Annotated in this window: 225 protein-coding genes, 3 tRNA genes, 3 rRNA genes and 3 pseudogenes (2 of these 234 cut by a window edge); 125 read left to right on the top strand and 109 right to left on the bottom strand. The window is 58.8% G+C overall.

Annotation, left to right across the window (positions count from 1 at the left end; all coding sequences use genetic code 11):
• From PSH64_RS21765 to PSH64_RS21705, 13 genes are all read left to right on the top strand, one after another.
• Window positions 1–648, top strand: partial view of an SDR family oxidoreductase gene (locus PSH64_RS21765; RefSeq protein ID WP_305478658.1) — the 3' portion only. It extends 315 nt beyond the left edge of the window; 648 of the gene's 963 nt are visible here — the last part of the coding sequence; the start codon falls outside the window, past its left edge; the stop codon is at window positions 646–648.
• Entirely contained in the window at window positions 645–1646 is a 1002-nt protein-coding gene (locus PSH64_RS21760; RefSeq protein ID WP_305478657.1) for a glycosyltransferase family 4 protein, read from the top strand. The genes PSH64_RS21765 and PSH64_RS21760 overlap by 4 nt, the downstream gene beginning before the upstream one ends.
• Window positions 1647–2010: 364 nt before the next feature.
• Window positions 2011–2796, top strand: a complete 786-nt coding sequence (locus PSH64_RS21755) for an ABC transporter permease (RefSeq protein WP_305478656.1) — start codon at window positions 2011–2013, stop codon at window positions 2794–2796.
• On the top strand, window positions 2786–3991 hold the full coding sequence (locus PSH64_RS21750; protein ID WP_305478655.1) for an ABC transporter ATP-binding protein: 1206 nt from the start codon (window positions 2786–2788) through the stop codon (window positions 3989–3991). Before PSH64_RS21755 ends, PSH64_RS21750 begins: the two co-directional genes overlap by 11 nt.
• Before the next feature lie 2 nt (window positions 3992–3993).
• On the top strand, window positions 3994–4758 hold the full coding sequence (locus PSH64_RS21745) for a TylF/MycF/NovP-related O-methyltransferase (protein WP_305478654.1): 765 nt from the start codon (window positions 3994–3996) through the stop codon (window positions 4756–4758).
• Window positions 4758–5384 carry an acyltransferase gene (locus tag PSH64_RS21740; protein ID WP_305478653.1) on the top strand — a complete coding sequence of 209 codons (627 nt, stop codon included), beginning with the start codon at window positions 4758–4760 and terminating at the stop codon, window positions 5382–5384. Before PSH64_RS21745 ends, PSH64_RS21740 begins: the two co-directional genes overlap by 1 nt.
• 323 nt (window positions 5385–5707) lie before the next feature.
• Window positions 5708–8323 carry a glycosyltransferase gene (locus PSH64_RS21735; RefSeq protein ID WP_305478652.1) on the top strand — a complete coding sequence of 872 codons (2616 nt, stop codon included), beginning with the start codon at window positions 5708–5710 and terminating at the stop codon, window positions 8321–8323.
• Window positions 8320–9414, top strand: coding sequence for an NAD(P)-dependent oxidoreductase (locus tag PSH64_RS21730; protein ID WP_305478651.1), 1095 nt, complete (start codon window positions 8320–8322; stop codon window positions 9412–9414). Before PSH64_RS21735 ends, PSH64_RS21730 begins: the two co-directional genes overlap by 4 nt.
• A 13-nt stretch (window positions 9415–9427) precedes the next feature.
• Window positions 9428–10375 carry a glycosyltransferase gene (locus tag PSH64_RS21725; protein ID WP_305478650.1) on the top strand — a complete coding sequence of 316 codons (948 nt, stop codon included), beginning with the start codon at window positions 9428–9430 and terminating at the stop codon, window positions 10373–10375.
• Entirely contained in the window at window positions 10372–11508 is a 1137-nt protein-coding gene (locus PSH64_RS21720; protein WP_305478649.1) for a glycosyltransferase, read from the top strand. Before PSH64_RS21725 ends, PSH64_RS21720 begins: the two co-directional genes overlap by 4 nt.
• A gap of 75 nt (window positions 11509–11583) precedes the next feature.
• The gene (locus PSH64_RS21715) at window positions 11584–12984 is read left to right on the top strand and encodes an MBOAT family protein (protein ID WP_305478648.1); all 1401 of its coding nucleotides are present in this window, start codon (window positions 11584–11586) and stop codon (window positions 12982–12984) included.
• Complete coding sequence (locus tag PSH64_RS21710; RefSeq protein WP_305478647.1) at window positions 12959–14191, top strand: hypothetical protein; 1233 nt, start codon at window positions 12959–12961, stop codon at window positions 14189–14191. The genes PSH64_RS21715 and PSH64_RS21710 overlap by 26 nt, the downstream gene beginning before the upstream one ends.
• A gap of 170 nt (window positions 14192–14361) precedes the next feature.
• Window positions 14362–15180: a glycosyltransferase gene (locus PSH64_RS21705; RefSeq protein WP_305478646.1), complete on the top strand. Its 819-nt coding sequence runs from the start codon at window positions 14362–14364 to the stop codon at window positions 15178–15180.
• Window positions 15181–15239: 59 nt separating this feature from the next.
• Here PSH64_RS21705 and PSH64_RS21700 read toward each other — a convergent pair whose 3' ends face one another.
• The gene (locus PSH64_RS21700) at window positions 15240–16235 is read right to left on the bottom strand and encodes a glycosyltransferase family 2 protein (RefSeq protein WP_305478645.1); all 996 of its coding nucleotides are present in this window, start codon (window positions 16233–16235) and stop codon (window positions 15240–15242) included.
• A gap of 294 nt (window positions 16236–16529) precedes the next feature.
• Here PSH64_RS21700 and PSH64_RS21695 point away from each other — a divergent pair, with 294 nt between their 5' ends.
• The 6 genes from PSH64_RS21695 (at window position 16530) to PSH64_RS21670 (ending at window position 22882) form a co-directional block, all read left to right on the top strand.
• Entirely contained in the window at window positions 16530–18524 is a 1995-nt protein-coding gene (locus PSH64_RS21695) for a nucleoside-diphosphate sugar epimerase/dehydratase (protein ID WP_305478644.1), read from the top strand.
• A 113-nt stretch (window positions 18525–18637) separates the two neighbouring features.
• A complete protein-coding gene (locus PSH64_RS21690) occupies window positions 18638–18973 on the top strand; it encodes a helix-hairpin-helix domain-containing protein (protein ID WP_105343202.1) in 336 nt (111 codons plus the stop codon).
• A 208-nt stretch (window positions 18974–19181) separates the two neighbouring features.
• Window positions 19182–19976 carry an SDR family oxidoreductase gene (locus tag PSH64_RS21685; RefSeq protein WP_105343205.1) on the top strand — a complete coding sequence of 265 codons (795 nt, stop codon included), beginning with the start codon at window positions 19182–19184 and terminating at the stop codon, window positions 19974–19976.
• 31 nt (window positions 19977–20007) lie between these two features.
• A complete protein-coding gene (gene fabF / locus PSH64_RS21680; protein ID WP_305478643.1) occupies window positions 20008–21282 on the top strand; it encodes a beta-ketoacyl-ACP synthase II in 1275 nt (424 codons plus the stop codon).
• Between the two features lie 78 nt (window positions 21283–21360).
• The gene (locus PSH64_RS21675; protein WP_105343210.1) at window positions 21361–22014 is read left to right on the top strand and encodes a GntR family transcriptional regulator; all 654 of its coding nucleotides are present in this window, start codon (window positions 21361–21363) and stop codon (window positions 22012–22014) included.
• Between the two features lie 16 nt (window positions 22015–22030).
• Window positions 22031–22882: a DUF1989 domain-containing protein gene (locus PSH64_RS21670; protein WP_105343213.1), complete on the top strand. Its 852-nt coding sequence runs from the start codon at window positions 22031–22033 to the stop codon at window positions 22880–22882.
• Window positions 22883–23007: 125 nt separating this feature from the next.
• Here the strand turns inward: PSH64_RS21670 and PSH64_RS21665 are convergent, their stop codons facing one another.
• Window positions 23008–23175, bottom strand: a complete 168-nt coding sequence (locus tag PSH64_RS21665) for a DUF2897 family protein (RefSeq protein WP_008006000.1) — start codon at window positions 23173–23175, stop codon at window positions 23008–23010.
• Window positions 23176–23300: 125 nt separating this feature from the next.
• Window positions 23301–24140: pseudogene (locus PSH64_RS21660) on the bottom strand (amino acid permease); the annotation flags it as partial.
• Between the two features lie 259 nt (window positions 24141–24399).
• Here PSH64_RS21660 and kdpF point away from each other — a divergent pair.
• The 6 genes from kdpF to PSH64_RS21630 all read left to right on the top strand — a co-directional run bounded on the left by kdpF (window position 24400) and on the right by PSH64_RS21630 (window position 32502).
• A complete protein-coding gene (kdpF, locus tag PSH64_RS21655) occupies window positions 24400–24489 on the top strand; it encodes a K(+)-transporting ATPase subunit F (RefSeq protein ID WP_007899818.1) in 90 nt (29 codons plus the stop codon).
• An 8-nt stretch (window positions 24490–24497) separates the two neighbouring features.
• Window positions 24498–26192, top strand: coding sequence for a potassium-transporting ATPase subunit KdpA (gene kdpA / locus PSH64_RS21650; protein ID WP_305478641.1), 1695 nt, complete (start codon window positions 24498–24500; stop codon window positions 26190–26192).
• A gap of 12 nt (window positions 26193–26204) precedes the next feature.
• Window positions 26205–28262 carry a potassium-transporting ATPase subunit KdpB gene (kdpB, locus tag PSH64_RS21645; RefSeq protein WP_105343216.1) on the top strand — a complete coding sequence of 686 codons (2058 nt, stop codon included), beginning with the start codon at window positions 26205–26207 and terminating at the stop codon, window positions 28260–28262.
• Between the two features lie 139 nt (window positions 28263–28401).
• On the top strand, window positions 28402–28947 hold the full coding sequence (gene kdpC, locus PSH64_RS21640) for a potassium-transporting ATPase subunit KdpC (RefSeq protein ID WP_305478638.1): 546 nt from the start codon (window positions 28402–28404) through the stop codon (window positions 28945–28947).
• Window positions 28948–29103: 156 nt separating this feature from the next.
• Window positions 29104–31755 (top strand): sensor histidine kinase KdpD, encoded by a 2652-nt coding sequence (locus PSH64_RS21635; RefSeq protein WP_305478636.1) that lies wholly within the window; start codon window positions 29104–29106, stop codon window positions 31753–31755.
• 48 nt (window positions 31756–31803) lie between these two features.
• Window positions 31804–32502, top strand: coding sequence for a response regulator (locus tag PSH64_RS21630; RefSeq protein WP_305478634.1), 699 nt, complete (start codon window positions 31804–31806; stop codon window positions 32500–32502).
• A 127-nt stretch (window positions 32503–32629) separates the two neighbouring features.
• Here PSH64_RS21630 and PSH64_RS21625 read toward each other — a convergent pair whose 3' ends face one another.
• A complete protein-coding gene (locus PSH64_RS21625) occupies window positions 32630–33679 on the bottom strand; it encodes a patatin-like phospholipase family protein (protein ID WP_105343221.1) in 1050 nt (349 codons plus the stop codon).
• Window positions 33680–33898: 219 nt separating this feature from the next.
• On the opposite strand from PSH64_RS21625, the gene PSH64_RS21620 reads away from it, so the two are divergent.
• The 3 genes from PSH64_RS21620 (at window position 33899) to PSH64_RS21610 (ending at window position 36020) form a co-directional block, all read left to right on the top strand.
• Window positions 33899–34177: a hypothetical protein gene (locus PSH64_RS21620; RefSeq protein WP_018929811.1), complete on the top strand. Its 279-nt coding sequence runs from the start codon at window positions 33899–33901 to the stop codon at window positions 34175–34177.
• 46 nt (window positions 34178–34223) lie between these two features.
• Entirely contained in the window at window positions 34224–34991 is a 768-nt protein-coding gene (locus PSH64_RS21615) for a CHAD domain-containing protein (protein ID WP_305478631.1), read from the top strand.
• A 231-nt stretch (window positions 34992–35222) separates the two neighbouring features.
• Window positions 35223–36020, top strand: a complete 798-nt coding sequence (locus PSH64_RS21610; protein ID WP_305478629.1) for an acyl-CoA thioesterase II — start codon at window positions 35223–35225, stop codon at window positions 36018–36020.
• Here PSH64_RS21610 and PSH64_RS21605 read toward each other — a convergent pair whose 3' ends face one another.
• From PSH64_RS21605 to PSH64_RS21595, 3 genes are all read right to left on the bottom strand, one after another.
• Window positions 36021–36389, bottom strand: a complete 369-nt coding sequence (locus tag PSH64_RS21605) for an Mpo1-like protein (RefSeq protein WP_105343226.1) — start codon at window positions 36387–36389, stop codon at window positions 36021–36023.
• Between the two features lie 211 nt (window positions 36390–36600).
• Window positions 36601–38082 carry a methyl-accepting chemotaxis protein gene (locus PSH64_RS21600; protein WP_305478628.1) on the bottom strand — a complete coding sequence of 494 codons (1482 nt, stop codon included), beginning with the start codon at window positions 38080–38082 and terminating at the stop codon, window positions 36601–36603.
• Window positions 38083–38287: 205 nt separating this feature from the next.
• The gene (locus PSH64_RS21595) at window positions 38288–39097 is read right to left on the bottom strand and encodes a TatD family hydrolase (protein ID WP_305478626.1); all 810 of its coding nucleotides are present in this window, start codon (window positions 39095–39097) and stop codon (window positions 38288–38290) included.
• Window positions 39098–39334: 237 nt separating this feature from the next.
• On the opposite strand from PSH64_RS21595, the gene PSH64_RS21590 reads away from it, so the two are divergent.
• The 3 genes from PSH64_RS21590 to PSH64_RS21580 all read left to right on the top strand — a co-directional run bounded on the left by PSH64_RS21590 (window position 39335) and on the right by PSH64_RS21580 (window position 41864).
• Window positions 39335–40756 carry a transglycosylase SLT domain-containing protein gene (locus PSH64_RS21590; protein ID WP_105343238.1) on the top strand — a complete coding sequence of 474 codons (1422 nt, stop codon included), beginning with the start codon at window positions 39335–39337 and terminating at the stop codon, window positions 40754–40756.
• Between the two features lie 103 nt (window positions 40757–40859).
• On the top strand, window positions 40860–41294 hold the full coding sequence (locus PSH64_RS21585) for a DoxX family protein (RefSeq protein WP_305478623.1): 435 nt from the start codon (window positions 40860–40862) through the stop codon (window positions 41292–41294).
• A gap of 261 nt (window positions 41295–41555) precedes the next feature.
• Window positions 41556–41864 (top strand): hypothetical protein, encoded by a 309-nt coding sequence (locus PSH64_RS21580; RefSeq protein ID WP_105343243.1) that lies wholly within the window; start codon window positions 41556–41558, stop codon window positions 41862–41864.
• A gap of 18 nt (window positions 41865–41882) precedes the next feature.
• Here PSH64_RS21580 and greB read toward each other — a convergent pair whose 3' ends face one another.
• From greB to PSH64_RS21565, 3 genes are read right to left on the bottom strand one after another with little or no spacing between them, the layout of a single operon-like run.
• Entirely contained in the window at window positions 41883–42380 is a 498-nt protein-coding gene (gene greB / locus PSH64_RS21575; protein ID WP_007939982.1) for a transcription elongation factor GreB, read from the bottom strand.
• A 58-nt stretch (window positions 42381–42438) separates the two neighbouring features.
• On the bottom strand, window positions 42439–44943 hold the full coding sequence (locus PSH64_RS21570; protein ID WP_305478621.1) for an ABC transporter permease: 2505 nt from the start codon (window positions 44941–44943) through the stop codon (window positions 42439–42441).
• Window positions 44943–45626 carry an ABC transporter ATP-binding protein gene (locus PSH64_RS21565; protein WP_105343247.1) on the bottom strand — a complete coding sequence of 228 codons (684 nt, stop codon included), beginning with the start codon at window positions 45624–45626 and terminating at the stop codon, window positions 44943–44945. Before PSH64_RS21565 ends, PSH64_RS21570 begins: the two co-directional genes overlap by 1 nt.
• 10 nt (window positions 45627–45636) lie before the next feature.
• Between PSH64_RS21565 and PSH64_RS21560 the strand changes: the two genes are divergently transcribed.
• The 3 genes from PSH64_RS21560 to PSH64_RS21550 all read left to right on the top strand — a co-directional run bounded on the left by PSH64_RS21560 (window position 45637) and on the right by PSH64_RS21550 (window position 47826).
• On the top strand, window positions 45637–46242 hold the full coding sequence (locus tag PSH64_RS21560) for an arylesterase (protein ID WP_105343249.1): 606 nt from the start codon (window positions 45637–45639) through the stop codon (window positions 46240–46242).
• A 56-nt stretch (window positions 46243–46298) separates the two neighbouring features.
• Entirely contained in the window at window positions 46299–46592 is a 294-nt protein-coding gene (locus PSH64_RS21555; RefSeq protein ID WP_003226812.1) for a hypothetical protein, read from the top strand.
• Between the two features lie 262 nt (window positions 46593–46854).
• Complete coding sequence (locus PSH64_RS21550; RefSeq protein WP_105343251.1) at window positions 46855–47826, top strand: L,D-transpeptidase family protein; 972 nt, start codon at window positions 46855–46857, stop codon at window positions 47824–47826.
• A gap of 126 nt (window positions 47827–47952) precedes the next feature.
• Here the strand turns inward: PSH64_RS21550 and oprI are convergent, their stop codons facing one another.
• A complete protein-coding gene (gene oprI / locus PSH64_RS21545) occupies window positions 47953–48204 on the bottom strand; it encodes an outer membrane lipoprotei OprI (RefSeq protein WP_003172710.1) in 252 nt (83 codons plus the stop codon).
• A gap of 631 nt (window positions 48205–48835) precedes the next feature.
• Here oprI and PSH64_RS21540 point away from each other — a divergent pair.
• Window positions 48836–49117, top strand: a complete 282-nt coding sequence (locus tag PSH64_RS21540) for a GNAT family N-acetyltransferase (protein ID WP_030132333.1) — start codon at window positions 48836–48838, stop codon at window positions 49115–49117.
• A gap of 66 nt (window positions 49118–49183) precedes the next feature.
• On the opposite strand, the gene PSH64_RS21535 is transcribed toward PSH64_RS21540, so the two are convergent.
• Complete coding sequence (locus PSH64_RS21535) at window positions 49184–50260, bottom strand: 3-deoxy-7-phosphoheptulonate synthase (protein WP_038982203.1); 1077 nt, start codon at window positions 50258–50260, stop codon at window positions 49184–49186.
• A gap of 170 nt (window positions 50261–50430) precedes the next feature.
• Window positions 50431–50874: a PilZ domain-containing protein gene (locus PSH64_RS21530; protein WP_105343253.1), complete on the bottom strand. Its 444-nt coding sequence runs from the start codon at window positions 50872–50874 to the stop codon at window positions 50431–50433.
• Here PSH64_RS21530 and PSH64_RS21525 point away from each other — a divergent pair.
• The 5 genes from PSH64_RS21525 to cysB all read left to right on the top strand — a co-directional run bounded on the left by PSH64_RS21525 (window position 50873) and on the right by cysB (window position 54831).
• The gene (locus PSH64_RS21525) at window positions 50873–51259 is read left to right on the top strand and encodes a co-chaperone YbbN (protein WP_105343255.1); all 387 of its coding nucleotides are present in this window, start codon (window positions 50873–50875) and stop codon (window positions 51257–51259) included. The genes PSH64_RS21530 and PSH64_RS21525 overlap by 2 nt on opposite strands.
• The gene (locus PSH64_RS21520; RefSeq protein ID WP_305478614.1) at window positions 51256–52212 is read left to right on the top strand and encodes a putative 2-dehydropantoate 2-reductase; all 957 of its coding nucleotides are present in this window, start codon (window positions 51256–51258) and stop codon (window positions 52210–52212) included. Before PSH64_RS21525 ends, PSH64_RS21520 begins: the two co-directional genes overlap by 4 nt.
• A 24-nt stretch (window positions 52213–52236) precedes the next feature.
• A complete protein-coding gene (locus tag PSH64_RS21515) occupies window positions 52237–53142 on the top strand; it encodes a 5'-nucleotidase (RefSeq protein ID WP_105343260.1) in 906 nt (301 codons plus the stop codon).
• A 98-nt stretch (window positions 53143–53240) separates the two neighbouring features.
• A complete protein-coding gene (locus tag PSH64_RS21510) occupies window positions 53241–53744 on the top strand; it encodes a universal stress protein (protein WP_105343263.1) in 504 nt (167 codons plus the stop codon).
• 112 nt (window positions 53745–53856) lie between these two features.
• Window positions 53857–54831: an HTH-type transcriptional regulator CysB gene (gene cysB / locus PSH64_RS21505; RefSeq protein WP_105343266.1), complete on the top strand. Its 975-nt coding sequence runs from the start codon at window positions 53857–53859 to the stop codon at window positions 54829–54831.
• Between the two features lie 13 nt (window positions 54832–54844).
• Here cysB and PSH64_RS21500 read toward each other — a convergent pair whose 3' ends face one another.
• A complete protein-coding gene (locus PSH64_RS21500) occupies window positions 54845–55327 on the bottom strand; it encodes a GreA/GreB family elongation factor (protein ID WP_105343269.1) in 483 nt (160 codons plus the stop codon).
• Between the two features lie 14 nt (window positions 55328–55341).
• The gene (locus PSH64_RS21495) at window positions 55342–55740 is read right to left on the bottom strand and encodes a hypothetical protein (protein ID WP_105343271.1); all 399 of its coding nucleotides are present in this window, start codon (window positions 55738–55740) and stop codon (window positions 55342–55344) included.
• A gap of 124 nt (window positions 55741–55864) precedes the next feature.
• On the opposite strand from PSH64_RS21495, the gene earP reads away from it, so the two are divergent.
• Window positions 55865–57007, top strand: coding sequence for an elongation factor P maturation arginine rhamnosyltransferase EarP (gene earP / locus PSH64_RS21490; RefSeq protein WP_105343273.1), 1143 nt, complete (start codon window positions 55865–55867; stop codon window positions 57005–57007).
• Between the two features lie 48 nt (window positions 57008–57055).
• Window positions 57056–57625 carry an elongation factor P gene (locus PSH64_RS21485; RefSeq protein WP_007940000.1) on the top strand — a complete coding sequence of 190 codons (570 nt, stop codon included), beginning with the start codon at window positions 57056–57058 and terminating at the stop codon, window positions 57623–57625.
• Between the two features lie 73 nt (window positions 57626–57698).
• Here the strand turns inward: PSH64_RS21485 and PSH64_RS21480 are convergent, their stop codons facing one another.
• The 3 genes from PSH64_RS21480 to PSH64_RS21470 all read right to left on the bottom strand — a co-directional run bounded on the left by PSH64_RS21480 (window position 57699) and on the right by PSH64_RS21470 (window position 59988).
• A complete protein-coding gene (locus PSH64_RS21480) occupies window positions 57699–58118 on the bottom strand; it encodes an organic hydroperoxide resistance protein (protein WP_105343275.1) in 420 nt (139 codons plus the stop codon).
• A gap of 382 nt (window positions 58119–58500) precedes the next feature.
• Window positions 58501–58962 carry a MarR family winged helix-turn-helix transcriptional regulator gene (locus PSH64_RS21475; RefSeq protein ID WP_305481196.1) on the bottom strand — a complete coding sequence of 154 codons (462 nt, stop codon included), beginning with the start codon at window positions 58960–58962 and terminating at the stop codon, window positions 58501–58503.
• A gap of 69 nt (window positions 58963–59031) precedes the next feature.
• Window positions 59032–59988, bottom strand: coding sequence for a LysR family transcriptional regulator (locus PSH64_RS21470; RefSeq protein WP_305478606.1), 957 nt, complete (start codon window positions 59986–59988; stop codon window positions 59032–59034).
• 123 nt (window positions 59989–60111) lie between these two features.
• Here PSH64_RS21470 and PSH64_RS21465 point away from each other — a divergent pair, with 123 nt between their 5' ends.
• Window positions 60112–60846, top strand: a complete 735-nt coding sequence (locus PSH64_RS21465; RefSeq protein WP_105343278.1) for a sulfite exporter TauE/SafE family protein — start codon at window positions 60112–60114, stop codon at window positions 60844–60846.
• On the opposite strand, the gene PSH64_RS21460 is transcribed toward PSH64_RS21465, so the two are convergent.
• Entirely contained in the window at window positions 60836–61690 is an 855-nt protein-coding gene (locus PSH64_RS21460; RefSeq protein WP_105343280.1) for a LysR substrate-binding domain-containing protein, read from the bottom strand. The two genes, PSH64_RS21465 and PSH64_RS21460, sit on opposite strands and share 11 nt — an antisense overlap.
• A 96-nt stretch (window positions 61691–61786) precedes the next feature.
• Between PSH64_RS21460 and PSH64_RS21455 the strand changes: the two genes are divergently transcribed.
• Both PSH64_RS21455 and PSH64_RS21450 read left to right on the top strand, forming a co-directional pair.
• Window positions 61787–62002, top strand: coding sequence for a DUF1127 domain-containing protein (locus tag PSH64_RS21455; RefSeq protein WP_105343284.1), 216 nt, complete (start codon window positions 61787–61789; stop codon window positions 62000–62002).
• Between the two features lie 64 nt (window positions 62003–62066).
• A complete protein-coding gene (locus PSH64_RS21450) occupies window positions 62067–63296 on the top strand; it encodes a winged helix-turn-helix domain-containing protein (protein WP_105343287.1) in 1230 nt (409 codons plus the stop codon).
• Window positions 63297–63426: 130 nt separating this feature from the next.
• On the opposite strand, the gene PSH64_RS21445 is transcribed toward PSH64_RS21450, so the two are convergent.
• Window positions 63427–64773 carry a class II 3-deoxy-7-phosphoheptulonate synthase gene (locus PSH64_RS21445; protein WP_105343289.1) on the bottom strand — a complete coding sequence of 449 codons (1347 nt, stop codon included), beginning with the start codon at window positions 64771–64773 and terminating at the stop codon, window positions 63427–63429.
• Between the two features lie 148 nt (window positions 64774–64921).
• Between PSH64_RS21445 and PSH64_RS21440 the strand changes: the two genes are divergently transcribed.
• Window positions 64922–65677 carry a spermidine synthase gene (locus PSH64_RS21440; RefSeq protein ID WP_105343291.1) on the top strand — a complete coding sequence of 252 codons (756 nt, stop codon included), beginning with the start codon at window positions 64922–64924 and terminating at the stop codon, window positions 65675–65677.
• Between the two features lie 138 nt (window positions 65678–65815).
• Here the strand turns inward: PSH64_RS21440 and PSH64_RS21435 are convergent, their stop codons facing one another.
• Complete coding sequence (locus tag PSH64_RS21435; protein WP_105343292.1) at window positions 65816–66607, bottom strand: crotonase/enoyl-CoA hydratase family protein; 792 nt, start codon at window positions 66605–66607, stop codon at window positions 65816–65818.
• A gap of 386 nt (window positions 66608–66993) precedes the next feature.
• Between PSH64_RS21435 and PSH64_RS21430 the strand changes: the two are divergent.
• Window positions 66994–68701, top strand: a pseudogene (locus PSH64_RS21430) (DEAD/DEAH box helicase).
• A 109-nt stretch (window positions 68702–68810) separates the two neighbouring features.
• On the opposite strand, the gene PSH64_RS21425 reads toward PSH64_RS21430, so the two are convergent.
• Window positions 68811–69578, bottom strand: a complete 768-nt coding sequence (locus PSH64_RS21425) for a class III extradiol ring-cleavage dioxygenase (RefSeq protein WP_305478602.1) — start codon at window positions 69576–69578, stop codon at window positions 68811–68813.
• Window positions 69579–69681: 103 nt separating this feature from the next.
• Here PSH64_RS21425 and PSH64_RS21420 point away from each other — a divergent pair, with 103 nt between their 5' ends.
• Entirely contained in the window at window positions 69682–70338 is a 657-nt protein-coding gene (locus tag PSH64_RS21420; RefSeq protein ID WP_305478600.1) for a thiopurine S-methyltransferase, read from the top strand.
• A gap of 173 nt (window positions 70339–70511) precedes the next feature.
• Here the strand turns inward: PSH64_RS21420 and htpX are convergent, their stop codons facing one another.
• Both htpX and PSH64_RS21410 read right to left on the bottom strand, forming a co-directional pair.
• Window positions 70512–71399: a protease HtpX gene (gene htpX / locus PSH64_RS21415; protein ID WP_105343296.1), complete on the bottom strand. Its 888-nt coding sequence runs from the start codon at window positions 71397–71399 to the stop codon at window positions 70512–70514.
• Window positions 71400–71715: 316 nt separating this feature from the next.
• Window positions 71716–72927, bottom strand: a complete 1212-nt coding sequence (locus PSH64_RS21410) for a pyridoxal phosphate-dependent aminotransferase (protein WP_105343297.1) — start codon at window positions 72925–72927, stop codon at window positions 71716–71718.
• Between the two features lie 225 nt (window positions 72928–73152).
• On the opposite strand from PSH64_RS21410, the gene msrB reads away from it, so the two are divergent.
• The 3 genes from msrB (at window position 73153) to PSH64_RS21395 (ending at window position 74647) form a co-directional block, all read left to right on the top strand.
• The gene (gene msrB, locus PSH64_RS21405; protein ID WP_305478597.1) at window positions 73153–73548 is read left to right on the top strand and encodes a peptide-methionine (R)-S-oxide reductase MsrB; all 396 of its coding nucleotides are present in this window, start codon (window positions 73153–73155) and stop codon (window positions 73546–73548) included.
• A 155-nt stretch (window positions 73549–73703) separates the two neighbouring features.
• Entirely contained in the window at window positions 73704–74189 is a 486-nt protein-coding gene (locus tag PSH64_RS21400; RefSeq protein ID WP_305478595.1) for a glutathione peroxidase, read from the top strand.
• Window positions 74186–74647 carry a MarR family winged helix-turn-helix transcriptional regulator gene (locus PSH64_RS21395; RefSeq protein WP_105343303.1) on the top strand — a complete coding sequence of 154 codons (462 nt, stop codon included), beginning with the start codon at window positions 74186–74188 and terminating at the stop codon, window positions 74645–74647. Before PSH64_RS21400 ends, PSH64_RS21395 begins: the two co-directional genes overlap by 4 nt.
• On the opposite strand, the gene PSH64_RS21390 is transcribed toward PSH64_RS21395, so the two are convergent.
• Window positions 74631–76952, bottom strand: coding sequence for a response regulator (locus tag PSH64_RS21390; RefSeq protein ID WP_305478593.1), 2322 nt, complete (start codon window positions 76950–76952; stop codon window positions 74631–74633). The genes PSH64_RS21395 and PSH64_RS21390 overlap by 17 nt on opposite strands.
• 166 nt (window positions 76953–77118) lie before the next feature.
• On the opposite strand from PSH64_RS21390, the gene PSH64_RS21385 reads away from it, so the two are divergent.
• Together PSH64_RS21385 and PSH64_RS21380 are read left to right on the top strand one after the other, a co-directional pair.
• Complete coding sequence (locus PSH64_RS21385) at window positions 77119–78009, top strand: ATP-binding protein (RefSeq protein WP_105343307.1); 891 nt, start codon at window positions 77119–77121, stop codon at window positions 78007–78009.
• Complete coding sequence (locus PSH64_RS21380; RefSeq protein ID WP_305478592.1) at window positions 78006–78488, top strand: GAF domain-containing protein; 483 nt, start codon at window positions 78006–78008, stop codon at window positions 78486–78488. Before PSH64_RS21385 ends, PSH64_RS21380 begins: the two co-directional genes overlap by 4 nt.
• Here the strand turns inward: PSH64_RS21380 and PSH64_RS21375 are convergent, their stop codons facing one another.
• The 9 genes from PSH64_RS21375 to PSH64_RS21335 form a co-directional block, all read right to left on the bottom strand.
• Window positions 78489–81434, bottom strand: coding sequence for an HD domain-containing phosphohydrolase (locus PSH64_RS21375; RefSeq protein WP_305478590.1), 2946 nt, complete (start codon window positions 81432–81434; stop codon window positions 78489–78491). It lies immediately after the preceding gene.
• Between the two features lie 32 nt (window positions 81435–81466).
• Window positions 81467–84727, bottom strand: a complete 3261-nt coding sequence (locus PSH64_RS21370) for a transporter substrate-binding domain-containing protein (RefSeq protein WP_305478589.1) — start codon at window positions 84725–84727, stop codon at window positions 81467–81469.
• Window positions 84728–84735: 8 nt separating this feature from the next.
• Window positions 84736–85362: a response regulator transcription factor gene (locus tag PSH64_RS21365; protein ID WP_007940027.1), complete on the bottom strand. Its 627-nt coding sequence runs from the start codon at window positions 85360–85362 to the stop codon at window positions 84736–84738.
• A gap of 253 nt (window positions 85363–85615) precedes the next feature.
• Entirely contained in the window at window positions 85616–86020 is a 405-nt protein-coding gene (locus PSH64_RS21360) for a response regulator (protein WP_305478587.1), read from the bottom strand.
• 169 nt (window positions 86021–86189) lie between these two features.
• Window positions 86190–87521 carry a deoxyguanosinetriphosphate triphosphohydrolase gene (locus PSH64_RS21355; protein WP_105343318.1) on the bottom strand — a complete coding sequence of 444 codons (1332 nt, stop codon included), beginning with the start codon at window positions 87519–87521 and terminating at the stop codon, window positions 86190–86192.
• A 67-nt stretch (window positions 87522–87588) separates the two neighbouring features.
• Window positions 87589–88752, bottom strand: a complete 1164-nt coding sequence (locus tag PSH64_RS21350; protein ID WP_105343319.1) for an EAL domain-containing protein — start codon at window positions 88750–88752, stop codon at window positions 87589–87591.
• Window positions 88753–88876: 124 nt separating this feature from the next.
• Window positions 88877–89218, bottom strand: a complete 342-nt coding sequence (locus PSH64_RS21345; protein WP_105343321.1) for a hypothetical protein — start codon at window positions 89216–89218, stop codon at window positions 88877–88879.
• Window positions 89215–89604, bottom strand: a complete 390-nt coding sequence (locus tag PSH64_RS21340; protein ID WP_105343323.1) for a phage holin family protein — start codon at window positions 89602–89604, stop codon at window positions 89215–89217. The genes PSH64_RS21345 and PSH64_RS21340 overlap by 4 nt, the downstream gene beginning before the upstream one ends.
• 1 nt (window position 89605) lies before the next feature.
• Complete coding sequence (locus PSH64_RS21335; RefSeq protein WP_105343325.1) at window positions 89606–89920, bottom strand: YqjD family protein; 315 nt, start codon at window positions 89918–89920, stop codon at window positions 89606–89608.
• Window positions 89921–90225: 305 nt separating this feature from the next.
• Here PSH64_RS21335 and PSH64_RS21330 point away from each other — a divergent pair, with 305 nt between their 5' ends.
• Complete coding sequence (locus tag PSH64_RS21330; RefSeq protein ID WP_105343327.1) at window positions 90226–91434, top strand: ammonium transporter; 1209 nt, start codon at window positions 90226–90228, stop codon at window positions 91432–91434.
• A gap of 1 nt (window position 91435) precedes the next feature.
• On the opposite strand, the gene PSH64_RS21325 is transcribed toward PSH64_RS21330, so the two are convergent.
• Window positions 91436–93148, bottom strand: coding sequence for a monovalent cation:proton antiporter-2 (CPA2) family protein (locus PSH64_RS21325; RefSeq protein WP_305478581.1), 1713 nt, complete (start codon window positions 93146–93148; stop codon window positions 91436–91438).
• 199 nt (window positions 93149–93347) lie between these two features.
• On the opposite strand from PSH64_RS21325, the gene PSH64_RS21320 reads away from it, so the two are divergent.
• From PSH64_RS21320 to PSH64_RS21310, 3 genes are all read left to right on the top strand, one after another.
• Window positions 93348–93590: a glutaredoxin family protein gene (locus PSH64_RS21320; RefSeq protein WP_019582515.1), complete on the top strand. Its 243-nt coding sequence runs from the start codon at window positions 93348–93350 to the stop codon at window positions 93588–93590.
• Window positions 93591–93750: 160 nt separating this feature from the next.
• Window positions 93751–94071: a hypothetical protein gene (locus tag PSH64_RS21315; RefSeq protein WP_007895054.1), complete on the top strand. Its 321-nt coding sequence runs from the start codon at window positions 93751–93753 to the stop codon at window positions 94069–94071.
• A gap of 72 nt (window positions 94072–94143) precedes the next feature.
• Entirely contained in the window at window positions 94144–95034 is an 891-nt protein-coding gene (locus tag PSH64_RS21310) for a pseudouridine synthase (protein ID WP_105343331.1), read from the top strand.
• A gap of 83 nt (window positions 95035–95117) precedes the next feature.
• On the opposite strand, the gene PSH64_RS21305 is transcribed toward PSH64_RS21310, so the two are convergent.
• Both PSH64_RS21305 and mobA read right to left on the bottom strand, forming a co-directional pair.
• Complete coding sequence (locus tag PSH64_RS21305) at window positions 95118–95339, bottom strand: YgdI/YgdR family lipoprotein (RefSeq protein WP_105343333.1); 222 nt, start codon at window positions 95337–95339, stop codon at window positions 95118–95120.
• A 76-nt stretch (window positions 95340–95415) separates the two neighbouring features.
• The gene (gene mobA / locus PSH64_RS21300; protein ID WP_105343336.1) at window positions 95416–96018 is read right to left on the bottom strand and encodes a molybdenum cofactor guanylyltransferase MobA; all 603 of its coding nucleotides are present in this window, start codon (window positions 96016–96018) and stop codon (window positions 95416–95418) included.
• 81 nt (window positions 96019–96099) lie between these two features.
• Here mobA and moaB point away from each other — a divergent pair, with 81 nt between their 5' ends.
• Both moaB and glp read left to right on the top strand, forming a co-directional pair.
• Entirely contained in the window at window positions 96100–96639 is a 540-nt protein-coding gene (moaB, locus tag PSH64_RS21295; RefSeq protein ID WP_007895059.1) for a molybdenum cofactor biosynthesis protein B, read from the top strand.
• Window positions 96640–96661: 22 nt separating this feature from the next.
• The gene (gene glp, locus PSH64_RS21290) at window positions 96662–97849 is read left to right on the top strand and encodes a gephyrin-like molybdotransferase Glp (RefSeq protein WP_370694482.1); all 1188 of its coding nucleotides are present in this window, start codon (window positions 96662–96664) and stop codon (window positions 97847–97849) included.
• 66 nt (window positions 97850–97915) lie between these two features.
• On the opposite strand, the gene PSH64_RS21285 is transcribed toward glp, so the two are convergent.
• Window positions 97916–98224, bottom strand: coding sequence for a hypothetical protein (locus tag PSH64_RS21285; RefSeq protein WP_105343341.1), 309 nt, complete (start codon window positions 98222–98224; stop codon window positions 97916–97918).
• A 324-nt stretch (window positions 98225–98548) separates the two neighbouring features.
• Here PSH64_RS21285 and yegS point away from each other — a divergent pair, with 324 nt between their 5' ends.
• Window positions 98549–99466, top strand: coding sequence for a lipid kinase YegS (gene yegS, locus PSH64_RS21280; RefSeq protein ID WP_105343343.1), 918 nt, complete (start codon window positions 98549–98551; stop codon window positions 99464–99466).
• Here yegS and PSH64_RS21275 read toward each other — a convergent pair.
• The 3 genes from PSH64_RS21275 to PSH64_RS21265 all read right to left on the bottom strand — a co-directional run bounded on the left by PSH64_RS21275 (window position 99450) and on the right by PSH64_RS21265 (window position 101964).
• Window positions 99450–100109, bottom strand: coding sequence for a response regulator transcription factor (locus PSH64_RS21275; RefSeq protein WP_105343345.1), 660 nt, complete (start codon window positions 100107–100109; stop codon window positions 99450–99452). The genes yegS and PSH64_RS21275 overlap by 17 nt on opposite strands.
• On the bottom strand, window positions 100106–100999 hold the full coding sequence (locus PSH64_RS21270; RefSeq protein ID WP_105343347.1) for a sensor histidine kinase: 894 nt from the start codon (window positions 100997–100999) through the stop codon (window positions 100106–100108). Before PSH64_RS21270 ends, PSH64_RS21275 begins: the two co-directional genes overlap by 4 nt.
• A 494-nt stretch (window positions 101000–101493) precedes the next feature.
• The gene (locus PSH64_RS21265) at window positions 101494–101964 is read right to left on the bottom strand and encodes a hypothetical protein (protein ID WP_105343349.1); all 471 of its coding nucleotides are present in this window, start codon (window positions 101962–101964) and stop codon (window positions 101494–101496) included.
• A gap of 463 nt (window positions 101965–102427) precedes the next feature.
• On the opposite strand from PSH64_RS21265, the gene PSH64_RS21260 reads away from it, so the two are divergent.
• Window positions 102428–103363, top strand: a complete 936-nt coding sequence (locus PSH64_RS21260; protein WP_030132292.1) for a chemotaxis protein CheV — start codon at window positions 102428–102430, stop codon at window positions 103361–103363.
• A 136-nt stretch (window positions 103364–103499) separates the two neighbouring features.
• Window positions 103500–104303, top strand: a complete 804-nt coding sequence (locus PSH64_RS21255; RefSeq protein WP_305478573.1) for an MOSC domain-containing protein — start codon at window positions 103500–103502, stop codon at window positions 104301–104303.
• Window positions 104304–104373: 70 nt separating this feature from the next.
• Here the strand turns inward: PSH64_RS21255 and PSH64_RS21250 are convergent, their stop codons facing one another.
• The 8 genes and pseudogenes from PSH64_RS21250 to PSH64_RS21215 form a co-directional block, all read right to left on the bottom strand.
• A complete protein-coding gene (locus tag PSH64_RS21250) occupies window positions 104374–104658 on the bottom strand; it encodes a pyrimidine/purine nucleoside phosphorylase (protein ID WP_105343353.1) in 285 nt (94 codons plus the stop codon).
• 74 nt (window positions 104659–104732) lie between these two features.
• A complete protein-coding gene (locus tag PSH64_RS21245) occupies window positions 104733–105281 on the bottom strand; it encodes an exonuclease domain-containing protein (RefSeq protein WP_105343355.1) in 549 nt (182 codons plus the stop codon).
• A 71-nt stretch (window positions 105282–105352) separates the two neighbouring features.
• Window positions 105353–107314, bottom strand: coding sequence for an acetyl/propionyl/methylcrotonyl-CoA carboxylase subunit alpha (locus tag PSH64_RS21240; RefSeq protein ID WP_305478570.1), 1962 nt, complete (start codon window positions 107312–107314; stop codon window positions 105353–105355).
• A gap of 116 nt (window positions 107315–107430) precedes the next feature.
• Window positions 107431–108228, bottom strand: coding sequence for an enoyl-CoA hydratase/isomerase family protein (locus PSH64_RS21235; RefSeq protein ID WP_305478568.1), 798 nt, complete (start codon window positions 108226–108228; stop codon window positions 107431–107433).
• Entirely contained in the window at window positions 108225–109382 is a 1158-nt protein-coding gene (gene atuD / locus PSH64_RS21230; protein WP_305478566.1) for a citronellyl-CoA dehydrogenase, read from the bottom strand. Before atuD ends, PSH64_RS21235 begins: the two co-directional genes overlap by 4 nt.
• Before the next feature lie 133 nt (window positions 109383–109515).
• Window positions 109516–111132: a geranyl-CoA carboxylase subunit beta gene (gene atuC, locus PSH64_RS21225; RefSeq protein ID WP_105343364.1), complete on the bottom strand. Its 1617-nt coding sequence runs from the start codon at window positions 111130–111132 to the stop codon at window positions 109516–109518.
• Window positions 111133–111284: 152 nt separating this feature from the next.
• Window positions 111285–111422, bottom strand: a pseudogene (locus PSH64_RS21220) (2,4-dienoyl-CoA reductase); the annotation flags it as partial.
• A 12-nt stretch (window positions 111423–111434) separates the two neighbouring features.
• Window positions 111435–113237: an acyclic terpene utilization AtuA family protein gene (locus PSH64_RS21215; RefSeq protein ID WP_305478564.1), complete on the bottom strand. Its 1803-nt coding sequence runs from the start codon at window positions 113235–113237 to the stop codon at window positions 111435–111437.
• Window positions 113238–113415: 178 nt separating this feature from the next.
• Here PSH64_RS21215 and PSH64_RS21210 point away from each other — a divergent pair, with 178 nt between their 5' ends.
• The 3 genes from PSH64_RS21210 to PSH64_RS21200 all read left to right on the top strand — a co-directional run bounded on the left by PSH64_RS21210 (window position 113416) and on the right by PSH64_RS21200 (window position 116040).
• Entirely contained in the window at window positions 113416–114042 is a 627-nt protein-coding gene (locus PSH64_RS21210; protein ID WP_105343370.1) for a TetR/AcrR family transcriptional regulator, read from the top strand.
• A 90-nt stretch (window positions 114043–114132) separates the two neighbouring features.
• On the top strand, window positions 114133–114927 hold the full coding sequence (locus tag PSH64_RS21205; RefSeq protein ID WP_105343438.1) for an ABC transporter substrate-binding protein: 795 nt from the start codon (window positions 114133–114135) through the stop codon (window positions 114925–114927).
• Between the two features lie 99 nt (window positions 114928–115026).
• Window positions 115027–116040, top strand: coding sequence for a GNAT family N-acetyltransferase (locus tag PSH64_RS21200; protein WP_305478560.1), 1014 nt, complete (start codon window positions 115027–115029; stop codon window positions 116038–116040).
• A 148-nt stretch (window positions 116041–116188) separates the two neighbouring features.
• On the opposite strand, the gene PSH64_RS21195 is transcribed toward PSH64_RS21200, so the two are convergent.
• The gene (locus PSH64_RS21195) at window positions 116189–116737 is read right to left on the bottom strand and encodes an RNA polymerase factor sigma-70 (RefSeq protein WP_105343374.1); all 549 of its coding nucleotides are present in this window, start codon (window positions 116735–116737) and stop codon (window positions 116189–116191) included.
• 381 nt (window positions 116738–117118) lie between these two features.
• Between PSH64_RS21195 and PSH64_RS21190 the strand changes: the two genes are divergently transcribed.
• Both PSH64_RS21190 and PSH64_RS21185 read left to right on the top strand, forming a co-directional pair.
• Window positions 117119–130102: a non-ribosomal peptide synthetase gene (locus PSH64_RS21190; protein ID WP_305478558.1), complete on the top strand. Its 12984-nt coding sequence runs from the start codon at window positions 117119–117121 to the stop codon at window positions 130100–130102.
• Window positions 130103–130303: 201 nt separating this feature from the next.
• Window positions 130304–131128, top strand: coding sequence for an alpha/beta fold hydrolase (locus PSH64_RS21185; RefSeq protein ID WP_105343378.1), 825 nt, complete (start codon window positions 130304–130306; stop codon window positions 131126–131128).
• Between the two features lie 114 nt (window positions 131129–131242).
• On the opposite strand, the gene dsbG is transcribed toward PSH64_RS21185, so the two are convergent.
• The 4 genes from dsbG to PSH64_RS21165 all read right to left on the bottom strand — a co-directional run bounded on the left by dsbG (window position 131243) and on the right by PSH64_RS21165 (window position 135480).
• Window positions 131243–132010 (bottom strand): thiol:disulfide interchange protein DsbG, encoded by a 768-nt coding sequence (gene dsbG / locus PSH64_RS21180; RefSeq protein ID WP_305478556.1) that lies wholly within the window; start codon window positions 132008–132010, stop codon window positions 131243–131245.
• Window positions 131986–132852 carry a TlpA disulfide reductase family protein gene (locus PSH64_RS21175; protein ID WP_305478554.1) on the bottom strand — a complete coding sequence of 289 codons (867 nt, stop codon included), beginning with the start codon at window positions 132850–132852 and terminating at the stop codon, window positions 131986–131988. Before PSH64_RS21175 ends, dsbG begins: the two co-directional genes overlap by 25 nt.
• Window positions 132852–134585 carry a protein-disulfide reductase DsbD gene (gene dsbD, locus PSH64_RS21170; RefSeq protein WP_305478552.1) on the bottom strand — a complete coding sequence of 578 codons (1734 nt, stop codon included), beginning with the start codon at window positions 134583–134585 and terminating at the stop codon, window positions 132852–132854. The genes PSH64_RS21175 and dsbD overlap by 1 nt, the downstream gene beginning before the upstream one ends.
• A gap of 121 nt (window positions 134586–134706) precedes the next feature.
• Complete coding sequence (locus tag PSH64_RS21165; RefSeq protein ID WP_305478550.1) at window positions 134707–135480, bottom strand: hypothetical protein; 774 nt, start codon at window positions 135478–135480, stop codon at window positions 134707–134709.
• A gap of 328 nt (window positions 135481–135808) precedes the next feature.
• Between PSH64_RS21165 and PSH64_RS21160 the strand changes: the two genes are divergently transcribed.
• From PSH64_RS21160 to PSH64_RS21140, 5 genes are all read left to right on the top strand, one after another.
• Window positions 135809–136489, top strand: coding sequence for a response regulator (locus tag PSH64_RS21160; RefSeq protein WP_105343391.1), 681 nt, complete (start codon window positions 135809–135811; stop codon window positions 136487–136489).
• Entirely contained in the window at window positions 136486–137811 is a 1326-nt protein-coding gene (locus PSH64_RS21155; RefSeq protein ID WP_305478548.1) for an ATP-binding protein, read from the top strand. Before PSH64_RS21160 ends, PSH64_RS21155 begins: the two co-directional genes overlap by 4 nt.
• A gap of 254 nt (window positions 137812–138065) precedes the next feature.
• A complete protein-coding gene (locus PSH64_RS21150; protein ID WP_305478546.1) occupies window positions 138066–138587 on the top strand; it encodes a GNAT family N-acetyltransferase in 522 nt (173 codons plus the stop codon).
• A 97-nt stretch (window positions 138588–138684) separates the two neighbouring features.
• The gene (locus PSH64_RS21145; RefSeq protein WP_305478544.1) at window positions 138685–140097 is read left to right on the top strand and encodes an aspartate aminotransferase family protein; all 1413 of its coding nucleotides are present in this window, start codon (window positions 138685–138687) and stop codon (window positions 140095–140097) included.
• A gap of 82 nt (window positions 140098–140179) precedes the next feature.
• A complete protein-coding gene (locus PSH64_RS21140) occupies window positions 140180–140407 on the top strand; it encodes an MbtH family protein (RefSeq protein ID WP_105343399.1) in 228 nt (75 codons plus the stop codon).
• Between the two features lie 195 nt (window positions 140408–140602).
• Here the strand turns inward: PSH64_RS21140 and PSH64_RS21135 are convergent, their stop codons facing one another.
• The 10 genes from PSH64_RS21135 to PSH64_RS21090 form a co-directional block, all read right to left on the bottom strand.
• Window positions 140603–141505 carry a metal ABC transporter solute-binding protein, Zn/Mn family gene (locus PSH64_RS21135; protein ID WP_305478541.1) on the bottom strand — a complete coding sequence of 301 codons (903 nt, stop codon included), beginning with the start codon at window positions 141503–141505 and terminating at the stop codon, window positions 140603–140605.
• Entirely contained in the window at window positions 141506–142405 is a 900-nt protein-coding gene (locus PSH64_RS21130; RefSeq protein ID WP_007906536.1) for a metal ABC transporter permease, read from the bottom strand. It abuts the gene before it with no gap.
• Complete coding sequence (locus tag PSH64_RS21125; protein ID WP_181150670.1) at window positions 142405–143163, bottom strand: metal ABC transporter ATP-binding protein; 759 nt, start codon at window positions 143161–143163, stop codon at window positions 142405–142407. Before PSH64_RS21125 ends, PSH64_RS21130 begins: the two co-directional genes overlap by 1 nt.
• Window positions 143164–143237: 74 nt before the next feature.
• Entirely contained in the window at window positions 143238–144164 is a 927-nt protein-coding gene (locus PSH64_RS21120; protein ID WP_105343404.1) for a metal ABC transporter substrate-binding protein, read from the bottom strand.
• A gap of 29 nt (window positions 144165–144193) precedes the next feature.
• The gene (locus PSH64_RS21115; RefSeq protein ID WP_305481195.1) at window positions 144194–144766 is read right to left on the bottom strand and encodes a DUF6162 family protein; all 573 of its coding nucleotides are present in this window, start codon (window positions 144764–144766) and stop codon (window positions 144194–144196) included.
• Between the two features lie 8 nt (window positions 144767–144774).
• Window positions 144775–145095: a hypothetical protein gene (locus PSH64_RS21110; protein WP_018929965.1), complete on the bottom strand. Its 321-nt coding sequence runs from the start codon at window positions 145093–145095 to the stop codon at window positions 144775–144777.
• Entirely contained in the window at window positions 145092–145634 is a 543-nt protein-coding gene (locus PSH64_RS21105; RefSeq protein ID WP_305478539.1) for a thiamine pyrophosphate-binding protein, read from the bottom strand. Before PSH64_RS21105 ends, PSH64_RS21110 begins: the two co-directional genes overlap by 4 nt.
• Window positions 145631–146836: a PepSY domain-containing protein gene (locus tag PSH64_RS21100; protein ID WP_305478538.1), complete on the bottom strand. Its 1206-nt coding sequence runs from the start codon at window positions 146834–146836 to the stop codon at window positions 145631–145633. Before PSH64_RS21100 ends, PSH64_RS21105 begins: the two co-directional genes overlap by 4 nt.
• A 334-nt stretch (window positions 146837–147170) precedes the next feature.
• The gene (locus tag PSH64_RS21095) at window positions 147171–147629 is read right to left on the bottom strand and encodes a VOC family protein (RefSeq protein WP_305478537.1); all 459 of its coding nucleotides are present in this window, start codon (window positions 147627–147629) and stop codon (window positions 147171–147173) included.
• Between the two features lie 131 nt (window positions 147630–147760).
• Window positions 147761–148864, bottom strand: coding sequence for a sigma-54-dependent Fis family transcriptional regulator (locus PSH64_RS21090; RefSeq protein ID WP_105343414.1), 1104 nt, complete (start codon window positions 148862–148864; stop codon window positions 147761–147763).
• 322 nt (window positions 148865–149186) lie between these two features.
• Between PSH64_RS21090 and PSH64_RS21085 the strand changes: the two genes are divergently transcribed.
• The 4 genes from PSH64_RS21085 to PSH64_RS21070 all read left to right on the top strand — a co-directional run bounded on the left by PSH64_RS21085 (window position 149187) and on the right by PSH64_RS21070 (window position 153404).
• Window positions 149187–149456 carry a hypothetical protein gene (locus PSH64_RS21085; RefSeq protein WP_105343416.1) on the top strand — a complete coding sequence of 90 codons (270 nt, stop codon included), beginning with the start codon at window positions 149187–149189 and terminating at the stop codon, window positions 149454–149456.
• Window positions 149457–149552: 96 nt separating this feature from the next.
• On the top strand, window positions 149553–150167 hold the full coding sequence (locus PSH64_RS21080) for a LysE family translocator (protein ID WP_305478535.1): 615 nt from the start codon (window positions 149553–149555) through the stop codon (window positions 150165–150167).
• A 205-nt stretch (window positions 150168–150372) separates the two neighbouring features.
• Entirely contained in the window at window positions 150373–151539 is a 1167-nt protein-coding gene (locus PSH64_RS21075) for a cysteine desulfurase family protein (protein ID WP_305478534.1), read from the top strand.
• Window positions 151540–151595: 56 nt separating this feature from the next.
• Window positions 151596–153404 (top strand): aminopeptidase P family protein, encoded by a 1809-nt coding sequence (locus PSH64_RS21070; RefSeq protein ID WP_305478533.1) that lies wholly within the window; start codon window positions 151596–151598, stop codon window positions 153402–153404.
• A 46-nt stretch (window positions 153405–153450) separates the two neighbouring features.
• Here PSH64_RS21070 and PSH64_RS21065 read toward each other — a convergent pair whose 3' ends face one another.
• The 4 genes from PSH64_RS21065 to rhtA all read right to left on the bottom strand — a co-directional run bounded on the left by PSH64_RS21065 (window position 153451) and on the right by rhtA (window position 156263).
• Entirely contained in the window at window positions 153451–154047 is a 597-nt protein-coding gene (locus tag PSH64_RS21065; RefSeq protein WP_305478532.1) for a 2-hydroxychromene-2-carboxylate isomerase, read from the bottom strand.
• Between the two features lie 36 nt (window positions 154048–154083).
• Complete coding sequence (locus PSH64_RS21060; RefSeq protein ID WP_105343426.1) at window positions 154084–154824, bottom strand: SDR family oxidoreductase; 741 nt, start codon at window positions 154822–154824, stop codon at window positions 154084–154086.
• 99 nt (window positions 154825–154923) lie between these two features.
• Window positions 154924–155205 (bottom strand): hypothetical protein, encoded by a 282-nt coding sequence (locus PSH64_RS21055; protein ID WP_046049236.1) that lies wholly within the window; start codon window positions 155203–155205, stop codon window positions 154924–154926.
• 170 nt (window positions 155206–155375) lie between these two features.
• Entirely contained in the window at window positions 155376–156263 is an 888-nt protein-coding gene (gene rhtA, locus PSH64_RS21050) for a threonine/homoserine exporter RhtA (RefSeq protein WP_105343428.1), read from the bottom strand.
• A gap of 669 nt (window positions 156264–156932) precedes the next feature.
• On the opposite strand from rhtA, the gene PSH64_RS21045 reads away from it, so the two are divergent.
• From PSH64_RS21045 to mrdA, 6 genes are all read left to right on the top strand, one after another.
• A 16S ribosomal RNA gene (locus PSH64_RS21045) occupies window positions 156933–158471 on the top strand.
• Window positions 158472–158553: 82 nt separating this feature from the next.
• A tRNA-Ile gene (locus PSH64_RS21040) sits at window positions 158554–158630 on the top strand.
• Between the two features lie 28 nt (window positions 158631–158658).
• Window positions 158659–158734 (top strand) — tRNA-Ala (locus tag PSH64_RS21035).
• A 235-nt stretch (window positions 158735–158969) separates the two neighbouring features.
• A 23S ribosomal RNA gene (locus tag PSH64_RS21030) occupies window positions 158970–161860 on the top strand.
• A gap of 139 nt (window positions 161861–161999) precedes the next feature.
• Window positions 162000–162115 (top strand): 5S ribosomal RNA (gene rrf, locus PSH64_RS21025).
• Together the 16S, 23S and 5S rRNA genes with 2 tRNA genes alongside form the textbook arrangement of a ribosomal RNA operon.
• 241 nt (window positions 162116–162356) lie before the next feature.
• On the top strand, window positions 162357–164249 hold the full coding sequence (mrdA, locus tag PSH64_RS21020) for a penicillin-binding protein 2 (protein ID WP_105349003.1): 1893 nt from the start codon (window positions 162357–162359) through the stop codon (window positions 164247–164249).
• Between the two features lie 248 nt (window positions 164250–164497).
• On the opposite strand, the gene PSH64_RS21015 is transcribed toward mrdA, so the two are convergent.
• From PSH64_RS21015 to mfd, 3 genes are read right to left on the bottom strand one after another with little or no spacing between them, the layout of a single operon-like run.
• Window positions 164498–167188, bottom strand: coding sequence for a DEAD/DEAH box helicase (locus tag PSH64_RS21015; protein ID WP_305478531.1), 2691 nt, complete (start codon window positions 167186–167188; stop codon window positions 164498–164500).
• 3 nt (window positions 167189–167191) lie between these two features.
• Window positions 167192–167770, bottom strand: a complete 579-nt coding sequence (locus PSH64_RS21010; protein WP_305478530.1) for a CsiV family protein — start codon at window positions 167768–167770, stop codon at window positions 167192–167194.
• Between the two features lie 10 nt (window positions 167771–167780).
• Complete coding sequence (mfd, locus tag PSH64_RS21005; RefSeq protein ID WP_305478529.1) at window positions 167781–171230, bottom strand: transcription-repair coupling factor; 3450 nt, start codon at window positions 171228–171230, stop codon at window positions 167781–167783.
• 354 nt (window positions 171231–171584) lie between these two features.
• On the opposite strand from mfd, the gene PSH64_RS21000 reads away from it, so the two are divergent.
• Window positions 171585–173048 carry a glyceraldehyde-3-phosphate dehydrogenase gene (locus tag PSH64_RS21000; RefSeq protein WP_105348992.1) on the top strand — a complete coding sequence of 488 codons (1464 nt, stop codon included), beginning with the start codon at window positions 171585–171587 and terminating at the stop codon, window positions 173046–173048.
• Between the two features lie 100 nt (window positions 173049–173148).
• On the opposite strand, the gene PSH64_RS20995 is transcribed toward PSH64_RS21000, so the two are convergent.
• The 3 genes from PSH64_RS20995 to PSH64_RS20985 form a co-directional block, all read right to left on the bottom strand.
• Window positions 173149–173838: an endonuclease I family protein gene (locus tag PSH64_RS20995; RefSeq protein ID WP_305478528.1), complete on the bottom strand. Its 690-nt coding sequence runs from the start codon at window positions 173836–173838 to the stop codon at window positions 173149–173151.
• Window positions 173839–173842: 4 nt separating this feature from the next.
• On the bottom strand, window positions 173843–174133 hold the full coding sequence (locus PSH64_RS20990; protein ID WP_305478527.1) for a DUF1654 domain-containing protein: 291 nt from the start codon (window positions 174131–174133) through the stop codon (window positions 173843–173845).
• Window positions 174134–174291: 158 nt separating this feature from the next.
• Window positions 174292–175380, bottom strand: a complete 1089-nt coding sequence (locus PSH64_RS20985; protein ID WP_305478526.1) for an asparaginase — start codon at window positions 175378–175380, stop codon at window positions 174292–174294.
• Window positions 175381–175716: 336 nt separating this feature from the next.
• On the opposite strand from PSH64_RS20985, the gene PSH64_RS20980 reads away from it, so the two are divergent.
• The 8 genes from PSH64_RS20980 (at window position 175717) to PSH64_RS20945 (ending at window position 183347) form a co-directional block, all read left to right on the top strand.
• Window positions 175717–176169 (top strand): hypothetical protein, encoded by a 453-nt coding sequence (locus tag PSH64_RS20980; RefSeq protein WP_305478525.1) that lies wholly within the window; start codon window positions 175717–175719, stop codon window positions 176167–176169.
• Window positions 176170–176344: 175 nt separating this feature from the next.
• On the top strand, window positions 176345–177301 hold the full coding sequence (locus tag PSH64_RS20975; RefSeq protein ID WP_007940218.1) for a sugar ABC transporter substrate-binding protein: 957 nt from the start codon (window positions 176345–176347) through the stop codon (window positions 177299–177301).
• A 56-nt stretch (window positions 177302–177357) separates the two neighbouring features.
• Window positions 177358–178911, top strand: a complete 1554-nt coding sequence (locus tag PSH64_RS20970) for a sugar ABC transporter ATP-binding protein (protein WP_105347682.1) — start codon at window positions 177358–177360, stop codon at window positions 178909–178911.
• The gene (locus PSH64_RS20965; RefSeq protein WP_007940220.1) at window positions 178908–179885 is read left to right on the top strand and encodes an ABC transporter permease; all 978 of its coding nucleotides are present in this window, start codon (window positions 178908–178910) and stop codon (window positions 179883–179885) included. Before PSH64_RS20970 ends, PSH64_RS20965 begins: the two co-directional genes overlap by 4 nt.
• A 3-nt stretch (window positions 179886–179888) precedes the next feature.
• Window positions 179889–180908, top strand: a complete 1020-nt coding sequence (locus PSH64_RS20960; protein WP_105347684.1) for a LacI family DNA-binding transcriptional regulator — start codon at window positions 179889–179891, stop codon at window positions 180906–180908.
• A gap of 58 nt (window positions 180909–180966) precedes the next feature.
• Window positions 180967–181884 carry a ribokinase gene (gene rbsK, locus PSH64_RS20955; protein WP_305478524.1) on the top strand — a complete coding sequence of 306 codons (918 nt, stop codon included), beginning with the start codon at window positions 180967–180969 and terminating at the stop codon, window positions 181882–181884.
• Window positions 181881–182285, top strand: a complete 405-nt coding sequence (gene rbsD, locus PSH64_RS20950) for a D-ribose pyranase (RefSeq protein WP_305478523.1) — start codon at window positions 181881–181883, stop codon at window positions 182283–182285. The genes rbsK and rbsD overlap by 4 nt, the downstream gene beginning before the upstream one ends.
• 33 nt (window positions 182286–182318) lie before the next feature.
• Window positions 182319–183347, top strand: coding sequence for a nucleoside hydrolase (locus tag PSH64_RS20945; protein ID WP_105347687.1), 1029 nt, complete (start codon window positions 182319–182321; stop codon window positions 183345–183347).
• Between the two features lie 39 nt (window positions 183348–183386).
• Here the strand turns inward: PSH64_RS20945 and PSH64_RS20940 are convergent, their stop codons facing one another.
• On the bottom strand, window positions 183387–183593 hold the full coding sequence (locus PSH64_RS20940; RefSeq protein WP_007905889.1) for a hypothetical protein: 207 nt from the start codon (window positions 183591–183593) through the stop codon (window positions 183387–183389).
• Window positions 183594–183724: 131 nt separating this feature from the next.
• Between PSH64_RS20940 and PSH64_RS20935 the strand changes: the two genes are divergently transcribed.
• Entirely contained in the window at window positions 183725–184030 is a 306-nt protein-coding gene (locus tag PSH64_RS20935; RefSeq protein WP_305478522.1) for a hypothetical protein, read from the top strand.
• A 167-nt stretch (window positions 184031–184197) separates the two neighbouring features.
• Window positions 184198–184515, top strand: a complete 318-nt coding sequence (locus tag PSH64_RS20930; protein WP_305478521.1) for an I78 family peptidase inhibitor — start codon at window positions 184198–184200, stop codon at window positions 184513–184515.
• 72 nt (window positions 184516–184587) lie between these two features.
• Here the strand turns inward: PSH64_RS20930 and PSH64_RS20925 are convergent, their stop codons facing one another.
• Complete coding sequence (locus tag PSH64_RS20925; RefSeq protein ID WP_003179963.1) at window positions 184588–184800, bottom strand: cold-shock protein; 213 nt, start codon at window positions 184798–184800, stop codon at window positions 184588–184590.
• A gap of 290 nt (window positions 184801–185090) precedes the next feature.
• Window positions 185091–185393 carry a hypothetical protein gene (locus PSH64_RS20920; protein WP_105347693.1) on the bottom strand — a complete coding sequence of 101 codons (303 nt, stop codon included), beginning with the start codon at window positions 185391–185393 and terminating at the stop codon, window positions 185091–185093.
• Window positions 185394–185766: 373 nt separating this feature from the next.
• Here PSH64_RS20920 and thrS point away from each other — a divergent pair, with 373 nt between their 5' ends.
• The 9 genes from thrS to PSH64_RS20875 all read left to right on the top strand — a co-directional run bounded on the left by thrS (window position 185767) and on the right by PSH64_RS20875 (window position 193223).
• Window positions 185767–187689, top strand: a complete 1923-nt coding sequence (gene thrS, locus PSH64_RS20915; protein WP_305478519.1) for a threonine--tRNA ligase — start codon at window positions 185767–185769, stop codon at window positions 187687–187689.
• Window positions 187689–188240, top strand: a complete 552-nt coding sequence (gene infC / locus PSH64_RS20910) for a translation initiation factor IF-3 (protein WP_172435341.1) — start codon at window positions 187689–187691, stop codon at window positions 188238–188240. The genes thrS and infC overlap by 1 nt, the downstream gene beginning before the upstream one ends.
• A 60-nt stretch (window positions 188241–188300) precedes the next feature.
• Complete coding sequence (gene rpmI, locus PSH64_RS20905; protein ID WP_002553160.1) at window positions 188301–188495, top strand: 50S ribosomal protein L35; 195 nt, start codon at window positions 188301–188303, stop codon at window positions 188493–188495.
• A 28-nt stretch (window positions 188496–188523) separates the two neighbouring features.
• Window positions 188524–188880, top strand: coding sequence for a 50S ribosomal protein L20 (gene rplT, locus PSH64_RS20900; protein WP_007905879.1), 357 nt, complete (start codon window positions 188524–188526; stop codon window positions 188878–188880).
• A gap of 109 nt (window positions 188881–188989) precedes the next feature.
• Window positions 188990–190006, top strand: a complete 1017-nt coding sequence (gene pheS / locus PSH64_RS20895) for a phenylalanine--tRNA ligase subunit alpha (RefSeq protein WP_007940232.1) — start codon at window positions 188990–188992, stop codon at window positions 190004–190006.
• Between the two features lie 26 nt (window positions 190007–190032).
• Window positions 190033–192414, top strand: a complete 2382-nt coding sequence (gene pheT, locus PSH64_RS20890; protein WP_305478517.1) for a phenylalanine--tRNA ligase subunit beta — start codon at window positions 190033–190035, stop codon at window positions 192412–192414.
• 3 nt (window positions 192415–192417) lie between these two features.
• On the top strand, window positions 192418–192720 hold the full coding sequence (gene ihfA / locus PSH64_RS20885) for an integration host factor subunit alpha (RefSeq protein ID WP_002553164.1): 303 nt from the start codon (window positions 192418–192420) through the stop codon (window positions 192718–192720).
• A complete protein-coding gene (locus PSH64_RS20880; protein ID WP_003179985.1) occupies window positions 192701–193057 on the top strand; it encodes a MerR family transcriptional regulator in 357 nt (118 codons plus the stop codon). Before ihfA ends, PSH64_RS20880 begins: the two co-directional genes overlap by 20 nt.
• Window positions 193058–193146: 89 nt before the next feature.
• Window positions 193147–193223: transfer RNA gene (locus PSH64_RS20875), tRNA-Pro, on the top strand.
• A 79-nt stretch (window positions 193224–193302) separates the two neighbouring features.
• Here PSH64_RS20875 and PSH64_RS20870 read toward each other — a convergent pair.
• From PSH64_RS20870 to PSH64_RS20715, 32 genes are all read right to left on the bottom strand, one after another.
• Window positions 193303–194466 carry a tyrosine-type recombinase/integrase gene (locus PSH64_RS20870; protein ID WP_305481194.1) on the bottom strand — a complete coding sequence of 388 codons (1164 nt, stop codon included), beginning with the start codon at window positions 194464–194466 and terminating at the stop codon, window positions 193303–193305.
• Window positions 194352–194741 (bottom strand): AlpA family transcriptional regulator, encoded by a 390-nt coding sequence (locus PSH64_RS20865; RefSeq protein ID WP_305409697.1) that lies wholly within the window; start codon window positions 194739–194741, stop codon window positions 194352–194354. The genes PSH64_RS20870 and PSH64_RS20865 overlap by 115 nt, the downstream gene beginning before the upstream one ends.
• Complete coding sequence (locus PSH64_RS20860) at window positions 194738–194950, bottom strand: hypothetical protein (RefSeq protein ID WP_305478516.1); 213 nt, start codon at window positions 194948–194950, stop codon at window positions 194738–194740. The genes PSH64_RS20865 and PSH64_RS20860 overlap by 4 nt, the downstream gene beginning before the upstream one ends.
• Entirely contained in the window at window positions 194937–195131 is a 195-nt protein-coding gene (locus PSH64_RS20855) for a hypothetical protein (protein WP_305409695.1), read from the bottom strand. The genes PSH64_RS20860 and PSH64_RS20855 overlap by 14 nt, the downstream gene beginning before the upstream one ends.
• Window positions 195132–195206: 75 nt before the next feature.
• A complete protein-coding gene (locus PSH64_RS20850; protein ID WP_305478515.1) occupies window positions 195207–195959 on the bottom strand; it encodes a hypothetical protein in 753 nt (250 codons plus the stop codon).
• Entirely contained in the window at window positions 195956–196486 is a 531-nt protein-coding gene (locus tag PSH64_RS20845; protein ID WP_305478514.1) for a hypothetical protein, read from the bottom strand. The genes PSH64_RS20850 and PSH64_RS20845 overlap by 4 nt, the downstream gene beginning before the upstream one ends.
• A complete protein-coding gene (locus PSH64_RS20840; RefSeq protein WP_305478513.1) occupies window positions 196483–196968 on the bottom strand; it encodes an HNH endonuclease in 486 nt (161 codons plus the stop codon). Before PSH64_RS20840 ends, PSH64_RS20845 begins: the two co-directional genes overlap by 4 nt.
• A 58-nt stretch (window positions 196969–197026) precedes the next feature.
• Window positions 197027–198187 (bottom strand): RNA-directed DNA polymerase, encoded by a 1161-nt coding sequence (locus tag PSH64_RS20835; RefSeq protein WP_305478512.1) that lies wholly within the window; start codon window positions 198185–198187, stop codon window positions 197027–197029.
• A gap of 211 nt (window positions 198188–198398) precedes the next feature.
• Window positions 198399–198755, bottom strand: a complete 357-nt coding sequence (locus PSH64_RS20830; protein WP_305478511.1) for a four helix bundle protein — start codon at window positions 198753–198755, stop codon at window positions 198399–198401.
• Between the two features lie 54 nt (window positions 198756–198809).
• Window positions 198810–199430 (bottom strand): DUF1566 domain-containing protein, encoded by a 621-nt coding sequence (locus PSH64_RS20825; protein ID WP_305478510.1) that lies wholly within the window; start codon window positions 199428–199430, stop codon window positions 198810–198812.
• A 77-nt stretch (window positions 199431–199507) separates the two neighbouring features.
• Window positions 199508–200110, bottom strand: coding sequence for a DUF1566 domain-containing protein (locus tag PSH64_RS20820; RefSeq protein ID WP_305478508.1), 603 nt, complete (start codon window positions 200108–200110; stop codon window positions 199508–199510).
• A gap of 34 nt (window positions 200111–200144) precedes the next feature.
• Window positions 200145–200450 carry a hypothetical protein gene (locus PSH64_RS20815; RefSeq protein ID WP_305478507.1) on the bottom strand — a complete coding sequence of 102 codons (306 nt, stop codon included), beginning with the start codon at window positions 200448–200450 and terminating at the stop codon, window positions 200145–200147.
• A 16-nt stretch (window positions 200451–200466) separates the two neighbouring features.
• Complete coding sequence (locus PSH64_RS20810) at window positions 200467–200706, bottom strand: hypothetical protein (RefSeq protein ID WP_305478506.1); 240 nt, start codon at window positions 200704–200706, stop codon at window positions 200467–200469.
• A complete protein-coding gene (locus PSH64_RS20805; protein WP_305478504.1) occupies window positions 200696–201418 on the bottom strand; it encodes an HNH endonuclease signature motif containing protein in 723 nt (240 codons plus the stop codon). The genes PSH64_RS20810 and PSH64_RS20805 overlap by 11 nt, the downstream gene beginning before the upstream one ends.
• 39 nt (window positions 201419–201457) lie before the next feature.
• Window positions 201458–202381, bottom strand: coding sequence for a DNA cytosine methyltransferase (locus tag PSH64_RS20800; RefSeq protein WP_305478503.1), 924 nt, complete (start codon window positions 202379–202381; stop codon window positions 201458–201460).
• 19 nt (window positions 202382–202400) lie between these two features.
• Window positions 202401–202712: a hypothetical protein gene (locus tag PSH64_RS20795; protein WP_305478502.1), complete on the bottom strand. Its 312-nt coding sequence runs from the start codon at window positions 202710–202712 to the stop codon at window positions 202401–202403.
• 2 nt (window positions 202713–202714) lie between these two features.
• Entirely contained in the window at window positions 202715–203374 is a 660-nt protein-coding gene (locus PSH64_RS20790) for a hypothetical protein (RefSeq protein ID WP_305478501.1), read from the bottom strand.
• Complete coding sequence (locus PSH64_RS20785) at window positions 203371–204138, bottom strand: lambda exonuclease family protein (protein WP_305478499.1); 768 nt, start codon at window positions 204136–204138, stop codon at window positions 203371–203373. The genes PSH64_RS20790 and PSH64_RS20785 overlap by 4 nt, the downstream gene beginning before the upstream one ends.
• Window positions 204135–205058, bottom strand: coding sequence for a recombinase RecT (locus PSH64_RS20780; protein WP_305478498.1), 924 nt, complete (start codon window positions 205056–205058; stop codon window positions 204135–204137). The genes PSH64_RS20785 and PSH64_RS20780 overlap by 4 nt, the downstream gene beginning before the upstream one ends.
• A 7-nt stretch (window positions 205059–205065) precedes the next feature.
• The gene (locus tag PSH64_RS20775; protein WP_305478496.1) at window positions 205066–206223 is read right to left on the bottom strand and encodes a hypothetical protein; all 1158 of its coding nucleotides are present in this window, start codon (window positions 206221–206223) and stop codon (window positions 205066–205068) included.
• 464 nt (window positions 206224–206687) lie between these two features.
• Window positions 206688–206819, bottom strand: coding sequence for a hypothetical protein (locus PSH64_RS20770; RefSeq protein ID WP_305478495.1), 132 nt, complete (start codon window positions 206817–206819; stop codon window positions 206688–206690).
• Entirely contained in the window at window positions 206816–207382 is a 567-nt protein-coding gene (locus tag PSH64_RS20765; RefSeq protein ID WP_305478494.1) for a hypothetical protein, read from the bottom strand. The genes PSH64_RS20770 and PSH64_RS20765 overlap by 4 nt, the downstream gene beginning before the upstream one ends.
• The gene (locus PSH64_RS20760; protein ID WP_305478493.1) at window positions 207379–207513 is read right to left on the bottom strand and encodes a hypothetical protein; all 135 of its coding nucleotides are present in this window, start codon (window positions 207511–207513) and stop codon (window positions 207379–207381) included. Before PSH64_RS20760 ends, PSH64_RS20765 begins: the two co-directional genes overlap by 4 nt.
• On the bottom strand, window positions 207510–207704 hold the full coding sequence (locus PSH64_RS20755; RefSeq protein ID WP_305478492.1) for a hypothetical protein: 195 nt from the start codon (window positions 207702–207704) through the stop codon (window positions 207510–207512). The genes PSH64_RS20760 and PSH64_RS20755 overlap by 4 nt, the downstream gene beginning before the upstream one ends.
• Entirely contained in the window at window positions 207701–208138 is a 438-nt protein-coding gene (locus tag PSH64_RS20750) for a hypothetical protein (RefSeq protein WP_305478490.1), read from the bottom strand. The genes PSH64_RS20755 and PSH64_RS20750 overlap by 4 nt, the downstream gene beginning before the upstream one ends.
• Before the next feature lie 277 nt (window positions 208139–208415).
• Complete coding sequence (locus PSH64_RS20745) at window positions 208416–208622, bottom strand: DUF551 domain-containing protein (protein WP_305478489.1); 207 nt, start codon at window positions 208620–208622, stop codon at window positions 208416–208418.
• Window positions 208619–208897: a hypothetical protein gene (locus PSH64_RS20740; RefSeq protein WP_305478488.1), complete on the bottom strand. Its 279-nt coding sequence runs from the start codon at window positions 208895–208897 to the stop codon at window positions 208619–208621. The genes PSH64_RS20745 and PSH64_RS20740 overlap by 4 nt, the downstream gene beginning before the upstream one ends.
• A 138-nt stretch (window positions 208898–209035) precedes the next feature.
• Window positions 209036–209329, bottom strand: coding sequence for a hypothetical protein (locus PSH64_RS20735; protein WP_305478487.1), 294 nt, complete (start codon window positions 209327–209329; stop codon window positions 209036–209038).
• Between the two features lie 266 nt (window positions 209330–209595).
• Window positions 209596–210174, bottom strand: a complete 579-nt coding sequence (locus PSH64_RS20730; protein WP_305478486.1) for a DUF1566 domain-containing protein — start codon at window positions 210172–210174, stop codon at window positions 209596–209598.
• A gap of 27 nt (window positions 210175–210201) precedes the next feature.
• Window positions 210202–210339, bottom strand: a complete 138-nt coding sequence (locus PSH64_RS20725) for a hypothetical protein (RefSeq protein WP_305409672.1) — start codon at window positions 210337–210339, stop codon at window positions 210202–210204.
• A gap of 734 nt (window positions 210340–211073) precedes the next feature.
• On the bottom strand, window positions 211074–211817 hold the full coding sequence (locus tag PSH64_RS20720) for a hypothetical protein (RefSeq protein ID WP_305478485.1): 744 nt from the start codon (window positions 211815–211817) through the stop codon (window positions 211074–211076).
• A 275-nt stretch (window positions 211818–212092) separates the two neighbouring features.
• Window positions 212093–212821: a S24 family peptidase gene (locus tag PSH64_RS20715; protein WP_305478484.1), complete on the bottom strand. Its 729-nt coding sequence runs from the start codon at window positions 212819–212821 to the stop codon at window positions 212093–212095.
• Between the two features lie 88 nt (window positions 212822–212909).
• On the opposite strand from PSH64_RS20715, the gene PSH64_RS20710 reads away from it, so the two are divergent.
• The 23 genes from PSH64_RS20710 to PSH64_RS20600 all read left to right on the top strand — a co-directional run.
• On the top strand, window positions 212910–213119 hold the full coding sequence (locus tag PSH64_RS20710) for a Cro/CI family transcriptional regulator (protein WP_305478483.1): 210 nt from the start codon (window positions 212910–212912) through the stop codon (window positions 213117–213119).
• A 28-nt stretch (window positions 213120–213147) separates the two neighbouring features.
• Window positions 213148–213342: a hypothetical protein gene (locus PSH64_RS20705; RefSeq protein WP_305409667.1), complete on the top strand. Its 195-nt coding sequence runs from the start codon at window positions 213148–213150 to the stop codon at window positions 213340–213342.
• 415 nt (window positions 213343–213757) lie between these two features.
• Window positions 213758–214522, top strand: a complete 765-nt coding sequence (locus PSH64_RS20700; protein ID WP_305478481.1) for a Pyocin large subunit-like protein — start codon at window positions 213758–213760, stop codon at window positions 214520–214522.
• The gene (locus PSH64_RS20695; protein ID WP_305478480.1) at window positions 214519–215235 is read left to right on the top strand and encodes a replication protein P; all 717 of its coding nucleotides are present in this window, start codon (window positions 214519–214521) and stop codon (window positions 215233–215235) included. Before PSH64_RS20700 ends, PSH64_RS20695 begins: the two co-directional genes overlap by 4 nt.
• Window positions 215232–215795: a hypothetical protein gene (locus PSH64_RS20690; protein WP_305478479.1), complete on the top strand. Its 564-nt coding sequence runs from the start codon at window positions 215232–215234 to the stop codon at window positions 215793–215795. The genes PSH64_RS20695 and PSH64_RS20690 overlap by 4 nt, the downstream gene beginning before the upstream one ends.
• Window positions 215795–216013: a TraR/DksA C4-type zinc finger protein gene (locus tag PSH64_RS20685; RefSeq protein WP_305478478.1), complete on the top strand. Its 219-nt coding sequence runs from the start codon at window positions 215795–215797 to the stop codon at window positions 216011–216013. Before PSH64_RS20690 ends, PSH64_RS20685 begins: the two co-directional genes overlap by 1 nt.
• A 261-nt stretch (window positions 216014–216274) precedes the next feature.
• Complete coding sequence (locus tag PSH64_RS20680) at window positions 216275–216745, top strand: hypothetical protein (protein WP_305478477.1); 471 nt, start codon at window positions 216275–216277, stop codon at window positions 216743–216745.
• Window positions 216742–217323 (top strand): recombination protein NinG, encoded by a 582-nt coding sequence (locus PSH64_RS20675; protein ID WP_305478476.1) that lies wholly within the window; start codon window positions 216742–216744, stop codon window positions 217321–217323. The genes PSH64_RS20680 and PSH64_RS20675 overlap by 4 nt, the downstream gene beginning before the upstream one ends.
• Window positions 217320–217451, top strand: coding sequence for a hypothetical protein (locus PSH64_RS20670; protein ID WP_305478475.1), 132 nt, complete (start codon window positions 217320–217322; stop codon window positions 217449–217451). Before PSH64_RS20675 ends, PSH64_RS20670 begins: the two co-directional genes overlap by 4 nt.
• Window positions 217448–217615, top strand: a complete 168-nt coding sequence (locus tag PSH64_RS20665) for a hypothetical protein (RefSeq protein ID WP_305478474.1) — start codon at window positions 217448–217450, stop codon at window positions 217613–217615. Before PSH64_RS20670 ends, PSH64_RS20665 begins: the two co-directional genes overlap by 4 nt.
• Window positions 217612–217809, top strand: coding sequence for a hypothetical protein (locus tag PSH64_RS20660; protein ID WP_305478473.1), 198 nt, complete (start codon window positions 217612–217614; stop codon window positions 217807–217809). The genes PSH64_RS20665 and PSH64_RS20660 overlap by 4 nt, the downstream gene beginning before the upstream one ends.
• Window positions 217806–218153, top strand: a complete 348-nt coding sequence (locus PSH64_RS20655) for a DUF4406 domain-containing protein (protein WP_305478472.1) — start codon at window positions 217806–217808, stop codon at window positions 218151–218153. The genes PSH64_RS20660 and PSH64_RS20655 overlap by 4 nt, the downstream gene beginning before the upstream one ends.
• Window positions 218150–218584, top strand: coding sequence for a dATP/dGTP diphosphohydrolase domain-containing protein (locus PSH64_RS20650; protein WP_305478471.1), 435 nt, complete (start codon window positions 218150–218152; stop codon window positions 218582–218584). The genes PSH64_RS20655 and PSH64_RS20650 overlap by 4 nt, the downstream gene beginning before the upstream one ends.
• A complete protein-coding gene (locus PSH64_RS20645; protein ID WP_305478470.1) occupies window positions 218584–219723 on the top strand; it encodes a winged helix-turn-helix domain-containing protein in 1140 nt (379 codons plus the stop codon). The genes PSH64_RS20650 and PSH64_RS20645 overlap by 1 nt, the downstream gene beginning before the upstream one ends.
• 64 nt (window positions 219724–219787) lie before the next feature.
• Window positions 219788–220453 carry a hypothetical protein gene (locus tag PSH64_RS20640; RefSeq protein ID WP_305478469.1) on the top strand — a complete coding sequence of 222 codons (666 nt, stop codon included), beginning with the start codon at window positions 219788–219790 and terminating at the stop codon, window positions 220451–220453.
• Window positions 220454–220632: 179 nt separating this feature from the next.
• On the top strand, window positions 220633–220887 hold the full coding sequence (locus tag PSH64_RS20635; RefSeq protein ID WP_305478468.1) for a hypothetical protein: 255 nt from the start codon (window positions 220633–220635) through the stop codon (window positions 220885–220887).
• A gap of 197 nt (window positions 220888–221084) precedes the next feature.
• The gene (locus PSH64_RS20630; protein WP_305478467.1) at window positions 221085–221405 is read left to right on the top strand and encodes an MFS transporter; all 321 of its coding nucleotides are present in this window, start codon (window positions 221085–221087) and stop codon (window positions 221403–221405) included.
• A gap of 3 nt (window positions 221406–221408) precedes the next feature.
• Window positions 221409–221744, top strand: a complete 336-nt coding sequence (locus tag PSH64_RS20625; protein ID WP_305478466.1) for a hypothetical protein — start codon at window positions 221409–221411, stop codon at window positions 221742–221744.
• Window positions 221741–222004, top strand: a complete 264-nt coding sequence (locus tag PSH64_RS20620; RefSeq protein ID WP_305478465.1) for a hypothetical protein — start codon at window positions 221741–221743, stop codon at window positions 222002–222004. Before PSH64_RS20625 ends, PSH64_RS20620 begins: the two co-directional genes overlap by 4 nt.
• A 56-nt stretch (window positions 222005–222060) precedes the next feature.
• Window positions 222061–222240, top strand: a complete 180-nt coding sequence (locus PSH64_RS20615; RefSeq protein WP_305478464.1) for a hypothetical protein — start codon at window positions 222061–222063, stop codon at window positions 222238–222240.
• On the top strand, window positions 222237–222668 hold the full coding sequence (locus PSH64_RS20610) for a proteasome subunit beta (RefSeq protein WP_305478463.1): 432 nt from the start codon (window positions 222237–222239) through the stop codon (window positions 222666–222668). Before PSH64_RS20615 ends, PSH64_RS20610 begins: the two co-directional genes overlap by 4 nt.
• Window positions 222669–222917: 249 nt before the next feature.
• The gene (locus PSH64_RS20605) at window positions 222918–223517 is read left to right on the top strand and encodes a hypothetical protein (RefSeq protein ID WP_305478461.1); all 600 of its coding nucleotides are present in this window, start codon (window positions 222918–222920) and stop codon (window positions 223515–223517) included.
• 1 nt (window position 223518) lies between these two features.
• Window positions 223519–223742 carry the 5' end (the start) of a terminase gene (locus tag PSH64_RS20600; protein ID WP_305478460.1) on the top strand. It continues 1261 nt past the right edge of the window, so only the first 224 of its 1485 coding nucleotides appear in the window; it begins with the start codon at window positions 223519–223521; its stop codon lies off the right edge, out of view.

Below are 223742 nucleotides of genomic sequence, written 5' to 3'. Positions count from 1 at the left end.
TCCGGAGTGAAGCGTTTTATTTTTATCAGCTCAATCAAGGTGAATGGCGAAAGCACGGTACGCAATGTACCGTTCAAGGCGACGGATTTACCTGCGCCAGTCGATCCTTATGGCGTGTCCAAGCATGAGGCGGAGGTTGCGTTGTGGCAAATCAGCCAAGAAACCGGGATGGAGGTTGTGGTTATCCGTCCGCCCCTCGTTTACGGGCCGGGTGTCAAAGCCAATTTCCTCAGCATGATGCGTTGGCTGGATCGCGGCGTGCCTTTGCCATTGGGGGCCATCGATAATCGGCGCAGTCTGGTTGCGCTCGGAAATCTCACGGACCTGGTGGTTACCTGTATCGACAATCCTGCTGCCGCCGGTCAGGTTTTTTTGGTCAGCGATGGTGAGGATCTGTCCACTAGTCAGTTGCTGCGCCGTATGGCCTTTGCACTGGGTAAGATCGCGAGACTGTTACCTGTGCCTGCGCGATTGTTGAGCGTTGTTGCCTCGATGATCGGAGCGTCGGGGGTTGCCGAGCGGTTATGCAGCTCTTTACAGGTGGATATCCAGCACACGCGTGAGGTGCTTGGATGGCATCCGCCTGTCAGTACAGAAAGGGCCTTGCGTCAGGCAGCTGACCATTACCGGGATAAAGAGGCAAGATGATTTTTACGCTGTTGGTATTGGTGTTTGCCGTTTCATGCGGGTTGACCGGGTTTTTGCGCCGGTATGCCTTGTCCCGAAGCCTGATGGATATTCCGAACGAGCGTAGCGCTCATTCGGTTCCCACGCCTCGCGGTGGGGGCGTATCAATCGTTATCGCTTTTTTGCTCGCGCTTCCAGTTCTCGCATTGTTGGATTTGTTGTCGCTGCCGGCACTGATGGCGCTGTCAGGCGCGGGTATGTTGACTGCGGTAATCGGCTTCGCCGACGACCATGGGCATATCGCCGCGAGATGGCGCTTGCTAGGGCACTTTATAGCGGCGGTTTGGGTGTTGTTCTGGTTCGGCGGGATAGCGCCCATTGAGCTATTGGGTGTTTCGTTGACGCCGGGATGGTTCGGTGGTGTCGTTGGTGCGATTTATCTGGTCTGGTTGCTCAATCTCTACAACTTCATGGACGGTATCGATGGTTTGGCCAGTGTTGAGGCTATCAGCGTATGTCTAGGGATGTGTCTGATCTATTGGATGGGCGGCGTTATTGAGCTGATCTGGGCTCCCCTGATACTGGTGTGGGCTGTTGTGGGTTTTCTTTGCTGGAATTTTCCGCTGGCCCGGATTTTCATGGGGGATGCGGGGAGCGGTTTCCTTGGCATTATTCTCGGTGCAATGGCGCTTCAGTCGGCCTGGAGCAAGCCTGAATTGATCTGGAACTGGTTGATTCTGCTGGGGGTTTTTATTGTTGACGCGACATGGACGCTAATTCGACGCCTCATAGGTGGAGATAAGGTTTATCAAGCCCATAGCAGCCATGCCTATCAAAAAGCGGCGCGTCGTTGGGGGCATAAAAAAGTGACGGTGAGTGTGGTCGCCATTAATGTTGTTTTTTTGCTACCTGTTTCGATCTTGGTTAGTCAGGATTATTTGAACGTTGTGGCGGGAATTTGCATGGCGTATTTACCGCTTATTTTTGTTGCCTATTTATTAAAGGCGGGCAGGACATAAGTTCGAGTCGGCATGCTGTGCTTTATTGTGGTGTCTTCGTCTGTTACTTCAGCAAGGGCAGCTGGGCGCGAGTGAAGAGGGGGAGGGCTCTCGCCCTCGGCCCGCTGGTGACCTCTTTGTCTGGATCGTCGAGATCCGACTTGGCCTGCCAAGCGAGCAGATGGGCTGTGGGTTGGAGGGCTGGGTTGAGAGTGGTGGATGGATGATCCGATGAATTGTCCAGCAGTGCTCGGTAGGAAGGATAGTCGTGATCATGTGGTATTGATATGCCATCGCGCTCGCTTTTTCGGCGGTGTTTCCTTATAATTTCGCGCCTGAGAATATTTGAACTGGATATTTGTTGTATCCATTTTTTGAGGTTTTTATGAAGTTCGCAGAATGCTTTAGGTTAGCATGGGATTTGGCAAGACGCGACCTGCAGGCTAAATACAAAAGATCCTTTCTAGGTGTCTTTTGGATGGTCCTGACACCGCTGTGTTTATTGTTTGTTTATACAGTTGTTTTTGGTGGCATATTAAAAGTAAGTTGGAATGAACCCGGTTCTAATGTGTCCGTTGGTTTTGTGTTGCCGTTTTTTATCGGCTTGTCGATATATTTGCTTGTCTCCGATGTTGTTAACTCGTCTACGGTGGTCTATGCGAGCAAAAGAACTTATGTTGTCAAGTCGCCGTTTCCTTTGTGGGTGATCTGGCTTGCGAATCTCATGCGTGCCTACGTCCACGGTATAATATACGCGACGATGGTGCTGGTTTTATGCATGGCATTTTCTGTGGTTAGCTTGCCTGGGATTGCTTGGGCTTTGATTTTGTTAATGTTGTCTTTGACTATTATTTCCGCGCTTTCTTTGATTTTATCGATGGTTGGCCCTTTTATTGGGGATATCTCAGAGGCAGTCAGGTTGCTGATGCGCGTGCTTTTTTATGCCGCTCCCATCTCATATCCTGTCAGTCTTGCGCCGGAAGCGTATCGTTTCATTCTTTGGCTTAATCCACTGACCGTTATAGTCGAACCTATAAGGGAGGCCTTGGTTTTTGGTAGGGGGCCTTCTCTAATTGTTTTTCTTTCTCTGCTTTCGTCGGCGCTTATTTTAAGTGTTTTTTCTGTTTGGTTGTTTAACAGGATCAAAGGGGTGGTCGCCGATGTTGTCTAATATTGAACGCAATCGCCTGCTTCTTGAAGCATCAAGTATAAGCAAAAGCTACGCAAGTTCCTTGCGACCAATGACTGTCTTTTTCGATGCGTTGCTGAAACGAGCGTCGAAGGGGGTTGGCGGTAAAAAAGTTCTGGATGGCATTGATCTGGAAGTTCGCAGTGGTGAGACGGTTGGGATTATTGGGCGGAATGGTGCCGGTAAGTCAACACTGCTGGGGATTTTGGGAAATGTGATTGAGCCCACTGACGGTCAAGTGTCCCGATATGGCCGTATTGCTACATTGCTCGGGCTCACTGCCGGCTTTAACATGAGTTTCACCGGTAGAGAAAACGCTTATCTTTTTTGCAGTATTCAGGGCATTAACAAGCAAGGCGCTGATCGCAGGATAGCTGACATCATAGCGTTCGCCGATTTAGGTGATTATTTTGATCAGCCTATGCGAACCTATTCGTCGGGTATGCAGTCTCGCCTTGCATTCGCCTGTGCAGTTCATGTTGATGCCGACTTGATCATTATTGATGAGACGTTGGCTGTCGGCGACGCCAGCTTTCGTATGAAATGTTACGACCGTATCAGGGAGATGCGTGATTCGGGGCAGACTTTTCTGTTGGTGACGCACAACCAGAATTTGCTAGCGAATTTTTGTACCCGGGCTGTCGTCATCGAGGGTGGCAAGAAAATCCACGATGGATCCGTCTTTGAGGCCATCGAAGTGTACAAAAGTGTACGAAGCGAACAGCAGCCGAAAGCTCGCTCAATGGGTAAGTCGGAGATCAGTAAGCTTTCATCGACTGCTGAAATGATTAAAGATTTTTCCTTGGAGTATAAGGATCAGGCAAATCAGTATGTGTTCAAGGCTAAGTTTTTAGCTGCGAGTTCAGCGGAGTGTATAGCGTTTAATTTTGGTATCAGGAACAGTTCTGGTATTACTGTATGTGCAATTGATGGGGCGGAGTGCGGTCCACTGCTGCATGATGTGGTTGAAGGGGATGAGTATCACTTGGAGTTTTCATTTAACAATCACTTGCTCGGCGGGAAGTATTTCTTGAGCTATATTGTCAATGAAGTGGTGGGGGATGCCGCCGTGCCACTTGAGATGTCGCAAAACTTTTTTAATTTCGATGTTACTTCGGTGTCAGGCCAAACTGGCATCGTTGACTTGGGCTTGGCCCTTTCCAGTTCGAGGGTGTAAAAATGTCCAGTAATGGTGTTGTGAAAAAAAAGAAGCTTAAGTTCAATGCGTCGCTCGAGTTTCCGCATGTTCCTCCATTTCCCGATATTTTTTTCGAGCGGGTTCCTGTTCTTCATGGCTTTCAAATAGCCATTGCCAATTTTCTCCGAAGTGAAAGGCAGAAAAAGAAAACAAATCCCTGGGGAGATTTCTTCTGGAATAGAGGTGTCCGCAGGCTCTCCAGGTTCAATGCAGTGGAGTGCGGCGTTTTTACGGGTAGCAGTCTTGTGGCGTGCGCAAAGTATGCGCGTGAGAGCGGTATACCTTTTAAAATGCTGGGCTTGGATACATTTAGCGGTCTGCCGCCACTTTCGGATCAAGACAAGCTGTTCGCGCCGGCTGATGCGACTTATCTGAATAAGACTTTATTTACAGAGACGTCTCTTGCAGGGGTTCAAGCTCTGATCGATAGAGCTGATCTGAGTCGCTACGTCGAGTTGCATGAAGGCCTTTTTAGTCACTCGCTACCATTGCTGGAAGAACAGAAATATCACTACGTTAATATCGATTGTGATTTGTTCGAGCCGCACATTGAGTGTTTGGAGTACTTCTATCCTCGTATGGTCAAGGGGGGGGTGATTTTTTTTGATGACTATAATTCTGTAAATTACCCGATGGCAGGAAAGGCTATTGATCAGTTTTTTAAAGATAAGCCTGAAACACTAGCTCAAATCCGATACGGAGATGAAGCACCGAATAGGACGAAAGCATACGTAGTGAAATATTAATGAATATCATTCTTTCGAGGATAAGGCAGTTCTTTTGTTCTTCAAATAAAATAGAAGAAGAAATAACCGTCTCCTTTGGAGAGGGGGTTCAGGTCGCGCCGGATGCTTATTTTGAGGGGTGTCTTTCCAATATCGTAATTGGAAAGCGGGTGGTCATAAAGTCCGGCGCGCGACTTATTTGTACCAACTCGGACTCAACCATTGTTATAGGTGACGGAAGCATACTCCATCCCGGCGCAATCCTGGACACTGGGCCGGGTGGGCGAATAGAGTTGGGTAAATCCAATTCGGTTAACCCATATTGTGTGCTTTATGGTCATGGCGGGCTGAAAACCGGGAATTATGTGCGGATTGCGGCGCATACCGTCGTCATTCCTGCCAATCACATTTTCGATGACTCTACAGTGCCTATTGCCAAGCAGGGCCTCACTCGAAAAGGCATTCAGATGGGCAGTGACATATGGATCGGGACGGGGAGTCGTATCCTGGATGGGGTCACAATCCATGATGGTGCCATAATCGCCGCGGGATCGGTTGTCAATAAAACCGTCGATCGAGGAGCTATCGTGGGCGGTGTGCCTGCAAAAGTGCTCAAATATCGTCATGGCTTTGATCACCCGGATTGACAAAAGCGGTCAGCACTCCGTAGGCCCCCTTTATTCAAAAATAGTTGGTGTGCTAGGTCGGGTGATACCGGCGAGCAGTCCTCGGGGGGGCATCGTCGTCGGTCGGCACCGCCCATCGCGGGTGTTAAAATGCATGTTAGTCGCTCATTAGAGTTCTTGGTCGTTGGTTCTGGCCTTGTCGAGCAAGCTGGTCTGTTTGATGCGTGTCATGATCCCTGGATGAATATCGTCCAGAATGCCTTGCGTCAAAAAAAGCCCGCGAATCGGTATGTGTTCGGTAGAATAAGCAATTATGACTCGCGTTCGGGCTGAGCTTGCCCTGCATGAGCAGACCCTTTGATTCAGGTCGCGAGCGCGATACCACGAATCTGTATCTATTCGTGGTCGCGGGTCGATATATCTCTTTTTCATCAGTTTTTTATTTATTGGCCGGTCCGTTTGTTATTGCATTGACCGAAGGGGCGGGGAAGTGTTCAGAGATGGAAGGTCTTATGGATAGACATCAGATAAACGTAGGCTGGTGCGTTGCCTCACTGTCGCTCGACATGGCCAGCGTGCGCTACCGGGCATTACTTCCTTTGTTGGCACTTGAAGCACAAGGATTTATCTGCAGTCTGTTTACCAGTCAAGGCCCTGTCAATCTTGAAAGTCTTGATGCCCTTGTTGTCGTCAAAGCTTTTTCTGTTGAAAGCCTGGCATTGGTTCAGCGTGCCCGGGCGCTGAGCATACCCGTCATCATCGACCTATGTGACAACGTTTTTGTGCCTGGTTATGGCAAGGGGCCGTTGGGCACGCATGGCGAAATGTTCATCAGAATGGCCCAATTCGCAACTGCTGTTGTGACAACCACTGAACCTTTGTCAGACGTCATAAAGGCCCATGTGCCAGGCGTTGTCGTACACGTCATTCCGGATGGCCTGGCTTCTGAAAGGGTAACGAACGAAGGCCGCAAGCTTGTCGAAGATGCCATGGCGATGGAAAAATCCATGGCTCCCTCCTTGTGGCGCAGCCGGTTCATGAGGCTGTCGAATGAAATCAAGGACTCAGGCGGTATCTACACGCTCAAGCGTTTGCTGAACGTCTTCAAGGGCTTGCTGAAGAAACAATTGCAACGTATCAGGAAAAAGCGTGGCAGGGATGGTTCGATCTCAACCGTTATGGCCATTGCGTGGGTGCCCTTGCGCCCGCTCCGGAGACTAGCAGCGGTCTTCAAAAAGACAACGGTTGTCGCAGTTCCTGCGATCCCAGCTGTTGTTTCAAATGCACCAGCTCCTGATCCGTCGAAAACCATGTATTTGCTGTGGTTCGGTAATCACGGTGCCGATTACGCCGACTTCGGCATGCTCGACTTGCTTCTCATCCAGGATGCACTGGAAGCTATTGCACTGGAGTATCCGGTTGAGCTTGTGGTGATCAGTAACAATGCTGCCAAGTACGAGCGCTTTATCAAGCCGATGGCAATTGCATCACGCTATTTGGAATGGTCGATCAACGTTGTCGACGATTGGATGGCTGTTTCACGGGTTGTTCTGATCCCCAACTCTTGCGACCCGTTCAGCGTCTGCAAGTCCGCCAATCGAACGGTTCATGCCCTGACACGAGGCATTCCCGTCGTCGCTACCGCAACGCCTGCACTGTCGCCGTTGGCCGGCAGCATCATGACCGGTGATTTTTTGCAGGGGCTGCGTCGTTATCTGTCGAGCACCGAAAATGGTCGCCAGGACGTAGCGCTTGCACGGACGCTGATTGAGCAACACTTCAGTTCTGCTGTCATTGGCTCTCTGTGGCAGGATGCGGTGCAATTGGCCATCGCGCAACGCTCCGGTGCAGACTCCTGCGAAGCGGAGGTCGTTGTGGTACTGCATCTGGTCCAGGACCTGGATCTTGCGCTGCCGATCATGCTTGAACTCAAGCAGCGCGAGATAGCGCTGCAAGTGGTGTGCAGCGACGCATTGCTTAAAGCTTCTCCGCGAGTGATGAAAACCCTGTCACTTCATCAGATCAATGTCCGAATAGTATCAGCCACCGAGCCATTGGCTTCATTCCGCCTCAGCTCCCGGACCAGAGTGCTGCTGACGGTATCGGAAACCAATCTCAGTCCTCATCGATTCAGTCGCGCCCTTACCGAAGCGGCGAAGGTCGCCGGCGTCATGACTGCGACCTTGCAACATGGTCTCGAGAATGTGGGCTTGACCTACAGCGACAAGATCCAATCGATAGACCGGATCAATTTCGCCGCCGACAGGATTTACCTTTGGGGCGGGCTGGAAACCTTGCACGCCGATATCAGCCCAGCTACCCGCGCAAAATGCGTTTCGGTTGGCTGCTCCAAGGTGGGCCAGGAAGAAGTTGCCAATCTGGATACGTTGATCGCTCCCGAAGCTTGCGTGGTTGGTGTCTTTGAAAACCTGCATTGGCATCGATACTCCGAAGAATATCGGCAGTTTTTTCTTGCAGGGGTAACTGCGCTGGCGGAACAATTCCCTGCTGTCACCTTTTTGATCAAGCCTCATCATGCGGGGCTGTGGCTGACCTCCCGTTACAAGGGAGACAAGCCCGTCGCCTCGAATCTGATCATCGCCGATCCCAAACAGCCCGAATGGGAGCGATATACCGCTGGCGGGTTGTTGGGTCGAATGAAGGCGGTTATCACCAGTCCTTCTACTGTGGCTCTCGATGCAGCAGCGCGCGGGTTGCCGGTTGCTGTGGTCAAGGGCGATCTCGACACCCAGACCTACGCTCCACTTTACGCCATCGAGCAGATGGCGAACTGGTCCGCGTTCATCGAGCGCGTTCTGGATGAAAGCCAAGTGCCAGAGTTCAAGCACCTTTCCGAGCGTTTTGTAAAACGTATGATCTTGGAAGGCGATGCCGCCGTCCGAATAGTTGACGACTTGGTTTGCTCAACACCACTACATTCCCAGGTAACAAATCAATGACACAGCGTATTTTCATTACCGGCGGTGCCGGCTTTATCGGTAGTCGTCTGGTCAAGGCCCTGCTCAAGGAAGATGCTTCTCGCTCCATTTGGGTCTTCGACAACCTGCACCCTCAGGTCCATGGTGGTGACGCTGTCGACCCTGTCCTGCCGCAGAACGTACGCTTTGTCCGCGGCGATGTCGCCGATGCCCAGGCGCTCATGCAAGCAGTAAGCAAAGCTGATCCGGAGTTGGTGTATCACCTGGCAGCAGAAACCGGTACCGGCCAGTCTTACGATGAGCCGTCTCGTTATTGCTCGGTCAACGTGTTGGGAACAACCCACTTGATCGAGGCGCTTCGTAAGCAAAACAATGTGCGCAAGGTTGTACTGGCGGCATCGCGGGCGGTATACGGTGAGGGCGGTTACGCCGATGCCCGCGGTGTGGAATATGTCGGCTTGCCACGCCAGCCACAGACGATGACCGCTGGTGACTTCACGGTGCCATTGCCGGCAAGTGCGGTGTTACCGGCTCGGCCTATCGCCAGCCACGCGGGTCTGCCGCCGGCACCGGCTTCGGTTTACGCTTCGACAAAACTGATGCAGGAATACCTGCTATGCCAGGCCGGTGACGGCGCGCCGTGGGATGCGACCATTCTGCGTTTCCAGAATGTCTACGGTCCTGGCCAGTCCTTGCGTAACCCCTATACCGGCGTATTGTCGATCTTCGCTCGTCAACTGCTTGCCGGTGGCGAACTGGCGATTTTCGAAGACGGCGATATTGCCCGTGATTTCGTTTTTGTGGATGACATCGTGGACGCGTTGGTCAAGGCGAACAATGCCAACGTTGCCCACGGCACTATTCTCGATATTGGTAGCGGCGAGCCGGTCTCGATCCTTGAAATGGCCAGAATGCTGATGCGCAATCTGGGCGTGAGCGACACCTCTTATAAAATCACCGGCCAGTTCCGGATCGGTGATATTCGCTATGCGTGCGCCAACATTACCGCCGCCCGGGCCGCTTTGAACTGGAGCCCGAATGTCAGCATTCAGTCGGGCGTAGAGCGTCTTGCCGAATGGGCGAAGGTAGAATTCAAGAACGCTAACGTTTAAGAGGGGTTTTCGAATGGTTCATGACGATGAAGTGATACGGGTATATGTGGGTGTTGATCGCTCGCAGCTGTTAGCCGTTCCCGTCCTCGAGTATTCGATCAAGCGACATACCACGGCCAAGGTTGAAGTCATCCCGATGCTTGACCTTCCGGTACCTGAGCCGTTAGACCCGCGTAACGGTCAGCGCACCGGGTTTTCCTTCAGTCGTTTCTGCATTCCCAAGCTCAGCGGCTACAAGGGTAAGGCGATCTATATGGACGCCGACATGCTGGTGTTTCGTGATATCCGCGAACTGTGGAACATTCCGTTCGATGGCGCGAAAATCATCATCCAGCAGGAAGTAAAGTTCACTGACGAGTCGACCCAGAAAGTTGGCGCCCCGAAAACCCGCAAGAAGCAGTGCGCCGTAATGCTGCTTGATTGTGAGCGCCTGGACTGGGACGTTGAAACCATCGTGCGTGGCATGGATGAAGGGCGTTATGACTACGACCAGCTCATGTCACAACTGATCATTCTGGACGAAGAGCACGTCAAGTACGGTGTGCCGTTCGAATGGAACAGCCTGGAGCACTGGGACACGGACACTCGGTTGATCCACTACACTGACGTCTATACCCAGCCTTGGTCCGCTTGCGGCAACAAGAACGCTTGGCCATGGTTTGCTGAAGTGCGGATGATGCTGGCGGACGGGACATTGACCGAAGCAGCCATCCAGAAGGAAATCGACCTCGGTTACTTCAGGCCTTCACTGCTGCGCGACATCAAATATCGCCATTTTATTCCATCGTTCCTGCACGGCCTGTGGGACAAGAAAAATGCGGCTACCGACAAACTGTCGGGCTACATTCCGCACAAGGCTGTTTATGAAGCCAAGCGCCATCGTCAACAAGTGATCAAGGCGTATGAGGCCAAACTGCAGGCCGAGCAAGGTTCGGGTGATCAGAAGGCTTCCAACGCATGATTGCGTTTCTCAAGTCGCTATTCAGACCGCGTGCTACCGGAGCGTCGAGTGATTTCGACGTTTTCCAGGCAGGCAACCCGAATGGCCTGAACATTCTGATTTTTACCGAGAATGTGAATGCCACCTATTTCATCAGTTTCGATCTTCCCTTGCGCGAGATGCATCGCCGGGGGGAAGTGAACTTTGCCGTTGTTTCCCAGAACCTTGTCGCGCGAAAGGGGGATGGGTGCTGGAAGCAATGGAGTGATTCGTTCAATCCGGATCTGGTCGTCATTACTCGATACGGTCAGCCATTTGGCGCCGATATTGTCGATTACTTCAAAGCGCAGAACATTCCGGTTGTCTATCACATCGACGATAACCTGTTGGAAATTCCCCATTCGCTAGGTGCGGAGATCCAGAAGCGCCAAGGCGCCCAAGACGTTATCGACGCGCGTCGATATCTGCTCGCCCACTGTGATCTTATCTACGCATCCACTTCTCATCTGGCAGGTCTGCTGGGCGGGATGTACCCCCACCAACCTATTTTTCACGGCATGTATGCGCCGTTTATGGGGGAGCGGGTCACTATTGTCCGGCAGGAGCGTTCGTATCAGACGATAGGTTACATGGGGTCCAAGGGGCATCAGGAAGACCTGGACATGGTTGTGCCGGCACTTGAGCGTCTGCTCGACGAAAGGCCCGAGCTGCATTTTGAGGTGTTCGGTACCATCCAGATGCCCGAGCGCCTCGTGCGCTTCGGCGACAGGGTTAAGAGCCACAAGGTCAATAAAGCTTACGCGGAGTTTCTTTCCGTGCTGGCCGGTTTGAACTGGGACATCGGCCTGGCACCTCTGGTCAACGAAGATTTTAACCTGTGCAAGGCGCCGACGAAGTTCATCGAATACACGGCGGCAGGAATTTCTGTCATGGCATCGGACATCCCAGTGTACAGCAAGGTAATTCCGGACGGTGGCGGAGTGCTGGTGAATGAGGAATGGCATGATGCGCTGATACGGTCTCTTGATTCGCCACAGTCGCGGGAGCAGGCACTGAAGATTGCTCAAGCCTACTGTACTGAACAGTTCTCGATCGACAAGCTTGAACGGCAATTGATCAAGGTTTTTGACATGGCCCATAGCTGTAGGCGTTAGTGTCTGTAAGGCGTGCACAGGCGTTATAAATACGGCTGTTCAAAAAATAAATAAATGATGTGGAATTAACTGGCGATGTTATTCAACTCCATAGAATATGTAATTTTGCTGGGGATCACCCTGGCTTTTTACTGGTTGTGCCCATCATTGCGCGGCCGGCAATGGATCGTGCTGCTGTCCAGCTTGTATTTCTACATGAGCTGGAGCAAAGAGTTCGGCTTCATGTTGCTGGTGGTTATCGCGGTCAACTGGCTTATTGCCGGCAAGGTCTCGGCCACCAAAGCGCGTGGTTGGCTGATTCTTTCGTGTGTGCTGAATCTCGCCTTGTTGTGTTACTTCAAGTATATGAATTTCTTTCTGGAGAATATTGAGTACGTCGCCAGGCTCAAGGATCCTTCGTTTGAAATAGGTTTGCTGAAGGTGATCCTGCCGCTCGGCATTTCGTTCTATGTTTTCGAATTGATTTCCTATCAGGTCGATGTCTATCAAGGGAAATTCAAGCACGAGAAAAACCCGGTCGTTTTCGCTATTTTCGTGTTGTTTTTTCCACACCTCATCGCCGGTCCTATCTGTCGGGCAAGCCAGTTCATGCCTCAGATACACGTGAAGCAACGACTGGACGGCGCTCATTGCTATAACGGTCTCTACTATTTTATCGCCGGCCTGGCACTCAAGTGCGGGATCGCTGACGGCATAGCTCCCTTTATCAATGTGATATTTAAGGCGCCGGACCAGTATTCCGGGCTCGACAATCTTTTCGCGGTTATCGGGTTTGGCGTACAGATCCTGTGCGACTTCTGGGGCTACTCGCTCATGGCCCTGGGGGCGGCGTTGCTTTTCGGTTACGTGCTGCCTTACAACTTCAATGCCCCCTACTCATCGTTGTCCATCAAGGACTTCTGGCGCCGCTGGCACATCACCCTGAGTAACTGGTTGAGGGATTACCTTTACATTGCGCTAGGTGGCTCGCGCACCCAAGCCAAATGGAAAATTCAACGAAACCTGATTCTCACTATGTTGCTGGGTGGATTGTGGCATGGCGCTAGTTGGAACTTCATCATCTGGGGCGGTTTGCACGGCGGTGCGCTGGCGATTAATCGCTGGTTTGAGAATAGCGGTTTGCCCTTGTCGTTGAAGCGAGTGCTGCAATGGGGGCCGGTCGCGTGGTTGTTGACCATGACGGTAGTTTTTGTCGCGTGGATATTTTTCCGTGCTGCCAATGTCGGTGAGGCAATGATGATGCTCGAGCACATCGTTGTTCCCGCCTCGGGCTGGGCTCAAACGAAGCTTGCGCCATTGTTTTTCGAGTTATTGCTCCTTTACCTGCCACTGCAATGGTTCGTTCACCGCACGACCTATCAGCGTGATATTACGAACGCCTTTCCCTGGCAGGCGGCATGCGGCTTTGCCTCGTTGGCACTTTTCTCTTACATCTATTATGTAGACGGCAATGACTTCATATACTTTCAATTCTAAAAGCTTGAGGTTGACGCGAGCCAGCCTGCTCAAGTTATACGTACTGACGGCTGTATTGGTGGTCATTGGGTTTGTTGGTCTGGAAGTTACCGTTCGTTATCGTGAGGCCCTCAAACAACCGGATGTTATGCAAAGTGCTTCGGCGCTGATCATGGCGCTGCCGAACATGACAATATCGGGGCGTGAACTTGGCAATCAATTGTTGATTCAGAATGTTGCCTTGTTCAGCCAGTATCCCGATCCGGCTGAGGTGACCTCTGGCTACGTCGGTACTTCACGCAGCAAGGTGCTGCGTCCCAGCAAATTTGGTGTGCCCGATGCGGTCGTGGGGGCCGGAAACACATACAACGAAATTACTTATGGGTTGTTGCTTCAGGCAGAAATCCTACGCTTGAAGTTTCCAAATTTGAAGCGGGTTTACGTCGAAGCTTCTTTTTTGTTGCGACGTCCCGGCAGGTTAATTGTCGAGCCTGACCATCTTAAGTACCTCCCGTTATTTAAAACTCTGGCGCCCTTGTGCTCAAGCGATGTGCCTGGTTGCCAGCAGGTGTTTGCTGAGGCTGGCAAGCTGACCAATACCTCAACGGCAAGCTGGAAACCGGAGATGCGTCGGCACAAAAGCGAATTTCGATTCTCGTCCTTCTTGCCGGGGGCGCAGGAGTCGATGCCCGTCAAAGCTGATCCTTTGCTCGGAAAACTTGAGGCAAACGGCGAGAAAAAGGGGCAATTCAGGGCGCTGACTGAAAAGGCCGAAATGCTGCCTGAAGTGACTAATGACAATATCAAGGTTCAACGCCTGAGGGATATTTCGAGCAACGCCCCGTGGGATGGTTTGTTTGACATGTTTGCCTTATGGGGACGTGATCATGGTATCCAGATCGTGTTGTTTCAACCGCCGGTACGCTCGGATCTCTATGCATTCCAGGTCAAGTATGGTCTTCAGCAGCATGTTGACGACCTAATACGTGTTTCCACGAAGTATCGGATTCCCTTTGTCGATCTCGATAAGCCGGAGCTGGGTTACATGACGGACTGGAGCCTGTTCAGTGATGAGGATCATATGGAAACGTGTTTCGGCAGCGGTTTGCTTGTTTTGGCACTTGAGGCCGGCGCCAGTCGGTTTGAACAGCACTATGATCTCTATCCTGCGATAGAGCGGTCGGACCTAGAGCGTGATCACAAACTCCTGAAAGAGTGTAGAAAGTAGGACGTATGAATGATTGAAACGCCGAATGATTGGATTGTGGATTTGGCGCCATGTTGTATTGAATGCTTTTTTAATTTGTAGTTTTGCAAGGTGTTGTGAGAATGCTAAATCGGTACGCTGTAGCACCTGTACGGGTTTTTGTAGCCGCCACTCCGGCGGAATGGCTGCCCATGCGGGTGCTGGAGTTCTCGATCCGGGAGTGTTCCTCCCTGCCGGTCGAGCTGTCGGCTATTTATAGCCATCAGCGGCCAATCCCTCAGCCCAAAGGTATTGAGAACCGGGCTCGTACGCCTTTTTCCTTCCAGCGATTCCTCATTCCAGAGTTGTGTCAGTTTAAGGGGCGAGCCATTTACATGGACGCCGACATGCAAGTCTTTGAGGACATTGAAGGACTTTGGAATCAGCCGTTCGGCGATAATCATCTGCTGACGGTGGCAAGCGGCACCGAGGGACGCCGTTCGCAATTCAGCGTCATGGTCCTGGACTGTGAGCAGTTGGCTTGGAATATCGAAGACATCGTTGCGGATCTGGACAGTGGGGCGCTTGAGTACCGCGCATTGATGTTCGAGATGAGCGTCACGAAACAGGTTGGCTACTCGGTGCCGGTGACGTGGAACTCTCTAGAGCACTACTCGGCCGGACAGACGTCGTTGCTGCATTACACCGACATGAACACTCAGCCATGGGTGTCTCTGGAGAATCCCAATGGCCATGTCTGGATGGCATGCCTTAGAAGAGCCGTCGAAAGCGGTTTTATCAGCCGTGCCGAGGTCGCCAGGGAGGTTGACCAGCATCATGTAAGGCCTACGCTTTTGGCTCAACTCGACGCGGGCATAGATCGTACATCTGAGTTGAGCGTCACTGCGGTGATTCGTGATCTTACGTTTCAGGCGCCTTATCACAAGCTGGGCAAGAAATGGTTGGGGCGACTCAGAACTCGTACGTTGTATTACGTACGTCTGTGCCGATACATCATTAAAAAATTGTGATCGGCGCGAGCAGCACTTTTTTGAAAAGGGCACCTTGTGTCGGTGCCCGCTGTGTCGCCTTAAATCTTGTTCAGGCAGATGGCCAGAATGAGGCTGATGTTACCGGCCAGGGTTTGGCGATAAACACCTGACTTTTTCATGAGGCGAAACCTCTTGAAGATGGAGCTTTGCCGCCCATGTTTGAAGTCATTCAATGTCTGCCGATTCACGGGTGTCAGTTCCCCTTCAAGTAACTCAAGGATTTGCAGGTTTGAATCACTCCAGCGGCTGAAGCGTCCGTCGATCAACTTGCCGAGACGTATCATGCGTTCTTTGAAGCCGGAGTTGGCACCGATGACATTGCCACCGTGCTGGCGATAGTCCAGCGTCGGTTCTGAATCGTAGATAACGTTTCCACCGCAGGCTGTCGTCAAAAGATAGGTAAGCCAATCGTGCGCGACAACGGTCATGGCGTGGGGGATTTTGTTCAAGAGGTCCCGTGCTGCGCTATTGAGGAGCATCGTATTGGCACCGGCAATGCTTTGGATCAGCGCATTCTGGAAGACAGGGGGCCGTTTGAAGTCAGGTGAAAAACCAATGATTTTCCGGTCTTCATCGATCAGGCGAGTGCGGGAGCAGTACAGAGCCGGCAGATGGGGGGGCAGTGACTCCAATTTTCGGATACTTCTTTCCAGCTTGTTATTGAACCAGATATCGTCCTGATCGCTGAATGCAAAAAAGTCCGCCTTTATATTCTCGTTTCTTACCAGCGACATGAAGTTTTCAGCAAAACCTGCGCGCGGACCACTGAACACTTGTATGCGTTGTGAGTTGATCAGGTCCTGGTAATTTTCCAGCAGTGCAAGCGTTCCATCGGTAGAGCCATCATCAGAAATGTATAGCGTCCATTTGTGATGTGTCTGGGCTATGAAAGAGTCAATTTGCTCTTTGAGAAATGTGCAGCCATTAAACGTACACAGCAGTATCGCTACTTCAGGGGCTGTCGGTGAACTCCTTGAGTTTTCGACGAATAGCTCAGCGTCTGATCTACCGGACAGGGGCGGTTGCTGGTCCATGCGTCCTCGCATCATGAGTTAAAAAATGTATTGTCAGTGCGTAAAAAAGACTGATGCCTACTTGACATCATCCTGGATGATAGAATCGGCATCGGGGATGCGCACAGGGCGTGCATTTTATCTGTCTGGAAGGTTTAATCTCTACTCTTTTACGCTCTACTAGAGACTAGAGTGAATGCGTGAAGCGTGCCCGGGCACCGGCGCCTGCTTCATTTGTCGAAGGAATTGTTCTGTGACTGTGGTGCAATCCCTGCTTGGCTTGGACTAACTGAGATCAAAATGGAAGGAAGGGGAATGGACAAACTGCGGATATTCCTTTTGGGAATGCCTCGCCAGAGAAAGCGCCTGATTCAGGTGATCATGGACGTGTTCCTGGTCTGGATCTCGCTGTGGGGTTCGTTCGTGGTTCGTTTGGGTATAGACGATCTGCTTGAGCCTCTGAGGGCTCACCTGTGGTTGTTTCTTTGCGCGCCAGTGATTGCGATCCCTCTGTTCATTCGGTTTGGCATGTATCGGGCAGTCATGCGCTACTTTGGCAATGATGCATTGATTGCCATTATCAAGGCGGTTAGCCTTTCTGCGCTCATTTTGGCAGTGGTCGTTTTCTGGTACAGCAACCACCAAACCGTCGTCCCACGCTCCATTGTCTTCAACTACTGGTGGTTGAGCATGGTGATCATCGGCGGCCTGCGCTTATGCATGCGCCAATACTTCATGGGCGACTGGTTCACCGCCGCCCAGCACGTACCGTTCACCAACCGCGATGACGGCCTCACAAAAGTCGCCATCTACGGCGCAGGCGTGGCAGGCAACCAGTTAGTAGCTGCGTTGCGCATGGGCCGGGTGATGCGCCCCGTAGCCTTCATCGACGACGACTCCAGCATCGCCGATCGCTCTATCTCCGGCCTCCAGGTCTACAAACCCAAACACATCCAGCAGATGATCGACGTCACCGGCGCCCAGGAAATCCTCCTGGCCCTGCCGTCATCCACCCGCGCACGACGCCGGGAAATTCTCAATTTGCTGGAGGCTTACCCCCTTCACGTACGAAGCGTCCCGAACTTCACCGATCTGGCCAGCGGTCGGGTCAAGGTTGAAGACATTCAGGAAGTGGACATCGCTGACTTGCTGGGCCGTGATGCCGTGCCAGCCCAAGCTGATTTGCTCGAGCGCTGCATCAAAGGCAAGACAGTCATGGTCACTGGCGCCGGCGGATCGATCGGTTCGGAACTATGCCGGCAGATTTTCTCCCTTGGCCCGACCACGCTTTTGCTGTTTGAGCACAGTGAGTTCAACCTCTACAGCATCCTGTCGGAATTGGAGCAGCGCGGCTGTCGTGAGTCGGTGTCGGTCAAGTTATTGCCCATACTCGGCTCAATTCGTCACCCGCACAAACTGCTCGATGTGATGAAGACCTGGCGTGTGGATACCGTTTATCACGCAGCGGCTTATAAGCATGTGCCGATGGTTGAGCACAATATCGCTGAAGGCGTGCTCAACAATGTCATCGGTACGCTCAATACCGCTCAGGCTGCCCTGCAGTCGGGGGTCGCGAACTTCGTGCTGATCTCCACCGACAAGGCCGTACGCCCGACCAACATCATGGGCAGCACCAAACGCCTGGCGGAGTTGACCCTTCAAGCCCTCAGCCGTGAAATCGCCCCGGTGTTGTTCGGCGATAAAGCCAATGTATCCCGGGTCAACAAAACCCGTTTCACCATGGTGCGTTTCGGCAATGTGCTGGGATCGTCCGGCTCAGTGATCCCGCTGTTCCACAGCCAGATCAAATCCGGCGGCCCTCTGACCGTGACGCACCCGAAAATCACCCGTTACTTCATGACCATCCCCGAAGCCGCGCAACTGGTGATTCAGGCCGGTTCCATGGGGCAGGGCGGTGATGTGTTCGTGCTGGACATGGGCGAACCGGTAAGGATCGTCGAGCTCGCGGAAAAAATGATTCACCTGTCCGGCTTGAGCATCCGTTCCGAGCGAAATCCCCAGGGCGATATTTCGATCGAGTTTACGGGCCTGCGTCCGGGAGAGAAGCTCTACGAAGAGTTGCTGATCGGGGATAACGTCGCTGCGACGCCACATCCGATGATCATGACCGCCAACGAAGACCATCTGCCCTGGGACGTGCTCAAGGGGCGTTTGACTGAGCTGTTGTTGGCGGTCGAGCAGGACGATTATTCCCGTGTGCGCCAGCTCTTGCGCGAAACGGTCAGTGGCTACACCCCCGACGGGGAGATCGTTGACTGGATCCACCAGCAACGCCGTCTCGAGCCCTGATTGTTTCACATCCTGTAACGGACACATTTTTGACAGCTCCGCCCCATCGCCTAAGTTTGGAAGGCAGCTTCGGAAAAGCTGCTTCTTCCAATCGATGTCATGGAGCTTCATTTATGCGTACTGGCTATTTCTACTCTCTGGTTTTTGCCCTGCTCACCAGCGCCTCTATTGCGGCCATCGCTGCGCCAACGGCTGCGCCAGAGGCTGCCAAGGCACCCTTGGTGCTGGACGTTGCCGCCAAGGCTCAAACGGCCAAGGTCGACCTGAATGGGGCCGACGCGCCAACCTTGCAACGGGAGTTGTCCGGGATTGGTGAGGCGAAGGCCAAGGCGATTGTTGCTTATCGTGAGAGTAATGGGCCATTTTCGTCGGTAGACGAACTGTTGGAAGTGAAGGGGATCGGCAAAGCCATTCTGGACAAGAATCGCGAGAAGCTGGAAGTGAACTAAGCTTGTAAATCCACCTTGGGAGGCCGGTCATTGACCGGCCTTTTTTCATAGTGCTGCAGAGGACGATCGGACACCTTTCATCGGGATGCGAAAAATTACGGCTATCATATGGTGTTTTAATTATGCCTATAATAAAACCGTCGTTCGCTGAAGCGCTCTTACGTCGTGGCGTTCGCCTTTCCTCAAGCATCCACTCGGGAGCACTGTCATGAATTCTGTCCGGACCCAAGGTACGGCCCTCGTCACCGGCGCTTCTTCCGGCATTGGTGCGGTTTACGCGCAGCGGTTGGCGGCGCGTGGTTTTGATTTATTGCTGGTCGCCCGTGATCAGGAGCGACTGGAGGCTACCGCGAGCAAGTTGCGCGCGGAGTATGGTGTTCAGGTGGAGGTGCTCAAGGCGGATCTGACGCAAAAGGATGAGGTGCTGAAGGTCGAGCAACGTCTGCGCAGCGATTCGAGCATCAGTCTGTTACTGAACAACGCAGGTATCGCGGCGGATGGTTTGTTGGCCAACGCCGACATGGATCAGATGGAGCGTTTGATTCAACTGAACGTCACCACGGTGACGCGGTTGGCCTCGGCGGCGGCAGCCAGTTTTGCCAAGGCGGGTCGCGGGACGATCATCAATATTGCGTCGGTGGTGGCGTTGTTTCCTGAGCGGTTCAACGCGACGTACAGCGCGAGCAAAGCTTATGTATTGAGCCTGACTCAGTCGTTGAACGCTGAGCTGCAAGGCACCGGGGTCCAGGTGCAAGCGGTATTGCCGGGAGTGACACGCACCGAGATTTTGGAGCGCTCAGGTATTGATGCGTCCCAGATTCCGGAGGACATGATCATGGACGCGGGGGAGATGGTCGACGCGGCGCTGTCGGGTCTGGATCAGGGTGAACTGATCACCATTCCTTCGTTACCGAATGTCTCCGAATGGGAAGCTTTTATGGCGGCGCGTCATGCGATGGCGCCGAATCTGTCCAGAAGCATGGCAGCGGCGCGTTACAAGTGAGGCGCCATGAATCGACTGAGGTATTTGCGCTATGAGTAATCGTCGGGTGGTGGTCACGGGCATGGGCCTGGTGTGTCCGTTGGGTAGCGGCGTCGAAGCGGTTTGGGCGCGTTTGTTGGCCGGACATTCCGGGATACGAGGATTGCCGGACGAGGTGGTTGCCGATTTGCCGGCCAAGGTCGGTGGCGCAGTGCAAACCCTGGCGGAAGATCCCGAGGCAGGATTCGACCCGGATCGGGCGACGCCGCCCAAAGAACAGAAGAAGATGGACCGTTTCATTCTGTTTGCCATGGAGGCGGCGCGTCAGGCATTGGAGCAGGCCAATTGGCATCCGCAAGACGCCAATGCCCAGGAGCGCACGGCTACCATTATCGGCTCGGGCGTGGGTGGTTTCGGTGCGATTGCCGACGCCGTGCGCACCACCGACAGCCGTGGCCCGCGACGTTTGTCGCCGTTTACCATTCCTTCGTTTCTGGTCAACCTCGCCGCGGGCCATGTGTCGATCCAGCACGTTTTCAAGGGGCCTTTGGGAGCTCCGGTAACGGCGTGCGCGGCCGGGGTTCAGGCGATTGGTGACGCGGCGCGGCTGATTCGCTGCGGCGAGGCGGACATTGCGGTGTGTGGCGGCGCGGAGGCGGCAATCGATCGGGTCAGCCTCGCCGGATTCGCGGCGGCGCGGGCCTTGTCCAGCGGTTACAACGATACCCCGGAACGCGCCTCGCGGCCGTTCGACAGTGGGCGCGATGGCTTTGTGATGGGCGAGGGCTCAGGCCTTCTGGTGATTGAATCCCTGGAACATGCCCTGGCCCGTGGCGCTCAGCCGTTGGCCGAGTTGGTCGGTTATGGCACCAGCGCCGATGCCTATCACCTGACCGCGGGGCCGGAGGATGGCAGCGGTGCGCGTCGGGCGATGTCGTTGGCGTTGGCTCAGGCAGGGATTTCGCCGGCGCAGGTGCAGCATCTCAACGCGCACGCCACCTCGACACCGGTTGGCGATCTTGGGGAATTGGCAGCCATCAAGTCGTTGTTCGGCTCGGACAACAAGATCGCGGTGACGTCGACCAAGTCCGCGACCGGGCATTTGCTCGGCGCCGCCGGCGGGATCGAGGCGATCTTTACCCTGTTGGCACTGCGCGATCAGGTGGTGCCAGCCACGCTCAACTTCGATAACCCGGATCCAGCCGCCCAAGGCGTGGACATCGTTCACGGTCAGGCGCGACCAATGAACATCGACTACGCGATGTCCAACGGTTTCGGATTTGGCGGCGTGAACGCCAGCGTATTGTTCAAATACTGGGAGGACTAGTTCAGGAAAGACAGGTGATGGCACGAATAGTGATTACTCATTCGCAGACGATTGTTGAACAATCAAGAGGCGTTGAGTATGAGCAGCGGACTGTCCCTGGCCGACCACATCACATTGGAGTTGCGCGCTGACATCATCGGCGGTCGTTTGCTGCCCGGCATGGCGCTGGTGGAAAACGATCTGGTGTCGGCTTACAACGCCTCGCGCAACACCATTCGCGAGGCGTTGCACCGTCTGGGGCAGGAAGGGCTGACCCGTTATGTCCGCAACAAGGGCGTGATGGTGCGCAGGTTGGGAGCCGATGATGTGCGTGATCTGTTCAAGGTCCGGCGCACCCTGGAACTGCAAGCCATCAGCACCAGCCAGCCATTGCGTGAGTATCAGTCCGACCGGATGCTCGAAGCCCTGGAGGCCACCGAGCTGGCCCGGGAGCGCGAGGACTGGCGCGCGGTCGGCACCCACAGCCTGGCCTTTCATCAACACATCGTCGGGTTGCTGCGCAGCCCGCTGTTCGATGAGTTCTTCACCAACGTTGTCGCGCAATTGCGTCTAGTGTTTTGCACCGCCCCCGATGAATCCCGTTTTCAGGCGCCCTGGCTGGCACGCGACCGGCAAATACATGAGTTGCTGGCCGACGGCGATAAACGCGCGGCCGGGGATGCCATGAGCCTTTATCTCGACGACTCCGAACACCTCCTGTTGCAGATGCTTGCCCCTTCTTCCCATCACTGATCGAGGATTTTGTGCCATGTACAAAGACTATCCGGCGGCCTATCAAGTCAGCAAAGGTTCGGCCTTGCAGGTGGATACAGCCTTCTACGAACGGATCCGCGACCAGAAAGAGGGGCGCACGCTGATCGAGCAGTTCGAGGTGCCGATCCGCACCGGTCGCGCCTGGAATGTGCCGGCGGGGCATGTGTTCAGGGTCACGACCCCGGTCGGCCCGCAAGTCGGGGATTTCAATGTGTGGAATGCCCACGACCCGCGCGAACGCTTGTGGGCTGCGCGGACCCGGCAGTTGCAGGGCGCGCATGTCAGCACCCATGACCGGCTCTGGTCGAACCTGCCCTTTTTACGACCGCTGGTGACCATTACCGACGACAGCCTAGCGGGTTACGGAATCGACGAACATGGCGGGCGTTTGCACGATTTGTTAGGCACCCGCTGCGATCCCTATGTGAACAAAATGCTCACGGGCGAGGATTTCCATCATCACTGCCACTCCAATCTGACTCGCGCAGTATTGCCCCATGGCCTGACCGAGTTTGACGTGCATGACGTGCTGAACATTTTCCAGTGCACCGGCCTGAACCACGACGACATGTATTTCATGAAAGCCTGTCCGGCGCAGAAAGGCGATTACCTGGAGTTCTTTGCCGAGATTGATCTTTTGTGTGCGCTATCGACCTGCCCGGGCGGCGATCTGTCGCTGGCCATGTGGGGGCCGGATGCGCAGGATCCGTTGAGCGTGTGTCGCCCGCTGGGAGTGGAGATTTACCGGTTGGAGGATTCGTTGCTTGAGGGCTGGAGTCAGCCGGAGCGTGCGGCTTATAAAGGACAGCACGGATTGCACATCGCCAAGGCCGATTGGGAAAAGTGAGGGGCTTTTGTGGCGAGGGGGCTTGCCCCCGTTCGGCTGCGAAGCAGTCGTAAATGTTTTAGGGCCGCTTCGCGACCCAACGGGGCGGTGCGGCGATCCGACAAGCCCCCTCGCCACAATTGCGGTCAGCGGTCCTGCGCATCCTTGGCATCCGCTTCGGCATTGCGTTCGGCGACGCGCTTGCGTTGCTCTTCAGTCAATTCGACCTTGTTGGCGGTGTCGCGCAGCATCATCAAACCGCCAACGATCGAGCCGATGGCAACGATCAGAATCAACCAGGCATACCAGGGCATAGGATTCTCCTTGAGGGCAGGTCGGTGGGCGGGTTTCGCCAACCGATCCTGCATACCACTTTTGAGCGATGGAATTTCGCAGTGGTTCCATTCTATGCCTGATCTGACAGCAACACTGCGGCTGTTTAAAGCCCGGTCAACATCGCATCCGCCGGCGCATCGGCACGCAGTTGCGCCGTCAGCATGAAGTACACGAAACCCACCGCCATGAAGCCGAGGAAGATCAACCCGATCAACGCATTGAACCAGGCCATCGCCACCAGGCCGAACAGGCCGATCCCCACCAGCATGTGCAACCAGCCGGAGCTTTCGCCGACCACGGCTTTCATCGCTTGCGGCAGCGGATCGTTGATGTTCGACAGGGTGCGCCAGTCGCCGACGCCGCCGGCAAAGAACATCACGCCCATCGCCAACAGTACCAGGGTCAGGATGCCGCTGATGTAAGCCTTGGGAATCGTGCGTTTCGGGTCCTTGGCTTCTTCGGCGGCCATGGCCGCGCCTTCGATGGCCAGGAAGAACCAGATGGCGAACGGGATCGCCGCGAACATCCCGGCAATCGCCGGCGCACCGAACACATCAGAACCAGCCCAGCCATTGAGCGCGAAGTTGCTGAAGCTGAACGCCGGGGCGACCACGCCCATGAACACCAGCAGTTCGGCGACCGCCAATATGCAAACCACCAGTTCGAACGTCGCAGCCAGTTTTACACCGAGAATGTTCAGGCCCATGAATACGACGTACGCGCCGACTGCCGCGTGTTTCGGGTCGAGGGCGGGAAACTGCACATTCAGATAGGCGCCGATCGCCAGGGCAATCGCCGGTGGGGCGAAGACGAATTCGATTAGCGTCGCCAACCCGGCAATCAATCCGCCTTTTTCTCCAAAGGCACGACGGCTGTAGGCAAAGGGGCCGCCGGCATGGGGAATCGCGGTGGTCAGCTCGGTGAAACTGAAGATGAAGCAGGTGGGGCAGTGTCGTCTGTGCTGCCGCCTTCGCGAGCAAGCCCGCTCCCACAGGGATCGGAGTTGTGTGGGAAACGCATTCCAAATGTGGGAGCGGGCTTGCTCGCGAAGAGGCCCGCCCGAACACCACTGCAACCCCGGCATAAACCCACTCTTTACACATTCTTTATGCCCCGCCGCACCCCTCGATCTCGCGCCTTTACAGCCTCCCTGCCGACAATCACTGCACACGCGGCAATACGCCGTAACACGGAGAACTTCCATGAGCGTTCTGGACGGAGTGTCACTGCTATTGGCAGTGGGGCTGTTCATTTATCTGTTGGTTGCGCTGTTGCGCGCGGACCGGAACTAGGAGCGGCTATGCACAGTTATGACTATTGGCTGATCCTCGCTTTCTTCGCCGTGGTGCTGATTCCGGCACCGTTTCTGGGGCGCTTCTACTACAAGGTGATGGAAGGGCAGCGTACCTGGCTTTCGCCGATTCTCGCCCCGGTGGAGCGTGGCTGCTATCGGGTGGCCGGCGTCGATCCGCAGGCCGAACAGAGCTGGCAGAAATACACTCTGGCCTTGCTCGCCTTCAACCTCGCGGGCTTTTTACTGTTGTTCGCGATCCTGCTGTTTCAGGATCACTTGCCGCTGAACCCGCAAAACCTGCCGGGTCAGGAGTGGACGCAAGCGTTCAATACCGCCGTCAGCTTCATGACCAACACCAACTGGCAGTCCTACAGTGGCGAAGCGACCCTGAGCTACTTGAGCCAGATGGTCGGCCTCACCGTGCAGAACTTCGTCAGCGCCGCCACCGGCCTGGCGGTTCTGGTTGCACTGTGTCGCGGCATCGGTCGCAAGTCGACCAAGACCCTGGGCAACTTCTGGGTCGACATGACCCGCGCCACCCTCTACGGCCTGCTGCCATTGTGCTTGCTGCTGGCGCTGTATCTGGTGTGGCAGGGTGTGCCGCAAACCTTCGCGCAGTATGTGAATGCCGTGACGATGCAGGGCGTCGATCAGGTGATCCCGCTCGGCCCGGCCGCCAGCCAGATTGCGATCAAGCAACTGGGCACCAACGGTGGTGGCTTCTTCGGTGTCAACTCGGCGCATCCGTTCGAGAACCCGACGGCCTGGAGCAACCTGTTCGAAGTCGCCTCGATCATTCTGATCCCGGTGGCGCTGGTGTTCACCTTCGGCCATTACGTGAAAGACCTGCGTCAGAGCCGCGCGATCATCGCCTGCATGCTGGCGCTGTTTTTGATCGGCGGCGCGACGTCGCTGTGGGCTGAATACCAACCCAATCCGACCCTGGCCAACGTTGCCGTCGAACAGACCGCGCCGCTGGAAGGCAAGGAAGCGCGTTTCGGCACCACCGCCACCGTGCTGTGGTCGGTGACAACCACTGCGGCGTCCAACGGTTCGGTCAACGCCATGCACGACAGCCTCAACCCGCTGAGCGGCATGGTCGCGATGGTCAACATGATGGTTGGCGAAGTGATCTTCGGCGGCGTCGGCGCCGGGCTCTACGGCATGTTGCTCAACGTGTTGATCGCGGTGTTCCTTGCCGGGCTGATGATCGGCCGCACCCCGGAATACCTCGGCAAGAAACTGCAAGCCCGGGAAGTTCAGCTGCTGGTGGTGACCTTGCTGGTGATGCCGGTGGGCGTGCTGGTGCTGGGGGCGATTGCCGCCAGCCTGCCAGGCCCGGCCGCGGCGGTGAGTAACCCTGGTGCTCACGGTTTCAGTCAGTTGCTCTACGCCTACACCTCGGCCAGTGCCAACAACGGTTCTGCCTTCGGCGGCTTTGGTGCCAACACCGCGTTCCACAACCTGATGCTGGGGCTGGGCATGTTGATCGGGCGCTTCGGTTACATCCTTCCGGTGCTGGCCCTGGCCGGCAGCCTGGCGATGAAGAAAACCGCGCCGATCGGCCAGAACAGCTTCCCGACCCATGGCCCGCTGTTCGTGACCTTGCTGACCGTGACCATTTTGCTGGTGGGTGGTTTGACCTTCCTGCCGACGCTGGCGCTGGGTCCTATCGCTGAACACCTGAGCCTGGGCTTCTAAGGGGAATCGATGATGAATATGCCCGCAACTAAAGCCGCCGTCGTCAAGGCGCCGGAACAACCGAAAACCGCGATCTCGGCCCTTTGGCGCCCGGCGCTGGTGCAAGCCTTCGTCAAGCTCGACCCACGGCAATTGCAGCGTGCGCCAGTGATGCTGGTGGTGGAACTGACCGCCATCCTCACCACCGTGCTGTGCTTCATTCCCGACAGCGCCGTGCCGACCTTCGTCGCCGCGCAAATCGCCTTGTGGCTGTGGTTCACCGTGCTGTTCGCCAACTTCGCCGAAGCGCTGGCCGAAGGTCGCGGCAAGGCCCGCGCCGACAGCCTCAAGGCCGGCAGTGTAGGCTTGAGTGCCCGGCGCAAAAGCGCCAATGGCAGCTTTCAGGTAGTGCCCGCCGTCAGCCTGCGCAAGGGCGATGTGGTGCGTGTCGAAGCGGGGGAGATGATTCCCGGTGACGGCGAGGTGATCGAAGGCATCGCGGCGGTCAACGAAGCGGCGATTACCGGTGAATCGGCACCCGTGATTCGCGAGTCCGGCGGCGACCGTTCGGCGGTCACCGGCAACACTCGATTGGTGTCGGACTGGCTGCTGGTGCGCATCACCGCCAACCCCGGCGAGTCGACCCTCGACCGCATGATCGCGCTGGTCGAAGGCGCCAAACGCCAGAAAACCCCGAACGAAGTGGCGCTGGATATCCTGCTGATCGGCCTGACCCTGATCTTCCTGCTGGTGGTGGTGACCCTGCAACCGTTCGCCCACTTCGCCAACGGCAACCTGCCGCTGGTGTTCCTGGTCGCGTTATTGGTCACGCTGATTCCGACCACCATTGGTGGCTTGCTGTCGGCCATCGGTATCGCCGGGATGGACCGTCTGGTGCGCCTGAACGTGATCGCCAAATCCGGTCGCGCCGTGGAAGCTGCGGGGGACGTACACGTCCTGCTGCTGGACAAGACCGGCACCATCACCTTCGGCAACCGTCGCTGCAGCGCGGTTTATGCCGCACCAGGCGTCAGCGCCAAGGAACTGGCCGAAGGCGCGTTATTCGCCTCTCTGGCCGATGACACCGCTGAAGGCAAATCCATCGTCGACTACTTGCGCGGTCTGCACCCGCAACCTGAGCCGTCCTCCGATGTGCTGACCGCTGTGCCGTTCAGCGCTGAAACCCGCTTGTCCGGTGTCGACTATCAGGGCCGGGTCTATCGCAAGGGCGCGGTGGATTCGCTGCTGAACTTCGTCGGCCTGAAACGCGCTGATCTGGCTCCCGCCCTGTCCCGGGAAATCGACAAGATCGCCCAGAGCGGTGGCACGCCGTTGCTGGTGTGCGCCGACGGCAAATTGCTCGGTGTGATTCATCTGAAGGACGTGGTCAAACCCGGCATCCGCGAGCGTTTTGCCGAGCTGCGCAAACTGGGGATTCGCACGGTCATGGTCACCGGCGACAACCCGCTGACCGCCGCCGCGATTGCTGCCGAAGCCGGTGTGGATGACGTGCTGGCCGAAGCCACGCCGGAAAAGAAACTGGCGCGCATTCGTCACGAGCAGAACGACGGTCGCCTGGTCGCCATGTGCGGCGACGGCGCCAACGACGCCCCGGCCCTGGCCCAGGCGGACGTGGGCATGGCAATGAACGACGGCACGCAAGCCGCGCGGGAAGCGGCGAACATGGTTGACCTCGACAGCGACCCGACCAAGCTGTTGGACGTGGTGCAGATCGGCAAGGAATTGTTGGTGACCCGTGGTGCGCTGACCACCTTTTCCATCGCCAACGATGTGGCCAAGTACTTCGCGATCCTACCGGCGCTGTTCGCCTCGATCTACCCGCAATTGGGTGTGCTCAACGTCATGCACTTGAGCAGTCCGCAGAGCGCGATTCTGTCGGCGATCGTGTTCAACGCCCTGATCATTGTGGTGCTGATTCCACTGGCGCTGCGCGGTGTGCGGGTGCAGGCGGCGAGTGCGGCGGCGTTGTTGCGGCGCAATCTGCTGATCTACGGATTGGGCGGGATTGTGGTGCCGTTCGTGGGCATCAAGGCGATCGACATGTTGTTGACGGCGTTGCATCTGGTTTAGCGGTTGCTGTTTGAGGCAGGGGCTTTTTGTGGCGAGGGAGCTTTTGTGGTGAGGGGGCTTGCCCCCTCACCACAAGAAGCACTATTGCCTGAGCAGTAGCATCCAGACCTGAGTTTTTTATCGAATCGAGGATTTTGAAATGTCCACACTGATACGTCCGGCCCTGAGCCTGCTGGTGCTGATGACCCTGATCACCGGCGTTGCCTATCCCTTGGTGGTGACCGGCGTCGCCCAGGTCGCCTTCCCGGACCAGGCCAATGGCAGCCTGGTGCGCGACGCCGACGGCAAGGTCCGCGGCTCGTCGCTGATTGCCCAGGATTTCGTCGGTGACGCCTGGTTCCACCCACGGCCATCGGCCGGTGCCTTTGCCACCGTGTCGAGCAGCGCCAGCAACCTTGCGCCCAGCAATCCGGCGCTGGCCACTCGGGTGATCGAGGAGGCCAATAAGCTGCAGGTGGCCGGGCAGGGACCGGTGCCGTTGGCCATGCTGACCACCTCCGGCAGCGGCCTCGATCCGCACTTGCCACCGGCGGCGATTGCCTATCAACTGGCGCGTGTCGCGGCGGCGCGCAATCTGCCGGTGTCTACGCTTGAACAGCTGCTGGATGCGCACATCGAACAGCCGTTGGTGGGGCCGCCGGTGGTGAATGTGTTTGAGTTGAACCTGGCGCTGGAAAAGCTGTAAATCGGTGGCGCCACCAATCGCGGGCAAGCCCGCTTCCACAGGGACCATGGCGGACACAAAATTTGTGACCGCCATGGTCCCTGTGGGAGCGGGCTTGCCCGCGAAGAGGCCCTGACAGTCACTGCATCAACATGAGCATGAGAGAGAACTTCAAGCATGAGTGATTCCGGCCGCGCCGACGCGCTGTTAGCAGACCTGCCCCGCGATGGCCGTGGCCGGCTCAAGGTGTTCCTTGGCGCCGCTCCGGGGGTCGGCAAGACCTACGCCATGCTCCAGGCCGCCCACACTCAACTGCGCCAGGGCGTGAAAGTCCTGGCCGGGGTGGTTGAAACCCATGGCCGCGCCGAAACCGAAGCACTCCTCGCCGGTTTACCGCAGCAGCCGTTGGTGCGCTCTGAATACCGTGGCGTAATGCTCGAAGAAATGGACCTCGATGGCTTGCTCGCCGCCAAACCGAAACTGGTGCTGGTCGACGAACTGGCCCACACCAATGCCCCTGGCAGCCGTCACACCAAACGCTGGCAAGACATCCAGGAATTGCTGGCTGCCGGCATCGACGTGTTCACCACGGTCAACGTCCAGCATCTGGAAAGCCTCAACGACCAGGTGCGCGGAATCACCGGCGTACAGGTGCGCGAAACCCTGCCGGACTGGGTGTTGCAAGAAGCCTACGAACTGCTGCTGATCGACCTGCCGCCGCGCGAGTTGCTGGAGCGTCTGCGCGACGGCAAAGTCTACGTGCCGGAGCAGGCGCGGGCGGCCATCGATGCGTTCTTCACCCAGACCAATCTCACTGCCCTGCGCGAACTGGCGATGCAAACCGCCGCCGCTCAAGTGGATAACGATCTGGCCCAGGGTTATCGCCAATTGGGCCAGGCCGCGCCAGCGGTGCGCGGTCGCTTGCTGGTGGGGGTCGATGGCGATGCGCAGGCCGAGCGTCTGGTGCGCCATGCCAGTCGTGTCGCCCAGCGGCGGCATCTGCCGTGGAGCCTGGTGCATGTGGACAACGGCCGGGTGCGCGACGAGCAATCGCGCCTGCGCCTGCAAAGTGCCCAGCAGCTGGCCGAACGCCTCGGCGGGGAAGTGGTGCTGCTGCGCGCTGGCGAGGTGGCGAAAACCTTGATTCAACACGCCGCCGAACGTCGCGCCAGCCTGGTGCTGGTGGGCCAGTCACGCCAGCGTTTGCGTCGACGCTTGTTCGGTGGCGGCCTGGCGTCGCGTTTGTTGCGCGATGCTCGCGGGCTGGAAATCAACGTGCTCGACAGCGATCACGAACAGCATCAGCCACGTCAGCGTTCGGCGCAGTCGCTGGTGTGGTTCGATTACGCCTTGGCGCTGGTGGCGACAGTGCTCGCCAGTGCCCTGGCCTGGGCGGTGTCGAGCGTCTTGCCGTTGCCGAACATCTCGTTGGTGTTCCTTGCGGCAGTGTTGCTGGTGGCGGTGCGCAGCAGCCTCGGCCCAGCGTTGGCCTGTGCGGCGCTGTCGTTTCTGACCTATGATTTTCTGTTCATTCCGCCGACGTTCTCCTTCAGCATCCAGCGCGAAGAAGACGTGCTGACCTTGCTGTTCTTCCTGCTGATGGCGGCCCTGACCGGTAACCTTGCAGCGCGGCAACGGCGGCAATTGGAAGCCTTGCGCGACACTCAGGAAGAGACCAGCGAACTGCTCGACCTGTCGCGCAAACTCACCGCCGCCACCGACCGTCAGGCCGTGGTCAGCGCTGCGGCCCAGCATCTCAACGGCTGGAGCGACCTGAAACTGTGCCTGCTCAATCGCGATGGCCAGAGCGGCTGGAAAGTCGAAACCGGTGGGCCGCTGGAGTTTTCCGAGGCCGAGCGCGCCGCCGCCGATTGGGCCTGGCAACACGATCAACCGGCAGGCGCGGGCACCGGCACTTTGCCGTTCGGGCGCTGGTGGTGGTGGCCGTTGTCGGTGGACGACGGTCCGCTGGCATTGCTCGGCGTGTGTGCCAAAGAAGGCCAGACCCTGAGCGGCCAGCGTCGGCGCTTGCTGACCGCGCTGAGCCAACCGTTGGCCCAGGCGTTGGCGCGGGCGCAACTGGCCGATGACCTTGAGGCCGCGCGTTTGCATGGCGAAACCGAGCAATTGCGCAGTGCGCTGCTGGCGTCGGTGTCCCACGATTTGCGCACGCCGTTGACCTCCATGCGCGGCAGCATCGACAGCCTGTTGGCGCTGGGCGAGGCGATTCCGCTTGCGGACCGTCGCGAACTGCTCGAAGGCACCCGCGATGAAGCCGAACGGCTGGATCGCTACATCCAAAACCTGCTGGACATGACCCGCCTCGGTCACGGCGCCCTGAAGCTGGCGCGGGACTGGGTATCGCCGGCCGACATCGTCGGCAGTGCGCTCAATCGTCTGCGCGCGGTGCTGGCGTCGTTGCAGGTCATTACCGAAGTGCCGGCCGAACTGCCGCTGCTCTATGTGCATGCCGCGTTGATCGAGCAAGCACTGGTCAATGTGCTGGAAAACGCCGCGCGTTTCTCACCGCCCCACGGGCGTCTTGAATTGCGTGCCGGGGCCACTGACAGTGAGCTGTTTTTTTCGGTGAGCGATGAGGGACCGGGGATTCCGGAGGAGGACCGGGCGAAGATTTTCGACATGTTCTACACCGCCGCTCGTGGCGATCGCGGTGGGCAGGGCACGGGGCTGGGGTTGGCGATCTGTCAGGGCATGGTCGGTGCCCATGGCGGGCGGATCAGCGTCGCCGACGGCATCGAAGGGCGCGGCACCTGTATCACGTTGCACTTGCCGTTGCAGACTCAGCCGGGATTGGACAGTGAAGCCTGACCCCGCCTGCGTTACTCTCTTGCCACCTCTTTGTGTTGATATGAATTCATGAGCCAGACCGCGACCATTTTGGTCATCGACGACGAACCGCAGATCCGTAAATTCCTGCGCATCAGCCTCGCCTCCCAAGGCTACAAAGTGCTGGAAGCCGGTACCGGCACGGAAGGCCTGGCCCAGGCCGCGCTGAATAAACCTGACCTGTTGGTGCTCGATCTTGGCCTGCCGGACATGGACGGCCAGCAGGTGTTGCGCGAGTTTCGTGAGTGGTCGACGGTGCCGGTGCTGGTGCTCTCGGTGCGCGCCGGCGAAGGGCAGAAAGTCCAGGCGCTGGACGGTGGTGCCAACGACTACGTGACCAAGCCGTTTGGCATCCAGGAATTCCTGGCCCGAGTGCGCGCCTTGCTGCGTCAGGCGCCGATGGGGGAGGCCCAGGAAGCAGCGCTCAATTTCGGCCCGCTCACCGTCGACCTGGCGTATCGCCGGGTGCTATTGGATGGCGCCGAAGTGGCGCTGACGCGCAAGGAATACGCGGTGCTGGCGCAACTGGCGCGGCATCCGGGGCGGGTGATCACCCAGCAGCAATTGCTCAAGGACATCTGGGGGCCGACCCACACCGAAGACAGTCACTATCTGCGCATTGTGGTCGGGCACTTGCGGCAGAAACTGGCGGATGATCCGACCCAGCCACGGTTTATCGTTACCGAGGCGGGAGTGGGGTATCGGTTGTTGAGTGAGGGTAGTCTTTAGTTCTGTATTGATTGATCTGACGCCTTCGCGAGCAAGCCCGCTCCCACAGTGTCCCGGGTGTTCACAAATCATGTGACCGCCACAAAAACTTGTGGGAGCGGGCTTGCCCGCGATGACGCCGGATCAGTCACCGCCAATCTTCATTGCGCTCATTTTCATACCGATCCAAAGTATCCCGCGCAATCTCACGCCCCAGCGCGATCAACTCCGGCGCCTTGTAGAACTCGAAAAACCGGCACACCCGCTTGGGCACGTTGATCAGGATATCCGGCGGATACCCGGCAATCTTGTACTGTGCCAATGACGTCTGCATCACCTCGAAACTCTGGTTGATCAGGTCCAGCAAGGACGCTGGCCCGACGTTGTCGATGATGAATGACCCGGTGGCGGACTTCGGTGCTCCGTTGCTTTCCGGGGCCGCCGCCGGTTGCTGGGCTTCGGGCTCGGCGGATTCGATCCACGGGTTGATCTCGGCCGCTTCTGCCATCAACGCTTCCTTTTCCAGAAGCAGCAATTGCTCCGCCTGTTTGCGGCGGAAGGGCAATTTTGAACCCAGCGAGCTGATCAGGCTGTCGAAGCGGGTCTTGAACGCTGCCGGGCGCTGGATCACCGGCAGTTGATAGTGACGCTGGTTGGTGGAGTTGAGGTTGACCGCGATGATCAGGTCGCAATGGCTCGACACCACTGGCACGATCGGCAATGGGTTGAGAATACCGCCGTCCACCAGCATTCGATTGCCCTGCATCACCGGCGTGAACAGGCTGGGGATTGCCGCCGAGGCGCGCATGGCCTGGTGCAGGCAGCCTTCCTGGAACCAGATTTCCTGCTGGTTGGTCAGGTCTGTGGCCACCGCTGTATAGGGAATGCGCAAGTCTTCGATGTTGACCTCGCCGACGATCTTGCGGATCTGCCCGAAGACCTTCTCCCCGCGAATCGCGCCCAGGCGAAAGCTGACATCCACCAGGCGCAACACGTCGAGGTAGTCCAGGCTCTCGATCCAGTTGCGATAATCATCGAGCTTGCCGGCGGCGTAGATCCCGCCGACCACCGCGCCCATGGAGCAACCAGCGATGCAGGCGATGTCGTAGCCACGCCGTTCGATCTCTTCAATGACGCCGATATGGGCGTAGCCCCGGGCGCCACCCGAGCCCAACACCAGTGCGACACGCTTTTTCATGAATCGACCTCTCTGACAAGGTTCAACAATGCACCCATCGAGGGGCGCGCTTCAATCGCTATGGTCGTTCAGTGGGGGAGGGCGTCGTTTTTTGACACTCAACTAAGACGAGTGAGTATCCTCGCGCGCGCTATAGTTTCCACTGCAGGTCCAAGGCACTTTTCACGCGCCAGAGCGGTCTTACCTGCACGACTGTTTATTATCTTTGAGGTGTGAGTGATGAAAGCCTGGATTTGTGTGCCTTTGATTGCCCTGGCGCTTGCCGGTTGTGCCGGTAAAACCGCTTACCGCGACAGTTGCGGTAGCCAGCTCGATGCCGCCTGGCATGAGCTGGACCTGGCCAAGGCCGAAGGTCTCGCCGGGACCGTCAGCTACTCCAAGGCACTGTCGTTGCTGACCGGTGCCAAGACCCAGCAGCAATTCGAAGCCTACGAGGGTTGTACCAGGAAGGCCGAGAAGGCACGTTTCTACATTCGAGAGTCACGCGCCGGCCGTTGAGGCATGATGGAGCGTACTCAGGGTAATTCGATTCAGGGAGTACGCGATGTCTGCCTTGGTTGATCGGTTGGTGGCTCGTGTGTTGGGCCTGGACGTCCGTTTGCTGGCCTGTCAGGCCCGCTTGAGTGCCCGCACCGACCCGGAAGCGTTGCACGATCTGCGCACCACCGTGCGGCGGTTGCGCAGCCTGCTGCGACCCTTGCGCGGTTTGCCCGGGGTCGAACAGCTGGAAGCGGCGGCGTCCCGGGTCGGTGACCTGACCACTCCGTTGCGTGATCGGGAAGTGCTGGCGGCGTACTTGCTCCAGCACGGTCAACCCGAGGCCGCGCATCGACGCATGGCGCGGATGGCCGAGGCTTATCCAGTGGTGGCGACGAGCCCGGAGCTGGCGCAGTTGCTGATGATCCTCGACGCTTTTCCGCGTTTCCTGCGGGCCTCCCAGCGCCAGGGCTTGCTCAAGGGCTTGCGCAAACGCATCGAAAAACGCCTGGCCAAACAATGGAAGAAACTCGACCAGGCCCTGCACGATCCCGCCCATGACCGCCATCGCCTGCGCCTGCTGATCAAGCGTGTGCGCTATGGCATCGAAGCCTACCCTGAACTGGATCGTTTGCCGGAAGCGGCCATGCCCAGGCTGAAATCGGCCCAGGCTGCCTTGGGTGATTGGCACGACAGCTGGCAGTGGCTGGCCCGGGCCAAGGAAGAGCCCGATTTGCAGCCGTGCGTCGCGGTCTGGAAAACCACACTGGCCCAGGCCGAAGAGCGCGCTGACCGCGTCCTCGACAAATTCAGCAAAGCCTGTTTCAAATCCTGAAAGCACCCTAAATCCAATGGTGGGAGCGGGCTTGCTCGCGAAAGCGGTCCGACATTCAACCTATGCGTTGAATGTTGTGCCCTCTTCGCGAGCAAGCCCGCTCCCACATGGGTTTGTGTGTTCCAGTCGAGCGCGGCTCATCTGTCAGTAATTTTGGCCGGAATAGGCGCTGTGCCGCTCTTGCGGGCTGGTTAAGATCGCTCCATCCATTTTCCTGTCTCTGAGGTTGCCATGCGCTTTTCCGATCTGCTCGACGCTGTTCGCAGTCAGCCACAAGAGGTGTCTATTGCACCCGAATGGGGTCAGGGACGTGCAAGTTTTGGTGGTCTGATAGCCGCCTTGCAATACGAAGCCATGCGCGCAAAAGTCCCGGCGGATCGTCCGGTGCGCTCGCTGGCAATCACCTTCGTCGGCCCGGTCGAGCCCGATGTGCCGGTCAGCTTTGAAGTCGATGTGTTGCGCGAAGGCAAAGCAGTCAGCCAGGTCCTGGGCCGGGCGATGCAGAAGGGGCAAGTGGTGACGTTGGTCCAGGGCAGCTTCGGCGCTTCGCGACAGTCCGAAGTGACCGTCACGGCCAATGCAGCTCCCGAGATGAAGCACTGGGACGATTGCCAGGAACTGCCGTACATCAAAGGCGTGACCCCGGAATTCATGCGCTACCTGGCCATGCGCTGGAGTGTCGGTGGCATGCCGTTCACGGGTAACACCTCGCGGGAAATGGGCGGTTGGGTGCGCTTGCGCGGGGATGGCGAAGGCGAGGCGGTGAGCGAGGCGCATATCCTGGCGCTGGTCGACGCCTGGCCGCCGTCGTTGTTGTCGTTTCTGAAGAAACCGGCGGCAGGCAGCACGCTGACCTGGACCATTGAGTTCGTCCAGCCGTTGCTGACGTTGAGTACGCTGGACTGGTGCAAGTACCTGGTGGAAATCGAGTATGCCGCTGACGGCTACGGGCACGCCGCCGCAAAACTGTGGAGCGAAGACGGCCAGCTGATCGCCATGAGCCGGCAGACCGTCACGATTTTCGCTTGATCAGTGATGACGACGGTGGCGCTCACGCCAGGCGCGCCACCAGCCTCCACTGAAGAAAAACCGTGGAAAGGTCAGGAACTGCTCGACCAGCAGGCGTGATACCGCGTCTTTGCGATCACTGAACGGCTCGCTGGCTTGCACCTCCAGGCTGTGACCGTGACGCTGCAAACCCAGGGCCGCGACCAGGCCGATGACGCCGATCGCGAAGCTCGCCAGGTCGAGGCTGAACACTCCCGAGACCATCAGCAGAAACGCCACGATGAACAGCGGCACGGCAATCAGGTGCAGCACCAGATTGGTCGGGTGCTGGTGATTGTTCGGGTACGCTCGCCATTGCCAGGCGGGAAGGTTGGGATGACGTTTGCCCATGATGCTTATCCTTGGTTCGTTGAGGCTCATGAACAAAGAATAGGCCCGGCGAAAGCCGTCGGCGAATCAAGGGTGGCTATCGGCGCGATAGGGGTCATGGTCAATATTGATGCTGACCGGGCTGACGCCTTCGCGAGCAAGCCCGCTCCCACATTGGTCTTCGTCGTGACACAGATTCAATGTGGGAGCGGGCTTGCTCGCGAAGAGGCCCTCAAAGCTTGAGCTGCCCAATGGCCTTGCTCAATTCCCCTGCCAACATCGCCAACTCATTGCTGGTGATTGCCGAATTCACAGTCTGCTGCACGGTGTTTTCGGTCACGTCGCGAATGCTCACCACCGCCCGATTCATTTCTTCCGCCACGTGGCTCTGCTGTTCGGCCGCCACCGCGATCTGCGTATTGCTTTCACGCATCTGTGCCACCGCGCCGGTGATTTCGGCCAGGGCCACACTGGCTTCCTGGGCCTGTTGCATGCAGTCGTCCGCCTTGTACGAACTTTCCTGCATGAAATCCACCGCATCCCGAGTGCCGGCCTGCAGCGCTGAAACCATGGTGGTGATCTCGTCGGTGGACGTCTGGACCCGTTTGGCCAGGTTGCGCACTTCATCGGCGACCACCGCGAACCCACGGCCCATCTCACCGGCCCGGGCCGCTTCGATGGCCGCGTTAAGGGCCAGCAGGTTGGTCTGTTCAGCGATGCTGTGGATCACGCTGACCACGCCGTTGATCTTCTGGCTGTCCTCGGCCAGGCGCTGGATCATTTCGGCGGTTTGCTGCACGCCGGTGGACAATCCGCCAATCGATTTCTGCACCCGACTCACCACTTCCTGGCCACTGCCGGCCAGCGTATCGGCGGTTTGCGAAAGGTCGCGGGTGGCGCCGGCGTGTTGGGCGATGTGATGGACGGTGGCAGTCATTTCGTTGATCGCCGTGGCGGCCTGATCGGTTTCGCTTTGCTGGCCGAGCATGCCGTGGCGCACTTCGTTCATGCTTGCGGCCAGCCGCGCGGCGCCGACATCCAATTGCCGGGCGGTGTTGGCGACGGTGTTGACCACCCGCTGGTAACCGGCCTGCATGGCGTTGAAGGCGTTGGCCATCTGGCCGACTTCATCCCGGCAGGCCAGCGGCACGCGGGCCGACAGATCACCGGTCTTCTCGACATGGAGCATCACGTCTTTCAAGGTGTTGAGCTGGCTGAGCAGGAAGCGGATCAGCAGTTGCGACGCGCCAAGCATCGCCAGCATCAGGATGAACACCGCCACCGCATAGTGGGTGAAGCGCTCGCCGAACACTTGGCTCAGGCTCGGACCGTAGGCAATCACCGTGACCTGTTGGCCGTCGGGGCGAGTGAACACCTCGGCTCCCATCAGCGGGTTTTCACCGAACAGTGGCATGGCATTGATCTCGACCCAACCGTTGACATCGGTCAGCTCCAGCAGCAGTTGCCCGTTCAGTGACGGCGCTTGTCCGCGACTGGAAGTCAGCAGGTTGTCGGCCTTGGGCAGCGGTTGCCCGGCAGGCCAGGCATTGAGCAATCGCGCCTGGGCCTGGGCCGAAACCTGAGCGGCGTGACTGCGGGCCTGTTGTTCGAGTTGCACGGCATACAGCACCAGCAACAGGGTGGTGACAAAGGCGACCGCGTTGACCGCCCAGAATTTGTATTTCAGCGAGATATTGCTAAGCCAGGCACCCATGGAGGTCTTCTCTGATAGCGGAAACAGTTTTGGCAAGGTGCCAGTATTGTGCCGCTACTCAGGGCTTCGACTCTTGATATGGGTCAACATCCTCCGCAGTCCCAATGTGGGAGCGGGCTTGCTCGCGAAGACAGTCTGTCAGTCACATCAATGTTGGATGTGCCGCCGTCTTCGCGAGCAAGCCCGCTCCCACAGGGATTTGTGGTTACTGGGGGATCGAAGGCAACCCGTAAAATGCCCGTGCGCATGCTGTGGTGTGGGCGGCCAGGTCTTCCTGGCTTTCACCGCGATGCAGCGCGACTTCACGCAACACTTCGATCAGATACGCCGGCTCGTTGCGACCATTCTTCGGCTTGGGTCGCAGACTGCGTGGCAACAGATACGGCGCATCGCTCTCCAGCATCAAGCGCCCGCGTTTAATATCTTTGACCAACGGATGCAGGTGCGTACCCCGGCGTTCGTCGCAGATCCAGCCGGTGATGCCGATGTGCAAATCCAGGTCGAGGTAGCTGAACAGCGCCTTCTTTTCACCGGTGAAGCAGTGCACCACGGCAGCGGGCAGTTGATCGCGGTAATCGTGCAGGATTTCCAGCAATCGTTGACTGGCGTCACGTTCGTGCAGGAACACCGGCAGTTGCAGCTCGACCGCCATCGCCAGATGTTCTTCGAGGACTTTTTCCTGCTGCGGGCGGGGCGAGAAATCACGATTGAAATCGAGGCCGCATTCGCCCACGGCCACCACGTTCGGCTCCTTGAGCAAGCTACGCAGACGCTGGTCGCTGTCGGCGTTCCAGTCGCTGGCCGAGTGCGGGTGAATGCCGGCCGTGGTGAACAGTCGCTGAGCGCTTTCATCCAATTGCCGGCACAGCTCCAGCGCCTGTTCACTGCCCTCGACGCTGGTCCCGGTAAGCACCAGTTGGCAGACCCCGGCAGCGTAGGCGCGGTCGAGCACAGCCTGGTGTTTGTCGGCAAAACTGGGGTTGGTCAGGTTGACGCCGATATCGATGAGTTGCATGGTGCTACCTCGGACCAAAGGCCGGAAAGCATATCAGAGCTGTAGATTTATAAGAAAAACCAAGAACTACAACGGGTTAAAGCTGTCTGTTGAGGCCGCGAGACAGGCCGGGTTTGGTAGAGTTGCTATCACTGTGCCACTCTCTCGCACTTTATCAGCGCTTCGTGCGCTCTGTTTCTGTCGCCCGACTTCATGAAATCACCCATGAGGTTGGCCAGTATTCTTTCCGGAGAGCGGATGACACGTCCCTCGGTTTTGTTACTGCTGTGTTGTTCGTTGCTGCTGCCGATGCCGGCGGTTGCGCGTCTGGCCGGGCCGTTGCAAACCGTGCCGGCGGCCAAGGTCCGCGACCTGGTGGAGATTCGCAACAGTCGTGTGTTGCGGGTGCTGGTCAACCAGAGCCGCAATAGCTCCGGCGAAGTCCAGGGTCAGACTATCGGCGTCGAGTACCACCGCCTGCGGGCTTTCGAGCAATACCTCAATGGCCACGCCCGTGACGGCCAGGAAATCACCCTCAAGATCATTCCCAAATCCAAGGATCAACTGCTCGGTGCGTTGCAGCGGGGGGAGGGTGATCTGGTCGCGCCAGGGGAATTGCTCGATCCACAATCGGGTCATGCAGTCAGCGCCAGTGAGCCGATTGCCAGCAACGTGCCGTTGCTGCTGGTGGGGATCAAAGGCGAACGACGTTACACCCGTCTCGAGCAGCTTTCGGGCAAAACCCTCGCGCTGCCCACCGGCAGTGTTGCCGGGGATGCGGTGAATCAGATCAATCAGAAACTTGCGCTGCACAAACTGCCCCCGGTGAAAATCGAGTGGGTCGACCCAAGCCTGGCCGTCGAGGATGTGCTGGAGATGGTTCAGGGCGGGATCTTTCATCTGACCATCGTCGAACAACCGATCGCCGAGCGCTGGGGCAAGATCTTGCCCAGGTTGCGTTTCGATCGGCAGGTGCTCATCCGCGAGCCGGGTGAGGAATACTGGTTCGTGCGCCGCGACGCCTCGATGCTGCGCGCGAGCATCGATCGCTTCCTGACCACCTACAAACAACCGTCGGACCAGGATGCGGCGTTCCTGCGGATCTACCGGCGCCAGTATCAAGTGCACTATCCCTTGGCCAAGGCCGATCGGCAGCGTCTGGAAAAACTTCGACCGGTGCTGCAAAAACATGCTGAAGCCCAGGGCATGGATTGGTTGAACCTGGCGGCGCTGGCCTTCAAGGAGTCGGCGTTGCAACCCAGCGCCAGAAGCGGCGGCGGCCCTACCGGCCTGATGCAAATCACCCCGTCCGCCGCCCAACGGGTCGGGGTCAGTAACATTCAGAATCTCGATGCCAATGTGCAGGCAGGCGCCAAGTACCTGGCGATGATCCGCCGCAAGTTTTTTGCCAGCCCCAAACTCAACGAGCGCGAGCGCATGGCGTTCGTGCTGGCGGCCTACAACATGGGGCCGGAGCGGGTCCAGGGCATGCGCGCCGAAGCTCGGCGACGGGGCTTGAATCCGGATCAGTGGTTCTTCCAGGTCGAGCGCATTGCCATGGAGCAGGTGGGAATGGGGGCTGTCAGCTATGTTAATAGTGTGAACAAGTATTACCTGGCGTTCGATCGGGAACGGGAGTCGTTGGAGCCTCAGGGGCAGAAAGTTGCCTCACGGAAATGATCGACTAATCTGATTGTTATGGTGCGTTTTTTGCGCTTTTAACATGAGTTTTACTGATTAATATAGCGGCCAACCAACACACACTCACAATGGATGACACAGCATGAGCACACTGATCAACAAGGTACTGTCTACCCGCGCTGGCTACGGCCTGACGATTCTGCGGATTTTCGTCGGCATCATCTTCGCGGCCCACGGCTCACAGAAACTCTTTGGGGCATTCGGCGGTTACGGCATTGCCGGCACCGCGCAGTACATGGAAAGCATTGGTTTGGCGCCGGGTCACCTGATGGCGATCCTGGCCGGTGGTACCGAGTTCTTCGCCGGTCTGGCGCTGATCATCGGCCTGCTGGTACGCCCGGCGGCGCTGGGGCTGACGTTCCTCTCGCTGGTGGCCATTTTCACGGTGCACATCAGCCACGGTCTGTTCATGGCCAACAACGGTTATGAATTTGCCCTGGCCTTGCTCGGCGGTAGCCTCGCGGTGCTGATCGAAGGTGCAGGCAAGCTGTCGGTAGACCGCGCCATCGCCGGCTGACGGCTCTGGCTCAACGAAAAGGCCCGCATAGTGTGATCCACTGTGCGGGCCTTTTTTTGTTGCTGGTGATTCTTGACACTGTCTGGTCAGCTTCTCTAGGATGCTGCTCATGCGCCGATTTAAACAGCTACTTGCGGGGCGCCAGGTGACTCATTCAGTTGCCGATAGAAGCTTGAAACAGGCTTCGAAATACCGCTAAAGCGCTGGTTCGGTGTTGCCTCTCACCTGCCATGCAGACTTTTGAGGCAGAGACACGACACAATGAATGCATTAAGCCCCGTTGTACGCCCCGCGCCGATCACGGCACATCTCACCCAGCGCAATCCAAAAATTCTGCTTGGCGGTAAACATCAGCCGACGCTGTTGCGTTACCTCGATGGCTGGCCACGGCGCACTGGCGGGCCGGCAGCGTTCCTGATCCAGTTTGTCGAAGACGGTGAGTCGCTGGCGCGTTTTGCCACTGACAGCTTTGATCTGGCGGTAATTCAGGCGCCAAGCGCCGAGGACGCACCCGAAGTGATCAGGCAACTGACCCGCGTGGCGCGCCAAGGGCTGATTGCCCGCTGCTGAGGCTCAAGGCGCCGCGGCTCAAAAATAGTCGATCGCCACGATATACACACATTGCTCACCGGTCGGCGTCTGCACCCGTACTTCGGCGTCCAGTGCCTTGCCGATCAAGGCGCGGGCCAGCGGTGAGTCGATGCTGATCAGGCCTTGTTTCAAGTCCAGCTCATCCGGGCCGACGATGCGATAGCGCGACTCTTTGCCGTCCTCGTCTTCGATCGTGACCCAGGCACCAAAGTAGACCTTGTTCGGATCGCTGGGCTTTTCGCTGACCACCTTGAGGGCTTCCAGCCGTTTGGTAAGAAAGCGCACACGGCTGTCGATCTCGCGCAGCATTTTTTTGCCGTACGTGTATTCGGCGTTTTCCGAGCGATCGCCCTGGGCCGCTGCTTCGCTGACCGATTGCGTCACCTGAGGTCGGCGCACATGCCAGAGCTCATGAAATTCGGCGCGCATCCGCGCTTCACCTTCGGGGGTGATCAGCGCGGTGCCGGCGGTGCGGGGAGGGCGATAACGGCTCATGGCGACTTCTTGTGGTTGAGTTCTTGAATCAGTTTTTAAACAAGTGTGCTTGAGTTTATCAACCCTCGCGCAAGACTGTCAGCGGGCTGGCGTTCAAGGCGCGGCGCGTGCCGAACACACCGGCACCGCCGATCAGCACGGCGCCGATCAGCGGCAACACCAGCAGCCATGGATGCGGATGCCAGGGCAGGTCGAAGGCATAACGGTAGAGCACCAGGCTCACCAGTTCCGAACCCAGAGCCGCCAACAGCCCGCTGACCGCGCCGAGCAAACCGAACTCGATGCGCCGGGCTCTGACCAGCAACTGCCGCTCGGCGCCCAGCGCGCGCAGCAATGCGCCTTGGCGAATACGTTCATCGAGGGTTGCCTGCAAGCCGGAAAACAACACCGCCATCCCCGCCGCCAACACGAACAACAGCACGTACTCGACCGCCAGAGTCACTTGCGCGAGGATGCTGCGCAATTGTTCCAGCAATGCTTCGACCTGCAGAATGGTCACCGCCGGAAAGCTGCGGGACAAGTCGACGATCTGCTGATCGTGACCGGGCGCCAGATAGAAACTGGTGAGGTAGGTCGCCGGTAAGTCTTTCAAGGTGCCGGGCTGGAAGATCATGAAAAAGTTTGGCTGGAAGTTGTCCCAGTTGATCTCCCGCAGGCTGGTGACCTTCGCCTCCCGATTGACCCCGCCAACGCTAAACACCATGTGATCGCCAAGCTTGAGCTTGAGGCTTTCGGCGACTTTACCTTCCACCGAAACACCGGGTACTTCATCCGCCGGTTGCTGATCCCACCAGTTGCCGGCGGTGAGCTTGTTGCCCGCCGGCAGGTCCGCAGCCCAGGTCAGGCTCAGGTCGCGTTGAATGGCTCGGTCACCGGCCGAGTCCTTGCTGACGATTTGCTGCACCGGTTCGCCATTGATACTGATCAGCCGTCCCGGCACCACCGGGTACAGCGGCGCCGATTGCGCCGACAACTCCATCAAGCGATCACTAAAGGCCTGTTTGTCCGCCGGCAGAATGTTCAGGGCGAAATAGTTCGGAGCGTTTTTCGGCAACTGGTTTTGCCAGGTGTCGAGCAACTCGCCGCGCAGCAAAGCGATCAATGCCATCGACAGCAGAATCAAGCCGAAGGCCAGGGATTGACCCGCCGCCGCCAGCGGATGGCGCAGCAGCTGACCCAACCCGAGACGCCATGGCAATGAGGCACGCGCCAGCATCCGGCGCAGGCTCTTGAGCAGCAGCAACAGCAAGCCACCCAGCACCAGCGCCGCGATCACGCCGCCGCCGAGCAGGGCGAAGGTCAGCAACAGGTCCAGGCTCAGGCGCCACATGATCAGGCCGAGGGCACCCAGCGCCGCGCCATAGATCATCCAGGTGCTGGACGGAATCGGTAGCAGGTCCCGGCGCAATACCCGCAGCGGCGGTACCCGACCCAAGGCAGCCAGCGGCGGCAGGGCGAAGCCGGCGAGCGCCACCAGCCCGGTGCCGATCCCCGCAATGGCCGGCAACAGGCCTCCCGGTGGAACATCGGTCGGCAGTAAATCATGCAGCAGCGCAAACAGCCCGAGCTGTGCCAGCCATCCGAGCAGGGCACCGCTGATGCTGGCAAGCAGCCCGAGTACGGTCAGTTGCAGACTGAACAACACCATGGTTTCCCGACGGGACAGACCCAGGCAGCGCAGCAACGCACTGGCATCGAATCGGCGGGTGGCGAAGCGTGTCGCCGACAGCGCCACCGCCACGCCGGACAGCAGCACCGCCACCAGGCTGGCCATGTTCAAGTAACGTTCGGCCTTGCCCAGGGCACCGCCGATCTGCCGATTACCATCGCGAGCATCCTGGATGCGCTGGTTGGCTGCCAGGCCCGGCTTGATCAGTTGACGATAGATCTCCAACGCCTGGGTGTTGCCGCGCCAGAGCTCGCGGTAGCTGACCCGGCTGCCGGGTTGCACCACGCCGGTCGCCTCGAGGTCGCTGAGATTGATCAGCACCCGTGGCGTCAGGCTGTAGAAGTTGCCGGCGCGATCCGGTTCGTAGGTCAGCACCCGCGCCAGTTTCAGGGTTTTCATGCCGACATCGATGCTGTCGCCGATCTTCAAGTCCAGCGCAGTCAGCAGTCGCGCTTCAACCCAGGCTTCGCCGGGTTTCGGACCGCCACCGGGTGCTTCTTGCGCGAACGGCGCGGGGGCGCTTTTCAGTTCGCCGCGCAACGGGTAGACGTCATCGGCGGCTTTGATGCTGGACAGCTGAATACCGTTGTCGGTGGCAATGACACTGGAAAACTCCACCACCTGAGCGTGTTCGAGACCCAGTTCGGTGCCACTGTTGATCTGTTCCGGCCGCGCCGGCGAACTGCCTTCGAGCACCAGGTCGGCGCCGAGAAACTCGGTGGCGCGCAGCATCATGGCGCCGTTCAGGCGGGCACCGAAGTAACCGATGGCGGTACTCGCCGCCACGGCCACCAGCAAGGCGAAGAACAACACGCGCAACTCACCGGCGCGGGCATCGCGCAGCAGTTGACGGAGGGCGAGGCTGAACAGGCGCAACAGCGGCAGGCGTGCCATCAAGGCTCCAGAGGGGCGACCAGCAGGCCGGCTTCAAGGCGGATCAGGCGCCGGCAGCGATGTGCCAGGCGTTCGTCGTGGGTCACCAGCACCAGGGTCGTGCCGCGCTCCTTGTTGAGTTCGAACAGCAGATCGCTGATGCGCTCGCCGGTGTGGCTGTCGAGGTTGCCGGTCGGTTCATCGGCGAACAACACGTCGGGCTCGGCGGCGAACGCCCGGGCAATCGCCACGCGCTGTTGCTCGCCACCGGAGAGTTGACGCGGCGAGTGGGTCAGGCGTTGACCCAGGCCAACGCGCTGCAGCAATTCGGTGGCGCGCTCGCGGGCGTCTTTACGCCCATCGAGCTCCAGCGGCAGCATGACGTTTTCCAGGGCGTTGAGGCTGTCGAGCAGTTGAAAGGACTGGAAGACAAACCCCACGTGCTCGGCGCGAATGCGCGCGCGCTGGTCTTCGTCGAGAGTGCTCAGGCCTTGCCCGGCGAGAGTGACTTCGCCGCTGCTCGGCAGGTCGAGGCCGGCAAGCAGGCCGAGGAGGGTGGATTTGCCGGAACCGGAGGCGCCGACGATGGCCAGGCTGTCGCCCTTGTTCAGTTCCAGGCTGAGTTCGTGCAGGATAGTCAGTTCACCTTCCGCGCTGGGAACCACTTTGCTGAGGTTCTTCGCGGTGAGAATGCTTGCGCCCATGGAGAATCCGATGCGTGTGTGGTTTTTGAGTGCTGGCCTGGCCTTGATGTGCATGGCCCAGAACGCAGCGGCGGGTACAGTCCTGATCGTTGGCGATAGTATCAGCGCCGGTTTCGGCCTGGATACCCGCTTGGGGTGGGTGTCATTGCTCGAGCAACGGCTCAAGCACGAAGGTTTCGACGACAAGGTGGTCAATGCATCCATCAGTGGCGATACCAGCGCGGGAGGCCGGGCGCGCCTGCCGGCGCTGCTTGCAGAGCATAAGCCGGAACTGGTTATCCTTGAGTTGGGGGGCAACGATGGGCTGCGCGGAATGCTGCCAACACAATTGCAACAAAATCTTGCGTCAATGATCGACAGCTCCCGCGCCAGTGGTGCCAAGGTATTGCTGCTGGGCATGCAACTGCCACCCAACTACGGCGTGCGTTACACCCAGGCCTTTGCCGAGGCTTACACCAAGGTAGCCAGCGAGAAAAGGATCCCGCTGGTGCCGTTTTTTCTCGACGGCGTGGGCGGTCATCCAGAGCTGATGCAAAGCGACGGCCTGCACCCGGCTGCGGCGGCTCAGGACAAGTTGCTGGAAAATGTCTGGCCGACACTGAAACCGCTGCTTTGACGCTTTTCTAGCGGCGGTGTTTCGGCTAAGGTGGCGCCCCCGATTTGGAGCCCCCGATGCCGCGTCCTGCCTGGTCCCTTTTTGCCTATCAACTGATCGAGCCTGACGAACAGCTGGATCTGTTCGCCTGCCAGGAAGTGCGGGTGCATCTGGTGACCCGTCAGCTGGAGTTGGGCGGCTCGGCGGACCGAACCCTGTGCGGCAGCTTGTTGCCGGCACAACCGCGCTGGTCGAGTGTCGACCGTAGAGTGTTCCAGGACCAGCGCCTGTGCTCGCTGTGCCGGGCCATCCTGGAGTCGCAAAAGCGCGGCACCTCGCCGATCTGGCCTGAGTTGCGGTTCGAGCTTTAGGGCCCCTTCGCGAGCAAGCCCGCTCCCACATTGGACTTTCTGTGAGCACACTATTTGTGGTCACCAAGGATCCAGTGTGGGAGCGGGCTTGCTCGCGAAAGCAACCTCCCAGGCACCTCAAGGTGTGGACAAGAACCCTTTGTGAGAAATCCCGGCCCAAGTGCCTTGCATCGCCAACCGCTTCTCGACCTCCCCGAAATAACAGGCGGCGGTGTACAATCGGGTTTTTATACCCTTGTCGATCATGCGAAGGATTTTCCGGATGTTGCCGCGCTTTCCCGCCGTCACCCGCTGCCTGTCTCTTGCTGCGCTCTGCGTGGCGGGTCCCGTTGCAGCATTGGAGTTGCCCCTGCCACCACCCGGTGAAGACATCGTCGGCCAAGTGCAGGTGATCAAGGCCAAATACGAAGACACCTTCGCCGACCTTGGCACCACCTACGATCTGGGCTATCTGGAAATGGTCGCGGCCAACCCGGGCGTCGATCCATGGCTGCCGGGCGCAGGTACCGAAATCGTCCTGCCGACGCGCTTCATCCTGCCGCCGGGCCCCCGTGAAGGCATCGTCATCAACCTGGCTGAATACCGCCTCTACTACTACCCGAAAGGCCGGAACGTGGTGTACACCTTCCCGCTGGGTATTGGCCGTGAAGGCTGGGGTTCGCCGATTGCCCACACCAGCATCGTCGCCAAGACGCCGAACCCGACCTGGACCCCTCCAGCCTCGATCAAGGCCGAGCACGCCGCCGATGGCGATCCGCTACCGAACGTAGTGCCGGCCGGCCCGGATAACCCGCTGGGGCCGTTCAAATTCACCCTGGGCACTCCGGGCTACCTGATCCACGGTTCGAACAAGAAGTTCGGCATTGGCATGCGCACCAGCCACGGTTGTTTCCGCATGTTCAACAACAACGTGCTGGAAATGGCGAGCATGGTGCCGGTAGGGACGTCGGTGCGCATCCTCAACGATCCGTACAAGTTCGGTCTCAGTGGCGGCAAGGTTTATCTGGAAGCGCACACCCCGCTGGACGACAAGGGCAACCCTTCGGTGGTCGATAAGCACACCGCAGTGATCAATGCGATGCTCAAGCGTGAGGACATCACCAACAACTTGCGCATGGACTGGGATGTGGTGCGCGACGTGGTCGCCGCTGAAGATGGTCTGCCGGTGGAAATCGCCGTGCCGAATGCGTCGGCCCCGATGGTCTCGAGTACGCCGATCGACCTGCAACAGTAACGCGTTGTTAAAGAAACCCGCCGATGCAGGCCACATCGGCGGGTTTTTTATGGCCTGCACAAATCCCAGGCAATAAAAAAGCCGACCCAAAAAATGGGTCGGCTTGATAACAATCCCGAGGGATTATTACTTGCGGCTAGCTTTTTCCAGCATGCGCAGAGCACGCTCGTTAGCTTCGTCAGCAGTCTGTTGTGCTTTTTGAGCAGCAGCCAGAGCTTCATCAGCTTTACGGTAAGCTTCGTCTGCACGAGCTTGGGAGCGAGCTGCTGCGTCTTCAGTAGCAGTCAGACGTGCTTCGGTTTCTTTCGATACGCTGCTGCAACCGGTAGCCAGAACTGCGGCCAGAGCCAGAGCAGAGAATTTCAGAACGTTGTTCATCGTGTTCCCCTTCAAGGACTTTCTATTAAGTAGCTGTCTCCTCAGAGTGAGGAAATAGCCGGCGTACATACTACCCATTACTTGTAGTAAGTAAACTGACGTAGCGCAAGAAGCAAAAAAAATTGTAGGCGTTGATTCTTTTTCGAGCAACTTTTAACTGCATTGTATAAAAAATATCCAGCTGCGAGGCCCGAACTGAGCGATCCGCCGGGGAAAAGTTCCCGGTGTCGGCAGCTGTTTTTCAGTCGCGACTAAAGTCTGTCTAGATGGAATCGTCCACACTTTTGTTCGGATTTTGAGCAGCGGCTCTCATATCTTTATCCATGTTGAGGTGACTTAAACAAAGCGCGCTCGTCTTAAGTCTCAATATCCGGCAATGTTCAGGTCTGGCCCCGGGAAGATCCCGGCCGGGCCGTCCCTGCATTACCCCAGGCAACACCCGCCAGCCAGTATGACGAGCGTCCCTTGAGCATTTCTGCCAATGGTGCCTACTATTTGATACGTGCTCGGTTGCGTGAGATTGGTGTTGCTCTCTCGGTGTCCATTCAGGCACGGGGTGGCGTAGATGTTCCTTCGCCGGAAAAACATCGGTAAGGTAGGGGTCAGAATTAAAGACCCGCGAGGAGTAGTGATGAGCGAGGCGTTGTCCATCCACCATGACCAGGCTGGTCATCAGTTCGAGACCACTGTGGACGGTTATCGTGCCTACCTGACCTATATGGATCTGGGGAAACAGACCCTGGATATTTATCGTACCTTTGTGCCCAACGCGCTGCGTGGTCGCGGCATCGCGGCGGCGTTGACCGAGCAGGCACTGCAATACGCCGAGGAAATGGGCTACACGGTCATTCCATCGTGTTCCTACGTGGAGCGCTACATGGAGCGTCACCAGCGGCATGCCGCCAAGCTGTGAACAAAGCGAACGCATAAAAAAAACGCCAGGTTTAAGCCTGGCGTTTTTTTATGCGTGAAACAGCGATCAGCTGCGATTACGTTTGGGCAGCACATCCTTGAGCTTGGCATGCATGCTGCGCAAGGTGTTTTCGGTAGCGGTCCAGTCGATGCAGGCATCGGTGATCGACACGCCGTATTGCAGGTCGGCGAGGTCTTTGGGGATTGCCTGGCAGCCCCAGTTCAGGTGGCTTTCGACCATCAGGCCGATGATCGACTGGTTGCCTTCGAGGATCTGGTTGGCGACGTTCTCCATCACCAGCGGTTGCAGGGCCGGGTCCTTGTTGGAGTTGGCGTGGCTGCAATCGACCATGATGTTCGGCTTGATCTTCGCCTTGTTCAGCGCTTGCTCGCAAAGGGCGACGCTGACCGAATCGTAGTTCGGCTTGCCGTTACCGCCGCGCAACACCACGTGACCGTAGGCGTTGCCCTTGGTGGTGACGATCGATACGCCACCTTCCTGGTTGATGCCCAGGAAACGGTGCGGGCTGGAAACCGATTGCAGGGCGTTGATGGCCACCGTCAGGCCGCCATCGGTGCCGTTCTTGAAGCCGACGGCCGAGGACAGGCCAGAGGCCATTTCACGGTGCGTCTGGGATTCGGTGGTGCGCGCGCCGATCGCCGACCAGCTGATCAGGTCCTGCAAGTATTGCGGGGAGATCGGGTCGAGGGCTTCGGTCGCGGTCGGCAGACCCATCTCGGCCAGGTCCAGCAGCAACTGGCGACCGATGTGCAAGCCATCCTGAATCTTGAACGAGTCGTCCAGGTACGGATCGTTGATCAAGCCTTTCCAGCCGACGGTGGTGCGTGGTTTCTCGAAATACACACGCATGACCAGATACAGGGTATCGGACACTTCTGCCGCGAGAACCTTCAGGCGCTCGGCGTATTCGTGGGCAGCCTTGATGTCATGGATCGAGCACGGCCCGATCACGACGAACAGGCGGTGGTCGGTGCCATCAAGAATGTTGCGAATGACTTCGCGACCCTTGGTGACGGTGCGCAGGGCAGCGTCGCTCAGAGGGATATCACGCTTGAGCTGATCGGGAGTGATCAGGGTCTCGTTGGAGGCGACGTTAAGGTCGTTGATCGGTAAATCAGCCATCGTTTACTCGTCAGGTCACGGGTGCCGGCCGCCAGCGAACCCGCGCGGCGGAGCACAGCAAATTAAGCGCGTCGGGGAGCTGAACCTTAGCGCGTTACACCGTGGCTCGACAATGGGCAGACACCGGTTTGGGGGCCATTCTCAATGAGTTTCCCTGATCGGGAGCACCCCTAGCCCACCATCGGCTGTGCAAATGCCTTGCGAACCGTGTCGTGGGAGAACTCGTCGGCGTGCTGCTGGACCCATTCGAGGGCCAGTGTCTGATTGTTCAGCTGTTCGCTTTGGGGTTCATGCTGACGGCAGTAACGCTCGATCTGACAGACCTGCTCACCCATCCGTGCGCAAAACAGCGTCTGTTCATCGACGAAAGCGATCCCCACCAGATAGCCGCGTTTTCGTCGCAGGCACCACGCCACATAGCCCAGGTAACAGACCGTGGTGCTCAGGGTCGGCATGCGCACTTGCAGTGCCGTGCCCCGTCGCCACGCGCGGTGGTAATTGCAAGCCATGCCGCCGAGGCTGATAGTGTGCAGCTCTTGGCGCGAAATACATTCATGTTTGAACAACGTTAATTCGACGGGTACATCGTCAGGATGAGGAAGATAACGTCTCATGAACACGGACTCCCTGTGTCGGCCACTTGACACTGTTTCTCCCAGTATAGTGGTCGAATCGGAACTGACTGATTTCGACGCCGACCAACGGCTGCTGGCGATGGACGGCATTTCACTGGTGATTTTTACCAGTGTCGGTTGCGCCAGTTGCCGTTTTGCCCGCGAGCAATTGCCCAGGCTCGAGCTGGCGGTCGATCGGCTGTGCTGGATCGATGCCGGAAACAATGGCGGGGTGGTCGAGCGTTATCGGGTCTTCCATTTACCGGCGCTGTTTGTGGTGCGCGACGGTGAGTTCTTTGGGGCACTACAGTCGCGCCTGACTCGCACGGCACTCAACGAAGCTGTGGACCAGGCGCTGAATCGACCAGCAGAGGAGTTGCCATGACAGGCACAGTGGCCAGGCCGACAATCGGCATTATCGGCACCGGCGCGATCGGTGGTTTCTACGGGCTGATGCTGGCGCGTGCCGGCTTAGATGTGCATTTTCTGTTGCGCAGTGAATTTTCAGCGGTGGCCGAACGCGGCTTGCATCTGGACCATGCGTCGTTGGGCCCGCTGACCCTGAACCCGGTCCGGGCCTATTCGTCGGCTGCCGACATGCCGCCCTGTGACTGGCTGCTGGTGGGGGCCAAGACCACCAGCAACGCGCAACTGGCACCGGCCATCATTCAAGCCGCAGCATCTGATGCCAAAGTGCTGTTGCTGCAAAATGGCCTGGACGTCGAAGACAGCCTGCGCGAGTTGCTCCCCGATTCGCTGCACCTGCTCGGCGGGCTTTGTCTGATCTGCGTCCATCGCTCCGGCCCCGGTGTCATCACCCATCAAGCGCTCGGTTCGGTGAATGTCGGCTATCACAGCGGTCCCGCCGGCAATGAACAGACGCGCATGAGCATCGTCGAGGAGGGCGCCGGGTTGTTCCGCGCTGCCGGCATCGACGCCCAGGCCATGCCGAACCTGCATCAGGCGCGCTGGCAGAAACTGATCTGGAATATTCCCTACAACGGTCTGTCGGTGCTACTCGGGGCCAGCACCACACCGTTGATGGCGGATGCCGACAGCCGCGCGCTGATTCAGGCGTTGATGGCCGAAGTGGTTCAGGGGGCCAAGGCTTGCGGTCATGACATGCCGCCGGGTTACGCCGATTATCTGTTCATGATGACCGAGAAAATGCCGGACTATTGGCCCAGCATGTACCACGATTTTCTGCATCAGCGGCCGCTGGAACTGGACGCGATCTACACTCGACCACTGGCCGCGGCGAAGGCGGCGGGATGCGAGTTGCCGCGAATCGAGGCCTTGTATCGCAGCTTGAGTTTTATCGACCGGCGTAATCATTGAGTCGGTCAACGAAGGGGGAAGGGCATGGCAAATGGCATAGACGACAAACTGGTGCTGGCGATTTCTTCGCGAGCGCTGTTCGACTTGAGCGAAAGCCACAAGGTCTATCTGTCGAGCGGCGTCGAGGCTTATCGGCAATATCAGATCGAACATGAAGACGAAATTCTCGAGCCCGGCGATGCATTCCCGTTGGTGGAAAAACTCCTGAACCTCAACGCCCGTCTCGGCCGTGCCCGGGTCGAGGTGATTCTGGTGTCGCGCAATAGCGCCGACACGGGCCTGCGGGTTTTCAACTCGATTCATCACTATGGCCTGGCGATCTCCCGTGCGGCATTTGTCGGCGGGCGCAGTCCTTATCCGTACCTCAAGGCCTTTGGGTGCGACCTGTTTCTTTCGACCCATGCCGACGATGTGCGCAGCGCGCTGGATGCCGGTTTCGCCGCAGCGACTATTCTTTCGGGAGGAGCCAGTCGTGCAGCCAGCGATGAATTGCGCATTGCTTTTGACGGTGACGCGGTGCTGTTTTCCGACGAGTCGGAGCGGGTCTATCAGTCGGGAGGCCTTGAGGCGTTTCAGGCCAGCGAGCGTGAGGCGGCCCGCGAGCCTTTGCGTGGTGGACCATTCAAGGGTTTCCTCGCGGCGCTCAACCTTTTGCAGCGCGAGTTTCCCGATGACGCCTGTCCGATCCGCACCGCGCTGGTCACCGCGCGATCGGCACCGGCTCATGAGCGGGTGATTCGCACCTTGCGCGAATGGGATATTCGTCTGGACGAATCGCTGTTCCTTGGCGGTTTGACCAAGTCGGCCTTTCTCGAAGCTTTTGCCGCCGACGTATTTTTTGACGATCAGGCTGGCCATTGCGAACTGGCCCGTGAAGTGGTCGCCACCGGTCATGTGCCCCATGGCATCAGTAACGAGCCGTCGATTTAAAGCCCCGCGGTTCAATGCGTTGCGGCCGGACACCGCACTCGCCACGGCACTGCTAAGCTGAATCAATCTCCGCCATGTTGGCATTCAAGGAGGTCCCAATGATTCATTCGATGCTGTATGCCACCGATCTCGGTCTGTATGCACCTTTTGTGATGCAGCACGCGTTGGCACTGGCTCGAACCTTCAATGCCGACTTGTATGTGGTGCATGCGGTCGAACCCATGGGGTTGTTCGCCGAATCGGTGCTTCAGAGTTACCTCGACGAGCAGGCCTTGAACGAGTTTCACAGTCAGGGCCTGAATACGGTGATTGCCAATATCGAGCAGCGGGTGCTCGACAGCTTTCGCGAAGAGCTGGGGGATGAGGGGGAGCAGGACCTGGAGCGGATCCGGGCGGTGCGGGTGCTGCAGGGCGATCCGTCGCAGGTGATTCTTGACCAGGCGCAGAAACTCTCTGTCGATTTATTGATCGTAGGGAGTCACAGTCACGGCGCAGGGGCAGAGACACCTTTGGGGCGAACCGCCGCGCGAGTGCTGCAACTGGCCAGGGTGCCGGTCTATCTGGTGCCGCTGGTGGAGCGTCGACGCAAAGGGGATCGCTAGAACACGAATAATGGCGTTTTGATAAAAAGTTCTAGATTTATTATTCAAACCATTAATATAGTTATATACCGTCGCTGATGCCCGTGGCGTCTACCTGCTTTGAGGGATTCATATGAAGCTTCAACAATTGCGCTACATCTGGGAAGTGGCGCACCACGACCTCAACGTCTCTGCTACTGCCCAAAGCCTCTACACCTCACAGCCGGGCATCAGCAAACAGATCCGTCTGCTGGAAGACGAATTGGGGGTCGAGGTTTTCGCTCGCAGCGGCAAGCATCTGACCCGCGTGACCCCGGCCGGTGAGCGCATCATCACCACGGCCGGCGAGATCCTGCGCAAAGTTGAAAGCATCAAGCAGATCGCCCAGGAATTCTCCAACGAGAAAAAGGGCACCCTGTCGATCGCCACCACCCACACACAAGCGCGTTATGCGTTGCCGCCGGTGATCAGTAATTTCATCAAGCAATACCCGGACGTTGCCCTGCACATGCACCAGGGGTCGCCCATGCAGATCGCCGAGATGGCCGCTGATGGCACCGTTGATTTCGCCATCGCCACCGAAGCCCTGGAGTTGTTCGGTGATCTGGTGATGATGCCGTGCTACCGCTGGAACCGTTGCGTGGTCGTGCCTCAGGGACACCCGTTGACCAAGCTGTCGAAGCTGACCCTCGAAGCCCTGGCCGAATACCCGATCGTGACTTATGTGTTCGGTTTCACCGGTCGTTCGAAACTCGACGAAGCCTTCAGCCACCGTGGCCTGACACCGAAAGTGGTGTTCACCGCCGCCGACGCCGACGTGATCAAGACTTACGTGCGTCTGGGATTGGGCGTGGGCATCGTGGCGAAAATGGCGGTCGACGCCAAGCTCGATAGCGACCTGGTGGTACTCGATGCCAGCGAGTTGTTCGAATCCAGCATTACCAAAATCGGTTTCCGTCGCGGCACTTTCCTGCGCGGCTTCATGTGCGATTTCATCGAGAAGTTCGCTCCGCACCTGACCCGCGAAGTGATGGCCAAGGCCATTCAGTGTCACAACAAACAGGAACTGGAAGAGCTGTTCGACGGCGTCGAACTGCCGGTCCATTAAGCGTCAACAGACTCTAGATCACCTCGGTGACAGCAAACTGTTGCCGAGCGCCCGCCACCAGAATCTCCACTTCATCCCCTTCGAACTTGCCCAGCAGGCTTTTGCCCAGCGGCGAGCGAGGGGTGATGACAGTAATCAGTTGCCCCACCAGATCCACCTTCAGTCCGGCCGCGTCAGGGGCCAGGAACAGCCATTGTTCGCGACCCTTTTCGTCTTCCAGACCGAGCAGGGCGCCGACTTCGATACCGCGCCGGTCATCATAAGGCCGCAGCGTCAGGTTCTGGCAAAGGGTCAATGCCAGCCTGATTTCCTCCACTCGCCTGGCCTGCCCGGCCGCCAGATAAGACGCCTCCAGCCCCAGGGTGTCGTACTTGTTTTCGGCTATGTTTTCTTCGTGGGTCGCGGTTTCGTAAGCGGTTTGCGCGGCGCGCTCGGCGATGTCGAGATCGATCCGCAGCTTGTCGATAATCAGTTGGTGGACGGTCGGCTTGTGCATAGAGAGCTTCATGATCAATCGCAGAATTGCAGGACGTTGGCGCGGCTTTTTTCGCTCGGCGCGGTCTGGTCCTGTTGCAGCCAGAACTGGCATTTTGGATTGGCCAGATTGTGCTTGCTGCTTCTGGCCTGTTCCACCATTTGCTGCTGATCGTTCCTGCGCAGGTGCTCCTCGTACTGTTCGAACATCGGATTCTGCGGGGCAGGTTGCTCAATCACCGGCGGTTTGGCCAGTTGCTCCACCGCTTGGGCCAAGGGGGCCAATTGCTCGTTGAACAACAGGCGCCAGGCGAGCCAACAGGTCAGTGCGATCGCGATAAATCCCAGCCACAAACCGAGGGCGATGCTACCGGTCAGTTGCAGTGCATTGAGCTGGACCGGCATGGAACGGCGCGGGTGGGGACGGTAGGGCATGACTGCCTCCTGGCGGGTGGTCGCGGGCGAGTGGCGATTGTCGCATGAAGATTAATCGCCGTCGGCTCTTCTGTGCGGGGTAATTTATGCGGACAATCGACGCTTTTGCCAACGGGAACCTGGAATGCCTGAAATGAAAACCCGCTGGGATATTTTTTGCACCGTGGTCGACAACTTCGGCGACATCGGTGTGACCTGGCGCCTGGCCCGCCAACTGGTGGCCGAACATTCAGTGAGGGTGCGCTTGTGGGTCGACGACCTGCGGGCCTTCGAGCGGTTGTGTCCAGAAATCGACATCCACGCCGCGCAACAGTGGCAGCAGGGTGTCGAGGTACGACAGTGGTCAGCGCAATGGCAACCCACCGAAGCCGCTGATGTCGTCATCGCTGCCTTCGCCTGCCAGTTGCCGAGTGCCTACATGGAGGCCATGGCCGAACGGGAAAAGCCGCCGCTGTGGATGAACCTCGATTATCTGAGCGCCGAAGACTGGGTCGTCGGTTGCCACGGCTTGCCGTCGGTGAAGTACAGGAATGTGCAGAAGTTCTTTTTCTTTCCGGGGTTCCGCAAGGGCACCGGTGGCTTGCTGCGCGAAAGCGGCTTGCTGGAGCGGCGTCGACAGTTTCAGCAAAGTCCCCAGGCTCAGCGAGAGTTCCTGCAAGGCCTGGGGGTTGAACGCGCCCCGAATGCACAATTGATCTCGCTGTTCGCCTACGAGAATACCGGGCTGGCCAGTTGGCTCGACGCCATGGCTGCCGACTCGACGCCCACTCATCTGCTGGTGCCTGAAGGGCGGATTCTCGGTGACGTCGAACGCTGGCTGGGAGTGGATGGGCTGACAGCCGGCGCAGTGCATGTGCGCGACGCCCTGACCGTGCAAGTGCTGCCGTTCGTCCGCCAGGATCAATATGACCTGCTGCTGTGGAGCTGCGATTTCAATGCCGTGCGCGGCGAAGATTCCTTTGTTCGCGCGCAATGGGCAGGCCGGCCACTGCTCTGGCATATCTATCAGCAGGACGAAGATATCCACCTGGACAAGCTCGACGCGTTCCTGACCCTGTATACCCAAGGCCTGTCCAAGCCTGCTGGCGAGGCGATCAGCGGTCTATGGCGGGCATGGAACGCAGGTGAGACAATGACCGATCACTGGAAATCAACCCGCAAACACTGGCCGGAACTGGAAAAGCATGCCGAGGCATGGTGTCTGGAACAAGCCTTGCAGGCAGATCTTGCCGCAGCGCTGGTACAGTTTTACCTAAATTGGATATGATACGCGGCCTAGATTTTTGTAAATCCCATCCAAATTCGGATATTCGCAATGAAAACTGGTAAAGAACTGAAACCCGGTATGGTGATCCGTATCGACAACGATCCTTGGCTGGTTCAGAAAGCTGAATTCACCAAGTCGGGTCGTAACAGCGCGATCATGAAGACCAAGCTGAAAAACCTGTTGACCGGTTACAAGACCGAGACCGTTTACAGCGCCGACGACAAACTGGACGACGTAATCCTCGACCGTAAAGAAGCGACCCTGTCCTTCATCAGCGGCGACTCCTACACGTTCATGGACACCACCGACTACACCATGTACGAGCTGAACGCTGAAGACATCGAAGCTGTTCTGCCTTTCGTTGAAGAAGGCATGACCGATGTTTGCGAAGCGATCTTCTTCGAAGAGCGTCTGGTTTCCGTAGAACTGCCGACCACTATCGTGCGTCAGGTTGACTACACCGAAGGTTCCGCTCGCGGTGACACTTCCGGCAAGGTGATGAAGCCTGCCAAACTGAAGAACGGTACCGAGCTGTCGGTTGCTGACTTCATCGAAATCGGCGACATGATCGAGATCGATACCCGCGAAGGCGGTTCCTACAAAGGCCGTGCTAAATAAGCACCGCTTGAGGAATGAAAAAGCCCGACCATTGAGTCGGGCTTTTTTGTGGGCGAAAGATCAAGATCAGTGATTAAACGGTGACATGCAGGCGCACATCGACGTTGCCGCGGGTGGCGTTGGAGTACGGGCAGACCTGGTGGGCGGCGTCGACCAGGCTTTGTGCATCGGCTTGTTCAAGGCCTGGCAGGTTGATGTGCAGGTCGATGTCCAGACCGAAACCGCCGGGGATCTGGCCGATGCCGACATGGGCGGTGATTGATGCGTCGTCCGGGATTTTACGTTTGGTCTGGCTGGCGACGAACTTCAGCGCGCCGATGAAGCAGGCGGAATAGCCGGCGGCGAACAGTTGTTCAGGGTTGGTTGCCGCGCCGCCGGCGCCACCGAGTTCTTTCGGGGTAGCGAGTTTGACGTCGAGGACGTTGTCGCTGGAGATCGCACGACCGTCACGGCCGCCGGTGGAGGTTGCGATTGCGGTGTAGAGAGTTTGCATGGTGAAGGCCTCGTTCGGGTTTTGATTTTTGCGCTAAATGTTTGCGCGCTAAGTAAGTGCGAGATGAATGTAGCTCGCTAATATTTAGTGCGCAAGATTATTTTTTTGAAAAAATTGGCGAGAGTCCGTCGGTCAGTCAAAACGTTGGGGTTGAAAGTGCCGAGATAGAGCTGTCCAGACGGGACAATTCAACGATGAATTTTTTTGAGGAGAGGGCTATCGAAATGGATTTTTGAGAGCACCCAAAAAAACCAATGCGGGAGTGGCAGTGCGGCGATCCGACTTGTTCGCGAAAGCGGTGCATCATTCAGTATCAATGCTGGCTGACAGTCCGCTTTCGCGAGCAAGCCCGCTCCCACATGGGAAGTGTGGTGTTTGGAGATCAGAGGCTGTCTTGCAAGTGGCTACGCAGTTCCTGTAGTTCCGCTTGCAGCTTTTTCAGCTGGTCCAGCGTCTGCCCGCTGGCGCCAAGGATGCATTGCGGAATGTCGCGCGCCTTGTCTCGCAGTGCGCGGCCTTGCTCGGTGAGTTCGACAATCACCACCCGTTCGTCTTCACTGCTGCGAGTGCGGCTCAGCAGGCCTTCGGCTTCCAGGCGCTTGAGCAGCGGGGTGAGGGAACCGGGATCGGTCAGCAGTCGGGTGCTGATTTCGCCGACCGTCAATCCATCCTTTTCCCACAAGACCATCATCGCCAGATACTGCGGATATGTCAGACCCAGCGCTTGCAGCAGCGGCTTATAGACCTTGGTCATCAGTAGCGAGGTGGAATGCAGCGCGAAGCAGACCTGATTGTCCAGCAGCAGGTTGTCGCAGTTGTCCGGGGTGTTGCGCTCGGTGTTCATTTCAAAGCCTTGATCGATGATCGTCATGAATCTAGCGGGCGAATCTTTAATGCGCCAGATAATTCTCGACTAACGGCGCGCCAGGTTGGTTTGCAGTGCCAGATCCCACGGCGGGACGGGACTGAAACGGGTCTTCAGGTATTCGAGCAACAAGCGGCTGCGCGAATTGGGTTGCTGTTCCAGACGCAACGCATAAATGCCGGTGCTTTCCGGTTTTGGCAGGCCGTTTTCGCAGAACAGCGGCAGCAGCTCGCCGCGTAATAAATATTCGCTGGCCAGCCAGGTCGGCAAGTGCGCGATGCCCAGCCCGGCCAGTGCGCCGCACACCAGTGCCTCGGCATTGTTGGCGCTCATGCGGATTCGCGCGGGCCGGTGCAAGTGCATCTGCCCATCCCGCTCGAAGCGCCAGGCGAACGGCGGAGCCAGGCCTTCCCAGTCCAGACCATCGTGCTCGGCCAATTGCCCCGGATCGGTTGGCACGCCACGACGCTGCAAATAATCGGGGCTGGCGCAGGCGATGCGCACCATGCTCGCCAGTGGCGTGGCAACCAGCCGGGTATCGGCCATTTGCCCGGCACGCAACACCAGATCGACCTTGCCCAGATTCGAGCCCTGCATGTCGACAAAGCTGTCGATCAGGTGCAATTGCACGTCAAGGCCGGGGTAAAGCGTCAGAAAGTCAGCAATCACTGGTGCCAGGTGTCGTCGTCCAAACGCTGCCGGTGCATCGACCCGAATCAGGCCTTCCGGCGCATTGCTCAGGGACACCGCTTCCGCCCGGGCCAGTTGCAGCTCCGCAACGATCCGTCGCGCGCGCTCGGCAAACGCCAATCCGGCCGGGGTCGCCCGCACCGCGTGGGTGCTGCGAATGAACAATTGGCTGCCGACTGCGTTTTCCAGGCTGTCGATGCGTCGCGCCACCGCCGACGGCGTCAGGGGATGACGGCGGGAAGCGGCGGAAAAACTGCCGCTTTCCAGCACATCCAGAAACAGGCCGAGCTGTTCGGTCAATTGATTGGGGTTCATGGTTTGTCAGCGCTTGTGCGAATTTGGCACAGCCATTGTGCGTTGCTGTGCGTTTCCCCGCCAGAGCCGACTGCGTAGGATGAACGGCCTGACAAGAGGAAATCGCCTGTGATTGAGTTTGTGATGTATCTGGTTTTTGGCGCTGCCCTGGGCACTCTCGGCGGGCTTTTCGGCATTGGTGGCGGGTTGATTGCGATCCCGCTGCTGGGCGTGTGGTTCGGTCTCGATCAGCAGATTGCCCAAGGCACGGCGCTGGTGATGGTGGTGCCGAACGTGATGCTGGCGCTGTGGCGCTATCACCAGCGCAATCGCATCGAATTGCGCCATGCGCTGCCACTGGCGTCGATGGGGTTCTGTTTCGCCTGGATCGGTTCGATCTGGGCGGTGGGTGTTGATGCGCAAACCATGCGGGTGGGCTTCGTTGCGTTCCTGGTCGCACTGTCGGCCTACAACTTGATGCGAATGTTCACCGCCACTGCGCCGGCTTCTTCGCAGATGCATTATTCATGGCCATGGCTGGGCGTGCTCGGCGCGGCTTCCGGGACCATGGGGGGGCTGTTTGGCGTGGGCGGGGCGGTGGTGGCAACGCCGGTGTTGACCAGCCTGTTCGGTACCAGCCAAGTGGTCGCCCAAGGCTTGTCGCTGGCGCTGGCATTGCCGAGCACAGGCGTCACCTTGGCGACGTATGCGGTGCATCATCAGGTCAACTGGACGATCGGTGTGCCGTTGGCGGTCGGTGGATTGATGAGCATCAGTTGGGGCGTGAGAATTGCCCACGCATTGCCGGAGCGTCTCCTGCGCGGGCTGTTCTGTGGTTTTCTGGTGTGCTGTGCGGTGATGCTCGCGTTTAAAGTTTGAAGCCTTCGACGATGTGCTCGGCCAGGCATTCGGTGATCGGCGAAGGGTTATTCAGGTTGCGGATCAGCATGATGCTGCCTTCCGGCAGCAAGGGCAGGCCCTGATCGGCGCCGAGGATGCGCATATCCGGCGTGATCAGGCTTTCCAGTTGCGCGGTGATGGCCAGGCCCGCGCTGACCACTGCCATTAATGCCGACAGACTGGAGCTGTTGTAGGCAATGCGGTAATCGCGGCCCATGGCGTCCAGGGCATTGCACGCCCAGGCGCGGCAGAAACAATCACTGTTGAACATCGCCAGCGGCAACGGTGTTTGCTCGTGGGCGTTGAAGCATTGGGCCTCGGCCCAGACAAAACGCTCCTTGCGCAACAATTGGCCGATCTCGTTACCCGGCTCGCGGGTGACGATGGACAGGTCCAGGTCCTGGCGCTGCAACAGTTGCCGGGTCGATTCGCAGTGAACCTCGATCTGGATCAGCGGGTAGAACTGCGCGAAGCGCGACAGGATGCCCGGTAGAAAGCGCATGACGTAATCGTCGGGTGTGCCGATGCGCACCGTACCGACCATGTGCGGCTCGCGCAGGGTATTGAAGACTTCGCTGTGGAGTTTGAGGATGCGCCGCGCATAGCCCAGCAATACCTGGCCTTCGGCGGTCAACTTGACCTGACGTCCGTCGCGTTCGAACAACTGGCGCTGCAACACATCCTCTTCGAGGCGCTTCATCTGCATGCTCACCGCGGACTGGGTGCGGTTGACCATTTCACCGGCGCGGGTAAAGCCGCCCTGGTCGGCGATCGCGACGAAGGTGCGCAGGACATCTGTGTCGATACTGGGGTAAGCGGACATTCATCAATCTCCGAGATGCATTCCATCAGAAACATTCGTTGGATTGATCTTATCGCTGGAGCGAGACTGGATCCATCCCTAAAGGAGGGCTACACGATGAAAGGTCACAACGAGCATGTAACGCAAGAAAAATTCTCAATCCACGCGGTATCCGATCTGCTGCACAAGTTTAGTCGCTGGTATGAACTTCACCGTGAACGTGAAATGCTGGCGGGCCTGAGCGACGAAGCACTGAAGGACATCGGCGTGACCCGTGCGGATGTGGAACATGAGGTAGTAAGACCGTTCTGGGATGATCCGATGCATAAATGATGATGCCATTGCTACACCAACCACTTTCGGGTGAGGTAGGTTGCGAGCAGACAAGGAGATGCTCATGCCCGCCACACAGTCCTTTTCCCTCAAACAGGCTCGGCGTCTGGCGCTGGCTGCCCAAGGATTCAACGGGCGCCAGCCGCCGGCGGCGATCAAACCGGTTCAGCTCAACCGGCTGATCGAGCGCCTGGGCGTTCTGCAAATCGATTCGGTCAATGCGTTGGTGCGTTCGCACTACCTTCCCTTGTTTTCCCGTCTTGGCAATTACTCATCCGACTTGCTCGATCAGGCTGCCTGGAGTCAGGGCCGTCGGCGCACGTTATTTGAGTATTGGGGCCACGAAGCATCGTTGCTGCCCTTGTCGATGTACCCGTTGATGCGCTGGCGTATGCAGCGCGCGGCCCGGGGTGAAGATATCTATCAGCAACTGGCGCGTTTCGGTCGTGAAAAGCAGGACACGATTCGCCGCGTTTTAGCGTCGGTTCAGGAGCTCGGTGCGTTGGGGGCAGGCAGCTTGTCGACCCGTCAGGAACGTGCAGGGCCATGGTGGGACTGGAGCGTCGAAAAGCATGCCCTGGAATGGTTGTTTGCCGCCGGTGAAGTGACCGTAGCGGGCCGGCGCGGGTTTGAACGGCTTTATGATTTGCCGGAGCGGGTGATTCCTTCGCAGATTCTTCGCCAACCCCTGCTCAGTGAGGCTGAGGCCCAGCGCGGGCTATTGCTGCATGCCGCCACGGCGTTGGGCGTCGGGACGGAAAAGGACTTGCGCGATTATTTTCGCTTGAGCCCGGCAGACAGCCGGTCGCGTCTGGCTGAACTGGTCGAGGACGGGGCTCTACTGCTCTGTGAGGTTGAGGGCTGGCGGCAACCGGCTTATTGCCTGGCCGAGCCGAAGGTGCCGCGCAAGGTTGAGGCCAGCGCGCTGCTTTCGCCGTTTGATTCGCTGATCTGGGAGCGCAGCCGTACCGAGCGATTGTTCGATTTTCGTTATCGGCTGGAGATTTATACGCCGCAGCACAAGCGGGTCTATGGCTATTACGTATTGCCGTTTTTGCACAATGAGCGGATTGCTGCGCGGGTCGACTTGCGGGCCGAACGGGCGTCGGGCCGGTTGGCGGTGCATGCCGTGCATGAGGAAGAGCCGGGGCTGGATGAGGCGGGGATGTTGGCGTTGGCGGTCAATCTGCGGCGGATGGCGGACTGGTTGGGGCTTGAGCAGGTTCAGCTGAATTGCCCGCGGGCGAGTGCGGCGCGGTTGCGGGTGGCGTTGGCTCAATTCAGTGTTGTTTGAACTGACGCCTTCGCGAGCAAGCCGGCTCCCACAGGGGGCGTGCCAGACACATGATTTGTGAACGACACGGTCATTGTGGGAGCGGGCTTGCCCGCGATGGCGGTCTGTCAGGCAATAAAAAACTACTGACTTAGCGCCGGACCTGCTTCAGGGTTTCAGCAATCAAAAACGCCAGTTCCAGGGATTGATCGGCATTCATCCGCGGGTCGCAATGGGTGTGGTAACGGTCCGACAACCCGTCTTCGGTAATCGGCCGCGCGCCGCCGATGCATTCGGTGACGTTCTGCCCGGTCATTTCGATGTGGATGCCGCCGGCATAACTGCCTTCCGCTTCGTGAACCTGGAAGAACTGCTTCACTTCGCCAAGGATCTGCGCGAAATCGCGGGTCTTGTAGCCGCTGCTGGCCTTGATGGTGTTGCCGTGCATCGGGTCGGAGCTCCAGAGCACCTGCTTGCCTTCGCGTTGCACCGCGCGGATCAGCTGTGGCAGGTGATCGCCGACCTTGTTCGCGCCCATCCGCGCAATTAGGTTGAGGCGACCGGGGTCGTTGTCCGGGTTGAGCACATCGATCAGGCGAATCAGGTCTTCAGGGTTCATGCTCGGGCCGACCTTCACACCGATCGGGTTGTGCACCCCGCGCAGGAATTCGACGTGAGCACCGTCCAGTTGACGGGTACGGTCGCCGATCCACAGCATGTGGGCCGAGCAGTCGTAGTAGTCGTTGGTCAGGCTGTCGCGACGCACGAAGGCTTCTTCGTAGTTCAACAACAGCGCTTCGTGGGCGGTGAAGAAACTGGTTTCGCGCAGCTGCGGCGAACTGTCCATGCCGCAGGCGCGCATGAAGGCCAGGGTTTCATCGATGCGATCGGCCAGGTGGCTGTATTTCTCGGCCAGTGCCGAGTTGGCGATGAAGTCCAGGTTCCATTTGTGCACCTGATGCAGGTCTGCAAAGCCGCCCTGGGCAAAGGCGCGCAGCAGGTTCAGGGTCGCGGTGGACTGGTGATAAGACTGCAGCAGACGATCCGGGTCCGGCACGCGGCTTTTTTCGTCGAAACCGATGCCATTGACGATGTCGCCACGGTAGGCCGGCAGCGTCACGCCGTTGATGGTCTCGTCATTGGCCGAACGGGGTTTGGCGAACTGGCCGGCCATGCGTCCGACTTTGACCACCGGGCAACCGGCGGCGAAGGTCATGACGATCGCCATTTGCAGCAACACTTTAAAAGTGTCGCGAATTTTCGCGGCGGAGAATTCGGCGAAGCTTTCGGCGCAGTCGCCGCCCTGCAACAGAAACGCCCGGCCCTGGGTGACTTCGGCGAACTGACGACGCAACTCCCGGGCTTCACCGGCAAACACCAGTGGCGGATAGCTCGCCAGGGTTTGCTCGACGTGCAGCAAATGCGCCGCGTCGGGGTATTGAGGTTGTTGCTGGATCGGCAGGGCGCGCCAGCTGTCAGGGCTCCAGGGTTGGTTCATTGCAGTCTCTAGTGTTTTACGCTCGGACGGTTATGTTATCAGCAATTAGTGCGTGACCTGTTCCCGTCGCTTCGCGGACAATCGCGTCTTTGCCGCTTTATGTTGCGGTTTATCGCGTTGCCGGGGTCGGTAACGATCAGGAGACGAAATGACTGAGGAGCGCGTCGAGCATTTGCTCGCCGAGGTACAGGATGAGTTCGGCGTGATTCGCGTGCTGGAAGTGGCCGATTACCGTTTTCTGGAATTCGGTGATGCCATCGAGCAGAGCTGCGTGTTTACCGCTGATCCGAGCTGGCTCGAATACGATTACACCCGGGCGATGCTGATTGGCGCACTGTGCCACGAGCAGCCGGACAGCGCGCTGTTTCTCGGGCTCGGCGCCGGCACGTTGACCCAGGCGTGCTTGAAGTTCCTGCCGCTGGAAGATGTCGAAGCCATCGAGCTGCGTCCGGACGTGCCACGCCTGGCCATCGAATACCTGGGGCTGGATGACGATCCGCGGCTGTACATTCGCGTCGGCGATGCCCTGGAACTACTCGATACGGCTGAACCGGCCGATCTGATTTTCGTCGACCTCTATACCGATGTCGGGCCGGGTGTCGGGCATCTGGCCTGGAGCTTTCTGGAAAACTGTCAGAAACGCTTGAATCCGGGTGGCTGGCTGGTGATCAACCAATGGGCCACCGACGACGGCAAGCCGTTGGGTGCGGCATTGTTGCGCGGGCTCTATCACCGGCATTACTGGGAACTGCCGGTGAAGGAGGGCAACGTGATCCTGATCGTGCCATCGGAGCTGGATCAGGAGCTGGACATGGACGGGCTGATCACCCGGGCCGAAGGCCTGGCGCCGCGATTGGGGTATTCGTTGCAATCGTTGATCAAGGCGATTCGACCGGCGACATAAGTCGTTGTCTGTTCGGGCCCCTTCGCGAGCAAGCCCGCTCCCACATTCGATCTTTGTCGGTCGCAAATTTGCGGTTCAACTCGGTCAACTGTGGAAGCGGGCTTGCTCGCGAAGGCTTCCTGCCCGTCAATACATGCCTCAAAGCCCTTTGAAAACCCCAGGCCGTTTCTCGACCAGCGACCGCACTCCCTCCTTGGCATCCTCGCTACTCAGCAATTTCTTCACCAATGCCGGCAATGCCTGGGCCGCCACGGTCTCACCCTCGTAGCGCGCCAGCCGGGCAGACATCAACGTCGCCTGAACCCCCAGCGGTGCCTGCCGGGCGATCCGCTCAGCCAGTTCGATCGCCCGTGGCAGCAGATCCTCACTGGCCATGACTTCCTGTACCAGGCCCAGATGCAAGGCATCATGCGCGTCGAACTCATCGCCGGTAAGCAGCCAGCGCATGGCATTGCCCCAACCGGCGACCTGATGCAGGCGCAAGGTGGCGCCGCCGAACGGGAAGAGCCCGCGCTGCACTTCCTTCTGGGCAAAGCGAGTATTGCTGGCGCACAGGTTGATGTCGGCGGCCAGCATCAACTCGATGCCAGCGGTCAGGCAATAGCCCCGCGCCGCGACAATCACCGGTTTGCTGACCCGGGGGCCGCCGAACACGCCCCATGGGTCGCAGCCACCCGGCGGGGGGTGCCAGCCTTCGGCCAGGGCCGAGCCGGCGCTGACCAGGTCGAGCCCGGCAGTGAAGTGCTCGCCATGACCGAACACCACAGCCACCCGCGCCTCGATGTCGGCCTCGAACTCGCCATAAGCCAGGCTGAGTGCATTGAGCAGGTCGAGGTCGAAGGCATTGCGTTTGGCCACCCGATCCAGGCCGATCATCAGGACATGACCGTGCCGTTCACGGGTTACACGACTGGGACTGGGCTGATTCATGGAGCATTTCCTCGGGCGGGAAGGGTGTGTCAGACCGAAGGTCTGTGTCACAAGGATGAACCGTTTTAGCGTCATCGCCAGCAGGGCCGGGCCTTTGCAAAATAGACGGTCGCACGATTATCCGCAAAGCCTGTGACACAACGGCGTACGCCGGTTTTTTCCGATAAAAAAAGCTCCCTTTTTGGCCGAATTCCGGTATAGTGCGCGCCGGCCTTTAACCGGGCCGCGTTTAGGTTGCGCAATTCCCCGAAGCCAGCTTCGGCTGCACGTCCGCCTGCGGACTCTTCCTTGACGATTCTTTTCATTCATTCGTTTTCGCAAATCCCCGCCGACAAAGCTGCCAGGGCGACTCTTGAGTCTCAACACGGCATGCGCAGCTTTGGAGCATGGGTCTTTGCGGATGCACTTAGAGGCAGACCCATGACCCAGGAAATCGGCGGCTTCGCCGCTCTTGAACTTCACCCTAATATTGTCGCTGCAGTAGTCGCTACCGGCTATGAAGAGCCTTCGGCCATTCAGCAGCAGTCGATCCCGATCATTCTCGCCGGTCACGATATGATTGGCCAGGCGCAAACCGGTACCGGTAAAACCGCTGCCTTTGCCCTGCCGATCCTGCACCGCATTGATCCGTCCAAGCGCGAGCCGCAAGCTCTGATCCTGGCCCCAACTCGTGAGTTGGCGCTACAAGTTGCAACCGCTTTCGAAACCTACGCCAAGCAAATGCCGGGCGTAACTGTTGTGGCTGTCTACGGCGGCGCGCCGATGGGCCCACAATTGAAAGCAATTCGTAATGGTGCACAGATCGTTGTCGCCACTCCGGGTCGTCTGTGCGACCACCTGCGTCGCGACGAAAAAGTCCTGGCTACCGTGAACCACCTGGTTCTCGACGAAGCGGACGAAATGCTCAAGCTGGGCTTCATGGACGACCTGGAAGTTATCTTCAAGGCCATGCCGGAAACCCGTCAGACCGTATTGTTCTCGGCCACCCTGCCGCAATCGATCCGTGCCATCGCCGAACGCCATCTGCGCGATCCGAAGCACGTGAAGATCCAGAGCAAGACTCAGACCGTTACCGCGATCGAACAGGCTCACCTGTTGGTTCACGCTGACCAGAAGACTTCTGCCGTTCTGAGCTTGCTGGAAGTGGAAGATTTCGACGCCCTGATCATGTTCGTGCGCACCAAGCAAGCGACCCTGGACCTGGCCAGTGCCCTGGAAGCCAAAGGCTACAAAGCCGCTGCGCTGAACGGTGACATTGCTCAGAACCAGCGTGAGCGCGTGATCGAATCCCTCAAGGATGGTCGTCTGGACATCGTCGTGGCGACCGACGTTGCCGCTCGTGGCCTGGACGTTCCGCGCATCACTCACGTGTTCAACGTTGATATGCCGTACGATCCGGAATCCTACGTTCACCGTATCGGCCGTACCGGCCGTGCCGGTCGCGAAGGTCGTGCGCTGCTGCTGGTGACTCCTCGTGAGCGCCGCATGCTGCAAGTGATCGAGCGTGTGACTGGTCAGAAGGTTGCCGAAGTTCGTCTGCCGGACGCCCAGGCCGTTCTCGATGCCCGCATCAAGAAACTGACCAACAGCCTGTCGCCGCTGGTGGCTGATGCCGAATCGACTCACGGTGATCTGCTGGATCGTCTGACTGCCGATATCGGTTGCAGCCCGCGTGCCCTGGCCGCAGCCCTGCTGCGCAAGGCTACCAACGGTCAAGCGCTGACCCTGGCCGCGATCGAGAAAGAGCGTCCACTGGTGCCGAACAATGCACCGCGTGGCGATCGTCCAGAGCGTTCCGGTGATCGTCCGGACCGTGGTGACCGCGAGCGTCGTGCTCCGATCCCGCTGGCTGAAGGTCGTGCTCGTTGCCGTACCGCGCTGGGTGCGCGTGACGGTATCGCTGCCAAGAACCTGCTGGGCGCCATCCTCAACGAAGGTGGTCTGGCGCGTGAAGCCATCGGTCGCATCCAGGTGCGTGACAGCTTCAGCCTCGTCGAGCTGCCGGAAGATGGTCTGGAGCGTTTGCTGACCAAGCTGAAGGACACTCGCGTTGCCGGTAAGCAGTTGAAGCTGCGTCGCTACCGCGAAGATTGATCCGCTCTCGGGCTGATTGATCGAACATAAAAAATCCCCGACTGGTTCGGGGATTTTTTTTGTCTGCTGTTTGTGTCCGGGTCTGTGGTGCGGCGACTCGCTGTATCAATCAGCCAAAGCGATAAATGTCCATCCCCAGGGCTCCCATGGTGAACCCCTGGTGAGCGACACTGAACTCACCCCCGGCCGCGCGGGCAAAGTACAGCGGCAGTAGATGCTCATCGCTCGGATGGTTGCGCACGGCGTTCGGAGCCTGTTGCCGATAGTCGTGCAGCGCGGCTTCGTCATTGGCTTCGAGTTTCTCGATCATCCAGTCGCGGAACGCCTTGGCCCAGGGCTCGACGCTTTCCGGGCCGGCGTGCCAGTCCAGCTCGCGCAGGTTGTGGGTGATGCTGCCGGAGCCGATCAACAGCACGCCGTGTTCGCGCAGGCTGGTCAGGGCATGGCCGACGCGGGTTTGCAGCGCCGGGCCGCCACGAGTGGGCAGCGAGACCTGCACCACCGGGATATCGGCCTGTGGATACATCAACGACAAGGGTACCCATACCCCATGGTCGAAGGGGCGCTGGGGGTCGATGCGCGCAGGCAGGCCGTCGGCCTTCAGCAGCTCGACAACTTCCGCCGCCAGTTGCGGATTGCCGGGTGCCGGGTACTGCACCTCGAACAAGGCCTGGGGAAAACCACCGAAGTCGTGCCAGGTTTCAGGTTGAGGGTTACCGCTGACCAGCAATTCGCTGCTTTCCCAGTGCGCAGAGACGATCACGATGGCTTTGGGTTTCGGCATTGCGGCGGCCAGACGCGCAAGGGCTGGCCCACTGGCGCCTGGTTCCAGGGCCAGCATGGGGGAGCCGTGAGAGATGTACAGGCTGGGGAACATAAATAAGCTCCTGAGAGTAAGATGGCACCATCTTCAGTCAGATCATTGATCTAAATCTAATATAAGTTTTAGGGTCTTTTGATCGAATTTTTCGGGGTTAATTATGCAGCCGGAGTTTTGGCACAAACGGTGGGCGTCGAATCAGATCGGCTTTCATCTGCCGGAAGTAAATCCCTACCTGCAGCGGTTCTGGCCACAGCTGGGCCTTGACGAGGGTTCTCGCGTGCTGGTGCCGTTGTGTGGCAAGAGCCTGGACCTGTTATGGCTGGCGCACTGCGGTCACGAAGTGCTGGGTATCGAGCTGTCGGAAAAGGCCGTCGAGGACTTTTTCAATGAGCATCAACTGGACCCGTCAGTCAGCGAGCAGGGGCCTTTCAAGGTCTATCGGGCGGGGTCGATCGAGCTGTGGTGCGGAGATTTCTTCGAGTTGACGGCAGGCGACGTCGCCGATTGCAGTGCGCTGTACGACCGCGCGGCGCTGATCGCCTTGCCGCCGGCGATGCGTGAGCAATACGCGGTTCATCTGATACGTATTCTGCCGAAGGGTTCTTTAGGGCTTTTGATCACGCTCGATTACGACCAGAAGCAAATGGCCGGGCCACCGTTTGCAGTGCTTGATGACGAGGTGCAAAGGTTGCTGGGCGCTTCGTGGGAGCTGAAGATTCTGGAAGACCAGGACGTTCTGGGTGAGAGCTGGAAGTTTCTCGAGGCCGGTGTGACGCGGCTTGAAGAGCGGGTTTATCGGGTTTTCAGCCATTAAGATGTGTTGAGTTTGCTGGCCTCATCGCGGGCAAGCCCACTCCCACAGTTGACCGAGTTGTCTAATGTGGGAGCGGGCTTGCCCGCGATGAGGTCCTGAAGAGCACCACACCATTCAGCAGACAAAAAAAGGCCCGCATTCACTGCGGGCCTTTGCTTTTAGCGCGGAACCTGTCAGCCCCGACGACGCAGTGCGTCGATGCGCTCTTCCAGTGGCGGGTGGCTCATGAACATGCGGGCGAACCCTTGTTTGAGACCACCGTTGATGCCGAAGGCATTCAGGGTATCCGGCATGTGCACCGGCAGCCCTTGTTCTGCGCGCAGACGCTGCAGGGCGCCGATCATTGCGCTGGTGCCGGCCAGGCGTGCGCCGGCATCGTCGGCACGGAATTCCCGTTTGCGCGAGAACCACATGACGATGGCGCTGGCCAGAATGCCCAGGACCAGTTCGGCGAAGATCGTTGCCACGTAGTAGGCAATGCCCTGGCCTTCTTCGTTCTTGAAGATCACCTTGTCGACAAAGTTGCCGATGATCCGGGCGAAGAACATCACGAAGGTGTTCACCACGCCCTGGATCAACGCCAGGGTAACCATGTCGCCGTTGGCCACGTGGCCGATTTCGTGGGCCAGAACGGCTTTCACTTCATCCGGTGAGAAGCGTTCGAGCAAGCCCTGGCTGACCGCGACCAGTGCGTCGTTCTTGTTCCAGCCAGTGGCGAAGGCGTTGGCTTCATAGGCCGGGAAAATCCCGACTTCGGGCATCTTGATCCCGGCTTCGCGGGACAGTTGCTCGACGGTTTGCAGCAGCCATTGCTCGTGCCGGGTGCGTGGCTGGCTGATGATCTGGGTGCTGGTGCTCATCTTCGCCATCCACTTGGAGATGAACAGCGAGAACAGGGAACCGGCGAAACCAAAGACCGCACAGAAAACCAGCAGCTGATTGAGGTTGAGATCAACCCCGTTGGCCGCCATGAACCCGTTGAAGCCGAAAAGGCTCAGGGTGATGCTGGCAATCAGCACGACCGCCAGGTTAGTGGCCAAAAACAGCAAGATGCGCATCATGGTTGTAGAAATCTCCTCGTGCTAAAGATGTAGCGTACTGCGGGGTATATAAGGTGCTGCACCGGGCTATTCAACCGGGTGACTATTTCAAACTGTGTCCTACGGCAACAGTCTAGCTGCTTGAAGGGCATTTCTGACGTCAGCATGGGAAACGGTTGTCAGCCGATTAGCGTCGCAGGCCCCGCCATTGTTGGGCGCGGGTATGAAACGGGTCGTCGGTCAGCAGTTGCGACAGCGAGGCAGGGCAGGGCACACAGATGTGTTGCTGAATTAATCACCGTGCGACGTTCACCCGCGTCGCACGGTGACAGGCCATTTACTGGCGGTAGGACTTGAGGAAGTTGCCGATTCGGCCGATGGCCTGATCCAGGTCGTCGACCCGTGGCAGGGTGACCACGCGGAAGTGGTCCGGCCATGGCCAGTTGAAGGCTGTGCCTTGTACCACCAGCAGCTTCTCCGAGAGCAGCAGGTCGAGCACGAATTTCTCGTCGTTGTGGATCGGGCAGACTTTCGGGTCGATCCGCGGGAATGCATACAGCGCCCCCATCGGCTTGACGCAGCTCACACCCGGAATGTCGTTGAGCAGTTCCCAGGTGCGATTGCGCTGTTCCAGCAGGCGCCCTTGGGGCAATACCAGGTCATTGATGCTCTGGTAGCCGCCGAGTGCGGTCTGGATCGCATGCTGGCTCGGCACGTTGGCACACAGGCGCATGTTGGCCAGTATGTCGAGGCCTTCAATGTAGCTCTGGGCGTGGTGCTTCGGGCCGGAGATGGCGACCCAGCCGGAACGGAAACCGGCCACGCGATAAGACTTGGACAGACCGTTGAAGGTCAGGCACAACAGGTCTGGTGCCAGCGAGGCGGAGCAGATATGCACGGCGTCGTCGTACAGGATCTTGTCGTAGATCTCGTCGGAGAACACCACCAGATTGTGCTGGCGGGCGAGTTCCAGCATGCCCAGCAGGACTTCTTTCGAATACACCGAACCGGTGGGGTTGTTCGGGTTGATGATCACCAGGGCCTTGGTGTTCGGGGTGATCTTGGCCTTGATGTCGGCCAGGTCCGGCCACCAGTTGGCCTGTTCATCGCACAGGTAATGCACCGGGTTACCGCCCGCCAGGCTTACGGCGGCGGTCCACAGCGGATAGTCGGGGGCCGGCACCAGTACTTCGTCGCCATTGTTGAGCAGGGCCTGCATCGACATCACAATCAGCTCGGAAACGCCGTTGCCCAGGTAGATGTCTTCAATGCCGACGCCTTCTACCTGCTTCTGCTGGTAGTACTGCATCACGGCTTTACGGGCGCTGAACAGGCCCTTGGAGTCGCTGTAGCCCTGGGCGGTCGGCAGGTTGCGGATCACGTCCTGGAGGATTTCATCCGGCGCTTCGAAACCAAAGGGCGCCGGGTTGCCGATGTTCAGCTTGAGGATACGATGACCTTCCTCTTCCAGTCGTTTGGCGTGCTTGAGCACTGGGCCGCGAATGTCATAGCAGACGTTGGCGAGCTTGTTCGATTTGCTGACCTGCATGGCGATGTGTTCCCGAAAATGAACGATCCAGGCGGCGTATGAACGACCGTACTGGGAATCCTGCGTATTCACACAGGCCTGACGCCTCGAATGGCGGCACTCATAATCCGTTTGAATGCGCGTGGTCTGGCTGCCAGACTGGCGTTTGACGAGGCGCAATCATACGTGCCGCCTGATCCGTGGAAAAGATACAGATCAGGCTTTTTCAGCTGCTGAGGTGTATCAATGGAAAAGTTGGAAAAAACCCTGGAAGAATGGCGTGCAATGCTCGATCCGGAGCAATACAACGTTTGTCGCCTCAAGGGCACCGAGCGGCCGTTCTCCGGCAAATACAACGCCACCAAGACCGACGGTGTTTACCACTGCATCTGCTGCAACGCACCGCTGTTCGACTCCAGGACCAAATTCGATTCCGGCTGCGGCTGGCCGAGCTTTTACGCGCCGATCGAGGACAGCGCGATGGTCGAGATCCGTGATATCAGCCACGGCATGATCCGCACCGAAGTGGTCTGCGCCAAATGCGATGCGCACCTTGGGCATGTGTTCCCGGATGGTCCGCCACCAACCGGTTTGCGTTATTGCATCAACTCGGTGTGCCTGGACCTCGTTCCCCGGGAATAACCTGCTGATGTCGCGCGTCTAGCTGGTGTACGCGGGAGCAGCCTTCGGCAGCTCCTGGCGATGATGGGCGCGCTTCGGGCATCTATTGATTTATTAAATTGCACACAATTCAATTGCTCGCTATGTTTGATCTTCCTTCCTTCGGAGTTCGTGCCATGAGCGACAACCTGCTGAGCATCCCTTGCACCACCATCAAGGGTGAGCAAAAGACCCTGGCCGATTTCGCCGGCAAAGCGGTGCTGGTGGTCAACACCGCCAGCAAATGCGGTTTCACCCCGCAGTACAAAGGCCTTGAAGAGCTGTGGCAGACCTACAAGGATCAAGGCCTGGTGGTGCTCGGCTTTCCGTGCAATCAGTTCGGCCAGCAGGAGCCGGGCAACGAAGGGGCGATTTCCGAGTTCTGCGAGGTGAATTACGGGGTGAGTTTCCCGTTATTCAAGAAGATCGAAGTCAACGGTGCCGGCGCTCATCCATTGTTCGTGCAGTTGAAAAAGCGCGCGCCGGGAGTGCTCGGATCTCAGGGCATCAAATGGAACTTCACCAAGTTCCTGATCGGCAAGGACGGTCAGTTGGTCAAGCGCTTTGCTCCGGCCACCAAGCCGCAAGCCCTGCGCCGCGAGATCGAAGCCCTGCTCAAATGAACACGTTGTCAGTCGATTCGCTGAAGCTCGACAGTCAGCTCTGCTTCAAGCTGTACGCCGCCTCTCGAGCGGTGATCCGCGCCTACAAGCCGATGCTCGATCAACTGGGCCTGACTTACCCGCAATACCTGGCGATGCTGGTGCTGTGGGAATGGCAGGAGGCGGCGCCGGAGCAGCCGACGGTCAAGGCCTTGGGCGAGCGACTGGCGCTGGATTCCGGGACCCTGACGCCGCTGCTCAAGCGTCTTGAGCAACTGCAACTGGTGCAGCGTCAGCGTTCGGCCCGTGACGAGCGCGAGGTGCACTTGAGCCTGTCACCCACCGGCAAGGCATTGCGCGATCAGGTCGGGCCGCTCAAGGCCCGCCTGTTGTGTGATAGCGGTATCGATCTGGATCGCTTGAGTGATCTGCGCGAAGGCCTCGATCACCTGTTGGGGCAAATCAAAGCGCTGACGTAGTGGGTATCCACAAGTCGAGCAGGGCCGCCAGTTCTTCCCGGCGGAAGGGTTTGGCCAGGTAGTCGCTCATGCCCGCCGCACGACAGCGTTCGCGTTCTTCGGACATGGCGTTGGCGGTCAGGGCGACGATGGGCAGCTGAGGCCAGCGCCCGCTGCGACGGATCTGCCGGCTGGCTTCATAGCCATCCATCACCGGCATGTTGCAGTCCATCAGCACCAGATCGAATTCGCTTTGTTCGAGCTGATCCAGAGCTTCGGCGCCATGGGCCGCGACGCTCACCTCGCACCCGAGTTTGCCGAGCATTCCCTTGGCCACCAATTGATTGACCGGATTGTCCTCTACCAGCAGGATGCGCCCGCGTCGCTGGGGTGAGAGCGCTTCGACCCGGGCACCGTTGATCGTGTTGAGTTCCGGTTGCAGGATCCGCCGCAATGTCTGGTAAAGCGCATTGCGGGCCAAAGGCCGAGCCTGCTGCTGCAAAGGTGCCAGAGCATTGGCTTGCTCGCTGGGCAGGAAACTGCCGTAAGCGGTCACCAGCAGAATCGGCGCGCCGAAGGTAGGGCGAAGACCAAACAGGCATTCGGGGCAGTCGGTGATCAGTACATCCGGCTGCAGACCGATCAACCGGTCATCGATGGAGCGTTGTTGAAAATCGAGCCCCCAGCCAGGTAACAGGCTGCTCAACAATTCCGCCAGACCGCTGCTGGCGGCAGTGATCGCGATGATGTTGCCCCGCAGCGCTTCCGGGGGAATGGCGCGGGTGTGGCAGGGCAGCGGCAGGTCGGCGCAGAACTGACTGCCGAAGCCCGCTTCCGAGCTGATCGTCAGACGCCCTTGCATGGCCTCGCAGAGGTTATACGTCAACGCCAGGCCCAGCCCGGTACCGCCGAATTGTCGGGTAATGCCGGCACCTGCCTGAGTGAAGGGCTGGAAGATTTTGACCTGCGCGTCCTGGGCGATGCCGATGCCGGTGTCGCAGACTTCGATCCGCACGCCGTCTTCGAACGTCGAAAGACGCACATCGACTCGCCCGAAACGGGTGAACTTGAGGGCGTTGGACAACAGGTTGCTGACGATCTGCCGGACCCGGGTCGGATCACCCAGCACCAATGCGGGAAATTGCGGGTCGATCAGACACGTCAGTTCGACACTGGGCGCGGCGTTCTGGGACAGCAGGTTGGCGGTGTCTTCGATCAGTGAGCCGAGGTCGAATGGAATGTGTTCGAGTTCGAGCTGGCCGGCATCGAACTTCGACAGGTCGAGAATATCGTTGAGCAGTTCCACCAGCACTTTGCCCGAGTCATGGGCGATGGACAGCTGTTGCTGCTGTTCGGCATTGAGCGGGCCGTCCAGCGAGAGCGCGATCATCCCCAGCAGGCCATTGAGGGGCGTGCGGATTTCATGGCTCATGTTGGCCAGGAACACCGAGCGTGCCTCGGCCATGTCCAGGGCGGTCCTGCGGGCGACTTCCAGCTCCTCGTTGGATTGGCTGAGTCGGGAGTTGATCGCCTTGAGTTCCGCGGTACGGGCCGAGACGATATTTTCCAGTTGCGAGAGGTAGTCGGTCAGGCGGTTTTCGGCGTTGCGTCGCTGCTGGATTTCGGTGGCGATGTTTTCGAACTGCTGATTGGCAACCTTGACCAGGACCCCGATTTCATCGTTTTCATGCCCCAACGGATACTCCAGCCAGGTCGGCTCCGCAGTGCGAGGGTCACGGCCGCTGAGTTCGCGGATGACCCGCACCAGCGGTTTGGTCAGCATCACGTAAAACAACGCCAGCAGAATGCCCGTGAGGATCAGGCTGCGTGCGAAGCCATTGAGCAGAGTCACTTCGGCCCGGCGCAGGAAGCGACTGCCGAAGGTGTAGGTGTCGACTTCCAGGTGCAAGGTCCCGAGGGATTCTTCCGGCAAATGGTCGAGGTAGAGGCGGTCTTCGAACTGTCGGTTGGCACCGAACAGGAAGTCGCTGATCATCCGGTAATTGCTTTCCAGGCCGGGGCGTTTGACGCTGGCCAGCACGCTATTGTTGTTGTCGGTCAATTGCGCGCCGATGATCGCCGGGGAGCGCAACAGGCCCAGGGTCAGCTCCTGGGCGAGTTCGGCGTCTATGTTGTAGGCGATGCGGGACGCGGGGTTGTGGCTGATTTCCAGCAAAGACAGGATTTCGCGGTTGATGGAGGCGTCTTCGCTGGCATAATCGATGCCTATTTGCACAAGGCTGAGCAGCGTGCCCAGAATGAAGCCGACCAGCACCGTAAGCTTGGCTTGCTTGTACGACAGCCGCTGGCTGAACTTGATATCCATGGGATGTTGAACCACTTCCGTTTCCCTTCGCTGCTCAAGCATAGTCGATCATCAATGGATACCGATGTTCTCGCAAATTACCTGCACGGGGTGTAGCCCGGGCATCGGATGCTGTGTTTTGTCGCTGTACCGCCATCATCACTGTGAACGTGCCCAAGGAGAAGACGTGGATTCCCGATTGAATGCTTTTCTTGAACGCGCCGATGCGGTTCTGGCCCGTATCGAACCGCTGCTGCCGGCGCCTCGGCAAACTGTCGACTGGACCCACTGCCTGGCCGCACGCTGGCAACGCGAGGGTCGCAACGGCTTTCTGTTGCCACTGCAAGTCAGCCTCGACATGCGCCTGTCCGACCTGATCGGCGTTGACCGGCAACTTGAGCAATTGGGCCGCAATACCCGACAGTTCCTCGACGGCATGCCTGCCAACCACGCCTTGCTCTGGGGCTCGCGGGGCACCGGTAAATCGTCGTTGGTGCGCGCCTTGCTGGCCGAACACGCCAGGAGCGGCCTGCGGCTGATCGAGATCGAGCGCGATCACCTGGCGGACTTGCCGCGTGTGGTCGAGCAGATCGCCAAGTTGCCTCAACGTTTCGTGCTGTTCTGCGATGACCTGTCGTTCGAGTCGGGCGAAGGCGATTACCGCGTACTCAAGAGCGTACTTGATGGCTCGCTCGAACAGGCGCCAGACAACGTTCTGCTGTACGCCACCTCCAACCGTCGCCATCTGGTGCCGGAAAAGGAAAGCGATAACGAGAACTGGAAAAGGGTCGATGGCGAGCTCCATCCCAATGAGGCGGTGGAAGACAAGATCGCGCTGTCGGACCGTTTTGGCCTGTGGCTGTCGTTCTATCCGTTTACTCAGGAACATTTCCTCAACGTCGTCGAGCACTGGATCGGCCAATTGGCCGACAAGGCCGGCCTCAAGTGGCAGCGTGACGAAGAACTGGACATCCTCGCGGTGCGCTGGGCCACGGGCCGGGGTAATCGCAACGGACGTTGCGCGTATCAATTTGCCCGCTATTGGGTCGGGCTGAAGCTGTTGGAGCAAAAGGCATGATCGATTTACAACAGAGCGGCCAGGGCCTTGAGGGCTACGGCATGCTATGGGCACAGCTGGAATCGTTGCTGGCGGACGAGCGTGATTTTATCGCCAACGCCGCGCAATTTTCCGCGTTTGTGTTCAACCAGCTCGATGACCTGAACTGGGCCGGTTTCTACCTTAATCGCAACGAAGAACTGGTGCTTGGCCCGTTTCAGGGGCAGATCGCCTGTGTACGGATTCCATTCGGTCGCGGCGTCTGCGGGGCTGCCGCTGCCACCTTGCAGACCCAGCGGGTCGAAGATGTGCATGCATTCCCCGGCCACATCGCTTGTGACAGTGCATCGAACAGTGAACTCGTCGTGCCATTGGTCAAGGACGGTCGACTGATCGGCGTGCTGGACCTCGACAGCCCGAAGCTGGCGCGTTTTACCGCTGACGATCAGGCCGGTATCGAGCAACTGGCGGCGATTTTCCTGCGTCTGACCGACTGCTGATCAGGCCCTCAAGCCGGCCTTGATCAGCAGGCTTGTCGGGTCGACGGCATCGATCTGTTGTGGCTCAAGGAATTGGCTGGCGTACTGCAAGTAGATTTCGTCGTTGATGAACAGCCCGAACAACTCAGCGTCGATATGGGCGTCACGGCACATGGTGGCCATGATGCCCAGCGCTTCGCTCAAGGACTTGGCTTTCTTGTAGGGGCGATCGGCGGCGGTCAGTGCTTCGAAAATATCGGCAATCGCCATCATCCGCGCCGGCAGGCTCATGTCTTCGCGCTTCAACCGTTTGGGATAACCGGTGCCGTCCATCTTTTCGTGGTGGCCGCCGGCGATCTCCGCGACGTTATTGAGGTGGCCGGGGAAGGGCAGGTGACTGAGCATCAGGATCGTCTGCACCATGTGGTGGTTGATGATGTAACGCTCCTCGCGGGTCAGGGTGCCTCGGGTGATGCTCAGGTTGTAAAGCTCGCCCCGGTTGTACTTGTAGCGCGGTACGTCGAGCTTGAACCCCCAAGGGTTATCGGGTGGAATCAGTTCGCTGTCGGCACGTTCGAGCAGGTGCTCGGGTTTATCCGCCAACAGGGGCTCGCTGACTGGCAGGGTCGGCGTCGGGGTCCGTGCCTGGCGTCGGTTCTCTTCCCACGACACCCCGAGTCGATCATCCAGGGTTCGGGTCCAGGTGCGTTGGGCGATGGTCTTCAGCCGCTGCAGATCGGCCTCGGCCATGGTCTCGCTGCCCAGGTTGCAGCGGGCCACGAAGGCGAAATCATCATCCAGCGTCGCCAGGTTCGCATTGCGCAATTGCGCCAGATGCGACTCATCACCCCCCAAGGCGATGGCCTGCCAATAGTTGATCCAGGCATCACGCTTGAGTACTTCGAAACGGGTGCGGATTTCGTGGATGCGGTCGTACAGGGTCTCAAGCTTCGTGGCTTTGTCGACCACGTATTCGGGGGTGGTGACCTTGCCGCAGTCATGCAGCCAGGCGGCGATGTGCAGCGCTTCCCATTCATCTTCGCTGGGCTGATAGCTGCGAAAGGCCGGATCCTGGCTGGCGGCGGCCGCCTGCGCCAGCATCAATGTCAGTGCCGGCACCCGCTGGCAGTGCCCGCCGGTGTAGGGGCTCTTGGCGTCGATTGCGCCGGCCAGCAATTGAATGAACGAGTCCAGCAGCTGTTTCTGCCTGGCTTGCAGGCGCTGACTTTCGATACTCACGGCGGCCGCGCCGGAAACCGCCTGGAGAAACGCGATGCGATCCGGGCGCAGTTTTTCCAGGTCGTCCTGCGTGCCGCTGTCGGCCAGCAACAGCACTAGCAGGCCCACGGTTTCGTTGTGACGATTGTGCAGCCGGATACCGATCAGATGCACTCGCGGGCACTCCAGCGCGAGCAAGACTTTCTGCAGATCCCCCGCCTGTTCGAAGCCCAGAGAGGTGACGACATTGTCGGCGGTCGACAGTGTTTGCATCCACTGAGGGCTCTGCGAGTCCTGGGGTACGTGTCCTTGAATGTCGAATGACGGCAAGGCCTGTGAACTGCCGTTGATGACCAGCGCATGAGGTTCCACGCGACTTTCATCACCTTCGCGCAGGTAGATCAGACCGGCCTGGGCCTGGCCGATCTGCACGGTTTCAAACAACACCCGTTGCAGCAAAGGGGCGAAACGGGTTTCGGCGCTCAGGCTGTCGGTAATCCGGAAAAAACTCGCCAGGGTGTCTTTCATGCGCGCCATCGAGACGCTCAGTTGGTCGACTTCCAGCACTGGCGAGCGACGGCTGGCCGGAAAATTGAAATCGAAACTGCGAATCGCATCGGCTTCCCGCACCAGCGCGCGCAGGGGGGTGACCAGGACCCTCGAGGTCAGCCAACCCATGGGCAGGCACAACAGCAGCGTTGCCAGGGTTATCAGCGCACCTTGCCAGCGCATGCGGTAGGCATCGACGAGCAATTCGTCCTCCGGCACCAGCAGCGCCAGTTGCAGCCCCTGGGGGCCACCCTCCTGCATGCTGCTGCGCGCCACGATCCATTGCCGGCCCGCGGCGTTCAGGCGATTGACCTCGCGAGGGCTGGTGAGCAGGGCTGCGAGCCCGGGACTCAGGTCGGCGGCCTTGATCAGGCGGGCCGTCTGGTCGTCGACGATCAGTCTGCTGCTGTCGGGGTAGGCGATGGCATTGCCTTGGGCATCGAACAGCACAATTTCGGTTGCGGGAGTCACCACATGTTTGGCCAGGGTCGCCGACAGCTCAGCCAGCGTAAGGTCGGCGCCCATCACCGCGTGCTCGCCACTGCGCCGGGCCAGGGTGGTGCCGACGTTGTGGGTAGAGAAAAACAGATAGGGTTCGGTGGTGATTTGATCACGGTCGCCGAGGGCGCTGGAGAACCAGGCGCGGCTACGGGGATCGTAGGTTTCGTCGGTGTAGTCCTGACGGCTGATGAGCGCCAGGTTCTGATCGAAAAACAAGGATTGGGAGCGGACCTGACCGCTGCCTGGGTGCTCGATACTCCATACCTGATAGGCCGCCGTGTCCGGTGCTTTGACCTGGGTTTTCAGGGCGACGGTGCGCAGGGGGCGAACCATGAAGAAATCGCCATTGCCGTAGCCCAGGTACAGCGAGGCCAGATCGGGGTTGTCCTTGAGCGATTGACTGAACGGCTTGAGCAGCGCCAGGCGTTGCTCAAGGTCGGGCGCCTGGGTTGCCGGATTATCTGCCAGCAGGCTCAGCAGATGACGGATCGGTTCATACGTGCGATGCAGGTCCAGACGGACATCCTGCTCGATGCGATTGAAGAGCTTTTCACTGCTGGAAAGAATGATCCGGGTGGTTTGCCGGTAGTTGAAAATGCCCAACACCACCCCGGTCAGCAACAGCAGGAAGGTGAACATCACGCTGATATGGATGTGCAGGGGGAACCGGCGTTGATCCGGGCGCAGTGGGTTGGGCATTGCAGCTTTCTCCATGATGATGAACACACTGCTCAGCCTTCAAGCATAGTTAACGCTCCATCATTCTGCTTTTTGTCGTGGCACGCGATCTGTTGTTGTAATGCCTGCTCCAGTTCGAGCATGGCGCATTCCATGGACTTGCTGCAATCGGCTACTTCGTCGTGCTGGAACCTGTTATTGCAGGCCTTTTCGAGCGCCTCGCAGCTGTCGATCAATCGGGAGGCCTGGACGATTCGCGCCGCACCCTTGATTTTGTGGGCGATGTCGAGGAGTGCCTGCCGGTCCTTTGACCGGGACAACTTCAGTAGCGTTTGCCGATCCAGGCGGTTGCTGTTCAGCAGCTCGGTCAACAATTGCCGGTTCAGTGCCGGGTTACTACCGGTCAGCAGGTGCAAACCCTCCAGGCTGAAGGCGGGGTCACCCACTTTCGGCGCGATGCGTTCGATCCATTGGCTCAAGGCTGTCAGGCTCAGGGGTTTGAACAGGCAATCGTCCATCCCGGCTTGCTTGCAGCGTTGTCTTTCCTCCGGCTGCGCATTGGCGGTGAAACCCAGAACGGTACAGGGCGGGCGCTGCAGGCGCTGTTCATGTTGGCGAATGGCCCGGGCCATGTCATATCCATTCATGATCGGCATGTTGCAATCGGCAATCACCAGGTCGAATGGTTGATTCTCCCATGCCTCCAACCCCGCCTCGCCATCGGCTGCGACGCTGAACCGATGCCCCAGAAACTCCAGTTGCTGGCACATGAGCAAGCGATTGGCCGGGTGATCATCGACCACCAGAACGTTCAAGGGGACCGCGCTCGGTTGGATGTTCGGCTCGGCAGGTTGCGGCATCCGTTCCGGCGGCAGGGTTGCGAGGTTCAGCGAAACCCGGACCTGTGTGCCGACTCCCGGCTGACTGCTCAGAGTCAGACTGCCACCCATCATTTCGCATAGATTGCGGCTGATCACCAGGCCCAGCCCCGCACCGCCCCTGGGTAACTGGCCGGAGTTATCGGCCTGGGCGAAAGGCTCGAACAGCCGCTGTTGATCCTGCTCGCAAATCCCTGAGCCACTGTCCTCAACCAGCAATAGCAGCTGGACGTGGTCGGACTTGTCGGACGGCTGTAATTCGACGCTGATCCTGACCCGGCCCTGTTGCGTGAACTTGATCGCATTGCTGACCAGATTGGACAGCACCTGCTTGAAACGCATCGGGTCCAGCAGGACATCGGTTGCCGGTTTGGCGGGGTTGAATTCCAGCTGCAGTCGAAGGTTTTTCTGTCGGGCCAGCCCGTCGAAGATTCGCACCACCGAGGCTACGGTTTCGGCCAGGTTGACGCGTTCCGGGCTCAGGCTCAGGCGTCCGGACTCGATGCGCGCTATATCGAGAATGTCCCCGATCAGCTCCAGCAGGTCTTTGGCCGAGTTGTACGCGACGTTGATGGCCGGTCGATCCGGGTGGTTGTGGTCAATACGTTTGAGCGTCAGTTCGAGCATGCCGATGATCGCATTCATCGGCGTGCGGATCTCATGGCTCATGGTTGCCAGAAAGGTGCTTTTGGCCCGGTTGGCGTCATCGGCACGTTCTTTCGCCGCCTGCCGCTGTTTTATCTGGCGTCTCATATAGGCGTTCCAGGCAACGGAAATCAGCAGCAATACGCCGGCGCCTGTAACGATCTGATAGAACACGCGGTGATAGTTGCGCCAGGTACTTTGCGAGGCCGCCGAATAGCCTCGCCAGCGGTTGTTGATGATGCCCAGTTCTTCCGGTGCGATGCTCAGCAGTGCCTTGTCGAGGATGGCGTTCAGTTCTTTGGCGTCGCGTCCGGTCGCCAGGGAAAATGCCGCCTGTCGGGTGCCGATGGTGGTGGTGATCTGCAGTGTCTGTTCGAAGATCCGCGACGAGATGAAGTAATTGGCGATCACCAATGAGTTCACCGCACCTTCTGCCTTGCCCTCGGCGAGCAACTCCACGGCACTGAACGTGTCCGGGGTTTCAACCAGGTTGATTCGCGGAAACTCTCTGCGCAGGTAATCCACCAGAGGGTTGCCTTGGGCAATGGCAAGACGTTTGTCTTGAAGTTGGGTGAGGTTTGTCGGGCTGTCAGCGGCTTTGCGTGTCAGCAGGACAAAGGAGTTTTCCAGATAGGGACGGCTGAAATTCAACTTCGTTTCACGCTGTGCGCTGGGAAGCAGGGCGGCGATCAGGTCGGCCTGATGGTTGCCGATCTTTTCGACCATCTCGTCATCGCTTCGACTGCGCTGGATCTCGAAGCGCAAACCGGTGCGCAATCGGATCAGTTCGAGCAGGTCAGCGGTGACCCCCCGAAAGTTATCGTCGCTGTCGAAAAACGTCAGCGGTGCAAAGGCTTCGTTGACCACCACGCGCACGACCGGATGTTGCGCCAGCCAGCGTTCTTCACGGTGAGTGAGTTGCAGTTTGTGATCGGTGAGAAGAATGTCGCTGCCGGCACTCCAGCGTTTGGCGATGTTTTCCCGTTCGCTGATGGGGATGGCCTTGAGTACCGCGTTGATGATCCCGAGCAGATCAGAATTGTTCTTTTGCACTGCGAAGCTGAAACCATGGGCCTCGTGTTTACCGAAGTTGGCCATGCGGATGTTGTTCAGGTATCCCTTGTTGATCATGTAATGGGTTGAAATGGTGTCACCGAGGAACACGTCGGCCTGGTCGAAGGCGACTGCGTTGATTGCATTCTGGTAGGACGGGTAAGAGGTGATGATTGCCTTCGGGTACAGCGCCCTGACTTCGTCCAGAGGCAGATAGTGATACACCATGCTGAGCCGCAAGCCGGCCAGTCCGTCGGTCAGTGCCCTGGTTTCTCCTTCCCGTGTCACCAGTACGGGTTGATCCACCGCGTAAGGTGTGGACAGCGCAATGTCGGCATTGTCGGCCTCGAACCCATTGGCGGTACCGAGCATATCGACCTGGCCTTTTTCCAGCGCCTCGATCGCCGCCCCTCGTGACGCGAAGCGCTGAACCTTGACGGGCAACCCCGTCACCTTGCCGAGGATGCCTGCGTAGTCGGCCGTGAAACCTTCGTAGTCGTAGCCGCTGAGGGTCAGGTCGAAAGGAGGATAATCCGGGGCCGACGTGCCCAGGATCAATTCACGTTTGTCTCTGACCCACTGTCGTTGTGAGGTATCCAGCTGGACTTCCATGTGCCCGGTCGTCGAGCGACTGAGAAGGGTGTAGTTTTCGCTGGCTGTTCGTGCCGCGAGCACGGGGGGGCTCAGGCATAAAGCCGCGATGATGAGTCTGAGATAATCCTTCAAACGACTGGGCATCCTGTTCCTCACACTAACGCGTTACGTTTTGCCATATCGATGAGTTCAACCAGAGATTTGGCTTTGAGCTTCTGCATAAGTCGTTTTTTATAGGTGCTGACAGTCTTGTTGCTGAGAAACATGCCCTTGGCAATTTCCTTGTTGGTACGACCCTGGGCAAAAAGTTGTAATACCATCAGCTCTCGATCATTGACGGATTTGAACAAGTCCAGATCCGCCCACTGCGCGTCATCACAACGAACAGGGTTCAAGGCCTCGCTGGGAAAATAGTTGTAACCTGATAAGACTGCTTTGATCGCACTCACCAGTTCACTGAGTTCTTCCTGTTTGCATACATACCCCGATGCACCTGATTGCATGCAGCGGATGCCGAAAAGTTTCGGGCATTGTGCGGTTAATACGAGTGTTTTTAGTGGCGTGCTCATTGCGTTGAAACGGGATAGGACTTCCAGCCCGTCCAATTTGGGGATGCTGATGTCGAGGATGATCAGGTCGGGCATGCATTCGCGAACCATCTGCATCGCATCGACGCCATTGTCTGTCTCGCCGACGACTTTGTAACCTTCGTGTTCCAGCAGCATTCGAACGGCGAGACGGATGACAGGGTGATCGTCGACAATAAAAACGGAGTTCATAATCAAATCCCATGTGTGCACAAATAAAGCGCGCACCTTAGCTCAGTAGTATAGGGGGCGCATGAACTGACAGGCCGATAGCAGCAATATAGGAAGAATCCTACAGACGAAAAAGAAAAGGACTACGTACCAACTAGGTTTTGAATGAGGAAGAGTAAATGTTTGGCCGGTGAAGTCGGCAGGCTGAAAGCGTTTGGCTATTGGTTTTTAATTTGAATTTTGGGCGTGGTGTTAGTGTGTGAATTGTTGTGTTTTATTGTGAGGCCAAGGTCAACAAGTTTCTGAAGTCTGATTGTTTCAGCGGTTTTATCAAATAGCCTAACAAGGGCACTCCATGTTCGTAGGCCATTGTTGTAAGTTTGTCCAGTTCGACGGACGTCAGGCTGCTCAGAAGTATCGCCTGTCTGATCATTCCCCGGTGGCTGGCGAACTCGATCAGATCAAGGCCTGTAAGGTCGGGAAGGCATTGGTCGCATAGAAGGATATCGAACGGTTGCGCGGCCTTGAGCATTTGTTGCAAGGCGCCTTCGGCACTGTCCGTGGTGGTCAGATGGGTGAAGCCGTAACTCTCGAGCAGGAATTGAGTCGCTCTTAACTGAAAGGGATGATCTTCCACCAGCAAGATGCGCCAATCGTGTTTGAACATAGGATTTTTCATGCTTGATCTGTCGAGCAGTGGGCGTGTGATTGTTTCGCGACACGGCCGAACAATCGATCAGTCAGCTCTGCACAAGGTGTAGGGCGATTCTGTCGACCTTGCAATACAGATGAATGTCGAGACATTCGACCAGCCGCTTAGACCCTGACGCGGCTGGTCGATGGGGCTTTTATCCGCGGCTTGATCGACCGGTCATTTCCAGCGCCATTTCACCGGCGTAGCTGTCGGTCATGCCGGCGATGAAATCAATCATGCGCAAGAAAGAGGTGTGCAACGGGCCATGGGGATCGGGTGCATTGTTGCCCAACAGGTCGAGTATGCGTCGGTTCTTGAAGGAGGGAGTACGACCGTTGTGCTGCTCCAGTGCCGCGCCGCAAAAGGCGTTGAGCAGGATTTCCAGGGTGGTGTAGGCGCCGATTTCGTGGAGCGTCTTGCGCTTGTCCTGGAAGATTTTTTTGCGCGCCATGTCCTTGGCATTCAAGACGCAGCGTTTGGCCGGGCCATGCATGTGTTCGACAAGGTCGCCCGGCAGCGTGCCGGCCAGCAGCGCGTCCTGTTGCTCGACGAAAGCTCTGGCCGCCGCGTTGGTCAGGTGTTCGATGGCTTTGCCCCGCAGTATCGCCAGTTTGCGCCGACGCGAATCCTGTGGGCCGAGCTGGCGATAGGTTTCCGGGAGATCGTCGCCCACCAGGTCCAGTAACAGGGACTCGACTTCGGCGTACTCCAGCAGCTCCATCTCCAGGCCATCTTCCAGATCGATCAGCGCGTAGCAGATGTCGTCGGCGGCCTCCATCAGATACACCAGTGGATGGCGCGCCCAGCGCTGTTCCTCCAATTGGGGCAGCCCGAGTTTATGAGCGATCTGTTCCAGCAGCGGCAATTCACTCTGATAGCAGCCGAACTTGTGCTTCTTGTAACCCAGTGAGTCGGCGTGCCGAGCGGTCCATGGGTATTTCAGGTAGGTGCCCAAGGTGGCGTAGGTCAGCCGGGTTCCGCCTTCGAACTGATGGTATTCAAGCTGGGTGAGTACCCGGAAGCCTTGGGCATTGCCTTCGAAATTGAGGAAGTCGTTGCGTTCGGCGTCGCTCATGGCGTCCAGCCAGCCACGGCCGGCGGCCTGCTGGAACCAATGGCGGATCGCGTCTTCGCCGGAGTGGCCGAAGGGGGGATTACCGATGTCATGGGCCAGGCAAGCCGATTGCACCACCATCCCCAGGTCACTCGGTTCGCACCACTCGGGCAGGGCGCCGCGGATGGTTTCACCGACGCGCATGCCCAGAGAACGGCCGACGCAGCTGACTTCCAGCGAGTGGGTCAGGCGTGTGTGGATGTGATCGTTGCTGGAGACCGGGTGGACCTGGGTCTTGCGCCCGAGACGGCGAAACGCGCCCGAGAAAATGATCCGGTCGTGGTCTTTATGGAAAGGGCTGCGGCCGAGTTCTTCCGGGCTGTGCACGGGTTTTCCGAGGCGTTCGCGGGTAAGCAGGGTGTGCCAATCCAAGGCTGGTTTCTCCGTCAGGTGACTGATCCCCTAGCTTCCCGGTTCACGCCGGTACCTGCAAGGAGAACTAGAGCCCCGCGGCATCGATATCGATGAGCAGCAGCCGTTCGCCGTTTTCGAAAAACTGCCCGGCAGTGAGGCAGTATTGATTGGTGGTGGCGTCGCGGTAGGTGTTGGAAAGCGTCAGACGACGCTCATCCCAGCCCTCGGCCAGCAAGTGATAAAAGTAGGGGCGCCATGACCAGTTATGGCCCAGGTAGCGGTTGTCGGCTTCCCAGCCGTTGTTGCGCCATTCCAGGTTAGGGGTCAGTTGCGTGCCGTGGCGGTCGCATTGATAAAAACGCAACAGCCAGGGAAACGCCTGCAGTTGCGGCAAGGCGCTGAGGGGCGCGCTGGTTCGAGCCCAGGCTTGCAGGATGGCCATCAGTTCGCTGAGTTGCTGGCGCATGATCATCAGGCGAGCGCGTTCAGCCAGTTTCTGCTGCACATAGCGCTGGCGCAGTTGCGCGAATCGCTCGACAAAGGCGTCTGTGGCGAAGAAATCCGCTTGCGCCCGGGCGAACAGAAACCCTTGTACGTAGCGTGAACCACACTCCAGGGCAAAATTCAGTTGAGCTTCGGTTTCCACGCCTTCGGCGATGATCCAGCAACCGGTTTTCTCCGCCATTTGTGCCAGTGCCTTCACCACGTCGCTGCTGGGGCCGCCCAGCGCGGCGGCTTGGAACAGTCGCATGTCGAGCTTGAGTATGTCCGGTTGCAAGGCCAGTACGCGATCGAGCTGAGAGTAACCGGCGCCGAAATCATCGATAGCGATCCGCGCCCCGGCTTGCCGATAGCGGGCCACGACTTCGGCCAGACGCTGGCTGTCGCCGCCCAGTTCGGTGATCTCGAAGACGATTCGCTGCGCGTCGACGCCGTGCCTGCCCAGTTGCCTGAGACTCGGCAGCTCCTGATCCCGACGCAAGCGGCTGATCCAGCGAGGTGAGATGTTCAGGCTCAGAAACCAGTCCGAGGGGGCTTCATGCAAGCGGCTCAGGGCGTTATCGCGAATCTGGCGATCGAGACGACGCAGGGCGATGGCGGGGGTTCGAGGGTCGGCGAACAACGGTCCTACCGAGGTCAGTTGACCATCGGCCTGGCGCAGTCGACCCAGTGCTTCGACACCGGCGATACGGCCTGTGGCGGTATCGATGAATGGCTGAAAGCAGGCGAGCGGTTGCCCGTCGATCACGAGGCCTCCTTAGTAAGGTTTTGTTCTGGATAAAACCTGGTCGCCAGGCAGGCACGCAGGATTAACCGCTCGATAAAGAGGTTAATCCTGGTGGTATTGCAAGAATGCAGCCAAACAGGGCTGATTAGTGTTTGCGCGAAGAGCCCTGCATGATCAGCTTGATCAGAGGTCCCAGCGTGATGCCAAGGCGAGCCAGACGAGTCAGGCTGCCGATCCCGCCGCCCTTGGCCCCCTTGCCGGTCAGAAAGCCCAATCCGATAACGGCCGCAATGCCCCAGAGCGGGGCGTGTTTGATGCCGAAACCGTCTTGCAGGTTTTGTGTCATGCCACGCACCCGTTGCAGGGGCAGCAGCAGTTGTTGGGATTCGTGGCGAATTTCCTGGCGATGCATTTCCATGCGCAAGCGGATCAGCGCCTTGCGCATTTCCGTGCGTGAACTGTTGCGGGGAAGTTCAGGCATGCTCATGGCAACAGACGCTCCCGATCATTGGCCAGCTCTTCCAGGGTGCCATGGAAGGGCGAGGACTCATCGAAAATCGCTGCTCTCAAACGCATCGCACAGAACAACGCTGCGAGGGTATAGAACACACAGAGCCCGATGATCGCTGCCAGGCGATAGGTGTCCCAAAACAGAATCAACACCAGCGTCGACAGGCCCACCAGCAATAACAAGGCAAAGACCAACGTAAGGCCTGCAAACAGCAACAGGCTTACGGTGCGTGCTTTTTGTTCCTGCAGTTCGATGCCGAACAGTTCGACATGGCTGTGCAGCAATCCAAGAAACGCGGCACCCAGGCGCCGCGGTGATGAGCCGGTGCCCGTCGTGGACGAGCCGGATTCTCCGATTGCCATATCAGCGCCGAGTGGCCAGCAGGCCGATCAGGAAACCCACGCCGGCTGCAATCCCGACCGATTGCCATGGGTTGGTCTGGACGTAATCTTCCGTGGCGGTGACAGCCGCTTTGCCGCGCTCGCGCAGGGAGTCTTCGGTCAGCTTCAAGGTCTCCCGGGCGCGCAGCAGGCTGTCGCGGATCTGCTCACGCAGCTCATCGGCCTGGTCGCCGGCCAGGGATGCGGTGTGTTCCAGCAACCGTTCGGTGTCGCTGACCAGTGTCTGAAAGTCTTCCATCAGAATTTCTTGAGCAGTCTTTGCCTTGATGCGTGCCATTGGTGATCTCCGTAAGTGGCTTCTGAAGCGTTCGAGTATGAGCCTTGCGCGAAGGTTCAGTACGAATGACTGGTACATCTTTTGCTATGTCGTGGTGCGTCGGCCAGCGCCGATGCGCTGTTGCCGGGCATGATTTCAGGAAAACCCTGACTCAAACAATCAAAACCCGCGCAGAGACTCGGTTCCTGTGCGCCAAAACGGTTCATCCGGATCAACGCTTCACTCGGGATGAGCTGCAACTTGGTGCGTAAGTCATCTGTGCGAACTGCTTTGGTGCTTTTTTTAGCCTTCAGGTCTGCCAATCCATGGAAAATCTGCAAAGTGCTGTGGACAGTCTGGTCCATAGCTCCAACACGTTGTTCATCCTTATCGGTGCAGTCATGGTTTTGGCCATGCACGCCGGTTTCGCCTTTCTCGAGGTCGGGACGGTTCGACAAAAGAACCAGGTCAACGCCTTGTCGAAGATCCTCAGCGACTTCGCCGTTTCGACCCTTGCTTACTTCTTTATAGGCTATTGGATTTCCTACGGGGTCACTTTTATGCAACCGGCGGCGGTAATCACCGTCGACCATGGCTATGGATTGGTGAAGTTTTTCTTTCTGCTGACCTTTGCGGCGGCGATACCGGCGATCATTTCCGGAGGTATCGCCGAGCGCGCCCGGTTCGTTCCGCAGTTGTGCGCGACAGCGCTGATCGTGGCGTTCATCTACCCCTTCTTCGAAGGCATGGTCTGGAATGGCAACTTCGGTTTGCAAGCCTGGTTGCTGGAACGCTTCGGCGCCAGTTTCCATGACTTCGCCGGCTCCGTGGTGGTTCATGCCATGGGCGGCTGGCTGGCACTCGCGGCGGTGTTGTTGCTCGGGCCAAGGCAAGGTCGTTATCGCGACGGACGATTGGTGGCATTCGCGCCGTCGAGCATCCCCTTTCTGGCGCTGGGTTCGTGGATCCTGATCGTCGGCTGGTTTGGCTTCAACGTGATGAGCGCCCAGACCCTGCAGGGCGTCAGCGGGTTGGTGGCGGTGAACTCGTTGATGGCCCTGGTCGGTGGCACGGTGGCGGCGTTGATCGTCGGGCGCAATGACCCGGGCTTCCTGCATAACGGCCCGTTGGCCGGTTTGGTGGCGATCTGCGCCGGCTCGGATCTGATGCACCCGGTGGGCGCCTTGGTGACAGGTGCCATCGCCGGAGCCCTGTTTGTGTGGTGCTTTACCGCGGCCCAAGGCAAATGGCGTATCGACGATGTACTGGGTGTCTGGCCTTTGCATGGGCTGTGTGGCGTCTGGGGCGGGATCGCTTGCGGTATCTTCGGTCAAACCGCTTTGGGTGGTTTGGGGGGCGTGAGCCTGATCAGCCAGTTGATCGGCACTTCTTTGGGGGTGGTCGTGGCCCTGGCCGGTGGTTTTGCCGTGTATGGCGCGATCAAGGTGGTCCATGGCCTGCGCCTGAGCCAGGAAGAAGAGTATTACGGCGCGGACTTGTCGGTGCACAAGATCGGCGCCGTGAGTCTGGATTGAGTCAGCGTTCTTCATCGTCGGTGCCGGGGTAGAAACCGTGCAACAGGCGATAGCGGTCATGCCGTACCTGGTCGACCCGGTCTTGCACCTGCTGACCGGGTATACCCAGCATGATCAGCGCGTGGGAGGCAAGCATCAGGCTGGATTCCAGCAACTCGGGCACGACTTCGCTGGCCCCGGCTGCCTTCAACTCGGCCAACTGACTGTCGTCCCGTGTGCGCACCAGGATCGGCACCGACGGGTTGAACCGGCGTGCTTCCTTGAGGATCAGTAGCGCGATGTCTGTCTTGTCCACGGCGACCACCAGCAGTCTGGCGCGTTCCAACCCTATTGCGATCAGCAGCTCGCCGCGACGTGAGTCGCCGTAATGTACGCAGCTTTCATTGACGACGGCTTCCCGGACCCGTACCGGGTCGGTGTCCAGCGCGATGTAGGGTTGATGGACATGACGCAGGAAGCGCCCGATGGATTGGCCTACGCGACCGTAGCCACAGATCACGACGTGATTGTGCAGGCTGGCGTTGAGCGCGCTGATCTCTTCGAGCTCGGCCTCTTCGTTGGGCTTGCGGTGCAGTCGCATGGCAACGTGAGGAGCGGCGCGCAGCAGCAAAGGCGTTACCAGCATCGAGCAGAAAGTCGCGGCCAACAGCAGGCCGCCGAGGTCGGCGGGCATCAGTTTGTTCTGCTGCATCTGCGCCATCAAGGCAAAACAGAACTCGCCCCCCTGGGCCAATGCCAGGCCGCTGCGCCATGCAGTTTCGCCATCGCTGCCGCGCCATTTGACCAGCAGTGCGACCAGGGTGCCCTTGATCAGCAGCAACCCCAGCGTCAGACCGAGAATCAGCAGACCGTGGCTGGCAAACAGCCGCAAGTCGATCAGCATGCCGATACTGACGAAGAACACTCCAAGAAGGATGTCGCGGAATGGACGGATGTCCGCCTCGATCTGATGGCGATAGTGACTTTCCCCCAGCAGCATGCCGGCGAGAAAGGCACCCAGGGCAGGGGAGAGGCCGAGCAGGTGCGTCAGCCAGGCCGTCAGCAGAACGATCACCAGCGCCAATAGCACGAACAGCTCCGCGGACCGGGCTGAGGCGACTTCATGGAACAGCCGTGGCAGAAACCAGCGACTGACCAGCAGCAAACCGACGAACAGCACCAGGGTCTTGGCCAGCGTCAGCGGCAGCGCCCAATACCAGGCCTGGTCACTGCTGCCGGCGAACACCGGCACAAGCGTCAGCAGCAACACCGCAATCACGTCCTGGAACAACAGCACGGCGATGGCATTCTGGCCGTGACGGCTGAATATTTCGCCGAGGCTGCTCAACTCCTTGCTGACAATGGCGGTAGACGACAGCGCCAGACCGGCGCCGAGTAACAGGGCCGGTGTGATCGGCATGCCGAACAGCATCAGCAATGCTCCCAGCAAGATCCCGGACCCCAGCACTTGCAGGCTACCCAGGCCAAACACCACCTGGCGCAGTGCGAGCATCTTCGACAGGGAAAACTCAAGCCCCAGGGAGAACAGCAGGAACACCACGCCCAATTCGGCCAGATCGGGCAAATCTTCGTTTTCATTCACCCAGTTGAACGCTGTCGGCCCGATCATCAGCCCTACGCACAAGTAGCCCAGCACCGGTGGCAAACGCAGGCGCTGGAATAGTGCAATCACCACCAGGGAGGAGGCGAGGATGATCAACAAGTTGGCAAACACAAAAAACTCCGGTGAGGGTTCTGGCTACTCAAGCGTAGAGGCAAAAAAGATGCGAGCATCGCGCAAATGACCGGCGACGCAAATGATTTGCGTCAGAGTTTTGCCGAAATCTCTTGAAGTCACCGTTGCTCGGACGTCGGCTCGACGGCGTTTGATGGCGGGCCTAGAATGAGCGCTTACTTCGTTTGGTCTTGTCGTCATGCCTCCTGAATGTCAGCTGTTCGGCACCGTTGGTTGCCATCTTTGTGAAGTCGCCGAAGCCATGCTGATGGAGTTTGTCGAGCGTGGTCTGTTGGTGGAGCTGGTGGATATCGCTGACGATGAAACCTGGTTCGAAGCCTACAGCCTGCGTATTCCGGTGTTGCGTCGGGTCGATACCGGCGCTGAACTGGGCTGGCCGTTTAGTGCCGAGCAGGTGGTGGCGTTCCTTCGCGAATCCTGACACTGCTGGCGATGCCCCACCTGTCGCGATCCTCGTTTCATCCATTGGCCAAAGGTCGGTTATTCGGTTACTGTATGTGTATACAGTTATTCGGATTGCCTGCCATGCTCCTCCCTGTTCGGGTTTGGGCAGATGATCCCGGAAGTCAGAGGGATGAACCTTGGTCAATGTCGAACAATTGAAGAACAGCGTGAACCGGATGTCGGCAGACGTGGTGCGCGAGGCCGTCCTCGAATTGCGTCTGGATGGTCTGGTCACGGAAGGGAAAACGCCCTTCAATAAACTGCATTTCAATACCTGCTTCGCCGAAATCGAAGCCTTGTTCCAGCGCGCGGGTTATCACCGGCAATTGGATGTCGTGGGTTATCAGGGTTTGTTATACGCGCTTTATGATCCTGGCCGCTGGGAAGCGGTCGATGTGCTGCGCTGGCTCAAGGAGTTCACCGAAGCAGCCGCTCGAACGCAGTCGATACCGGCCTGAGGATTCTCTTCTAGGTTCGTTCCGGCCACTGTTGGATAATGCCGCCCTGCATTGAGGGTTAGAGCTTTTCGTATGTCCACTTCATCTTTTTCTGCTGCGCACAACCAGGCCAGCACGCTCTATCTGCCACCTGGCCGGTGGCAGACCGTATTCGATTGCCTGTGCGAACACTTCAGCGCCATCGGTCGTGAGCAATGGCTGGACAGAATTGCTCGCGGTCGTGTCCTCGATGGACAAGGCATGCCGATCGCCCTGGATCTGCCTTACAAGGAAGGTCTGCGAATTCATTATTTTCGCGAGGTGCCGGACGAAAAACCGATCCCGGTGGTGGAGTCGATCCTCTATGCCGACGAGCATCTGGTGGTGGCGGACAAGCCGCACTTCCTGCCGGTGACGCCGGCTGGAGAATACGTGGAGCAGACATTGCTGCGACGTCTGATCCGGCGCCTGGATAACCCGCACCTGGTGCCTTTGCATCGCATTGACCGGCATACGGCAGGGCTGGTGCTGTTCTCAGCCAATCCTCAGAGTCGGTCAGCGTATCAGTCATTGTTTCCTACTCGCCAGATCGAAAAACGCTACGAAGCAATCGCCCGGGCATTGCCTGAACTGACGTTCCCGATGGTTCATAAAAGTCGACTCATCGATGGCGAGCCGTTCTTTCGCATGCAGGAAGGTCCGGGCGTCAGCAATACCGAGACGGCTGTCGAGGTCAGGGAAAGAAACGGTGATTTCTGGCGTTATGCGCTTTACCCGGTGACGGGCAAGAAGCATCAGTTGCGAGTGCACATGGCGGCATTGGGGGCCGGTATCTGCAATGATCCGTTTTATCCACAAGTGCTCAAGGATGCAGAAGACGACTATGCCAACCCCTTGAAGTTGCTGGCCCAGGGATTGCGATTTGTCGATCCGGTCACGGGGCAGGAAAGAGAGTTTGAAAGCACGATCACCCTGGAGTGGTGATTACAGGCGATCCTGCTTTTCTTCGGTCACGAAAAAGCCCGCATAAACGCGGGCTTTTCTGCATCCGGTTATCGCCGTAAAGATTACAACTCTTTAACGGTACGGATTTGATCCTTGTTGATACGGGTGTGTTTGCCATCCAGCTGTTCGAATTCGTAAAAGCCCGATTCTTCATCGTACTTAGGCGCGTCGACGGCCTGGATTTCTCGACCGTCATTCAAGGTGATCACTGAAGGCGATGCACAACCGGCGAGGGTTGCAAGGCCCAGTGCGAGCATGAAAGTGGCGAGGGTCCGTTGGGTCATGGGTGTGTCTCCGAATGGAAAATCTTTTGGTTGCTGAGCTTGAGACGTATGCAACGCGCGCAAGTTCCTTCGCGTGTCAGTCTGACACAGTGTGATGCGTGCTTAACAGTTCCGGCGTATTGAGGTTGGCCAAACGAGGGTCGTTGTCGGGGCACTGCAGGGCTGTGGCGCCCAATGTGCGCATCAGTCGGCCAGGGCTGCGCTCGCCTTTGGTCCAGGCTGCCTCGAAAGCCGCTGAAAGAACGACGGGAATCATGCACAGCAAGGGTTCCCAGTGTTCACCATGGCGCAACATCAACGGTTTGTCCGGATGCTGCGCGGCGGTTTCACGCATGCTCTGGAGCAGCGCGGCATCGATGCGTGGCACATCGCAGGGGAGTACCAGCAGGTGTGTGTGGCGAGCGGCCTTCAGACCTGCGCGAATACCCGCCAATGGCCCCGGAAAGTCGCCTTCGTCGTCATGGACCAACTGATCCGCATAAGGCGCATATTTTTCCAGGTTTCTGTTGCAGGAGATGATCAGGTCATCACTCAGCGGGCGGGTCTTGCGGTGTAGATGCGCGATCAACGGCTCGCCGTGCCATTCCAGCAAACCCTTGTCCTGACCACCCATGCGTTGGCCACGACCGCCGGCCAGGAGCAAAATGGAGCAGGGCGGCAGAGCTGTATTCGAAGTCATCGCACTTCTCCATGGGGGCGGCGAAAAAATGAGGCGCTGTGATATAACACCGGGCTGTTTCTCCTACAACTGGACGAGCCTATGAAAGCCAAGGCTGATGTACCTTTCGCACCGCTCAACATCGCGGTGCTGACGGTTAGCGATACCCGCACCCTGGAAACCGATACCTCAGGCCAGGTCTTCGTCGACCGCCTGAGTGCTGCCGGTCATAACCTGGCGGCCCGTGTATTGCTCAAAGATGACCTTTACAAAATTCGCGCGCAAGTCGCCAACTGGATTGCCGATGAGGTCGTGCAAGTGGTGCTGATCACTGGCGGTACCGGGTTCACCGGTCGCGACAGCACGCCTGAAGCCGTGAGTTGTCTGCTGGACAAGCAGGTTGATGGCTTTGGTGAACTGTTCCGGCAAATATCGGTGGCCGATATCGGCACTTCTACCGTTCAGTCCCGGGCCCTGGCCGGTCTGGCCAATGGCACTCTGGTTTGCTGTCTGCCAGGGTCGACCAATGCCGTGCGCACTGGTTGGGACGGTATTCTCGCCGAGCAACTGGATTCCCGGCATCGTCCGTGCAATTTCGTGGCCCATCTGAAACAGGCGGCACCCTGTGAATCCCGCGGGTAAGCCAGGTAAGACTGGCAGTCTGATGGCGGTCGAGGTGGCACTGGCGCGTTTACTGGAAATGGCCGACACCTCAAGAATTCATGAGCACGAACGCTTGCCGTTGGCGCAGGTTCAGGGGCGCGTACTGGCCGCAGATCTGGTTTCGACCCTCGATCTTCCGCCCTGGCCCAATAGTGCCATGGACGGTTATGCCTTGCGCCTGGCTGACTGGACGGGGGAGCCATTGGCGGTCAGTCAGAAGGTTTTTGCAGGCCAGGCTCCAGAACCCTTGAAAACGGGTACCTGTGCACGGATCTTTACCGGCGCGCCTGTGCCCGCAGGTGCAGATTGTGTTGAGATGCAGGAGAACGCCGAGGTTCAGGCGGATGAACGGGTACGTTTCACCGAGTCCATGACCCCAGGGCAGAATATTCGTCCACAAGGCCAGGAAACTACCGTCGGTGAGCTGATTTTGCCCGCTGGAACGCGCCTGGGTCCCATCGAACAGGGGCTGGCGGCATCGTTGGGATGTGCTGAACTGGACGTGGTACGCAAGGTTCGTGTTGCGGTCCTGTCGACGGGTGATGAGTTGATTGAACCCGGCCAGGCCCTTGGGCCGGGACAGATCTACAACAGCAATCGAGTATTGCTCTGCAGCTGGTTGCAGCGTCTGGGTTGTGAGGTGATCGATGCCGGCATTCTTCCCGATGATTTAGCGACCACTCGTGCCCGCCTTGGAGAGCTAAAGGGTGTCGACCTGATTCTCTCGACCGGTGGCGTATCGGTGGGAGAAGCCGATTTTCTGGGCATTGCCTTGCGGGAAGAGGGTGAGTTGACCCTGTGGAAGCTTGCCATCAAACCAGGCAAGCCGCTGACGTTCGGACATTTTCGCGGCGTGCCTGTCATTGGTTTACCCGGCAATCCGGCGTCGACGCTGGTGACTTTTGCTCTCTTGGCGAGGCCCTACCTCTTGCGCCGCCAAGGCGTAAAAGAGGTCGAACCCCTGAAGTTTCAGGTACCGGCAGGGTTTGTCTGGCCAAAGGCTGGTAACCGACGTGAGTACTTGCGCGGACGCCTGGAGAATGGCCGGGCAATCATCTACAAGAATCAGAGCTCTGGCGTACTGCGCAGTGCCGCCTGGGCGGACGGCCTGGTTGAAGTGCTGGAGGGCCGTACGCTGATCGAGGGTGATTATGTGAGCTTCATCCCGTTGAGTGAAGTCTTGGGCTGATGCAGGTCCTGGTTCTGCCACGCAAGCCCTGTTGAAAGCATTGGGGCTTGCGTGCGTGGTTGTTCTTTAATTTGCCAGAAGTGTCACGACCTGGTCGAAGCGACTATTGGATATCCAGGTTAAAAGCCCCAGGACCACGGCTGTTCCGCCAGCCGAATAGGCAAGCCTGTGCTTGATGGATTTGACGTCGCCGCGGACTTCATCCAGGTCTCTGCGGATGTACTTGAGGTGTGTCTCCAGCTCAGTAACGCGAGGTTCCATATCAACTTCTCCGGTGGGCTTTGCGCTGCTTTTGAATTCCGCCTGATGATTGGCGCGATTGTCCGGGAACGGCGCGACCGGAGTTACCGGTGGTCTGTGGTCATGGCTTGGCATGGAGTAACTGGCTCCTTGCGTTAAAACCATTCAAGTGGCCGATACCGTTATTACTTGCGATTTTTGAGGCCCTTAAGGGGGGTCCATTCATTGTTTGCACGTCCTTGTGTAATTTACGGGTGATGACTGATAACCGCTGACACAACGGTGTACCAATTGTCCTGATGGGTCAATTGAGCCGATTCCTCACGCTTTGTAAGAAAAAATACCGCTCTGTAGGACTCAAGTGTCCTTCCCCCGGAAATAATTGAAATCCTTGCGACTTTTATGAGGGGCTGTGAGGTCAACATCTCCCATACGGATTCGGATAGGGAGGTGATCAAAATGAGCGAGCGCAAGGCGCTGTTGATTCTGCATGGCAAGCAGGCACTCAATGAGCAGGTCCGTTCAGCTGTCGAAGGCAAGCGCCGGCAAGGCTGGGAGCTGGCTGTTCGATTGACCTGGGAGGCCGGGGATGCGCAGCGGCTGGTGGATGAGGCGCTGGCGGCAGGCTATACGCAGCTGGTTGCCGGCGGTGGTGATGGCACCTTGCGTGATATTGCCGAAGCCATGGCGACGCATTCGACGCAAGCCAGTCTGGTGCTTTTGCCCTTGGGCACCGCCAACGACTTTGCCCGCGCCGCCGGTGTGCCTCTGGAGCCCGCCCAGGCGTTGGATCTTCTGGAGGCTGTCCCGCATGCCATTGATCTGGGTGAGGTCGGCGGGCAGGTTTTTCTGAACATGGCCACCGGCGGCTTCGGCAGTCAGGTTACGGCCAATACGTCCGAGGATTTGAAAAAAATTCTCGGCGGCGCGGCTTATCTCTTCACCGGTTTATCGCGCTTCAGTGAGTTGCATGCAGCCTATGGCGAGTTGCAGGGGCCGGATTTTCACTGGAGCGGCGAACTGTTGGCATTGGGTATCGGCAATGGTCGACAGGCTGGCGGTGGTCATGTGTTGTGCCCTCAGGCACTGGCTGACGATGGACTATTGGATATCAGCATTTTGCCCGCACCCCAAGAGCTGGTCGGTACCTTGAAAGACCTGCTGAGCGATGGCTTCGGAATCGACAACATGTTTGTACGAGCACGCTTGCCATGGGTCGAGATCAAAGTTTCGGAAGGCCTTTATATCAACCTTGATGGTGAGCCACTGGAGGGCGATAGTCTGCGTTTTTCGGCGCGTCCGGCGGCATTGCGGGTGCATTTGCCCGAGGGTTCGCCGCTATTGAGTATCTCGACTCCGGCTAGTCGTCCAGGCTGATGATTTGCTCGCGCACGGCGAACAGCACCAGGCCGGCCACGTCGTAAATCTGCAAGCGTTTCATGATTTGCGAACGGTGAGTTTCGACGGTCTTGATGCTCAGGCCCAGACCATTGGCAATTTCCCGGGTTGATTTTCCACGAACAATCAATCGCAGGATTTCCAGTTGACGTGCTGTCAGATTGTGCGAGTCCTGGGTTGGCGCCTGATTTTTCTGGGTTCGGATCAGCGCCTGGTTGATGACGGTGTGGGCAATGGCCGGGCTCAGGTAGCGTTCGTTATTGCGCAAGGCATCCAGGGCATGTTCGAGCTCGGTGGGCGTGGTGTCCTTGAGCAGGTAACCATGAGCGCCGGATTCGAGTGCCTGCATGATGAGCGCCGGGTCGGTGTGCATCGACAGGATGAGCACTTTGCACTGCGGGCGTACTCGTTTGAGTCGCTGCAAGGCTACAAGGCCACCGGTTTCCTTCATGGAGATATCCAGCAGGATGATGTCCGGGGACAGTTGCTCGACCATTTCGAGTAACTGCGAGCCGTCACTGGCCTCACCGATGACCGCGTAGCCGGGAATATCCAGCACCAGAGCGCGCACGCCTGCCCTGATAAGCGAGTGGTCGTCCACCAGAAGTAAGTTACAAGTCAACGCATAACCTTATTCGTACTGGCCCGTTCCAGCGCACGGGGCGCCCAGGGGAAGAGTGCTTCGATTTGAGTGCCTTTGCCCGGTTCGCTGGTCACGGTCAGTGTGCCGCCCAACTGATCGATCCGCTCCGACATCCCGGCCATTCCGCGTTGCCCCTCGCGAGCGGGGTCTGCCGCTGGCGCGAAACCCAGGCCATCATCGCTGATCAACAGCGTCAGGCCTTGGGGCAGGCGTTGCAGGCGCACCAACAGATTTCTGGCTTCGGCGTGACGCAGCATATTGGTAACCGCTTCTTGAGTGACGCGAAAAGCAGCCACCGCCATTTCTTCCGGTATGCCGGTCAGGCGTTGATGGCATTCCAGGCTCCAGTGCACGGAGGTATTGGCCAGGGTTCTGAGTAAATGCGCACGCAGACTGGCTTCCAGTCCAAGACTGGTCAACTGCCGTGGATTCAGGATGGCCGACACATCACGAACCTTGGTCAGGGTTTCGTCCAGCGTATCGCAGAGTACCGAACACTGCCCCTGCAGTTCTTCGGGCAATCGACGTTTGAGCCATTCACTTTGAAGTTTTGCGGCGGTCAGCAATTGACCGATGTCATCATGCAGTTCCCGACTGAGCCGGTGGCGTTCGTTTTCCTGCACTTGCAGCAGACGGTCGGCCAGTTCTTGAGGCTGAAACTTTATCGATTTGCGCGAGAGGCGATATCCCACCCAGACACAGGTCAGCGCCGCACCATTGAGCACCAGCAGACTCAGCGGCAGAGGCATGGACAAGCTGTAGACCAACAGACTGCCAAGCGCCGAGCAGGTACACAATAAAAGCGTGAACCGGCGCGCGTTTTTCCGGGAGGGTGGCCACAGGGCGATTGACTTGAGGTTGGCGTACATAGCGGATGGAGCCAATGGATGTTCGCTGCGGGCAGACCGGTCATAAGGGCTGACGGGTCTCTGTATGGAACTCTGTTGTATGAGTCGCCTTTAATGACTGCCATGCAATGCTCGAAACAAGGCCTTCAAGGAGAGCGGCCTGTTCTCGGCTGGAATCACTTCGCCATTAATTGGCGTCAATGAATGGGCGGCATAATACCACTTAAGCTACCGTTGGTCGCGCTTGGCATAGAGGTCCGCACAGCAGCCAATATCTTTATTGGACGGTGATTCCATAGTGGAAAATATTTGATTTTTTATCTTCGAAGATATCGAGTGTGCCAAGCATTTTATTCTTATTGACAGGCACTATCTGAAGTCGAGGCCGGGATAACCACTTATTTCGAGCTGCCGTCGACAGGTATGAATTATTCAATTTCGCCATGCGCACGCTCAAGTTATAGAGCGGCATCATTGCAACAAAAATGCGCAACATGGCATTGGGACTGATGAGTTTAAGCCTGGCGTTCCGAGTACGAAACGAGCCTGAACGGTTTAGAGTGGCTGAGCGGCTGAAACTGACTTTGTCCCACTTGAAACGCAAACGCTTCGATCAGGGAAGTCTGTTCACTGTCATCGAGGCCGAGCTGGCCGGTGGTCTGGTCGATGAGTTCGAGTTGCCAGGCCATTAATGTGAAGCAGTCCTTGAGCGCATCCAGAGCCTGATCGTGCAGGTCCATGTGGTTCTGGGCCTGGCTCAGCAGTCTGTGTATGTGCAGCGAGAACTCCGAGACCGCTGCCAGTGCCAGGGCATCAGCCTTGCTTGCCAGCTTGAGGAGGGTGCTGAGCATGCAATCGATGGCGTCCTTGTCATTGTTGATCAGTTGCAAATGACTCAGGCACTCCTCGGATTTGGCCAGGAGTGTTTCAGCCTCGACGAGAAACTCCGGAAATCGCTGAGCCCACTGTTTAGGTTCGTTCGGCATGCTTATCTCCACAACGTCATGTCAGATGAGGGAATGTCGTGTGTGTCGACGAGAACCTTAAGTGTCCCGGCGCTGCCATGCCTTCGTGAGATCGCGCTCCGGCAGGCTTGGACGCCGGCTGTGGAACTCGAGAGGGTGGATGGCCACTGACCTGCGATCGCACACAAAAGCCTGACTCCGTTCATGCAATGAGAATGGCGTCACATTAATGGCTATTGGATATTGCGAATATCAGGTTGGGCCTGATTGTCCCTAGGGGAATCCCTTACGCAGGGGAACCTAACGTGCAAACCAAGGTCGCGCGGCAGGGTATGAGGCAGATGAAATCATGGGGGGCAGTAAAGCATGATGTTAATGTGACATCAATGCTTGATCGTGGCATTTTGTCTGGGGGTCAAGGTCCGGCAAAAACAGCCGATAACTCTCTTTAGTGAATTCAATAGAACAAGCCCAGGAGTCATTGATGGCCGGCATTCTCGACACGGTAGACCAACGCACGCAACTGGTGGGTGAGAATCGCCTGGAAATTCTCATGTTCCGGCTGGCAGGACGGCAATTGTTCGCGATCAACGTGTTCAAGGTCCAGGAAGTGCTGCAATTGCCGAAACTGACCCTGATGCCGCAGCGCCATCCTTTTGTCTGTGGTGTGGTCAACCTGCGCGGCCAGACATTGCCGGTGATCGACTTGTCCCAGGCCATCGGCATGCGTCCGCTGGTGCCGAGCCCGACCAGTACGATCATCGTTACCGAGTACAACCGCTCGGTGCAGGCATTCCTGGTCGGTGGCGTGGACCGCATCGTCAATATGAACTGGGAAGCCATTCTGCCGCCGCCGACCAGTGCCGGTCGCCAGCATTACCTGACCGCCATCAGCAAGGTCGACGATCAGTTGGTGGAAATCATCGACGTCGAAAAAGTCCTGGCCGAAATCGTTCCTTACAACGCCAAGGTCTCGCGCGACAAGCTCGACGATCCGGTTCTGGAGCGTGCCCGCGGCCGTGAAGTGCTGCTGGTGGATGACTCGAACGTGGCCCTGTCGCAATTGCGCGACACCCTGGGTCAGTTGGGCGTGAAGATGCACATCGCCAGCGATGGCTTGAAGGCGCTGAACATGCTCAAGGCCTGGGCCGATACGGGGGAAGTCATGACCGATAAATTGCTGATGATTTTTACCGATGCGGAAATGCCGGAAATGGACGGCTATCGCCTGACCACCGAAATCCGCAACGACCCCCGTTTGCGCGGCCTTTATGTAGTCCTGCACACCTCGCTGTCGGGTAGCTTCAACGATTCGATGGTCAAGAAGGTCGGCTGCGACAACTTCCTCTCCAAATTCCAGCCCGACAAACTCGTCGACGTGGTGCGCCAGCGCCTGATGCTCGATGCAGTTCCGGCCTGATAGCGAACTGGAAGAGTGCGGTGGCAGGGTTTGGGGCTGCCGCGCAGCCCAACGGGGGCAAGCCCCGCCACTGGGCCTTTGATTCGGCGATCAAGCTCGTATAGGGTGGCTTTTTTTAGCCACCAGGGAGCTGGCCATGCGTCTGAGCGCGCTTTATCGTTTTCCGTTGAAATCCGGCAAGGGCGAGAGCCTGAGTCAGGTCAGTCTGGACAAGCTGGGGCTGGACGGCGACCGGCGCTGGATGCTGGTGGACGAGGCCAGTGGGCGTTTTCTGACCCAGCGCGCGGTGGCGAAAATGAGTCAGCTGTCGGCGTTGTGGAATGCTGACGGCGGCTTGACCCTCAGTGCTCCAGGCCATTCACCGATCGATATTGCCTTGCCCGCCAGCGACGCTGAATTACGTGGCGTGACCATCTGGCGCGACACTTTGCGTGTTCCCGATGCCGGGGATGCGGCGGGAGCCTGGGTCAGTGAGTTCATCGGCAAGCCGACTCGTCTGGTGCAAGTGCCGCTCGATCGCGCGCGGACCACCCAGGCCGGCTACGGCAAGGACGACGATCAGGTGGCTTTTGCCGACGGGTTTCCGTTGTTGCTGATTGGTCAGGCGTCGCTGGAAGACTTGTCGCAACGGGTCGGCCGGCCGCTGGAGATGTTGCGCTTTCGGCCCAATCTGGTGATCGAGGGCAGCGAGGCCTATGCCGAAGATGGCTGGAAGCGCATCCGTATAGGTAATGTCGAGTTCCGCGTGGTCAAGTCCTGCTCACGCTGCATTCTGACCACCATCGACCCGCAAACCGGCGAGCGCAACGACGACCGTGAACCTCTGGCGACCTTGCAGAAGTACCGGGCCCAGGAAGACGGCGCGATGTTTGGACAGAACCTGGTCAATGACGGTAACGGCCGCCTCGAAGTCGGCATGCCCGTGACGATCCTCGAATAACTGCTCTTGAACAAAAAGCGCCTGTGTCCTTGGACACGGGCGCTTTTTTTTGCAGTGAAAACCCTCGGGTTTAGCCGCGGTATTCGCACAGGTAAGCGGTGTCGACGGCCACTTTCAACTGGAACTTGCTGTTGGCGGGCACGTTGAACTGGCTGCCGGCGGCGAAGGTTTGCCAGTCGTTGCTCTCTGGCAGTTTGACGGTCAGGGCTCCGGACACCACGTGCATGATTTCGCGCTGGCTGGTGCCGAATTCGTATTCGCCCGGTGCCATGACGCCGATGGTCGCCGGACCTTCAGCGGTGCCAAAGGCGATCGACTTGACGGTGCCGTCGAAGTACTCGTTGACTTTAAACATGGGCGGTTCCTCGAAAAGGGCTGAAAAGGGCCGGCCAGTATGCACAAGGTGTCGATAGGCGTCACCTCCCGCACTCAAGGATTGGCGGGGAAAATCAGCGGTAACAGGCGCGCGGTATTGCGCGCATCCTCCAGTGCCCGATGTTGCTGACCGTTGAACTGCAGGCCTGCCAGTTGCAGCGCGCCATTAAGCCCCAGCGGGCGCTCCAGTCGACAGGCTTTGGCGAAGCGTTGCTTGAGGTTCATGTGCGGCACCCGGCTCAAGGCGCTGTCGAGTTGCAGGCGCTGCCATTCCTGAAGCAGTTGTTTGCGGTCGTAATCCCCCCAACTCGCCCAGCCTTCCAGGTTCGAGAGATGCTGGCCGAGCCAGCGTTCGAACGAAACCCAGACGTCGCCCAGAGGCTGCGCGGTATCGACATTGGCCTGGGTGATGTGGGTCAGTTCCCGGCAAAACGGCGTCAGCAAGGGCCGACGCAACGGGCGCACGAAGCACTGGAAGTGATCCAGTTCCCGGCCTTTGCGGTCCACAAGGGTGGCGCCGATTTCGATGATTTCCATTTCTGTTACTGGCCAGCCACCCTCATCGGTGGTGGCTTCCAGATCAATGACCAACCAGTGAGGCATCGCAGGGTTCCTGGTATCCGCGTCCTGATAGGGCTTGAGCGTAGCCAAACCCGGCGGATCCGCCTAGCGGCTTATTCGACCTCCAACAAAATCTGACGATTTTTTACCTGATCGCCGACCCTGACCTGCAAGCGTTTGAGCACGCCGTCGATACCCGATTTGAGCGGATGTTCCATTTTCATCGCCTCGAGCACCACCAGCAGTTGCCCTTTGCTGACTGTACTGCCCTCGCTGACCAATACATCCACAATCGCCCCGTCCATCGGCGCCTTGAGCGTGCCGGAGCTGACGCTGGCCTGGCCGCTGACCCGCGCCTGGGTCCGATCGCCCAACAGCAAGCTGCCGGGGCGTGTGAATAACCAGAGTTGCCCGGCTTCCAGGCGATAGGCATGGCGTTGGCGGATGCCATCGATTTCCAGGGTGGCCCAGTGTCCGTCGCACCGGATGAGCTGCACTTCGAGAATCCGGTCGCCGACCTGGGCACGGTAGGGTTTGCCGGGTTGCGCGTGTAGCTCCACCGGCCAGTCTTGATCCTCCAGACCGATCCGATAGTGCAGCGGTACGCTGGCATTGTTGCGCCAACCGGCTAGCGGGGCGGGGTGAGCCTGCGCTGATGCTTGATAAAAAAGCACCGCGGCGATGGCCAACTCGTCGGGGCTCGGTGCATGAGGGTGCAGGCAGGGATGGTCGGCGAAGTACGTGGGGATGAACCCGGTGCTGAACTCGCCACTGATGAACTGCGGGTGTTCCAACAGATGGGTGAGCAAACGCTGATTGCTCTGCACGCCCAGCAACACGCTGTCTTGCACCGCCCGCAGCAATTTACGCCGGGCTTCTTCGCGGGTGGCACCATGGGCAATGAGCTTGCCCAGCAGCGGGTCATAGAACGGGCTGACGGTCTGGCTTTCGATCAGGCCATGGTCGATCCGCACGCCGCCCTGCAACGCGGGTTCCCAGGCCACGATTCGCCCGGTTTGCGGTACAAATCCCTGGGCCGGGTCTTCTGCGTAAAGGCGTACCTCCATGGCATGCCCGTTGAGTTGTACCTGTTCCTGGCGTAGTGGCAGCGGTTGTCCTTCGGCGATGTGTAACTGCCAGGCCACCAGATCGAGGCCGGTGATCAGTTCGGTCACCGGGTGCTCCACTTGCAGCCGGGTGTTCATCTCCAGGAAGTAAAACCGGCCGTGAGCATCCAGCAGGAATTCCACGGTGCCGGCCCCTACATAATTCACCGCGCGTCCCGCCTTGAGTGCCGCTTCGCCCATGGCCTGGCGCAACTCGACGGTCATCACCGGGCAGGGGGCTTCTTCGATGATTTTCTGGTGGCGACGCTGGATCGAACAGTCGCGCTCACCCAGGTGGATCAGGTTGCCGTGCCGGTCGCCGAACACCTGGACCTCGACGTGACGCGGATCGATCAAGGCCTGTTCGAGGATCAGTTCGTCGCTGCCAAACCCGTGCAAGGCTTCGGAGCGTGCGGTGCGGATTTGCTCCAGTAGTTCACCTGCGCCATGTACCAGGCGCATGCCGCGACCGCCACCGCCGGCACTGGCCTTGATCATCAGCGGATAGCCGATGCGCTCGGCTTCGCGGCGCAGGGTGGCGTCGTCCTGTTCGCTGCCCTGATAGCCTTTGATGCAGGGCACGCCCGCTTTGATCATGGCGAGTTTCGACAGCCGTTTACTGCCCATCAGCTCGATGGCCTCGGGGCTGGGGCCGATGAAGACGATACCGGCCTGCTGGCAGGCGAGGGCGAAACCGGAATTTTCCGAGAGGAAGCCGTAACCGGGGTGGATTGCGTCGGCGCCAGTGCGCCGGGCGGCATCGATGATGGCCGGGATGTTCAGATAAGACTGCTGCACCGGGGCCGGGCCAATGTTCACGGCTTCGTCGGCCATCTGCACATGCAGGGCATTGGCGTCGGCATCGCTGAACACCGCGACGGTGCGGTAGCCCAGGTTTTGCGCGGTGCGCTGGATGCGGCAGGCGATTTCACCGCGGTTGGCGATCAGGATTTTGCTGAAGGCGGGCATGGGTTATTCCCTTGGTTTTTGCAGTGAATGTGATGGCCCCATCGCGGGCAGCCCGCACCCACAGGATTTTGTGAACGACACAGATCCTTGTGGGGGCGGGGTTGCCCGCGATGCTTTTATGGCGCCCACCCTGGTTTACGCTTCTGCACAAAAGCCATGGTCCCCTCGACACCTTCAGCCCCGGTCACCGCTTCGCTGAACCACTCGGCCGCCTGATCCAGCAGATCATCCGAGGGCTGTCCGGCACTCGTCAGCAACAGTTTTTTGGTCGCCGCATTCGCCCCCGGCGCGCAGCACAGCACATGGGCCAACACCTCATCGAGGCGTTCGGCCAGGGCCTGCGGGTCATGCTCGACAAAATGCACCAGCCCCATGCGCCGCGCGTGGGTGCCATCGAAGCGTGCGGCGGTCAGGGCCAGGCGACGGGCCTGGGTCAGGCCGATGCGTTGCACCACGTACGGTGCGATCTGCGCCGGCAGCAGGCCGAGGCTGGTTTCCGGCAGGCCGAATTGCGCCTGATGATCGGCCATCGCGATGTCGCTGACACAAGCCAGGCCGAAGCCGCCGCCGAGCACCGCGCCTTGCAGTACCGAAATCACCACTTGCGGCGCGTGTTGCACCTCTTGCAGCAACGCACCGAACACACGGTTCAGGTCGCGGTAGGCGGTCTGGCCTTGGGCATGGGCGTTGGCCATGTCCTTGATGTCGGCGCCGGCACAAAAATGCCCGCCGGCACCGCCGATCACCAGCGCGCGAACCTGCCGGTTATCCCGCACCGCCGCCAGCACCGCACGCAGTTCGCTGACCATCTGCAAACTCATGGCGTTACGGCTGTCCGGACGATTGAGGGTGATGTGCAGCACGCCGGTATGCAGGTCGAGCAACAGGGTCTGACAGACGGGGAGGGTGCTCATTTGTTTTTCCCCGGCAGGATGCCCATGAGTTTGCAGATGATCCCCAGCATGATTTCGTCGGCTCCGCCGCCGATCGATACCAGCCGCACATCGCGGTAAGCCCGGGCCACCGGGTTGTCCCACATGAAGCCCATGCCGCCCCAATATTGCAGGCAACTGTCGCTGACTTCCCGGCCCAGTCGTCCGGCCTTGAGTTTGGCCATGGAGGCCAGGCGGGTGACGTCCTGGCCTGTGATGTATTGCTCGGTGGCCTGGTAGACCAGCGCCCGCAGGCATTCGATTTCGGTTTGCAGTTCGGCCAGGCGAAAGTGGATGACCTGGTTGTCGATCAGCGCATTGCCGAAGGTTTTGCGCTCCTTGCAGTACTCGATGGTGCTGTCGACGCAGTACTCCAGGCCCTTGATCATGTTCGCCGCGCCGAACAGCCGTTCTTCCTGGAACTGCAGCATCTGCATCATGAACCCGGCGCCTTCGTGGCCGATGCGGTTGCGTTGCGGCACGCGCACATTGTCGAAAAACACCTGGGCGGTTTCCGAGCTGCGCATGCCGAGTTTGTCCAGATGCGAGCTGAGGCTGATGCCAGGGCTGTGCATCGGCACCATGATCAGCGATTTGTTGATGTGCGGTTTGTCGTCCGAGGTGTTGGCCAGCAAGCAGATGAAATCGGCGCTCGGCGAGTTGGTGATCCACATCTTGCTGCCGTTGATCACGTAGTCGTCGCCGTCCTTGCGGGCGGTGGTTTTCAGCCCGGCGACGTCGGAGCCGGCGCCGACTTCGGAAACGCCGATGCAGCCGACCTGCTCGCCGGTGATCGCCGGTCGCAGGAATTCTTCGCGCAGTTCATCGGAGCCGAAACGCGCCAGGGCCGGGGTGCACATGTCGGTCTGCACGCCGATGGACATCGGGATACCACCGCAATGAATGGTGCCGAACTCTTCGGCAGCCACAATCGAATAACTGTAGTCGAGGCCCATGCCGCCGAATTTTTCCGGTTTGGAAATTCCCAGCAGACCGAGCTCACCGGCCTTGCGGAAGATCTCATGGATCGGAAAGCGCCCGGCCTTTTCCCATTCATCGACGTTGGGATTGATTTCATGATCGACGAATTGGCGGACGGTGCGGCGCAGTGCTTCGTGTTCCTGGGTGAAGATCATTTTTATAGTTCTCCTGTCGAACCCGATCGTTCCCATGCGCAGCAAAGGAACGCCTCTATGGACGCTCCGCGTCCGCTTTTGGGACGCGGAGCGTCCCGGGCTGCATTCCCACGCAGAGCATGGGAACGATCAATCAAAACCTCGCGACGCCGAAGCTGTTGGGTTGCAGAGCCCGAACCTCGGCTTCATGGCAGATGTCCAGCAAGTATCCAAGCAACGTGCGGGTATCCCGTGGATCGATCAGCCCGTCGTCCCACAGGTTGGCGCTGCCATACAGCGCCGTGGACTGGCTGTCGAGTTTCTGCGCGGTGACCTGTTCCAGCATGTCGAGCATTTTCGGATCGGGTACCAACCCGTCCTTGAGCTGCTTGGCTTCGGTGACGATCCGCAGCACCTTGCCGGCCTGGGCGCCACCCATCACGGCGGTGCGACTGTTGGGCCAGGCGAAGATGAAGCGCGGGTCGAGGCCACGGCCGCACATCGCATAGTTGCCGGCACCGTAGGAGCCGCCGACGACAATTGTCAGCTTAGGCACTCGGGCATTGGCCACCGCCTGAATCATTTTCGCGCCGTGCTTGATCACGCCTTGCTGTTCCGACTCGGTGCCGACCATGAAGCCGGTAGTGTTGTGGAAAAACAGCAGGGGCGTCTGGCTCTGGTCGCAGAGTTGGATGAACTGCGCGGCCTTGCTCGCGCCTTTGGGCGTGATCGGGCCGTTGTTGCCGATGAAACCGCAGGCTCGACCCTGGATCTGCAAATGCCCGCACACCGTCTGCTGATCGAACTCGCTTTTGAATTCGAGGAAGTTCGAAGCGTCGGCAATCCGCGCGATGATTTCACGCACGTCGTAAGGCTTTTTCGGATCATCGGGGATCAGCCCCAACAGCTCGTCGATGGGGTAGAGCGGCTCTTCCCATCGACGCTCCGGCAACCACGGCAATTGATCGTTCCACGGCAACAGGCTGACAATCTCGCGCACCTGGCGCACGCCATCGGCATCGTTCTCGGCCAGGTATTCAGCGGTACCGGCGGTTTGCGCGTGCATCTCGGCACCGCCCAGTTCTTCGTCGGTGGCGACTTCACCGGTGGCGGCCTTAAGCAACGGCGGCCCGGCGAGAAACAGCTTGGCCTTGCCGCGCACCACCACCACGTAATCCGACAACCCCGGCTGATAAGCACCGCCCGCCGTGGCCGAGCCATGGACCACGGTGATCTGCGGCAAGCCCATGGCCGACATCCGCGCCTGATTGGCAAAGCTGCGCGCGCCTTCGACGAAAATTTCCGCCGCGTAATTGAGGTTGGCACCGCCGCTCTCGGCGAGGGTGATCACCGGCAGTTTGTTTTCCATGGCGATCTGCTGCAGGCGCAGGGACTTTTTCAGGCCGCTGGGGGAAATGGTCCCGCCCTTGATCGCGCTGTTGTTCGCCACCACCAGCACCCGCACCCCGGACACGTAACCGATCCCGGCGATCAAACCGCCGCCGGCCGCGCTGCCGTCCTTGTCATCGTGCAGCTTGTAGCCGGCCAGGCTCGCCAGTTCGAGGAACGGTGCGCCGGGGTCGAGCAACAGATTGAGCCGCTCCCGGGGCAGCAATTGCCCGCGCTTGTCGAACCTCGGTTTGGCTTCGGCGGCTTTATTCAGCAGGTTCTGTTCGAGCTGGCGGACCTGCTCGATGCCGGCCAGCATGGCCGCCCGATTGCGGGCGAACGGTTCGCTGAACGGGTCTGTCTGGGACTGGATGACCGGCATGGGTTATTCCTTGTCTTTGAGCTCGTCTGGTTTGGAGGCGTCGAGTCGAAGTACCTCGGGTAAATAGGTGCGGTGAAAGCCGTTGTACGAGTGACCGCGTTGACCCGCACCCCGGCGTAGTCCCATTCGAACGCAGCGGTCTTGGTGAAGCCGCGCCCGAATGGCCCATCGTGCGCACCGAGGGCCGCGAGCTCGTGGGCGGTGCAACGACCGATGCCGCTGCCGTCACCGGTGACGATGATGGTTTGGCTGGCGAACAGGTCGGGTTTGAAAATCGAGTCATAGGCCATGGCGACAGTCCTCTAATTGAACTGATCGGCGATGCGCCGGGGCACCGGGATCTGGATCTCCAGCAGCTGTTGGGCGAACGCCTTGCCTTGCGGATCGATCCGCAGACTGGCCACGCCACCGCCGCCGAGTGCATTTTCCAGAAGAAAATTAAAGCTCTGAGTGCCGGGTAAATACCAGCGTTCGACGCGCCCGTGGATCGGGTCGAGGACATGGCTCATCCAGTCGACGATCACCTCCGGTGTCAGCGCTTCGGCGATCCACGGCAGGTAGTCGGGGTGGCGAGCCATGACGCCGATGTTGCTGTGATTGCCCTTGTCGCCGGAGCGCGCCACCGCGAGTTTGATCAGGGCCACGCTGGCGTCGGCGCGTTCTGCGGGTTGGGGCGGATCGAACGGTAGTGGCAAGTCCGCCGGGTCGAGTGCATCGAGGGCGGGCAGGGCGCACGGATGGCGCTCGCCGGCGAAGTCGATGGCCAGGGTGCAGGCGGTTTTGTCGATCAGGAACGAAAACAGCCGGATCAACGGGTACACCGTCGGCCGTCCGCCAACGATTCCGGTCAGCCCCGGCGCCATGCCGGTGGCAGCCTGGGCGATTTCCCGGGAGAACAGAATCAAGGCCTGTTTGCTTGGATGGTGCACGGCGAGTTTGATCACCACTTCACGGCTGTCCTGGCGCTGGCCGTGGGGGCCGTAAGTGGCCTCGCTGCCCAGCAGTTCGATGTTCACCTCGCTGTAGGGCGCCCAACCGCGCTGGCTGAACATTTCCGAAGTCTTGTCGATGATCGCCTGGCTGACCCGTCGGGCCTTGGCCACGGCATCGATCCCGGCGATCAGGCAACTGGCGGTGCAACGGAAACCGTCCGGATAGGTGGCACTGACTTTGTACTGAGCGGTCGGCGGCAAGCCTTTCGCGCCATGCACCTGAACCGCGTCTTTGCCTTGTTGCACGAGTTTGACCTGGCTGAAATCGCACACCACATCGGGCAGCAAATAGGCCTGCGGATCGCCGATTTCATAGAGCATCTGCTCGCCCACCGTCAGGGGCGTGACCAGGCCGCCGGAGCCCTCGGGTTTGCTGACGATGAACTGGCTGTCGGCACGGACTTCGACGATCGGAAAACCGATGTGTTCGTAGTCGGGCACATCGCGCCAATCGGTGAAATTGCCGCCGGTGCACTGGGCGCCACACTCGATGAGATGCCCGGCCAGTGCGGCCTGGGCGAGTTTGTCGTAGTCGTGCCACGACCAGCCGAACTCATGCACCAGTGCGGCGCTGACCACGGCACTGTCGACCACGCGCCCGGTAATCACAATGTCGGCACCCAGGCGCAGGGCTTCGACGATGCCTGGTGCGCCGAGGTAGGCGTTGGTCGATACGCACATCGGTGGCAGGGGCGCGCCACTGAACATCTCATGGATACCCAGGCTGTTCAGGTGTTTGAACTGCGGCTGCAGGTCATCACCCGACAGCACGGCAATCTTCAGCGCCACCCCGGCCTTGTCGCAGGCCGCTTGCAGGGCGGCGGCACACGCCCGGGGATTGACCCCGCCGGCATTGCTGATCACCCGGATCTGTTGTTTTGCGAGCTGGTCGAGGAGGGGGCTGAGGACTTCGATGAAGTCGCTGGCGTAGCCGGTTGCAGGATCTTTCATCCGCGCCCCGGCCATGATCGACATCGTGATTTCGGCCAGGTAATCGAATACCAGATAGTCCAGCCGTCCGCCTTCCACCAGTTGCGCGGCGGCGGTCGAGGTGTCGCCCCAGAACGCGCTGGCGCAACCGATGCGGATTGTCTTGGGCGCAGCCAATTCCATAACCACCTCCGACAGAAGTGCCTCGAGACTACCAAGCAAGCGCTTGGTTTGTAAACGCCTGAACTATCTTCTTCCCAAGCGCTTGCTTGGTCGTCCCCGCCAGCTTAAATTGCCCGCGCAACCCCGTTGTTTTAGCGGGTGGCGGCGCATTTGATTGATCGACTGTAGGAGAGAACGGGTGGACGAGCAAAAAGCCCTGAGGGTGATGCGCGAATTGGTCGACAGCGGCCAATTGACCGATCCCGACAGCGCCCGTGGCAAACTGCTGCAAGTGGCCGCTCACCTGTTTCGCAACAAAGGTTATGAACGGACCACCGTGCGGGATCTGGCCGGTGCGGTGGGCATCCAGTCAGGCAGTATTTTTCATCACTTCAAGAGCAAGGACGAAATCCTGCGGGCCGTGATGGAGGAGACTATTCGCTACAACACCGCATTGATGCGCGCAGCGCTGGCCGAGGCGGGCAGTGTGCGCGAGCGGGTGCTGGCGTTGATTCGCTGCGAATTGCAGTCGATCATGGGCGGCAGCGGCGAGGCCATGGCGGTGTTGGTGTACGAGTGGCGTTCGCTGTCCGAGGAAGGTCAGGCGCAGGTGCTGGCATTGCGCGATATTTATGAAGCCATCTGGCTGCAGGTGCTGGGTGAAGCCAAGGACGCCGGTTTTATCCGTGGCGATGTGTTCATCACCCGCCGTTTCCTGACGGGCGCGTTGTCCTGGACCACCACCTGGTTTCGTGCCGATGGCAACATGAGCCTCGATCAATTGGCCGAGCAAGCACTGATTCTGGTGCTCGAAGAGCGGCAGTGAGCCGTCTATCTCGGCAAGAAACTGGCTAAGTTGGCGAAACCGCCTAGCTTGAATGCATTGATGATTATTTTTGGGGAGTGGGCTGTTTTGATGTCTTCGCCAATTCGAACAGCGTCACGGCTTTTGCTGGCGGCGCTTGCAGTGTGCTGGGTATTGCCGTCTCAGGCCGCGCAACTGGTGCGGGTCGGTGCCGCGCATTTTCCACCCTATACCGTGCGCCCGGAGTCCGGTGCCGACACCGGTCTGTTGCCGCAACTGGTGGAAGCGTTGAATCAGCTGCAAACCGATTATCAGTTTGTGCTGGTACCCACCTCGATTCCCCGGCGTTTCAATGACTTCAAGGAAGGCCGGGTCGATATGGCAATTTTCGAGAACCCGGAGTGGGGCTGGAAGGACATTCCGCATACCGACGTCGACATGGGCCTGGAAGATGCAGAAATCTTTGTCGCGCAGAAGCAACCCGGTCGCGATGAGAACTACTTCAAGGATCTGGCGAGCAAGCGCCTGGCGCTGTACAGCGGCTATCACTACGAGTTTGCCAATTTCAACGCCGATCCCAAGTATCTGGCCGACACCTACAACGCCACGCTGACCTATTCCCACGACAGCAACCTGCTGATGGTGCTGCGTGGACGTGCCGACATTGCCTTGGTGACACGCTCCTATCTGAGCGATTACCTGCTGCGCAACGAAAAAGTCGGTGAGCAGTTGCTGGTGTCGCAACGCATCGATCAGGTCTATCACCATTACGCGCTGATTCGCCCGCAAGCGCCGATTACTGGCGAAGCATTCGGCAAGTTGCTGCAAGGCCTGCGAAACAACGGCCAGATGCTGAAGATTTTCGATCCTTACAAAATTGCCCTGGTGCCGGTGGGCAAGCACTGAAACGTGCCATGGGTGGCGTAATTGCCGACCGCGCTTAAATTTTCTGCCCCGGCTCACGTCACATCGTTGAACTGTCGACGATTATCGTGAGCCCGACCCATGTCCCATCTGAATGACCTGACCGCCCTGGCCTTGCCGTCAGGCAACCGTCTTGTAGCCGATGAAACCACAAGTCGCCTGAGCCTCAGCCTGGAAGGGCAGCCGCTGATCGAACTGCGGCTGACCCGCGAGCCTGAGCTGAATCTGCGGCTGGAGGAGCGCTTCGGCCGTCCTGACGGTCAAGCATTCTGGGCAGCCTGTTATTGGCTGTTTGCTCGTGATGCGCAGTGTCAGCGTCTGACCTGGCACTTGGATGAAGTGCCCACCGAAGCCTTGCTCAGCGGGTTGCTGATCCCCACCGACATCAACGGTCAGTATCGCTGTGAACGCACGCTGTTCTGGCAATTGCCTCAGCCTTGGCTGGGTGAGTCGTTGACCGGTAGCTATCCACAGCAGATGGTCATCAGTGACGGCAAACGCCATCCCCTGCGTGCAGTGAAACCCCGTGGTGAGGTTTATCGACGCTTCGATGCGCGGCTCGGTGCGTGGGTTTCCCTGCGTACGCTAGAAGTCGAGCAGGATCTGGCGCGCTTCAATCGTTGGCAGAACAACCCGCGGGTCGCGAGTTTCTGGCAGGAGGAGGGCAGTCTCGAGCAGCATCGGGAATACCTCGGCAAGCTCGAAGCCGACCCGCACACCTTGACTCTGATCGGTTGCTTCGATGATCAGCCGTTTGCCTACTTCGAAGCCTACTGGGCCAAGGAAGATCGCATTGCGCCGTTCTATGATGCCGGCGATTACGACCGTGGCATTCACATGCTGGTGGGTGAGGAAGATCACCGTGGCCCGCACAAGGTGGCGAGTTGGTTATCGGCGCTGGTGCACTACCTGTTTCTCGATGATCCGCGCACTCAACGGGTGGTCGCCGAGCCTCGCGCCGACAACGCGAAGATGATCGGGCATCTGCACAATCAGTGTTTTCACTGCGAAAAAGAGTTCGACTTCCCGCACAAGCGCGCGGCGCTGATGATGCTGGGGCGTGAGCGGTTTTTTGATCGGTGTTCGTTGGCCTGAGGGGTATGGCTCAAGGTCTGTTGCGGTCTTGAGTCAGCCTTCGCGAGCAAGCCCGCTCCCACAGTAGATCTGCGGTGTCCACAAATGGTGTGTTCACAGAAGGTCCAATGTGGGAGCGGGCTTGCTCGCGAATGGAGCGACGCAAATTTCAGCGACGGGCGAAGGTATCCGCACGATTGCCCGACACCTTGCGGCAATGCACCAGCGCATCACGAATCATGAAGTTCACCAGGGTCGGTGAGACGCCGAGTTCCTTGGCGATGTCTTTTTGCGGCACGCCGTGCAGGCGGTACATCTCGAAGGCGTAACGGGTGCGGCTGGGCAGCTCCGTCAGCGCATCGGCAATGTTTTCCAGGGTCGAGAAGTTGATATGCGAGGTTTCCGGCGACGCGCCCTGGATCACCACGTTCAGGCCTTCCTCTTCCGGGCCCGAATACTTCTGCTCCAGCGCCTGTTTGCGATAGTGATCGATGGCCAGGTTGCGCACGATCTGGAACAGGTAGCTGAGCTGCGCCTTGATTGACGACGTGATCTGCGGCGCCGATTGCAACCGGAAGAACGCATCCTGCACCACGTCTTCGGCACGGGATCGGCAGCCGGTAATGCGGGCGGCAATCTTGACCAGAATCATTCGGTTGTCGACGAAGGCCTGAAGTAGCGGTGAATCGCACCTGCTTGTGGATACTTGTTCCGTCATTGGAAATCACCTTGCTGCAAATAGGGTTGTGGGACGACAAGGGGGGTGAAGCCGTCCTACACATCGAGCGACAAATTATGTTGAATGATAATGATTGTCAATTGAGAAAGAGAATTAATGCTCCACGAAAGGGCAGAGTGAGAACCGCGACACGCTGACTCACCCACTGGCCACAAGCCTGCCGGCGCTCAAGCCCGGCGACTAATTATTCCTAGACCTCATCCGTTCTCATTGGTGAATGGCTGCGGGCGCAAGCCCCGGCCAAAACAGCATAGCCAATGCCCTGCGCGGTCGGCGAAGACCGCGTCCTGCATGCCCGTGAACGGGCGTGACGTACGAAAACCGATTCCACTTGCAAGCCGAATTCAGGCAGGAAACCTCATGACCGACGCGTTCGAACTCCCCAGCACACTGGTCCAAGCCCTCCAGCGCCGCGCGGCCCTGACGCCGGATCGGGTGGCCTTGCGTTTTCTTGCCGAAACCCAGGATCAGGCTGTGGTGCTCAGTTATCGTGAGCTGGACCAGCGGGCGCGCACCATTGCCGGTGCGTTGCAGGCCGAGGCGTCGTTCGGTGATCGCGCGGTGCTGCTGTTTCCCAGCGGCCCGGATTACGTCGCGGCGTTTTTTGGTTGCCTGTACGCAGGCGTAATCGCGGTGCCGGCCTATCCGCCGGAATCGACCCGCCGTCATCATCAAGAGCGCCTGCTGTCGATCATCAGCGATGCCGAGCCGCGCCTGCTGTTGACCAGCGCCGACCTGCGCGACGCCTTGCTGCCAATCAACGAAGCGCCGCCGCTGTTGTGTGTCGACACCCTCGACAGCAGCCTGGCCGAGCGCTGGGTCGCACCGGACTTGCAGGGCGAGCACATCGCTTTCCTGCAATACACCTCCGGCTCCACCGCATTGCCTAAAGGCGTGCAAGTCAGCCACGGCAACCTGGTGGCCAACGAACGATTGATTCGTCACGGCTTTGGCATCGACCTCAATCCTGACGACGTGATCGTCAGCTGGCTGCCGCTGTACCACGATATGGGCCTGATCGGTGGCCTGTTGCAGCCGATATTCAGTGGCGTGCCGTGTGTGTTGATGTCGCCGGCGTACTTCCTCGGCCGCCCGTTACGCTGGCTGGAAGCGATCAGCGAATACGGCGGCACCATCAGCGGCGGGCCGGATTTCGCCTATCGACTGTGCAGCGAGCGCGTCAGCGAGTCGGCTCTGGAACGCCTCGACCTGAGTGGCTGGCGTGTGGCTTATTCCGGTTCTGAACCGATTCGCCTCGACACCCTGGAACGCTTCGCCGAGAAATTCGCGGCCTGTGGTTTTACGCCAGACAGCTTCATGGCCTCTTACGGTCTCGCGGAAGCGACACTGTTCGTTGCCGGCACTCCGCGCGGTCAGGGCATTCCGGCGTTGCGCGTGGACGATCAGGCCTTGGCGCAAAACCGCGCCGAACCGGGCGACGGCAGTCCGGTCATGAGTTGTGGCATCAGCCAGCCGGATCATGCAGTGCTGATTGTCGATTCGGTAACGCTTGAAGAACTCGCCGACAACGCGGTCGGTGAAGTCTGGGCCACCGGGCCGAGCATCGCCCATGGCTACTGGCGTAACCCCGAGGCCACGGCCAAGACGTTCGTCCAGCACGCCGGTCGCACCTGGCTGCGCACCGGCGACCTGGGCTTTTTGCGTAATGGTGAACTGTTCATCACCGGGCGCCTGAAAGACATGCTGATCGTTCGTGGTCACAACCTCTATCCACAGGACATCGAACAGACCGTCGAGCGTGAAGTGGAGGTGGTGCGCAAAGGTCGCGTGGCCGCGTTCGCGGTCAACCTCGAGGGACAGGAAGGCATCGGCATTGCCGCGGAAATCAGCCGCAGCGTGCAGAAGATCCTGCCGCCCGAGGCGCTGATCAAAGCCATCCGCCAAGCGGTGGCCGAGGCGTATCAGGAGGCGCCGAGCGTGGTGGTGCTGCTCAATCCGGGGGCGCTGCCCAAGACTTCCAGCGGCAAGTTGCAACGTTCGGCCTGCCGCAATCGCCTGGCCGATGGCAGCCTCGATAGCTATGCGGTTTTCCCGTCGGCAGCGAACGAAAGTGAAGGCAGCAGCGAGTCGGGTTCCGAACTGCAAACCCTGATCGGCCAGATCTGGTGCGAGCAATTGCAGGTCAAGCAAGTCAACGCCGACGATCACTTCTTCCTGCTCGGCGGCAACTCCATCGCCGCTACTCAAGTGGTCGCACGCCTGCGTGAAGCGTTGGGGATGGAGCTGAATCTGCGTCTGTTATTCGAAGCGCCGACCCTCGGCGCGTTCGCCGCCGCCGTCGCCCGGCAACAACAGGATGGTGGCCTCGCCCAAGGCGCGATCACTCAGCTGTCGCGCAACGACGCCATGCCGCAATCCCTGGCGCAAAACCGTTTGTGGATCACCTGGCAACTCGACCCGCAGAGCAGCGCCTACAACATTCCCGGCGCCTTGCGCCTGCGCGGCGAACTGGACGAAGACGCCTTGCGCGCCAGTTTCCAGCAACTGATCGAACGTCACGAATCCCTGCGCACGCGGTTTTTCGAGCGCGACGGTGTGGCCCTGCAACAGGTCGATGCTGCCGCTGAGTTCGATCTTCAGGTGATCGACATCAGCGACGTGCCGGCCGCCGAGCGTGAAGCCCGCGCGCAACAAATCCGCGAGGACGAAGCCCGCATCCGGTTCGACCTGGAGAACGGCCCGCTGCTGTGGGTGACCCTGGTGCGCCTCGATGATGAGGATCATCAACTGCTGGTGACGATGCACCACATCATCGCCGACGGCTGGTCGCTGAACGTGCTGATCGACGAATTCTCGCGCCTGTATGCGGCAGCCTCTCAAGGCCAGACCGCCAGCCTCCCGGCCTTGCCGACCCAATACGCTGACTACGGCAGTTGGCAGCGCCAGTGGCTGGCGCAAGGGGAGGGCGAACGGCAACTCGCTTACTGGAAAGCGCAGTTGGGCGACGAGCATCCGACCCTGAGCCTGGCCACCGACCACCCACGTTCGGCGCAGCACACTTACAGCGCCGCCCGCCACACCCTGCGGTTGGACGCGGGCCTGAGCAATGCCATTCGCCAGACCGCCCAGGCCCATGAATCGACACCGTTCATGCTGTTGCTCGCAGCGTTCCAGAGCCTGTTGCATCGCTACAGCGGCCAGCGCGACATCCGCGTCGGCGTGCCGAATGCCAACCGTCCACGCCTGGAAACCCAGGGGCTGATCGGCTTCTTCATCAACACCCAAGTGTTGCGTGCCGAAGTGGACTCGCGACTGCCATTCGTGGAGTTGCTGGCACAAACCCGGCAAGCCTCATTGGGGGCGCAAGCGCATCAGGACCTGCCGTTCGAACAGCTGCTCGAAGCCTTCCCCCAGGCTCGCGAACAAGGTTTGTTCCAGGTCATGTTCAACCACCAGCAACGGGATCTCAGTGCATTGCGCCGCTTGCCGGGGCTGCTCGTCGAAGAGCTGCCGTGGCACAGCCGCGAAGCCAAGTTCGACCTGCAACTGCACAGCGAAGAAGACCGCAACGGACGTTTGAGCCTGTCATTCGACTACGCCAGCGAACTGTTTGACGCACCGACCATCGAGCGTCTGGCCGAGCACTTCAGCAACCTGCTGCGAGCCATCTGTGAACGCCCGCAACAAGCGATCGGCGACCTGCAACTGCTGACCGCCGCCGAACACGCTCAGCACAATGACTGGAGCGTTGCCCCATGCAACCCGGCACAGCAGTGGTTGCCGGAACTGCTCAATGAACAAGCGCGCCAGACCCCGGACCGCACCGCGTTGCTGTGGGACGGCGGCAGCCTGGACTTCGCTGAACTGCATACTCAGGCCAACCGCTTGGCGCATTACCTGCGCGACAAAGGCGTCGGCCCGGATGTGTGCGTGGCCATCGCCGCCGAGCGTTCGCCGCAGTTGCTGATCGGCTTGCTGGCGATCATCAAGGCCGGCGGCGCTTATGTGCCGCTCGACCCTGATTACCCGACCGAGCGCCAGGCCTACATGCTCCGCGACAGTGGCGTCGAGTTGCTGCTGACCCAAACCGAATTGCTCGACTGCTTGCCGGCCACTGATGGCGTCTGCGTGATTGCCATGGACGCCCTGCACCTGGAGAACTGGCCAAGCCATGCGCCGGGTCTGCACCTGCACGGCGACAACCTGGCCTACGTGATTTATACCTCCGGTTCCACCGGCCAGCCCAAGGGCGTTGGCAACACTCACGCGGCGCTCGCTGAACGTCTGCAATGGATGCAGAACACTTATCGCCTGAACGAAACCGACGTGCTGATGCAAAAAGCCCCGATCAGTTTTGACGTGTCGGTGTGGGAGTGTTTCTGGCCGCTGATCACTGGGTGCCGCTTGCTGATCGCCGGTCCCGGCGAACACCGCGATCCACACCGCATCGCGCAACTGGTTCAGCAATACGGCGTGACCACGCTGCACTTTGTGCCGCCGCTGCTTTCGCTGTTCATCGACGAACCGCTGACCGCCGAATGCACCAGCCTGCGCCGGGTGTTTTCCGGCGGCGAAGCCTTGCCCGTCGAACTGCGCAACCGCGTGCTGACGCAACTGCCGGCGGTGCAACTGCACAACCGTTATGGCCCGACCGAAACCGCGATCAACGTCACCCACTGGCACTGCACAACCACCGATGGCGAGCGCTCGCCGATTGGCCGGCCATTGGGCAACGTGCTGTGCCGGGTGCTCGACAGTGACCTCAACCCGGTGCCGGCCGGCGTGCCGGGTGAACTGTGCATCAGCGGTATCGGTTTGGCTCGAGGTTATCTGGGCCGTCCGGGGCTGACCGCCGAACGCTTTGTCGTCGATCCGCTGGGCGAGCAGGGCGCGCGTCTGTACCGCACCGGCGACCGTGGGCGCTGGACCGCCGATGGCGTAATCGAATACCTCGGTCGTCTCGATCAGCAGGTCAAGCTGCGCGGTTTTCGTGTCGAGCCGCAAGAGATCGAAGCACGGCTGTTGGCACAATCCGGCGTCGCCCAAGCGGTGGTGCTGGTGCGCGAAACGGCGGTCGGCGGGCAGTTGATCGGTTACTACACCGCCACTGATTCCACTGAAGACCTCGACGCTCAAACCGCACGCCTGACAGCTGCGCTGGCCGCCGAGTTGCCGGAATACATGGTCCCGGCGCAACTCATGCGTCTGGACCAAATTCCCCTGAGCCCGAGCGGCAAACTCGATCGCCGCGCCTTGCCGGAACCTCAGTGGCATGTCCGCGAGCACGTCGAACCGGTCACGGCGCTTGAGCAACAAATCGCCGGCATCTGGCGCGAAGTGTTGGGCCAAGCGCAGATCGGTCTGCGCGACGACTTCTTCGCCCTTGGCGGCCACTCGTTGCTGGCCACGCAAATCATCTCCCGTACCCGTCAGGCCTGCGACGTCGAGTTACCGTTGCGGGCGCTGTTCGAGGCCAGTGAGCTGGGCGCGTTTGCCGAACAGGTTCGCTTGATCCAGGCCAGCGGCAAAACCAACCGGCAGCCTCCGATCGAGAAGGTCGACCGCCGCCAACCGGTGCCGTTGTCCTACTCCCAGCAACGCATGTGGTTCCTCTGGCAGATGGAACCGGACAGCCCGGCCTACAACGTCGGCGGCATGGCGCGGTTGCGCGGCGTGCTGGATGTCGGGCGTTTCGAGGCGGCGCTGCAAGCGTTGATCATGCGTCACGAAACCCTGCGCACGACATTCCCGAGCGTCGACGGCGTGGCCCGGCAACAGGTGCATCCGGACACCGGTATGCGCATGGACTGGAAGGATTTCTCCGCACTGGATGCCGATACCCGTGAGCAGCGAGTCCAGCAACTGGCCGACAGCGAGGCGCACACGCCTTTCGATCTGGAAACCGGACCGTTGCTGCGCGCCTGCCTGGTCAAGACCGCCGAGCAGGAACATTACCTGGTGCTGACCCTGCACCACATCGTCACCGAAGGCTGGGCGATGGACATCTTCGCCCGGGAACTCAGCGCGCTCTACGAAGCCTTCGTCGATGACCGCGAATCGCCACTGCAACCCTTGCCGGTGCAGTACCTGGATTACAGCGTGTGGCAGCGTCAGTGGCTGGAGTCCGGCGAACGTCAGCGCCAGCTCGATTACTGGACCGCGCAACTGGGCCGTGAACATCCGCTGCTGGAATTGCCCGCCGATCGTCCGCGTCCGCCGGTGCAAAGTCATCAGGGCGAACTGTTTCGCTTCGACCTCAGCGATGACCTCGCGGCGCGGGTTCGAGCCTTCAACGCAGACAACGGCCTGACCCTGTTCATGACCATGACCGCCGCCCTGGCGGTGCTGCTTTACCGCTACAGCGGCCAGACCGACCTGCGCATCGGTGCGCCGGTGGCCAACCGCATTCGTCCGGAAAGCGAAGGGCTGATCGGGGCGTTCCTCAACACTCAAGTGCTGCGTTGCCAACTCGACGGGCAGATGTCGGTCGGCGAGTTGTTCGAGCAGGTTCGCCACACGGTGATCGAAGGCCAGTCCCATCAGGACCTGCCGTTCGATCACTTGGTCGAAGCCCTGCAACCACCGCGCAGCGCCGCTTACAACCCGCTGTTCCAGGTGATGTGCAACGTGCAGCGCTGGGAATTCCAGCAGAGTCGCAACCTGGCCGGGATGACCGTCGAGTACCTGGCCAACGATGCGCGAGCGACCAAGTTCGACCTCAACCTGGAAGTCACCGATCTCGACCATCGCCTGGGTTGCTGCCTGACCTACAGCACCGATCTGTTCGACGAGCCGCGCATCGCGCGCATGGCCGGGCATTGGCGCAATCTGCTGGAAGCGTTGCTGGCCGATCCGCAACAGCGCTTGGGTGAACTGCTGTTGCTCGACGCCAGCGAACAGCAAAACCTGCTCGACAGCCTCGGCATCGAGCCGGGTGAGCATCGCCTCGATCAATGCATCCATCAGCTGTTCGCTGAGCAGGCGCTGGTACGCAAGGACGCGCCGGCGCTGACGTTCGCCGGGCAAACCCTGAGCTACGCCGAGCTCGACAGCCGCGCCAATCGTCTGGCCTGGATGCTCCGTGAGCGCGGTGTCGGGCCGCAGGTGCGGGTCGGCTTGGCGTTGGAACGTTCGCTGGAGATGGTCATCGGTTTGCTGGCGATCCTCAAGGCGGGCGGCGCCTATGTGCCGCTGGACCCGGAATACCCGCTGGATCGCCTGCACTACATGATCGAAGACAGCGGCATCGGTTTACTGCTCAGCGATGCGGCGATGTTCGCGGCACTCGGCGAACTGCCGGCCAGCGTCGGTCGCTGGTGCCTGGAAGACGATGCCGCGGACCTGGCCAACTACCCGGCCAGCGAACTGCCGTTTATCAGCCTGCCGCAACATCAGGCATACCTGATTTACACCTCGGGCTCCACCGGCAAACCGAAAGGCGTGGTGGTGTCCCACGGTGAAATCGCCATGCACTGCCGCGCGGTGATCGAGCGTTTCGGTATGCGCCCGGATGACTGCGAGCTGCACTTCTATTCGATCAACTTCGATGCCGCGACCGAGCGTCTGCTGGTGCCGCTGTTGAGTGGTGCGCAGGTGGTCCTTCGCGCTCAAGGCCAGTGGGACGCGCAGGAAATCTGCGGGCTGATCCGTCGCCACAACATCAACATCCTCGGCTTCACCCCGAGCTACGGCAGCCAGTTGGCGCAATGGCTGGCAACCCAGGGCGAAACCCTGCCGGTGCGCATGTGCATCACCGGTGGCGAAGCCCTGACCGGCGAACACCTGCAACGGATTCGCGCGGCGTTCAAGCCGAGCCTGTTTTTCAACGCCTATGGCCCGACTGAAACCGTGGTCATGCCGCTCGCCAGTCTGGCACCGGAGCAACTGGAAGAAGGGCAGGGCAGCGTGCCGATTGGCAGCGTGATTGGCGCTCGGGTGGCGTACATTCTCGACGCCGATCTGGCGTTGCTGCCACAAGGTGCGACCGGCGAGTTGTATGTCGGCGGTGCCGGTCTGGCACAGGGTTATCACCAGCGTCCAGGGATGACGGCCGAGCGTTTTGTCGCCGATCCTTTTGCCGCGAACGGCGGACGCTTGTACCGCACCGGCGACCTTGTCCGTCAGCGCGCCGATGGTCTGGTGGAGTACCTCGGCCGCATCGACCATCAAGTGAAGATCCGTGGTTTCCGCATCGAGCTGGGCGAGATCGAAACCCGTCTGCTGGAACATGAATCGATCCGTGAAGCGGTCGTGCTGGCGCTCGATGCGCCGAGCGGCAAGCAACTGGTGGGCTATCTGGTTACAGACGTGGCCGAGCAGAATGAAGCGCAACAAACTGCATTGCGCGAAGCGTTGAAGGCGCACCTCAAATCTCAGTTGCCGGATTACATGGTGCCGACGCACTTGATCCTGCTGGCCAACATGCCGCTGACCGCCAACGGCAAACTCGACCGTCGCGCACTGCCGGCGCCGGACCCGGAGTTGAATCGTCAGCAGTACGTGGCGCCGAGCAACGAAATTGAGCTGACCCTGGCCGGCATCTGGTGTGAAGTGCTCAACGTTCAACAGGTCGGCCTCAACGACAACTTCTTCGAACTGGGCGGCGATTCGATCCTGTCGATCCAGGTGGTCAGCCGGGCGCGGCAGCAGGGTATTCACTTCAGCCCGCGCGACCTGTTCCAGCACCAGACCGTACAGACGTTGGCTGCGGTGGCGACCCGCACCGAGCAGGTCACCGCCGAGCAAGGTTTGCTCACGGGTGAATCGCGTCTGACGCCCATTCAGCACTGGTTCTTCGACACCGAAATCCCGCAGCGTCAACACTGGAACCAGGCGTTGCTGCTGGAACCGACCGTGGTGCTGGAGCCGCATCGCCTGGAGCAAGCGCTGTTGGCGGTGATCGAACAGCACGACGCCTTGCGCCTGCGTTTCACTGAGGTCGCCGGCCGTTGGCAAGCCGAGCATCAGGCGGTTTCCGATGCCGCTGTGCTGTGGCAGGTACACGTGCCGACCCTGGACACATGCGCCGCGCTGTTCGCCGAGGCCCAGCGCAGCCTCGACCTTGAGCAAGGGCCACTGATGCGAGCGCTGCTGGTGGATGATCCCGAGGGGCAACAACGGTTGTTCATTGCCATTCACCACCTGGTGGTGGACGGGGTGTCGTGGCGGGTGCTGCTGGACGATTTGCAAACGGTTTATCGGCAACTGGAATCCGGGCAGTCAGTAAAACTGCCAGCGAAAACCAGTGCCTTCAGGGACTGGGCCGCACGGTTGCAGGCTTATGCCGGCAGCGAATCCTTGCGGGAAGAATTGAGCTGGTGGCAGGCGCAACTGGCCGGCCCAAGCGCTGAATTGCCGTGTGATCAGCCTCGGGGTGGGCAGCAGAATCGTCACGCGCAAACCGTCAGCGTGCGCCTCGACAGCGAGCGCACCCGGCAACTGTTGCAACAGGCACCGATGGCCTATCGCACCCAGATCAACGATTTGCTGCTGACTGCGTTGGCCCGTGTGTTGTGCCGCTGGAGCGGTCATGGGTCAGCGTTGATTCAACTCGAAGGTCACGGCCGCGAACCCCTGTTCGACGACATCGACCTGACCCGCACTGTCGGCTGGTTCACCAGTGCTTATCCGCTGCGCCTCACTCCGGTGAGTGAGCAGGGCGCGTCGATCAAGGCGATCAAGGAGCAACTGCGCGCGGTGCCGCATAAAGGCCTGGGGTATGGCGTGCTGCGTTACCTGGCCGATAGCCTGTGTCGGCAGACCATGGCCGCGCTGCCGCTGGCGCCGATCACCTTCAACTACCTCGGCCAGTTCGACCAGAGCTTCGGCAGCGATGCGCTGTTCCGTCCGCTCGATGAGCCGGTCGGCGCGGCCCATGATCCGCATGCGCCGCTGCCCAACGAACTGAGCATCGACAGTCAGGTGTACGGTGGTGAACTGGTGCTGCGCTGGACCTTCAGCGCCGAACGCCACGACCGGCAAACCATCGCCGACCTAGCGCAGGCGTATCTGGATGAATTGCACAGCCTGATCCAGCATTGCTTGAGCGACCATGCGGGCGGCCTGACGCCGTCGGACTTCCCGCTGGCCAAACTGACTCAGCCGCAACTCGATGCACTGCCCGTGCCGGCGGCGATGATCGAAGACGTCTACCCGCTGACCCCGATGCAGGAAGGCATGCTACTGCACACCTTGCTCGAACCGGGCACGGGCCTCTATTACATGCAGGACCGCTACCGCATCAACAGCGAGCTCGACCCCGAGCGTTTCGCCCTGGCCTGGCAAGCGGTGATCGCCCGCCACGAAGCCTTGCGCGCCTCGTTCTGCTGGAACATCGGCGAAGACATGCTGCAAGTGATCCATAAACCGGGCAACACGCCGATCGAGTATCTGGACTGGAGTGCGGTGGCCGAAACCGAGCAAGAACCGAAGCTGCAGGCGCTGCTGAAAAGCGAGCGCGAGGCCGGGTTCGATCTGCTCAATCAGGCACCGTTTCACTTGCGCTTGATCCGGGTGGGCGCGGAGCGTTACTGGTTCATGATGAGCAACCACCACATCCTCATCGATGCCTGGTGTCGTTCGCTGTTGATGAACGACTTCTTTGAAATCTACACCGCCCTCGGCGAAGGCCGCGAAGCGCAACTGGCGGTGCCGCCGCGTTATCGCGATTACATCGGCTGGCTGCAACGCCAGAGCCTGGCCGAGGCGCGGCAGTGGTGGCGGCAGAACCTGCAAGGTTTCGATCGCACCACGCCGATTCCGAGCGACCGGCCGTTCCTGCGTGAACATGCCGGCGACAGCGGCGGCATGATCGTCGGTGACCGTTACACAAGGCTTGATGCCCGTGACGGCGCGCAATTGCGCGAACTGGCCCAGGCCCATCAGCTGACCGTCAACACCTTCGCCCAGGCGGCGTGGGCGTTGGTGCTGCGTCGCTTGAGCGGTGAGCGCGACGTGCTGTTCGGCGTCACGGTGGCCGGGCGTCCGGTGGACATGCCAGAGATGCAACGCACCGTCGGGCTGTTCATCAACAGCATCGCCTTGCGGGTGAAAATGCCCGAGGACGATCAGCGCTGCAGCGTTCGTCAGTGGCTCAGCGGTTTGCTCGACAGCAACATGCAACTGCGCGAGTACGAGTACCTGCCGCTGGTGAGCATTCAGGAAACCAGCGAACTGCCGAAAGGCCAGCCGCTGTTCGACAGCCTGTTCGTGTTCGAAAACGCCCCGGTGGAAGTCTCGGTGCTGGACCGCGCGCAAAGCCTCAATGCCACTTCGGATTCGGGCCGCACCCACACCAACTTCCCGTTGACGGCGGTTTGTTATCCGGGGGATGACCTGGGTTTGCACCTGTCCTACGACCAGCGTTACTTCGACGAATCTACCGTCGAGCGCATGCTCGGTGAGTTCAAGCGCCTGTTGCTGGCGCTGGTCGAGGGCTTCCATGGTGACATGGCCGATTTGCCGCTGTTGGGCGCCGAGGAACAGGACTTCCTGATCCATGGCTGCAACCAGAGCCAACACGACTATCCGCTGGAGCAGAGCTATGTCTCATTATTCGAAGCGCAGGTTGCCCGGCATCCGCAGCGGATTGCCGCCAGTTGTCTCGATCAGCAACACAGCTATGTTGAGCTGAACCAGCGCAGCAACCGTCTCGGCCATGCGTTGATTGCCGCCGGCGTCGGCCTCGATCAACCGGTGGCGCTGCTCGCCGAACGTAACCTCGATCTGCTGGGCATGATCATCGGCAGCTTCAAGGCCGGTGCCGGTTACCTGCCGCTGGACCCGGGCCTGCCGAGTCAGCGTCTGAGCCGCATCATCGACCTGAGCCGCACGCCGTTGCTGGTCTGCACCCAGGCGTGCCGTGAACAAGCCGTCACGCTGTTGGAGGAATTCGGATGTGCCAACCGGCCTCGATTGCTGGTTTGGGAAGATGTGCAGGCGAGCGACGTTTCACTGGCCAACCCGGGTATTTACAGCGGCCCGGACAACCTCGCCTACGTGATTTACACCTCGGGCTCCACAGGCCTGCCGAAGGGGGTGATGGTCGAGCAGCGCGGCATGCTCAATAACCAGTTGAGCAAGGTGCCGTACCTGAAGCTGAGCGACGCCGATGTGATCGCCCAGACCGCTTCGCAAAGCTTCGATATTTCGGTCTGGCAGTTCCTCGCGGCGCCGTTGTTCGGTGCCCGGGTGGACATCGTGCCGAACAGCATTGCCCACGATCCGCAAGGTTTGTTGGCTCACGTTCAGAGCCACGGCATCACTGTGCTGGAAAGCGTACCGTCGCTGATTCAGGGCATGCTCACCCAAGACCGCATGAGCCTCGACGGCCTGCGCTGGATGTTGCCGACCGGTGAAGCGATGCCGCCGGAACTGGCGCATCAATGGTTGCTGCGTTACCCGGAGATCGGTTTGGTGAACGCCTACGGCCCGGCGGAATGCTCGGACGATGTGGCGTTCTTCCGCGTCGACCAGGCCTCGACCCGTGGCAGTTATCTGCCGATCGGCACGCCGACCGACAACAACCGTTTATACCTGCTAGATGGCGCGCTGGAGCTGGTGCCGCTGGGGGCGGTGGGTGAGTTGTGCGTGGCCGGCACCGGAGTCGGTCGCGGCTATGTGAGCGATCCGTTGCGCACGGCGCAGGTGTTTGTGCCAAACCCGTTCGGCGCACCGGGTGATCGTTTGTATCGCACTGGCGACCTGGCCCGGCGGCGCAGTGACGGCGTGCTGGAATATGTCGGTCGCATCGACCATCAGGTGAAGATCCGCGGTTACCGCATCGAACTGGGTGAAATCGAAGCGCGTCTGCACGAGCAGCCGGAAGTTCGCGACGCGGCGGTGGGTGTGCAGGAAGGTCTCAACGGCAAGCATCTGGTCGGCTATCTGGTGGCAGCGGATTCGGCATTGAATCCGAACGAGCGACTGGAGCGGATCAAGCAGCGCCTGCGTGCCGAGTTGCCGGAATACATGGTGCCGCTGCACTGGTTGTGGCTCGACAAAATGCCGCTCAACGCCAACGGCAAACTCGATCGCAAAGCCCTGCCGGCGCTGGAGATCGGCCAGTTGCAAAGCCAGGACTATCAGGCGCCGGGCAATGAGCTGGAGCAGACCCTGGCGGATATCTGGGCCCAGGTGTTGAAGGTCGAGAAGGTTGGCGTGCGTGACAACTTCTTCGAACTCGGCGGGCATTCGCTGCTGGCCACCCAGATCGCCTCGCGGGTGCAAAAAGTCCTGCAACGCAACGTGCCATTGCGGGCGATGTTCGAGTGCAGCACGGTGGCGGAGTTGGCCAGGTACATCGACGGGTTGGCGGCGAGCGACATTACCGAAGAGAAGGCGGATCGGTTGAATGACCTGATGGCTGAGCTGGAGGGGCTGTAGTTCTCTAGCGCTTGCGCTGGCGCCTTCGCGAGCAAGCCCGCTCCCACATGAGTCCTGCGAACACGGGTCCAGTGTGGGAGCGGGCTTGCTCGCGAAGGCGCCAGAACAGACACCACAAAGGTTCGGGTTGACTGACGGGGCCCACGCGGCTCAGGCTTCCCATGCTCTTTAATGGATCCTATTTCACCAGGGAGATAGTCAATGCCCTTCGTAACGATTGATGGACAAGCGCTTCACTACATAGATCAAGGCACAGGCCCGGCGGTATTGCTGGCCGGCAGCTATCTGTGGGACCAGGCCATGTGGGCGCCGCAGATTACGGCCCTGTCGCAACACTATCGGGTCATCGCCCTGGACCTGTGGGGCCATGGCGAATCCGGGCGGATGCCCGAGGGCATGACGTCGCTGGATGACGTGGCGCGTCAGGCACTGGCATTGCTCGATCATCTGGACATCGACCGCGTCACGCTGGTTGGTCTTTCAGTCGGTGGCATGTGGGGCGTTCGCCTGGCGCTGTCGGCGCCGCAGCGGCTCAACGGGCTGGTGCTGATGGACACCTACGTCGGTGTCGAGCCGGAACCGACTCGCCAATATTATTTCTCGCTGTTCAAACAGATCGAAGACAGCGGTGAGATTCCGCCGCAATTGCTCGACATTATTGTGCCGATTTTCTTCCGCCCGGGTATCGATCCGCAGTCGGCGCTGTATCAGGAATTCCGTGCAAAACTGGCGGCGCTTCCAGCCGAGCGTCTGCGTGAAAGCATCGTGCCGATGGGGCGGATTACCTTTGGGCGTGATGATCTGCTGCCGCGTCTGGCTCAACTGAACGCTGACACCACGCTGTTGATGTGCGGCGACCAGGACAAACCACGTCCGCCGTCGGAAACCAAAGAAATGGCCGGGTTGATCGGTTGTCCGTATGTACTGGTGCCGGAGGCGGGGCATATCTCCAATCTGGAGAACCCGGCATTTGTCACCGAGGCGTTATTGAAGTTTATGGAAGAGAGAGTCTGCAAGACCGTGTAATCGTTCTTCGCGAGCAAGCCCGCGCCCATATTAGACCGCGTAAACACGGTCTAATGTGGGCGCGGGCTTGCTCGCGAAGGCGTTAGAGAAATCACCTCGACTCTGAAGGCAGCATCATTTCGGCCCGAGAATCTTCACCAGCTTCTCCGGCGACGGCGCGCCTTGCTGTTGTTGCAACTGGCCCTTTTCATCCATGTAGAAAATCGCCGGGGTGGCGGCCAGTTCCAGGTCTTCCATCAACTTCATGTTCGCCGCCAGTTTCGCCTGAACCGCCGGCGGCACGTCTTTCAAGGCCTTGAGCGAGCTGCCCTTGCCGGATTTCTCGTGCTCTTCCAGGGCTTTCTGCGGGTCCTTGGCGGCCAGCAGCGCGGCGGATTTGCCTGGGCTGTCTTCGCGAATGATGCCCACCATGATGTGCCGCAGCTGCACCTTGCCGGCCTGGACCCACGGCCGTGCCTGTTCCCAGAACATGTTGCAGTACGGGCAATTCGGGTCACTGAACAGATAGACGATTCGTGGTGCGTCCTTGTTGCCGTCACCGATCCAGTTGCTGGCTTCCATCTTGCCCCAGACTTCCTTGGCCATCGGCGCGTACACCAGTTTCTGCAACGGTGCGCTGCTCAGGTCATTACCGTCGGCGTCGTACAGATTGCCGAGCAGCACATGTTTGCCGTCCGGGGTCAGGTACAGCGTCATGCCGCGGTTCTGGTACTGCGCCGCGTAACCGCGCAGGCCATCGGGCGCGTCGAAGGTGCCGACGATTTTGGCGCCCTTGGCTTCGATCTTCTTGATTGCTTCAGGCAGTTCTTCGGCCTGCACCGACGGCAAGTGCAGCAGGGTGGCACCCAGGGTCAGTGTCAGCAGGTGGCGGAGGCGGAGCATGGCAATTTCCTTGAAGGCGTGGCCGAGGTGGCCGGGTTCGGGGTGTCGAAGTTTTCCAGGGCGCGGGCCAGGCTGGCTTCAGAGAGTTCGCCCAGATGACTGCCCAGCAGATACCCGTCAGGGCTGTAGAACAGCGTAGTCGGCAATGCCATGGAACCCACGGCCTGGCTCAATCGACCGCTGCCATCGAACAGCACGTTGGTCAGGCTCAGGCCCTGGGTTTCAAGGAAGGTGGCGACGCTCTGCATGCTTTCGGTCTGGTTGACGAACAGGAAGGTCAGGTCCGGGCGCTGTTGCTGGGCGTTTTCCAGCACCGGCATTTCCCGGCGGCACGGCGGGCACCAGGTGGCCCAGAGGTTAATGACCAACGGGCCGCCCTGGTAGTCGCTGAGTTGGATGGTCTGGCCGGCGGCATTGCGCAGGGTGATCTGCGGCAGGCGCGTGCCTTGTTCGTAAATACTCAGGGAGAAACTCGCCAGCAGCCAGAACGCCAGACCGCTGGCCACGCCAAAGCCCAATGGCCGACGCATGCCCGGTCGACGCCAGCCTCGGTACAACGCGGCGAGCAACAATACGAGCACCCCCGGCCAGGCAAGGAAACCGCCGTCGCGCAGGTCGATGATCTGCCACGGATCGTTGCGATACTGCGCCCAGTAGGCGACCACGAAACCGACCCGCGCCGCCAGCATGCCCAGCAGAAACAGGCTGAACAGCGCCGATTCCGGGTTCTCGCCGCCACGCTTGGCCACCCGCCAGCCGACAAACGTCGCCAGCGCCAGGGCACTGATCAGCAGCAAATGGTTAAGCGCGATGGCAAAGGTGCCGAGGGTAAAGGTCAGCATTAACGAGCGTCTCGGGTGGTGGTCCAGCGTTGCAGGAAAGTGCCGGCATCGACCTCGCCGGTGATGCGCTGGCTGCGACGCTCTTCGCCGTCGGTGCCGATCCACAACAGGCTCGGCGGCCCCGGCACTTTATAACGGCCGAGCAATTCGCGGCTGGCGGCATTGTCGGCGGTGACGTCCAGCCGTAGCAAGCGCACATCGCTCAGCGCATCCAGCACCTGGGGTTTGCCGAAGACCTGTTTTTCCATGACTTTGCACGACACACACCAGTCGGCGTAGTAGTCCAGCAGCACCCATTGGCCCTGGGCCCTGGCCGCGTCGAGCTCACGTTGCAGGGCCGCGGGTTCCTTGATCGTGGTGAATGCATCGTGAGCGCTCGGCGAGATAGCGCCGGTACGACCGGCGCTGTACACCTGCAACGGCTGATACGGATCGTCACTGCCGCCCGCCGCACCGACCACCAGCAGACTGCCCCATAGCCCCAACAGCAGCGAACTGGCACCGAACAGATGGGCAACGCGGCCAAACCCCTGGGACTGCTTCCAGGCGCTGTAGGCGGCGGTCAGAAGCAAACCGCCACACAAACCGAGCCACAGCGATTCATTCAGCACCGGGCGCAGCATCAGCAAAGCCGTGGCGAGAAACAGGAAACCGAACACACCCTTGAGCAGGTTCATCCATGCGCCAGGTTTAGGCAGGAAGCGATTGCCGACGGTCACCAGCAGCAACAGCGGCACACCAATGCCAATGCCCATGGCGAACAGAATCAGCCCGCCGTGCAGCGCATTGCCGCTCTGGGCGATATAGAGCAGGGCGCCGGCCAATGGGGCAGTCATGCACGGTCCCACCAACAGACCGGACAAGGCCCCCAGCGCACCGGCGCCGATCAGGCTGCCACCACGTTGGTTGCGTGAAACATGTTCCAGCCGATCTCGCACGGCCACCGGCAATTGCAGTTCAAAAAAACCGAACATCGGCAAGGCCAGCAGCACGAACACCGCCGCAAAGCTGCCCAGCAGCCATGGATTCTGCAGTAGCGCTTGAAGGTTCGCGCCGAGCGACGCCGCCAGAACACCCATTGCCGCATACACCAGCGCCATGCTGATCACATAACTGCCGGCGAGGGTAAAACCGCGTTTGGGCGTGGCACCACTGCCAACGATCAACCCCGCCAGAATCGGCAGCATCGGCAACGAGCAAGGGGTGAAGGCCAGCAACAGGCCCAGACCAAAGAACACCAACAAGCTCCAGCCCAGCGCGCGTTGTTGCAGGCTGCTGGCCAAGGCTTGGTCCGGTGCTTCGCTGGCCGCAGATGCAGTAGCCTTGCCGCCCAGGTCCACGATCTGGGTTTGCGGCGGATAACACAAACCGGCATCGGCACACCCCTGGAAACCCACCTTGATCTGACCGGTGGTTCCCGCCGGAATCTTCAGCTCCAGGCCTTGGCGATAAACCTCCTGTTCGCCGAAGAACTCATCGCTGTGTGCTTCGCCTTCCGGTAATACCGGCTGCTGTTGCGCAGACAAACCTTCGAAATTCAGGCGCTTCTGATAAAGGTAATAACCGTCGGTAATCTGCCAATAGAGCTGTGTTTCACCTGATTCGAGGCGTTCGGAGGTAAAGGCAAAGGCCTTTTCCACTGGCAAGAATTCAGGTTTGGTGTCGAACGGATTTATCCCTGCCTGGGCCACACCCGAGATCAAGAGAACAAAAAATAGAAACAGTCGACGCATGGGTAAGCCTTATCCCTGTGCAAGTTGACTGCACAATGGGTGGCGGCGATTAACCGATGATTAACCGCCGCCGGTACCGCCTGCTCGCCCCGTCAGGAGGTAGCCACTACGGCTTGAAACTTCAGTTGCGCAACAGGCCTGGCCAGGATTGGCTATCAACCGCATGCGGACCGGAAACCAGGCGATTTTTCGGAATGTTATAAGTCAGAAACTGATTGTCAGTCAGAAAGATATAGTAATAACTGTCGGCGAAAGTCCGATCGTTTTGCACCGCCGTAATGATTCGGTCTTTGTAGGGAGCAAGACCGGGCCAGGTAGCCTCTGTAATGGGCTCTGTCCTCAGTGACTGGACCGGGGTTACAACAGGGGGAGGGAGGTCGTCGTCAAGTTTGCCACCGATATAGCCGTGGTCCCGGTTGGGATCCTCATCCAGATCCAGATAGAGGGAGTTCCCGTCATTCATGATGAATCGAAAGAGTGAGGGGCGACTTACTTGCCACCATGTCCCTGCAACGATTCGATCAAAGTGAGGCAACAGCAGCTTCCATTTAGTGTCTGCAACCTTGCGGGTTTGCATCACCGCATCGGTATCCTGATTGTAGGCGCAGACCATCGGCGTAGTACGCTCGTAATAGCAAAGCCAAAGGATATCGAGGTCGGAAGAGTCCATGGGACGATCAAGCGTTATGCCCGTGGTCGTAAATCCAAACCGCAGGTTTTTCATGTGGTTTTCCAACGTCCCCCAGTTTCCTTTAATCGGCCAGGGGTATCCATCAGAGACCTTGTTATCGGGAATATCAAAGCGGGAATAAGTATCGGTGTCTTTGAAGATGAAGTAGATCTTGTCTTTTCCTGAACGCCAATCGACGGTCACGATGTTTTTAAGTGTCGGCATGATCTGATTCCTTTCAGATAATTAAGTAGGGTTCGGGTCTTTAATGACTTTCTTCCAGGCAGTTATTGGCCTGGCGTGGAGCCGTGCTAGGGTAGCGTGATGTTTTAGGCTGTTGTCATGTTTTCAGGATGGAATATGTTTCGGTTTGAAACGACATGCTCGCAGGCGTCCGGCCAAGCATTAACAGCAAACTTCACTTTCAACACTTCGTCGATTAGTCGTCGCGACGCCTGCGTGGGAAGCGCTGCTTCTCGTCGGCGGCGGGCCTTGCCATAATTGCGGCTTAATCCTCGGCTGCTTCACTCGCTTTTTTGTCCTGGGGGCTCCCATGCATGTACTGGTTTGCGAAGACGATGAGCTGATCGCCAGCGGTATCGTTGCCGGCCTGACCGCGCAAGGCCTGACCGTCGAGCACGTTGCTACCGCGTCGGCTGCCCGGGCGATGCTCAAGGTGGCTGAGTTCGATGTCATGGTGCTCGACCTTGGCCTTCCCGATGAGGATGGCCTGAAGCTGTTGCAGCAGTTACGTCACAGTGGCCTGGAGATTCCGGTGTTGATTCTCACGGCACGGGATTCGGTCACCGATCGCGTCGACGGTTTGCAGGCCGGGGCCGACGATTACCTGCTCAAGCCGTTCGACCTGCGTGAACTCGCCGCGCGCCTGCACACATTGTTGCGGCGAGTGGCGGGGCGCAGTGTCAATCTGATCGAGCATGGCCGTCTGACCTACGACCCAAGCAGCCGCGAAACCATGCTCGGCGGTCAGTCAGTCGACCTTTCGCGTCGTGAACAGTCGCTGTTGCAGGCCTTGTTGCATAACCGTGGCCGGGTGCTGTCCACCGAACAGCTGAAGGACAGCGTCTACGGTTTCAACGATGAGCTGGAAAGCAACGCCCTTAACGTCCATATCCATCACCTGCGGCGTAAACTCGGCAATGGCATTGTCGAGACCGTGCGCGGCCTGGGTTATCGCCTGGGCCCGGCTGATGGTGGAGAAGAATCGAAGTGATGAGCCTGCGTTTGCGCCTGAGCCTGACGCTCGGCGCCGCATTTGCGCTGATCTGGGCCCTGGCGGCGGCCTGGATGCTCAGCGATCTGCGCAACCAGATGATGTTTTCCCTCGACCAGCGGCTGGTGGCGTCGGCGCGCATGGTTGCCGGCCTGATGGAGCAATTGCCGGCGTTACCGAGCAAGGGCGAGGGCACCCATTTCAGCGCTGAACAATTGAATATCCCCGGAGGCATGGCTTGTCAGGTCAGTTCGCTGCGTGGCGAAATCCTTGCCCGCAGTCACAGTGACCCGCAACAGGCCCTGGAAGCCGAGAAAATGGGCTTCCACGATCAGATCATCGACGGCGCGCCGTGGCGCAGCTTCACCCTGGCGCGGGGCGATGTGCGCATTACCACCGCCGACCGGCAGATCGAGCGCGAAGCGCTGAACATGTCCATTCTGCTGGCGGCCTCGGTGCCGGTCGGCGTGGCGCTGCTTGGCTGCCTGTGCCTGTTGTGGCTCGGCATCGGTCAGGGGTTGGCGCCGCTCAATCGTATGCGCGATGCGCTGATGCGGCGCAGCGCCGATTCTCTGGAGCCGTTGCAGATCCATCCGCTGCCCAGCGAACTGCAACCGCTGCTGGAAACCCAGAATCAACTGTTCCAGCGCATCGGCAAGACCATCGAGCGCGAACGGCGACTGACCGGTGATGCCGCGCACGAATTACGCAGCCCATTGACCGCGATCAAGACCCACTTGCAAGTGGCACGCATGACCGACGGTGCGGCTCGGGATCAGTCCCTGGCCCGGGCCGAAGAGGGCGCCGACCGCCTGCACCGTACCCTTGAACAATTGCTGCTGCTGGCGCGTGTCGAGGGCAGCCTGTCATTCGATGATGGCGTGCAATGCAGCGCCGAGCAGGTGGCGAAACTGGCGATTCAGGATGCGGCCAGCGGCGATCGTCAGCGGATCAGGTTTCAGCTGCCGGCCAGATTCTCCGATGCGCCGCTGCAAATGCCCGCAGTGCTGTCGATTGCTGCATTACGCAACTTGCTCGATAACGCCCTGCGCCATACCCCGGGTGATAGGGCGGTGGATCTGAGCCTGGAAACCAATGGCAATCGCGTGCACTTTCTGGTTCGCGACCACGGCCCGGGAATTGCCGAAGACGACTTGCAACACCTGACCCAACGCTTCTGGCGCAATGGCCAGAGCACCGGTTGCGGCCTCGGCCTGGCGATTGTCCAGGCCATCGTCCAGCGCTGCGGTTGTACCCTGCATTTCGATAGCCGGCCGGATGGCTTGCGGGTTGAATTGACGATGCCTCTGCAGCCGGCCTGACAAGTCACCGCCGAATAAATGTGGGAGCGGGCTTGCTCGCGAAAGCGGGCTATCAGTCAACATCATTGTTGAATGTTAAATTGCTTTCGCGAGCAAGCCCGCTCCCACAGTGGATCTGTGACTAGTCTGAACCATGACAACTGCTCCCATATGAATTCTGCACACCAAATGTAACGTCTCTCCATTAGCCACCTGGCCCCCACAGCGCTATCGTCCCCGGCAGCTTTGACTCAATGGATTGAGGTAACAGCGCCATGGATGCATCGATACACATCTGCAAGGCAACGTCTGCCGACGCCGGCATCATCAGCCGGATCGTCGAGCGCTCGATTCGCGTCGGCTGCGCGCTCGACCACCGCAACGATCCGCGAACCGTCGCCACCTGGACCCACAACAAAACCATCGAACATGTGCAGCCCTGGCTGAGCGACCCACGGTTGTACCTGAACATCGCCCTGTTGCACGACAAACCGGTCGGCGTCGCCATGGCGGCGATCAGCGGCAAGGTCGCGTTCTGTTATGTGCAGCCGGAATGGTTTCGACGAGGCGTCGGACAAGCGCTGGTGCACGATCTCGAATCCTGGTTGATCACTCAGGGGGTGCCCCAGGCACGGCTCAACAGCACCCGTACCGGCGAAGCGTTTTATCGCCGCCTGGGTTACCGGGTTTGTGCTGAAGCCTTCACGGTGTCGGGGCTTCACGCCATTCCCATGCACAAGGCGCTGTCGCCATCTTCATGGAAAGCTGATCGAGGGTCTAAATCCTTGAGGCGCTGATGCGTTTCCAGAACAGGAAAACCTGCAAGTGCGCCCCTGACCGGAACGCGCACCTGCCCGGTGTGCAGTTTTGGTCACTATCAACAGGGGTCGAGAGATGTCAGTCGCTACCAGCCTTATCGAAGATCAGCCGGCCCGGATCGCCCCGGTGCCTGCCGAGACGCTTTATCAGTTCAGCGAGTCGCCGCTGTTGGCCCGTCAAAGCCGCCAGGAATCGAACGCCCGCAGCTACCCGCGCCGCATTCCCCTGGCACTCAAACGCGCCAAGGGCATTTATGTCGAAGACGTCGAAGGCCGCAGTTTCATCGATTGCCTGGCCGGTGCCGGGACCTTGGCCCTGGGGCACAATCACCCGGTGGTGATCGAAGCGATCCAGCAAGTGCTGAACGATGAACTGCCGCTGCACACCCTCGACCTGACCACGCCGGTCAAGGACCGGTTTGTCCAGGACCTGTTCGGTCTGCTGCCGCCGGCATTGGCCGCTGAAGCGAAGATTCAGTTCTGTGGCCCCACCGGCACCGACGCCGTGGAAGCCGCGCTGAAACTGGTGCGCACCGCCACCGGGCGCAGCACCGTCTTGTCGTTCCAGGGCGGTTACCACGGCATGAGCCAGGGGGCGTTGAGCCTGATGGGCAGTCTGGGGCCGAAAAAGCCGTTGGGTGCCTTGCTCAGCAATGGCGTGCAGTTCATGCCGTACCCCTATGATTATCGTTGCCCGTTCGGGCTCGGCGGTGCGCAGGGAGTGCAGGTCAACCTGAATTACCTGGAGAACCTGCTGAACGATCCGGAGGCTGGCGTGCAACTGCCCGCCGCCGTGATCGTCGAAGCGGTGCAGGGCGAGGGCGGGGTGATACCGGCTGATCTCGACTGGTTGCGCGGTTTGCGTCGCATCACCGAGCAGGCCGGCGTAGCGCTGATCGTCGATGAAATCCAGAGTGGTTTTGCCCGCACCGGCAAGATGTTCGCCTTCGAGCACGCCGGGATCATTCCGGATGTGGTGGTGATGTCCAAGGCCATCGGCGGCAGCCTGCCGCTGGCGGTGGTGGTCTATCGCGACTGGCTCGACACCTGGTTGCCGGGCGCCCATGCCGGGACCTTTCGCGGTAATCAGATGGCCATGGCCGCAGGCTCTGCAGTGATGCGCTACCTGAGCGAACACAAGATTTGCGAGCACGCCACCGCCATGGGTGAACGCTTGAGCGAGCACTTGCACATCCTGCAACGGGACTTCCCGCAACTGGGTGACATTCGCGGGCGTGGCCTGATGCTGGGCGTCGAACTGGTCGACCCGAACGGCGCGCCGGACGCTCAAGGCCATCCACCGGTATTCGGTCGCCTGGCGCCGCTGGTGCAGCGCGAATGCCTCAAGCGCGGGTTGATTCTCGAGCTGGGTGGGCGTCACGGCGGTGTCGTGCGTTTCCTGCCGCCACTGGTGATCACTGCCGCGGAAATCGATCGGGTGGCCGACATTTTCGGCAGGGCGATGGTCGCGGCTACCGCCAGCCTCTAAATTTTTCAACGCCTCGAACGTTCCTTCCACATAACGGCTACACACGGTGTGCAGCCCACCCCTACAGCGATGGAGACACAGCATGACGTCAGTATTCGACCGCGAGGACATCCTCTTTCAGGTCGTGGTCAACCACGAAGAGCAATACTCGATCTGGCCCGACTACAAAGCCGTGCCGCAAGGCTGGCGCACCGTGGGCAAGAGCGGCCTGAAAAAGGAATGCCTGGCCTACATCGAAGAGGTCTGGACCGACATGCGTCCGCTGAGCCTGCGTCAGAAAATGGAAGAGCAGGCAGTCGTGGCTCACTGAGCTGTCAAGTGAGACGCGAAGCGTCTCTGGCTGCATTCCCACGCAGAGCGTGGCAACGAAAAGCCCGCTGATCCGGTGACGGTCAGCGGGCTTTTTCAGGACTGGAATTTGTGTCGATCACAATATCTGCGCCCGCATCGGTTAAATGTGGGAGCGGGCTTGCCCGCGAAGAACGATAACGCGGTCTAACTGAAGCTACACCCCGCTCAACCCCTTGATCACCCGATCCACATTCTCTTCCAACTCGGCCACCGGATCCGCCGCATCGACACTCAACACCACCAACCGGCTACCTGCCTGTGAGATCGCCGCTTTCAGCGCGTCCGGCGGCTGCCGATGATGCAACACCACCGCCACGTCATTGTCCTTGAGCATCACACCCAACTGCTTGAGCGCTTCAGGCGTCCACTCGGCATCCGGTCGTGCGTCGAGGCCGATCAACTCCAGGTTGAGGCCGCCGATCAAGTAGCCGAAATGATCGCTCAGGCTCATCACGCTCAGGTTATCGGCATTGGCCAACCGTGACTCGCTATCGGCACTGAGTTTGAGAAGGCGCTGTTTGAGCGCCGCCAGGTTGGCCTCGATGGTCGGCTTGGCCTCGGGCGCGAGGCGCACCAGGTCCGCCGCCATCACGTCCGCCATGCGCCCCATGTTGTTGCTGGAAAGCCACGGCTGGCTGTTTAAACCGTCGACCTTGCTGCCGGGCTGCACGGCGATGCCGGGCAGGGCGCCGTCCACCGGGCGGGCGGCGTCGACTTCGACGATACGAATATTGCTGCGCCGGGATATCGGGTACAGCGGATCATCCGCCCACAGGGAACGCAGACCAATCACGGCATCGGCGTCGGTCGCCAGCTTGGCCAGCGCCGGAGCGCCACGACCGGTGAAATAGGCGGTCTGTCGGCTGCCGGGGAGATTGTCTGGAGCGGCCCGTTCCAGTTTGATTTCGGTGCCTTTGAGCAACACTTCGCCCAGACCATAGGTGATCGGCAAGGACGCCAGCACGTGCAGCGGTTTGGCGCTGTCCGCCGCAAAGCCAGTATTGGCCAGGCCGCACAGGGCTACGGCCAGGGTCAGTTGACGCAAAGAAAAACACATTTATCCGAGATTCCCTTTCAGGCTGGGGACAATGCCGCGAGCGATCGCGGCCAGGGCGAAGGCGATACCGGCCACCAGAATGATCGCGGCACCGGACGGGATAGGCAGGTCAAACACTATTGGCGCGAGAATGCCGCACAGCGTACTCACCGTGGCAATCAGCACCGAACACCAGAAGAAGCCCTTCAACGACTGGCTGAGCAAGCGCGCGGCCGCCGCTGGAATCACCAACAGGGCGCCGACCAGAATCGCGCCGATGACTTTCACCGCCGCCACGGTGATCAAGGTCACCAGGATCACGAACAGATAATCCAGGGTCTTCACCGCCACCCCGCGTACCGCCGCCAGTTGCGGGTTGAAACTGGCGAGCATGATGCGGTTATACAGCGGCAGGGCCAGTGCCATGACCAGCGAACCGACGATGGCCAACACCAGCAGGTCGTTACCGTTGACCGTCAGCACCGAGCCGAACAGCACGTTTTCCAGAATATGCACGTTGATCTTGCCTGCCAGAATCAACAACAGGCTGGCACCCAGCGCCAACGACACCGACAGAAACACACCGATCAATGTATCCGGCGCCAGTCCCGTACGGTTGCGCAGGTAGTTCAGCAAAATCCCGAACAGCAGGCAGTAACCGAACAGGCTGCCGTAAGGCCCGGTGTAGGGTTCGCCGAGCAGAATGCCGATGGCCACGCCCGTCAACGCCGCGTGCCCCACCGCCTCGGAGAAAAACGCGAAGCGCTTGACCACCACCAGCGTCCCCAAACCGCCCAGCACCGGGCCGATCAGCAGGCCGGCGAGCAGGGCGTTGACCACAAATCCATAGGCCAGCGCTTCCGGCAGGTAACCCGACGAGGCCCAACCCTGGACCATCAAACGAAAAGCTTCGTAACTCATCAGGCAGCGCTCCGGGGATGGGTCGAGAACAAGGTCAGCAGTCGCTCCGGGGTCAGTGCCTGTTTCGGCGCGGCATCGAACAACACCCGGCGATTGAGCCCGGTGACCCGGTCCGCCAGGCGTCCGACGGCCTCCAGGTCATGCTCGATCCACAGCACGGTGATGCCGCTCTGGCGCCAGTCGCCCAGCAGCCGTTCGAACACTTGAATGCCAGCCTCGTCGAGGGCCGACATCGGTTCGTCGAGCACGAGCAATTGCGGCGCCGGAATCAGCCCTTGGGCCAGTAAAACCCGCTGGCGCTCACCGCCGGACAGCGCGCCCATGCGCCGTTTGCGTTTGTCCTGCATGCCCACTCGTTCCAGGGCCTGGCCGATGGCCGCTGCGTAATGCTTGCTCAAACCGAGGAACGCCGGGCGGCGCTGACACATGGCCGCCATGAAGTCGTCGACGGTCATTGGCAAACCGCGATCAAACTCCAGCGCTTGCGGCACGTAGCCGATGGTCCCTGGTTCGCCGGGCCATTGCAGGCTCAAGCGCCCCAGATGCGGCATCTGCCCGAGCAGGGTCTTGATCAGCGAACTCTTGCCGCCACCGTTCGGGCCGACCAGGGCATGCACGCTGCCGGGCCGGACCTCGAAGGTCACCTTGTCGAGGATCGTTGTGCGACCCAGCGTCAGGCTGACATCGGCAAAATCCAGCGTCGGCCCCGAAACCCGTGGGAGCGGGCTTGCTCGCGAAAGCGGTTGGTCAGCCAACATTGATGTCGACTGATACTCCCTATTCGCGAGCAAGCCCGCTCCCACAGGGGATTGAGTGATGGTTTCTTTAGCCGTCATGCGCCGGACTCCTGAATCGCCCGAACCACGGTATTGAGGTTGCCGGTCATTTCCTTTTCGTACTTGTCGGCGGTGTATTCGCCATAGGAAATGTGCGACAGCGGATACAGCTTCACCCCGGATTCACGCTGGATGGTATCGACGTAGGTGGACGGGAAATCCATCTCCGAGAAGATCACTTTCACGTCCAGTTCCCGCAGTTGATCGATGGTCTTTTTCAACTGGCTGGGGCTGGGTTCGATGCCGTGTGCCGGCTCGACCACGGCGGTGACTTCCAGGCCGAACTCGCGCAGCAGGTAGTCGTAGGCGGCATGGACCGTGGCCACGCGCAGCTCGGCGTTCGGCGCCTGGGTCAGTTTGGCCAGGGCATCGGCGCGCATCTGCCGCAGGCGCTTACCGTAGGCGCGGGCATTCTGGGTGTAGGTCTTGGCGTTGGCCGGGTCGAGCTTGCCCAACTCGCGGGCGATGTTGTTGACTTGGGCAATCGAGGCGCTGATCGACAGGAAGGTGTGCGGATTAACAACCTTGCCGGCACCCCGGGCTGCGACGCCGGTGGCGGCCAGCAGCGGCACGTTTTCGTTGGCTTCGATCACTTTGATATTCGGGGTTTCGCTGGCGGCGATCATGCGGTCGGCGAAGTCGTCATGGCCCACGCCGTTGAGTACGATCACGTCGAGCCCGCTGATGCGTTTGATGTCCTCGGCGCGGGGCTCATAGGCGTGCGGGTTGAAACCGGCCGGAATCAACGGCACCACTTCGGCCTTGTCGCCGACGATATTGGCCACGTAGCTGTAATAAGGGTGCAGGGTGATGCCGATGCGCAGACGCTTGGCTTCGTCGGCACTGGCCAGAGGCGTCAGCAAACAGGCAAGCAGGCCGACCAGCAGCAGGCGCAAAAAACGACGTTGAGATGAACTAGGCATGGGAAAGCGGTCTTCTCTCGAGTGAGGGTTCAGTGCCGATGCTGGCGGGTGACCCCGGCATCGAATTGCGCGACGATCTGCTGCCAGCCGGCGCTTTCGAGCGCGGCGTCAGTCAGATCAGTCGGGGGCGCGAGGGCTTTGGAGCGGTTGAGCCAGACGTCTGGCGCATCGTCGTCAGCGGTCAAACGCATCAGGAACGAGCCGGCCACGGTGGGTGCCTGGCTCTGGCCGAAGTACGCCTTGGCGTCCAGCAATTGCCAGGCATGACCGCCACGGCTGACGGAACTGGCGTCCCGGGCAAACGGCGCGAAACCTTCATCGGCGAGGGTGGCGGGTGTGGGCAGTGCTTGTTGTTCCTCGCGCAACAGGTGGATTTCATCCAGCGTGACCCGCAGGTCTGCGTAAATACCTTGCTCGGATGCGCTCAGGTCGCGGCGGGCATCCAGTTGATGGCTGCCGACGCTGCTCACTTCCTGGGACTCATGGCGCCAGGCGACCACCGAGCCGGCCACCGCCAGGATCATCAGGCACAACAGCAACACATAGAGGGTTTCATGGCCGGCGCCGGCCGGGCGCACTACTTGGGTGGTTGGCGTGGTAATGCTCATGCTCAGGGCGCCTCGATGTCGGCTTGGTCGATCTCGACCACGTGGCCGGGACCTGCGTCGAACAGCACGTAGAATTCGGCGCCGGGTTTCTTGAACGTCAGGGTCGAATCGGCGCCGAGCTTGCCTGGCACCAGAATGGTTTCGTCGTAGCCGATCACATCTAGGGTCACGCCCGGCGCGCCGCTGCCGTCGGAAAAACCACCGGTGCAACGGATCTGTTCGGCGTCGATGGCCTTGCATTCGCACATCGGGTTGTGGGCCAGGGCGCTGGCGCTGAAGACGGTGCAGAGCACCAGTAAAACGGGGCGAAAAACGCTGGTCATGGTTTGCCTCCTTGTCTGTTCAGCCATGCGACGGTGGCCGGGGACGCCTGGCTCAGGGGGATGGAGGCTTGATGCATGGCGCCGTCCCAGCCCTCCATGGTGATCCACAGTTCAGCGTCGTTTTTGGTCTTTTCCGGTACCGGCAGCGCGGCGCCCATGTGGTAGGGCGTGCCGAAGAAAATCACCCCGGCGGCGCGCAGGCTGCGCGGTTTGCCAATGCGCAGGTAAGTCGCCTTGACCTGATCGCGACAGCTGTCGCAGAGCGCAGCATTGAAGGATTTCAAGTAGCCGGCCGGGCCGTCGGCTACGGGGGCTGCGTTGCGCAATTCGGCCAGGCGCAGGCTCCAGGGGCCGACCTGAACTTCGCCGATTTCCCGCTCACCCAGGCCGGTGTCACCGCGAAACAGCGCTGCGTCGGAGAAGTATTTGGGCATGAACCCCAGCGGCACCAGCAACAGCAGCACGTTGAGGTGGAAGCGCCATGTGTGCCAGAAGCGGCTTAGCGGCGAGCGCGGTTTTTCTACGGCAACCTGACTCATTGGCGGACCTCCGTGGCTTCGCGGCCCATGGCCGGCCGATTGGCCACTGCAATCCGTGGACGCTTGTTGCTGCGCTTGAGCGCGTTGGCCGTGGCCAGGGCGGTGCGTTTGGTCCAGATCAACAGGCCGCTGAGCACCATCATGCTCAGGACCAGGCCGAAGAAGAACCAGATCAGCTTGATCCAGATGCCGCCGAAATCGCCGGTGTGCAGCGGACGCATGGATTCGGTCACCAGCTCCAGACCCGAACGATCCGACAGCAGGCGTGTGGCGGAGATGTCACCGGTGTAAGGGTTGACCTCGGCGCTCTGATAGATCAGCGGGTACCAACTGCGCCCGCTCACCAAAAGGTGGCTATAGGCATTGGCGGGCAGGCTGACAGAGCTGTCTTCCAGGCCGGGAATGCGTTCCTTGGCCTCGCGGATCGCGCTTTCCAGGCTGATCATCGGTGCTGGTGCGCCATCGACGGTGAGCGGCACGCTCTCACGCGGGACGACGGGGGCGACCGGCGCGGTGGAAATCGAAATATGGTTATCGAACAGGATCGCTTCGATCATGAACCAGGTGCTGGTGACGGAAATCACCGCAATGAACCAGATCGACCAGATGCCGCTGAGCCGGTGAAAGTCGCCCCAGAAAATCCGCGCGCCATGACGAATGCGCAGGGTCGGTCGCAAGAAGCCTTTCCAGAACCGTTTGTAGACCACCAGCCCCGTCACCAGTGAAGCCAGCATCGGCAAGCCGAGGAACGACACCAGATACCAGCCCCAGCTGTAGCCGTTGGTGAATGGCACCAGCCACCAGCCATGCAGTGCGCGAGTGAAGGCCTGGAAGTTGAAGGGTGGAGCGGTGCCCTGAATCGCCCCGCTGTAGGGGTTCACATAGACCGTCACCGAGCGTCCGTCCGGGTAACTGACCTTTACGTCCAGGGCGAAATGCGACTCGTCGGGACGGTTGATACTTTCGACCAGCGTCTGGGGTTCGGCCTTCTTGATGGCGGCGATGATCTGGTCATAGCTGAGCAGCGGCGCGTCGTCCGAAGGCGCGCTGGCGCGCATTTGCGGGTTGGCCAGCCAGACGATTTCCTGACTGACCACCGCCAGCGTGCCGGTCACGCAGACGATCAATACAAAAAACCAGATGGGCAGGGCCAGCCAGCTATGGACCAGAAACCAGAGTTTTGAGCGGGATTTCTTCGACATGATTAAAGGTCTTGTTTCGATGAGAGGGCCTCTGCTGCGGGCTTCCCAGCGTTGAGGTCCATGAAAGGCCCGGTCGTGGCTTTTGCCTACGCGACCGGCTGCATCTAAATAAGACGTATGAGCATCGGAAATCCCGAAAGGGGATATGAAAGTAAATGTTTCGTGTTTCTGCGCTGTGGGGAAGTAGCCAATATTTATGTTGAATGTGATGCCCCTCTCGCGAGAAAGCCCGCTCCCTCACCGGATCTTCTGTGTACACACTCTCGGTGTTCGATGAAGATCAAATGTGGGAGCGGGCTTGCTCGCGAAGAGGCCCAAACATTCACTGAAAAACTCAACCCTGCTTGAACATCTCCTTCGCCCGCTGTTCGATCTGTTCCTGAGTCAAATCCTCCTTGCGCATGGCCAGAAACCACAGATGCCCGTAAGGATCCTTCAACGTCCCCGAGCGGTCGCCATAAAACTGATCCTTGACCTCGGACACCACCGTGGCACCGGCATCGATGGCCTGTTTATAGGACTTGTCCACGTCATTCACATACAAATGCAGGCCCACGGACGGCGATTTGTCCGGGTTGCTCAAAGGCCCCTGGTCGCAGGGTGTGCCCAGCATGATCGGGCAATCGCCGATACGCAGTTCGGCATGCCCGATGCCGCCGTCAGGCATGGCCAGGCGCATGACTTCGGTGGCACCAAAGGCTTTTTTGTAGAAGTCGATGGCTTCGGCAGCTTTCTGAATGCCCAGATAAGGCGTGATGCTGTGATAGCCCTCTGGAATGGGTTTGACACTCATGACGGTTCTCCCTTTATTTTTGTGAAATTAAGGTGTTCCTTCGCCGTTTTCCGGTCGAATAACTATAGGTCAACCCCTTCACCGCAACCGAGTGCCCGACGAGTAGTCGCGGTGCACTGCACACTGATCGGCTAAATCGACAACTGCATCAAGCGCTCACCCTGCAGGTTCTCCGCGGGGCGGCGTTTGTTCACCGCCAGTTCGCCGATCTTGATCAGGCGAGTGCGCGTCACATTGCGGCTCAGCCCCAGCAGGGCGGCGGTGTGCACCTGGTTGTAATGGCTGAAACGGTAGGCCGCTCGCAGCAAGGCATCTTCGACTTTTTCATGGAGCGCGCCGGCCTGTTCCTCGAAGAGCTTTTGAAAGGCTCGATCGAGCAAGGCTTCCGGTGAGTCGTCGACGCTGGTGTGGTAGTCGTCCTGACGTTCGATACGCATGTTCGACAGGCGCAGGTCATCGCGCTCGATGACACCGTTGCGGCAGATCAGCAGGGTGTGATGAATGACGTTTTCCAGTTCGCGAATGTTGCCCGGCCAACTGTAGCTACGCAGTTTGTGTTCGGCCTCTTTGCTGATGGTGATGCTGCCGTAACCCAGGCGCCGGCTGTAGGCTTCGATGAAATGCCGGGTCAGCGGCAGGATATCGCCGGGGCGTTCGCGCAATGGGCTCAGTTCCAGGTTGACCACGTCGAGGCGGTAATACAGGTCTTCGCGAAAGTGCCCGGCATTAATGGCTTTCTCCAGTTGGACATTGGTTGCCGCCAGCACCCGTACGTTGATCGGAATGCTCTTGCGCGATCCCAGGCGCACCACTTCGCGTTCCTGCAACACCCGCAGCAACTTAACTTGAATTGCCATCGGCAGATCACCGATTTCGTCGAGAAACAGAGTGCCGCCATCGGCCTCTTCGAACCAACCGGCCTTGGCGCTCAGTGCACCGGTGAAGGCACCTTTTTCATGGCCGAACAACTCGGCCTCCACCAGCGATTCGGAGAACGCGCCACAGTTGACCGCCACGAACGGCCGGTTGCGACGGGCGCTTAGATCGTGGATGTGCCGCGCCACCAGCTCTTTACCGGTACCGGTTTCGCCGATGATCAGCACGCTGGCTTCACTCGGCGCGACCTGCTGCAAGTGGGCGAGCAAGGCCTGGGATTTAGGGTCTTCGAACACTTGCGCGGTGGCGCGGATCGACGTAGCCAGCGCGGGCGAAGGCGGTAAGGTCAGCAGTTGCATGGGGCAGGCTCCCTGAATGAAAAATGATGAACAGAAGGTCGGGATCGGCAGGGACTGGTACAGCGCCTGCAGTGTTTGCGTGCGCAGTGGGAGCGGTAGCGGTGCATAAAGATGGGTTGTTATAAAGATTTGCTGTTATTCCGTAAAAGACAATAAATTACTATTTATATGTTTTTTAGAAATATAAGGTCGATGCAGGAGCTGCTGAAGGCTGCGATCCTTTAATCCCGATACCCACTATCGAGAGCATTGATTTCTGCCCAGCAGGGCACGCGGGTAGCCTGTGTTCATTGCCCCGAACCCAGATAGCCGGACGCCCGAAATGAAACCTTTACTCGCCCCTTTCCTGTTACTCGCCGTCTCGGTTCTCGCCGGATGTGCCAGTCATGTTTCACCGGAGTTGCGCCCCTACACCGCTGAAGAAACCCGGGAGCTGGCGCTGGAGGCACTGAATCGTCGCGGCTTGTCCTTCGACGAGTACCACGCGAAGAAGGCCGAATTGCTCGGCCAGCCGGCAAAATCGTTCAGTTTCGACAAACAAGGCGAGATGAACGCCGAACGTGCGGTACAGCTGCACGGGCGCCCAAGCTGAGCGAGGGCTGTACCGGTCGAACTTTCACGCAACTGTCCATGGGTTTCCCTTAAGGCGTGCGGTAGGGTCAACACCTGACCCTGATGGACTGCCACCATGACGCTTTCGCTCGATCTGCTGCTGGGCTTTGCCCTGTTCGCCCTTGTTACCTCGATTACTCCGGGCCCGAACAACACCATGTTGCTGGCCTCAGGGGTGAATTTCGGCTTTAACCGCACCATCCCCCACATGCTCGGTATTACCTGCGGCTTCTTCGTATTGGTGGTGGCTGTCGGTTTCGGCCTGGGCACGGTGTTTCAAACCTATCCATTGCTTTACACCGTATTGCGTTATGTCGGCGCGGCATATTTGCTGTACCTGGCGTGGAAGATTGCGCGTTCCGGGCCGGTAGCCGAGGGTGAGCAGGGCGAGGGCAAGCCGATCAGTTATTTGGGCGCGGCGGCGTTTCAATGGGTCAATCCCAAGGCCTGGATCATGGCCATCGGCGCTATCAGCACTTACACGCCAATGCAGGGCTATTTCACCAATGTGATTGTGATTGCTGCGGTCTTCGCCTTGATCAACCTGCCGAGCGTCGGTGTGTGGGCCGGTTGTGGCACGCTGTTGCGTAACGTGCTGCGCGATCGCCGCTGGTTGCGGTTGTTCAACTGGGGCATGGCCCTGTTGTTGGTGGCTTCGTTGTATCCGTTGTTGCTCGAAAGTTTTAGCTGACGCATTGCTTCAACCGGTCGCCCGATGCCTGTTAAGCTCGACTTCAGGAGCGTTCCTACGCACTTTTAAATGAAGTTGTTCTTCTTTAACGGCCTCCGATCAGGTATTGCTGTCGTTCTGAAAATTCGGCGTCGCTCATGAGGCGGCGCTTTGATACTTCCAGTGACGAGCTTCCTGATCCCGGAACACGCTCTGCGAGTCTTTTATGAATAAACGTCCGTTGTATTTCGACTACGCCGCCACCACACCGGTGGATGAGCGGGTCATCCAGGTCATGGTCGAGTGTCTGGGGTTTAGCGGTAACTTCGGCAATCCGGCATCCAGCTCCCATGCCTTCGGCCAGCAGGCCCGGCAATCGGTCGAGCAGGCACGGCGCCAGGTCGCCGAACTGGTCGGCGCCCAGGCCGGGCAGATCGTCTGGACCTCCGGTGCCACCGAATCCAACAACCTTGCCCTCAAGGGCGTGGCCCAGGCCCGCGGCGTGTCCGGCGGCCACATCATCACCAGCCAGATCGAACACAAGGCGATTCTCGATACCGCAAAACAATTGCAGGACGCGGGTGTTGCCGTGACGTATCTGGTGCCCGATGCCGAAGGTCTGATTACCCCTCAAGCGGTCAGCGAGGCGATGCGCGAAGACACCTTCATGGTGTCGCTGATGCTGGTCAACAATGAATTGGGCACCGTCAACGACGTCCCGGCTATTGGTCAGGTGGTGCGTGATCGGGATGCGTTGTTCCACGTCGATGCGGCCCAGGGCGCGGGCAAAGTGGCGATCGACCTGGCCCGGTGGCCGGTGGATTTGATGTCATTCTCGGCGCACAAGGTCTATGGCCCCAAAGGCATCGGCGCGCTGTATGTCGGGCCTCGCGCACAACAGCGTCTGCAGGCGCAGATCCATGGCGGCGGTCACGAGGGCGGGTTGCGTTCCGGCACTCTGGCGACACACCAGATTGCCGCAATGGGAGTGGCCTTCGCGTTGGCGGCGCAACTGTTCGATGAAGAAAAAGCCACCATCGCGCGCCTGCGCGAACGCTTGCTTGAGCCACTGCTGAGCATTCCCGGCGTTCGCCTCAATGGCAGCGCGACCCAGCGCATTCCTCACACCTTGAGCCTGACCTTCAACGAAGGCGAGTTCAATTCTGCAGCGTTGAGTGCCTCGATCGCGTTTTCCGCGACCTCGGCCTGTAATTCCGCCAGCAATGCGCCGTCCCATGTGCTGCTGGCCCTGGGGCACGACGCGCGCTCGGCCGGTCGCACCATCCGCTTGAGCCTGGGTCGTTTTACCACCGAGCAGGATATCGACCAGGCAGTACATCTGATCAAAACGGCCACCGCCAGTGCTCCGGCATTCTGGGCGACAGGTCCTTAAGCGCCGACTCCGATCGGCACCGAACAATAATGATGAAGTGGTTAGCAGGAGACACGATGAGTACGCAGCCTTCGATCAACGGATTGGTACCCCGGCGCCTGGCGCAAACCCGCGAGCTGATGAGCCGGGAGGGTATTCACGCTCTGCTGGTGCCGTCGGCCGACCCGCACCTGTCGGAATACCTGCCGGGCTATTGGCAGGGGCGGCAGTGGCTGTCGGGTTTCCATGGCTCGGTCGGCACGCTGATCGTCACGCCGGATTTTGCCGGCGTCTGGGCCGACAGCCGCTATTGGGAACAAGCGACCAAGGAGCTCAAGGGCAGCGGCATCGAGCTGGTCAAGCTGCAACCGGGTCAACCCGGCCCGCTCGATTGGCTGGCCGAGCAAACCCCTGAAGGTGGTGTTGTTGCAGTCGATGGCGCGGTGATGGCCTTGGCTTCGGCGCGTACCCTGAGCAGCAAACTCGAAGAGCGTGGCGCACGTCTGCGCACCGATATCGACCTGCTGAGCGAAGTCTGGAGCGATCGTCCGAGCCTGCCGAAAGAGCCGATCTATCAGCACTTGCCGCCTCAGGCGACCGTCACCCGTGGGGAAAAACTGGCCCAGTTGCGTGACACATTGAAAGCCCGCGGCGCCGACTGGCATTTCATTGCCACCCTCGACGATATCGCCTGGCTGTTCAACCTGCGTGGCGGCGATGTGTCATTCAACCCGGTGTTTGTGTCCTTCGCCCTGATCAGCCAGCAGCAGGCCACCTTGTTCGTGGCCCTGAGCAAGGTGAGTACGGAGTTGCGCGCCATTCTCGAACAGGACGGTGTGATCTTGCGCGATTACAGCGAAGTGGCCGCCGCCTTGCGTGCCGTACCGGTCGGCGCGAGCCTGCAAGTCGATCCGGCACGGGTCACCGCGGGGTTGCTGGATAATCTGAACAGCGGTGTGAAACTGCTCGAAGGCCTGAATCCGACCACCCTGGCCAAGTCGCAGAAAAGCCTGGCCGATGCCGAGCACATTCGTCGGGCCATGGAGCAGGATGGCGCGGCGCTTTGCGAATTTTTCGCCTGGCTGGAAGCGGCATGGGGGCGTGAGCGGATCACCGAACTGACCATCGACGAACACCTGACCGCGGCCCGTACCCGGCGCCCGGATTATGTGTCGTTGAGCTTCAATACCATTGCTGCGTTTAATGCCAACGGTGCAATGCCGCATTACCACGCCACTGAAGAGGAGCATGCGGTCATCGAGGGTGACGGCCTGTTGCTGATCGACTCCGGCGGCCAATACCTGGGCGGTACTACCGACATTACGCGGATGGTGCCGGTCGGTACGCCGACTGACGAGCAGAAGCGCGATTGCATCCGTGTACTCAAAGGCGTGATTGCACTTTCCCGGGCGCAGTTTCCACGGGGCATTCTGTCGCCGTTGCTGGACTCCATTGCCCGAGCACCGATCTGGGCTGAAAGCGTCGACTACGGTCACGGCACCGGCCACGGCGTCGGCTACTTCCTCAACGTCCATGAAGGCCCGCAAGTCATTGCCTATCAGGCTGCAGCGGCACCGCAAACTGCGATGCAGCCGGGCATGATCACGTCCATCGAGCCGGGCACTTACCGTCCGGGTCGCTGGGGGGTGCGGATCGAGAACCTGGTGTTGAACCGCGAAGCCGGCAAAAGCGAGTTCGGTGAATTCCTGAAATTCGAAACCCTGACCCTATGCCCGATCGACACCCGCTGCCTGGAGCCAGCGCTGCTGACCGACGACGAAAAGCAGTGGTTCAATGGCTATCATGCCGAGGTGCGCGAGCGCTTGAGCCCGCTGCTTGATGGTGCGGCCCTTGAATGGTTGAACACCCGGACCGCGGCTATTTGATCGGCTTGAGTCCAGGTGCTGTTTTCAGCACTCGGCTCATATCTGGCTATTGCACACGCAGGGCTTCAAGGACGAAGTCCAGTCGGTCCTGGCCGAAGAACAGCTGATTCCCGACAAACATGCTCGGTGCGCCGAATACACCGCGTTGTACCGCTTCGTCGGTGTTCTGCTTGAGGCCGGCTTTGACGTTCTCATCGGCGGTCAGCGCCAGCACCTCATTCGGATCGAAATTGTTTTGCGTCAGCACGGCGGCAACGGTCGCGGGATCATCAAGGCTGCGTCCTTCCACCCACAGGGCATGAAACAGGCAATCGATAAACGCCTGGAAGCGTTCCGGATGACGCATTTGCATTCCTGTGACAGCGCGCATCAGCATCAGGGTATTGATGGGGAAGTGCGGGTTGAACTTCAGCGGCACACCATAGCGTCTGGCATAGCGATCCAGGTCCTGAAACATGTAGCGACCTTTGGCCGGAATGGTTACCGGGGAGGCGTTGCCAGTGGCTTTGAAGACGCCGCCCAGCAGCATCGGCCTGTAGATCAGCTGACTATCAGTTTGCGCGCAGATCTTTGGCAGTTGGGTGTAGGCCAGGTAGGTGGCGGGGCTGCCGAGGTCGAAAAAGAACTCCACGGTTTTGCTCATGGTCGATGTGCTCTTCTTATTGATGCTGGGGAGGGCTTACCAGCGTTCACTCCAGGGGCGCAGGTCCAGCTCGAACGTCCAGGCGTCCCGTGGCTGGCTGTGCAAGTACCAATAGTTTTCGGCGATGTGCTCGGGATTGAGGATGCCGTCCTGATCCTTGGTCGCGTATTTTTCTGGAAAGCTGTCGCGGATAAAGTCGGTGTCGATGGCGCCATCGACCACCACATGGGCGACATGGATGTTCATCGGCCCCAGTTCCCGGGCCATGCTTTGGGCCAGGGCGCGAATCCCGTGTTTTGCGCCGGCGAAGGCTGCAAAACCCGAGGCACCGCGTAAGCCGGCGGTGGCTCCGGTGAACAGGATCGTGCCCCGTTGGCGAGTGACCATGCGCCTGGCTACTTCGCGAGCATTGAGAAACCCTGAGAAACAGGCCATTTCCCAAATCTTGAAATACTTGCGGGCGCTTTCTTCCAGAATGCTGCACGGCACATTGGCGCCGATGTTGAAAACGAATGCTTCGATGGGGCCGATCTCGGTTTCGATCTGTTCGATAAGCGCAATGACGTTCTCTTCCTTGCGCGCGTCGCAGGCAAAACCGTGGGCCTCGCCGCCATGGGTGGTGATGGCATCCACCAGTGGCTGAAGTTTGTCTGCTCTACGACGCGTGACGCAGGCGACGTAACCTTCCCGGGCAAAACGTTTGGCAATGGCGCCACCGGTGGCATCGCCTGCGCCGACGACCAATACGATTTTCTTGTTATCGATAGCGGGGGTCATGGATGTCGCCCTTTGCTGAACGGTCAGTGACTGACAAACGTTAGCAGCATCCCGGGCGAAGCGCCTATCGGGCTACACAAGCCCGATAGATGTGGAAGGTTACTTGCAGATGACGATCATACTGCGGCTGGTGTAACCGGCAGGGTTAAGGCCGAACGGATAATCACCGGGTTCTTCCACCGCATCTCCTGACTTGGCGATTACCTTGTAACCCTTGGGGGCGCACGAATTGGCGGCGCTGGTGTAGCACTTGTCCCAAGAGGACGATAGCCCTGAACAGTTGATATGCAGGCCTTTCTTGCCGTGTTTGATCTGGGTTTTCGAGGTCGCCGCGCAGCCCGCAACGGCAAGAACGGCGATCAGTATCAAAATTCGTTTCATTGCTGTCCTTATAGAGGCCCCGGATCTTTTTGCCCGGGTGTGCCTGCTGTCGCTTTCGCTTGAAGCGTTCTGATATCCCTATCTGAAAAAATCCATGCCTGACACTGAGTTACGTGGCCTAAACATGGCCTAATTGAGCGGCAAATACCAGACCTTCGTCAAATCTCGTTTCAATCTGCCGCGACTGCTGGCTTGGCGGCGCTCCCCATGGTCATGGTCGCGCCGACGGATGCCAGAATGATGCACAGGATAGCCATCCACTGTGGCAGGGAAAGGTATTCGTGGAGGAACAACAGGCCGGACAACGCGCCTATTGCGGGTTCGATGCTCATTAAGGTACCGAAGGTCCGGGCGGGCATCCGTGTAAGGGCGACCATCTCCAGGGTGTAGGGCAGGGCGGTGGACAGAATGGCGACCCCGATTGCCACGGGGATCAGCGAAGGTGTCAGCAATGCAGCGCCAGCGTGGACGATGCCGATGGGGGCCACGAACAGTGCGGCAATCATCACGCCCAATGCGGCGGTCTGAACGCCGTTGTCGGCACCGGCCTTCTGGCCGAACAGAATGTACAACGCCCAGCAGACTCCAGCACCAAGGGCATAACCTGCGCCGATCAGATCAATGTCTGCACTCGTGGCGCCTGTGGGAATCAACAGCAGTAAACCTATGGCTGCCAGAGCGATCCATAGAAAGTCGATCGCCCGGCGTGAGGCATAAATGGCGACCGCTAATGGTCCGGTGAACTCCAGGGCCACCGCAATACCCAAAGGGACGGTGCGCAGGGACATATAGAAGAGGAAGTTCATGCCACCCAACGCCATCCCGTAGACGATAACCGTGCGCAGGGATTTTGCGGTGAGCTTTGCTCGCCACGGTCGCAATAGCAGCAGCATGATCACGCTGGCGAAGATCAGCCGCAGGGTAGTGGTCCCTTGAGCGCCGACCACCGGGAACATGCTTTTGGCCAGGGAGGCTCCGGACTGGATCGATGCCATGGCTATTAAAAGCAGGCCAACCGAGAACAGGGTCGAGGCGAGGCTGCGGGGGTGGTCATTCATTGCGTGGCATCGTCCGAGGCAGGAAGCGAGAGTAGTGTTTTATGTGTTGGGCAATATACTGCGCATTCATTGCTGTTGCGTCTATATATAAGCAGGATTTTGAGTATCACGATAGAAAAGCGTAATCAGGGGTTGACGGCAGATTCTGGACGTCTATAATTCGCCCCACTTCCGGCGCAGTCGAAACGGAAAACTCCTTGGTAAACAATGAGTTACGCAGTTTTCGGCAGCGGTTACGCTTCAGTTCATCGAGGCCGGAAGGAGTTGGTAAGGCAGTGTGTTATCGCCTTATTGACGGTTCGATCTTCTCGGTCGAAAGCGGAGAAAAAGAGGTGTTGACAGCAGCGACTAACGCTGTAGAATTCGCCTCCCGCTAACGAGAGATCGGAAGCGCAAGTGGTTGAAGTTGCAAAGGAAACTTTGAAAACTTCGAAAAATAACCGCTTGACAGTAACAGAGGCTGCTGTAGAATGCGCGCCTCGGTTGAGACGAAAGCTCTTAACCAACCGCTCTTTAACAACTGAATCAAGCAATTCGTGTGGGTGCTTGTGGAGTCAGACTGATAGTCAACAAGATTATCAGCATCACAAGTTACTCCGCGAGAAATCAAAGATGTAACCAACGATTGCTGAGCCAAGTTTAGGGTTTCTTAAAAACCCAAAGATGTTTGAACTGAAGAGTTTGATCATGGCTCAGATTGAACGCTGGCGGCAGGCCTAACACATGCAAGTCGAGCGGCAGCACGGGTACTTGTACCTGGTGGCGAGCGGCGGACGGGTGAGTAATGCCTAGGAATCTGCCTGGTAGTGGGGGATAACGCTCGGAAACGGACGCTAATACCGCATACGTCCTACGGGAGAAAGCAGGGGACCTTCGGGCCTTGCGCTATCAGATGAGCCTAGGTCGGATTAGCTAGTTGGTGAGGTAATGGCTCACCAAGGCGACGATCCGTAACTGGTCTGAGAGGATGATCAGTCACACTGGAACTGAGACACGGTCCAGACTCCTACGGGAGGCAGCAGTGGGGAATATTGGACAATGGGCGAAAGCCTGATCCAGCCATGCCGCGTGTGTGAAGAAGGTCTTCGGATTGTAAAGCACTTTAAGTTGGGAGGAAGGGCAGTTACCTAATACGTAATTGTTTTGACGTTACCGACAGAATAAGCACCGGCTAACTCTGTGCCAGCAGCCGCGGTAATACAGAGGGTGCAAGCGTTAATCGGAATTACTGGGCGTAAAGCGCGCGTAGGTGGTTCGTTAAGTTGGATGTGAAATCCCCGGGCTCAACCTGGGAACTGCATTCAAAACTGTCGAGCTAGAGTATGGTAGAGGGTGGTGGAATTTCCTGTGTAGCGGTGAAATGCGTAGATATAGGAAGGAACACCAGTGGCGAAGGCGACCACCTGGACTGATACTGACACTGAGGTGCGAAAGCGTGGGGAGCAAACAGGATTAGATACCCTGGTAGTCCACGCCGTAAACGATGTCAACTAGCCGTTGGGAGCCTTGAGCTCTTAGTGGCGCAGCTAACGCATTAAGTTGACCGCCTGGGGAGTACGGCCGCAAGGTTAAAACTCAAATGAATTGACGGGGGCCCGCACAAGCGGTGGAGCATGTGGTTTAATTCGAAGCAACGCGAAGAACCTTACCAGGCCTTGACATCCAATGAACTTTCCAGAGATGGATTGGTGCCTTCGGGAACATTGAGACAGGTGCTGCATGGCTGTCGTCAGCTCGTGTCGTGAGATGTTGGGTTAAGTCCCGTAACGAGCGCAACCCTTGTCCTTAGTTACCAGCACGTAATGGTGGGCACTCTAAGGAGACTGCCGGTGACAAACCGGAGGAAGGTGGGGATGACGTCAAGTCATCATGGCCCTTACGGCCTGGGCTACACACGTGCTACAATGGTCGGTACAGAGGGTTGCCAAGCCGCGAGGTGGAGCTAATCCCACAAAACCGATCGTAGTCCGGATCGCAGTCTGCAACTCGACTGCGTGAAGTCGGAATCGCTAGTAATCGCGAATCAGAATGTCGCGGTGAATACGTTCCCGGGCCTTGTACACACCGCCCGTCACACCATGGGAGTGGGTTGCACCAGAAGTAGCTAGTCTAACCTTCGGGAGGACGGTTACCACGGTGTGATTCATGACTGGGGTGAAGTCGTAACAAGGTAGCCGTAGGGGAACCTGCGGCTGGATCACCTCCTTAATCGACGACATCAGCTGCTCCATAAGTTCCCACACGAATTGCTTGATTCATTGAAGAAGACGATAAGAAGCAGCCCGAAATTGGGTCTGTAGCTCAGTTGGTTAGAGCGCACCCCTGATAAGGGTGAGGTCGGCAGTTCGAATCTGCCCAGACCCACCAATTTTGTGTGGGAAACCTGTAGAAATACGGGGCCATAGCTCAGCTGGGAGAGCGCCTGCCTTGCACGCAGGAGGTCAACGGTTCGATCCCGTTTGGCTCCACCACTACTGCTTCTGTTGTTGAAAGCTTAGAAATGAGCATTCCATTGTGATGATGGTGAATGTTGATTTCTAGTCTTTGGCTAGATCGTTCTTTAAAAATTTGGGTATGTGATAGAAAGATAGACTGAACGTTACTTTCACTGGTAACGGATCAGGCTAAGGTAAAATTTGTGAGTTTAATCGCGAATTTTCGGCGAATGTCGTCTTCACAGTATAACCAGATTGCTTGGGGTTATATGGTCAAGTGAAGAAGCGCATACGGTGGATGCCTTGGCAGTCAGAGGCGATGAAAGACGTGGTAGCCTGCGAAAAGCTTCGGGGAGTCGGCAAACAGACTTTGATCCGGAGATGTCTGAATGGGGGAACCCAGCCATCATAAGATGGTTATCTTAAGCTGAATACATAGGCTTAAGAGGCGAACCAGGGGAACTGAAACATCTAAGTACCCTGAGGAAAAGAAATCAACCGAGATTCCCTTAGTAGTGGCGAGCGAACGGGGACTAGCCCTTAAGTTGATTTGAGATTAGCGGAACGCTCTGGAAAGTGCGGCCATAGTGGGTGATAGCCCTGTACGCGAAAATCTCTTATCAATGAAATCGAGTAGGACGGAGCACGAGAAACTTTGTCTGAATATGGGGGGACCATCCTCCAAGGCTAAATACTACTGACTGACCGATAGTGAACTAGTACCGTGAGGGAAAGGCGAAAAGAACCCCGGAGAGGGGAGTGAAATAGATCCTGAAACCGTATGCGTACAAGCAGTGGGAGCCCACTTTGTTGGGTGACTGCGTACCTTTTGTATAATGGGTCAGCGACTTATTTTCAGTGGCGAGCTTAACCGAATAGGGGAGGCGTAGCGAAAGCGAGTCTTAATAGGGCGTCTAGTCGCTGGGAATAGACCCGAAACCGGGCGATCTATCCATGGGCAGGTTGAAGGTTAGGTAACACTGACTGGAGGACCGAACCGACTACCGTTGAAAAGTTAGCGGATGACCTGTGGATCGGAGTGAAAGGCTAATCAAGCTCGGAGATAGCTGGTTCTCCTCGAAAGCTATTTAGGTAGCGCCTCATGTATCACTGTAGGGGGTAGAGCACTGTTTCGGCTAGGGGGTCATCCCGACTTACCAAACCGATGCAAACTCCGAATACCTACAAGTGCCGAGCATGGGAGACACACGGCGGGTGCTAACGTCCGTCGTGAAAAGGGAAACAACCCAGACCGTCAGCTAAGGTCCCAAAGTTATGGTTAAGTGGGAAACGATGTGGGAAGGCTTAGACAGCTAGGAGGTTGGCTTAGAAGCAGCCACCCTTAAAGAAAGCGTAATAGCTCACTAGTCGAGTCGGCCTGCGCGGAAGATGTAACGGGGCTCAAACCATACACCGAAGCTACGGGTATCACTTAGGTGATGCGGTAGAGGAGCGTTCTGTAAGCCTGTGAAGGTGAGTTGAGAAGCTTGCTGGAGGTATCAGAAGTGCGAATGCTGACATGAGTAACGACAATGGGTGTGAAAAACACCCACGCCGAAAGACCAAGGTTTCCTGCGCAACGTTAATCGACGCAGGGTTAGTCGGTCCCTAAGGCGAGGCTGAAAAGCGTAGTCGATGGAAAACAGGTTAATATTCCTGTACTTCTGGTTATTGCGATGGAGGGACGGAGAAGGCTAGGCCAGCTTGGCGTTGGTTGTCCAAGTTTAAGGTGGTAGGCTGGAATCTTAGGTAAATCCGGGATTCTAAGGCCGAGAGCTGATGACGAGTGTTCTTTTAGAACACGAAGTGGTTGATGCCATGCTTCCAAGAAAAGCTTCTAAGCTTCAGGTAACCAGGAACCGTACCCCAAACCGACACAGGTGGTTGGGTAGAGAATACCAAGGCGCTTGAGAGAACTCGGGTGAAGGAACTAGGCAAAATGGCACCGTAACTTCGGGAGAAGGTGCGCCGGTGAGGGTGAAGCATTTACTGCGTAAGCCCACGCCGGTCGAAGATACCAGGCCGCTGCGACTGTTTATTAAAAACACAGCACTCTGCAAACACGAAAGTGGACGTATAGGGTGTGACGCCTGCCCGGTGCCGGAAGGTTAATTGATGGGGTTAGCTAACGCGAAGCTCTTGATCGAAGCCCCGGTAAACGGCGGCCGTAACTATAACGGTCCTAAGGTAGCGAAATTCCTTGTCGGGTAAGTTCCGACCTGCACGAATGGCGTAACGATGGCGGCGCTGTCTCCACCCGAGACTCAGTGAAATTGAAATCGCTGTGAAGATGCAGTGTATCCGCGGCTAGACGGAAAGACCCCGTGAACCTTTACTATAGCTTTGCACTGGACTTTGAATTTGCTTGTGTAGGATAGGTGGGAGGCTTTGAAGCGTGGACGCCAGTTCGCGTGGAGCCATCCTTGAAATACCACCCTGGCAACTTTGAGGTTCTAACTCAGGTCCGTTATCCGGATCGAGGACAGTGTATGGTGGGTAGTTTGACTGGGGCGGTCTCCTCCTAAAGAGTAACGGAGGAGTACGAAGGTGCGCTCAGACCGGTCGGAAATCGGTCGTAGAGTATAAAGGCAAAAGCGCGCTTGACTGCGAGACAGACACGTCGAGCAGGTACGAAAGTAGGTCTTAGTGATCCGGTGGTTCTGTATGGAAGGGCCATCGCTCAACGGATAAAAGGTACTCCGGGGATAACAGGCTGATACCGCCCAAGAGTTCATATCGACGGCGGTGTTTGGCACCTCGATGTCGGCTCATCACATCCTGGGGCTGAAGCCGGTCCCAAGGGTATGGCTGTTCGCCATTTAAAGTGGTACGCGAGCTGGGTTTAGAACGTCGTGAGACAGTTCGGTCCCTATCTGCCGTGGACGTTTGAGATTTGAGAGGGGCTGCTCCTAGTACGAGAGGACCGGAGTGGACGAACCTCTGGTGTTCCGGTTGTCACGCCAGTGGCATTGCCGGGTAGCTATGTTCGGAATAGATAACCGCTGAAAGCATCTAAGCGGGAAACTAGCCTCAAGATGAGATCTCACTGGGACCTTGAGTCCCCTGAAGGGCCGTCGAAGACTACGACGTTGATAGGTTGGGTGTGTAAGCGCTGTGAGGCGTTGAGCTAACCAATACTAATTGCCCGTGAGGCTTGACCATATAACACCCAAGCAATTTGCGCTTAAGAGCCAGATTGCGGTGTGTGAAGACGCAATGAACCGAAAGTTCGAGAGCAACACACAAACTATCGCATACCCAATTTGCTGAAGCGTCGAAAGACGGTTCGGTACCCGAATTTCTTGACGACCATAGAGCATTGGAACCACCTGATCCCATCCCGAACTCAGCAGTGAAACGATGCATCGCCGATGGTAGTGTGGGGTTTCCCCATGTGAGAGTAGGTCATCGTCAAGATTAAATTCCGAAACCCCTATCTGCGAATGCAGGTAGGGGTTTTGTTTTGTCCGCAGAAAAGTACTTTGGCAATAGAGGGCTGGCCGATGGCTATCCCTGGTAACGGTCGCATCGTTCGTGAAACTTCGGCGGAGCGCGCTAAAAACCACGTCGTTTTTGGTATGGTGCAGCTCGTTTCAACGGACTGATTGCAAGCCTACGGATCGGCACCCCTGTTTATAGTCAAAGAGTTGCTGCAGAAATGCCCGAACCGATACCGATCAAGGACCACGAAAAAGAGACGCGCCTGGTCAACAAAAGACTGATGGCGTGCGCCTTGTTCGTCGCCGCCATTACTTGCGCGCTGGTGGTGCGCATGTACGTCCTGCAAGTCGTCGAGTTTGACTATCACTCGACGATCTCTGAAAACAACCGCGTCCATGTCCTGCCGATCACTCCAACTCGCGGGCTGATCTACGACCGCAATGGTGTGCTCCTGGCAGACAACCGGCCCAGCTTCAACCTGACCATCACTCGCGAACGCGCTTCCGATGTCAAAGGAGAGCTGGATGAAGTGGTCAACCTCCTGCATCTGCCGGCTGAGGACCGTACGCTGTTCGACAAGGCGATGAAGCAGGCCAGGCACCCCTTCGTGCCGGTCACGCTGTTCTATGAACTCAGCGAAGAACAGATCGCCGTGCTTGCAGTCAATGAGTTCCGTCTCCCTGGAATCGATGTAGAGCCGCAGTTCGTTCGCCACTACCCCATGGGCGCGCACTTTGCCCATTCGATCGGCTACGTCGGTCGCATTAACGAAAAAGAATCCAAAGCCCTGGACACGGTCGAGTACCGTGGCACCCAATCCATCGGCAAGACCGGTATCGAGAAATTCTACGAGTCAGAATTGCACGGCCATGTGGGGTACGAAGAAGTCGAAACCAATGCCCAGGGCCGCGTGCTGCGAGTGCTCAAGCACACCGATCCGATCCCAGGCAAAAACATCGTCCTGAGCCTCGACGTCAAACTTCAGGAAGCCGCCGAGGAGGCGTTGGGCGATCGTCGTGGCTCGGTGGTCGCGCTCGATCCGTCGACTGGCGAAGTGTTGGCCATGGTCAGCAAGCCAAGTTTTGATCCGAATTTGTTTGTGACCGGCATCAGCTTCAAGGAATACGCGGCGTTGCATGATTCCATCGACAGGCCGCTGTTCAACCGAGTACTGCGCGGGCTCTACGCGCCGGGCTCGACCATCAAGCCGGAAGTGGCAATCGCAGGCCTCGACGCCGGGGTGGTCACCCCGCAGACCCGTGTCTTCGATCCGGGTTATTACCAACTCCCGGACTTCGATCACAAGTACCGTAACTGGAACCACAGCGGCGATGGCTGGGTGGACATGGACGCGGCGATCATGCGCTCAAACGACACCTACTTCTACGATCTGGCCCACAAACTGGGCATCGACCGTCTGCACGACTACATGGCGATGTTCGGCCTTGGCGAGAAGGTCTCGCTGGATATGTTCGAAGAGTCTCCCGGTCTGATGCCGTCCCAGGCCTGGAAGCGCGCCACGCGCCGTCAGGCATGGTTCCCCGGCGAGACAGTGATCCTCGGCATCGGCCAGGGCTACATGCAGGTCACCCCCCTGCAACTGGCCCAGGCCACCGCGCTGATTGCCAACAAAGGCGTGTGGAATCGCCCGCACCTGGCCAAGACCGTGGACGGTGTCGCACCGGTGGACGAGCATCCGATGCCGAACATCCTGCTCAAGGATCCGCGTGACTGGGAGCAGGTCAACCACGGCATGCAGATGGTGATGCACGACGCGCGCGGGATTGCCCGGGCGGCAGCGGCGGGGGCCCAGTACCGCATTGCTGGCAAAAGCGGTACCGCGCAAGTGGTGGCGATCAAGCAGGGCGAGCGCTACAACCGGGCGAAAACCCTTGAGCGCAACCGCGACAATGCCTTGTTCGTCGGTTTTGCCCCGGCCGAACATCCGAAGATTGTCATCTCGGTGATGATCGAAAACGGCGAGGCCGGTGGTCGCGTCGCCGGCCCTGTGGTAAGGCAAATCATGGATGCCTGGTTACTCGATCAGGACGGCCACCTGAAGCCGCAATACGCCGCTCCAAGCAAAGCCCCGGGTGACCCTCACGTTTAAGGATCAACGCTTCACAGCACAGGCTCACGAATGCTGAGCATGTGCTGGAAGCTTTCGAGGAACACGGTTTCGGCCTGACTCTCATCGATCTGGTCTGGAAGGCCGTTAACTCTGATCGAATCCCAGCCGGGTCATACTTATCTTGAGCCACAACGAAGCCGAAGACGTGCGCAGGGCACCGATGTGCTGCTCAACGCGGTGCTTGCCCGGGCCGGTAAAGCCGAATAAACGCGACCCGACTATCCCTGCTACTTATCAATTTTTTCCGGCAGCGGCGCAAACAGCGCCTCGATATCATCGCTCTGCAACTTCCAGTCCCCGGTCTTGCGTCCATCCAGCACGCCTGCGGCCAAATCGGATTTTTCTTTCTGCAGATGCTGAATCTTCTCTTCCACCGTGCCTCTGGCAATCATCTTGTAGACGAACACCGGCTTCTCCTGGCCAATGCGATACGCGCGATCCGTGGCCTGATTTTCCGTCGCAGGGTTCCACCAGGGGTCGTAGTGAATCACCGTATCCGCTTCGGTCAGGTTCAGGCCCACACCGCCAGCCTTCAGGCTGATCAGAAAGATCTGACGCTTGCCGCTCTGGAACTCCTTCACCGGCGTGCGCCGGTCACGGGTCTGGCCGGTCAGGATCGCATACGCCACGCCGCGTTTGTTCAGCTCGTCCTCGATCAGCGACAACATTGAGGTGAACTGCGAGAACAGCAGAATCCGCCGACCTTCCTCGAACAGCTCTTCAAGCATTTCCATCAGGCTATCGAGTTTGCCCGAGGTGCTGCCGCGAGTGGGCAGGGCGGCATCGTTGACCAGGCGTAAGTCACAGCACACCTGACGCAGCTTCAGCAGTGCCTCAAGAATGATGATCTGGCTGCGCGCCACGCCTTTGCGGGTGATCTCGTCGCGGACTTTCTTGTCCATGGCCAGGCGCATGGTTTCGTACACATCGCGCTGGGCTTCGTTGAGTTCGACCCAATGGACGATCTCGGTTTTCGGTGGCAGCTCGGTGGCCACCTGTTCCTTGGTCCGGCGCAGCAGGAACGGTTTGATCCGACCGTTCAGGTGTTGAAGTCTTACTTCACTGGCACGCTTTTCTATCGGCACGCGGTAATCGCGGTTGAAGCTTTTCACGTCACCGAGCCAGCCCGGCAGCAGGAAGTGGAACAACGACCACAGCTCGCCCAAATGGTTTTCCAGTGGCGTGCCACTCAGGCATAGCCGCTGGCGCGCATTCAGCTCACGGGCGGCATGGGCGGCCTTGCTGTTGGGGTTCTTGATGTACTGCGCTTCATCCAGCACCAGTATGTGCAACGGCTGTGCGGCCAGGCGTTCGACGTCCTTGGGCAGCAGCGCATAGGTGGTCAGGATCAGGTCGTAATCGGCCAGATTATCGAAATGCTTTTTGCGACTGATGCCGTACAGCGCCAGCACTTTAAGCTGTGGCGTGAAATGCGCCGCTTCGTCGAGCCAGTTGGGAATCAGGCTGGTGGGCATGACCACCATGCACGGCCGATCGAGGCGCCCGGCATTCTTCTCGCTGAGAATATGCGCCAGGGTTTGTAGGGTTTTACCCAGGCCCATGTCGTCCGCGAGAATCCCGCCGACTTCCAGTTGTCGCAACGACTGCATCCAGCTCAGGCCTTCGAGCTGATACGGGCGCAAGGTGGCATTCAAGCCTTCGGGCGCGGCGGCGGTATGGTCCTTGATGTCGCGCAGGCGTTGGGCAAAGGTGCGGATCTGCTCGCCACCTTCCCAGAGCAACGGCAAGCCTTCCAGCGGGTTCAAACGCGTGGCATCGGCCTTGCTCAGCCGTAGCGTGGTTTCGCCGGGCTCCTGTAAATAAAACTCGCCGAGGGTGGCCAGCACCGGTTTCAAGCGGCCTAGAGGCAGGGCGACCTGCAACGGGCCCTGGTCGGTGCCGCGGCGTTGCGGAATGTTCACCAGGATCAGTTCGTCGTCGCGACGCCGGGCGAGCCGTTCCGGGTTGAGGATCTCGGTATGGGAGCGCATCAGGTTCAACAGGATCGGCAGCAGGCTCAGGCGTTCGCCGTTGACGATGATCCCCAGTTCCAGGTCGAACCAGTCGCGTTCCGGTGCCTGCTCGACGGTGGCGTACCAGTCGTCCACGGCGGTCAGGTCGAAACCGAAGTCCTCGTCGATCTGCAACTCCCAGCCCTGAGTGCGCAACTTCGACAGTTCGTTGAGGGTGAAAGTCAGCCAGGCGCTGTCGTTAACCATCTCGTAGAGTTCGCCGGCACTTTCCGGCAAGGCCTTGCTTTGTCGGGTGGCGACTTTGAAACCGAGGATTCGCAGCTGTTCCCTGTAGGTCTGTTCGACTTCCGGGTGACGTTTTATCCGCAGCGTCTGTGTCTCCTGACGAATCAGGATGTCAGCGTTTTTCTGTCCGCTGACGTATTCGTCCAGATAGCTGAATGACAGCGCCGCGCGATGCTGGATATAACGCTGCATCTTGCCGTTGCGCGGTTCAAAGGCGCTGAATTCGATGCTCGCCAGCCACAGGCGCGGTACCGGTTGCACATTGTCCACCAGCACTTGTGGCGGCGCTTTCGGGCTACGGTTTTCCAGCACGGCCTGCAGTTTTTCCAGCAGCTCGGCGTCTTTTGCCGCGGCCGGATAGGCAAGGGTTTCCTGTACTTGCAGCAACACCGCCGCGCAATGTTTGCAGTTGCTGTGAACCGGGCAAGTGCATGTGGCGTCGATCATCAGCAAAGTGCCTTTGGCCGACTCGCGCAGGCGAATGGTCTGACGGTAAACGTTACCGCCAGAACCTTCGCAACTGGCGGTAATGGTGGCATCGCCGACTTCGACGATCCTGACGCGGTTCTCCAGCGCGTAGCGACGGCCACGCTCCAGGCTCTGTTCCTTGAATCGGCTGACCCAGGATGTTGCCAGGGGTTTGCTCAGGGGCGGGGGCATCAATCAGTCCGGAATTACGTCGGGGACTGGCCGAGGTGCGGGGGCGGTCAGCGAGGTGATCTTGATCAGCAGGCCCAGGTGGCCATTGTCGAGGAAGTTCAACTGGCCGTTCTTGGTGTGGCTTTCCTGCTTCAGGCGTTCGCTGGCCGTGACCATGCCGTTGGCGTCAATCCGGTTGACCCAGAAGTCGGCGTCGACGTCGGTGAAGCGCCCCAGTTTCAGATTCAGCGTGCCTTCGATGGGGAACTGGCCAAACTGTTCCTTGCCCTCGCTGATCGCGACTTTGCTGGCTGACTCACCCAGGTTCTGTTGCCAGGCCTTGTGCAGCAATACCGTGTAGTCACTGCTGGCGGTGAGTTTTTCCACTTCGGCGTTCAGGCTCGGCGTACGAAAGCTGTCGGGGCTGATGCGTTGGGCGCCGGCAGCCCAGTCTTCTGGCGCGGCGCGACTGACGATGGCGGGCACGGCATTTTGCCGTACCAGAATCATTTCAACCTGATACAGATCATCAGCGAACGCCGTCGAGGCGAGCAACGACATCAACAACGTCATCAACAAGGTCAGTGAGCGAAACAGGCGCATGCGGCGTCCTTCAAGCAGTGGTCGGAATGAGGCGCTCGAATAGCGCCTCTACAGTATTAAAGCGTTCTTCGGGGCGCTCCATCGGCACGAGGAACTTGAACATCGTGGCGCCTTCGAATTTGTAGCGTTTGGGCTGGCTCTGGATCAGTTTGATCAGTGTCAGCGGGTCGACCGGGGTCTGTGCCGCGAACTCGATACGACCGCCTTGCGGGCCGCCGTCGACTTTCTTGATGCCCAGTTGTTCGGCCTGCAGTTTCAGCGCCGTGATCCGCACCAGGTTCTTGGTTGGCTCCGGCAACAGGCCGAAACGGTCGATCATCTCCACTTGCAGGTCCTTGAGACCTTCTTCATCAGTGGCCGAGGCAATGCGTTTGTAGAGGATCAGCCGGGCATGGACGTCCGGCAGGTAGTCCTCGGGAATCAGCGCCGGTACACGCAGATTGACTTCCGGGCCGCCACCCAGCGGTTGATCGAGGTTCGGCTGTTCGCCCTTGCGGATCGACTTCACCGCGCGCTCGAGCATTTCCATGTACAGCGTGAAGCCGACGGCCTGGATCTGCCCACTCTGGCCATCACCCAGCAGTTCACCGGCGCCACGGATTTCCAGGTCGTTGGTGGCGAGCACGAAGCCCGCGCCGAGGTCCTGGGTGTTGGCGATCGCTTCCAGGCGCTTTTCCGCGTCGGGAGTGATTTGCTGGCGCGGCGGTGTCAGCAGGTAAGCATACGCCTGGTGGTGGCTGCGACCGACCCGGCCACGCAACTGGTGCAACTGGGCCAGGCCGAACTTGTCGGCGCGCTCGATGATGATGGTGTTGGCGCTCGGCACGTCGATGCCGGTCTCGATGATGGTCGAGGCGATCAGCACGTTGAAGCGCTTGTGGTAGAAGTCGCTCATCACCTGTTCGAGTTCACGTTCGCGCATCTGCCCATGGCCGATGCCGATCCGCGCTTCCGGCACCAGTTCGGCGAGGTCGGCGGCGCATTTCTCGATGGTCTTCACATCGTTGTGCAGGTAGTAGACCTGACCACCACGCAGCAACTCACGCAGCAGGGCCTCTTTGACCGTGCTCTTGTTCTGCTCCATGACGAAGGTGCGCACCGACAAACGACGGGCCGGTGGGGTGGCGATGATCGACAGGTCGCGCATGCCCGACACCGCCATGTTCAGCGTGCGCGGGATCGGCGTGGCAGTCAGCGTCAGGATGTCGACTTCACTGCGCAGAGCCTTGAGCTGTTCTTTCTGACGGACACCGAAACGGTGCTCTTCGTCGATGATCACCAGCCCCAGGTTTTTGATTTTTACGTCGTCTTGCAGCAGCTTGTGCGTGCCGATGACGATGTCGATCTTGCCTTCGGCCAGGTCCGCAACCGCTGCGTTCACTTCCTTGGCCGACTTGAAGCGGCTCATCACTTCCACGGTCACCGGCCAGTCGGCAAAGCGGTCGCGGAAGCTGTTGTAGTGTTGCTGGGCGAGCAGGGTGGTCGGCACCAGAATCGCCACCTGACGACCGCCATGCACCGCGATGAATGCCGCGCGCATGGCCACTTCGGTCTTGCCGAAACCGACGTCGCCGCAGACCAGACGATCCATCGGTTTCGGCGCGAGCATGTCTTCGCGCACCGCCTCGATGGTGGTTTGCTGGTCCGGGGTCTCTTCGAACGGGAAGCCGGCGCTGAAGGTCGCGTAATCGGCTTTCGGGTCAGCGAAGGCATAACCCTCGCGAGCGGCGCGGCGGGCATAGATATCAAGCAATTCGGCAGCCACGTCGCGCACCTGTTCGGCGGCTTTGCGCTTGGCTTTCTGCCAGGTCTCGGAGCCGAGGCGGTGCAGCGGGGCCAAGGCATCGTCGCTGCCGGTGTAGCGGGCGATCAGGTGCAGGTTGGCCACCGGCACGTACAGCTTGGCGCCTTCGGCGTATTCGAGGGTCAGGAACTCGGCGGCCTGGTTGTCGATTTCCAGGATCGTCAGCCCCAGATAACGCCCGACGCCGTGATCGATGTGCACCACCGGCGCGCCTTCGCGCAGCTCGGTGAGGTTTTTGATCACGGCATCATTGTTGGCGTCGGCGCGTTTCTCGCGGCGACGGCGCTGCATCACGCGCTGACCGAACAACGGGCTTTCGGCGATCAGGGCCAGGGCTGGATCGTCCAGCAACAAGCCTTCGTCGAGCGGCGCAATGGTGATCGCCAGACGCTCTTTGCCGGCGACAAAGTCCGGCCAGCTGTCGACGGTTTTCGGTCGCAGCTTCAAGCGTTCGAGCAATTCCAGCAGCACTTCGCGACGACCCGCGGACTCGGCGGTAAACAGCACGCGACCGGGAAATTCATCGAGGAAACTGGCCAGCGCGGCCAACGGCTGAGTGGCCTTGGCTTCGATGGCCAGGTTCGGCAACGGCTGAGCCGGGAAGCGCTCGCGACCGACACCGGTTTCGACGTCCTGTTGACTGGCCACCACACGGGGCCAGCTCTTCAGGCGCGCAAAGCAGTCTTCCACCGGCAAGAACAGCTCGGCCGGTGGCAATAAAGGACGGGATGGGTCGACGCGACGCTCTTCATAGCGATTGCGCACATCGTTCCAGAAGTTCTCCGCCGCCTGTTCGATGCCGGGCAGGGAAAACACTTGCGTGTCCTGGGGCAGGTAATCGAACAGTGTGGAAGTTTCCTCGAAGAACAGCGGCAGGTAGTACTCGATGCCCGCCGGGGTAATCCCGCTGTTCAGGTCCTGGAAGATCGGGCAGCGGCGGAAGTCGACATCGAAGCGCTCGCGGAAGCGCGCCTTGAAGCGGGTGACGGCTTCTTTCTCCAGCGGGAATTCCTTGGCCGGTAACAGCTTGACCGAGTCGACCTTGTCGATGGAACGCTGGTTTTCCGGGTCGAAAGTGCGCAGGGTCTCGATTTCGTCGTCGAACAGGTCGATGCGATAAGGCAGCTTGCTGCCCATTGGGAACAGGTCGATCAGCGAGCCGCGCACGGTGAATTCGCCATGCTCGTACACGGTATCGACGTAGCGATAACCGGTGGCCTCAAGCCGGGTGCGCATCTGCTCGACATCGAGTTTCTGGCCGACATCCAGCACCAGGCTGCTGCCGAGCAGGAATTTGGTCGGTGCCAGGCGGTGCAGGGCCGTGGTGATCGGCACGACCAGAACGCCATGTGCCAGCTCCGGTAACCGATACAGGCTGGAAATGCGCTGGGAAATGATGTCCTGGTGTGGCGAGAACAGGTCGTAGGGCAGGGTTTCCCAGTCGGGGAAGTGCAGAACAGGCAAATCCGGGGCGAAGAAACTCAGCTCCTGTTCCAGCCGTTCGGCACTCTGGCTGTCGGCGGTCAGTAGCAGGGTAAAGCGCTTGGCAGCGCTGGCGGCCTCGGCGATGGCCAGGCTCAAGGCGGCACCGGGCAGGTTGCCCCAGTGCTGTTTACCTGCCGCGGCAGGGAGAAGCGGTAGACGCAGAACGGGCACGGAAGGTTGAGCTCCAAGCGTTGCGACAAAGTCGGTAATTGTAACGGTCTCGGGTGCCGGCTGTCAGTTGCAGACTGTGTCTATATACACAGGTTGAGCAAAATGTAGTGGTAATGACAAAAACTGGCGATTTAATACTGAAAATGTAGTGCCAAAACCGCCCAGTGTTACGGAGGGTTACGGACACTGTGGCGTTATCGTCGAAAAATTGACTGTGCTGAAAGCCCCGTATTTACTGGGCTGGCGCGGGGCGTGATTTTTTTGAACGGAATTTTGTTACCGCTCGTGCGACAGGCGCGCATTGCTACGGGAGGCTCTCGGCGGCATAATGTAGCCCCTTTTTTCTGCCCCTACATGTGGAAGGTTCCCGTGACTCAGAAGCCCGACCAGTGTCTTGGTGAATGGATCGACCGTGAAGCACTCGCAGAAGCGATGATTCCGCTTATCGGTCAGCTCTACCGCAATAACAACGTGGTGAGCTCGATCTATGGCCGCAGTCTGATCAACCAGTCTGTCATCGCGATTCTCAAAGCTCACCGCTTTGCTCGCCATCGCCAGTCCGATGACAGCGAATTGTCCGTCCACGAAACATTCCCGCTGCTCAAGGCAATGAGCGAGCTCAAGCTCGGCGCTGCTTCGGTAGATCTGGGCAAGTTGGCCGTCAAGTTCAAGGCCGAAGGCAATGGCCGTACCGCTGAAGCGTTCGTCCGTGACGAGCTGGCTGATGTGGTCGGCAAGCAGAATGGTTCCGGTCGTACCGGCACCGACGTTGTCCTGTACGGCTTCGGTCGTATCGGTCGTCTGCTGGCGCGCATCCTGATCGAGAAAACCGGTGGTGGCGACGGCCTGCGTCTGCGCGCCATCGTTGTCCGCAAGGGCGCCGAGAACGATCTGGTCAAGCGTGCCAGCCTGCTGCGTCGCGACTCGGTGCACGGTTCGTTCAACGGCACCATCACCATTGATGAAGCCAACAACACCATCACCGCCAACGGCAACCTGATCCAGGTTATCTACGCGAAGAACCCGACTGAAGTGGACTACACCCAGTACGGCATCAAAGATGCGCTGCTGGTGGACAACACCGGTGTGTGGCGTGATGCCGACGGCCTGGGCCAGCACCTGGCCTGCCCGGGTATCGATCGCGTCGTTCTGACTGCGCCTGGCAAAGGCAAGCTGAAGAACATCGTTCACGGCATCAACCACGGTGAAATCACCGCTGATGACAAGATCGTTTCCGCCGCTTCCTGCACCACCAACGCCATCGTGCCGGTACTGAAAGCTGTCAACGACAAGTTCGGCATCGTCAACGGCCACGTTGAAACGGTTCACTCGTACACCAACGACCAGAACCTGATCGACAACTTCCACAAAGGCAATCGTCGTGGCCGTAGCGCCGCGTTGAACATGGTCATCACCGAGACCGGTGCTGCGACTGCCGCCGCCAAGGCGCTGCCTGAACTGGCCGGCAAGCTGACCGGTAACGCGATTCGCGTTCCGACGCCAAACGTGTCGATGGCCATTCTCAACCTGAACCTTGAGAAAGCCACCACCCGTGAAGAGATGAACGAGTACCTGCGCTACATGGCGCTGCACTCCGATCTGCATAAGCAAATCGATTTCGTCAACTCGCAGGAAGTGGTTTCCACCGACTTCGTGGGCTCGCGCCACGCAGGCGTAGTGGACGCTGAAGCGACCATCTGCAACGACAACCGCGTTGTTCTGTACGTCTGGTACGACAACGAATTCGGTTACAGCTGCCAGGTAGTTCGCGTGATGGAAGATATGGCCGGTGTAAACCCGCCAGCATTCCCGCGCTAAACCTTAGCCGCACATGAAAACGCCCCGACTTCGGTCGGGGCGTTTTTGTTTGTGCGCCCGGCGAGGGCGTAATCGGTTGGGAGCAAGTCCCGGCAACCGGTCAGCCGCAGGCCTTCATGTCGACGGGGCCGACAAATTCGTTGCCACGGCCCATCACGCACGCCACGCTCTGGTTGCGCTGGCGTTCCCAGGCCTGAACCGGATAGGTCTTGTTCCAGGCTTCATACAATTGCCGATCCTGCTTCGAAAGACGCAGGCCATACTGCTTGCTCATGTAGAAATACGTCCGGGCGATCATGCCGCGAATGGAAGGGCGGGGCATGACCTTCTTCGCCTTGAAGTCGATCTGCGTCAGGCACGAGCCATATTGACCTGACTGCGCGGGCAGCCAGCCAAAACTGAAATTACTCCGATCGCCATTCACCTCGCCGATGCTGGGTACCAGGTTATGCAGGTCGGCCTCGGCTTTTTGATACGTCGAGTCGTAGCGCGTGCAGTTCTTGCGCCCGCCTTGTTGCCAGCACCGACGCTGATGGCCGATCTGCCAGGCAGGAACAATGTGTTCCCACTCGATGCGCGAGGCGCGCTTGGCATTTTTGCGTGGCACATAACCGCAGGCGGCGAGGTCCACGCGGTTGCCGGTGTATTTGCAGCCGCAGTAGAACTCGGTGGATTGCGGGGCGTACAGCGTCCAGGCGACTTTCTTGGCTTCGTTGAAGGTGCGTGGAGCGCCAGCCTGGGCGCCGAGGGTGATGAGCAGAAGCAGTAAAGCAAGCCAGCGGACGCTCATTGACTCAATCTTCCTTCGGCACAACCCAGAAAATCTGCACACCGCCATCGTCGCGATGGGCGAGGGTGACGTTGTCGTTCTCGTCGATTTCCTCGAGCAAGCGCTCCCACTCATCCACGGGTTCGTCCGGTAGGCGGAAGATCAGCGCAGCTTTGGCTTTCTGGGCGGTGGGGGAATTAATGATTTTCTGAACGCGCATACCCAGGCGTTCGTAAGCGTCAGGAGGGGCGGAAGTAGTGGCCACGGAGTTATCCTTATTAAGCTGTACGTGCATACAGTATTTAACTGTAGGCATTTTCGCAACTGCTTAAAATTCAAGAAAATCCTCTGACAGCGGTTTTTTCCGTTTGGTGTAGGACGATGGGAGTTTTATCGCAAGGGTCGTGAACCACTCGCCGGGGCTGGCGAGTGGTGACAGCGGTGCCCGACCGGAGCAGGTCGGGCGAGGGTGAATCAGTATTCCCAGTACATCCGTTGCAGCTCTTTGCTGTCGTTGGTCTTGGTCAGTGCGACCATGGCCAGGATGCGGGCTTTTTGCGGGTTCAGGTCGTTAGCCACAACCCAGTCGTACTTATCGTCAGGCTGTTCGGCGTTACGCAGGACGAAACCACCGGCGTTGACGTGGGAAGAGCGAATGATTTGCACGCCGTCCTTGCGCAAGGCCTGCAGGGCAGGGACCACGCGGGATGAGACCGAGCCATTACCGGTGCCGGCATGGATGATGGCTTTGGCGCCTGATTGAGCCAGGGCTTTGTAGGCGGTGTCGCTGACATTGCCATAGGAGTAGGCAATTTCCACGTCAGGCAGGCTCTTGATGGTTTTGATGTCGAATTCCGAGTCCATGGTGTGGCGCTTGGCTGGCAGACGGAACCAGTAGGACTTGCCTTCGACCACCATCCCCAAAGGGCCCCAGGCGCTTTTGAACGCCTCGGTCTTGATGTTGATCATTTTGCTCACATCGCGACCCGACTGGATTTCATCGTTCATGGTCACCAGTACGCCTTTGCCGCGCGCGTCTTTGCTGCTGGCCACGGCGACGGCGTTGTACAGGTTCAGCATGCCGTCGGCCGACATGGCGGTGCCTGGGCGCATGGAGCCGACGACGATGATTGGCTTGTCGGTTTTTTCCACCAGGTTGAGGAAGTAAGCGGTTTCTTCCAGGGTGTCGGTGCCGTGGGTGATGACAATGCCATCGACGTCTTTGCTGTCGGCCAGTTCAGCCACCCGACGCCCCAGTTGCAGCAGGTTGTCGTTGGTGATGCTTTCGGACGCGATCTGCATGACTTGTTCGCCGCGAACGTTGGCCAATTGGCTCAGTTGCGGAACCCCTGCGATCAATTGTTCGATACCGACTTTCGCCGCTTGATAGGTGGCGCTGTTGGCGGCGCTGGCGCCCGCGCCGGCAATGGTGCCGCCGGTGGCCAGGATCACCACGTTCGCCAGTTTCTGTTGGGTTTCGGCTTCTTTTGCCTGAAGGGCGACAGGCAGAAGCATAAGCAGGGCCAAAGCGCCCGGAATAAAAGTGTTGAAGGCAGATTTCATTATTGTTTTCTCTTGTAGTGAGACGGTGCGGATGCAGGTTCATCTAGAAGCGCCCCAGGCAGATCTGAACGCCGGGGGTGGAGAGGAATAGCAGGATCTGTACCAGTCGGACGCTGGAGAAGGTGATCTTTTAACCTGATGATTTTTATCAATATTGTTGCCGTGGCTGGCGACACTTCGCGCCTGGCTGTCCGGGTTTCCGAATATGTTCAGCCTTTACGTTCGGCTCACCGACCTTCATTGAGAAGGTCGCCTTGCAAAATCGAAAATCGGTGCTAAAGAAAACCCCGCACAGGTCGATGCTCCTTTAAAGGATCTATTTTTTCAGGAGTTCACATGTCGTTTACTGTCGGTTTTGCAAATGCAGGCGCAATCACTATCGGGGGCAAATCCCCGGCGACCATCAGCGACTTGAGCGAGGCGACATCCGACGCCTCGGCCCAGGCGTTGGGCGAAGAGCAGGGCGACGACAATCAGGTCAGAACCGGTGGCGGCGCGGCGGCTCAGAGCGAAAGCAAATCCGAGAAAACCAGCAGTCAGAGTATTGCGGTGCAGGTATTGCTCAAGCGCATGCAGGAACTGCAGCAACAACTGCGCGAACAGCAGCAGCAACTGGCGGCCGCTCAGGCGGCGAATTATTCGACCCCGGAAGCCAAGGCCAGCGCAGTCATGACGATCCAGGGGCAAATCGCCGATACCAGCGCTGCACTGGCGCAAGTGACCGGCAATCTGGTCAAGGAACTGGCCAAGGATTCCAGCGGTGGCGGTCTGGTCAACACCACGGCGTGATAAAAAAACGGGTTGGTTTTTGCCAACGAAGACACAGAACAGGTCGTTGACAAATCTCGACAGGGTTCGCATAGTTCGGTCTACGCAAACGTTTGCGCGGTCGCCATCGATGGGTTGATCATTGATGAGCCAGCGCAAGCGTTGCTCAGAATAATCATAAGATCGGAGTGAACCCATGAAGTTGCCATTCGCTGGACGTCTTCTCGCTGTCGCTATGCTGGCTGCCGCATCCGCCGCGTTGCCTGTCTCTTCGGCATTCGCCGCAACCCCTGAAAAACCTAAAGTCGCGCTGGTCATGAAATCCTTGGCCAACGAGTTCTTCCTGACCATGGAAGACGGCGCCAAGGCCTACCAGAAAGACCACTCCGGCGACTTCGAGCTGATCTCCAACGGCATCAAGGACGAAACGGACACGGCCGGCCAGACGCGCATCGTCGAGCAAATGATCCTGTCCAAGGTCAACGCACTGGTCATCGCTCCGGCAGACTCCAAGGCCATGGTCCCGGTCATCAAGAAAGCAGTCGATGCCGGCATCACCGTGATCAACATCGATAACCAGCTGGACCCGGCCGTGGTCAAAAGCAAAAACATCACCGTTCCATTCGTAGGTCCGGACAACCGCAAAGGCGCGCGTCTGGTGGGTGAATACCTGGCCAAGGAACTGAAGGCCGGTGACGAAGTCGGCATCATCGAAGGCGTTTCCACCACCACCAATGCCCAGCAGCGCACTGCCGGCTTCAAGGATGCGATGGAAGCGGCGCAGATCAAGGTCGTGTCGCTGCAGTCCGGCGATTGGGAAATCGACAAGGGCGGCAAGGTGGCCTCGTCGATGCTCAGCGAATACCCGAACATCAAGGCATTGTTGGCTGGCAACGACAGCATGGCGGTCGGCGCGGTTTCCGCCGTACGTGCCGCAGGCAAGGCCGGCAAGGTGCAAGTGGTCGGTTATGACAACATCAATGCGATCAAGCCAATGCTCAAGGACGGTCGCGTCCTGGCCACCGCCGACCAGTTTGCTGCCCGGCAAGCGGTGTTCGGTATCGAGACCGCGTTGAAAATCATCAAAGGCGAGAAAGTCGATAGCGGCGCCAACGGCGTCATCGAAACTCCGGTAGAGCTGGTTACCAAGTAGTCTTTCTGGCGACACAACGGTGCTCGCCTCTTGGGGCGAGCACATGGAGAGTTTTTATGTCAGTTTCCGCCCCGAACGCTGTCCTCTCGGTCAGCGGTATCGGTAAGACCTACGCCCAACCTGTCCTGACCGGCATCGACCTGACGCTGATGCGCGGCGAAGTGCTGGCGCTGACTGGCGAGAATGGCGCCGGCAAAAGTACGCTGTCGAAAATCATTGGCGGACTGGTCACGCCGACCACCGGCCAGATGCAATTCCAGGGGCAGGATTACCGCCCCGGCAGCCGCAGCCAGGCCGAAGAGCTGGGCATCCGCATGGTCATGCAAGAACTCAATCTGTTACCGACGTTGTCTGTGGCGGAAAACCTGTTCCTCGACAACCTGCCCAGCCACGGCGGCTGGATCAGTCGCAAGCAATTGCGCCGGGCGGCGATCGAGGCCATGGCTCAGGTCGGCCTCGACGCCATCGACCCGGATACCCTGGTCGGCGAGCTGGGTATCGGCCACCAACAAATGGTGGAGATCGCCCGCAACCTGATTGGCGATTGCCACGTGTTGATCCTCGACGAGCCAACGGCAATGCTGACGGCCCGTGAAGTCGAAATGCTGTTCGAACAGATCACTCGCCTGCAGGCGCGCGGCGTGTCGATCATCTACATTTCCCACCGCCTCGAAGAGCTGGCACGGGTGGCCCAGCGCATCGCGGTATTGCGCGACGGTAACCTGGTCTGTGTCGAGCCGATGGCCAATTACAACAGCGAGCAACTGGTCACCCTGATGGTCGGCCGTGAGCTGGGCGAGCACATCGACATGGGCCCGCGCAATATCGGTGCTCCGGCCTTGACGGTCAAAGGGCTGACCCGTTCCGACAAGGTTCGCGATGTGTCCTTCGAAGTGCGCGCCGGCGAGATTTTCGGGATCTCCGGTTTGATCGGGGCAGGGCGCACCGAGTTGCTGCGCCTGATCTTCGGTGCCGATACGGCCGATAGCGGCACCGTCGCGCTGGGGTCGCCGGCTCAGGTGGTGAATATTCGTTCGCCGGCCGACGCGGTCGGTCATGGCATTGCGTTGATCACTGAAGATCGCAAGGGCGAAGGCCTGCTGCTGACGCAATCGATCAGCGCCAACATTGCCTTGGGCAATATGCCGGTGATTTCCAGCGGCGGCTTCGTCAACAACGGTGACGAGATGTCGCTGGCCCAGCGTCAGATCGACGCCATGCGCATTCGCAGCTCCAGCCCGACGCAATTGGTCTCGGAATTGTCCGGCGGCAATCAGCAGAAAGTGGTGATCGGCCGTTGGCTCGAACGCGACTGCACGGTGATGCTGTTCGACGAGCCGACCCGAGGCATCGACGTCGGCGCCAAGTTCGACATCTATACATTGCTCGGTGAGTTGACCCGTCAGGGCAAAGCACTGGTGGTGGTGTCCAGCGACCTGCGCGAACTGATGCTGATCTGCGATCGCATCGGCGTGCTGTCGGCAGGGCGTTTGATCGAGACCTTCGAGCGCGACAGCTGGACCCAGGATGATTTGCTTGCCGCCGCGTTCGCCGGCTACCAAAAACGTGATGCGTTGCTCAATGAAGCAGCGCCTAGGGATCTTCCATGAATACTGCAACTCTGGTCGGCAAACGTAGTGGCAATTTTTACGGCCTCGGCACTTACCTGGGCCTGGCCGGTGCCTTGCTGGCGATGGTCGCGCTGTTCTCTGTGTTGAGCAGCCATTTCCTGTCTTACGACACCTTCAGCACCCTGGCCAACCAGATTCCCGATCTGATGGTGCTGGCGGTGGGCATGACCTTCGTATTGATCATCGGCGGCATCGATTTGTCGGTGGGTTCGGTGCTGGCGCTGGCGGCGTCGACAGTCAGCGTGGCGATTCTCGGCTGGGGCTGGAGCGTGCTGCCGGCAGCGTTGCTGGGAATGGGCGCCGCGGCACTGGCGGGCACTATCACCGGTTCGATTACCGTGGCCTGGCGGATTCCGTCATTCATCGTGTCCCTCGGTGTGCTGGAAATGGCGCGGGGGCTGGCGTACCAGATGACCGGTTCGCGCACCGCCTATATCGGTGATGCCTTCGCCTGGCTGTCCAATCCGATCGCATTCGGCATCTCGCCATCGTTCATCATCGCCTTGCTGATTATCTTCATTGCGCAGGCTGTACTGACGCGTACGGTGTTCGGTCGTTACCTGATCGGCATCGGCACCAACGAGGAAGCGGTGCGTCTGGCGGGGATCAATCCGAAGCCCTACAAGATTCTGGTCTTCAGTCTGATGGGATTACTGGCCGGTATTGCTGCGCTGTTTCAGATTTCTCGCCTGGAAGCGGCGGACCCGAATGCCGGCTCCGGTCTGGAACTGCAAGTGATCGCCGCGGTGGTGATCGGCGGCACCAGCCTGATGGGCGGGCGCGGTTCGGTGATCAGCACGTTCTTCGGTGTACTGATCATCTCCGTGCTGGCGGCCGGTCTGGCGCAGATCGGCGCGACCGAGCCAACCAAACGCATCATCACCGGTGCGGTTATCGTGGTGGCGGTGGTGCTGGATACTTATCGCAGTCAGCGCGCAAGCCGGCGGACCTGAGTCATGGCAACCATCAAGGATGTAGCGGCACTTGCGGGTATTTCCTACACCACGGTTTCCCATGTGGTGAACAAGACGCGACCGGTCAGCGAGGAAGTGCGGGTCAAGGTCGAGGCGGCGATCAAAAGCCTCGACTATGTACCCAGCGCCGTGGCCCGCTCATTGAAAGCGAAAACCACCGCGACCATCGGCCTGCTGGTACCCAACAGCCTCAACCCGTACTTCGCCGAGCTGGCCCGTGGTATCGAGGATTACTGCGAGCGCAATGGCTATTGCGTCATTCTCTGCAATTCCGACGATAACCCGGACAAGCAGCGCAGCTATCTTCGCGTACTGCTGGAAAAACGCATCGACGGTTTGATCGTTGCCTCGGCCGGTGGTGACAGCGGTCTGGCTGAAGGCCTGACGGGCGTGCGTACGCCGATGGTGATCGTCGACCGTGACCTGGAAGGGGTCGATGCGGACCTGGTGCGCATCGATCACGAATATGGCGCCTATCTGGCGACCCGGCACCTGTTGGAGTTGGGGCATCGGGACATTGCCACGATAGGTGGGCCGGCGAGTACCAGCGTGGCGCAGATGCGTCTGGCCGGTTATTGCCGCGCCTTGAAGGAGGCGGGTGTCGAAGTGCCGCGCGAGCGCATGCTGGAAAGCGATTTCACCAGCACCGGCGGTTACAACGCCGCCGCGATCCTGCTGGAAAAGAACCCGCCCAGCGCGATCTTCGCCGGTAACGACATGATCGGCATCGGTGTGTTGCGCGCTGCTGCCGAGCGCAATATTCGTGTGCCCACCGAGCTGTCGGTGATCGGCTTCGACGATATCCAGATGAGCCGTTATGTCTATCCGGCGCTGACCACCGTAGGCCAGTCGATTCTGCAACTTGGCGAGATGGCGGCCGAGGTGCTGTTGCGCAGGATTGCGGCACCGGATCTGGCGACCGATCAGCGCATCGTGACGCCCAGTATTGTCCTGCGGGAATCGACGGCGCCGTTGGCGGGTGTGTTTGCCCAATACCGTTGAGCCGAAAGCATCGTTAGACAAAAAGCATCGCCGAAACAGAATTGATGAGTAGTGACGTATGCCAGCAAAAGTAGTGGTAATAGGCAGCCTGAACATGGACCTGGTGACCCGGGCGCCACGGCTGCCCCGTGGTGGTGAAACGCTGATCGGCAAATCGTTTGCCACGGTTTCGGGTGGCAAGGGCGCGAACCAGGCCGTGGCAGCGGCGCGGCTGGGAGCGCAGGTGTCGATGGTCGGCTGCGTGGGCAGCGACGCTTATGGCGAAGCGTTGCGCGGGGCGTTGTTGGCTGAGCAGATTGATTGCCGGGCGATCAGTACGGTCGAAGATTCCAGCGGTGTGGCGTTGATCGTGGTTGATGACAACAGTCAGAACGCGATCGTGATTGTTGCGGGTGCCAACGGTGCGTTGACCCCCGAAGTGGTCGACCGTTTCGACGGGGTGTTACAAGCGGCGGATGTCATCATCTGTCAGCTGGAAGTGCCGGATGCCACAGTCGGTCATGCTCTGAAGCGCGGACGTGAGCTGGGCAAGACCGTGATCCTCAATCCGGCGCCCGCCAGTCGCCCGCTGCCGGCGGATTGGTATGCGGCCATCGATTACCTGATTCCCAACGAAAGTGAAGCCTCGGCCCTGAGCGGTTTGCCAGTGGACTCCCTGAGCACCGCCGAAGCCGCCGCGACCCGTTTGATCGCCATGGGCGCCGGTAAAGTGATCATCACCCTTGGCGCTCAGGGATCACTGTTCGCCGACGGCGCACATTTCGAGCATTTCCCGGCGCCGAAAGTGAAGGCGGTCGATACCACCGCGGCCGGCGACACTTTCGTCGGTGGTTTCGCCGCAGCCCTGGCGACCGGTAAAAGCGAAGTCGAGGCGATTCGTTTCGGTCAGGTCGCCGCAGCGCTGTCGGTGACCCGGGCCGGCGCACAACCTTCGATTCCCACCTTGTCCGATGTACAGGCCTTTAAAGCACCATGAAAAAAACACCCTTGCTCAATATCGCGCTGTCACGGCTGATCGCATCCCTGGGTCATGGCGACATCGTTGTGATCGGCGATGCCGGCCTGCCGGTACCGCCCGGCGTCGAATTGATCGACCTGGCCTTGACCCACGGCATTCCGGACTTCATCAGTACCTTGAAGGTCGTGCTCAGCGAAATGCAGGTCGAAAGCCATGTACTGGCCCATGAAATTCTCGATAAAAAACCGTCGGCCTTAAGCGTGCTGGATGAACTGAATGCCGAAGGTGCGCTTGGCCGGCGCGAGCTGATCAGTCATGAACAATTCAAGGCGCTCAGCCGACAAGCGAGGGCGATTGTTCGTACAGGTGAATGTCAGCCGTACTGCAACATCGTTTTGGTGGCCGGCGTAACGTTCTAACTTCCCGTTCTTCCCACGCACAAGGAGTGCGCTATGCATCGCTATGCTCAGAAACTGCATCACCTGCTTCGGAGTCTGCTGCTTTTGTCCCTGATTACCGCAACAAGCGCCCAAGCGGCGGAAAAGATCGACTTGATCATCGACACCGACCCGGGTGCTGATGATGTGGTCGCTTTGCTGTTTGCCCTGGCATCGCCGGAAGAGCTGAACATTCGTGCGCTGACCACCGTCGCTGGCAACGTGCGTCTGGACAAGACCTCGCGTAATGCGCGTCTGGCCCGTGAATGGGCGGGGCGTGAGGAGGTGCCGGTGTACGCGGGCGCGCCGAAACCGCTGATGCGCACGCCGATCTATGCCGAGAACATCCATGGCAAGGAAGGCCTGTCCGGTGTCACCGTGCATGAGCCGAAGAAAGGCCTGGCCGAAGGCAATGCGGTCAATTACCTGATCGATACCCTGAAAGCCGCCAAGCCCCACAGCATCACCATCGCCATGCTCGGCCCGCAGACCAACCTGGCCCTGGCGCTGATCCAGGAACCTGAAATCGTTCAGGGCATCAAGGAAGTGGTGATAATGGGCGGTGCGCACTTCAATGGCGGCAACATCACCCCGGTGGCCGAATTCAATCTCTTCGCTGACCCGCAGGCTGCCGAAGTGGTGCTGAAAAGTGGTGTCAAGCTGACCTATCTGCCGCTGGATGTGACCCACAAGGTCCTCACCAGTGAAGCGCGCCTGCAGCAGATCGCCGCACTGGATAACAATGCCAGCAAACTGGTGGGCGATATTCTCAACGAATACGTCAAGGGCGACATGGAGCACTACGGCATTCCGGGTGGCCCGGTGCATGACGCCACAGTCATCGCTTACCTGCTCAAGCCAGAGCTGTTCACCGGGCGTTCGGTCAACGTAGTGGTTGATAGCCGCGAAGGGCCGACCTTTGGTCAGACCATCGTCGACTGGTATGACGGCCTGAAAGCACCGAAAAATGCCTTCTGGGTTGAAAATGGTGACGCTCAGGGCTTCTTCGACCTGCTGACCCAGCGCCTGGCTCGCTTGAAGTAAGTCATAGGCCCGCAGGTGCCAGCCTGCGGGTTTTTACATTCACTCGCTATCTGTCAGGCCCATATAATCGGCGGGGTATTTCTCGAGTATCTGGGCGATGAAGGTCTGGGCAGCTTGTGTCCCCAGTTCCTTGACCAGCAAATCGATGCCAATGATTGCCAACTCTTCCGGGCTGCCCGGGCTGTAAGAGCTGTGGCCCTGTGGCCACTTGATGGTGATGTTGGCGTCGATGCTTACGGTGGTCATGATGGCGCTCGTGAAATCGAGATGTCTGAGTGTCGAGTTAACCATTTTGCGAGACGTTTGGCACTCCGACTTAGGCATGAGGGGAGGGCTATGCGACACTTGGTCTTTGACGAATTTTCAAGGACCGTGCTGTGCAGATCGATTTGAACACTCCTGACGGCTTGACCTGCGAAGCGGTGCGTCAGCTACTGGCTTCTGCCAGCGACGATGAACACACCCAGCTGCGGGTCACCAAGGGCGGTATCGCCTACATTTCATCGGGCATTGTGGGCGGTACGGACATCGACGGGTTGCTGTTTCGCCTGGAGACCTGGGCCAAGGGTTCCGGTTATGTCGGATTGGTCGCGGCCAGCGACGAGGTCTGGGTCATGCAGATCTTCAATGCTCTGAAAGAGAACTGGCCGAATCCGCCGTTCGACTACATCGACGTCTATTGAGAGCTGTTCATATTCAGTCACGATTGAGGGATGAACGGTAAGAGGATGTTCAGGCAAACTCGCCGCTTGTCCGGACCGAGGGCAGGGCGATAGCGCCCGCCTTGAAACCAAACGCCAAAATGGTGGTCGCACGATCTCAGCTTAATTTATTGAAAAAAGGAGGCTTCATGCCTTGGAAGCTCGCGTCACTGGGTACTTTGTTGGCCGCCACGCTGCTGGCTGGTTGCAGCAGCACGTCCACCGAGTCGGCAACGGACCCTGTGGCGACCGACACCGGCCATAGCCGTTGTGAAGCAAAGGCTGCCGAATTCACCATTGGCAAAAAGGCTTCGCCCGAATTGCTGGAGCAGGCACGTACCCGCGCAGGCGCGCAGAATGCCCGGTTCCTCAAGCCCAACGACATGGTAACCCTGGAATACCGCTCCGATCGCCTGAACCTGAACACCGATAGCAATCTGGTGATCACCCGCGTCAACTGCGGCTGATTGCTTCAGGCTTTTGTTTCGCCCATAAAAAACCCCGTCACATGGACGGGGTTTTTTTAGTGCGCCAGAAAATTACTCTGGGCGAACTTGTGCAGCTTGCATACCCTTTTGGCCTTTCTCAGCCACGAAGGAAACGGTCTGGCCTTCTTTCAGGCTTTTGAAACCGTCGCTTTCGATAGCTTTGAAGTGTACGAACAGGTCGTCACCGCCACCTTGAGGAGTGATGAAGCCGAAGCCTTTTTCATCGTTGAACCATTTAACGGTGCCGGTTTGGCGATTAGACATGGTGTATCTCCAAGAAACATATATTTTCAGTAGTACTGTGCTGCTCAGGCCAACTGGGCACACCGGAGTATCATAGTCGAAATGTTCGCTTTGGGAGCCCCCCGGACGTGCTGTTTGCCCTACAGTCGCGTTCTCTTTGTTGCTCAGTGTGGCTGAAAGCCCCGTTTTAAAAGGCTTTCAGCCAAAAGTAAAGACAATAAAAAAAGCTGTAAAACCTGCATAAATCGTACGAAAAAGCTGAAATCCGTCACTTTTTATCAGCGTTGGGCCGAGTCAAAAGGACTTTTTCCTCACTTTTTCGCCGGTGGATTGGCCTTGCATTTGGCGATCTGGCCCAGTGCCTTCTGTTGCAGTTCCGGGCTGGCCTTGTTGTCCATCAACGATTGAATATCGCTGGCCGGGTAGGATTTGATCGCATCGGCTCCGCAAGCGCAGTGTGATTTGGCTGCCGCAGCTCCGATCTGTGGGGTTGCCGCTTCGGTGCACTGAGCCATGTACTTCTCGCGCTCACCCTTTGGCCAGTCGGCATGGGCCGCCAGCGGCAGCAACAGGACGATGGGCGCGACTACTGCGAATAAACGATTCAGACGCATGCTGAGATGCTCCTTTCGGGTCAATGTCTTTTATCTGATGGGGGATGCGGGGTTCAAGTTCAGCACTTTGGCATAAAAAAGCCTGATTTGCCCCGGCAGAAAACCTGGGTGCATCGATGACCGTTCATCTGTGCTAGCATGCCTGGCTCGGGCGTTAGCAGGCTCCGGATGACCTTCAGTCCCGGCAGCGGCAAATGCGCGAATAACCCTGATTTGAATCCCAGTCACTCTGGTTCGGTTTTCCGGTTGGCCGCAAGGCTCCTGCCGCTGTAAGGCAGGCGTTCGTTATTGAATGGCCTGGATCGGATCTTGTACTGGCTCATCCCAACCCACGTGACCTTTGGTAGGGGTCACCACTAGGAGAGGAGGCGCCATGCCAACTATTACTCTTCCCGACGGCAGTCAACGTTCATTCGATCACCCGGTTTCCGTAGCCGAAGTCGCCGCATCCATTGGTGCCGGTCTGGCCAAGGCCACCGTGGCCGGTAAAGTCGATGGCAAGCTGGTCGACGCCAGCGACATCATCAGCAGCGACGCTTCGTTGCAAATCATTACGCCAAAGGATGAAGAGGGGCTGGAGATCATTCGCCACTCTTGCGCCCACCTGGTTGGCCACGCAGTCAAGCAGCTGTACCCGACGGCCAAGATGGTCATCGGCCCGGTCATCGATGAAGGCTTCTATTACGACATCGCCTTCGAGCGTCCATTCACGCCGGACGACCTGGTCGCCATCGAACAGCGCATGCAGCAGCTGATCGAAAAAGATTACGACGTGATCAAGAAAGTCACTCCGCGCGCCGAAGTGATCGAAGTGTTCAAGGCCCGTGGCGAAGACTACAAGCTACGTCTGGTCGAAGACATGCCGAACGAGCAGGCCATGGGCCTGTACTATCACGAAGAATACGTCGACATGTGCCGTGGTCCGCACGTGCCGAACACGCGCTTCCTGAAATCCTTCAAGCTGACCAAGCTGTCCGGCGCCTACTGGCGTGGCGATGCCAAGAACGAGCAATTGCAGCGCGTTTACGGCACCGCATGGGCGGACAAGAAGCAGCTGGCGGCTTACATCCAGCGCATCGAAGAAGCTGAAAAGCGCGATCACCGCAAGATCGGCAAGCGTCTGGGCCTGTTCCACACCCAGGAAGAGTCACCGGGCATGGTGTTCTGGCACCCGAACGGCTGGACTCTGTACCAGGTGCTCGAGCAGTACATGCGCAAGGTTCAGCGCGACAACGGTTACCTGGAGATCAAGACTCCGCAAGTCGTTGACCGCAGCCTGTGGGAGAAATCCGGGCACTGGGCCAACTACGCCGACAACATGTTCACCACTCAGTCGGAAAACCGCGACTACGCCATCAAACCGATGAACTGCCCGTGCCACGTGCAGGTGTTCAATCAGGGCCTGAAAAGCTACCGCGAGCTGCCGATGCGTCTGGCCGAATTCGGTGCCTGCCACCGTAACGAGCCGTCGGGTGCGCTGCACGGCATCATGCGCGTTCGCGCCTTTACTCAGGACGATGCTCACATCTTCTGTACTGAAGAGCAGATGCAGGCCGAATCCGCCGCGTTCATCAAGCTGACCATGGACGTCTATGCCGACTTCGGCTTTAAAGAAGTCGAAATGAAACTGTCCACTCGTCCGGAAAAACGCGTCGGTTCCGACGAGCTGTGGGATCGCGCCGAAGCGGCATTGGCCGCAGCGCTTGATAGCGCGGGCCTGCCGTACGATCTGCAGCCGGGAGAGGGTGCGTTCTACGGTCCGAAGATCGAGTTCTCGCTGAAAGATTGCCTCGGCCGTGTCTGGCAGTGTGGTACCCTGCAGCTCGATTTTAACCTGCCTGTCCGTCTGGGAGCCGAATACGTCTCCGAAGACAACAGTCGCAAGCACCCGGTGATGTTGCACCGGGCGATCCTTGGCTCCTTCGAACGTTTCGTCGGGATCCTGATCGAGCACTACGAGGGAGCATTCCCTGCGTGGCTGGCGCCGACCCAGGCAGTGATCATGAACATCACTGACAAACAGGCCGATTTTGCCGCTCAGGTTGAAAAAACTCTCAACGAAAGCGGATTTCGTGCCAAGTCTGACTTGAGAAATGAAAAGATCGGCTTTAAAATCCGCGAGCATACTTTGCTCAAGGTTCCCTATCTCTTGGTTATCGGAGATCGGGAAGTCGAGATGCAGACTGTCGCTGTGCGTACTCGTGAAGGTGCTGACCTGGGCTCGATGCCCGTCGCCCAGTTCGCTGAGTTTCTCGCGCAAGCGGTTTCCCGGCGTGGTCGCCCAGATTCGGAGTAATTATTATTAAGCGTGAAATGAGACAAGATAAACGAGCTGCACCGAAAGCCCCGATCAACGAGAATATCTCGGCACGCGAGGTTCGGTTAATTGGGGCTGAAGGTGAACAGCTTGGGATTGTGTCAATTGAAGACGCGCTTCTTAAGGCTGAAGAGGCCAAACTGGATTTGGTGGAAATTTCCGCCGATGCAGTACCCCCTGTTTGCAAACTGATGGACTACGGCAAATCGATCTTCGAAAAGAAGAAGCAGATTGCCGCGGCCAAGAAAAACCAGAAGCAGATTCAGGTTAAAGAAATCAAGTTTCGTCCAGGGACGGAGGAAGGGGATTACCAGGTAAAACTGCGCAACCTGGTACGTTTCCTGAGTGACGGGGACAGGGCCAAGGTATCCTTGCGATTCCGCGGCCGTGAGATGGCCCACCAGGAGCTGGGGATGGAACTCCTCAAGCGAGTTGAAGGTGACTTGCTCGAGTACGGTTCGGTCGAACAGCATCCTAAGATGGAAGGACGCCAGCTGATCATGGTCATCGCCCCGAAAAAGAAGAAGTAATCAACAGGGCACGGCAGGCCTTCTGATTATGTTTATCAACTGAATGCGGAGTATCCGAACATGCCAAAAATGAAAACGAAAAGTGGTGCTGCTAAGCGGTTTTTGAAAACTGCTAACGGTATCAAGCACAAGCACGCTTTCAAGAGCCACATCCTGACTAAAATGTCGACCAAGCGTAAGCGTCAACTGCGCGGTAGCAGCTTGCTGCATCCGTCTGACGTGGCAAAAGTCGAGCGCATGCTGCGCCTTCGTTAATTTTAGTCAAGAATAGAGGAAGTAACTCATGGCTCGTGTAAAGCGTGGCGTCATTGCCCGTAAACGTCACAAAAAAATTCTGAAACTTGCTAAAGGCTACTACGGCGCTCGCTCGCGCGTATTCCGTGTTGCCAAGCAAGCGGTAATCAAGGCAGGCCAATACGCCTACCGTGACCGTCGTCAGAAAAAACGTCAGTTCCGCGCTCTGTGGATCGCTCGTATCAACGCTGGTGCACGTATCAACGGTCTGTCCTACAGCCGTTTCATCGCCGGCCTGAAAAAAGCGTCCATCGAGATCGACCGTAAGGTTCTGGCTGATCTGGCAGTGAACGAAAAAGCGGCGTTTGCTGCGATTGTCGAGAAAGCTAAAGCCACCTTGGCTTAAGTACCCCCGACAGTCACCCGGCCTCACCTCTGTGGGGCCAGGTGTTAAACGTCATAAATAGGGGAAGAGCCTTCAAGCTCTTCCCCTATTTTGTATCTGGAGTCTGTACATGGAAAACCTGGATGCGCTCGTCTCTCAAGCACTAGAGGCTGTGCAAAGCGCTGAAGATATCAATGCCCTGGAGCAAATCCGGGTTCACTACCTTGGCAAAAAGGGTGAATTGACTCAGGTGATGAAGACCCTGGGGAATTTGCCGGCAGAAGAGCGTCCGCAAGTCGGCGCGCTGATCAACGTTGCCAAGGAGCGTGTCACAGAGGTTCTCAATGCGCGCAAGGCATTGTTCGAGGAGGCCGATCTTGCGGCTAAGCTCGCCGCCGAATCCATTGACGTGACCCTGCCTGGCCGCGGCCAGACCTCAGGCGGTCTGCATCCGGTAACCCGGACTCTGGAACGTATCGAGCAGTTCTTCACCCACATCGGCTACGGCATCGCCGAAGGCCCCGAGGTCGAAGACGATTACCACAACTTTGAAGCGCTCAACATCCCAGGCCATCACCCGGCCCGGTCGATGCATGACACCTTCTATTTCAATGCCAACATGTTGCTGCGCACCCATACCTCGCCGGTACAGGTCCGCACCATGGAATCGAAACAGCCGCCGATCCGCATCGTCTGCCCAGGCCGTGTGTACCGCAGCGACTCCGATATCACCCACTCGCCGATGTTCCACCAGGTCGAAGGCCTGCTGGTCGACCGCGATATCAACTTCGCCGACCTGAAAGGCACTATCGAAGAGTTCCTGCGCGTGTTCTTCGAAAAAGAACTGGCCGTGCGTTTCCGCCCTTCGTATTTCCCGTTCACCGAGCCATCCGCTGAAGTCGACATGGAATGCGTGATGTGCAGCGGTAAAGGCTGCCGGGTCTGCAAGCAGACTGGCTGGCTGGAAGTCATGGGCTGCGGCATGGTTCACCCGAACGTGCTGCGTATGTCCGGGATCGACCCGGAAGAGTTTTCGGGCTTTGCCTTCGGCATGGGCGTTGAGCGTCTGGCCATGCTGCGTTACGGCGTGAACGACTTGCGTCTGTTCTTCGACAACGACTTGCGGTTCCTCGCGCAATTTCGCTAGTCGTAACGAATTCTTAGGAGAGCAGGATGAAATTCAGTGAACAATGGCTGCGTGGTTGGGTAAGCCCGCAGGTAAGTCGCGACGAGCTGGTTGCTCGTCTGTCGATGGCCGGTCTTGAGGTCGATAGCGTTACGCCGGCCGCCGGTGAATTCAGTGGCGTGGTGGTGGGCGAGGTGCTGAGCACCGAGCAACACCCGGACGCCGACAAGCTGCGTGTGTGCCAGGTCAGCAATGGCGCGGAAACCTACCAGGTGGTATGCGGTGCGCCAAATGTGCGCCCGGGCCTGAAGATCCCGTTCGCTATGATCGGTGCCGAACTGCCGGGCGACTTCAAAATCAAGAAAGCCAAGCTGCGTGGTGTTGAGTCCAACGGCATGCTGTGCTCTCAGGCCGAGCTGCAAATTGGTGAAGGCAACGACGGCCTGATGGAATTGCCGGTCGATGCGCCGGTCGGTCAGGACATTCGTGAATACCTGAACCTGGACGACGCGAGCATCGAGGTCGACCTGACCCCTAACCGCGGCGACTGCCTGTCCCTGGCCGGTCTGGCCCGCGAAGTCGGTGCGCTTTACGCCGCCCCGGTGGTGCGCCCGGCAATTGCCAGCGTTCCTGCCGTGCACGACGAAGTGCGTTCGATCGAAGTGCTGGCGCCAAACGCTTGCCCGCGTTACCTGGGTCGTGTGATCCGTAACGTTGACCTGTCCAAGCCTACGCCACTGTGGATGGTTGAGCGCCTGCGTCGCGCCGACGTGCGCAGCATCGACGCCGCCGTCGACATCACCAACTACGTGATGCTGGAACTGGGCCAACCGCTGCACGCATTCGATCTCGCCGAAATCAATGGCGGCATCCGCGTGCGCATGGCCGAAGAAGGCGAGAAGCTGGTGCTGCTCGATGGCCAGGAAGTCAGCCTGCGTAGCGATACGCTGGTGATTGCCGACCACACCCGCGCATTGGCAATCGCTGGCGTCATGGGGGGCGAGCACAGCGGCGTCAACACCGCGACCACACGCGATGTATTCCTGGAAAGCGCGTTCTTCGACCAGATTGCCGTCGCTGGCAAGGCCCGTTCCTACGGCCTGCACACCGACGCTTCGCACCGCTACGAGCGTGGCGTGGACTGGAAGCTGGCCCGTGAAGCCATGGAGCGCGCCACCGGCCTGCTGCTGGAGATCACCGGCGGTGAAGCTGGCCCGATCGTCGAAACCGTCAGCGAGCAGCACCTGCCATCGATCGCACCGATCACCCTGCGTGCCCAACGCATCACCCAGATGCTGGGCATGGAAATGGATTCGGCCGAAGTCGAGCGTCTGCTCAGCGCCTTGGGTCTGACCATTTCTGCCGATGGGGCAGGGCAGTGGCGCGTTGAAGTGCCAAGCTTCCGTTTCGATATCAGCCTGGAAGTCGACCTGATCGAAGAGCTGGCCCGTCTGTACGGTTACAACCGTCTGCCGGTTCGCTACCCGCAAGCCCGTCTGGCGCCGCAAGCCAAGGCTGAAGCGCGTAGCGAACTGCCTGAGCTGCGTCGTCTGCTGGTGGCCCGTGGTTATCAGGAAGCGATTACCTACAGCTTCATCGATCCGAAACAATTCGAGTTGTTTAATCCGGGTGTCGAGCCGCTGCTGCTGGCCAACCCGATTTCCAACGACATGGCTGCCATGCGTTCGTCCCTGTGGCCTGGTTTGGTCAAGGCGCTTCAGCACAACCTGAACCGTCAGCAGGATCGCGTCCGCCTGTTCGAAAGCGGCCTGCGTTTCGTCGGTCAGCTGGAAGGCCTGAAGCAAGAGCCGATGCTGGCCGGTGTGGTATGCGGTAGCCGTCTGCCGGAAGGCTGGGCACAAGGTCGCGATGTCGTGGATTTCTTCGATGTCAAAGCCGATGTGGAAGCGGTGTTGGGCTTCGCCGGTGCACTGGGCGCGTTCACGTTCGTGCCGGGCAAACACCCTGCGTTGCACCCGGGTCAAACCGCGCGCATCGAGCGTGATGGTCGCTTGGTCGGCTATGTTGGTGCTATCCACCCTGAATTGTCGAAAACCCTCGGTCTCGACCGTCCGGTCTTCGTATTCGAGCTGGTTCTGGCCGAAGTGGCCTTGGGCAAAATGCCTAAATTCCAGGAGTTATCGCGTTTTCCTGAAGTGCGTCGTGACCTTGCGCTTCTGGCGGACAAAGACGTTGCGGCCGCTGCCGTACTGGACGTAATCCGTGAAAATGCAGGCGAATGGCTGACGGACCTCAGGCTATTTGACGTGTATCAGGGTAAAGGCATTGATCCTCATAGAAAAAGCCTTGCAGTTGGCTTGACCTGGCAGCATCCATCGCGCACTCTTAATGACGATGAGGTGAATTCCACGACGCAAGACATCCTCACCTCGCTCGAACAAAGGTTGAACGCCACGTTAAGGAAGTGACGTATGGGGGCTTTGACGAAAGCTGAGATGGCGGAACGTCTGTACGAAGAGTTGGGCCTGAACAAGCGGGAGGCCAAGGAATTGGTCGAACTGTTTTTCGAAGAAATCAGGCACGCGCTTGAAGACAACGAACAAGTCAAATTGTCCGGTTTCGGCAATTTCGACCTTCGGGACAAACGCCAGCGGCCTGGCCGCAATCCGAAAACGGGAGAAGAAATCCCGATCACGGCTCGCCGTGTGGTCACCTTTCGTCCAGGGCAGAAGTTGAAGGCCCGAGTTGAGGCTTATGCTGGAACCAAGTCATAACGACGAACTACCCGTCATCCCGGGCAAACGCTACTTCACCATCGGTGAAGTCAGCGAGCTGTGTGCGGTAAAACCACATGTGCTGCGCTACTGGGAGCAGGAGTTTCCTCAACTCAACCCCGTCAAACGCCGCGGAAACCGCCGGTATTATCAGCGCCAGGACGTGCTGATGATCCGGCAGATCCGCGCGCTTCTTTACGATCAGGGGTTCACCATCGGCGGCGCACGCTTGCGTTTGTCCGGCGATGAAGCCAAAGACGACACCACCCAATACAAACAAATGATCCGCCAGATGATCGCCGAGCTGGAAGATGTTCTGGTGGTACTCAAGAAATAAATTCCTGCTTTTAAATACTTCCAGTTTTCAAAAGCTTGCGATATATTCTTGAGCGTTCCTCGAGAAGAGGAACAGAGTCAACGCCTAGTCGGGGCGTAGCGCAGTCCGGTAGCGCACTAGCATGGGGTGCTAGGGGTCGAGTGTTCGAATCACTCCGTCCCGACCATATTTATCAATGACTTAGGCCAATGTTCACAGCATTGGTCTTTTTCATGTGCGTGACATTTGCGTGACTCCTCTATTTTTCACGCCTGTTTCCTCTTCAAGATTGTCAGGACCGGTCCACGCGAATCGGTTGCTGATACCATGTTCGCAGCTTCAATCAGATGCCCGAGCTCAGCGCCCGAGTAGTGGCTGGTGATGCTGCCGTTCTTGTGGCCCAGAAGTGCCTTGCGGTCTTCCTCGGTGACGCCTGCTGCGCGTAGCCGACGGCCAAATGTGTGTTTGAGGTCGTGGATCCTTATGGATGCATAACCTGGGTGAGCGGGGCGAAGGTTTTCCTCCTGCCAGAGTTTCGCCGCTCTCACCCGCGCCTTCTTCCAGGCCGAATCGTTCATCCGGTGCATCGCGGTGCCGTTGTAAGGGAAAACCCACTCCTTACTCAGGCCGCGCTGCTTCTCAATGATCGACTTCGCCACGCTGTTGAGCACAACCAGTCGCTCATCACCGTTCTTCACCCCAGACCGTTCGTGTCTGCCGCCAAAATCAGCCGGGATCAGAAATACGCTGGTCCCGAGCTCCGGCACCGAAATCTCCCAATCCCATCTCAGCTTGCAGACTTCCTGCTCCCGCGTGCCGGTGTTCACCTTGAACAGCGCCATCGTTTGCAGATGGGCTGGCAACTCCCCAAAAAGAATCGACTGCTCCGGCCATGACATCGGGTAGGGCTTGCGGCTTGACTTCTTCTCTTCCAGCTTTGTGAGCATCGGCACGTTGTCCAGCCATGGCCTACGCTCATCGTCTCGCCACTTCCTGGCACATAACGACAAAACCCGAACCACACGCTCGATCGAGATATTCACCGTCCGGTTGCTGACACCTTTCTTTACCTTGCCATTCTCAAGCCTCTTGGTCGCCAACCTGTCTTTGATGAAGGGCAGCAGCGCCTGATCATCAATGTGGGTCAGCGGCACGTCACCTATGAATGGGTCCAGCTGAGCAAGGTGATGCGCCGAAAGCTTGATTGACGGCTGGTCCTTGAACTCCAGCAGGAAGCGAGTCGCCGCCTCCCGCCAGATCCTGACCTTCTTTACGCCATACACCTTCTGTTGTCGGATCTGCTCTAGCCTGAAGATCAGGTAGCGCTCTGCTTCTTCCCGGTCACCAGTTCCAGTGCTTTCGTAAAGTCGTTCTCCGTTGATTTTCTTGTCGATATGCCAGATACCTTTCCTTTGGGAGAGGCCTGTGATCGATTTTCGCGCCATGATTTATCTCCTTTCTGGCGCTCGCTGCGGGGCAATTGTTGCTCCGGGGCGCGGTTTTTATCAATGGACTTGGCTTCGACGTATGCCGAGGCCCAGTCGTCCAACTCCTTCCGGTCGAACCCGACACCGCGCTCGCCGATGGGAAATTCGTGGACGTGCGGTCGAACCTCGGCGTCAAACACTGCGCGACACATGCCCAGGTACGCTGGCGCCTGCTTGGCCCGGATGAAGCGGGGGAGCAATGCGAGCTCGGCATTCATACCTTCCTCCAGGTAGCAGCCGACACCCGCGCCCAGCGCTCGGTCGTGACGATGATGAAGTTGCGGATACCAGTCAGGACCGGGTGCATCTCGCCGTCGAACTCGACGAATTGACCGGTCTTGCGGTGCTCAGGCTGGCGGTCGATAACATCGAGCAGCTTGCCGACGGCGCCGTCTGGTCTGCGTTCGTGCACATCAATGCTGGACATGGCGCTCTGCCTCAATTCGTCTTTGGATGCCTGTCCGGTAACTCTCAGGCCGTTCTGCTGCGGTACGCTGGATGTTCGCGATGACCCGCTCGACGCCGCCGAATATCGGGTCTACCAAACGACCGGCCTCGATCAACTGATCAGCCAGGTTCCAGCCTTCTCTTTCTTCAATGCGAGACATAGGGATGCTCCGGCCGCGCGGGGCGGCAAGCAGGGTTGCGGGGAGTGGGTTACTGCGGAATTGCGAGAGGGGCGATCAGCTTGCGCTGGGTTGATTCAGCTCATCGACCTTGCGAAAGCACTCAACCGGGAAGTCAGCGTATTCAGCGCATGAACAGGCATCGCCGCAGCGCTCGGTGCGTTGCTCGGGCTTCAGAAGACCGTGTTCCACTGCAAGTTCCTGAATCTGTGCCCCGTCGGCGTCGCAGCCTTCAAGCGCGATATCGATCAAGGCGTTGGCGAAATTGCGCAAGCTCACCACCGCTACCGGCGCGGGCTGCTCGGCGTAGAGCGGTTCGGTGAAGATGCTCCGCTTCGTTCGACTTGTACGAACGTTGGCTATTTCAACATCCCCGCGAACAAGCGTGTTCCAGTCTTCAACACTGATATAAAACGGTGCATCCCCGCGCCCACGCTCTAGATCGGCAATGCGCTGCGCCTGCTGTGCGATGGTCGCTTCCATTGCGATACGGTCGCCGTTGGCGTGCAGGGTTTGGATGAGGGGTGGGACTGGTTCGGCGTAGAGCTTCGTGCCGTCCGGCAGTGCTGAGAGACGAGCCCAGCCATCAGCGTCGAATCCGCAACCGGGCCTCAAGTCGCAAATCTTCGACGTTTTCACTGCAACCGGCTCTTGGCGCTCGACGACTGGGGCGGCGAGCAGGGTGCGCAGCTCTTTTTTCACATCAGAAACCAGTGCGTAATCACACAGATGGTCTTGCACGCCAACCTGGCTCAAGGCGCGCTCAAGGCGCTCCGCAAGCTCCCGGCTGATTTCGAGTTTGTTGGTCATGATAAAGATCCGTCGATAATGTCATTGGTGAGGTCACGAATTGCCCTGTCGCTTGCTCCCGATTCGGTGGGTTTTTGCTCAATGCGCTTAAACGCCTCGTCAATCATTTCCAGCGTGGTGCGAGCGCTTGCATCGCCGAAGTCTGTGGCCTCGCAACGAGCCCGGACAAACGGATAACAGTTACGCAGCAAGTCATAGAGTTTTTCGAACTCGCCGTTGTTATCGCGAAGGTCGGCCAGTCGGATCAGTGCAAGCAGCTGCTGGGCATCATGGTCTTTCTTGAGCTCCGCATTCCGCTGCTCGGCGGCTGTCAGGCGCTGATAAAGGTCATCAGTTTTTCTGCACTGATTGTTGAACGATCGAGCAAAATTGGTAGATCGTGACTTAGTTTCGGCCAGCTCTTCCCGCAACGCAGCCAGCTCGGATTGGGCGGTCTGTAAGAGCTCGACGCAAACCCAGTCACCACCTTCTGCCTGGCACATCGTGCCGCTACAGTCGTATCGCTTCGCACCATTAACTATGTTCATCTGCCGTGCCTCTCTGTGTATCCGATTGATTTTTCAAGGCGATACCTTTCAGCTACGGCATCAAGAAGGCAAGTGAAGTACTTTGAAATTTGCTTTCCATTATCTCCGATATGCGCTGACCAACGCCTTGCATTGTTATGCCACCTAACCCCAGTTACTCCTGGGCAGTCTGATCTCTTCCGCTTGTTCTTCATATTCATCTGCCTTGAAACCATGCGGAGATTATTCAAGGAGTTATTAGTTCGATTTCCATCAATATGGTCTACCTCCATTAATGGCCATTCCCCATATGATATTAACCATGCAACTCTGTGTGCTAAGTACTGTTTACCGCGTATTTTTAAAACGATGTACCCGTAGTTACTAATAGTCGTGCAGGAATCTCCAGCCATTACGCCATAGCGTCTGTCAACCTTCCAAAAAAGAGTTCCACTGTCAGGTTCGTATCTAAGAAGGGAATTTATTTCATCTAGGTCACCCATCTCAAAATCTCCTGCCAATCTGCAATCATCGATAGCCCGACAAGGGCGGCGTAGTGTTCTATTTCTTCGGATAGGTCTTTGTCAGCGCGCCGTTGACGGCATGTCCGCGCTTCAGGACGACGTTGGCCAACTTCTCCCGGTCTCTCTCGCTGTGACTTGCTTGGCTGAGCAGGCCGAAGTAACTGTTGGCGGTCTCGCGCAGATCCTCGGCAGGTGCCGCGGCGGTTCTCTTCAATGCCTGGGCCAGTGACCGCTTGCGGGTTGATCTCCGCCACGGCTTGATGACGTGGCCAACGAAGTCGACGCCGCGGTCCACGGGTTGGAGGATGGTCTTGCTCGGGTTCAGCTTGGCGCCGAGGCTGGGCAGGAACGCTTCGACCTCTGCCAGCCAGGCGTTGAGCTGTTGCGGCGACTCATGCAGGAACACGAAGTCATCGACGTAGCGCACGTAATGTTTGGCGCCCAGCCGGTGCTTGGCGAACTGGTCCAGCGCATCCAGGTACACGTTGGCGAAAAACTGCGACGACAGGTTGCCGATCGGCAGGCCGAGGCGTGCAGGCTGCGCGGTGAGCCGCTTGTGCTGCGGCACCCGGTTGAACAGATGGGCCGGGCTGCGCACCTCGTAGTCTTCGCGAGGGTCGTGCATCAGGATCTGTTCGGCGAGTGCCAGCCACCAGGGCTCGGTGATCTTGGCGGCCAGCTGCTTGCGCAGAACCTCTTTGTCGATCGCGACGAAGAAGTTGGCCAAGTCGCACTTGAGATAAAAGATCGGCTTCGACCAGTTCTGGCTGGCGCTGCGGATCTTCGCTTCAAGCCGGGTGGCGGCGTACAACGTGCCGCGCCCGGGAATGCATGCACAACTGTCCGCTATGAAGCTGGCGTAGAAGCGCGGTGCCACACGGTTGTACAGCAGGTGGTGGACGACGCGGTCCCGGAAGGCGGCAGCCCAAACCTCTCGGGCTTTCGGTCGGGTGACCACGAAGCACATCGATCGGCCTGGCCGGTAGGTGCCGGCGATCAGGTCGTCGTGTAGACCGATCAGGTTGTGCTCCAGGTCCATTTCGAAAGCCAATGCACTGGCGCTGTTGCGCTTCGAGCGGCGGCAGTCGTAATAGGCCTGAACAAGTTCGCTGAACGGGTAGGGACCAACATTCGAATCTGCGGACGGGGCGGACGCGCGCGGTGTTGTTCTTGTCGTTGTTGTTCTGATTGCCATCATCGAAGTTCATGTTGAATGCGTTGTTGGCGGAGCGCTGCGACCTATCGTGCTATCTACATCGCCAAGCCGAAGGCAGAGCCGATCAGCAAGGAAACTGCGCGAGACCTGCACGGACGCTTTAGACCGTCGGTATCTCTGATGCGCATGGCGGTGACCCAGAGGTCAGCGGCACGACCAGATTCAATTCGCACAGACCTGAAAGCCATGACTCTCAGGTGGCGGGCGCGGTTGGGGTGGAGCGTTTCCAGGCAGTGGCCTGTTTACCGATCGAGGAAGTAACCTCTATCGAAGTGGCATGCTGCCCGACACTGATGAACCGACTCTCTTTGAAGAGTCGCATCAGGAACTCGATCACCTGGACCTTCTCTACCAGCAGGGTCAGATGTGGGTGCTTGTCCCGGGTCGAGTTGGCCCGGGCAATCAACATCAGCACGTCGATGCACTCATCGATAACGCGCTTCCCGAGTGACTGCTTGAGGTCTCGGGGAATGTTGCGGGTGAGGTTCGTCGCCATCTGGAGTAGGCCCAGTGACACCTTGTAGATCTGCAATTCCGTGTGCATTCCCATAATGGGCGCTCTCCAAGAGCAACCGGCCGCAAGCGGCCGGATTAAATAAGCGAATTAATCAATCAATTGACTGCGGACGGGGCGGACGCGCGCGGTGGTGTCCTTGCCGTCGTAGCTCTGACCGCCACCACCGAAGTGCATGGTGAAAGCGTTGTTGGCGGAGCGCTGCGAGGATGACCAGTACCAGGCTGGCTTGAAAGCTTCCGCTCCACCAGCTTGGAAGGAGGCCAGCGTGGTCTGAGCCGGTGACTCTTCGGTATGCAGCAGCCCGACAGGCTCGCTGTTCGGGTTATCCCCGCTGCGGCCGTACTGCCAATTCGTTTCGGTGGTCGGCTTGAAATGGCGGTACTGCAGCTCCTGCACGTCACGCGCCGGGATCGCCCAGTCGGTATGGCCACCGATATCCAGCGCCATAACCTTCTGTGCCAGTTCGCTGCCTGCGGCTGCCATGGCTTCGGTGTTGGCCCGACTGTTGGTGAAGCTGTCGGCGCCTTCGATCTTCACGCCGTACTCGCCCCAGGCGCCGACCAGTTCGTGCGCGGCGCCGGCGGTGATGTTCAGGTAACGCTTGCCGGTGTCCGGATCACGGGTGATGCCGGCGAAGAATCCGCCACCGAGTGCCTGGCCGATTTCCGGGAGGGTGGCTGCTGGTGCGACTTGCTCTGCTGCGGACATGGTCTTTCCTCTTTTCGAAGGCAACAAAAAAGGCGCTGCTGCGCCCGGTGCCGGATCAAGAACGAATTATTGAAGAATCAAATAAAGAATCTGCGGACGGGGCGGACGCGCGCGGCGCTGCCCTTGGCGTTGCTGCCCTGACCGCCACCACCGAAGACCACGAAGAACGCGTTGGTGGCGGAGCGCTGCGAACTCGACCAGTACCAGGTGTCCTTCGCGAACAGTTCCGGCACGTTCACCCAGCAGTGGTACAGCTCGGCGCAGGCGGGCAGGTAGAAGTCCTGGTGACCTTCAGCGGTGTAGGCAGCTACCGCCTCAATAGCTGGGTGACTGCCTTCAGACTGGAGCACCTCACTGTTGGAAAGGCCGTCGGTCTTGCTTGTTGCGCCCGATTCTTTGCCTCGTCCGCCCCATTCGTGGTCGCCGATATCGCTCTTGGCGATGATCAGATAGTGCGCCGGGACATCGCCGCGCGCTGCAACCAGTCCACCATTGAAGCCACCTTGTCCAGGCCACTCAGCGCCGAGTGCAGGGATGTTGGTTGGTGCGATCGGTTGGACATTTGCCGCCGGAGGCAGGACCAGGGCAAACGTGCTGGCCAGTGCCAGTTTGGCAAGTTGTGACGCTGGCATCTTGATCGTGGTATCGCCGTGCTTGAGGGTGATCATTTCGGGTTTCATGTGGTGCCTCGTTATTCGTTTGAACGGAGTGTGTTCACTGGATCTGGTGTCTGGTTGCGCGAAGCTCTCGGATGAACGTGTGAGGATGAAATCCAATCTTTGCGGAGACATCCCACCAGGTTGCACCGGCCGCCCGCATGTCGAGCGCCATGCTCATGTATTCGGCGTTGATCTGCTTGGGCTTGCCCTTATGACCGAGAACGATCCCGGCGGAGTTGAGGTAGCGCACGACGGTCGGGTATGCGCAGCCGGCTGCCGCGGCGATGTCGTCAACCTTCCGGCCTTCCGCATGCATGCTGAAAATCAGCCCGACAGAGTCAGGCGATAACTTGGCTGTCATGCTCATTCCTCCGCGATCACTGGCCAGATGCCCTTGGGGCTGGGAGCTCTTTGGTGGACTCGATGAACCCCGTGGTTTCTACGTCGCCATCCATCGCGTTGATGAACAGCACCTCGACTTTTGCCGAATCAACCAGCACCTTCGCGACCTCTGCAATCGCCTTGGCCCGCTCGATCTCCATCGGCTTGTCAGGGTCCTGAAGCGCTTCGAGCGTGGCGAACAGGTGGTTCCTGAGGTCAGTCATCTTATTTTTCATTGGATGCCTCGCTGATCGCTTTCTTGAGCTTTCCGAGTTGGCGAATAGTTGATTTGAGTTCTGGCGGGTAGCGATGGATCGTATTGCGACGCATGTTCTCGGCGCGGGTGATCAGTTCAAGATTGTCGATATCGATATGCGCTGTGTTCTTGTCGCGGAAGACGACGATGTGTCCAGGGGGCACCGTGCCGTTGGATTCCTCCCAGAGGATCATGTGCACCGACTTCCAACGGCGCTGCGGTGGGCCATCATCGCGAATCTTGCGCTGGCGAATGCCGTCCTTTGTGATGCGCTCTGTGCCAATTGGCTGCAGCAGGAGGGCGGCTTTTCCGTTCACAGCTCCTACTTTGAAGCGTGTTTCCGCTGAGCGCCCGCCGGCTACATAGCTCAGGCCTTTATTCCATGAGGTTTGGCCTTTCTGGAATCGCGTGCCGGTGCCAGGATTATTTTCTCGGCGTAGCCTGCAGGCGTGTTCGCTGGCCAGATACGCCTCGCTTCGCTTCAATCCGAGCAGGTACGCCTTGTTATAGATCGACCAGTATGGGCGCTTGAAGGCTTGGATGAGCTCAGGCATTGGCGTGTCCGGGTACAAAGCGCAGAGGCGGGCTTCGTCATCTGGCGACCATGGCTTACGGTCTTTGGTGCGCCGCTTGGGCTCACGACTAAGACCGGCCAGCGCGTTATCAAAAGCTTGTTGCGCAATTGGATTCATGGCTTCGCCTCGCCAGTTGGCGTGCTTCATTGAGAAAGGTTATGCAGCGGCCTGCAGCGCCTCGATGATTCGCTGTCCTGCCAGAGGCGGTACTGCGTTGCCTGCCATGTGCATGGTCAACCGATGATTGTCCGGACGCTTGGTATCCGCCGGGAACGACATGGCAGCAAGCGCCTCATTCGCCGAGAGCATTCGCATCTCGTTGCCACGGACGAGTGCCCACCGGTCAAGCGTGGTGATGGTGCCAATTGGTCGGTTGATATCGCGCCCAGTCAGACCGGAGCCTTTGCCGTAGTAGGGCATGATGAACCGTTCGCCGAAACGCTCCCGCCCATTGCGCACGCGGTCCAGGGTTGCCTGGGCCCGCCCCGGCTTCTCGATTGTCGACCAGCGACCCGAATCGAAGTCAAGGAAGCTGGCGGCAGACACATGCTGGCGCCGGTGAAGCTCGAGCATCAGCGGAGACTTGCTCCGAGTACAGACCAGAAACAGCCGTACTCGATGCTGCGGCACGCCAAGGTCGGCGCAATCGACAACGTGCGGCGCGATCATATATCCGAGCGCCGCCATTGCCTGCGACCAAGCAGGGTACAAGGCCCAGTCCGTGAACTCTTCGACGTTTTCGACCAGCACCACTTCCGGCCGATGGAACTCGGCGGCAGACACAACCGCCCAGGCTGTCGACCTGGATGCATCATGCTGCGCGTTACCCGACTTTTTGCCGCGCGCCTTTGAGTGGCCTTGGCAGCACGGCGAGGCCAGCATGATGTCGTGCGCTGGAACCTTCGACCAATCCGCTTGATGCAAGTCTTGGCAGATATGAATCGCTTCCGGGTGGTTGGCGCTGTGCCACTGGACAGCGACCGGCCAGTGATTGGCGGCCCAGATAACGTTGATACCGGCATCGCGCGCACCGGTACTCCATCCGCCGAGACCGGCGAACAAATCGATTGCTGTTGTCATGGGGATGTTCCAGGGTTGTTTATTCGTCGCTGCAGATGCGCAGCGATTCGCGCTGATAGGCGATAGCCAGTTTTGCCGACACGTTTTCACTGATTGTGATTTCGTGTCGCGGCGGGGTCAGAAGCGGAGCGGACTTTTGAGGCCCTAACGCATGAAGGTGGTGAATCATCAGCGTGATGGCCTCGCCCTGTTCCTCAATGCCGCTCCATGCCATAAGGTCAGCCAGTGCCTGGCGTGTGCCAGCCATGCAGTGCAGCCTGATCTCTTCCTCGCCGCGAGTCTTTCGCCTCGCCGCAGTCTTGGCTGAGCGCGCTTTCGGTTCGGCTGCCATGGTCACTCCTGCCGCTTCGGCGCCTTTGGGAAGAAGGCCGGATGAGGCCCTGCTCTGCGCTTCGGGTAGTCGATATTGAACTTGGCCAAGATGCGGATGAAGGGTTTGAACGTGAGCCCGGTCTGCTCCATGGCCTTGCTACGGGTCAGACCGATTTCCATGAAGGCCTTGATGCGTTCGGCCAGCTTCGCGTCGTTCGCATCGTCGATAACGCCGCGTTTTTGACCGCGTGAGCCCTTGTAGTCGGCGGGCTGGAACTTGAACCCATGCTCCTTTGCGATGGAAAACAGGACCTTTCGTGACAGCCCGGTGCGCAGGATCGCTTGGGAGTAGTTCATGGTCTCGGCGAGTTTCTTGACGCGCTCGACGAGTTCAGCCCGATCCTTTGCGGCAATAGCCGCCCTCTCTTCGCGCTCGATCTCGCGCAAAGTCATTTTGGTGGGCTCCGGTAGCGCGGCTTCAGGCTTGGCCGCTGCTGGTTTGGGCATCTTCTTCTTCGGTGGCGGCTCATGCCTCACTGGCGGCGGCACAAAGCTCGGCCCCTGCAATACCTCAATAGTCCCTCCTTTGTTCAAGAAGGCCTCCTGAAGCAGGGCCAGTTCGTGGCGTTGAGGGTCGAGCATCTGGATCATGCTGAGTTCAGTGCTGACGTATGCGTTCATGCTGCTTTACTCCGCAGTTTCGCCTCATACCCGTCGACCAGCAGCTTGAATTGCCACAGGTCTTCCTCAAGCTTTTCGATGTAGTCGTCATCGCGCTTGAACTCTTGCAGCCAAAGCTGGCGGCCAACCGGCTTAAGCAGCGGGCAGTACATCCCGATGTGCCACCATTTGCGATCAGTGATCCACATACAGCCCTGCACCTGGTCGATGATCCCGCTGGCATCGTTATCGATGTGGAAGGACCGCAGTTTTTCCGGAGCAAGGAAGCATTTGTACTCTGAGCCGCCGTCTTCACCGATAAAACCGTCAGCGCTGGCCCCGAAGGCACCGTCGTCGGTCTTGACCAGCCCGACCTGTGTAACGATCAGACCGGTTTGGATTTCGTGTTCCATGCGGGCCTCAGGTTCAAGCTCATGGCCGCGGCGCATCTGCCAAGTCTCGAAGCCGTTGTCGAGTGGCTTCCCGCCGATGCGCTCAACGGCCAACTGGAAGGCGTAGTCGAGGGCAGCCGAGGATGGCTCGCCGACGGTTTCGCCATCCAGGGCACGCTGTACCACTTCAGCCTTCGGGCCAGCCTTGTAGCCGGCCAGGTCGCGGGCTTTCGCTTCGCTGTGGCCGGCCAACATCGCATCTACGTAGGTGCGTTGCTGTACGGTGAGCCCGTTCACCTTGGAGCGGGCTGTGGTGAACATACTGGCGGTGATACAGCCGGCGCGCTCTTGGAGCCAGATTTCTTCACCTTGCTTGCAGTTGATGATGATCATGCCGCTTCTCCTGTGCTGGGTGCTGGGGCTTCCAGCACAGCCTTTCTGGCGCTGACCGCAGACTTGAACCGTTCGTAGCCGGCGACGTCCTTGGCCTCCTTGAAAGAGCTGACGCCTTCAGTCCATGTGGACTGGAGGGAGGCCAAGTCCTTGCAGGCGGCAGCCTTTTCAATCCAGCGAAGGGTCATCTCTTCGTCGCCCTTCGTTGATGGCTTGATCTGGTTGAGACCTTCGTCCGTCTCGGTGTTGAGGTAGTGAATTGCTTTTTCGAGGCGCTCCGTCTTGGGCCAGTACTTGTAGGCTTGCTTCACGCAGGTCTTCTTGGTCATTTCGCCAGGGTCGGTTACCCATGGGCAGACCTTTGAGTTGTCCTTGACGTAGGCCTTCCAGGCCTCGGAGCGGTCACGAATAGCAATGACCTCGTTCATGCTCATCGGGTGTGTCAGGTAATCCCCATCGGCTGTCTTGACGACGACATAGACGCCAACCACTGGGCCTCTGTCCGTCGAAAATGGCTTGGTCTTGTGCGTGGGCGCCTGATCAACACCGTTCAGCTCGAAGACATCGTTCTCATACACCAGTTTGGCCTGGCCCCAGCGCACGGAACCGGTAGCCATCGCCAGATCCATCAGCCCCATGTAGGAAATATCGAGGCAGATCTTGCCTTTACGCGGAACGAAGTAGGCTTGCTTTTTAGCGGGGTTCAGGCTGAGCCCGATCGAAGCGATGTTGGTCACCGCGTCTATGACAGCCTGCCGGTTCTGCAGCGCTACTTTCAGCGAGTAGTTGTTGCCCTCCAGTATCTGGATGGCGAAGTTCGCTTCACGATCAAAGTTCAGCGATGGCTCGGCCTGCACAGCCAGGAACGCATCGCGGCACGAGTAGATGTCGCTCGTGACGAGCGCAAGATCATTGCTCATGGTGACCTCAATACTGAATTGAAATTGCGGGGATCTTGCGTTGGGCTATCAAGGTGATGGCCTGCTTGGCGCATTCCTCGGTCATGCCGCCGGCGACAAACGCCTCCAGTGCAGCGCGATTGGTCTTCTTCTTGTGCTCAAGGTCGGCTTCGCGGGCTTCGGCTTCGCGCTTCACCCGAGCAGCCTCTGCCTCTTGGCGAGCAACCTCGTCCCGCTGAGCCTTCGCCACCGCTTCGGCCTGACGCTGTTCGGCAGCGATGCGGTCTTGCTCAGCACGCTGTTCGGTGGCGATCCGGTTGGCTTCAGCCTGCGCTGCTGCTGTCCGGGCTTGTTCGGCTTGCAGTTCCAGTTGCATGCGCTGATGTTCTGCGGCTGCTGCTGCGTCCCGTGCGGCTTGCTCTGTGGCGCGCTGTGCGGCGGCAGCCTGGTCGAGCAGTTCCTGTTCGCGTCGTGCAGCAGCATCGCGTTCGGCCTGAGCGCGTTGCTCAGCTTCGATGCGGGCTTGTTCGGCGGCGGCACGGGCAATCTCTGCCTCGCGGTCACGCTGGGCTTGTGCTTCGGCCTCAGCGCGCAAACGGACCAGTTCGGCCTGCTCAGCTTCGTATTGCTGGCGAGTGGCGAGGGCGGCGCGCAGTTTGGCGAGCGTCGATTCCTTGGCGCGGGCGGCTTCTGTTTCGAATTCCTCCCAGTGCTCGCCCATCCGCACGCTTTCAACCGACGTGATGGATTCGAGCAGGACAGCGGCATTGACGTCGGCCAGGTCCGCGCAGAAATCGTGAATAGCTTGAACCGCATCCACATGCTTGTCCTTGCGAGCAGTTTCGGCAGCTTCCCAATCAGTCAGCGGCTTGCGGGTTTCGTCGCGCAGCGCATCCATGGCGTCGACGAACTCGCGAAGTTCAGCTTCCACGACCCTTGGCATTTCCTTGAGGCGCTTCAGGTATTCGCGGCCAGGCTTCTCGACGGCCACCTTCGACTTGCTGACCTTGGCGGCGAGCGAAGCGATGCGGTCGCGGCCTTTGGCGGTTGACAGGTCCGGCACCTGGGAGCTGACTTCCTCCTTCACCGCTTGCAGGAATGGCTTCAGGCCGTCCTTAACGTAGATGGCTGGCGCATTGGCTTCGCTGATGTCGTCAATGGTGACGGCAACTTGATTCGCAGACATGGGGAGTTCCTTCCGCCATGCAGGCGGCGTATGAGTTCGAGCTATTGAGTGGGGAGGGGATATCAGGTCACAAACGGTCTGGGTTAGCCCGCTTGGCTAGGTCTCCACAGACAGCCCTGCAGGTGAAGGACCAGCTCCTATTCGCCCTGATTGGCGGTGATGTCTTATCGCGCTCTTACCGCCTTGCGCGTCTGGGCCATCCAGTTAAGGCCCTCCCAGCGAGGGTGAATTACTGAGTGAGCTGGCTGACGTAGGAGCTGGCCAGCATGACGAAGGTGGTGCCGAGGAGGACAACAGCTGAGCCGCGCCAGACGTAAATTCGTTTTGCGCGCTGGAACGAAGTCACCGCGACACCGCCACAGGAAGGCTGATCTGCCGCGGCTCGCCGTTCTCTTTGAACAGGCTGTACTGCATGAGTAGGATGGTCAGGCCGAAAGCGAGGATCCAGTAGAAGGTTTTCATGGCTATTTCCCCTTGTACCGAACCGGCACGAACGTGTACTGCTCCTGCCCGTGGTGATGGACAGACCAGAACTCCATGTCGATGCGGTTCATCAGTTCTTGGAATGTGTAGACGCGGGTGGCGAGGCGTTTCATGGCGTCACCTTTTGACCGAGCAGCACATCGCTGACGACTTCCCAGAGTTGAGACGGCGACCATTGGAACCTGTCGAATTCATCGTCAGGCTTTATGCCGGCGAGGCAGGTTGAATGCGCACCTCGCGAATACTCCATACCCTTGCGCATGATCGTTGCCACGCGGCCATCACCTTCTGGCTCGGTGCGGTGGAAGTGATAGGCCCGCTGCTGGTATTCGAGTCCTGCGCCGACAGTGAAGTCGGCGACCTCTACAAGATCTGCGTAGCCATCAGGAACCCAAGGACGCCCGCCGCACGCGGTTCTTGCACCTTCATGTAAATAAAGGATGTGGCCGCCTCCGCGATGTTCATCGACGCGGAACTCGATATTGCGCTGCGTGCCAACCAGGACTCGTGACACGAAGTCGAAGCGGTGGTCATGAATTGCCGAGTGCTCAAAGCAGGTGCGGCGCGGCAACTCAGGGTGCCAGACGTGCAGGCGCTGATTGCCTTCCAGCTGGACCTGCACAAAGCCCAGCCCATGCAGTGTAATTTTGTCGGTCATTATGTCGTCGATGATCATCCTAACCTCACAACCAGCATGCCGCGCCGGGTCTGAACCTTGATGCGCTGAGGCAGATCAGCGACCAGAAAAAAGCCTCGCGATTGCAAAGCTTGGATTAGGGCTTCGTGGGTTCTCGCGATGATGGTCATGCCGCACTCCTTGGCCGGTTCGCCGTGGCGACATTCAGCCGTTTGCAGTAGTGGTGGAATTCTTCTTCAGTGATGGCTTTGCTGGTGTAGAAGGTCGTGATGTTGCGCAGCACCAGGATCTCGTACTTGTCCGGGCAGCCTGCATGGTTGAGTTCGTCGAGGTCTTCGTCGATCAGGATGTGCGGGCTCACAGCTCACCTCCCACATCGTCTTCTGCTGCTTCGCGCTGGGCTGCCACTGCATCGGTCGCATAGTCCCGCAGGAATTCGGCGGCGATCTCTTCCAGGCACTGGCGTGGCTGTTCGTTGCCGAGCAGATACTTCGCGTGAGTGATAGCCTCGCTTTGGCTGCCAGAGATCACGCTCAAGACCAGATTGGCGAACGAGTCTCGGTCGTCCAGCCCGTCGATCTGGCGCTCATTCAGGTAGAGCTGCAGGTAGGTCGCGTACTGGGCGGCAGTCACCTTCTGCGGCGTACCGCGGCGCCGTTTCCAGGTGACATCGCAGCCGCGCACCAACTGCTCAGCCGAATGCTCCAACCACTCCCGCTCTTCTTCCGTCTCGCTGACTTCAGGAGGCAACTGCGCATCGTGCCAAGCCTGACAAATCTTCAATGCTGCGTTCATGGCTGCGTGCTCGCTGTCTGCGCTCGGTAGCGGCGTACGTAGCCGTCAGTGAGGCGCTTGATGATTCGTGGGTATCGTTCGGGGTCATGAAGACGACAGGGCCGCTCTTCGCGCCCCCACATCTCGTGGTCGCAGTAGTCGCACTCGCAATGTTTGTTCAGCAGGGCTCTGGCCTCGGCCCGGCACGCGGCTCGCAGGGTGAACCATCGGCGGCCACCGCCACGGAAGACGACAGCATGCTCAGTCGTGACGTTCATGGTCGCCTCCAGTGGCGGGGTTATTCGATTGGCGGAACGGGGATTTCGTACCAGTGGGTCGGGGTGATATCGCAGCGGTCGCCGTCTATGTAGCGCCAAGGCCTGTGTTCGTTTCCGCACGTCATGGCGAAAAACGGGCCGTCGTTGGTCTTCTTGCCAAGGCGGTAGGCCAGAACCTTCTGGCGAATCGGCGGCAGCCTGTCGCTGCACTTGATCCAACCGCTCATGCTGCCTCCGGCCAGTGGCGTTCGATGCTCTCTTTTGCGTACGGCGACAGGCGCTGGTAGCTATTTATCGATCCGCAGCCAGGCATGGTGCCTTCGAGCTCAACACAGGCGCGGATGTCGCAACGCCTGGAGCAAACCCATCCGCCGTAATGGCAGCGGTGCACCTGGCCTTTCGGTTCGGGGTGGTAGGCGAGGCCCGCTTTCCACGATGGCGAGCCGCGCAGCTTGAGGCCACATCCTCGGCAAACTGCTTGGGTATCGGTACAGCTGTGCATGGCGACCTCCAGTGTTTGGTTAGGCGATATACCCGCCCGGCATAGTGGTAACGATCTTCCGAGGGGCGTCATGCATCCGCCCTTTGGCGCAGTCGTGGACATCGGGGCGTGGCTTGCGGGGTAGAATCTGTGTGCGTTTCATGACTTCGCACCTTCGGCGGCGATGGATTGCAGATCGTCCATTTCAAACCAATGTGTAAGGCCGTGAATTTTCCGCTCACCTTCATCAAAGGCAATCACTGGCCCAGTTACGTCTGGGGCGCTCGACTTCATTGGCGCTGCATACCAGACGTGGCTCATACGCCCCATACGATCTCTGGCATCCAAGTTATTGGTCACCAGCACCCTTGGCGTCGTCTTCACGCTTTGGTCGTCAAGCGCTGCGTTCTGTGCAGGCCAGCGTTCGGCAAAAGCAATCCATGTTGGGTTCATCACACTCACCTCCAATCGCCAAATAAAAAGGCCGACTCGAAAGCCGGCCTTTGCCACCTTACGTAACGCCCGGGCGCATGAGGCGTCGGGGAGTCGGCTATCTGTTACATGGCTGCAAATCCTCCGCGCTGATGAGTTGGACTGTCAGGCACACCCTGGCAGTTGATGGTGCTGCAGGTGGCCGGCACTGCCCGGCACGTATCAGGTCTGGCCTCTCGTACCTGAGAAGCCCCGCGATTCACCCGCAAAGAGTAATAAATGAAGAATTAAATAGGCAATCTGCGGACGGGGCGGACGCGCGCGGCGTAGTCCTTGCCGTAGTAGTCCTGAACGCCACCATCGAAGTCCATGCCGAATGCGTTGTAGGCGGAGCGCTGCGAAGATGACCAGTACCAGGTCTTCTCGAAGTGCTCGGCGATGGTCTGCCAGGCGTGATTCAGTTCGCCAATGCTTGGCAGATAGAAGTCGTGGTGACCGTCGGCCGAGTGGTTACCAGCCGCCTCGGCTGCCGGGAATGTTCCATCAGCCTCCAGCAGAGTCGTGGTATTCAGTATGCCGTTGACCTTGCTGGTGGCCGCTGTATCGGTGCCGTACTCGCCCCAGGCATGCTCGCCAATATCCTTGTCGGCGAAGATCAGGTGGTAAAGCTCGCCGTCCTCACCCTGCCGAATGCCTGCATAGATACCGCCCTGGCCCGCCCAGTAAGTGCCGATCGCCGGAACATCGCTGTTCGCCGCCGGCGCCTTGGCTTGTTCGCCGCCAAGAACCATGTTCGCAAACATCAGCACCAGCGCCTTGTCGGGGCTGCTGATCGTCGATTCGCCGCAAGTGATATGAGTCATCATGTTCTGTGCTCCTTGTCTGGTCGGCGCTCAGATAGCGCTGGATGCTTGAGTGTTGAGTTGTTCTTGCTCGGCTTCGGTCGGATAGCGTTTGGGGCCGGCCAGCATTCTCACCAGCCATGGCAACAGGACGTTCCGGGTGAAGCTGATTCGGGATTTCTCAGCCATGGCTGTATTGCTCCTCAGTAGTCGCAAATTTGGTGGTAAACCGGTTTGAATTTGGCCGGCTTGGTTTCGGTGGTCATGAGGTAAAGCATGAACAGGGCAAACATTTCGTCTTGCTCCTCTGTGTGGCTTTCGAATGCCTCCCGGGGTTTGAGAGGCAGTCGTAAAGCCAGATGGCCAGCCTGAAACAGCAGGAAGCCATCTGATATCCGGCCGCTCTCTACTGGAGGCAGTGACCGGGTGTTTCGTCAGTGGTGTTGATGCAGGTGGCCGCGTTGCGCGGTGTGGACTCTTCCGCATCGGGGTGTGATCTATCCGGACGGCAATCCCCGGCTGACACCAACAGGTGTGCCTCCCTGCCACGCCTTCGCAATCGCTTGCCGCCGGGCGTGGACAAACTGTCTTCCCGAGGTCGTTATCCCTCGTATTTTGGCTGTGCGCCTGCGCCGTAAATTTGCAGGCATTCCAGATCACACCCCGATGCGCTCTCATAGAGAGGATCGGGCAGTTAACGACAGGCTGTCGTGCAGTGATTCTGTGTCCGAAGGAGGTCGGACCGGCATGCAAGGCCATTACGCCATTCACCCACCTATCGGGCTCTGTCACCCCTTCATGACGCGTTCGGGGTTTTACGCGGCGATCCAGACTTATTTGAAAAGATTCCAGGGTCGCATCTCTCTTTTCTCGTTGGCTTTCGCCATCCCGCTGCGCACTCGGTGAATGCGCAGGAGGATGGTTCAGTACGGCTTCTCAACTTTGCCCTGGTCTTGCAGGCTTTTGATCTGGAAAAGGCCGTTCAGCATGTTGTCCATTTGCTGAGCAAGCTGATTGCGCAGACCGTCTTTTAGTGCACCGGCAACGTTTTGAATGTTCTGCTTTAAACCGGCAGAAAAATCCTCTGCACAAATCTGCGTCATCAGGTATTCGGCGCGAGTGACCGTGTTGTAATCGCTCGACGCTGGCTTGCCTGTGCGCGGCTCAACCTTCGCTGACCAGTAGGCATTCACAGTTTTTTCCAGCTCTTTGCGGATAGTCGTGGAAGGGCCTTCCTGCTCGCCCCAAGTGTTGATGCGGCGATACTCGCGCTCGAACGAGCCATTAATGGTTTCGTTGATTGCTGTTTCAATCTGCGCAGTCACTCGCTCGTTGAAAATCTTGTCGATGCGCTTCTTCAGTTCCGCTGCAACCATGCCGGAAAGGTCATCGCCGTCGCGCAGCAGCTCATCAGATACCTTGGCTACGATTGCGGTTTTCAGATCGTCTTCGTTGATGTTGAGCATTTCGGGTTCCTCCGTTGATTTCCAATGCCGCCTCATCGAAGCGGCATCAGAAATCTGTGGGTGTTTCATCTCCACCACGCGCATCGCCCGATTCATATCTCTGGCCGGCGTCACACATTTCGTGATCGATGCTCTTCCGGCTGGCTTGCGTGGTTTCGCGTACTCACATCTGGTGAGCACGGCCAGTTCCAGAGCTGGCATGGAGATCGAATTTATTGCTCGCGCTGTGCCAGTTGCCTGGGATCGATCTGCGAGGATCTTGAATTGTTAAAGAGCGGTCCCTTTCGGGGTGCCTGCGTATGGAGTCGCCGGGCAGTTGCTGCATCGGGTCTTTTCAGGCCCTGGCGCCTCGGTGTTCTGTGGCGTTGAAATGAATATAAGCCTGCTTATCTGATCGGTCAATAAGATTGCTTATATTTTTTTAAGGGGACGAAAAAAATCCCGCAGAAGGCGGGATCTATGGGGTGTCGGGGTGTTTATTTGCGGCGGGGAGAGCGCCTAACGGTCGACCACCAGAAGACGCGACCAAGCATTCTGACCTCGTCGGCGAACTGCTCGGCAGTCATGATTTCATCGGGGAAATCTTCAGAGTTCTCGCTACGGATTCTGACGCCGCCAGCCGGCAGACGGTGAAGGTACTTCACCCGAAGCATGCCGGTGTGGTTAAAGGCATAGATCTCACCATCAATAATAGAGGTGTCGTCCAGGTCGAAGCCAATGGCCGCGCCATCCAGGATGAGACGCTCCATGCTGCGGCCTTTAACCCTGGCACACGCAGCACTTTTTGCATCTACACCAGCAGCCTTCAATGTCGCAGCGCTGAATCTGAGCTTCCTGTCCGCAATTTCAACGACTTCAGTCATACCTTGACCACCGGCAAATTCGACTTCTGCAAAGTACGGTATTTCGAACTCGTCGTCACCTAGGGAATCGCCTTCCTCCCAAGTATCCATATCCCCAAGAAGGTCCGCGTTGGATTCGATGTGCGTGAGCCTTCCTTTCATCTCGCCGATGCCTTCGGAAAGCCACATGGCGTTTACCGAACAGACATGGGCGATTTTTGCGATGTGAGCGCTCTGAAGGTTCTTTCCCGTTTCAAGCTGGGAAATGACGGGCTGCTCAACGCCCACCAGCTCAGCAAGCTTCCTCTGAGTCAGGCGCGCGCCTTTGCGGGCAAGTTTGATTCGGTTGGCAAGAGTATTCATGTACACGACGTTATAAGCCCCCTTATCAGCTTGCAAATAAACCTGCTTATGCCTAGGATATAAGCAGGCTTATCAGGAGGGATCTCGTATGACCCCTATCGAACGACTCGTTGACTACTTCGACGGACAGACCAAGACAGCTCTAGCCCTCGGGGTTTCTCAGCCAACAGTCTCGTACTGGGTTACAGGAACTCATCGCATCAGTGCCGATAAGGCATTCCTTGCGGAGGATCTGACGTGCGGAGCGATCACCGCCCGAGAGCTCGTCACTGGCATCAATCAATCAACCGCTGCGTAACCATTACCCACCGTAAGGATTCAAACCTATGTCCTATGACAACCCCCGTCACACCAAGGACCGAGAAATAAAGTCTCGCTATGACGATGAGACATACGAGGCGCTGAAAGCGCTCGCCAGGCTCCACAAATTGCAACTCGCCGTGTTCGTACGAATGTGCGTCGAAGAGAAGCTGGAAAGCATCGTTGAACGGGATGTTACCTCTCATCGCACATCGGCCTGAAGGCCCTAAAGGAGGCCTTTGTGCCTGAAACCACGATATGCCATGGCATTGATGGGGATCTTTACGAAAAGCTTGAGCGGCTGGCAAAACAGGAAGGAATAACGCCAGAGGAATACGCGGCGGCGCTCGGTAAAGAATCGCTCATTGAAAAGTCCAGGCCAAAAGGAGCCCGAAAGATTCGGCTTCTTCCAGTAGTGAAACGAGACCCTAACGTGGACTCAAGAGGCCCTCAAAAGGGCAGGCGAGGGACTGATGAGACCCATGACTAGACCAGACACCAAATCGAAGACGAAAAAAAACCGGGGCGCAATCCCGGTTTCTTTCGTTGCTATGCAAAACACTCTGGAGCCGATTATGCCAACAGATTATCGGATGCACAAGCCACTTCTCGCTCTTGTTCAAGAGGGGAAATGACATGGCCGGGGACTGGATAAAAATGCGCGTAGACCTGCAAACCCATCCGAAAGTTTTCCGCATGGTGTCCGCATTGCAGGCGGACAGATTGCGGGTAATCGGCGGACTACATGTCGCCTGGAGCATATTTGATACCCATTCCGATGATGGCGTACTGCACGGCTACACCATCGACGCCATGGATGCGGTAATTGGCTGGCCAGGCTTCACCCAGGCCATGGTTGACGTCGAGTGGACCTGCATAACTGACGACCACTGCTTGATCATGCCGCGCTTCGACGAGCACAACGGAAAGAGTGCAAAACGCCGCGCAAATGACTCTGAAAGGAAGCGCAACTCCCGTGAATCCGGCGGTGTCCGCAATGTGTCCGCAAGTGATGCGGACAAAAGCGTGACCAGAGAAGAGAAGAGAAGAGAAGAGCAAGATCAAAAGCCTGTCGCTGGCGCTCCGGTGAAGGCGGGGAAGTTCGACCCTTTGACGGCAAAGCCTGACAACGTGTCCGACAAGGCCTGGGCCGACTGGTGCCAGCACCGCAAGGAAATCCGTAAGCCGCTGACCGCCAAGAGCTGTGAGCAACAGGCTAAGGCCCTTATTGGGCACAGCTGCCCCGACCAAGTTTTGTCCACATCGATATCCAACGGCTGGACCGGGATATTCCCTGACAAGGTCACCAGCAACGTCCATCCATTCCCCAGTCGCCGCCAGCCCAACGAGCCGGACTTCGACAGCAGTGCGTGGGCTGAAGGCCTTGTGGTGACGACATGAAGCCAGTCAACCAGCTCATGGCAACCATGGGCAACTTGCCAGCCGCCAGTGATACCCAGTCGCTGCCAGTGACCCCGCAGACAGCCGAGGTCGTGAACGATCTGTTCCGTCGCCTGCGTGGGATCTTTCCTGCATGGCGGCAGGCCTGGCCGTCCACTGAGGCGCTGGACGCCGCCAAGGCCGAATGGATCAAGGAATTCGCCGCCGTCGGCATTCGCACCCTGGAGCAGATCGAGTTCGGGGTTCAGAAGTGCCGCAAGCTCAGCAAGCCGTTCGCGCCGAGTGTGGGTGAGTTCATCGCGATGTGCACGCCAAGCGCTGAGGACTTCGGCATGCCGTCCCCGGCTGACGCATGGATGGAAGCCCTGATCGGCACCTACAGCCATGAGGGCGTTCACATCGCTGCCAACGAGACCGGGATCTTCGATCTGCGCGCCGCCAAGCAGGAAGATAAATCGCTTCGGACACGGTTCGACCGGGCTTACGCGATCGTCATCCGCCGCGCCCAGGAAGGCCAACCGCTGGACGGCAAAATCCTCACCGGCATCGGACACGACAGCCAGAAGACCGCCTTCGAATTGGCCAACGAACTGGCCGACCAACAAACCCAAGCCCGAATCATTCAGCAAGGCATCCCGGCCGACGGCAAGTCCGCCCGCGCTCTGCTGCTCGCGAAATTCGGCAAGAACAAGAATCAGGAGCATTCCCAATGACCGACTACAGCGAATTGAAACTATTGGCCGAAGCTCTCCACGGAGCCGAATGGCAATTGGTCGACGGCGAAGGCTTTGAGGCTGACAACAGGTTTGTTACGTCACAGCGCCGCATCGACGATAGCAAGGTGGCCTTTGCTGAAATTAATTATGGGCATCCAGAGGCCGGAATGGGTGAGCCTTTTCAGAGTGAGCAGGTTGCTGCCGGGGAGTTCATCGCCGCCGCAAACCCTGCCGCTGTGCTGGCCCTGATCGGTGAGCGCGACAAGCTGAAGGACGAAAACGAAGTCGCCCGTATGCGCATCAAGGAACTGGACCTGCTGTTCGGCCGCTACATCCTCGCCATGCGCGCGGCGGTCATCGAGGAAGAGCATGGACTGGGCGCAGAGGGCGCCATGATGTGGATTTACAACTCGCTGGTTGGCCCTGGAGAGCTTCCACCTGAAAACGAAACGCTTGCTCAGGCCTACTTCGACCGGGAAATCGTCGCGGTCGACAACGGCATGCAAGAGGTTCTGGCCTTCCACGATGCGCGCCGCGCTGCCAAGGAGAAAATCTAATGGCAGACGTATGTGATCTCGCTGACGACGTAATCGAAGAGTCCCTCAATCGGTCCATCGCCCAGATCCCCCGTTACACCGGCATCAGCGCCAAAGAATGCGAAGAGTGTGGCGAGGACATTCCTGAGTTGCGTCGGGCTGCGGTACGTGGCGTGAAGCTCTGCACGGAATGTGGTGACCGGGCAGAACTGAAAGCGAAGGGGGTGCGCCGTGGTTGACTTGAACGATCTTTCTCAAGCAGCACGCTCTGCTGCTATGCGCGGCGGTACCGCTGGCTGGGCTCAGATTGGTGGGCTTGCTGAACATGTCCGGTACATGGAGTTGCGGCCCAAGCGGGCAGGGCGAAAACCGAAATGCCATTGCGGCTGTGACACGCCGAAAACACATCTCGGCATGGCCAATGGCGTCTGCTTGACGAGCGGCTGCGAGCTGTACGTCCGTCGCTGGGTGAAAACTGCCGGCATTCGGAGGGCGCAGCCATGACTGACAAGATCAGCGTCAACAGCTCCAGCAAGCTCACCGAAGCCATCGGCATGCTCACCGCCATGTTCCGCGAGAAGAAGTTTGTGGTGGTGTCGCTGCGCCCGGGCAAGGACCGCACCCTCGACCAAAACGCACTGTGGTTTGCCTTCTACAAGCGCATCGCCGAGATGACGCAGATCGGTGACGCCTCGGATGCGCGCAAGCACTGCAAGCTCCACTTCGGTGTGCAGATCCTGCTGAACGATGACCCGGAGTTTCAGGAGGCCTGGTACCGGGTCATGCGCCATCTGCCGTACGAAGAGAAGCTGGCCATGATGGGCGACTGCAAGCTTTTCGGCCCTGACGGTTTCCCGGTGACCAGCCTGTTCAACCGCGCCCAGGGCATCGCTTACACCGATCGCATCGTGGCCGACTTCACAGAGAAAGGCGTGTTCTTCGGCGACCTGCTGAGCAAGGAGGCCGCATGACTCTCCCAGCCAAGCAACCGCGCCCGAAGAAATGTCGTGTCGAAACGTGCAGGGCCTCATTCGTCCCGTCGCGCCTTGGCCAAGCAGTGTGCAGCCCGGCCTGCGCGATCCTCGATGCACCGAAGAATCAGGACAAAGCGCGCAAGGCTCTCGCCGATGTAGGGCGCAAGGAACTGCAAGCCGCTAAGGAGCGCATCAAGCCCAAAGGGCAGTACATGCGTGAGGCCCAGACCGCATTCAACGCCTGGGTGCGCGAGCGTGACGCAAAGCTGCCATGCATCAGCTGCGGCCGGCACCACCAGGGCAAATACGATGCCGGGCATTACCGCACCGTCGGGAGCAACCCCGCGCTGCGCTTCGAGCCCCTGAACTGCCACCGCCAATGTTCGCCCTGCAACACGCACAAGTCCGGCGACATCGTGAACTACCGCATCGAGCTGGTGAAGCGGATCGGCGCCGATAAGGTGGATTGGCTGGAAGGTCCACACGAAGCCAAGCGCTACACCATCGAAGACCTGAAAGCCATCACCGCCGAATACCGTGCCAAGACCCGTGAACTCAAGAGGACGGCCGCATGATCACTTTCGTAAGCGAGAACCTGATCCATTTCTACCTTGCCGGGATGCTGGTGATCGGCGGCGGCTGCATTGAGGGGATTCGCCGGCTGATGCGCCGGGACCGGATTGCGCGGGGTGTGCGCTCATGAACTGGCTCGCCATTACCTTTGCCGTCTGCACCCTGATCTGCATCGTTTGGTTCTTCCTGGAAGGCCATTTCATGACCTGGTGGCGGATTCGCAAGGAAGACCAAGTCAACTTCGACATGGAACGGATGATTGAGGCCCTGAATAGCCCGGAGGATCGGCCATGAACTGGAAACCCATCAGTAGGCACTGCATGTCCAGCGACGAAGGCTACCTGCTCAGCAAGTACAAGCTGGAATTCGGTGCGGCCTACGTCGCCCGCACGCCGGCGGGGAAGATCCTGCACTCTGGCAAGGATCTGGAAAAGGCAAAGGCCGCATGCAACGACCATTTTGAATCGACCCAAGGGAAAGCAGCATGAGCCAGCCAAAGCAAGGCGTCACATTGCGGCATGAGCGCGCGAACCGTATCTATGTCGCTGGCCCAATGACCGGGATCGTGGATTTCAACTTCCCGGCGTTCAACCGGGCGGCCGAGATGCTGCGCTCGAAGGGCTACATCGTCGAGAACCCTGCCGACCACGGTCTAGTTGAAGGCGCGGAATGGGCTGACTACTTGGCCTACGACCTGACTCGCATCGGCTTGTGCGGTTCGATCTACCTCCTGCCTGGCTGGGAGCAGTCCAAGGGCGCGCAACTCGAAGTCATGATTGCTCAGCGCTTGGGTATGGGTGTCATTTACGCAGATGAAGAGGTGGCAGCATGAGCGAGATCAAACCGTCCAATCCAAAGGATCTGATCGGAAGTGGAAAGCTGCCTCTGCACCTGTGGCCAGTCACCGCCAGCGCACTGGGAAGCCTGGGTCTGCTCGACGGGATGCTGAAGTATGGCAGGTCGAACTTCCGCGCCGTGGGTGTTCGGGCGTCGATCTACTTCGATGCCGCCAATCGGCACCTTAACGCGTGGTTTGAAGGGGAGGAGGCTGATCCAGATAGCGGGTTGCCACACCTGGCCCATGCGCTGGCCTGCCTGGCGATCATTGTCGACGCCCAGGCCGCCGGCAAGCTCAACGACGACCGTATGCATCCCGGCGGCTACCGTGCACTGATCAATAGCCTCACGCCTCACGTGGCACGCCTTAAGGAAGCTCACGCCGACAAGAGCCCGCAGCACTACACCATCGAAGGGGCTCAGTAATGGCCGAGCGCAAAGTCACGGACGAGCAGATCATCGAAGCGCTCAAGACCATGGGCGTAGCGAAGGCTGCTGAACACCTTGGGCTCAATGTCCGCAGCCTGCAGAAACGCAAGGCGCGTATGGTCCGCAAGGGCTGGAGCCCCGAGCACGACATGACCCACATCGTGCCGGATGGGTTCCACCTGAAGGGCACGTCGAGTTTGTACAAAGAGGGCGTTAAGGCACCAGTGCTTCAGTGGGTGAAAAGCTCAATTGATCATGAACGGCAAAAGGAGTTGATGCAGGCTGCCATCGAGGCGATGGGCGAAGACCTGCCCCGCATGGTGTTCGCACCGGCGCCCGCTGCATGCAATACCGACCTCCTGAACTGCTACGTCGTAACCGACTACCACCTCGGACTTCTGTCCTGGCACGAGGAAACCGGCGCAGACTACGACCTGAACATCGCTGAGCAACAACTGGTCGCATGGTTCGCTACGGCAATCCACATGGCGCCAGATGCGGAGATCGGCGTGTTCGCGCAGCTCGGGGACTACCTGCACTGGGACGGACTCGACGCCGTGACACCAGCCAGCAAGCACCTGCTCGACGCTGACACCAGGTTCCAGAAACTGGTGCGTGTGGCGATCCGTGTAACCCGCCGCGTCGTCGACATGCTGCTCACCAAGCACCAGCGAGTTCATGTCCTGATGGCCGAGGGCAACCACGACACCGCCAGCTCCATCTGGCTGCGCGAATGGTTCTCAGCCATCTACGAGAACGAGCCACGCATTACCGTCGACCGCAGCCCTGATCCGTACTACTGCGTCGAGCATGGCCAGACCAGTCTGTTCTTCCACCATGGACACAAGAAGAAGCCGGCGAACGTTTCTGATGTGTTCGTGGCCAAGTTCCGTGACGTCTTCGGTCGCACCCAGCACAGCTACGCGCACCTGGGCCACCTGCACCACGTCGACGTCAAGGAAAACAACCTGATGATCGTCGAGCAGCACCGCACCCTGGCCGCGCCCGACGCATATGCAAGCCGTGGAGGGTGGATCAGTGGGCGTGACGCCAAGGTCATCACCTACCACAAGGCATACGGCGAGGTAGGGCGCCTGACGATCAACTCGGACATGTTGAAGGCGGGGGCAGCATGAAGCTGATCGTTAAAAGCGGGACTGATAAGGGCCTCTTTTTCGCACTCTTGGGGAGATTGAACTGATGACCTACAGAAACGTCGTGTCCGCAGTCGTACGCGCTCTGGCCGCCGAGACCATCAACTCGGCAGGTGGATGTGACTTTGAACCTAAGGTCCAGTGCGCCAAACAGAAGGGGGAGATTGTCGGGAAGGAGGCTGCGCTGCTTCAGGACTGCATCGTCCACAAGCTGCTGCACCAGGTCCTGAGTCAGCGCCACTGGTTTGCCCTGACCGCGAAGTTCAGCACGCACAATGGCCGCAAGATCGAAGCGACTGGGCGACTGGTGGCAATCGTGACCAGTCCAGCGCCGGCCCTGTTCACCCGCAAGGCTGTGACTGCGTGGGCCATACCGCAGATCAAAGGTGTCCGCCGGGAGCCTGTGAAGATCAAGGCGCCTGAGTTCGACGAAGACATACCAGCGTGGCGGGTAGAGGCAGCAAAGGCCGCCGTCGAGCGCGCGAACGCATCAGCGGCCAAGCGCGGAACCTGTCAGCGGGATGGCGCGATAGTCCTCGCCGATTCGAACTACGACATGAACACCTGGGACAACCAAGGCATGACCGAGCGCACCTATCAACTCTGGAACAAGGCCATCAAGAAGGCATTGGAGAGCCTTGTAGACGATGCGCTGGTGGAGGCGCAAATCATCCTCGAGCAGGCCGGAGTATTGGGTGAGGAGGCTGCATAGCGAAATGGCATAGAAAGTGCTTGCATTTCATTTCGCCGCTTCGTAATATTTACCCATCCTGTCGATCTTGCGCGTTAGGGATTGACACTACAAAGCCTCGCCACTGTGCGGGGCTTTTTCGTTTGCGCAGGTGCAAGACTGATAGACCAGCCCTGCCTCCATAACTGCAGAGGCAACCCATGACTATACGCATTCGCTGCAAACTGATCTGCCATGGTATCTGGCCCCACGAGTTCACCAACGAGAGCAATCCTCTTTCCAAGGTTCGCTTTGGTGCCGTGTACTCGCCTGACACCGGAAATCCAGGTGATGAGAACGCCGTCTTCGGCAAGGCCACGCCATTTGGTGAGTTCAATCTGACCATGGCCACCCATGTTGCTGACAAGCTGGAGCAGGGGAAGGCCTATTACGTCGACATCACCCCGGCCGCATAAGAATCAACCAACGCCGAATGCCCGCACATGCGGCCCTATTCAAGTCCGGCAAGCCTCTCAACGATGCTCAAATATCCCGGCAAGCCCAGCCATAAACCAGCTGGACTTTTTATTTCCCAATCCACCGCTCCCCAGCGGTTTTGGCCGCCACCTGACGGCCTTTTTTATTTCACACATGCAACTGAGAGGTCGAGCGCATGGAATTCTTTCATCGCATGCTCGACAAGGCCGAGTGGATCATCGCCGGCTTCTTTGGCGCCATCGTTGCAAGCTGGTGGCACAAAGACGATCTGACCGATTGGAAAGCCTGGGTGGTCTTCCTGATCACCGGTGTTGCTTGCGCCCTGTACCTGACTGGGATCGTCAGCACCTACCTCAGCATTACGGACCCCAGCAATGTGGCCGGTGTTGGCTTTCTCTTGGGAGCCTTCGGCGGGTCGCTCATGACCGCCGTCAACCGTGCCATTAAAGCCGCTGACCTTTGGGCGCTGTTCCGCTCGAAGTTCGGAGGGGGTTAATCCATGAATCTTCAAACGTTGAGCACTCTGTTCATTGGCGTCATCAGCCTGTGGGCCATGTGGTGCATGTTGAGCGCACGAGTCCATGATGGGATCGTGGGTAAGATCATCTACGCAACGATCATGTTGACCGGCTTTGCGATCGTCACCCGGGCCGAGACGGTGTTTGTCACCCCGAGTACTGCAGGCGTCACCTTTCACGGAGCGCTTGCATTGGCTGGACTGAGACACTGGTTCGTCGCCAACCACTGGCCGGTCGTCAGGGGCTGGCTGTGCCGATACCTGCACTGCGAACAATGCCTGAATAACCTTGACCGGCCGTCGGACGACAAATCATGACTCCAGAACAGTTCGCCTATTGGCTCCAGGGTTACACCGAGTTGACGGCTGGACAACAGCCAACGCCTGAGCAGTGGAAGTCGATCACCGAGCACTTGAAGACGGTGTTCGTGAAGGTCACGCCTGAGTTCCAGATCAAGCCGAGTATCAATTTCCCGCCAGCATCAAACCCGCGGGATATTGCCGACGCTATCGGGAAGGCCTGTCGTGATGCGCAGCGCGACCCTCTCTTCAGGCAGCCGATTCAAATTACCTGTTAAACCAAAGGGTGCCTGGCTTCGTGCGGGCGCCACTCTCTACATCCATGGGTGACGATATGGCCCGGAAAGTCTTCCTGCTGGCCTATCACCCATGGTGGTTTCGCCTATACGTGGTGGCGGTCAACACCTTCGCCTATATGGCAGACCTTGAAGTCGACACCGACAAGCTCGAGGCCCAAGGCCGGAAGGCGACCCGGTATCGCGAGATCGAACCAACCGATGAGGCCAGCCAATGACGACCATCGCTTACAAGGACGGAATCATCGCCTATGACGGCCGAGTCTCGCGAGGTGGGACCATCGTTTACGACGACTTCGACAAGATGCACGAACGTGACGGGGCGACTTTCTTCGGCACTGGCGCGACAGGCGAGATCAACGAACTGATTGGCGCTTGGTTTGGCGAAGAGATTGTCGGCGAATGTGAGGCGAGCGCCCTTGTTCTGCATGACGGCGACCTGACGTTGATCGGGTATGCCCAAGGCAAGATGTGGAAAGCACCATGCGTGCTTGACAGGCCATATGCAATCGGCAGCGGCTCGGATCACGCTTATACCGCCTTCGACATGGGCGCAACCGCCTACCAAGCAGTCGAGATGGCAGCCAAGCGTGACACCAGCACTGGCGGCAAGATCAGAACGCTCACCGTGAAGGTGGAGGCATGAGTGACCGGTCAGGAAGTCATGTCCACTGGGCTAACGATGGCAGGGGCAGACGCCTTGTGTTCATTGATGGCGAGCGGACCAGATTCGTCATCTACGCCGATGCCAGCGCAGGCATTGCTGTCGTGTATGACGACCCAATCAAGTCAACTGATGGCGAGCACGCTGACATCCACCCAGTGTGGGGCCATATCGAAGTTGTAGACATCGAATGAAAGCGCCGCAAAGGCTCAGCAGTAGAAGGAATTCAACATGGCGGCAAAGCAACCCGACTGGGAGGCGATTGAACGAGCCTACCGGGCTGGTGCGCTTTCCATCAGAACCATCGCTGACCGGAATGGCATCAGCGACACCGCGATCCGCAAGAAGGCCAAGGCCTCTGGATGGGCAAGAGACCTTTCCGAGCAGGTCCGTAAAGAGGTTCGCAACAAGTTGGTTCGCGGCGAGGTTCGCGAAGAGCAATGTGCGAACCCTGAGCGAGATGCCGAGATCGTCGAGGAGGCTGCCGAGGAAGGCGCCAGGGTTGTTCGCAGTCATCGCCGTGACATTCGCAAGGCCACGAACCTTGCGAACCTGCTGATGGATGATTTGCTGACGACCATCAGCAAGCGGGAAGAGATCGAAGACTCGATCGACGAAGAGACCAAGGAAGATAGCAACGGCATGCGGCGGGCAACCATGCTTTCCGCTGTCAGCCTGCCGAGCAACGCCAAGACGCTGTTTCAGTTGTCGTCGGCCATGAAGAACTTGCAGGTCCTTGAGCGTCAGGCATTCGGCCTGGACGACAAAGAGCAGCCCGGAGACTCGGACGAACTATCCAAACTGATGGATGACCTATCGAAGGAAGCCTGACATGAAGCCCGAGCACATAGCGCTGCTCCGGGATAAACGTTGGAGGCTGAACAATCTCTACTTCATCACGGATAAGCAGGGCAAGAAGGTCCGCTTCCGGATGACGGACGAGCAGGTCGAGTACTTCGATGGGTTGCATACCCGCAACATCATCCTGAAGGCTCGCCAGCTCGGCTTCACCACTGAGTGCTGCATCATCCAACTGGACGCCGCTCTGTTCGAGTC

The sequence above is a fragment of the Pseudomonas sp. FP1742 genome (assembly GCF_030687145.1).
Lineage (GTDB): Bacteria > Pseudomonadota > Gammaproteobacteria > Pseudomonadales > Pseudomonadaceae > Aquipseudomonas > Aquipseudomonas frederiksbergensis_D.
The sequence above is the reverse complement of the archived record's forward strand: the minus strand, read 5'-3'. Positions and strand labels throughout refer to the sequence as shown.

Excerpts from the sequence above, each read along its gene's own strand:
- PSH64_RS21725 (WP_305478650.1), top strand. The coding sequence starts at position 9,428 with ATGGTTCATGACGATGAAGTGATACGGGTATATGTGGGTGTTGATCGC.
- PSH64_RS21585 (WP_305478623.1), top strand. The coding sequence starts at position 40,860 with ATGAGCACACTGATCAACAAGGTACTGTCTACCCGCGCTGGCTACGGC.
- greB (WP_007939982.1), bottom strand. The coding sequence starts at position 42,380 with ATGAGCCGTTATCGCCCTCCCCGCACCGCCGGCACCGCGCTGATCACC.
- PSH64_RS20665 (WP_305478474.1), top strand. The coding sequence starts at position 217,448 with ATGAACTGGCTCGCCATTACCTTTGCCGTCTGCACCCTGATCTGCATC.
- PSH64_RS21745 (WP_305478654.1), top strand. The coding sequence starts at position 3,994 with ATGTCCAGTAATGGTGTTGTGAAAAAAAAGAAGCTTAAGTTCAATGCG.
- PSH64_RS21665 (WP_008006000.1), bottom strand. The coding sequence starts at position 23,175 with ATGCCCTGGTATGCCTGGTTGATTCTGATCGTTGCCATCGGCTCGATC.
- thrS (WP_305478519.1), top strand. The coding sequence starts at position 185,767 with ATGCCAACTATTACTCTTCCCGACGGCAGTCAACGTTCATTCGATCAC.
- PSH64_RS20970 (WP_105347682.1), top strand. The coding sequence starts at position 177,358 with ATGTCAGTTTCCGCCCCGAACGCTGTCCTCTCGGTCAGCGGTATCGGT.
- PSH64_RS21305 (WP_105343333.1), bottom strand. The coding sequence starts at position 95,339 with ATGACCCAACGGACCCTCGCCACTTTCATGCTCGCACTGGGCCTTGCA.
- PSH64_RS20855 (WP_305409695.1), bottom strand. The coding sequence starts at position 195,131 with ATGTCTCGCATTGAAGAAAGAGAAGGCTGGAACCTGGCTGATCAGTTG.
- kdpB (WP_105343216.1), top strand. The coding sequence starts at position 26,205 with ATGAATATGCCCGCAACTAAAGCCGCCGTCGTCAAGGCGCCGGAACAA.
- PSH64_RS21185 (WP_105343378.1), top strand. The coding sequence starts at position 130,304 with ATGCCCTTCGTAACGATTGATGGACAAGCGCTTCACTACATAGATCAA.
- PSH64_RS20765 (WP_305478494.1), bottom strand. The coding sequence starts at position 207,382 with ATGATCATCGACGACATAATGACCGACAAAATTACACTGCATGGGCTG.
- PSH64_RS20705 (WP_305409667.1), top strand. The coding sequence starts at position 213,148 with ATGTCCTATGACAACCCCCGTCACACCAAGGACCGAGAAATAAAGTCT.
- PSH64_RS21540 (WP_030132333.1), top strand. The coding sequence starts at position 48,836 with ATGAGCGAGGCGTTGTCCATCCACCATGACCAGGCTGGTCATCAGTTC.
- rplT (WP_007905879.1), top strand. The coding sequence starts at position 188,524 with ATGGCTCGTGTAAAGCGTGGCGTCATTGCCCGTAAACGTCACAAAAAA.
- PSH64_RS20720 (WP_305478485.1), bottom strand. The coding sequence starts at position 211,817 with ATGCCAGCTCTGGAACTGGCCGTGCTCACCAGATGTGAGTACGCGAAA.
- PSH64_RS21435 (WP_105343292.1), bottom strand. The coding sequence starts at position 66,607 with ATGAATCAGCCCAGTCCCAGTCGTGTAACCCGTGAACGGCACGGTCAT.
- PSH64_RS21515 (WP_105343260.1), top strand. The coding sequence starts at position 52,237 with ATGGCAAATGGCATAGACGACAAACTGGTGCTGGCGATTTCTTCGCGA.
- PSH64_RS21705 (WP_305478646.1), top strand. The coding sequence starts at position 14,362 with ATGCGGGTGCTGGAGTTCTCGATCCGGGAGTGTTCCTCCCTGCCGGTC.
- PSH64_RS20735 (WP_305478487.1), bottom strand. The coding sequence starts at position 209,329 with ATGAACCCAACATGGATTGCTTTTGCCGAACGCTGGCCTGCACAGAAC.
- PSH64_RS20695 (WP_305478480.1), top strand. The coding sequence starts at position 214,519 with ATGAAGCCAGTCAACCAGCTCATGGCAACCATGGGCAACTTGCCAGCC.
- PSH64_RS21330 (WP_105343327.1), top strand. The coding sequence starts at position 90,226 with ATGGAAAATCTGCAAAGTGCTGTGGACAGTCTGGTCCATAGCTCCAAC.
- dsbD (WP_305478552.1), bottom strand. The coding sequence starts at position 134,585 with ATGCGTCGACTGTTTCTATTTTTTGTTCTCTTGATCTCGGGTGTGGCC.
- PSH64_RS20750 (WP_305478490.1), bottom strand. The coding sequence starts at position 208,138 with ATGAACGCAGCATTGAAGATTTGTCAGGCTTGGCACGATGCGCAGTTG.
- PSH64_RS21205 (WP_105343438.1), top strand. The coding sequence starts at position 114,133 with ATGTCTTCGCCAATTCGAACAGCGTCACGGCTTTTGCTGGCGGCGCTT.
- PSH64_RS20940 (WP_007905889.1), bottom strand. The coding sequence starts at position 183,593 with ATGACCACCGTAAGCATCGACGCCAACATCACCATCAAGTGGCCACAG.
- PSH64_RS20850 (WP_305478515.1), bottom strand. The coding sequence starts at position 195,959 with ATGACCAACAAACTCGAAATCAGCCGGGAGCTTGCGGAGCGCCTTGAG.
- PSH64_RS20710 (WP_305478483.1), top strand. The coding sequence starts at position 212,910 with ATGACCCCTATCGAACGACTCGTTGACTACTTCGACGGACAGACCAAG.
- rbsK (WP_305478524.1), top strand. The coding sequence starts at position 180,967 with ATGCCAGCAAAAGTAGTGGTAATAGGCAGCCTGAACATGGACCTGGTG.
- PSH64_RS20775 (WP_305478496.1), bottom strand. The coding sequence starts at position 206,223 with ATGTCTGCGAATCAAGTTGCCGTCACCATTGACGACATCAGCGAAGCC.
- PSH64_RS21675 (WP_105343210.1), top strand. The coding sequence starts at position 21,361 with ATGAGCAGCGGACTGTCCCTGGCCGACCACATCACATTGGAGTTGCGC.
- PSH64_RS21550 (WP_105343251.1), top strand. The coding sequence starts at position 46,855 with ATGTTGCCGCGCTTTCCCGCCGTCACCCGCTGCCTGTCTCTTGCTGCG.
- PSH64_RS21760 (WP_305478657.1), top strand. The coding sequence starts at position 645 with ATGATTTTTACGCTGTTGGTATTGGTGTTTGCCGTTTCATGCGGGTTG.
- PSH64_RS21560 (WP_105343249.1), top strand. The coding sequence starts at position 45,637 with ATGCGTGTGTGGTTTTTGAGTGCTGGCCTGGCCTTGATGTGCATGGCC.
- PSH64_RS21455 (WP_105343284.1), top strand. The coding sequence starts at position 61,787 with ATGAAAGGTCACAACGAGCATGTAACGCAAGAAAAATTCTCAATCCAC.
- PSH64_RS20625 (WP_305478466.1), top strand. The coding sequence starts at position 221,409 with ATGAATCTTCAAACGTTGAGCACTCTGTTCATTGGCGTCATCAGCCTG.
- PSH64_RS21345 (WP_105343321.1), bottom strand. The coding sequence starts at position 89,218 with ATGAGCATGCCTGAACTTCCCCGCAACAGTTCACGCACGGAAATGCGC.
- PSH64_RS21265 (WP_105343349.1), bottom strand. The coding sequence starts at position 101,964 with ATGCCGAACGAACCTAAACAGTGGGCTCAGCGATTTCCGGAGTTTCTC.
- earP (WP_105343273.1), top strand. The coding sequence starts at position 55,865 with ATGCCTGAAATGAAAACCCGCTGGGATATTTTTTGCACCGTGGTCGAC.
- PSH64_RS21720 (WP_305478649.1), top strand. The coding sequence starts at position 10,372 with ATGATTGCGTTTCTCAAGTCGCTATTCAGACCGCGTGCTACCGGAGCG.
- PSH64_RS21740 (WP_305478653.1), top strand. The coding sequence starts at position 4,758 with ATGAATATCATTCTTTCGAGGATAAGGCAGTTCTTTTGTTCTTCAAAT.
- PSH64_RS21215 (WP_305478564.1), bottom strand. The coding sequence starts at position 113,237 with ATGGAATTGGCTGCGCCCAAGACAATCCGCATCGGTTGCGCCAGCGCG.
- PSH64_RS21200 (WP_305478560.1), top strand. The coding sequence starts at position 115,027 with ATGTCCCATCTGAATGACCTGACCGCCCTGGCCTTGCCGTCAGGCAAC.
- PSH64_RS21710 (WP_305478647.1), top strand. The coding sequence starts at position 12,959 with ATGACTTCATATACTTTCAATTCTAAAAGCTTGAGGTTGACGCGAGCC.
- PSH64_RS21095 (WP_305478537.1), bottom strand. The coding sequence starts at position 147,629 with ATGAGTGTCAAACCCATTCCAGAGGGCTATCACAGCATCACGCCTTAT.
- PSH64_RS20745 (WP_305478489.1), bottom strand. The coding sequence starts at position 208,622 with ATGAGCGGTTGGATCAAGTGCAGCGACAGGCTGCCGCCGATTCGCCAG.
- fabF (WP_305478643.1), top strand. The coding sequence starts at position 20,008 with ATGAGTAATCGTCGGGTGGTGGTCACGGGCATGGGCCTGGTGTGTCCG.
- PSH64_RS20700 (WP_305478481.1), top strand. The coding sequence starts at position 213,758 with ATGGCCGGGGACTGGATAAAAATGCGCGTAGACCTGCAAACCCATCCG.
- moaB (WP_007895059.1), top strand. The coding sequence starts at position 96,100 with ATGAAAGCCAAGGCTGATGTACCTTTCGCACCGCTCAACATCGCGGTG.
- htpX (WP_105343296.1), bottom strand. The coding sequence starts at position 71,399 with ATGATGCGCATCTTGCTGTTTTTGGCCACTAACCTGGCGGTCGTGCTG.
- rhtA (WP_105343428.1), bottom strand. The coding sequence starts at position 156,263 with ATGAATGACCACCCCCGCAGCCTCGCCTCGACCCTGTTCTCGGTTGGC.
- PSH64_RS21530 (WP_105343253.1), bottom strand. The coding sequence starts at position 50,874 with ATGAGACGTTATCTTCCTCATCCTGACGATGTACCCGTCGAATTAACG.
- PSH64_RS21235 (WP_305478568.1), bottom strand. The coding sequence starts at position 108,228 with ATGAGCACCCTCCCCGTCTGTCAGACCCTGTTGCTCGACCTGCATACC.
- PSH64_RS21715 (WP_305478648.1), top strand. The coding sequence starts at position 11,584 with ATGTTATTCAACTCCATAGAATATGTAATTTTGCTGGGGATCACCCTG.
- oprI (WP_003172710.1), bottom strand. The coding sequence starts at position 48,204 with ATGAACAACGTTCTGAAATTCTCTGCTCTGGCTCTGGCCGCAGTTCTG.
- ihfA (WP_002553164.1), top strand. The coding sequence starts at position 192,418 with ATGGGGGCTTTGACGAAAGCTGAGATGGCGGAACGTCTGTACGAAGAG.
- PSH64_RS20840 (WP_305478513.1), bottom strand. The coding sequence starts at position 196,968 with ATGGGTGACCTAGATGAAATAAATTCCCTTCTTAGATACGAACCTGAC.
- PSH64_RS21000 (WP_105348992.1), top strand. The coding sequence starts at position 171,585 with ATGTGGAAGGTTCCCGTGACTCAGAAGCCCGACCAGTGTCTTGGTGAA.
- PSH64_RS20760 (WP_305478493.1), bottom strand. The coding sequence starts at position 207,513 with ATGACCATCATCGCGAGAACCCACGAAGCCCTAATCCAAGCTTTGCAA.
- PSH64_RS20995 (WP_305478528.1), bottom strand. The coding sequence starts at position 173,838 with ATGAGCGTCCGCTGGCTTGCTTTACTGCTTCTGCTCATCACCCTCGGC.
- PSH64_RS21610 (WP_305478629.1), top strand. The coding sequence starts at position 35,223 with ATGCGCTTTTCCGATCTGCTCGACGCTGTTCGCAGTCAGCCACAAGAG.
- PSH64_RS21410 (WP_105343297.1), bottom strand. The coding sequence starts at position 72,927 with ATGCAGGTCAGCAAATCGAACAAGCTCGCCAACGTCTGCTATGACATT.
- PSH64_RS21015 (WP_305478531.1), bottom strand. The coding sequence starts at position 167,188 with ATGCCCCCGCCCCTGAGCAAACCCCTGGCAACATCCTGGGTCAGCCGA.
- PSH64_RS20640 (WP_305478469.1), top strand. The coding sequence starts at position 219,788 with ATGACCTACAGAAACGTCGTGTCCGCAGTCGTACGCGCTCTGGCCGCC.
- PSH64_RS20690 (WP_305478479.1), top strand. The coding sequence starts at position 215,232 with ATGACCGACTACAGCGAATTGAAACTATTGGCCGAAGCTCTCCACGGA.
- PSH64_RS20610 (WP_305478463.1), top strand. The coding sequence starts at position 222,237 with ATGACGACCATCGCTTACAAGGACGGAATCATCGCCTATGACGGCCGA.
- PSH64_RS20635 (WP_305478468.1), top strand. The coding sequence starts at position 220,633 with ATGACTATACGCATTCGCTGCAAACTGATCTGCCATGGTATCTGGCCC.
- PSH64_RS21700 (WP_305478645.1), bottom strand. The coding sequence starts at position 16,235 with ATGGACCAGCAACCGCCCCTGTCCGGTAGATCAGACGCTGAGCTATTC.
- PSH64_RS21485 (WP_007940000.1), top strand. The coding sequence starts at position 57,056 with ATGAAAACTGGTAAAGAACTGAAACCCGGTATGGTGATCCGTATCGAC.
- pheT (WP_305478517.1), top strand. The coding sequence starts at position 190,033 with ATGAAATTCAGTGAACAATGGCTGCGTGGTTGGGTAAGCCCGCAGGTA.
- PSH64_RS21080 (WP_305478535.1), top strand. The coding sequence starts at position 149,553 with ATGACGCTTTCGCTCGATCTGCTGCTGGGCTTTGCCCTGTTCGCCCTT.
- PSH64_RS21520 (WP_305478614.1), top strand. The coding sequence starts at position 51,256 with ATGACAGGCACAGTGGCCAGGCCGACAATCGGCATTATCGGCACCGGC.
- PSH64_RS21065 (WP_305478532.1), bottom strand. The coding sequence starts at position 154,047 with ATGAGCAAAACCGTGGAGTTCTTTTTCGACCTCGGCAGCCCCGCCACC.
- PSH64_RS21360 (WP_305478587.1), bottom strand. The coding sequence starts at position 86,020 with ATGAAAAATCCTATGTTCAAACACGATTGGCGCATCTTGCTGGTGGAA.
- PSH64_RS21085 (WP_105343416.1), top strand. The coding sequence starts at position 149,187 with ATGAAACCTTTACTCGCCCCTTTCCTGTTACTCGCCGTCTCGGTTCTC.
- PSH64_RS21510 (WP_105343263.1), top strand. The coding sequence starts at position 53,241 with ATGATTCATTCGATGCTGTATGCCACCGATCTCGGTCTGTATGCACCT.
- PSH64_RS20645 (WP_305478470.1), top strand. The coding sequence starts at position 218,584 with ATGGCCGAGCGCAAAGTCACGGACGAGCAGATCATCGAAGCGCTCAAG.
- PSH64_RS21695 (WP_305478644.1), top strand. The coding sequence starts at position 16,530 with ATGGACAAACTGCGGATATTCCTTTTGGGAATGCCTCGCCAGAGAAAG.
- PSH64_RS21090 (WP_105343414.1), bottom strand. The coding sequence starts at position 148,864 with ATGCAACTGCTGACCTTACCGCCTTCGCCCGCGCTGGCTACGTCGATC.
- PSH64_RS21390 (WP_305478593.1), bottom strand. The coding sequence starts at position 76,952 with ATGGATATCAAGTTCAGCCAGCGGCTGTCGTACAAGCAAGCCAAGCTT.
- PSH64_RS21620 (WP_018929811.1), top strand. The coding sequence starts at position 33,899 with ATGAAAGCCTGGATTTGTGTGCCTTTGATTGCCCTGGCGCTTGCCGGT.
- PSH64_RS20615 (WP_305478464.1), top strand. The coding sequence starts at position 222,061 with ATGGCCCGGAAAGTCTTCCTGCTGGCCTATCACCCATGGTGGTTTCGC.
- PSH64_RS21590 (WP_105343238.1), top strand. The coding sequence starts at position 39,335 with ATGACACGTCCCTCGGTTTTGTTACTGCTGTGTTGTTCGTTGCTGCTG.
- PSH64_RS21100 (WP_305478538.1), bottom strand. The coding sequence starts at position 146,836 with ATGTCGAAGAAATCCCGCTCAAAACTCTGGTTTCTGGTCCATAGCTGG.
- PSH64_RS21175 (WP_305478554.1), bottom strand. The coding sequence starts at position 132,852 with ATGCTGACCTTTACCCTCGGCACCTTTGCCATCGCGCTTAACCATTTG.
- PSH64_RS21250 (WP_105343353.1), bottom strand. The coding sequence starts at position 104,658 with ATGTTTAAAGTCAACGAGTACTTCGACGGCACCGTCAAGTCGATCGCC.
- dsbG (WP_305478556.1), bottom strand. The coding sequence starts at position 132,010 with ATGCTCCGCCTCCGCCACCTGCTGACACTGACCCTGGGTGCCACCCTG.
- PSH64_RS21125 (WP_181150670.1), bottom strand. The coding sequence starts at position 143,163 with ATGTTGGCTGACCAACCGCTTTCGCGAGCAAGCCCGCTCCCACGGGTT.
- PSH64_RS20660 (WP_305478473.1), top strand. The coding sequence starts at position 217,612 with ATGAACTGGAAACCCATCAGTAGGCACTGCATGTCCAGCGACGAAGGC.
- PSH64_RS21400 (WP_305478595.1), top strand. The coding sequence starts at position 73,704 with ATGAGCGACAACCTGCTGAGCATCCCTTGCACCACCATCAAGGGTGAG.
- PSH64_RS20835 (WP_305478512.1), bottom strand. The coding sequence starts at position 198,187 with ATGATGGCAATCAGAACAACAACGACAAGAACAACACCGCGCGCGTCC.
- PSH64_RS21140 (WP_105343399.1), top strand. The coding sequence starts at position 140,180 with ATGACGTCAGTATTCGACCGCGAGGACATCCTCTTTCAGGTCGTGGTC.
- PSH64_RS20685 (WP_305478478.1), top strand. The coding sequence starts at position 215,795 with ATGGCAGACGTATGTGATCTCGCTGACGACGTAATCGAAGAGTCCCTC.
- PSH64_RS20795 (WP_305478502.1), bottom strand. The coding sequence starts at position 202,712 with ATGGCAGCCGAACCGAAAGCGCGCTCAGCCAAGACTGCGGCGAGGCGA.
- PSH64_RS21310 (WP_105343331.1), top strand. The coding sequence starts at position 94,144 with ATGTCCACTTCATCTTTTTCTGCTGCGCACAACCAGGCCAGCACGCTC.
- PSH64_RS20865 (WP_305409697.1), bottom strand. The coding sequence starts at position 194,741 with ATGAATGCCGAGCTCGCATTGCTCCCCCGCTTCATCCGGGCCAAGCAG.
- PSH64_RS21605 (WP_105343226.1), bottom strand. The coding sequence starts at position 36,389 with ATGGGCAAACGTCATCCCAACCTTCCCGCCTGGCAATGGCGAGCGTAC.
- PSH64_RS21270 (WP_105343347.1), bottom strand. The coding sequence starts at position 100,999 with ATGTACGCCAACCTCAAGTCAATCGCCCTGTGGCCACCCTCCCGGAAA.
- PSH64_RS21320 (WP_019582515.1), top strand. The coding sequence starts at position 93,348 with ATGCCTCCTGAATGTCAGCTGTTCGGCACCGTTGGTTGCCATCTTTGT.
- PSH64_RS20945 (WP_105347687.1), top strand. The coding sequence starts at position 182,319 with ATGCATCGCTATGCTCAGAAACTGCATCACCTGCTTCGGAGTCTGCTG.
- PSH64_RS21070 (WP_305478533.1), top strand. The coding sequence starts at position 151,596 with ATGAGTACGCAGCCTTCGATCAACGGATTGGTACCCCGGCGCCTGGCG.
- PSH64_RS21735 (WP_305478652.1), top strand. The coding sequence starts at position 5,708 with ATGAGCAGACCCTTTGATTCAGGTCGCGAGCGCGATACCACGAATCTG.
- PSH64_RS20790 (WP_305478501.1), bottom strand. The coding sequence starts at position 203,374 with ATGAACGCATACGTCAGCACTGAACTCAGCATGATCCAGATGCTCGAC.
- glp (WP_370694482.1), top strand. The coding sequence starts at position 96,662 with ATGGCGGTCGAGGTGGCACTGGCGCGTTTACTGGAAATGGCCGACACC.
- PSH64_RS21685 (WP_105343205.1), top strand. The coding sequence starts at position 19,182 with ATGAATTCTGTCCGGACCCAAGGTACGGCCCTCGTCACCGGCGCTTCT.
- PSH64_RS21245 (WP_105343355.1), bottom strand. The coding sequence starts at position 105,281 with ATGCCTCACTGGTTGGTCATTGATCTGGAAGCCACCACCGATGAGGGT.
- PSH64_RS21285 (WP_105343341.1), bottom strand. The coding sequence starts at position 98,224 with ATGCCAAGCCATGACCACAGACCACCGGTAACTCCGGTCGCGCCGTTC.
- PSH64_RS21670 (WP_105343213.1), top strand. The coding sequence starts at position 22,031 with ATGTACAAAGACTATCCGGCGGCCTATCAAGTCAGCAAAGGTTCGGCC.
- PSH64_RS20965 (WP_007940220.1), top strand. The coding sequence starts at position 178,908 with ATGAATACTGCAACTCTGGTCGGCAAACGTAGTGGCAATTTTTACGGC.
- PSH64_RS21365 (WP_007940027.1), bottom strand. The coding sequence starts at position 85,362 with ATGAACTCCGTTTTTATTGTCGACGATCACCCTGTCATCCGTCTCGCC.
- atuC (WP_105343364.1), bottom strand. The coding sequence starts at position 111,132 with ATGCCGGTCATCCAGTCCCAGACAGACCCGTTCAGCGAACCGTTCGCC.
- PSH64_RS20845 (WP_305478514.1), bottom strand. The coding sequence starts at position 196,486 with ATGAACATAGTTAATGGTGCGAAGCGATACGACTGTAGCGGCACGATG.
- PSH64_RS21555 (WP_003226812.1), top strand. The coding sequence starts at position 46,299 with ATGCCGCGTCCTGCCTGGTCCCTTTTTGCCTATCAACTGATCGAGCCT.
- atuD (WP_305478566.1), bottom strand. The coding sequence starts at position 109,382 with ATGATCTTCACCCAGGAACACGAAGCACTGCGCCGCACCGTCCGCCAA.
- PSH64_RS20680 (WP_305478477.1), top strand. The coding sequence starts at position 216,275 with ATGACTGACAAGATCAGCGTCAACAGCTCCAGCAAGCTCACCGAAGCC.
- PSH64_RS21120 (WP_105343404.1), bottom strand. The coding sequence starts at position 144,164 with ATGCCTAGTTCATCTCAACGTCGTTTTTTGCGCCTGCTGCTGGTCGGC.
- PSH64_RS21260 (WP_030132292.1), top strand. The coding sequence starts at position 102,428 with ATGGCCGGCATTCTCGACACGGTAGACCAACGCACGCAACTGGTGGGT.
- PSH64_RS21060 (WP_105343426.1), bottom strand. The coding sequence starts at position 154,824 with ATGACCCCCGCTATCGATAACAAGAAAATCGTATTGGTCGTCGGCGCA.
- PSH64_RS21395 (WP_105343303.1), top strand. The coding sequence starts at position 74,186 with ATGAACACGTTGTCAGTCGATTCGCTGAAGCTCGACAGTCAGCTCTGC.
- PSH64_RS20605 (WP_305478461.1), top strand. The coding sequence starts at position 222,918 with ATGGCGGCAAAGCAACCCGACTGGGAGGCGATTGAACGAGCCTACCGG.
- PSH64_RS21445 (WP_105343289.1), bottom strand. The coding sequence starts at position 64,773 with ATGAACCAACCCTGGAGCCCTGACAGCTGGCGCGCCCTGCCGATCCAG.
- PSH64_RS21615 (WP_305478631.1), top strand. The coding sequence starts at position 34,224 with ATGTCTGCCTTGGTTGATCGGTTGGTGGCTCGTGTGTTGGGCCTGGAC.
- PSH64_RS20830 (WP_305478511.1), bottom strand. The coding sequence starts at position 198,755 with ATGGGAATGCACACGGAATTGCAGATCTACAAGGTGTCACTGGGCCTA.
- msrB (WP_305478597.1), top strand. The coding sequence starts at position 73,153 with ATGGAAAAGTTGGAAAAAACCCTGGAAGAATGGCGTGCAATGCTCGAT.
- PSH64_RS20975 (WP_007940218.1), top strand. The coding sequence starts at position 176,345 with ATGAAGTTGCCATTCGCTGGACGTCTTCTCGCTGTCGCTATGCTGGCT.
- PSH64_RS21535 (WP_038982203.1), bottom strand. The coding sequence starts at position 50,260 with ATGGCTGATTTACCGATCAACGACCTTAACGTCGCCTCCAACGAGACC.
- PSH64_RS21450 (WP_105343287.1), top strand. The coding sequence starts at position 62,067 with ATGCCCGCCACACAGTCCTTTTCCCTCAAACAGGCTCGGCGTCTGGCG.
- kdpC (WP_305478638.1), top strand. The coding sequence starts at position 28,402 with ATGTCCACACTGATACGTCCGGCCCTGAGCCTGCTGGTGCTGATGACC.
- mrdA (WP_105349003.1), top strand. The coding sequence starts at position 162,357 with ATGCCCGAACCGATACCGATCAAGGACCACGAAAAAGAGACGCGCCTG.
- PSH64_RS21370 (WP_305478589.1), bottom strand. The coding sequence starts at position 84,727 with ATGCCCAGTCGTTTGAAGGATTATCTCAGACTCATCATCGCGGCTTTA.
- PSH64_RS20805 (WP_305478504.1), bottom strand. The coding sequence starts at position 201,418 with ATGAATCCAATTGCGCAACAAGCTTTTGATAACGCGCTGGCCGGTCTT.
- cysB (WP_105343266.1), top strand. The coding sequence starts at position 53,857 with ATGAAGCTTCAACAATTGCGCTACATCTGGGAAGTGGCGCACCACGAC.
- PSH64_RS20825 (WP_305478510.1), bottom strand. The coding sequence starts at position 199,430 with ATGTCCGCAGCAGAGCAAGTCGCACCAGCAGCCACCCTCCCGGAAATC.
- PSH64_RS21750 (WP_305478655.1), top strand. The coding sequence starts at position 2,786 with ATGTTGTCTAATATTGAACGCAATCGCCTGCTTCTTGAAGCATCAAGT.
- PSH64_RS21010 (WP_305478530.1), bottom strand. The coding sequence starts at position 167,770 with ATGCGCCTGTTTCGCTCACTGACCTTGTTGATGACGTTGTTGATGTCG.
- yegS (WP_105343343.1), top strand. The coding sequence starts at position 98,549 with ATGAGCGAGCGCAAGGCGCTGTTGATTCTGCATGGCAAGCAGGCACTC.
- PSH64_RS20930 (WP_305478521.1), top strand. The coding sequence starts at position 184,198 with ATGCCTTGGAAGCTCGCGTCACTGGGTACTTTGTTGGCCGCCACGCTG.
- PSH64_RS20630 (WP_305478467.1), top strand. The coding sequence starts at position 221,085 with ATGGAATTCTTTCATCGCATGCTCGACAAGGCCGAGTGGATCATCGCC.
- PSH64_RS21440 (WP_105343291.1), top strand. The coding sequence starts at position 64,922 with ATGACTGAGGAGCGCGTCGAGCATTTGCTCGCCGAGGTACAGGATGAG.
- PSH64_RS20740 (WP_305478488.1), bottom strand. The coding sequence starts at position 208,897 with ATGCACAGCTGTACCGATACCCAAGCAGTTTGCCGAGGATGTGGCCTC.
- PSH64_RS20985 (WP_305478526.1), bottom strand. The coding sequence starts at position 175,380 with ATGAAATCTGCCTTCAACACTTTTATTCCGGGCGCTTTGGCCCTGCTT.
- PSH64_RS21625 (WP_105343221.1), bottom strand. The coding sequence starts at position 33,679 with ATGAAAAAGCGTGTCGCACTGGTGTTGGGCTCGGGTGGCGCCCGGGGC.
- PSH64_RS21130 (WP_007906536.1), bottom strand. The coding sequence starts at position 142,405 with ATGAGTTACGAAGCTTTTCGTTTGATGGTCCAGGGTTGGGCCTCGTCG.
- PSH64_RS21525 (WP_105343255.1), top strand. The coding sequence starts at position 50,873 with ATGAACACGGACTCCCTGTGTCGGCCACTTGACACTGTTTCTCCCAGT.
- PSH64_RS20620 (WP_305478465.1), top strand. The coding sequence starts at position 221,741 with ATGACTCCAGAACAGTTCGCCTATTGGCTCCAGGGTTACACCGAGTTG.
- rpmI (WP_002553160.1), top strand. The coding sequence starts at position 188,301 with ATGCCAAAAATGAAAACGAAAAGTGGTGCTGCTAAGCGGTTTTTGAAA.
- PSH64_RS21580 (WP_105343243.1), top strand. The coding sequence starts at position 41,556 with ATGAATGCATTAAGCCCCGTTGTACGCCCCGCGCCGATCACGGCACAT.
- PSH64_RS20785 (WP_305478499.1), bottom strand. The coding sequence starts at position 204,138 with ATGATCATCATCAACTGCAAGCAAGGTGAAGAAATCTGGCTCCAAGAG.
- PSH64_RS21480 (WP_105343275.1), bottom strand. The coding sequence starts at position 58,118 with ATGCAAACTCTCTACACCGCAATCGCAACCTCCACCGGCGGCCGTGAC.
- PSH64_RS21425 (WP_305478602.1), bottom strand. The coding sequence starts at position 69,578 with ATGTTCCCCAGCCTGTACATCTCTCACGGCTCCCCCATGCTGGCCCTG.
- PSH64_RS21500 (WP_105343269.1), bottom strand. The coding sequence starts at position 55,327 with ATGCACAAGCCGACCGTCCACCAACTGATTATCGACAAGCTGCGGATC.
- PSH64_RS20715 (WP_305478484.1), bottom strand. The coding sequence starts at position 212,821 with ATGAATACTCTTGCCAACCGAATCAAACTTGCCCGCAAAGGCGCGCGC.
- PSH64_RS21690 (WP_105343202.1), top strand. The coding sequence starts at position 18,638 with ATGCGTACTGGCTATTTCTACTCTCTGGTTTTTGCCCTGCTCACCAGC.
- PSH64_RS21730 (WP_305478651.1), top strand. The coding sequence starts at position 8,320 with ATGACACAGCGTATTTTCATTACCGGCGGTGCCGGCTTTATCGGTAGT.
- PSH64_RS21495 (WP_105343271.1), bottom strand. The coding sequence starts at position 55,740 with ATGCCCTACCGTCCCCACCCGCGCCGTTCCATGCCGGTCCAGCTCAAT.
- PSH64_RS21600 (WP_305478628.1), bottom strand. The coding sequence starts at position 38,082 with ATGGGTGCCTGGCTTAGCAATATCTCGCTGAAATACAAATTCTGGGCG.
- PSH64_RS21145 (WP_305478544.1), top strand. The coding sequence starts at position 138,685 with ATGTCAGTCGCTACCAGCCTTATCGAAGATCAGCCGGCCCGGATCGCC.
- PSH64_RS20980 (WP_305478525.1), top strand. The coding sequence starts at position 175,717 with ATGTCGTTTACTGTCGGTTTTGCAAATGCAGGCGCAATCACTATCGGG.
- PSH64_RS21195 (WP_105343374.1), bottom strand. The coding sequence starts at position 116,737 with ATGACGGAACAAGTATCCACAAGCAGGTGCGATTCACCGCTACTTCAG.
- PSH64_RS20920 (WP_105347693.1), bottom strand. The coding sequence starts at position 185,393 with ATGCGTCTGAATCGTTTATTCGCAGTAGTCGCGCCCATCGTCCTGTTG.
- rbsD (WP_305478523.1), top strand. The coding sequence starts at position 181,881 with ATGAAAAAAACACCCTTGCTCAATATCGCGCTGTCACGGCTGATCGCA.
- PSH64_RS20990 (WP_305478527.1), bottom strand. The coding sequence starts at position 174,133 with ATGCCTACAGTTAAATACTGTATGCACGTACAGCTTAATAAGGATAAC.
- PSH64_RS21240 (WP_305478570.1), bottom strand. The coding sequence starts at position 107,314 with ATGCCCGCCTTCAGCAAAATCCTGATCGCCAACCGCGGTGAAATCGCC.
- PSH64_RS20675 (WP_305478476.1), top strand. The coding sequence starts at position 216,742 with ATGACTCTCCCAGCCAAGCAACCGCGCCCGAAGAAATGTCGTGTCGAA.
- PSH64_RS20655 (WP_305478472.1), top strand. The coding sequence starts at position 217,806 with ATGAGCCAGCCAAAGCAAGGCGTCACATTGCGGCATGAGCGCGCGAAC.
- PSH64_RS20770 (WP_305478495.1), bottom strand. The coding sequence starts at position 206,819 with ATGAAACGCCTCGCCACCCGCGTCTACACATTCCAAGAACTGATGAAC.
- PSH64_RS21110 (WP_018929965.1), bottom strand. The coding sequence starts at position 145,095 with ATGACCAGCGTTTTTCGCCCCGTTTTACTGGTGCTCTGCACCGTCTTC.
- PSH64_RS20880 (WP_003179985.1), top strand. The coding sequence starts at position 192,701 with ATGCTGGAACCAAGTCATAACGACGAACTACCCGTCATCCCGGGCAAA.
- PSH64_RS21335 (WP_105343325.1), bottom strand. The coding sequence starts at position 89,920 with ATGGCACGCATCAAGGCAAAGACTGCTCAAGAAATTCTGATGGAAGAC.
- PSH64_RS20730 (WP_305478486.1), bottom strand. The coding sequence starts at position 210,174 with ATGATGACTCATATCACTTGCGGCGAATCGACGATCAGCAGCCCCGAC.
- pheS (WP_007940232.1), top strand. The coding sequence starts at position 188,990 with ATGGAAAACCTGGATGCGCTCGTCTCTCAAGCACTAGAGGCTGTGCAA.
- PSH64_RS21135 (WP_305478541.1), bottom strand. The coding sequence starts at position 141,505 with ATGTGTTTTTCTTTGCGTCAACTGACCCTGGCCGTAGCCCTGTGCGGC.
- PSH64_RS21420 (WP_305478600.1), top strand. The coding sequence starts at position 69,682 with ATGCAGCCGGAGTTTTGGCACAAACGGTGGGCGTCGAATCAGATCGGC.
- PSH64_RS20960 (WP_105347684.1), top strand. The coding sequence starts at position 179,889 with ATGGCAACCATCAAGGATGTAGCGGCACTTGCGGGTATTTCCTACACC.
- PSH64_RS21380 (WP_305478592.1), top strand. The coding sequence starts at position 78,006 with ATGATCGATTTACAACAGAGCGGCCAGGGCCTTGAGGGCTACGGCATG.
- kdpF (WP_007899818.1), top strand. The coding sequence starts at position 24,400 with ATGAGCGTTCTGGACGGAGTGTCACTGCTATTGGCAGTGGGGCTGTTC.
- PSH64_RS20800 (WP_305478503.1), bottom strand. The coding sequence starts at position 202,381 with ATGACAACAGCAATCGATTTGTTCGCCGGTCTCGGCGGATGGAGTACC.
- PSH64_RS21465 (WP_105343278.1), top strand. The coding sequence starts at position 60,112 with ATGTATCTGGTTTTTGGCGCTGCCCTGGGCACTCTCGGCGGGCTTTTC.
- PSH64_RS21565 (WP_105343247.1), bottom strand. The coding sequence starts at position 45,626 with ATGGGCGCAAGCATTCTCACCGCGAAGAACCTCAGCAAAGTGGTTCCC.
- PSH64_RS21105 (WP_305478539.1), bottom strand. The coding sequence starts at position 145,634 with ATGAGTCAGGTTGCCGTAGAAAAACCGCGCTCGCCGCTAAGCCGCTTC.
- PSH64_RS21055 (WP_046049236.1), bottom strand. The coding sequence starts at position 155,205 with ATGAAACGAATTTTGATACTGATCGCCGTTCTTGCCGTTGCGGGCTGC.
- PSH64_RS20820 (WP_305478508.1), bottom strand. The coding sequence starts at position 200,110 with ATGAAACCCGAAATGATCACCCTCAAGCACGGCGATACCACGATCAAG.
- PSH64_RS21475 (WP_305481196.1), bottom strand. The coding sequence starts at position 58,962 with ATGAACACCGAGCGCAACACCCCGGACAACTGCGACAACCTGCTGCTG.
- PSH64_RS21075 (WP_305478534.1), top strand. The coding sequence starts at position 150,373 with ATGAATAAACGTCCGTTGTATTTCGACTACGCCGCCACCACACCGGTG.
- PSH64_RS21190 (WP_305478558.1), top strand. The coding sequence starts at position 117,119 with ATGACCGACGCGTTCGAACTCCCCAGCACACTGGTCCAAGCCCTCCAG.
- PSH64_RS20815 (WP_305478507.1), bottom strand. The coding sequence starts at position 200,450 with ATGACAGCCAAGTTATCGCCTGACTCTGTCGGGCTGATTTTCAGCATG.
- mobA (WP_105343336.1), bottom strand. The coding sequence starts at position 96,018 with ATGACTTCGAATACAGCTCTGCCGCCCTGCTCCATTTTGCTCCTGGCC.
- PSH64_RS20725 (WP_305409672.1), bottom strand. The coding sequence starts at position 210,339 with ATGGCTGAGAAATCCCGAATCAGCTTCACCCGGAACGTCCTGTTGCCA.
- PSH64_RS21375 (WP_305478590.1), bottom strand. The coding sequence starts at position 81,434 with ATGCCCAACCCACTGCGCCCGGATCAACGCCGGTTCCCCCTGCACATC.
- PSH64_RS21595 (WP_305478626.1), bottom strand. The coding sequence starts at position 39,097 with ATGCAACTCATCGATATCGGCGTCAACCTGACCAACCCCAGTTTTGCC.
- PSH64_RS21470 (WP_305478606.1), bottom strand. The coding sequence starts at position 59,988 with ATGAACCCCAATCAATTGACCGAACAGCTCGGCCTGTTTCTGGATGTG.
- PSH64_RS20925 (WP_003179963.1), bottom strand. The coding sequence starts at position 184,800 with ATGTCTAATCGCCAAACCGGCACCGTTAAATGGTTCAACGATGAAAAA.
- PSH64_RS21160 (WP_105343391.1), top strand. The coding sequence starts at position 135,809 with ATGCATGTACTGGTTTGCGAAGACGATGAGCTGATCGCCAGCGGTATC.
- PSH64_RS21755 (WP_305478656.1), top strand. The coding sequence starts at position 2,011 with ATGAAGTTCGCAGAATGCTTTAGGTTAGCATGGGATTTGGCAAGACGC.
- PSH64_RS21570 (WP_305478621.1), bottom strand. The coding sequence starts at position 44,943 with ATGGCACGCCTGCCGCTGTTGCGCCTGTTCAGCCTCGCCCTCCGTCAA.
- PSH64_RS21255 (WP_305478573.1), top strand. The coding sequence starts at position 103,500 with ATGCGTCTGAGCGCGCTTTATCGTTTTCCGTTGAAATCCGGCAAGGGC.
- PSH64_RS21460 (WP_105343280.1), bottom strand. The coding sequence starts at position 61,690 with ATGTCCGCTTACCCCAGTATCGACACAGATGTCCTGCGCACCTTCGTC.
- PSH64_RS21340 (WP_105343323.1), bottom strand. The coding sequence starts at position 89,604 with ATGGCAATCGGAGAATCCGGCTCGTCCACGACGGGCACCGGCTCATCA.
- PSH64_RS20650 (WP_305478471.1), top strand. The coding sequence starts at position 218,150 with ATGAGCGAGATCAAACCGTCCAATCCAAAGGATCTGATCGGAAGTGGA.
- PSH64_RS20810 (WP_305478506.1), bottom strand. The coding sequence starts at position 200,706 with ATGAAAAATAAGATGACTGACCTCAGGAACCACCTGTTCGCCACGCTC.
- PSH64_RS20670 (WP_305478475.1), top strand. The coding sequence starts at position 217,320 with ATGATCACTTTCGTAAGCGAGAACCTGATCCATTTCTACCTTGCCGGG.
- kdpA (WP_305478641.1), top strand. The coding sequence starts at position 24,498 with ATGCACAGTTATGACTATTGGCTGATCCTCGCTTTCTTCGCCGTGGTG.
- PSH64_RS21635 (WP_305478636.1), top strand. The coding sequence starts at position 29,104 with ATGAGTGATTCCGGCCGCGCCGACGCGCTGTTAGCAGACCTGCCCCGC.
- PSH64_RS20860 (WP_305478516.1), bottom strand. The coding sequence starts at position 194,950 with ATGTCCAGCATTGATGTGCACGAACGCAGACCAGACGGCGCCGTCGGC.
- PSH64_RS21150 (WP_305478546.1), top strand. The coding sequence starts at position 138,066 with ATGGATGCATCGATACACATCTGCAAGGCAACGTCTGCCGACGCCGGC.
- PSH64_RS20780 (WP_305478498.1), bottom strand. The coding sequence starts at position 205,058 with ATGAGCAATGATCTTGCGCTCGTCACGAGCGACATCTACTCGTGCCGC.
- PSH64_RS21630 (WP_305478634.1), top strand. The coding sequence starts at position 31,804 with ATGAGCCAGACCGCGACCATTTTGGTCATCGACGACGAACCGCAGATC.
- PSH64_RS21165 (WP_305478550.1), bottom strand. The coding sequence starts at position 135,480 with ATGCCGACACTTAAAAACATCGTGACCGTCGATTGGCGTTCAGGAAAA.